Origin of the sequence: Gluconobacter roseus NBRC 3990, assembly GCF_006538885.1 — a bacterium.
Classification (GTDB): domain Bacteria; phylum Pseudomonadota; class Alphaproteobacteria; order Acetobacterales; family Acetobacteraceae; genus Gluconobacter; species Gluconobacter roseus.
This window is the reverse complement of sequence record NZ_BJLY01000002.1, coordinates 519045-733426: the sequence shown is the minus strand read 5'-3', so window position 1 is coordinate 733426 and position 214382 is coordinate 519045. Positions and strand designations below refer to the sequence as shown.

Here is a 214382-nt window from a genome sequence, read left to right as displayed (position 1 = left end):
AAGATAGATGGCCGGGCTCGTTGCACCGGCATCATAGTGGGTGTCGAGGTTTGACGCGGTGGTGGCATAGGTCTGGGGATTGGTCGTGGCCGCATTGCCAGAACCCGGAATGACCCATGTATCCACGTCCAGTTGGTCGCACACGGACGCACCGGTAAACGCCGAAGGGCATGGCAGACTGAAGCTCCAGTTGCTCAGCATTCCCGAAAAGCCGTTGACCGCATAGGTGCCGTAGCTGTCGAGACGGTTGACGTAATCCGGCGTAGACACGTTGCTGATGATCGTCTGATGCTGCTTGAGTTTCGCACGATCGGCGGTGGACAAAACTGGAGAAAGCCACACGCTCCCGCTATCGAAAAACACGGAATGCTTTACCCCGTCCGCGCTGGTAAACGCTGCGCTTGCCACAACTTTCGGAGTCGTGCTTTTCGTTCCATTATCGACCACGACAGCATCGAAAGCGTTATAGGATGCGATCTGCGCCCCTGTGGTCGGGCTCAGGCCAGGGCGGTTACCAGTATAGGTGTCCGTCGAGTTCCAGAGGCTCAGACAGGCAGCGAGATTCATCCCGCCTTCATCCTGACAGGTCATGACGACATGGGAACCGCGGCCGGCCGCCAAGCCGCCGATGACAATACCATCGGGGTCAGTCCATGGATCTTCACCTGCCGGGTTGGCCTGTCGGTGAGCAGCGGAAACCTGCATGATGGACTGCCCATCGATCATGGACCGGAAGTTGGATCGTCCCGTATCCAGAAGATCACCCAGCGAAACAGTCGGGGTATCCGCGCCCGGAGTATTGACAGGCGCCGTCACATTCCCGCTCGCATCTGTGCCCGCCACACCGTTGGGGCCGTTCAGCCCATGGATCAGTTCCTGCTTTGACAGCCAAGGACCGCCACCGAAAAAGCTCGTGTCCATGATCGTGGAAGGTGGCCGGGCTGACGCAATACCCCCGGGGGCACAGGATGCCAGCAGGATTGCAGCAGAAAGGCGCTTCATGACTGCACCGCCTTTCCATCGACGGTCGAGAGCCACGCCTTGCTGAGGCACCGCGCCACGACACCGGTGCCTTTGCCAGCGTCCTGCATCGGCGTGCGGCCATCAGTCGCCAGAACAAGCTGGCCATCCGTGCAGGAAGCGGGGAGGGAGGCGACGGGGAGGGCCTGCGAGACCGTCAGAACGACAAGCGGCCGTGAGGGGATGCCTGCGCGCTGCCCTTCGGTGAAGGGCTCGACAGGCATGGCTGCCTGAGACTGCGCGAGTGCAGGCGTGGCGACAATCAAGGGGATGGCAAGCAATAGACGGCGCATGGGCAGCATTCGGAGTTCGAATTGTGCCGCCAGCGCGAGGCATGCCGTGACGAGATTCTAGGACAAAACGAGCCTAGAAAGCAACGCTATAAAGCGATTTGCAGCGCACCCAGATCAAGACGTTAAGAGTGCCTAACATGTGTGAATGAGGAGAAATTTGGCTGCCAACCTGTGGATAGAAATACTACTAAACAAACATCACGAATTAGTGATTGCAGAAAATGGTGTTTTTACGTTTTATCCCCAAGAGAAAACAGATTTTAAATCATTTTATCCTTCTTATTAACGTTATTCACAAAAGAAATTTTCTTTAAATGAAAGAATCCACAGGTGTTTTTGTTTTTTCCACAGAAAAAGACCTTACGCACAGAGAAAAGATCTGGAAAAAAGATAAGATCTGTGAAGCGCAGCTTTCATATCCCGGCTGCGCTTTTAGAGATTAGGAGCGACCTTAAATGACTTTTGTTAGACGCCTCCGCGTTCGCGAAGCAGTTAACGCAAAAGTGGCTCGCGATAACCAAGATCGAAAATCGGCCCGAGCCGCGCTCATTCGCGCAGGATACCTTACGCCGAACGGTGATCTGTCTCCAGCATATGGCGGCCCAGAGCCAAAGAAACGAAATGATCGTCTTCGACATACTGAGTGCCGCATCTAAATCAGATTAGTAGGGTTACATATTTACATGAGTCGGCGCCGCACTTCATTTGTCTTAGGGTACCATGGGTGCGACGCCGAAGTCGGTGAAAAAATCCTTCGAGGCGCGCCGGTTCGGCATAGTGAAGAAGACTATGATTGGCTTGGCCACGGAGCGTATTTTTGGGAAAGTGACCCTGGAAGAGCTTGGATGTGGGCCGACAGCAAGGTCTCGCGAGGAAGTTGCACAGAAGCTTTTGTTGTCGGTGCCATTATTGATTTAGGAAATTGTCTCGACCTAACCGAGCAAGAATGTATCCAGGAACTGTCTGAAGCTTACGCAGGCCTTAAGGCGACATTTTCGCGTTCAGGTAGCGAACTCCCCGCAAACAAAGATCCGCAAAAATTTCCGTCTGGCGATAAATTACAGCGCTACCTCGATTGCGCAGTTATCAATTATCTATGCGAGGCAATGGAAGAAATGGGGGAAATGGTAGATCCTTACGACACTGTGAGAGGCTTATTTGTCGAAGGCTCCCCAGCCTATCCTGGCGCCGGCTTCTATGCACTGACGCATACACAAATTGCTGTGAGGCGTCCGGAATGTATAATTGGAACCTTCAGAGTTCATAGAGAGCGTGAGGCAGACGAGCTGTCAGTTGCTTCCTTGCGCGAGAAGACAGAAGTAGAGGCTTAAAAAAGCCGCCCCAAAGGGCGGCTCCGTAGTCAGGCGCAGAGCTTCGCTCCTACGCGCTCATTCCGGCGCTCGAAAGCATCTGCGCATTCGTCAAACACACCGCGCCCTTTGCTCCGCTTGAGGGCAACGTAAGGGAACTGCCGAAGGAACTCAGTTTTGGCGGCTCGGGCGTCCTCCGTTTTCGGCTGATAGTCCTCAATCTCATACCAAAGATCCGCAGCCGCCTGGTCTGCCGGGACCCCATTGTAACGCAGAGCCGTCCAACGGTTCATCTCGTTGATCAGCATGGCGTCTGACGTGATGAGCGGCTCGCACATCCTCACGGCCTGCTCCTGACGCTCTGCCGTTGCCAGCGGCACGTAGCTCATGACACCGGCTCCGGCTTCTTGGTGAAAGGGGACGCCTCCATTTCCATCAGGTCCGGATCAATCTTCGCTCCCGGCACGATCTGGGCCAACTTTGCCAGACCTTTCGGCAGGACCTTCACCGTGTCGCGGGTCTTTTCCTCGCCATTGCCGTCTGTATAGGTGCCGATCTTGTGCCAGAGATACCCGGCATCAATCTTGCCCTGATAAGCAAGCCAGTTCTTTGTTCCGTTGCGGCGATAGATCCACTGTGACGTGGCCATGAACGCAATCAGCGCCTTGGGCTTGATCTGGAGGATCTTGGCCGCTTCCGTCAGGCCGTATGAACCGTCCGCCGTGCTGATGCGGTCGAGGGCGGCGGCTTTTGGGGTGACAACTGCAAGAGCCTTTTCCTGCGCCTCGATTTTCTCCTGTTGATCGGCGGCAAGAAGCAGGGCTTCGCGGAAGGAGGTGGGGACGGCGGGGGTTTGCGCCACCGTGGCGCGATCTTCCAGTTCCATCCAGCGGTCGATAATCTTGGCGCGAACCTCATCATTATATCCAGAAACAACAACCAGCGTATCGCGCTTGGTTAGGTCATAGACCTCTGTTGGGCGTCCACCTTTCTCGGGCCGATAGGTCCGGGTAGTTTTACGACTTTCCCGTAAAACCCCGTTTTCAAAGAGGCGCTCAATCGTAGCGACAACATCGTTGTGGCGTGCCCCGCAGATGTCAGCGACCTCACGAGAAGACATAGTAGGAGCGCCATTCGAGAGAGCGCTGGAAATCGCGAGGGCTTGTGTGTTATTCGTCACTTTCGTGTTCCTTCACTGGTTCACTCGGAGACGGAAGAGGGCGTGCTGCCAGGCTGTGCCTCTTCCGTCTCTTCTTTGTCCATTTCTCGCCGAAGCAAAAATGAGATGTGCGCACCAACTGTGCGCTCCTGATGCCTTGCGCAGCGTCGAAGAAATTCCATGACGCTTGGCTCTAGGCGGATGTGAATTTGAGGATAGTTTCTGCTCATAGCTCCTATCACCGTGTTACTCATATACCGGTATCACCGTGATACGATTGCGGTCAATAGCACCGTGATATAAAAATCCGATATGGCTAGAGGCGACCCAATGATCCACGTCCGAGTGACGGATGAACTAAAATCCCGCCTTGAGAGCGCCGCCCAAGGATCTGGGCGTTCCATGAATGCAGAGATTTCGCAGAGACTAGAAGAGAGCCTTTATTTATCAAAAATGGCGCATGCTCTTGAGAGCAGCTCCCATCTGACAGATGGCGAGCGAGCTTTAGTTCAGTCTTTCCGGAGCATGAGTCAGGATGAACGGAGAGCTGTCTTGGCGCTTTTGAATAAACTCAGCAGTTCTAGTAGTTGACCCGAATCCTCTTGGAATGAAATTATGTGTTACATTCCAAGGAAACGAACATGAGAAAATATTCAGTTATCTTCTTATTTTGTGCACTATTTTTCTCAAATAGAGCCTATTCCAAAATAAATCCCAATGCAGAACTTGGAGTATATGGCGCAGGAATGATGCTGTGCGAAGAGTGGATTGAAAATGACCAGAGACAAAGGGATTTCACAGCAGAGGCATGGGTAGCTGGAGCATATACAGGCTATGAGAATGCTTGCAGACTTATGGGAGGGAATTGCGTAAACGGAAAGCTTACTGATATGAGCCAGTTATATTTGAGAGCAAAAGCATATTGTCGAATGAATCCAAATAAGAGAATTGCGGATTCTGCGTTAGGTACTTGGCTTGAAATAGTAAAGGATCCAAACTCTTTGTAATGGATCATTGACCCGACTCCGCACTGCCGAGGAGGGCGGGGGATGAGTTTGACTCGAATCCAATGAATACTGTCTGCTGTCTTTGAAATTAATCGAAAGGTATACAAAGTGCCTTACTACAAAGACTGCAAAGATTTTATTCAGCTAAATTCTTTGGATGGAAGACAGTTCGATTTAACGTATGGAGTGAGTACTCCCGCACCAAAAGCGGGAATTTATCGCTGTACAGCGTGCGGACATGAGATTGCTATTGCGCAAGGCCATATGCTGCCGCCGGATAGCACTGAGCATCACCCAACGCACAACCTATTAGTCAATACGTATCGGCCGTACGGATGGCAACTTGTCGCGCAGGCACGGCACGTTCACGACCACCCCTAATCAGGGAATGAACCTGATAATATCAATCGGCGTCTGACGTGGGGCCAGCGCCTGCGCATTCTTTTCAGGCGTGGGCCAGATCATAGGTGCCAATTCGGCAACCCACTTGGCTACAGCATGAACCTTGTTAGGTGGCACATTTGCAGCGATGAAATCTGCCACCTTCAAGGTGTCAGCATCGATCTCAGCATGTAAGTGATAAGCGCGTTTTTCATTATCCATGCTTTCGATTCTAGTTTTGTTCCGCGCGTCAGTACAAGCGAAAAACGTTGCTCAAAGCGCAGTAAACTGAGATAATTGCTGCCATGATCTTCTTCTGGATCGCTGCGGCGATTATCGGCCTCTTCGCGGTCAACTGGCTGCTACTGCTCAACGCGGAGCCAGGCACCGACAAACACGCTGAGCGCTCAATCGCCACTTACCTGACCGGCGGTTTCATCCTTTTCTGGGTCATATGGTTCTTCCGGCTTTGCTTCGACTGGACCGATCACGTCCCGGCTGACCAGTTCTATGCGGTCCGAAACCACCGCATCTTCAGCACACTCCTGATCGTTGCATGCGCTCTGTTCTTCCCACGCATCATTCGCGGCACACGGCGCATCTGGGCGCGCAATCGGACACGGCCGCCGATCTCGTGGTGGTGCGCGCTGCCTTACGGGTGCGGGTGGGGACTGCTGATGACGGTGTTTCTTTTCTCGGGGCCATTCATGAACCCGCCCCATGACTGGGCGGTTGTGTGGGTTGGGCTGATCCTCGTCTGGGGCTTCCTCGCCCTGTTCCATGGCCTCAACGCCTTCAATAACTGGCTGGATCGGCGCAAGAAACAGGACGTGTCCTTTCTGGAATGAGGCTATTGGCCCAGAAGCCAGTTCCGGACGATCTGGTCCCCGGTCGGCACCGCTGCAGCGTAAGGCGCTCCGGCTTTTGCCGCATTCACCAAGCCGCCAAGCAACGCATTTCGAGGCGTGCCCGGTGACACCTCGCTCCGGCGAAGAAGGCTGTTCTTGAGCGCATTGCTGTTCAGATAGGTGCGGGCCGCTTCCTTCGCCACGCCTCGCCCTGCCATTGCCCCAAGCACGCCAGCAGCCGCGCCCAGTTCATGCCCCGTAATGGCAGCAGGGATTGCACTCAATGCGATTTCCGCTCCAAGCCTGGGGGCTGTGCCAGAGTTCGGCGGCGCTTTCAGGAAAGCCTGCCCAATATCGGCCAGGTCCCCCAGATCACCGGCGCCACGCCGTGCACGGCTCTTGAAGGACTTGTTGACTGCGCCCTGGAGGAGGGCCGGGCTGATTGCTCCGCTCTCGTCTGCCTTCATAGCGAGAGGTTCGATCGTCTTCAGGTTCTTGTACTGGCGGCGCGCGTCCTTCAGTTCGCCCAGAAGATCCGTGCGCCCGCCTGCGGTCAGAGAGCGCTCCATCGCATCATCGAACGCATCTCGGACGCGCCCGGCATAATAAGCGACGTTCGGGTTGTTGGACCGCATGGCACGGGCGAGGGGCGCGCCTTGCCGGGTGAGCGCCTGATATTGTGGCCCGCTGATCTCTCCGGTCGCCGCTTTGCTCATGATGTTGTTGATCTGGTTGACGATCGGTGTGACTTCCTGCTCGGGCAACACCTGCCGCGCTTCATCAGCAATGGCGCCAAGGTCGCTCCCGAACTGGTTGTCAGCCTTGATGATCGTGTTGGCCGCCACATGGTCGAAGCGGTTCCCAAGCGCATTGTGTGCATCATCGATCACGTCTGGCGTTAGACGGTCGCTGTCCTGCCCGAAGGTGCGCGAGACGGCGCGCGTGAACTGGCTGCGCTGCTCCGGTGATACGATGCCGCCATTCGCCACGTCTGACAGATAAGCCATGTTCCGGCTGGTGCTGATCTGTGGCGCCTTGAGGTCGATCCCCAGTTCTTCCGCCCGCCGCGCCAGAGCCGCCCGTTCCGGTGAGACTGCCCCGCCTGTGAACGCTTCAACGGCACCGCGCGTGATCGGCTTGGCCAACGACAACGCCCCGCCCGTCAACACGCCGCCGATTGCTCCGTCGCGCAATGCCTGCCCGATGGGCTGGCCTGTTTCGCTGTCCGTCGCAGCATTGGCCGCCGCGCCACCGCCAGCCATTCCCAAGAGCGCGCCTCCGACCTGTGAGACCTTCTCGCCCGCCCCAAGCGCTCCAAGAGCACGAGCGCCCAGACGAGCTGCTTGTAGTTCAGCCCCGCCAACCGGAATTGCTGATACAGCCAGATTTCCGCCGATCCTGCCCAGCTTGGCTGAGAGACTTCCGCCATAGTCCTGATCGTACTGCTTACGGGCGGCATCCTCATGGTCAACCGCGCCTTGGAGGGCATGGACGCCAGCTTTTCCCAGGAGCCAGTTGGCACCATCAAGGCCGCTATCAACAACGTCCCACCCTCCGCGCGCTGCTCCCTTAAGCGCATTCCGCTCCCAGCTCTGCTTCTCATAGGCTGGGGTCGTGTCGGCCGGTGCACTCATCGGAGCCGGGGTCTGCGAGACCTTCGGCGCCGACAGACCCCACATCCGGTCCAACTCTTCATCACTCGGGCCAGACTGTGCGGGGGCAGGGGCCGTCTTCGCGGGCTCGCCACTCAGGCCCCACATCTTGTCCAAGGCGGCATCATCAGTCTGTGCGTCTGCGGGCTTCTTGGCCACGGTCTGCGTCTCCGGCTTGTGATAGGCCGCCGCCACCCGGCCAACATAGGCTTTGGTCTCGTCGTTGTTCCAATGCGCCCGGTCGGTCCCGGCATTGTAAGCCCGGAGCGCGTCCGGGAGATTGCCGTACCGGTCCAGATTTTCGCGCATGAGCCGGGCCGCGCCATAGATCGACTGCACCGGGTCGGTCGGATCAATGCCGAGGCTGCGCGCCGTCTCGGGCATGAACTGCATGTGCCCGACTGCCCCGGCACGAGACCGGGCGTTGGGATCATCCGTCGGATCTTCCACCTGGTGCACGGCGCGCAGAACTTCGGGATCAACGCCCCAATACTGGCCCGCACCCTCATAATGGCGGTCGAGGTCGGCCATCAGTTCGGTGCCTGCACCAGGCCGGTTGCCATGGCGCCCCGGAGTTCAGACCGGAACGCCTGCCGCTGCTTACCGTCCATGCTCGACCAAAGGCGCGCGCGCTGCTCAGGCGTCATGATGTCGAACATAAACGCACGGGCATCTTTCTTGGTCGTGTAGTCGTTCTGGAACGCGGGCCATTCGTTGGCATGTACCTGCGCAGCTGTGCCGGGGTACTGCTGGTGGAAGGCCAGATAGGCGGCGTTGGCGCGCCGATCCAGTGCGATATTCGCCCGCAAAGCATCCTGCGCCGCGAGATTATTGATGTGCGTCGATGGGTTGCCTGCCAATGCCGTAGCCAACTGGGCATCGCTATGCGCGGCCCCCGGCTGGCTGGCCGCAAGCTGGGTCAGGTATTTGTTGGCCTCATCATACGCTGCCGCCTTGTCGGATGGCGTTGTCATGCCGAGGGAGACGGCGACGTTCACGATCCGGTTGTGCAGTTCTGCGGGCTTTCCAGAGGCTGGCGAAATCTCCTGAAGAAGCTGGAGAGCCTTCTGGGAGCGGTACATCCGATCGCCAAATCCTGCTGAGAGTTGCCCGGCCTGTCCGAACTGGTCACCGGCTGCATGGCCAGCAACCTCGGCAGCAGCACGCTGAGATTCTACCTGTCCCGCTGCCGGCGCGGCCTGATACCCCGGATTTGCAGGCTGGGCCGTCGGATACCGCCCGGACCCCATGACCTCGGGCGGGACGGTCGGGCGCCCCTGCGCTCCGCCGACCACCTGCTCACGCCTGACGTAACTGCGCGACCCATCAGGATTGATGATTTCGGTGGGCGCCGCGTTGAACTCCGGCGAGGTCTGACGCTGCACGCCTGTTGCGGGCGTAAACGCACCCCCATCCATGCCGGACGCCTGCGTTCCGGTCTGGATCGTCTGGCCATCGTCCACGCTCGTGGGCGTACCGAAAGTCTGCGAAATCTGCTCATGGCCGGGAAGGGTAGATGTTGCCAGCGTTTTGATCGCCTCCGAACGTTGGGCAGCCGTTGGCAGTGAGAGCAGCCCCCTTGTCGCCGTCTCAATCTGGTCACGGGCACCTGGGGTCAGCCGCGCAATGAATGCGCCCGTGCCGCGGATATTGGCATCTGTCGGATTTTCAGCCGCACGAATGAATGCGCCAGCCGCCGCATTACGAGCATGTTCCTGAAAGGAAAGCTGCTCGTCCTGATTGAGGACATCATCATGTCGGGATGCATTCTGCTCATGAAGCGCTGCCGCTGCTCCATAGGCGGCATCAGGGTCGCGCGCCATCGTGGCCCGCGCCTTCGCGTAATCCACGCGGCCAGATGCATCAGTGGCGCCGAGCAGGGCATTCCCTTGAGCAAGCTTGGCCTTCTGTCCCAGAAGCGCGTTCTGGTATTCCAGCGCCTGGTTCCGAACAGCCTGTGCGGCTGCAATGTTCTGGAGCTGATTGGTCTGGGGCTGAACCGTGCCCTGGCCGATGCCGAGAAGCGCATTGGCGCCCGTGTCGAATAGGCCTGCCATATCAAGCACTCTCCCCAAAGTACTTGGAATACTGAGAGTTGGCCGAAGATGTGCCCGCTCCATTGAGCAGGGCGTTGTATGCAGCGTAATTGCTGCCATAACCTGACGCCTGATTGCCTAGACTGGTCAGGCCGTTGGTCAGGCTATTTGCCATCGATGTTGTTCCCGCCATGTTGGCCCCCACGCCAGCGAGCGCAGCCTGTGCCGAGAGGCTGGCCGTGTTCGTAGCATTGCCCGCGCTGGCCGATGCCGCGTTGGCTCCAGTCCCGAGCAGAGAGTTTTGCCGGTTGAACGTATTGGTCAGATTGCCCTGGGCAGCATTGTTCGCAGAAAGCTGGTCGTTGAACTGGTTCTGATACGTGCTGTCAGCGAGGCCGCTGGCGTATGTCTCCGCGCCTTTCAAAGCTGCGCCACTGTTTGCCAAACCCCGAGCCGCTGCGCTGTTCGTCGCGGCCTGCTCGCCCTGTGACAGATTCCATGCATATCCGGGCGTCTGCTCGAGCGTCGTCTGGTTCAGGGCGTTGGTGGCGTTGTTGATGTAGCTGTCGTCGGTCGAATTGTACGCCCCGTTGTCATACATGCTGCCGATCAGCTTGTTCCCAACTGAAACATACGGGTTCAGGTAATCTTGAGCCGCCGCGCCAGATGCCGAAAGGGCCTGTGCCTGTCCTGAGCCAGTTTTCGCCGCCTTGTTCATGGCGGATTTTTCCATCGCCATCTGAGCGGCAGTCGTTGCAGCCGTGGTGGCGGCTTGAACACCCTGTCCAACTCCGAACATGTCATCAAAGCAAACGCCCGGCATATAATCCTGAGCCGCTGCGGACGCGGGGTGCCACCTCATTGCGGGCGCTCCATTCGATATGTGACGTGATGGCGCACAATCCCATCAGGGCAGCGCGCGTCTATTTCGCCCCAGCGCTCAAAGCCAAGGGCATGCATGGTGAAGCGGGCGGACTTTTTGTCATCCGGGATCGCGGCAATCATCAGGTCGGACGGCTGGGTTTCCCACCACCAGTCCCGGATCTTGCGCATGGCCGCAATCGCGGCTTTCCCGCGCAATTCGGGAACAACGGCTTGGTGGCATTCATGAACGCGGCACTGAACCGTTCGGAACCCGACAACGATCCCGGGCAACGTGACAACAAGCCGGTCCTGCACGTCAGCGATCCGGCCGCGCTCTCCGTAAATGGCGGGCTGCGTGATGATGGAATTGATGGCGTCGATGTCGTTGATGCGTGCGCCTGGGATGTCCGGAATGGTGAAGATCACGACACCACAAACCCGTTCAGGATCATCGCCAGACCGTCACCGGTTGCAGTGAGCGTATCGCCAGCGGCCAGAGAAAAAGCCGCCAGTTCCGGTGGAATGGCGCTGCTATTGGCAGGGATGGATCGGCCGACAATCACCGGAAATATCCCACCGGCCTTGCGCGTCACATTCACCGCAAGGGTGATGGCTGCCGCTGTACCGTTCGCCACAACGGCGGTTGTGATTGTCGTGCTTGATCCAGATCCTGTCGCGACCGTCTGGGACGTTGCGGTCAGGTTGATGCCTGGCTGGATTGCAGAAGAAGTGACGGCCATATCTGACTTTGCGCGGCCATGAGTGCCGCATCATCAAGAGATTGTGCCGTCTTTGCCGCTTGGGCGCTCGACGTGAGCAGCGTCATGATTAGCACGTCCTCTGCTGCTTTCAAAGCAGATTGCGCGTCTGCCACAGCGTCATCGGCAGTTTCCTGCGCTTTAGTGGCGGCTGCCACCCCAGCATCGGCTGTGCTTTGCGCTGCTGCGGCGGAAGCTTGGGCGGCTGAAGCAGCAGCCTGCGAGGCGCTGGCCGTTTCTTGTGCGGTCTGGGCCGTCTCTTGCGCTATCTGCGCGTCTGATTCCGCCTGGGCCGCCTTTTCAATAGCAGTTTCTGTCTGCTGCTCATCGTAAACTGAATCAACGCCCTGCTCTTTGCCCGTGCGATTGAAGAGCGACAGCATGAAGCGCTGGAACGTGACCGTCATGTTGCGATTGTTGTCAACGACCGGACCTGCCGGGAACGGCATATAGTAGTTTGATTTCGAGATATCGGTCATGACGTTACCTGATCGGCAACGATGAATGCACCCATCAAGGAGAATGTCCCGCCGATCCACGTCAGGCGATAAACGCGGTCGCGGGCCATGCCTAGGCGCCACAGGGTAGGCCAGAAATTGTCGGTCGAACCAAGCGTGAGAAGGCGCGGAGGTCCGAATGTTTTGCCTCGATCATCTGACCAGTCCACCGAGACCGCAATGCCGCTTCCGTTCTGCGCGTCGAGCATTAATTTGCGGTGGATCATGCGAGACCCGTCGCCGATCAGGTGAGGGAAAGAGCGCTGTCTTTCGATTGGCCGACCGTTCTCGTTATCCGCATCGAGCGACACCTCGTAGATCGCGCCACTCTCGAAATCCCCTGCAAACACTTTTCCGTAAGCGTTGGCCCATGCGTTGGCGCGTGTGCGAACCTCGTACCCGGTGACAGGATCTCGACCCTTGCGCTCGTGCCACAGGCTCGTGGAAAGGTCATAGACCCACGTTGTGCCCGTCGTCGGAAAGGTGAGAACGTAAAACGTATGGCCTTCCAGCTGGTAGATATTCCCGATTGCGTCCGCGCAATCAGCATATCCCTGAATGGCATGGTCGATCGCGAACGTGCTGACCGGACTGGCTTCTGTTCCCTGTCCCATATAGACGCGGGGCAAGCCAGTGTTGTCGCATCCAAGCCACAGAACGCTCCCGCCGTTGGAGCAGATCGAATAAGGCGCAACACATCCGGCGCTGATCGTGAGTGATGGGATGCGCTGGAACGGGAAATCAGCTGCCCCGGAAGTATACCAGAGTTCCGTCTCCTGTGACCCGAATAACCAAATGGTCTGCCCGACTACATCAACGCCAACAATCGTATCTGGATAGCTGGTCTTACTCGCCACATAAAGGCTGTCGAAGGGCGTTGTCGCCTCATCGATAAACTGTGCGGGCCCGACATACCAGTTGGTCGTTTCTGGGTTCGTATAGAGGAAAAACGTATCGAGGATGGAGATCGTTTGCGAACCATAAAAGGCCGCATCCACGATCTGGGTCAGGCTCCCGTAAAGCCCTTGCTGAGGCTTGGAAGGAAGACTGCAATACCATCCGCCTTTTGCCGTTCCGTCTACGATAAACAACGTGGTGCCGTTGTCCTGCATCCGTATTTGCGACGTGCCGCCCGCAATGCTGCCGATCTTCGTGGTGTTTCCCGTAGCATGTACGACATAAACACCTGCGTTTACGGCTGCGATCAGGTCGCCTTGTGTGGACTGGTACAGGCAACGAACAGCGCCGGTTTCCGTCTGGGTAAATGGCACCAGGCCCGGCGTAGGATAATGCGCAAACTGGATCGGTTCCCCTTCCTGCGAGGGGAGCGGCGCTGGATAGAGGTTGAGACAGCGCTGCGCTGCGAGAGCCGTGCTTCGGGCCTGGTATGAGCCGCCTGTTAGGTTAAGGCGAGGCATAGTCGCTGTTCCCCGTACCGTTTTCCAGCCAGATCATATCCCAATACTTTAGCGTCGGGACGGTGAACGAGATATACCATCCCCCAGCATCGCTTCCCGAGGTATAATTCAACTGCTGCGGCTTGCCGTGATTGATGTCCGGACTGGCGACATAGAGATTGCCGATCGATCCTGTCCCGGTTCGATACATCTTCACGTTGATGTTGCTCTGCATTGCGGCCGCTGGATAGTTCCCGTTTGGATCCTGCACGTCTCCCATCTGGGTCGCGTTCATGCTTGTGAAGTTGATCAGATGCAGGATGTCGAAGCCGCTGCGATGGAACTCAAGCTGCCAGACATTGCCGGCCGTCGCCGTGATGTTGCTGGAAACCCCGGTGACGGCTGAATGCGTATTGGTGCTGTCCGAGACGTTGTCGCGCAGTAGCTTCTCATAAGCCACGCCAAATGTCTGGTAGTCGTATTCGGCCTGGATGAACGCGGGCGTCGTACCGACTGTCATCCAGAACGGGTAGTCGTCATTGGAGATGAAGCGATCGCCGTCCGTCAGCCAGTTATGATGTGCGCCGGACGCCATGATTGAGGCTTCCAGATACAGCGCGCCCGGCAGCCCGAATGTGCATTTGGTGAGCGGAGCACTCTGGCACTGACTCTGATTTCCCAGAGCCTTATCAAGGCCCATATCCCAATCAAGCCCAACATTATGCGGCTTGCGATTGGCCCAGCTCCAGACGTTGCGCGACAGCGTATGGAACCCATCGTAGGAGGTGATGTCGTCGGGATGATCCCAGACCTCGCGGAAGTGGTAGGCTTCGTGTGAATTGGTCGCCTGGTCCTGCTCCAGCCAGGAAGCGGCGCCATTCAAAACGACAGGCGCGTTCAGCGCGGACACCGCCATGTTCGTGAAGCCGGACAGCATGTGGGAATAGTCGATCCCGTGGCCCTGGAAGTTATAAAGCTGCGGCTGCGTTCCGTAGGTATCAATGAAGACGCCATCAAAGCCATATTTCTTCAGCCACAAGCTGACCTGCTGGGCCCAATATGCCTGCCAATTCGTGTTTGTCGGGTCCATCAGGCCGATGCTTGAGGTAGCGGCTGAACCCCCGCCAAAGCTTGCCATGTCAGTCAGCTTGCACGCGCCGCCGCAGGTGTAGTTTAGGAACATGCCCCACTGAAGCTGAACGCCTGAACCATCATTCAGGAAGTTCGGCTGCACCGCATCGGAGTTTACTGAATACATCGGGATATAAGCCAGCGTTCCCATACCGAGGTTATGAGCCGCCCCGATGCTACGCATGATAAGGCGCTGGTCCTGAGTCAACTGGTCCCCGTTCACATACACCATGCTGTCAACGTAAGGCCGGTGCCAGCGATAGATCATGTTGAAGAACTGCAAGTTGTTGCAGTGCCAGGCGTTGAAATCTGCCGCGTTCGCCTCGGGCGAAGATGTGACCTGAGGAGAATGATAAGGCCAGCCGGTCCATGTCGCCGTCAGCCAGCACTGGCGCGGGTAAGTGGTCCAGTCTGGGGAAACATCCAAAGCCGTTGTCTGTTCGTCAACAACGCCTGCCGATCCACTTGCGGCGATATCGACAAGATACCCCCGGTAGTCGCCATTCTGGGGAACGGGGATGGATAAGGTAACGGTCTGCGTCGCGCCCACCGGGATCGAGTTGACCACAACGGTTATAGGCGCGCCGATCTGGCTGCCCCGGCCCGTAATATTCGCCGTCAACCTGCCCGAGAACGAAGACTGCAAAGTGTTGTGCAAAGTCACTGTGACTGTTGCTGTGGCGCCCTGGGAATAGATTGCCCGATCAGAGTTGATCGACTGGATCAGGCCCCCGGTCAGTATCGGCATGGCACGGGCGCAGGGTGCGATCAGAAGCAGCGCCGCGAGAATGAGTTTCTTCATGCGTCAGTTTGCCTTGAACCAGGGAATGTAGCCCAGATCGCCGCCATCGTTTTTCACCGCTAGGCAGCCAGTGGATCCGCTGATATTGCCGCACTTCGAAACATCCGAAATAAACGGGTTATTGAACTGGATGCTGTTCGCATTGAAGTAGAGCGTTCCCGTTCCGTTGGCCACGATGGTGTTGTCGGCGTTCGTCGCGGTCGGGGAGAACCAGGCGTTCCCCTGCGTATCTTGCCAGATCGTCACCGGATTGGACTGGCCGGCTGCCAGCATATTGATCTGGGCGGACCCCACGCTGTCATGAACATAGAACGAGCTTCCAGCATTGAAAACATTCGTTCCCGCACCGGCGCCGTTCGGTTGCAGGTTTAATGCCCCGTCTGTGCCTTGGTAGATCGCACTCGCGACATTGGCAGAAGTTGATTTCAGATTGATCGTCGGCAGGGCCGCACCACCAATCGTTAGGGTTCCGCTGAAGTTCGGATTGGGCGCGAAATACAGGTTAGGCCACAACCCGAGAACATCTCCAGTTGCGGGACTTCCGAACGTTCCGGCGCTTGTCGTCAGTGGCGCTGTGAACGAACAGCTCGTTACCGTGTACCCGTCCCTGGAGCAGGTGAACGCGTTGGTGTTGATCGTGTTGGCGTCATTGACCGCGTTTAGCTGGAGCGTGCCGAGATAGTTGATGAACTGCCACCGCGCCGTGTCGTTCGATGTGCTCGTATCCTGCAACTGGAATGATGGGTTCGTTCCAGTGATCGCAGGATTGACGAAACCCATACCAACAGCAGAGCCACCATTGATCGTGGGCGTCGTCAGCGTGCCGTTCGTTGCGTCCGCCTTCGTCTGCATGGCAGCATTGAGACCGGTTGGGCCGGCAAGCGTTACACGCGGGTTCATGGTTGGGACAGACTGAGCGCAGGCAAGGGCGGGGATGCAGAGCCCCGCGAGAATAGCAAGGCTTTTCATAGTTTCTGGATCTCCAGTCCGGGCCAGTAGAACGGATTGTTAATGGGGGTGAGGATCGCGGGCATGCCAAGCGTTGGGATCTGGACATTCGCGCTGCGGATCGTCGCCAGAGCGCCGCGCGCCATGGTCGCTACTGTCGCAGAGGCTTCCTGCCCATAGGAAGGTGCCATGCGTGCGGCTAGTATCCACATGATCGCGTCCCAGTACTCGGGCGGCAGGTTGATGGCGTCCATTGCCTTGAGCGTCGTCGGAAGGCACTCGGCGACGATGATATGCAATTCCCAGACCTGCGCGGGCGGGATCGGCCATGGCCGGAGTTCACCGGCAGGGAAAGCGGGATTGTAAAAGAAGCAGTTCGGCCACATCTTGAGGCCCTTCAAACCTAGCGAGGCATAATCCTCGTATGAGGGAATTGCCATCAGTGGGTAATCGACGGGATTACCGGTTGAGAGGCCATCGCTGCTTGTATCAAAATCGGAGCTGTTAAAATCGACGCCCGAGAAGTCGCCATCATGCGAAGGCTGCGCGCCTGTTAGGAGACGGGCATAGGCCGATAGGACCTGGGCGGGTCGCACCGGCATGTCGAAGTCTCCACCGGGGCCGACAGCATAGACGGATGCGCCAGTGGAGAGGCAGAATTTGTCAACGAGATTGGGAACAAGCCAGCGTTTGCGCTGCCACTGAGCCAGCATCATGTTCAGGTGCATGACCCCGGATGCCAGGCCTTGCGGATCTGTATTCTGACCGCCAACACCAACACCAAGCTGCTCAAGCGCCAGGCCAACAAGGTCGGAGACGAGATAACCGGACGTTGCGTTCGGAGTGCCGCCGTTACTGGTTTCGGACATTTGGGGTGCGCCCCTTGCGCCTCATGACAGGCTTGGGCGGCGCGTCCCGGCTCGAGGGCTCAGGACGGCCAGACATACGGGCTCTCACCCGCTCTTCTTCTGCCTCGTCCCGAACGGTCACGGTCTCGTAGCCGTTCGGGTGGTACAGGCATCGCGGATACCGTTTCGCCTGCATCAGCCGGCGTCGATGATATCCGGCACGATGCACATCCACTCGGGGCGCAGCACACCGATGCCGAACAGCACGTCAAGGCGGGTGCCAAGCGTGTCATCCGTGCCGTTGTAGTAGGTCAGGGTACGCATGGAGATGCCGTCGAGGTTTGCCATGCCGCAATCCACGACGCCCTTGTTGACCTCCATCAGATCGACGGTGACGAGCGTCATGGCCTTCTTGTTGAACAGAAGGTTGCGGCGGATCGTCTCGCCCTGCTTGCCGACAAGGCTGATCTTGGCGTCAGCGGCGGGCATGGCATCCACGGTCTGATACTGGTTCTGCGTACCGTCAGCAGCAGGGCCGACGACGGCAGGAGAGACCACGATGGACGTGGCACCGGAGGCAACCGGCTGGGTGACCACGAACTGCATCGGCGTGCCGTAGGACTGCTTGGTCACGCGGTTGACCTGATTGACGCCTGCAATGGTTATGACGTCACCGACATTGAGGGTGCCATTCAGGGCAGAGGTCGCGATGACAGAGTTCTGCGGATATGCCGTGGAACTGATCTGGCCCGGGATTGCATTGCCCGCATTGTTGATCGTCGTGACCGTGCCAGCCGCTGTTGCAGCACCGTCATAGGAGCCGGTCGTGGTGACAAGGCAGGTCTGGTCGTTGATCCATTCGCGGACACCAAGAAGCGGAGCTTCCATCGCGCCCGTCTTGGTCTGCTGACCAATCTGCGCGGACGGATTGAACAGGCCCATCAGGCCAGAAACGGTGTTGGCATCCGTATCCGGGTCGAGCACGGCAAAACGGTCAGTCGTCGGAGCATGCTGCTTCGTCAGCTTGGCCTTGGCACGCAGCCAAGTTGCGGAATCCGGCGCGATCGTATTGCCGTTCGCATCGGTGTTGCGAACCATGTTCGCGGCGCCCAGAGCCAGCGTCATGGCGATATTGGCGACAGAGCCGGTCAGGTTGTTGACAGACGGTTCGATGTAGCGGCCGCTGAAGTCGTCCACATTCAGGGTGCGTTCCTGCGTATCGAAGCCCAGAGAGACGTGCTTGCGATAAGCGATGGTCAGAGGAACCGAACGCTCTGCAATGGACTGCGGGCTGACGACAGGGCCGTCACCGACAACCGGGTCGTTGGGCAGGCGCACGTTGACGGAAGCGCCGATCTTCGCACCGGACTTGCCGAAGTAGCTGTCATAGGAACGGTCCACGTTCCGGATGAAGCCGTTGGAATCACGAAACAGCGGCAGCGCGCGCTTCGTAATGATCATGTCGTTAATCAGTTGGTTGGCCACGGGTTCGGCTCACAATACACGGCGCTACTGCGCCCATCGTGCCGCTCTCGCCAAAGGCAGAACGTGTGCCGGTTAGAGAACCGGAAACAGCCGGGTTAGAGCCCCCGTGGCTTTTGCGGAGAGACTGCTCCGCGACAGGTCAGGACCGAACGCCAGCCTTCCAGAGGCGGTCAAATTCGGCGGGGGAGACGTTCGGATCGTAGATCGACTTCTTCCCCGTTGCAGCCGCACCGGACGGAGCCGAGACAGGAGGAGGGGCCTTTGAAACTGCCGGGGCTGCTGGCGTTTGTGCCTGCGCTGCCGGGGCTGGCTTGCCTACCTTCGCCGCGAACTGTGTCAGCAGGGCATACTGCCGACGCGGTGAAGCGTCGAGAATGGTCCCTGCCGTATCCGGGTCGTGAGCGAGAGCATAATACACGTCGCCGCTATTCGGCAACTCCGATATGTCGGCAATGAGTTCACGGTGAGACTTGTTACCGAAATCGAGACCAGCACGTTCGGACAGGAGCTGCGTGGCCTGACCAACCGCGTCCTCGCCATGCGCGCCCGCGAGAGACTTGGCAATCACCTCTGTCTGCGACGCAAACTTCTGGACCGACTGCTGTTCGGCCTGCTGCTGCTCGAAACGCTGGCGCTCCTCCTGCCGGATCTGGTCAGGCGTGAGTTGCGGTTCTTCCTGCTGTTCACCACGAGCGGCAGCCAGGGCGCGGCGCAGGTTTTCCATTTCCTCTCGCGCCGTCTGGGCCTGCCGCTCGGACTCGCGGCGCTCGAACGTCATCTTGTCGATCTTGCGCTGAAGCCAGGCCGGTGTCTTCTCGGGTTGCGCGGCCGGGGGCTGCTCCTGCTCACCGGCGGGCGATTCATTATTCGGCGTCTCGATGGCGCCAGCGTTAGCGCCGACCTCGACCTGGGCTTCGCTCGGGAGGCCGGCAGGGGCTTCGATGGTTTCGCTCATGCCTCAACGGCTCCTGTCACTGGATTGGCAGCATGGATCTCGCCGCCCGGGGGATTGGAAGAAGGAAGGCGCGGGAGCGGGCCGGGAGGGCCGTCCTGCACAGGCGCTGGCGTTGGCGCGGGCTGTCCGCCCTGCATCGCCTCGGTCACCAGCTGATGGACCAGCACGCGCAACGCATCCGGATCGGTTGAGCCAATGGCTGCCATGCGGTCCGTTTCGGCCTTGTACTGGTTCGTATCAGCGGCCATTGCGTCTTTGACGACGGTGTGCTGCTGCTCTGCTGACTTGTCCTTGAGCTGCTGCGTGAGCTGACCGATCTGGGCCTGAAGCTGCTGGATGGTCTGCTGCGCCTGTCCAAGGCGTGGATCGTCGGATGCGGGTTTGAGCCGGTCAGCGATCTCGTCGGCAAGCGGGAAGTCCGCGCTCTGGAACACAAGGTCGCCAATCTGCCCCATGAGAGCCGGAGCGGCCTGAATGACTTGCGTCAGCGCGTTGAACGCATCTTGACGGCGAGTGGCGAAAGCGGGCCCAACATCCGCCTCCACGTCATAGCGGCCAATGGTCGGGTTGATCGCAAGGATCGCCCCCTCAATCTGGCGCTGCTTTTCAAGCGGCATTCCCTGAGGCGTCGCCTGTTCCTGCCCGTCCGGACCAGGCGGCAAGGCGACCTGGGCGGATGTCTGCATGCCCGGATCAACGATCACGCCCGTCTGTGATCCATCCATACCAAGGGACTGGACGGCGCGTTGTGTGTCATACACACGCGGGATTGCATCGATCAGGAGGCGACCGAGATACCGGAGCGCCATGCCCTGATTGTCGGTGTAGTGATAGTTGGCCGTGTCGGACTGGCGCTGGCGCTGCTGGATCGCAACGCCGGACTTCTCGTTGCCGGGAGCGCCCATCTCGGCCTGATACTGGCCGGTGACCATCTGCATCCACTGATCTGCGGATTGCATACCCTGCAGATGACCGGTTGAGCCGGACGGGGGCTCGATGCGCGTTGGAACCGGGATCGGCTGTCCAGTCTCATGGTCCACGGCATTGTACGGCAGCACGGCGGCATTGCTCGTATTGGCCTGCGACCACTCGTTCGTGTAGCCCTCGATGGCCTCAGCGGCGGCAAGCCAAGGTGCTTTCGTCTGGAGCGCAACACTCTCGACATAGGCGCTGGCCGTGTAATTGAACATGCGCTGCGGATCGATCAGGGCGCGGACGAGGCCTGCATAATCGGCGTCATTTCCGTCCGTCGCCCGGGTCTCGATACCGACCACTGGGATCAGGGGAATGAGCGAAAACACCGTCTCGCCCTGAGCCACCACGGAATTACCCGCGATGACATATTTGTCCACCATGTGGGACGTAACGGGGCGGGAAGGGGCCTTGTTCTCGCGGCACACAGCGACAAGCGCCTCAGGCATTGCAGACTGGCGCATCATGCCGCCCGGGAAGTTCAGTTCCGGCATCGGCGGCACTGACCAGAGCGTGTCTTTCTTTTCGCTGCGGCGATAATACGTCGCCACACGAACCGTGTTGTCGCTCACCCAGTCACTGTCTGATTGCAGGCCAGAGAGCGGATCGCGGGCCACGTCCTCATGACCGGGATAGAGCTTGTCGAACTCGCCCCGGTCCATTTCCTCCACGATCATCGCCCAGTTCTGATCCGAATGATCGGGCTCGCGGGCAGACGGATCGAAATAGACGGATAGGCCATTGGGAACGGACTTGATGAAGAAGTCCTGATCGAATGTGTCCACGCCCGGAACGTAATCCGTCACGACGTGGAACCAGCCCAGACCGGCGCGAACCTGTCCCTGAATGGCGCAGGCATAGGCGTTCTGCTGCGCGTTCGACTGATACTCGATATGGCGGATGATGCCTTCGATCGCATCAGCTGCTTCAGCCATCGCGCCAAAGCCGGTCGCGTTGACCTTCACGCCCATTTGCGACTGCCGCGCCTCGTTCTCCACCTGGAAGACGTGCTGCGCGGTTTTGTTGATCGTCAGGCAGGGACGGGGAGAGCCGCCAAACGTCCCTGTGCGGGCCTGATAGACCGCATCGTCCCACTGAGCATGATTGTACGCATCAGCGTGAAAAAACCGCAGATCATCGCGCGCCCGACCGCGCCACTGGCTCGTATGACCAGACGCTTCTTCGTAGCGTTTCTGAACCTCGGAAATGATATCGGCTGTTTCGGAAACGCTCTCGCTCATGAGGTATCTAAATACCACACAGGGTTCCGTCAGTACAAGCGGAATTGAAAGGCGTGTCCGATTACATTCCCATCCATCCAGAGGGTGAACCTGTTAGTGAGACGCGCGGACGCTTTGCTGCTTTTGGCTTGTCGTCTTCACGATCCCGCAGCCCGACTGCCAGATACCGGAAAGCATCGGCATAGTCCGAGGCCCAGTCATGCAGCGGCTTGTCCCGAAAGACCTTGTTCGTATCGTCCCATGACTTGCGGTACTGCTCGAGCGCATCAATCCCGCGCTGGCAGGTCTTCCGATCGATCCGGCAGCGGGGCAGGAGGTTACGAACCGCGCTGATCCCGTCATCTACCGGCGTGCGTGGCAAGACCCGGATCGGGTTCATGCCAAGTGAGCGCATGGTGTCGATCCGGCGCTGGCCTGTGCCCAACTCGCCATTGTTCGCATCATGGGGGACGATGTGCTGGCGATATGTGTACGGACGCTTGCCCAGCTCGCGCACATACCAATCGATGCCCTGGCCAGAACCGGCAATGCAATCGATCACGCGTACGTCTGGCCCGATCTGCTGAGCGCACCAAATGACCGTACTGTCGCCGATACCCAGATCCCAGGCTGTGATGACGGGCAGGGAGGGATTGTACGGCACGTCGCCAATCCGCCCTTCCTCGTCCAGCTTCTTCATGATCTTGCCGTAGTAGCTGCCCTGAATGGCCGCATCGAAGGAACAGTCATATTCCTGCTCGTACTTCGCGCCGCCGTCGTCCTCGCCATACTGTGCCACAAGCTGCCTCTTTTCTGCTGCCAACTGCTCAGAGGTGAAGCGGCCCGTCTTCTCAACGCTCGAGACCTCGCAGAACCAGCCCGGTTCGTCGCGCATGGCATCGAAGAACGTCTTGGCATGGTTCCGGCCACGCGGCGTGGTAATGAACATTGCCCATCCGCCATTCTCCAGCAGGATCGGGGAGAGGAACGCCCATGCTGACGGGTTCGCCAACGCCCATTCTGAAAAGACCACACCGATCGGCGTCGAGCCCACAAGGCTGTTGAAGTTGTCCGATCCTACCACCTGCCATGTTGAGCCGTTGATGAACCGAATGAACATCTCATGGTCTTTGGTCGTGGCCCGGATCTCTTCCGGGAAGGCCTCATCGATGCGTCGGCGTCCGGTGTGCGGGTTTACCGCGTCCCAGATGGCCTTACGCGCCTGACTGGCCTCGGGGAGCATGTGCCAGTAGTTACCGACCTTCTTCATGGCGCTGATGGCGGCCCAGTTCAGGGCGACGTCATCTTTCCCCCACCTCCGGTGCGCAACCTCGTAAGCACGTTTGCCGCCCGATCGCAGATATTTCCAGAGCGCCCGCTGATATTTGCGCGGCTTCCACCCGTAAGCGGGAAGGTCGACATCAATCATCCAGATCGTCGCGGATGTTTACCACGATCTGCTTCTGCTCATTGTCGCGTTCGTACAGGCCGAGGTGCTTGCAAAGCTTCTCGAGGGCAGCGTTCTTGTCCCAGAGCTTCAGCTTCGTGACGGTGTATCGCTCGCCATCTTCGCCCGGTTCTTTGCGCTGATCGACCTCAATGGAAGCAACAGCAGCCGTTAGATCATCGCTCCATTCACTTGGAGGTAACAGAGAGCCACCCAGAGAAAATGCCCCGCGAATGTCACTCAAGCCAAGCCGGGCGATTTCCTGAATGACGCGATCTTGCGTGATCTGGGTGCGTGCTGAACGTGCCTGCTGGGCTTCCGACAAGGCTTGTTGAATGTCAGGTTTTGACAACTGCTCGGAAGCCTGCTGGCGGGCAGTTTTCTCGCTATAGCCTGCGCGGATAGCGGCCTGTGTTGCGTTGAGGTCAACGAGATATTCCTCAACAAAGCGAGCCTGCTTGGCATTCAGTTTTCCCATAGTTCCATGATAGTCGAACTATGCCATTCGGTACAGGAAATTGTCCGCGAAAAATGCAGTAGATTATATTTCTGCATGCTATGAATGCGGGCATGAAAAGCAAATCTTGGAACGCAGAGATTGACCGGTTTCTTAAGTGCTCCGAAATCCAACTTACAAAGAAAGTTTTTGCATTTTTAGGGATCGTAATCAGCGCATTTTCTTGGATAGTCTATGCAAGCAACCCATCAGTTTCCATTGACGACATTGGCTTAAACCAAGCAGGGTCATATGGTCTTCCGATAAAATTGAAGAATAAAAACCTAATCTTCCCTGTTATTATCAAAAAAGGGAGATGCTTCATAAATTTTGCAGTAGTTGGCTTCCCGGATTTTGGCGGGGATATAGGCGATGTTGCGCATAATATTGAGAAGGAGGGAAATATTGGGTCGGGATACATTCCTGCCTCTGATGACAGAAACTTTTCATGCTCGGCGCTTACCTATCGCATAGAGCCAGCCGTCTTGAAGATGACCGTCACGATTAAATATCGATATGCTTATCTGCCATTTTTGGGCGGCAAGGTTGTGGAAGCCTTCAACTGGGAAAACGGCCGATTTTACAGCGGCGAAGATCTCTGATCTTGCAGCCCCACCGAACAGCTCTCAAACCACCTTTAAGCACCCACCTATGGCGTGTCGTCCTTCTTCCGTCGGCACGCCTCAGAGCAATACCGGACCTGATCCCAGTCTTTCGCCCACTTCTTGCGCCAGGTGAACGGCCGGTTGCAGACGGGGCAGACCTTCGAGGGAAGGTCCTGCTTAGCGGGCTTGGGGGCGATCTTTCCTTTCCCTCGGGCCACGCTCAGAACTCCATTGGCTGGCGCTCAACCCATTTCCAAGTTCAACTTATCGAAGCAGTGAGGCAAGACCATCAATCTTGTCAGCCAGTGCCGCGACCATATGTTTGATCTCATCCGGCACGTCTGACTTGTCGGTCGCGATGTTCAGGCGTTCTGCATCACTTTGCAGTTCTGACGCCAATTCTTGGATTTCCGAACCAACACCATCTTCATCATTGGCTTCGTCGTATCGCATGATGCGCTCTCCTTTGTATGAGGGGAGAGTGAAGACTTGAGAAGGAGATGTCTAGCACTTCCGCAACCGCCACACTTCAGCCCAAGGGTTCAGGAACCAGGGGAGGGTCATGAACTCACGACCACACATGCAGCAGAAGCCGCTGCGACTGCGGCATTGCTTGCGGCTATGGCAGCGTCACTCGCAGCCTGAGAGGCCATAGATGCTGCAACCATTACCTCTTTTCGGTTGCGACACTGATTGCAATCACACGGCGCATATTTCCCGAGGCCAATTGCTTTCGCCGCACCATCAACGGCTCTCCTAAACAATCCCATCCCCCTCACTCCCCACTCAACCCGAGATCGCCCTCGGTGTTTATTGTTCCACAATTATCGAACAAAGACGCAGAGCTATCGCCATCGCCTCCAGACGTTTCCACCCCATCGTGTATCGTCTGACATTCCACACCGTACTCAGCAGCCAACGGTAACACCTCTCCGCGCATGTCTGCGAGCAAGGCGCGACCGTGAGTGCCGATATCGCATCCATGGCGGGCCTGAGTGGCTGCACATGCCGCTGCCCAGTTCCGGGGCTTGGCCAGTCCCGCCGCGTGTTCGCCGATGCAGTCGGGCCAGGTGTTGGATTGGTCGGTCATGGGTTCATCCCTTCGCCTGTGGCAGCTTTCAGTTCGCGGATCACGGCATCGGCCAGGGCACCGGCGCGAGCCAGTTCCGAAGCATCGGGCCGCTTGCGTTCCGGCTCACTCGGCTTTTCCGCCATGGCGAGGATCTCTCGTAGGCCTGTAACCTCGGACCGGATCTGCTCGGCATAGGGCCGAAGATGCGCGTACAGTTCGCCCGGTGCCGGCCAGCGAGAACCGACGGGGTAATCGTTGCGGTCAGGCTGGCGTGTCCATGCAATCCGGGTTTCCGGCGTCCAGGCGCCGTCCGGGATGTCCGAGCAAACCTCAGCGAAGACCGCGCAGATTTCGCCGGATGGGATCGGGGCGTTCGACACCAGTGTTGCGAGTTTGGCCAGCCAGGTCTTGATCCCCTCGAACGGTGGCGGGTTCGCGGCGGCTTCGGCCATGGCGAGCTGGAGACGGACTGCGCTGATGCGGTCGGGTGTCAGGTCGGAGCGCCAGAGATACCCCTCGCGCTTCGCCGCGATCAGTGCCCTGAGATCACCGCTTGCCGGGGCGTAGGCCGCTGCCTTGGCGAGGGCCCCACGGTGGATTTTTGCGACTTCTGCCATGGTCAGTACCCCTCCAGCATCACGCCGGATTTCCATGCTTCCGCATTGTCGGCCCGTTGCTGCGCCTTGCTCGGGATGGGTGGTGGTCGCATCCCGTCCTCACGCCGAACCCAGTTCCGCCACGTCGCGTCCCAGTCAGCCTTGCAGCCCTTGGCGCCCGGCACGCCGAGCCAGTAGTCGCGGAAGACCTCGGCCGTCCGGACCGGATCGACCTGGTTGACCTCGGCGAACTGGACCTGCTCGGGGGTCGGCTGCCAGTCGGCAGGGAGGCGGCAGGCCCGTTTCGGCTTTTCCGATTTCGGCTTGGGCGCGCTCTCACACTCTGAGCGAAGCGAAGAGTGTTCTGAACGTAGTGAAGAAGGTGATGGTGATGGTGATGGTGACGCGGACGCGCGTAGGGCATGCGTTATGCATCCGCTTTGCTCGTCCACATCGGTATGCTTTGCAGATGCACTTGCATCCGTTTTGCATGTTTTTTGCTCGGTTGTTTTGTTCCATCTTGCTTGAGCGGCGGCGGCTCGCTTTGCTTTCAGACCAGATGCATTTGCACGCTCTTCATCGGCACGTTTTTGATGCAAAAGGCCATCATCCCCCAAGGTGAAATAGCGCTTGAGAATAGGCCAGATGCTCTTGTCCCATGTCTTGCGATCGGCGCGCACAATGGCAGAAAGCTCATCCGCATTGTCGGGCAGGGGACCCTGCCGCCAATACTCCATCATGAGCAGAAAATATGCGCCATGCTGGACGGTCGAGAGCCGCATCGTATCGGCCAGATAATCACCGATATAGATGGGCATCCACACGTCCGATTTTGAACGTCTGGCGCTCATGCCATCACCTCCCCGCGCAACGAAATGCCCTCACGGGACAGGAAGCTGATCACGTCATCCAGGGACCGGCAGACGGCCACAGAAGCGCCCGAGACCTTGAGGCGCTTGTGCAGCGCCCGCTGTTCCTTTGAGACGGTGCCCGTAGGCGTCTTGATCTCGACGTAGAGCGTGCGGCCAGCGTGCGTGAACTGCATGTCCGGGACGCCAGCGATGCAGCCACGCGCTTTGCGTCGTGCGCCTTCACGCTGTCCGTTGCGTCGGTTCTCGTTGCTCCAGGCCACCACATCGTCAGGGAGCAGGATCTGCAAGGCGCGCCAGATGTGGGTATGGAGCCGGTCTTCTTCATGAGACATGGCGTCACATCCCTAAAGCGCGGCGGTAGACATCGAGGAGCGTTTCCTGCTCTTCCACGTCAGCCGGTTCCTGCTTCCGGATCCGGATGATCTGCTTGATGACCTTCACGTCGAAGCCCGCGCTCTTGGCCTCGGAGAAGATGTCCTTGATGTCACTCTGGAGAGCCTTGCGTTCGCTTTCCAGTCGTTCCACCCGCTCAATAATCGAACGAAGCCGATCAGCTGCAATCCCGCCTTCATTGACTACGCTGTTGTGACCAATGGTGCTCATACGTGTCTCCAAATTTTGCCGCGCTGAATGAGGCTGATTGTGCTGGTCGATACGGAAAGAGACCTTGCGATTGACGCGCAGGTTTCGCCGCTGATTAGACGTTTGCGAATTTGCGGAATGTCGCGTTCATGGAGCTTCGCCCCGTAAACATCACTCCCGCAGGTTTTCGTTTGATGTCGGCGTCTATCTTCTTGGTTTTCGGCAAGGCTCGCCCAACGGATATTATCCGCCCGGTTATTCATCTTATCGCCGTCGTTATGCGCCAGTATGGCGCCCTCAAATGGTGCATCGCCAAGGAATGCCGCAGCCACAAGATTATGAATTCGTTTGGTATGGCTCTTATTGTCAGCCATCAGGCTGACATGTGCGTAGCCATGCGTCCAAGCGCATTGCAAAGGCCTGGGAGAGCCAATCCGGCGCACCCGACCATGAGACGACACTTCATAGCTGCGAAACCCAAAGACAGGCCTCCAGATCTCTTCGCGGCAGACGATGTGAAGCAAGTCAGACAGGCGACAGCTCAGCATATCAGTCATCGGTTCTGCCCCTTCAAAGGACGGATCACCTCGACCACGGCATAGCCGAGCGCATTCAGCACCCGATTGCGGGCATCAGCAGCTCCGTTATTGACGGCTTGTGAAATGTCGCACTGCGCGATGCCACGAAGACGGGCAAGGGCGCGCTGGCCTCCCGCCAACTCAACCGCATCGGCAACGATTGATTGTGCATTTCCAATCGGGATGTCAGTCACGGCGGACCTCCAGACGGCTGGCGTAATCTTCCAGCTTGCAGGAGAGGCCGAACAGCCAGTCAGAGGCCCGCTTGAGCATCAGGGCGCACCGTAAGACGACGACAGCAACGCATCGCAGGTCGCGGACGCGCCACAAGAGAAAGGATCGCATGGGTCATTCCATTGATCTTGCAGGGCACGATAGACGGCGGCCTGATGTTCGGCCTGCCGAGCTGCGCGCTCCAGGTTGCTTCGGTATGCCTCGGTCAGCCGCAGATAGACGTAGGCCGGGATCTGCTCCCATTCCCCGTAAAACAGGGCCTTGGCCTGACGTTCCGTGATCTTCAGCAGGCGAGCGAGGCGGTGCAGGACTTCCTTGACGCACAGGCCGGGGCCGAACGTCTGAGAAAGGGTTCGGGCCATCGACTGGGCATCGCGGGTCACGCTCTCAGGAGAGGCGGTCATGCGGTTTTCCAATCTGGCGGAATACTTTTCCGGTATTTTGGACACGGGTTTCTCCATTCTCTGCCATGTCACTGAGCAGAGAGGAGAAACCAGCGATGGAAGGAGACGCCCCCCAGACACCACAATTCGAGATCGACGCGGACACGCCGCACCTTGCCGTCGCACTGTGTCGGGATGCCCAGCTCTGGGGCACCCTCCACAGTCGGCAGCCGCAGGAGGTCAAGGACCACCTGGCGCTCAAACTGGCGATGTTGATTGGAGCGGACATCTGGGGCTGAGGCTCAGTGCAACCGGAGACCGAACCGGGCAAAAGTCCGGTCAGGCTTCGGTGGCGGGTTGCCGTTCCAGAGCGCCGCCCACGTCACGTCGGAGTAAGGGCTAAGCGGCTGGCGAATTACTGGCGGAGCCGGGGCGTGTCTCTTCGGGTGAGTTGCCCGCTGACGGGCAGCTTTCCACCTGGAGCGGAGATCCTTCGGGACCTGCCGTTCCATGGCCGCAGAGAGCGCAACCGTTGAGACGCCCAGGCTTTCTGCGATGGCGGAAGCACTCTCTTCCCGCTTCATCATTTCGAGAAGCCTTGGCATCAGAGGAGACCAGTCGATACGGGTCCGAGAAGATGCGCCGCCTGTCGAGCTATCATTTGGCGACAGGCCGTTCAGGCCATAACGGCGGATGGCGGTGGCAAGGGAATTTTCAGACACGCCAAAATGGTCCGCAAGTTGGGCACGTGTCTTTCCTTCACGGATCAGCCGTTCCAGCTCGGGAAGGCGGGGTTTCCATTTGAAGATTTCAGCCATCACGCAACCCTCCCGGCAAAATGCGCCCGGACGAACGCGGCGAAGGACAGGGCGCAGAAGGCGCAGGTCAGGAGGTCAAGCATTGGCTGGCTCCTTTGCGGGTGGAGCAGCCTTCTTCTCGAAGGGCGCGGCCATGAATTTCCGAACGCGCTCCTCGGTCCGAACCAGAAGGGACCCACCTTTGCGCAGCCGAGAGACGAAGTAGCTGTCTCCAGCGGCCATGCGCCCGAACGTCGTCTCCGCGATCCCGCGGCGACTGACATAATCCTCAATCTCTTGGATGAGTTTGGTATGATTGCTCATATCCAGAACCTAGTGTGATGCATCACACCTCGTCAAGCGAGAAAGGTGTGATGCATCGCATCTGCCATGAGCGCATATTGCGTGGGATACTTCACATCATGGAAAGACACCCGTCAGCAGCGCAGATTGAAGAACGAATGAACGCGCTAGGAACCACAGCCAAGCGACTGGCAAAGGATGCGGGGGTGGGCGAGACCTATGTTCGCGACATTCTTACGGGCCGATCATTAGATCCTAAGACGGGGAAGCTTACTCAGATTGCTGCTGCTCTTGGCTGCAAACTTGAGGATCTGCTGCCACGCAAGGTAGCTGTTCAGCCGATCTACACTACACAGATCGAAGTTCGCGGCGAGGTGCAAGCTGGTGTCTGGCGTGAGGCTATCGAATGGCCAACTGCGGACTGGTACGCGATCACCGTGCCGATTGACATGGCCTATCAGGGCTTTCATCGCTACGGACTAAAAGTCTGCGGCCAGTCTATGAATAAGGTTTTTCCGGAAGGTTCGGTTGTGGTGGTCATCAACTTCGGTGACCTAGGCCGCGTGCCTCAGACCGGGGACTTTGTGGTGGCTATTCAGCGATGCAGCAGGACAGACCAGTTTGAGGCAACGGTTAAAGCCGTGCAGATCAAGGATGATGGCGTGGTGATACTATGGCCACAGAGTTGGGACCCAGCATTTCAGACACCTGTTGTCTTACCGCCGCAGGATGGCCAAGACAACGCAGGAGTATTGGATGTGGCAATCCAAGCATTGGTTGTCGGTAGTTATCAGCCAAATCCGAAAGCTTCGTTTTCATAAATTATAAATAATATAGTAAGGGAAAGCAATGACTGAAGAAGAAAAAAAGAAAACCCAATTAAAACCTGGGCTGCCGACATTTAGGTCCTCTATTAGCCTTGTCGGTGTTACGGCGCATGACTTTATGGTTTTATTCGCTGCAGCTATGCCACAAATAGATGCAGGTGGATATGGGTTTTCTGCGGAGGCAACTCTTTCGCAGCAGGCTCTTATCACTATGAATCCGATAGCAGCCAAGTTGTTTTTGCGTGATTTGCAACGGACAATTGATGGATATGAAGAACAATTCGGAGAGATAGATATGTCAGTTTTGAGGTCCAGGACCTAAACGGACTATGACTGGCAAAAGATTGGCTCTTCGGATTCCTTGCCCAAATCCGATAATTGGTGGGGACGTTTGGCTAGCTACGTCGTCATGGCAACATATTGTTGATAACCATCCAGAAGTTGATTTTCCGGATCTGTATGAAACTCTTGGGGATCCACATTATGTTCATGCGGATGCCAGGCGGAAGGACGCATATATCATTGTCGGCAAAAGGACACTGACGCAAACTTCTCATTCGATGCGCGTTTCCGTGAAAACGGGACTCCCGGATGGGAATTTCGTATCGACTGCTTTTTATTCGAGTGATCCGATTCCAACTACAATGGTTTGGGCTAAAGACGGAGCAGATTCAGAAGGAGGAGAAAATGACGAATGATCTTCATGTTTCCTATGATTCCTTCGCAGATGTTCTTTATCTTTCCATCGGAAATCCAGCACCATCTATATCTCATCCAGACGTTGACGGATTGATCTGGCGAACACCTCTTTCGGGTGATATTCCCAATGCAGTGACGATAACCGATTTCGACTATTTTTGGAGAAACCATCTTTCGGAGTTACTCGACAAGGTATCTTCTCAACTCCACGTATCAAGTTCCGATTTGAAGGATTCACTACCCCTTTCCCGCTAGGGAGGAGAACCCGACTCCGGTCGGGTTTTTTCTTCGATAAACGGTGTGACGCATCACATTTTATGATTGACAAGGTGTGACGCATCACACATGGTTTCTCTACACCGCACGAAGCGGCGAGGGAGAACCACAATGGCGAACCTGCCTGACAATTTCTCACAGAGTGCGTTTGATGCCCGCTACGGCGTTGGCAACACGGCTCTGGATGACGAATACGATTACCTGCGCGGGCTGCAGGATGCGTATGACGCGATCGACGTTCTGGAAGATCCGAACGATGATCAGCTCTCTGAACTGCTGGCTCTTGAAGATCAGATCGCAGACCAGCGCGTCACCATCTCGATGATGGAGGATGCGTGATGTCCCAGGCTCTCGAAAAAGCCATCAGCGATATGCACGCGGCCCGCAATTTCATGATGCGCCCGGACGTCGCAGAAGCCCTCAAGCACCTGAACTCCGATGAAGTGTTCGACGTGAAGTTCAGGCTGGCGCGCTCGGCAATCAATCTCCGGCACGAGATCAACGCAAAAGCCCTCGAAACCGCCTGACCGGCAAATAAACCCAGGAATTTCTGAAATGCGTGAAACAGCAAACGCCCGAAGTGTGTCTAAAGCTCATGTTCCGTATCTGGAAATGAAGCGCCGCCAGTTCCGTAAGGCCGCTTGTGTGAGCCTGAATGCCGCAGGCCGGGCCGATATGGCGGGGGACCAGGCAGAGCATGATCTGCACTGGCAGCGTTATCTCGATGCCGCGAACATCGCGCTCGATACCGACCGGCAGATCAAGAGCCAGACCATTGCGGGCCTGTCCCGGATCGTGGCGCACGTCCTGCGCACGCCGCTTCTGCGGATGGGTGACGTGGCATGAGCCAGACTCTGACCCGCGATATCCGCGACGTGGCCAACGAGATCCACGCCAGAGAGATCAAGCCTGCCATTGATGCCTACATCGCAGCACTGACGGCGATCCGTGGCGCCAATGATCCGGACGGTCCGACGGTGAACATGATCCTGGCCTGTGAGGCAGCCGCCGCAAAGCTCAAGGGAGCGGAAGGCAATCTCCGGGCCGCGCTGTTCGCCTCGATGAAGGACAACGGCGTCCTCGATTTCGAACATGGCGGGATGATCGCTGCCGTCCGGGCCGGGTCCACGTCAGCCACCATCAAGGACGAGAAGGCGCTTCGGGGCGCCGCTCCTGAACTTTTCATTCCACAGCCGGACAAGCTGGACCGGGCCGCGCTGACCAAGCGCCTCAAGGCCGGGATGCCTGTTGCTGGCGCAGAACTCTCCACGGGCGCTCCGACGCTCGTCATCAGAAGGGCTTGAGACGATGACCGCAGTTACGACGACGCAGGGGCATGCGCCTGCAATCCAGATCAACAGCTTCAGTGAACTGATGCGCTTTGCCGAAATCGCGGCTGGGAGCGGCATGGTCCCCAAGGATTATGTCGGCAAGCCAGCGGCCATCCTGATCGCGGTCCAGATGGGCTCTGAGCTTGGATTGGCGCCGATGCAGTCCATGCAGAATATCGCCGTCATCAATGGCCGTCCGAGCGTCTGGGGTGATGCTCTGCTTGGTCTCGTGAAGGCCTCTCCGGTCTGTGACGACGTGGTCGAGACGTTGGAAGGCGAGGGGGACCGTATGACGGCCATCTGCGTCGCCAAGCGTAAAGGAAAGTCCCCGGTTGAAGCCCGGTTCAGTGTGCAGGATGCGAAAGATGCAGCCCTGTGGACCAAACAGGGGCCGTGGAAGCAGTACCCGAAGCGCATGCTCCAGATGCGCGCCCGCGGCTTCGCTCTGCGTGATGCCTTCCCGGACGTGCTGCGCGGTCTGATCACGGCTGAGGAAGCTGCCGACATTCCGCAGGACGACTTCCGCAAGAGCGTTTCCAATCAGGGGCCGGTCGATGTCACGCCCAAGTGCCAGCAGATCAAAGAAGAACGCCCGGTCGATCACGTCGCGTTCTTCACCAGTCGCCTCAAGGCCTGCTCTGACACGGGTTGCGTTCTGGCCCTCGAAAAGAAGTGGGAGCAGACGCAAGCCAAGGCTCGTGACGCAGGACGTCCGATCTCCGAGGAAGTGCTGGCTGATGTCACCGACCTGTTCGCGGATCGGTATGGCGCGCTGCACGAGGCTGAACGTCAGCAGGCCGACGCCAACGCAGAAGTCCCGGCCGAGGAGATGCCGGCATGAGCATCCTGTTCTTCGATACGGAAACCACAGGTTTGGCGAAGCCCGGACTTCCGACCGGCCATGAGGATCAGCCGCATTGCGTCCAGCTCGCGGCCATCCTGACAGACGACCAAGGGCAGGAAGAGGCGTGCGTGAACGTCATTATCCGCCCGGACGGATGGACAGTGCCGGAGAGGGCTGCGGCCGTCCATGGCATCACGACGGAGAAGGCCGCACGCTATGGCATCCGCGAGCAGGTGGCATCCGTCCTGTTCTATGACCTGACGAGCCGCGCCGACCTGCTGGTTGCACACAACATCCAGTTTGACCGGCAGATCGTGGCGACGATGTACGCCCGGGCCAAGCGTGCAGAGTGGAAGCTGCCGGAAGCGCAGTTCTGCACGATGGAAGCTGCAGCGCCTCTGGTGAACCTGCCGCCGACGCCTCGCATGCGTGCGGCCGGGATCATCAAGCCCAAAGCGCCAAAGCTCGAAGAATGCATCCAGCATTTCTACGGCGAGGCGCTTGAGGGCGCGCATGACGCCCTGGTCGATGTCCGGGCCTGTGCTCGGATCTACTTCGAGATGAAGCGCATGGGAAAGGCGGCATGAAGTGGAAAACGCCTATGGCGCCTAAGCCCCGCAAGTTCGTGCCCGGAGAAGCATTGGTCCTGAGCGGAGATGCACTTTTGGAGATCGCCGAGAGCCACAAGTGGTTTTTCCACGGAGAACGCCTAATGCACTCGGCGGCCTTGAAGAACATGAGCCTGACGGTTGTCCGCGCACGCATTGCTGACGGATACATTCGACGCGCTGACCTGAACCCTGATTGGATTGCATTTGAGCGAGAGCGCTTCGCCCGTCTCGATAAAGCATCCAAAGCCGCAATTACAGGAGAGGCGGCATGACCCACCCCCGCGAGATCAACGAGGACCTGAGCGACGTGATTGCGCGATCCTTCCTCATGGAGCGGATCGAGCGTGCAGCAGCCCTGCCGTGCCTTGCCGACCTCCGCCACGACGACAACGAAATCCGCCGCGAGTGCGGCCTGCTAAAGATTGAGAACTGGAACGCATAATGGCTGATTTTCTCTTGGTTTATCCTGTCCATAAACGCGGTGGTGAAGAAGCGATCCTGCTGCCTGTTTCAGAGGTCGGGCCTGCATTTCCTGTCATGAGTAATGGCGACATGCAGGGAATTGGTTCATGGCTGCACGTTGCCGAATACATCCAGCCTTCCGGTCGAATGCTGGTCCACGGCACGCCCCTCGAGATAGCCGAAGCCATTGCTTCTGACGGTCGTGTCGCGGCCCTGACGCCAAAGGAACAGTCGGCTGACGAGGTGGGAGCATGACCTCCCTAATCCCCACCATCTGCGAGGCGCTTGCCCTCGTGATCCTGTTCCACCTTGCGGCCGGTCAGCGGCCGGGGAGTGTTTGATGATGAGTGAGATGAAGCCGGTTGCCCGCGTTGACGGACGATATTCTGACGATAGGCCGATGGTGCGAACGCTTGATACAGGCGCCTATATGCCGCTTGGGACCGAGCTCTACACATCCGAACAGCTTGCCGAGGCTGTGGCGGCGGAGAGGGAGCGATGCGCGAAGCTTTGCGAGGATAAAGCCCACACCATCGTGCAGGAGCAGGGGTCTCTGCCTGATTTTGAAACAGGTGAAGTCACTCTTGGTGAACTCAGTCAGGAAGCCTTTGAGGCTTTCGAAAACGCCGCTGAAGCCATCCGGAGCCCCGCGAAATGACCCAGACAGGACAGAGCAGCGCGGTTCGGACGCGGGACAAGATGGTTATGCGCCTGAAAAGCATCATTAACGATCCGTGTGACCATCACCGTGGCGTCTTGGCACAGAAGTATGTTGATCAAGCCATGGCTTTAGGCGCGGAAGAACAGCGACGGAAGGAGGCGGATCTGTCGCGGGCGCAACTGTTCTGCCGGGATCAAAAGGATGCTTCTAACCGCACGCCGGAACGGGCCGACGTAGTGCAATGGCAGAAAGACCAGAACGAGTTCTTCCTATCCAATGTTCTCGAAATCGTCACCGAGTATGCCGCATGGCGGGACCGGGGGGATGCGGAAGGGCAGGAACCGGTTGCGTGGATTGATGCGTCAGAGCTGCCCGAGCGTGAGAATAACATGGCTTGTTCCACAGCCAGCCTGTCTCCCCTGAAGAGCCATTATGAGACGACTGCGCTCTACATCCGTCCCGCCAACGTCGCCGCGCTGGAGGCGAGGGTGAAGGTGTTGGAGGAGGAGAACGAAAAGTTCCGAAATGCGCTGTTTTATATTGATGAGACGGCAAAAGGTTTTTGGGACCCTAAGGGGCACAAAGATTGCATTGAAATCGCCCGCGCCGCCCTCACACGCGAGGGAGGGGAGTGATGTCCGCAATCGACAACATCAAGATCAGATTTTCTCCGCTGTCCAATCGGGTTGTTCTGGCGCGTTTTGGCAAATCTGAAACCGACGCCTTAGAAACAAGAGACGCGACAAACGAGTTTTTGCAAGCCTTTGTCGCTTATGCTTTCGATGGGAAGATGCCCGAAAAGGGTGCGGCTGTAGAAGTGAAGTTTGGCGGCGGAGATCAGCAATTCGTCGTCCGCATCGAACGTGCAGGAGACCCGGCATGAGCGGGCGGACAGATACGGAGCGGCTAGACTGGATCGCCAAACAGGATGTGGTGGTCGGAGAGCACGCCTCGTACGGTCGGTGGAAAGATGTAGTTCTGGCCCGATATCAGAGATCATTTCCCGCTGATCTTATGGATATTCGACATACCATCGACGCAGCCATGGACGCGGAGGGGCGGGATGAGTGAGGCACTGGAACGCTGGCTCGATCGAACGGCACTGGCGAAGAGGCTCTGCACATCTCCCGCGTGCCTCCCGCGCCTTGTATCGCAAGGGAGGCTTCCGCAGCCCTCTCTTCACCTTGGCCCCAGAAGCCCGCGATGGGACATCCATGCTGTTGACGCAATGATGCTCGACGCTGTGGGTGTTTCCATGTCACCAAACACTGAAATGGCGGTAGCCCGTGCCTGTGAAGAAATTTCCTCCGAAGCGAGACGATCTAAAGGTCGTTCGAAAGACGCTCGCTGACGGCACGGTTCGGGAATACTACTACCCCAAAAAGCGAAAGACCGACGTCCCGAGAGGGCCGATCCCCGGCACCATCGGGGCAGTCCTCCGTCTTTACTATGGAAGCCCTGAATGGGCTGCCACGAAAGCCAGCACCAAACGAAGCCGCATCATCTATCTGAAAGAACTCGAACGTATCGAGCATGTCCCGCTCAAGGAATTGCGCCGACGTGTGATCCTGCAGTTTCGAGATACTCTTGCTAGGGACAGGGGCACCGGAGCAGCCAATCAGTTCATCCAGTCCACCAGTGCTTTTCTCTCATGGGCGCTCGACCGGGAATGGGTGGAAGCAAATGCCGCGGCTCGGATCGGAATGCTGCCTTACAAGCCTTTTCCGGCCTGGACTAAGGAGATGACGCGCGAGGCAATTCAGAACCTGCCTGCACATCTATCGCGTGTCGTCGTTCTTGCGTTGTTCACCGGGCAGAGGCGAGGGGATCTATGCGCCATGAAGTGGTCTGACATTCGCGGCAATGCCATCCACGTCATCCAGCAGAAAACAGGAACAGAACTCTGGATCCCGCTTCACCCGGTTCTTGCCAAGGCTATCAAGGGCTGGCCCCGGACCAGCGACCATATTCTAACCGGCGTCCGGGGCGGCGCCATGACAGTCTACAACGTCACGCGAAGCATGAATGACGCTCAAGAGCGCGGTCTCCTGCCAAAGGGGTTCAATGTCCATGGGCTCAGAAAGCTGGCCGCTGCGCTTCTCGCTGAGGCTGGATGCTCAACGCATGAGATCGCAGCGATCACGGGTCATAAGACGCTTAAAATGGTCGAGCACTACACCCGGTCCGTGGACCAAAGGCGCATGGCAGAAGACGCAATTTCCAAGGTGGAAACCGGAAATTGGAAACTGCTGGAAACCGACTTATAACCTATTGAAAACTAAGGAAATCCTCAGTTGAACCAGTAAAAATAGAAAACGAAGCCTTCGATTCCGGCAGCGTGCGCCATTGCTGCCTGCCGTTCAAGAATTTCCGGCGAATTTAGCGTGTAATGGCCCAGATCCCGCGGAATGCGTGGCTGGTAATGATCTGAAAAACGGGGAATGCCGCGGGGCAGATTGGTCCATTCCGTAAAACCTTCACCCCACCAGGCGTCATTTTCGGGAATGGTGTGGAACTGCGGCAGATAATAGGCCAGAACGCGTGCGCGACGGATGGCGCTTTTTGGAAGCGGGCGCACTTTCTCGAATAGCGGTCCGGGTTTGCTCCGCCTCTTGATCTCTCCAAAGACGGATATTTCTGTTTCCGGACTGCTTGGATGAACGTCCGGACGATCGCGATTTTCCAAATAATGCAGTAATGGATTGCTGTCAGGAGAATGACGAAGATATTTGCGTCTGTAATAGAGTGGATCAAACCCGTCGAAGGGCTTCCTTGCCTCCCGAAAGCCTTGAATCATGTAGTGCTCAAGAGCATCCAGGCCCGCTTTTGCGACATCGGGATACGCACGTAGATAAAAGTCCGGATCAAATTCCGGGATCGGACGCAGCGGAGTATTATGACGGTTCAGCAAATAGTGGGCGAGTGCCAGCATTCCTCCCGGGACCGAATAGGTGCGCGCATACCATACGGGATCGAACCATGCGATCGGACGGCGGCCTTCCTGCTCTCCGCGCAGAATGTAGTGCAATAAAGGATCGCCAATAACATCGCGGTTCTGGCTGAGATACCAGTGCGGGTCAAAGAACGGGTTGGGTTTCCGTCCTTCGCGCCATCCATGCTGATGATAATGCCGCAGAACTCCCGTTCCGAGCTTGGTCAGATCGGGATTGGTCTTGATGTAATAGAATGCATCGAATGTTCCTGAATGTCCTAAAATCTGCAACGGCGACGCATCAACCGGAAATGGTGAGGTCTGTGAGGTGTCAGAGGGGACATGAGCAAACACATTCAACATGCATTAGTTTTTTACGTTTTTTTAACTTTCTTCAAGTCGTTAATTGATCGTCAACCCAAAAGAGATTTGATCGTACCGTCCGGCGGTGCCATACCGTGGCGCCCGAGGGCATGTTGTCCTCATTCCTGGCATCAGAGGCGGGTTAGCGATGGACATCAGCGCATCACCGACCATCGCGGATGGTCCGGTTTACACACACCAGACCGTGCGGCTGGATAACGGTCTCGATCTGGAATGTGGTGTGCATCTCGCGCCTCTGGAGATCGCTTACTGCACCTATGGAACACTTTCGCCAAAACGCGATAATGCGATCCTGGTCTGTCATGCACTGACGGGTGACCAATATCTTGCCGAAAAAAACCCTCTGACCGGAAAACCCGGCTGGTGGAGCCGGATGGTAGGGCCGGGTCTGCCGATCGATACGGACCGTTACTTCGTGATCTGCTCCAATGTTCTCGGCGGCTGCATGGGAACGACTGGTCCCCGATCGATCTGTGCGGAGACCGGGAAGGCGTGGGACAGTGAATTCCCCCCCATTACCATGCATGACATTGTGGCAGCTCAGGCGAAGCTGATCGATCATCTGGGCATTGAGCGTCTGTTTGCGGTTATCGGTGGGTCCATGGGTGGGATGCAGGCTCTGACATGGGCTGCCGACTTTCCGGAGCGCGTGTTCGCAGTCATGCCTATTGCAACATCTCCGTTCCACTCGGCCCAGAACATCGCGTTCAATGAAGTCAGCCGGCAGGCTATTTTCGCCGATCCAGACTGGCATAATGGCCATTACAGGGATTTCGGCGCTATTCCCGCACGGGGGCTCGGTGTTGCGCGGATGATGGCGCATATCACTTATCTTTCCGAAGCAGCACTTAGCCGTAAGTTCGGACGGCGCGTCCGGCACGACGCCGCGACAGCCGTTCCTGCATCGAGCAGTCCGTCGCTGTTCGGGGAAATGTTCGAGGTTGAGAGCTACCTCCGACATCAGGGCTCAACCTTCGTGCGCAGGTTCGACGCCAATTCCTATCTGACCATTACGCGGGCGATGGACTATTTCGATCTGGCCGCCGAGCATGATGGTGACCTCGCTAACCCCTTCCGCAATTCACAGACCCGCTTCTGTGTCGTGTCTTTCAGTTCGGACTGGCTTTTTCCGACGTCCCAGTCCCGCCTGCTGGTTCGCGCGCTCAACCGGGCAGGAGCAAACGTTTCTTTCGTCGAAATCGAAAGCGATCGCGGGCATGACGCTTTCCTGCTGGATGAGCCGGATTTTGACCGGACGATCCGGGGCTTCATCAATGGTGCTGCCGAACATGCGGCCCTTCTGGAGGGAGACTGCTGATGCGTGTAGACCAGCGGCTCATTGCCGAAATGATCGCACCGCGCGCCCGCGTTCTCGATGTTGGTAGCGGAGATGGCACGCTGATTGACTATCTGTATCGCACGCGCTCCTGCGACGCCCGCGGGATCGAGATCGACATGCAGAATGTTACGCAGTCCGTCGCACATGGCCTGCCGGTAATGCATGGCGACGCGGATCATGATCTGGCGGATTATCCGGATGACACGTTCGATTACGTGGTCCTGCAAAGAACACTACAGGCGGTTGAGCGGCCGCGTGAGGTCCTGCGGCAGATGCTCCGGATTGGACGTCACGCCATTGTCTCTTTTCCCAATTTTGGTCACTGGCGGCTGAGGCTTCAGCTTCTGACGACTGGACGGATGCCAATGACGTCCGTCTGGAGCACGCCCTGGTATTCCACGCCGAACATTCATCCCTGCACGATCCAGGATTTTCTTCTGCTTTGTGAAGAAGAAGGGTACGTTGTTCAACAGTGGCTAGCGATTGATGAGGACGGAGCCCGTGCTCCCTGGCGCCGCTCCATCAGGCTCGCCAATCTGTTTGGGGAGCAGGCGATGTTCCTTCTCAAGCGGGCGGGCCACTAAGTCTCATACACAGTTTGCAACCTTCGCTTATGGCTTCGGTTAGACTCCCGCGCGGATTCTGTTTTGTCAGAATCTGAATATCGAACAGTCAAAGCGGAGCTCCCGATTTATGAGCGAAATCCTTCAGGCCATCGCGTCACGGCGTGCCACCAAGCATTTTGATCCGGACTACAAGATTGCTGATGCAGAACTGACGGCCATTCTGGAAGCTGCACGTCATGCGCCTACGGCTTTCAATATCCAGAACCATCGGTTCCTTGTGGTCCGCGACAGGGAGCAGCGCCGCAGGATTCGGGCTGCTGCCTGGGACCAGCCGCAGGTCGAGGACTGTGCCGCCCTTATCGTAATGTGCGCTGATATCAAGGCCTGGGAGAAAGATCCTGCCCGGTACTGGAAGGATGCACCCGAGTCCGTGCGGGACGGATACATCAAAATGATTCGGTCCTATTATGAAGGACGTGAACAGGTGCAGCGGGATGAGGGGCTTCGTTCCTGCGGTCTGGCGGCCTATGCCCTCATGATGGCCGCATCGGCGCATGGTCTGCAGACCTGCCCCATGGACGGATTCGATTTTGATCAGGTCGGAAAGATTATCAATCTTCCAAAAGATCATGAGATTGTGATGTTTGTCGCGCTTGGACGTGAGGCATCATCTCCCCGGCCGCGCGGCGGATTTTTGCCTCTTGATGCAGTGGTTCAGTACGACTGCTTCTCTTGATTGCAAAATCTCAAGAAATAACAAGAGCTTTTTCAAGTGGGTGTTAGCTGTCTCCTTGCAATGGGACAAATGTTGTCCTACATCCCACGAGCACTTCAGAGCCAGTCTACTGAAGCGTAATGACGATCTCATGATCCCGCCGGTTTCTTTTGTCCGGGCCTGTTTCAGGTCCGGTTTTAACGGCGAGTCAGGGCATACTGTCATTTGCCATGAATGCCTGCGGCCAGTGGCTTGGCAGAATATATAGCGGTGCGGTTGCCTGAGCATGACCTTGCCGTCTCAAAGGAGAGGTCCATGACCAGTTTTGCTGAACTCAAGCTTGCCGAGCCAATTCAGAAGGCCCTTGCTGAAGAAGGTTATGTCACGCCGACGCCGATTCAGGCTGGTGCCATTCCCTATCTGCTGGAAGGACGTGATCTCCTGGGTCTCGCCCAGACCGGAACAGGCAAGACCGCAGCATTCGCACTGCCGATCCTGAACCACATCTTCTCAAATCGTCGTCCTGCGCCGCCGAAGGGTGTCCGTGCGCTGGTGCTCGCGCCGACGCGCGAACTGGCTTCCCAGATCGGTGAGAGCTTCGCTGCTTATGCGCGGCACATGAAGTTCTCCTATGCCGTCGTGTTCGGTGGTGTGGGGCAGGGGCGTCAGATCGAGGCAACTCGTCGTGGAGTTGACGTTCTCGTTGCTGCTCCCGGGCGTCTTCTGGATCTGATCGGCCAGAAGTACATTGATCTCTCCAGTCTCGAAATCCTCGTCCTCGATGAAGCCGACCGGATGCTGGACATGGGCTTTGTGCGCGATATTCAGCGCATCATGGCTCTGCTGCCGAAGCAGCGTCAAACCCTGCTGTTTTCGGCGACCATGCCGTCCTCCATCAGCGATCTGGCCCATTCACTCCTCAAGGACCCGGCGACGGTTCAGGTAACGCCTGAGTCGAGCACCGTTGATCGTATCAATCAGGCTGTCATGTTCGTTGACTCAGACAGCAAGAAAGATGCGGCTCTCATGCTGCTGGAAAGCCCGAGCGTTGCACGTGCCGTGGTCTTCACGCTGATGAAGCACGAAGCCAACAAAGTTGCCGAATTCCTGAACAAGAACGGGATCCGCGCAGAAGCCATTCACGGCAACAAGTCCCAGGGTGCCCGTGAGCGCGCCATGGCCGGTTTCCGCAGCGGCTCCATCAAGGCGCTTGTTGCAACGGACATTGCCGCACGTGGCATTGACGTGGATGAGGTCAGTCACGTCTTTAACTACGATCTGCCAAACGTTCCTGAATCCTACGTCCATCGTATCGGCCGGACGGCTCGTGCGGGACGTGAGGGCTGTGCGGTATCGCTGTGTGATGCCGAGCAGCGCGCATGGCTCAAGGATATCGAGAAGAAGATTGGCAAGCCTATTCCCGTCGTGACCGATCATCCGTTCCATTCCGAAGAAGCGCGTCTGTCGACGCTGCGTCCACCGGTTCTGGGTGGCGGTCGTGGCGGCGGTGGGGGTGGGCGCCGTCGCTCAGGCCCGCCATCGGGCGGCCGTCCGGGTGGCGGCCGTGGTGGCGCACCCGGACGCGGTGGTCCGCGCCCACGCTGATCCAGCTTTTTGGATAATCTAAAAACCGTCTCTGCAGAGGCGGTTTTTTTGTGTCTGAAAACCAAAAGACAGAGCAGAGGCTCAGCCCGGTTTGGGGAGTGCTGGATTCGGAACTCAGTTTGGAAATCTGGCGGAGAGGGTGGGATTCGAACCCACGATACGCTCTCACGTATGGCGGTTTTCAAGACCGCTGCCTTAAACCACTCGGCCACCTCTCCATCCGAAAAGGGTCTCATTTCTGAAAAGCCCTATGCGGATCTGGATGCTTCATGCGACGGGAAGCGTCTGCCGTCAAGTCGTCGTGTTACATGAACCCTTCCGCCTTACTTTTTGAAACGCAGGAGGGGGAGGTCAGCAACATTGAAGCGTGCCATTTAGGAGGGTATGGAGGCGCGATATCTGCGTCTCCGGCTGCCATAACCTCCAAGGATATGACGTCCATGACGATCTTTCGTCCCGCTGCTTTTCTTCCTGTCATCGCCGCTCTCGGGCTGGCGGTGGCTCCACTTGTGGCGTCTGCCGAAGGGCATCATGCTCCTGACAGCGTCCAGCCGCCTCCGGGAGGACCCCATGGTGGTCCAGGTCACATGATGCCTCCCATTCCACCTGGCATCACACTGACGGCCGTGCAGAAGGCGAAACTCAAGACCATCCTCGAAAAGGCGCATCAGGACGAGCATGCCCTGCGTCTTGAAGGGCGCGCCATCGAGGACAAGATCCATGCTGCGCTTGAAACCGCTGGTGATCTGGATCGCTCCGCTCTTGCGGACCTGAGCAAGCAGGAAGATGCAGTCAAGGCCAAGGTCTCCGCACTACATCTGGAGACCATGGAACAGCTTCATGATCTTCTGACGCCGGAACAGCGCCAGAAAGCCAAGGAGACCATGGACAAGCTCAAGGCTCTCCATGAGCAGATGAAAGCGCTGATGGGTCATCCGCCCGAGGGCGATCCGGATGATATGCCCTGAAAACTGCTGATCCTGCGTCTATCGCTTGACGCTTCGGTGCCAAGTCGATAGAGCAGTCCTGTTTCCGGACACGCCACCTCGCGAAGACTCGCGCAGTGGCGTGTTTCTGTTTGCTTTAAGGTGACCCGTTGTTCGATCAACTCTCAGGCAAGATGTCCGGTGTCCTCGAAGGGCTTTCCAAGAACGGGAAGCTCTCGGAGGCTGATGTCACCGAGGCCATGCGTGAAGTGCGTCTCGCCATGCTGGAGGCGGACGTTGCGCTGCCTGTGGTGCGGGACTTCGTCAACAAGGTCCGTGAACGCTCGGTCGGGCAGGAAGTGTTGGAAAGCGTTTCTCCCGGTCAGGCCGTGGCCAAGATCGTCAATGATGCACTGATCGACGCGCTTGGCGGGGCAGGGGCGGTTCCGCTGAACCTGTCCGCCAATCCGCCGGTGCCGGTCCTGATGGTGGGTCTGCAGGGTTCGGGTAAAACCACGACCTCCGGTAAGATCGCCCTGCGTCTGTCCAGTCGCGAGCACAAGAAAGTCCTTCTGGCCAGCCTCGACGTCCAGCGGCCGGCGGCGCAGCTCCAGCTCCAGCAACTGGCTGAGCGCGTCAACGCCAAGACGGGGCGTGTTCAGGCCCTGCCGATCATTGCCGGCCAGTCTCCCGTTCAGATCGCAAAGCGTGCGCTCGAAACGGGTCGTCTTGAAGGTTATGATGTTGTCATCCTCGATACGGCAGGCCGTCTGTCGATCGATGAGGCGCTGATGGATGAAGTGCGGGAAATCCGCACGCTCACCAAGCCGGCCGAGACGCTGCTGGTCGTCGATGCGATGACCGGTCAGGACGCCGTGAACACGGCCAAGGCCTTCAACGAGGCTGTCGGCATCACCGGCGTTGTCATGAGCCGTATGGACGGCGATGCCCGCGGTGGCGCGGCCCTGTCCATGAAGGCCATCACCGGTGCGCCGATCAAGCTGACGGGCTCGGGTGAGAACCTTGAAGCGCTTGAAGAATTCCATCCCGAGCGCGTTGCCGGCCGTATTCTCGGTCTGGGTGACGTGGCCGGGCTGGTGGAACGTGCGGCCGAAACCCTCGATCACGAGGAAGGCGAGCGCGTCGCCAAGAAGATGCTCGCGGGCAAGTTCGACCTGGATGACTATGTCTCCCAGATCGACCAGATCAACCGCATGGGCTCGATTTCCGGTATTCTCGGCATGATGCCGGGGATGGGAAAGATCAAGGATATGCTGGGTGACAAGGAGCTCGATACGTCGATCTTCAAACGTCACAAGGCCATCATTTCCTCGATGACGAAGCAGGAGCGCAAGACGCCCGAGATCATCAAGGCGTCCCGCAAGAAGCGCATTGCGGCTGGTTCGGGAACCACGGTTCCGGAGATCAACCGTCTGCTCAAACAGTTCAACGACATGTCCACCATGATGAAGCGTATCAGCAAAATGGGCCTTGGTGGCCTGATGCGCGGCATGGGTGGTGCAGGTGGTCTGGCTGATCTGATGAAGGGCATGGGTAGCCCCGGGGGTAAGCCCGGTGGACGCCCGCCCTTCGGCTGATCCGCCCCGTTTTTTACAAGTCTGTCTCTCAGGAGTATTTCATGAGCCTCAAGATCCGCCTTGCACGTGCAGGTGCCAAGAAGCGTCCTTACTACCACATCGTTGTTGCTGATAGCCGCAGCCCGCGCGACGGCCGTTTCATCGAGAAGGTCGGTTCCTACAACCCGATGCTGCCGGCTGACCATGCCGACCGTATCCGTCTGGTTGACGACCGCATCAAGCACTGGCTGTCCAACGGCGCCCTCGCCACGGACCGTGTTGCCCGTTTCCTCGGCAATGCAGGCCTTGCTCCGAAGCCAACCTACAACGAGCAGCCGAAGAAGTCCGCTCCGAAGGCGAAGGCTCAGGAGCGCGCCAAGGCTGCCGCCGCTGCTGCCGCGGCCTGATTGAGCCGCTTTTCAGGAAGTCCGAGACGTGCCCCGCTTCAACCCTGACAGTGATGTCCTGATTGCTACCGTCGGTCGCCCGCACGGTGTTCGCGGTCTGGTGCATCTTCATGCTGCCACTGACGATCCGGCTTCGGTCGAGACGCTCGGTACGCTGCATGATGCGCAGGGCAGGACATGGACGGCGCGCTGGGTTTCGGCGGGCGTTGCCGCGCTCACGGATGCAGACGGGCAGGATCTTCCTGACCGTAATGCTGCCGAGCGGCTGGTCAATGCCAAGCTGTATGTTCCGCGTGCGGTTCTTCCCGATACCGGGGATGACGAGTTCTATCATGCCGATCTGATCGGCATGACGGCAGTCTCGGAAGACGGGGATGTTCTGGGAACGGTTTCGGTAGTTCACGATTACGGCGCAGGCGTCAGCCTCGAAGTGGATCGTGGTCTGATCGTGCCGTTCACGCTGGCCTGTGTGCCCCGCGTGGACCTTGCAAAACGGGAAGTGGTTCTCATCCCTCCCGTTGAAGTCGAGGTCGAGGGGGATCTGTCCGGCGAGGTCCAGGTGCGGGCATGAGCTGGCGCGCGGATATCCTGACCCTTTTCCCGGACATGTTCCCGGGGCCGCTTGGGTTCTCCCTTGCGGGCCGGGCGCTGGAGCGGGGGATCTGGTCCTGTGAGGCGCATGACCTGCGCCAGCACGGACTGGGACGTCACCGGGCCGTGGATGACACGCCTTTCGGTGGCGGAGCCGGCATGGTGATGCGGGCAGACGTTCTGGATACGGCCCTCTCGGCGCTTCCCGCGCTGGATGGTCGTCCGGTCGTCTATCCGACACCGCGGGGACGGCGCATGTCGCATGAAGATGCGGAGCGTCTGTCGTCCGGTCCGGGGGTCGTCGTTCTCTGCGGCCGTTTCGAAGGGGTGGATGAACGCGTTCTGGAAAAGCACGATATCGAGCAGCTCTGCATGGGCGATGTCGTGCTGTCGGGTGGAGAAATTCCCGCCCTGACGCTTCTGGATGCCTGCGTCCGTCTTCTTCCCGGCGTCATGGGATCGGACGTCAGCGGTCAGGACGAGAGCTTTGCCGACGGGCTTCTTGAATATCCACAGTACACCAAGCCGGCAGTGTGGGACGGGCAGGACGTGCCCGACATTCTTCTCTCCGGCAACCATGGTGCCATCGCCCGCTGGCGCCATGAACAGTCAATCGCCGTCACGAAGGCGCGCCGCCCGGACCTCTGGGATGCGTATCTGGCACGACAGCAGGTCCATTGAAGTTTTGTTTTCAGGAGTTTGGTCATGAACATTATCCAGCAGTATGAGGCGCGCGAGATCGAGCGTCTTTCCGGCGTTCGCGCTGTTCCCGAGTTCGTTGCAGGTGACACGGTCCGCGTTGGCGTCCGCGTTGTCGAAGGTACGCGTGAGCGTGTGCAGAACTTCGAAGGCGTTGTCATTGCCCGTTCCAACAAGGGCCTGAACAGCAACTTCACGGTTCGCAAGATCTCCAACGGTGAAGGCGTGGAGCGTGTGTTCCCGCTGTACGCACCGTCGATCGCCAGCATCGAAGTCGTGCGTCGCGGTAAGGTCCGTCGTGCGAAGCTGTATTATCTGCGTGGCCGTTCGGGCAAGTCCGCCCGTATTGCCGAGCGTCCCCGCGATCTGCCGAAGGCGGACAGCAAGGCCGCTTCCTAAACCGTTCGGAGTAGAGACAGGATGCCCGTTACCAATTCGCCCAGGACCCTTTTTGACAAGATCTGGGACGATCATGTCGTCGAACGTCTCGAGGACGGGACGTGCATCCTCTACATCGACCGGCACCTCGTTCATGAGGTGACAAGTCCGCAGGCTTTTGAAGGCCTGCGGATGTCCGGGCGTCGCGTGCGTCGTCCGGATGCCACGGTGGCCGTGGTGGACCATAACGTTCCCACGTCCGACCGTTCCAAGCCGATCGAGGAGCCGGAAAGCCGCCTCCAGATCGAAACGCTTGAGAAGAATGTCGCCGAGTTCGGCGTTCCCTATTTCCCGCTGCGCTCCGCCTCTCAGGGCATCGTGCATGTTGTCGGGCCGGAGCAGGGCATTTCCCTACCGGGTATGACGATTGTCTGCGGTGACAGCCACACCTCCACCCACGGTGCGCTCGGTTCGCTGGCGTTTGGCATTGGCACGTCCGAGGTCGAACATGTGCTCGCGACCCAGACGATCCTGCAGAAGCCGGCGAAGAACATGCGCGTCTCCGTCGAGGGCAAGGTCGGCCCCGGCGTGACCGCCAAGGACATCATGCTGGCCATTATCGGCCGGATCGGTACCGCTGGCGGGACCGGGCATGTCATTGAATTTGCTGGCTCTGCGATCCGCGATCTGGACATGGCCGGCCGCATGACGCTGTGCAACATGTCCATCGAAGCCGGTGCGCGTGCCGGTCTGGTGGCCCCTGATGAGACGACCTTCGCCTATGTGAAGGGCCGTCCGTTTGCCCCGAAAGGTGAGGCGTTCGAGCAGGCCTGTGATTACTGGCGCAGCCTGGCTTCTGATGAAGGCGCCTATTTCGATACGGAAGTCACGCTCGCCGCTGAAGAAATCGTCCCGTCCATCACCTGGGGTACGAGCCCTCAGGACGTGCTGCCGATTACAGGGTCCGTGCCGTCTCCGTCAGATGAGGCGGACCCGGCACGTGCGGCCCAGATCCAGCGTGCGCTGGACTATATGGGCCTTGAAGCCGGACAGACGATCGCCGGAACGCCCGTGGATGTGGTGTTCATTGGTTCCTGCACGAACAGCCGTCTGGAAGACCTGCGTGCTGCTGCGGACGTGGTTCGTGGACGTCACGTGGCGGAAGGTGTTCGCGCCATGATCGTTCCGGGCTCCGGGCTGGTGAAGCATGCGGCCGAGGCTGAAGGTCTGGACAAGGTCTTTCTGGATGCCGGTTTTGAATGGCGTGAGGCAGGCTGTTCGATGTGTCTGGGCATGAACCCGGACCGTCTGACGCCGGGTCAGCGCTGCGCTTCGACATCCAACCGCAATTTCGAAGGACGTCAGGGTCCGGGTGGGCGGACGCATCTGTGCTCGCCAGCCATGGCGGCGGCAGCGGCTGTTACGGGACGTCTGTGCGACGTGCGTGAACTGGTGAAGGAGACGGTCTGATGGACAAGTTCACGGAACTGACCGCCATTGCGGCGCCGATGCCGACCGAGAACATCGATACGGATCAGATCATTCCGGCGCGCTTTCTCAAGACCATTCAGCGGACTGGTCTGGGCAAGAACGCTTTTGCGGCCCAGCGTTATGACGCCGATGGCAATGAAAATCCGGATTTTGTGCTCAATCAGGAGCCTTACCGGCATGCCGAGATCCTGATCACATACGATAATCTGGGATGCGGCTCCTCGCGTGAGCATGCGCCCTGGGCGCTGCTGGATTTTGGAATCCGCTGCGTTATTGCGCCCAGCTTTGCCGACATCTTTTTCAATAACTGCTTCAAGAATGGCATTCTCCCGATCCGGCTGCCGCGCGAGATCTGCGACGAACTGATGGATGATGCCCGTCAAGGGTCAAATTCGCGTCTGACGGTGGATCTGGAACGTCAGGTGATCGTGCGTCCGAACGGTGAAACCATCGCTTTCGATGTCGATCCGTTCCGCCGCCACATGCTGCTGGAAGGTCTGGACGATATCGGACAGACCATGGCGCATGATGCCGAGATCACCAGTTTCGAGCACCGTCCGAGCCGTGCCTGGGTGCCGTCAATTACCATGGGAACTTCAAAATGAGCGACGCACACAAGCTTCTGGTTCTGGCCGGAGACGGCATCGGCCCGGAAGTCATGCGCGAAGTCGCACGGATCGTGCACTGGATGAGTGCACATCGCGGGCTGAAGCTTGAAATCACGGAAGAACTCGTCGGTGCGGCGTCTCTGGCGGTGCATGGCGTGCCGATCCGCGATGAAGTCATTGAGCTGGCCCGTCAGTCCGACGCCGTCCTGTTCGGTTCGGTTGGTGATCCGGCCTGGAGCCATGTCAGTTTTGACAAGCGTCCGGAAGTCGCGATCCTCAAGCTCCGCAAGGAACTTGAACTGTTCGCCAACCTGCGTCCGGCCAAGCTCTTTGATGCTCTGATCGATGCGTCTGCTCTGAAGCCGGAAGTTGTGCGCGGACTGGATCTGATGATCGTCCGTGAGACAGTCGGTGGCATCTATTTCGGTGAGCCGCGCGGGATCGAGACGCTTCCCGATGGCTCGCGCCGCGGGATCAATACGGAAGTCTATACGACTTCAGAAATTGAGCGCGTGGCCCGTGTGGCTTTCGATCTCGCCCGCAAACGCGACAACCGCGTCTGCTCGGTCGAGAAGTGCAATGTTATGGAAAGCGGCCTCCTGTGGAAGGAAGTCGTGATCGACATTCACAAACGCGAATATCCGGACGTCCAGCTGTCCCACATGCTGGCTGATAACTGCGCCATGCAGCTTGTCCGTGATCCGAACCAGTTCGACGTGATTGTCACGGGTAATCTGTTTGGCGATATTCTTTCCGATCTGGCCTCCATGCTGACCGGGTCGCTTGGCATGCTTCCGTCGGCCACGCTTGGTCCGGTTCGTGCTGATGGCAAACGCAATGCCCTGTACGAGCCGATCCATGGCAGCGCACCGGATATCGCAGGCAAGGGGATCGCCAATCCTCTGGCCCAGATCCTCTCCTTCGCCATGCTGCTGCGTTACTCGCTCAACCGGGGTGAAGATGCGGATCTGATCGAGACGGCCGTGTCCAACGTTCTGGCTTCGGGTCTGCGGACCGCCGATATCATGTCGCCGGGGATGGCGCGCGTCGGGACTGAAATGATGGGGCAGGCGGTTCTTCGCGAGATGGAAAAACTGGCCTGAGTTTCAGCTTTGACCTATTTTCAAGGCGTCTTTCCGAAAGGAAGGGCGCCTTTTTTGTTGTCTGTCGCCCGGCGGGCTGTGGTCAAAACTGCTCGAACGCGTCTAGGATCGCGATATCGAAATGATCCGGAAACCTGTCATGTCCTTTATTGCCGACCGTCTGAACCGTATCCTTCCCAGCCAGACGATTGCCGTGACCCAGAAAGCGCGTGCCCTGAAGGCTGAAGGCCGTGACATCATCAGCCTTTCCGCAGGTGAGCCGGATTTCGATACGCCTGACTTCATCAAACGGGCGGCGATCCGGGCCATTGAGGCCGGCAAGACGAAATATACGGACGTTGCAGGAACGCTTGAGCTTCGCAAGGCCGTGGCGGCGCGTCTGAACGCTGATTTCGATCTGGATTACAAGGCCGAGGAAATCTGTGTTTCCACGGGCGGCAAGCAGGTTATCTATAATGTGATGGTCTCGACCCTGAATGCCGGGGACGAGGTCATCATTCCGGCTCCTGCTTGGGTCTCCTATCCCGATATCGTGACGCTGGCTGATGGCACGCCCGTCATTGTCCAGACGAACCCGGAAAACGGCTTCCGTCTGACCGCCGAACAGCTTCGTGCCGCGATCACGCCCCAGACAAAGTGGCTCTGCCTTAACTCGCCCTGTAATCCGACAGGCGCGGCTTACGATACCGAGGCACTCAAGGCCCTGACGGATGTGTTGCTGGACTATCCGGATATCTGGATCCTGACAGACGATATGTACGCCAAGCTCCTGTATGACGGCGTCGTTGCAAAGACTGTGGTGCAGGTCGAGCCGCGTCTGCGTTCACGCACCGTGACGATGAACGGCGTGTCCAAGGCCTATGCCATGACGGGCTGGCGGATCGGATTTGCCGCGGCTCCGGTTGAACTGACCCGGCAGCTCGTCAAACTGCAGGGACAGAGCACGAGCAATCCGTGTTCCATTGCGCAGGCTGCTGCGCAGGAAGCCGTGTCCGGTCCACAGGATTTCATTTCCGAAATGGTGGCGGTCTATCAGGAACGGCGCAATCTGGTCATCGGGATGCTGAATGATGCGCCAGGTCTGAGCTGTGCGCTTCCGGAAGGGGCATTTTATGCGTTCCCGTCAATTGCCGGAGTTCTGGGCAAGACAAGCAAGGGGGGACGCTTCATCGACAGCGACGAGGCTTTTGTGAATGCCCTGCTTGAAGAGACCGGAGTTGCGGCCGTGCATGGTACGGCGTTTCTGACGCCGGGGTATTTCCGCATTTCCTATGCAACCAGCACGGAACTGCTAAAGGAAGCCTGCACCCGGATTCAGATTTTCTGTCAGGGGCTTTCATGAGTTTTACCATCGCTTCACGCCTCGCAGGGCTTCCCAAGCCCGCAACGATTGCGATGGCGGCACGCGCACGTGAACTGAAGGCGCAGGGCGCGGATGTTATTTCGCTTGCACTGGGGCAGCCGGATTTTCCATCGCCACCCGAGGCGATCGAAGCTGCCTATGCTGCGGCCAAGGCCGGTGATACCGGCTATCCGCCAATTCCGGGTCAGAAGCCACTGATCGAGGCCATCATCCGGAAGTTCCGTCGTGATAATGGTCTGGAGGTCACGCCTGACCGGATCATGGTTGCGAATGGTGGCAAGCAGGTCATCTTCAATGCATTGATGGTGTCGCTGGAAACCGGCGATGAAGTCATCGTGCCTGCGCCGTACTGGGTCAGCTATCCGCTGATTACCCGGATGCTTGGCGGGGTTCCGGTCGAAATTCGCTGTCGGGAAGAAAATGGTTTCCGTCCCGATCCCGAAGCCATCCGCGAGGCTATTACGCCCCGGACGAAATGGCTGGTGCTGAACTTCCCGAACAATCCGACAGGTGCCATCCTCGAACGGCAGGATCTCGAAGCCATTGCGGATGTGCTGCGTGATGCGCCGCATGTCCTCGTGATGAGTGACGAGATCTATGAGCATCTGACGTTTGATGGTCGCAAACACCTGTCCCTGCTGAGTGTTGCGCCGGATCTGGCGGATCGCATCCTGATCGTGAACGGGATGGCCAAGGCCTACGCGATGACGGGATGGCGTGTCGGCTTTGCCTGCGGACCGGTTCCACTGATCCAGGGGATGATCGCGGTTCAGGGAAATTCCACCTCCGGCGTGTGCACGCTCGCTCAGGCTGGATCGGTCGCTGCTCTGGATGGGGATGCGGATGGGATCGCCGGGATGCTGGAGACGTATGAGCGTCGGCGCGGTCTTGTTGTGGGAGCGCTTCAGGATGTGCCGGGTCTGACCTGCGTGATGCCGGAAGGCGCGTTCTATGCCTATCCGGGCGTGGCAGCCCTGATCGGCGGAACATCGGGACAGGGACGGCTACTCGATACGGATGTGGCCTTTGCGGAAGCGCTTCTGGACGAAGTGCATGTCGCAACAGTGCCGGGATCTGCGTTCGGATACAGTCCGTATCTGCGTCTGTCCTTCGCGGCATCGGATGAACAGCTTGCGGAAGCCTGCCGCCGGATCGCGCAGTTTGTGGGTGAGATCCGACGGCCCTGACAGGCATGGACGCAAAGGCGGGAGACTGGCAGAATTGTGCCATGACAAAGACGCTCCCTCCCTTTTCCGAACTGTCTTTTCCCCGGCCTGACGAACAGTCGCTCAAGGCCCGTTACGATGCCATCGCAGCCATGCTTGATGCGGGTGATCGCGTGGAAGCCCTTCAGGCTTTTGATGCGGTCCGACGCGAGTATGAGTCTTGGGCATCGCACGTCCATTTACAGTTTTCGCGCAATACGCAGGACGAGACTGCAAAAGCGGACCGGGATTATGCCGATCGGCTGTCTCCGGTTGCGACCGATCATGAGGTGACGGTGAAGAAGCGCCTTCTGGCGGATTCTGACCGTGAAGGTCTTGAGGCCATCGTGACGCCGCATGTGGTCCGGCTCTGGGAATCGGATACGACAACCTTTGATCCGCGTATCAGCACGGATCTTGAGGAAGAGGCACGGCTGACGGGAGAATACACCGCGCTCCTCGCATCGGCGAAAATTCCGTTCGATGACAAGACGCTCAATCTGTCTGGGCTGGTGCCTTATCTTCAGGGACTGGATCGCGAAATCCGTCATGACGCCGAAAAGGCGCGCTGGACCTTCTTTGAGAAGAACGGAGCAGAGCTGGACGCGCTTTATGGCAAGCTCGTCGCCCTGCGTGACCGGATGGCGAAGACGCTTGCCTTTGAGAACTATATCGAGCTTGGTTATCGCCGGATGCGCCGCACGGATTATGGTCCGGAGCAGGTTGCAGCGTTCCGTGAAAAGGTGCTGGCTTATGTCACGCCGCTTATCAGTTCGCTTATGGAGCGTCGCCGCCTGAAAATGGGCTGCGACAGACTGATGGCCTGGGACGAGGCTCTCATTGACCTTCAGGGAAATCCTGAACCCGCAGGTGACCATGATCTGCTGGTTGCACGGGCGGAAACCATGTTCCGCGAGCTAGATCCTTCGGGGGAAATGGCCGACTTTTACGTCCAGATGCGGGATCTGGGGTATCTTGATCTGAAGAACCGGGACGGCAAGGCTGGTGGCGGGTTCTGCACATCATTTCCAACAGTTGGAACGCCCTATATTTTTGCCAATTTCAATGGCACCCATAATGACATTGGGGTCTTCACCCATGAGATGGGTCATGCGTTCCAGAACTGGAAAAGCCGTGATTTGCCGTGGATCGATCAGCTCTGGCCGACCATGGAGGCTGCGGAAATCCATTCCATGGGGCTGGAGTTCCTGACCTGGCCGCAGATTGGCGAACTGGTTGAAGAGGGTGCGGCGGATCGGTATCGCCGGATGCATCTGATCGATGCGCTGTCGTTCTTCCCGTACGGCGTCTGCGTGGATCACTTCCAGCATGAAGTTTATGCCCGTCCGGACATGACGCCGGAGGAACGGCACGAGACATGGCAGCGGCTTGAAAAGCTTTACATGCCGTGGCGGGACTGGGGTGATCTGGAATATCCGGCGAAGGGTGGACGCTGGCAGGCGCAGCTCCATATCTACCGTCTGCCGTTTTATTACATTGATTATGCGCTGGCACAGTGCTGTGCGTTGCAGCTCTGGCTGGGTTCACGTCTGGATCGGGAAGGGACGCTGGAAACGTATCGCAGGCTTTGCGCTGAGGGCGGCTCGAAACCCTTCGCCCAGCTTGTGTCCGAAGCGGGACTGACCTCTCCGTTCGAGGCCGATGTTCTGGCAGAGGTCATGCATGAGGCCGAGCAGGTCCTTGCCCTCTGAGTTTGGAGTGAGGCTCCGGAAAAAGCCGGAGCCTCAAGGGCTTATCCGCGTTTGTTCCAGCCTGAGATGAGGTCCAGAACGGCCTGCGGAGACATGCTGCGGGCATTGCCTAGCGCCGTAGAGCCGTCGCCGTTCAGGGCATGGCCGTCCGGTGTTACGATGATGACGGTCGGCACGGCCTTGATCGTCACGCCATAGCGTTCGGCGAGATCAAGGTTGGTGTTGATGCGTCCCACGTTAACCGGGACCACGACGAACTGGCTGTCCAGCCAGCGTGCGGCATCAGGCAGGGCAAAGATGCCGCTGAGCATCTTGCAGTCCGGGCACCAGTTGCCACCGAAATCGAGCAGGACCTTGCGGTGCGTTTTCTGCGCCAGTGCAAAGGCCTGCGCCACCTGATCATGAGCCACCGCCGTGTCCGGATAGGGCGTGGCGACAGGAGGGGCTGATGTTTCACTCAGCTGGGGTGCAGGGACTGCTGGCATGGTGGATGCGGCCTGTGCCGGAAGGGTTGCGGTGAGCGCCAGACCGAGGCCGGCAGCGGCAAGAAAGGAACGGCGCATGAAAAAGGCTTTCATTGATGTTGTCTTCTGCATGCCATAACGCAGAATGACAGGAACAGATGATTAAAGCCCAAATCCTACGAAAGGTCATGCGTTTGAAAAAGCCAGCAGCACGTCAGCAAGCCGCGCCGTCACGTGAAGTCAGTGTCACGGAAACCTTGATCCGGACTGTCATCCTCGTGGGGCTCACGCTGGCTTTCGCTTCAGTGTTTCGTTTCTGGCAGCCTGCGATCAAACTTGCGCAGCATGTGGCGGGAACGTCCGCCTGGCAGGAACTGTACAGTCTGTTTCATATTGAATCCGGTCTCGGGCGCGAACAGTTGATCCTGACCGGGATCATGATTGTCTGTTTTCTTACGGCTCTTGCCGTCCAGTCCATCGGACTGCTGGTTTTTCAGCGAATCAGGAAAAGCCGGAGTTGATCGCCGTTCAGTTCTAGAACGGACGACGCAGTGCGGATGCTGCGGCAAGACACCAGGCGATCATGAGCATCGTGCCGCCATAAGGCGCAATTCGCCCAATCGACATTGGCCCCAGCTTCAGATTGAACAGGGCGAGCAGCGTAACCGGTACGCAGAACAGAACCATGCCGACCGCCATGCACAGACAGGCCAGGCGGATCAGTTTCGGCGACAGACGGGCAGCGTTCAGGGACAGCACGCACAGACCCAGTGCATGCCACATCTGGATTTCAACTGCGGAATGCAGCATGGCCCGTCCGCCTGGGGCGGCAAAAAGCCGGTCCGGCAGATGTGCAGAAAGTGCGCCCAGCATGACCCCGGATGCAGCAGACAGGGCGGCAAATATGAAACTTCCCCGGAGCAGATCGGGCAGACTGGCGCGGACAGGATTTGCGGACATGCCGTGAATGTATCATGTGTTGTCTGAACAGCGAATGAGAGACTGTCATGAGTGGAATGTCAGTCTGTCGCGGCCTGTCCTTCGCAGGAGAGGCGCGTTTGAAAAAGGAAGCTTCAATGACCGTTTCATATGTCCGCCTGTGCCTGTCCGCCGGTCTTCTCGCCGGTCTGGCCGCCTGTAATGCTCCCGATGCGCCGCCGGCTCCGGCTCTGCCGAGTGTTGCCTCCACCTACAAGCTGACCACGGCGGATGCGGCATTCATCCAGCAGGTCGATGAAATGGATCAGACGCAGATCGCCATCGCAACGCTTGCAGCCACCCACAGCAACAGCGACGTCATCAAGGCATTCGCGACGACGGTTCAGGGCGACCACACGACGAACCAGAAGGCTGTTGCCAAGATCGCTTCGGACGCCAACCTGACGGTTGCGGCTAAGATCGATGCAGCCGATCAGGAGCATGTCGATTCGTTCTCCCATCTGTATGGTGCAGCATATGACCGCATGTTCCTGCGGGATGTCGTGAGCGTCCGTACCGCGGATCTGGACAAGGCCATCACGACGGCCAAGGCCTCCGGTGGCACGCCCGATATCAAGACGCTGGCTTCGGATACGGACAAGCTGCTGACCGATCATACCTCCCGTGCGCATGACCTGATGGGGGATCATACGATCCGTCATCACGCAAAGCATAAGAGAAGCCGCTGAGCATAACGTAAGGAAGACGGAACAGGCATGAGCATCCGGATCGACAGGATCGTAACCCGTGGGGGGGATAGCGGACAGACGTCGCTGGGGGACGGGACACGTGTGTCCAAGTCCTCGCCCCGTATTGAAGCCATGGGGACTGTCGATGAGCTCAATGCCCAGCTGGGTATTCTGTGCTGTTACATGGCGCAGGACGCCCGGACATCAGGTCTTGTTAATGAAGTTCGGCAGATCCAGTCCTGCCTCTTCGATCTTGGAGCGGATCTGTGTCTTCCCGATCCTGAACGCTCTCCCAGCCTGACCGCGGAAGCCAGCACATGGCTTGAGGTGAGGCTGGAAGACATGCGCCAGCACCAGCAGGCGCTGAAAAGCTTCGTTCTGCCGGGCGGAAGCTTTGTGGCGGCCCATGCCCATCTCGTCAGGACAGTTGCGCGCCGGGCGGAACGTCGGGTGGCCGTGCTGGAACATGCCCCGTCAGAGGCCCTGCGCTTTCTGAACAGACTGTCCGATTACTTCTTTGTTCTTGCCCGTCACGCCAATAATGATGGTGAAACGGATATTCTCTGGTCTCCGGGACGCTGGCATCAGAAGAAAACATAAGCATCCGCTTATTGTTTTGATGACAGAATGCGCCTGAAGTGCTAGGAAGCTCGCGTCAGAACGCTGGAGTTCCTCCAGACGAGTCGACTTTTCATATCCTTGTCAGGACATGTCGTTGCTGAGTGGGCCAAGGCCCGGTCAGCTTTTCTGCCTTTTGGCAGGCCTGTCCGGCAGGGGAGAAATCTATAAATATCATATTGGTTGAAGAATACAGAATGCAGGACGAGCATCAGGTTAACGAAGAAGACAAGCTGCGACAGGCTCTGGCCCGTCTTGGAGCGGGGGCTTCCTCCCGTTCCTCCAAGCCACGGCCCGTGACCTCCACACCGGAGCGTCGCCGTCGCTTTGTCCGTGATGGACAGGTCGTTGTCGAACATCAGGGAGGCCGGGGTATTGCTGCCCGTAATCCCAGCCAGGAAGATCAGGAAGAAATCGAGCGTCTGCGCCAGTCGGTCAAGCGCGAGCAGCGTCGCTGGGAAGAGGCCGAGCGGAGCCTGACGGAAGTCCGGTCCCAGCTCAAGGCGTTTGAAACCCGCGAAGCTCATGCGAAGATCCAGATTAGCGAACTGAACCGCGAGCTGCGCGAAAACCAGGACGCAATCCAGACCCTGAAGGCCTGTCTCCATCAGGCCCGTGAGCAGGCTGCCGAAGCTGCGCGCCGTGCGCCGCGTCCGGTTGGACGCCCTCGCAAGGAACCTGTCCAGGAAACTGTTGTGGCAGATGATGTGGATGTGGCCGAGCAGGAGCCCGTGCAGTGGTGGGTGAAGGCCTGATTACAGGCCTTCACTTTGTTACTGTGACTGTCTGACCTGACGTCCGAACCAGAGCAGGACGCCACAGAAGACAGCCCAGCCGAGCCCTGCATTCAGCAGGGTCGGTATGGGAAGGGCCAGGGTATCGGCGCTTCCCGTGGCACCGGCCATTGCTGCCAGCGCCACGCCGATCAGGCTTTCTCCGACAATGAAGCCTGAGGCGATCATCGTTCCCTGCTCTTTGGGGAAGCTACGCAGCAGCCATCCGAGCCCTGCACCAATTCCGATCGTGACCGAGACATCTGCCGGAAGGTAGATGCCCATGCCGACGGCCAGTGGCGGAAGCGCCAGATTGCGGCGGCGCAGTACGATATCCAGTACGACCAGAACCACGCCGATGGCGGCCCCGATTTCCAGCATCAGCCAGTCGAGTTGATGGGTCAGGATGCCGGTGGCAATGGCGGCCATCAGGGCGGGCTGGGGAGCTGCGAGTGCCCGTGTGGGATCCATATCCGCGCGAGGTACTGCTCCTACGAAGCCGTAAGCCTGATACAGGACCTGAAGCACCCAGGGGACCACGACTGCGCCGACGGCACAGCCGATCAGCAGGGCGACTTCCTGCTTCCAGGGAGCTGCGCCGACAAGCTGGCCGGTCTTGAGGTCCTGGAGGTTGTCATTGGATACGGCTGCGGAGGCCGTGATGGCGGAGAGGACGAAGAGACCGAAAGCGATGGCAATCGGGCGCTGTTCGACTGTGAGCAGTCCACCGCTTTCCAGCCCCCATAGAGCTACCGAAATCGCGATGATGGCGATGATCCCGACGCCGGAGATGGGCGAGGAGGACGAACCGATGATCCCGGCCATGTAACCGCAGGCGCTTGCGACCAGAAAGCCGAGTCCGAAACAGGCGATCAGGCCCAGAATGACGAGGGTGAACAGAGCGCCACCATGGGACATGACGGGCCACAGGAAGTAGGTGAACAATCCTGCCAGCAGCACGGCGATGCCTGCGCACAGGCTGATCAGCGTACGGGGTGTCAGATCGCGGTCGCTGTCATCTCCGGTGGCTTGATGGGTGATCGAGAGGGCTTCCTTCAGACCCTGTGCCACCGGTTTAGCGAGCGCCAGCAGGGTCCAGATTGCCGAGACGGCAATGGCGCCTGCGCCGATGAAACGGACCTTGTGCAGCCAGAGTCCGGTCGCGTCAGCCAGCGGGTTGGCAGTCGGGGCCACATGACCCAGAACGGGCACCATCACGCCCCAGGCCAGCAACACGCCAAGCAGCATCGCAATGCCTCCGCCAATGCCGACCAGATATCCGGTTCCCAGCAGGGCGAGGGAGAAACTGCCGCTCAGGCGGAAAGCGGATGATCCGACGACGGTGGCGGCGGAAAATCCGTCTGACAGAAGACGTAGCCCCGAAGTGGCAAACGCGATTGCGCCAGAGACGAGAGTGCCGAGCGTCAGGGATTTCAGGCTCTGTGCGTCGCCTTCGGGTGAGGAGGCGCGCAGGATTTCCGCGCAGGCTGTACCCTCGGGATAAGGCAGGTCGGAGTTGCTGACGAGGGCACGGCGCAGTGGAATGGTGAAGACAACGCCGGTCATGCCGCCGGCCATGGTGAGCAGGAGCGTTACGACATACGGAAACTCGTGCCAGTATCCGACCATGATAAGGGCAGGGAACGCCGCGAACACACAGGACAGGGTGCCGGCGGCCGAGGCCTGCGTCTGGACCATGTTGTTTTCCAGCATTGTGCCACCGCCCATCAGGCGCAGGACAGCCATCGAAATGATCGTGGCTGGAATGGATGAACCGAATGTCAGGCCGATTTTCAGGCCCAGATAGACGTTTGCTGCCGTAAACACGACCGTGATGAGGGCTCCGAGAATAATCCCGCGGAGGGTCAGTTCGCGACTGTCCATGTGTTTCAGTTCCGGAATGATGTCAGAAGCAGGACATGAAAATCCTGCCTGTATGTCGGATCTTGCATGCGGCAGTCGTGAGTGTTGAACGGACTGCCGCCATTATCTGAAGGAGCGCCTTGGCGGACGCTCTGTCGGTTACTGGGTGTGGGAATGGAAAGTGACCGGAACGAGATGTTCGCGGTTATATCCCAGTTCGCCATGCGTCAGCTGGTAACCGATTTCCAGCGTGTAGGGATTTTCCTGCGCCATGTTCTCTGTCGCCGGCAGATCGATCAGGCGCAGATTCGTGCGTACGCTCTGGGTGCTGACATTGGCCGGGAAGCGGAAGCTGTCGGTGAAGACTTTTTTGTCCACGATCTTGCCGTCACGCATGATGACAATGAAGTAAGGCACATCCATCGTGTTGCTGGTGGCGGCCGGACCGCGCGTCAGCGTCATGGCGAGGCTCAGGCGGGTGCGGACGGTCTGATGATCGTGCGGGCCGTCAGGGCCGCGTTCGCAGTCGCCTGCGAGAGATGTGATCTGGGCGTGGCCGACCAGACTGCCGATATCGGCGCTCTTTCCGTCATAGACGAACTGGTCCGCTGCCGGTCCCGGAATATCGAGGGCCGGGCAGGCGGGCGCGAAGACGCTGGGATTGGATTCGTCGCAGCCGGCCAGACTCGAAAGCGCCACGAGGGCAAAAGCCGGAGCAAACAGGGGCGAGGCGAAGCGCCGGATGGCTGGCATCAGCTGAAGAAACTCCCAACAAAGCGGCCCGGACGTTGCGACGAGAGGCAATCCGGTCGATACTGGTCCTACATATCGAACTCCGCCCGCTTGGGGAACACCATGTCAGAACAGACGACTTTCGCTCCTTCCCGCACCGACGGTGTGGAAGCCCCTAAAACCCTTCGCGTCCTGCTCGCCGGTCCGCGTGGATTCTGTGCCGGTGTGGACCGTGCCATCCGTGTCGTGGAAGAAGCCCTCCGCCGTTATGGCGCTCCGGTCTATGTCCGCCACGAGATCGTCCATAACCGGACTGTCGTGGAAGGACTGGAAGCCAAGGGCGCCATTTTCGTCGAGGAACTGGACGAAGTTCCGGAAGACGGACATGTCGTTTTCTCGGCCCATGGCGTTCCCAAGGCTGTTCCGGCAGAAGCCCAGCGCCGCAACCTGCTTTATCTGGATGCGACCTGCCCGCTGGTCTCGAAGGTGCATCGTGAGGCAGAGCGTCACTTCGCAGGCGGCGGTCCGGACCAGCGTCACATCCTGATGATCGGCCATGCCGGCCATCCGGAAGTCGTGGGCACGATGGGGCAGCTTCCGCCGGGCGCCGTTACGCTCATCAACGATGCGGAAGAAGCCCGCACGATCCAGCCGGAAGATCCGACGAAGCTTGCGTTCATCACGCAGACCACGCTTTCGGTCGATGATACGGCCGAGATCGTGGATATCCTGCGTTCGCGCTTCCCGCTCATTGAAGGGCCGAAGCGCGAGGACATCTGCTATGCCACGACCAACCGTCAGGAAGCCGTGAAAGCGATTGCGCCCGAGAGCGATCTGGTGATCGTGATCGGTTCGCCGAACTCGTCCAACTCGCAGCGTCTGCGCGAAGTGGCCGAGCGTTCCGGTGCGCGTCGTGCGCTGCTGGTGCCGAAGCTCGAAAACCTTGACTGGAGCGTCCTTGAAGGCGTGGAGACGCTGGGCATCAGTGCCGGTGCGTCCGCTCCCGAGAGCCTCGTGCAGGAAATGGTGACGGCTCTGGCCGAGAAGTACACGCTCAAGATCGAAGAGCGGATCGTCAAGGAAGAGAACATCAACTTCCGTCTGCCCGGTCCGCTGGCTGGCGAGGACGACTGATTTCTCATGGCCGTCTATACGGAACTGGCGGCCGAGACGCTCGAAGCGTTTCTTGGCACTTACGAGATCGGGACGCTGGTCTCGTTTCATGGCATCGCCGAGGGTGTCGAAAACAGTAACTTCCTCCTCCGGACCACGGAGGGGGATTTTATTCTCACGCTGTTCGAACGCCGTGTGAATGCTGCTGAACTCCCGTGGTTTCTGGGACTGATGCAGCATCTGGCGGGGCGGGGGCTGAACTGCCCGCTTCCCGTATCGGACCGGAGCGGGACAGCGTTGCGGATTCTTGCGGACCGCCCCGCAGCCATCACCACATTTCTTCCGGGTGTGTCCGCGACCCAGCTCGATGCAGGGCTGTGTCTGGAACTCGGTAAGGCTCTGGCTACACTGCATCTTGCCGGTGAAGGCTATGAGGCGGTGCGGCCCAATGCGCTGTCTGCCTCGGCCTGGGGACCGCTTCTCGACAGCTGTGGGGAAAGCGGGGATGCGCTTGCGCCCGGTCTGACGGCGGAAGTTCGGGCAGCTCTTCAGAAAATCGAGGCTGCCTGGCCCGCAGTGGATGAACTTCCGCGCGGGCAGATCCATGCGGATCTGTTTCCGGACAATGTGTTTTTCCAGAACGGTCAGGTCTCGGGTCTGATCGACTTCTATTTCGCCTGCACGGATTTTCTGGCTTACGATCTGGCGATCTGCCTGAATGCCTGGTGTTTCCGGAACGAAAAGACGTTTGAGCCGTCTTTTGCGGCGGCCGTTCTGCAGGGTTACCAAAGCATCCGCCCCCTTTGTGAGGCGGAGAAATCAGCCCTTCCGGTGCTCTGCCAGGGCGCTGCGATCCGGTTTCTGCTGACCCGGCTCTATGACTGGATCAATACGCCAGCCGATGCGCTGGTTACCCGCAAGGATCCGCTGGCCTATCTGCTGCGTCTGCGTCATTTCGCGGATATGAAACATGTCTGAGGCGTCTTCGGAGCGGCCTCGGGTTGAAATCTGGACAGACGGCGGGTGCAAGCCCAATCCGGGCCCCGGTGGCTGGGGAGCGCTTCTGGTCTGTCGTGGTCAGGAGAAAGAACTGCTGGGCGGCCATCCGGAGACCACCAATAACCGGATGGAACTGACGGCTGCGGCCGAAGCGCTGGAAGCCCTCAAACGCCCCTGCGTTGTGACACTGCATACGGACAGCGAATATCTGCGTAACGGCATCACGCGCTGGCATACCGGCTGGGTGCGGCGGAAATGGCGCAATGCGGCGGGCGATCCCGTGGCCAATATGGATCTGTGGCAGCGGATCCTTAATGCCGCGAAGGCGCATGAGATCGAATGGCTCTGGGTCAAAGGTCATTCGGGAGACGAAAACAACGAACGCGTGGATCAGCTTGCGACACGGGGGCGGGAAGAGCTCTGAAAAAACGGCGGTTTTTCGCAGGTCTTTGAAGAGAAACGAAAAAATCTCTCAAAAAAATGCACTTTAGGGGTTTACCGGACCCGGCCATTTGGCTACATACCACCTCGCCGGTCCCGAATAGCTCAGTTGGTAGAGCAAGCGACTGTTAATCGCTGGGTCGTAGGTTCGAGTCCTACTTCGGGAGCCGGCCTTTTCAAGGTTGGTTCTGGCCGCAGAAAAAGCTCCCTTTCGGGAGCTTTTTGCGTTTCTGGGCTTACTGTTCCTCCGGGAAGACGTCTTCCAGACGATCCAGCGCCCACAGGCGCGGAAACAGGCGCACCCAGACAGCCGCGACCATGATGGTGCCGACGCCGCCTGCAATGACAGCCGCTTCTGGGCCGATGGCCGTTCCGAGCATCCCGCTTTCAAATTCGCCAAGCTGGTTGCTTGAACCGATGAACAGCGTGTTCACGGCCGAAACGCGACCCCGCATTGAATCCGGTGTGGCTAACTGGATGAGCGAAGAGCGGATCACCACACTGATGACGTCGGATGCTCCCAGAACCATCAGGGCAATGATCGAGAGCCAGACGATGTGGGAGGCTCCAAAGGCGATTGTTGCAATGCCGAAGGCCACCACGGATACGAACATGATGAGGCCTGCGCGACCTTTCAGAGGATAGCGTGACAGCCCCCAGGACATTAGAAGGGCTCCGACGGCCGGAGCTGCACGCAGCATGCCCAGGCCGATCGGACCGACATGCAGGATCCCGTCGGCATAGACCGGCAGCATGGCCGTGGCACCGCCCAGAAGCACGGCAAACAGGTCGAGCGTGATGGCTCCGAGAAGATCGCGGCGGCGGTTCAGGAAAGACAGTCCAGCAAAAACCGAGGCGAACGTGATCGGCTCCTTGGCCAGGACCGTGTGAAGCAGTCGGAGGGACAGTGTGCCTCCGAAAGCGGCGGCAAATCCTGCGGTGGAGAGGCCGTAACAGACGACGGGTCCAATCCCGTAGAGCAGCCCACCCAGACTGGGCCCGACAATCGAAGCCGTCATGAAGAGTGAAGAGAGCAGGGCCTGTGCACGGGGTAACAGGGCAGGTGGTGCGATGGCGGGAAGGAATGCCTGCTGACAGGGCATCTCGAAGCTTCTCAGGACGCCATAGAAGGCCGCAAATGTGTAAATGGCGCCTGTTGTCAGGGCATGGAATGCGGCTGCGAAAGCCAGTGCGCCCGTGGCCAGGATTTCGCAGGCCTGACAGATCAGGACGATGGTGCGCCGGTTGAAGCGGTCTGCGACATGGCCGGCGACGAAGGTCAGGGGGATCATGGGCAGGAACTGGGCGAGGCCCAGATAACCCAGGGATGCCACGTCATGCGTCAGGGCATAGATCTGCCATCCGATGGCGATCGTCATGGTTGTTGCGGAAAGCTGTGAGAAAATTCTTCCGACAATCAGGGACGGAAGGCCGGGGAGGGAGCGCAGGGCCGGATCAATCATTGCGGCACTTTAGGCATTTCCGCATCTCAAGTTTATTGCAAAATTGCGAGACGGAAGGCAGAGGAAGACCATGACAGCCAATCAGACCCCCCAAACCGTTCATTATGCGACCGTCACCTGGGACCAGCTCCATCGTGACGCCCGCCTTCTGGCCGCAACGCTCATGCAGAAGCATGGTCCTTTCCGTGGAATCGTCGCCATTACGCGTGGTGGCCTGATCCCCGCCGCCATTCTGGGCCGCGAAATGGGCTGCCGCCTGATCGAAAGCGTCTCTGTCATCAGCTATGCTGGCGAAGAAGGCACGCAGCACGAGCCCAAGGTCGTCAAGCCGCCTGTGGCCGCCGGTGACGGCGAAGGCTTCCTGATCGTGGATGACCTTGTGGATTCGGGTGTGACTGCCCGTATCGTGCGCGATCTGCTGCCCAAGGCCGTGTTCGCCTGTCTTTATGCCAAGCCTGATGGCAAACCCTTTACCGATCATTTCGTAACGGAAGTTGCACAGGACACCTGGGTGCTGTTTCCGTGGGATACAGCGCCGCTTTTCGTGCCGCCGCTCGTAAGAAGCGAAGGCGAATAAAAAAACCCTCTTGCCTCGGCCGGTCAGACATCCTAGGTTCCGGCCGGTTCGGGGCGTGGCGCAGCCTGGTAGCGCGCTTGTTTTGGGTACAAGAGGCCCCCGGTTCGAGTCCGGGCGCCCCGACCAGTTAACGGCTTTACAGATGCGCCCTTAGCTCAGCTGGATAGAGCAACAGCCTTCTAAGCTGTGGGTCACTGGTTCGAATCCAGTAGGGCGCGCCATCTGCCTGACACGCCCAGTATCATCCCATATTCCTTTAAATTCAGTCTGATGGATTGTTGTCCTGATAGGCTTTCAGAAGAATTTTCTGCATGGCGGCATTAGGCGCGCCTAGAAAGTTCTGCCTGAGGGATGCGTCGTTCCGAATACTCAGCAAACCCCAGGCTGCCGAATGATCCTTGGCGAAAACCACTTCAAGCTGCTCGGCCGCGCAGTCATGAGGGCGGCACATATGTCCCAGAATATAGTTTTTGCCATCAGCGCTGAAATTGCTGACCGGTACGGAAGTCGCGTGAGCCGTGGTGACCCATGATGGTAAGGTCAGCATGGCCTGATAGGCTTGGTGAAACCCGTCTGTTCCGGCCAGCTCCGCTGTCGTCGGGGGCGTGGTTGCCAAAGCGGCGTCACAGGTTGCCAGTGCTAGCATCGCCGGGAGCAGTCTGGATATCCGCATCATTCTACCTTCAGTAGGCATCTACGCTTTTCAGCAGAACACCCTGTTTTTCAAGTTTTTCCAGCGCTGATCCGGGATCGGCTGCAATGCCCCGGCACGCTTCGGGAACGACGTATGTGCAGTATCCGTAATGGCAGGCATCCAGCGCTGTCGCTGCAACGCAGTAATCGAGAGCCAGCCCACAGATGACCACCTGTTCGACCCCGAGACCTCGTAATAACCCGTCCAGCCCGGTGGAAGTTGCGCGGTCGTTATCCAGAAATCCCGAATAGCTGTCCCGGTCCTGCAGCACGCCTTTGCGGATGATGTGAGTCACAGGAGCGGGTGTGAGTGTTTCTGGGAAATCTGCCCCATGAGTGCCTGCGACGCAGTGAGGCGGCCAAGGACCGCTCTGTGCGGTGAAGGAGCAGTGGTTTTCGGGGTGCCAGTCCTGCGTTGCTATGACCGCTCTGAACGGCCGTGTGGCAAGCATGTTGACCGCGTCGAGAATGCAGTCGCCTTCCGGAACGGCAAGAGCGCCGCCGGGCAGGAAATCGTTCTGAATATCGACAAGAATGAGAGCGGAGCGGCTGAGATCGATCATGTCGTGATCTAAGCAGGCTCCGTTAGCCGACGGAAGTCAGTTCAGGCGTGTGACCAGCAACTGGTTGATTCTGAAGCCTTCCACATCGACGACCTCGAACCGGAAACCCGAGGACTGCACGCTGTCGGCCTTACGGGCCATACGGCGCAGGCGGTTCATGACGAAGCCGCCGACCGTATCGAAGTTCTGAGCATCGTCGAACATGGGGATGTCGAGTTCGCGAATGACATCGCCGATGGGGGCGGCGCCGTCGATCAGCCAGGATTTGTCATCGCGGCGGACGATGGCCTGCTCTTCGAACGGGCTGACCAGACCGTCCATCAGCGCGCCCATGATGTCCTTATAGGTGATGAGGCCGACAACCAGACCATATTCATTGACGATCAGGGCGAACCCTGCGGAATGGGCTTCGAACTGGGCCAAGGTTTCCCACAGGTTCAGCGTATCGGGCAGAGACAGGACGTCGCGTCGCATTTTGAAGATCTGGCTGGCGACGGGGGCGAGGCCTGTGCTCTTGGGCTGCGGTTCGTCCACGACGGCCACAAGGACGTCTTCGGCGCGGATGGAGCCGATAACCTTGTCGAGGCCGCCATCGCATAGTGGATAGCGCGAATAGGGGCGTACCCGGACCTTGTCACGCTGGCTTTCCGGAGTTTCCTGCACGTCGAGGAACACGATCTCGTCGCGCGGGGTCATGGCAGAGGTGACGGACCGGTCCTGAAGGCCCAGCACATTCTGGATCATCTGGCGCTCTTCTTCCAGAAGCACACCAGAGGCTGTTCCTGCCGCGAGAATGGCCCGCAGGTCTTCCGGCGTTACGGGCTCGACTGTTGCGGCGGCCGGGATTTTGAGGAGCTTGAGCAGCCAGTCGGAAATTTTCGAGAAGACCAGAACGGCCGGATAAAGAACCTTGAGGGCCACGGCCGGGAACCAGCCGACCTTGAGCGCGATCCGGTCTGGCGCGTTCATGGCAATCCGCTTGGGCAGCAGATCGGCAAACAGGACGAACAGGCCGGTGATCAGGATGAAGGAACAGGCCGAGCCCAGCTTGTCAGCCAGGGAAGGAGCCATTCCCAGAACGCGGAAACCTTCGGCAATCGGGTCGCTCAGCATGGATTCGCTGATGATACCGCCCAGGACGCCAACGGCATTCAGGCAGATCTGAAGGACCGTGATGACCTGACCGCTGTTGCGCCGCAGCTTGAGGAACGCAACGGCCCGTGGGTCTCCCGCTTCCGCCCGGGAGCGCAGACGCACATCGCGTGCTGCGGCAAAGGAAATTTCGGACAGCGAGATCAGCACGGAGACGCCAATCAGCGCGACCGTGGCGACAAGGCCCAGCAGGAGAAGGACAATCTGGTGCTGGGAGGAAGGGGAGATTGACATGCGGGAGGCGTTATACCCTGAAAAAGTGGGATGTTACCAACTTTCTCACGGTTCCGGTTTTGCAGTTCTGTTACAGCCCTGCCAGCACGCGCCACCCGCTTTCATCGACGGTCTCGATCCCGAGTTCAGCAGCTTTTTTGGCCTTGGAGCCAGCCTTTTCGCCCAGGACTACCAGAGACGTCTTCTTGGACACGCTGTCCGTGACCTGTGCGCCCAGACGTTCGGCGATGGCCTTGGCTTCCGGGCGGGTCATGGTGGTCATCGTGCCGGTGAAGACAATGATTTTTCCGGAAAGATGCCCTTCCGACGGGGCTTCTTCGGGAATGATGTCCGTGAGCTCCGAGGCCAGATCGTCGAGGGTTTCGACGTTGTGGCTTTCGGAGAAGAAAGCGGAGAGTTCGTCGGCAATTGCGTCACCCACGCCCATGATTGCACCAAGGGCGGCCCGTTCTTCGGAGTCCGGACGGGCGGCCAGCATGGCGGCGCGCCAGTTCTCGAAGGTCTGATAGTGCCGTGCGAGGAGCTGGGCGTTGCGTTCTCCGATGCGCCGGATGCCGAGGCCGAAAATCAGTCGCGATAAATGGATGGTTCGGCGTTCGTCGATGGCGCGAAGGAGATTGTCCACGGACAGTCTGCCCCAGCCGTCACGCTGGAGCAGGGCATCTTCATGGGTGCGCAGGCGGAAAATGTCGCCGGGCGTGCGAATATAGCCGGCATCGTGAAATTCACGGATGCTGCGCTCGCCAAGACCGTCGATGTCGAAGGCATTGCGCGAGACCATGTGGATCAGGCGCTCAACGACCTGTGCCTCGCAGGTCAGGCCGCCCGTGCAGCGGCGGACTGCTTCTCCGTGCACACGTTCGGCGAGTGACCCGCAGACGGGACAGTGGTCGGGATAAACGAACGGCTCCGAGCGGGGTTCCTCGCTCGGGACGGGTCCAAGGATCTGCGGGATGACGTCACCTGCGCGCTGGAGGCGGACCAGATCGCCGACGCGCACGTCCTTGCGGGCGATTTCGTCTTCATTGTGCAGGGTTGCGCGCGAGACAATGACGCCGCCGACATTAACGGGCTCCAGATGGGCGACCGGTGTCAGGGCGCCCGTGCGGCCGACCTGGATTTCGATTTCCCGCAGGCGCGTGATGGCCTGTTCGGCAGGGAACTTCCAGGCGATGGCCCAGCGGGGCGCACGGCCCACGAAACCGAGGCGGTCCTGCAGACTGATATCGTCCAGTTTGAAGACGATGCCGTCAATGTCGTAATCCAGTCCCGAGCGCTCGCGGGCGAGTTTTTCGACATAGGCCGGAATGTCGCGGGCATGGGCGATCATTTCGGACAGCGGATTGACCGTGAATCCCCAGCTGCGGAGCTTTTCCAGATAGTCCCAGTGCGTGGCGGCTACCGGAGCCGACGTATAGCCCTGTGCATAGGCAAACAGGGACAGCGGACGGCTGCGTGTGATTTCTGCGTCCAGCTGGCGAAGGGAGCCGGCAGCGGCGTTGCGGGGATTGGCGAAAGGCTTGGCGCCGCGGGCAACCTGCTGTTCGTTCAGAGTCAGAAAGCTGCTTTTGGACAGGAAAACTTCGCCGCGGATCTCGATCCGGTCGGGGGCGTCTGCGGGAAGATCGTGTGGAATGTCGTTCAGGGTGAGGAGGTTGACGGTAACGTCCTCGCCTTCGATCCCATCGCCGCGTGTCGTGCCGCGCATGAAGCGGCCATGTTCGTAAGTCAGGCTGATGGACAGGCCGTCGATCTTGGGTTCGGCGACGAACTGAAGGGCCTGCAACCGCTCCTCGTCCAGTCCCAGAAAGCGCCCGACTTTTGAGACGAAGCCGTCGAAGCCTTCGGGGTCGAACACGTTGTCGAGGGACAGCATCGGCACGAGGTGACGATATTTCCCGAAAGCGGAATCGGGGGCCGCACCCACGCGCTGGCTGGCACCACCTTCGGTCCGGAGTTCCGGATGGGCTTCCTCGAGGGCCAGAAGTTCGCGCCGGGCTGCGTCATAGACAGCATCGGACACTTCGGGTTCGTCGCGTCCGTGATAGGCCTCGTCCCACCGCGCGAGGTCTGCTTCGAGTGCGGCATGACGCTCGGCGGCGGATACAGGGGCAGTGGTCATGAAGGATGTCCCAGAAGACTGTCGGCAGCCCCACGGGCTGCGTCCGTAATGGTGTCACCCGCGAGCATTCGGGCGATTTCCTCGCGCCGGGCGTCGTGGGGCAGAGGCTCGGCCAGGGTTTCGGTGCGTTCGTTGCGGACACGCTTGGCGATCCGCAGGTGATGGTCGCCGCGTGCCGCAACCTGCGGGCTGTGGGTGACGACCAGAACCTGCACGTCCTGCGCGACCTTGTGCAGACGGTCGCCGATGGAAGAAGCGGTTGCGCCACCGACGCCGGAATCGACTTCATCGAAGACGAGCGTGCCCACGTCCGAGCGTTCCGCCAGAACCACTTTCAGGGCGAGCATCAGCCGTGAGAGCTCACCGCCGGAGGCCACCTTGGCGAGCGGGCCGGGAGCCTGCCCGGGATTGGCGGCAATCAGGAAGGAGGCCTGCTCCATGCCCTGACTGTTCCAGTGGTCGGGCTCGAGCGGGAGGATCGAGACGATGAAGCGTGCGCGCTCCAGCTTGACGGGTCGCAGTTCGGCGCTGACGGCTTTTTCGAGCTTTTCTGCGGCTTTTTTGCGGGCGGCAGAAAGGGCTCGTGCAGCGTCTTCGTATTCAAGGCGGGCTTCGGTCAGGGCCGTTTCCAGACGGGCCAGTTCGGCGTTTCCGGAATCAAGCGCTGCCAGCCGTCTTTTCAGCTCGACCAGAAAACCGGGGAGTTCTGCGACGGAGACGTTGTGTTTGCGGGCTTCGGCACGGAGCGCGAAAAGGCGTTCTTCCGTTTCTTCCAGCAGACGTGGGTCGCCTTCCGTGTCCGCAGCAAGGCGACTCAGCAGCATTTCGGCTTCGGCCAAGGCTTCCTCGGCTTTTCCGAGCGCATCAAGTGCGTCCTGCGCCTGTGTCTGATGGCTGCCTGCGAGCGTGTCTGTATCCGTCGGTGCCGGCAGCAGTCGCGCGAGGGCACGGCTTGCTGAGCGCAAGGCGGCAGCGGGCGCGGCGGAGCGGCGATCGCGGGGGGTCAGTTCCGACAGCGCGGCTGCCACGGCTTCGCCGCGGCGTTCATCGTGTTGCAGGCTAACGCGCATGGCGGCCAGCGCATCCTCTTCGCCTTCCTGCGGGGCCATGCGTTCGAGGTCATCGACTGTCTGACGCAGCCATTCTTCCTCGCGCGCTGCGGCTTCCATATCGGTGCGCGCAGCCTTTAGAGCAGCTCGAGCCGCTGCCCATTGGCGGAAGCTTCGTGCCGTTTTTTCCCGCAGGGTGGGGGCAATCCCGAAGGCGTCCAGCAGATCGAGATGGGTGCTCTGGTCCGCAAGCCCCATCTGTTCGTGCTGGCCCTGAATTTCCACGAGATAGGCGCCGATACGCCGGAGCAGGCCGACGCCGACCGGCTGGTCGCAGATATAGGCGCGCGAGCGGGCATCCGGAGTGACGATGCGTCGCAGGACGACCGGATCCGATGGGTCTTCGCGGACGATGCCGTGTTCGTCGAGGAGGGCGAAAACGGGATGATCGGCATCGATTTCAAAAATGGCTGACACGCTGGCCTGTGTGGCTCCGGAGCGGACGAGACCACCGCTGGCACGCTCTCCGAGGGCCAGACCCAGACTGTCGAGCAGGATGGATTTGCCGGCACCGGTCTCGCCAGTCAGGACCGTCAGACCGGGGGCGAGAGCAAGATCGAGCTTTTCGATCAGAACGACGTCGCGGATCGAGAGATGTGTCAGCATGACAGCAATGTTGGGCGTGTGACGGCTCGTGTCAAAGGGACACGATCAGAAGACGCTGTGCCACATCCGAGAGAAGAAACCACGATGGTCCGGCTGTCCCGGATGGACGACCGGCTTCTTGAGATCGCTCTTGAGCAGCTTGTTTTCCCGAAGATCATTATAGGCATAACGATACCACTGGCTGTCGGGATAGTTGTAGCCGAGCACGGCGGCGGTCTGATGTGCCTGATCTTTCAGGCCGAGGGCCAGATAGACCTCGACCAGACGCTCAAGGGCCTCAGCGACGTGGTTGGTCGTCTGATAGTCCTGAACGACGCGCTGGTAACGGGTCATGGCCGCTTCGTAGTTACGCTGCTGCTGATACCAGCGGCCAACCAGCATTTCCTTGCCGGCGAGGTGATCGCGGCACAGATCGATCTTCAGCTGGGCGTCACGAGCGTAGGATGTCTGCGGGAAGCGAGTGATGACTTCTTCCAGCGCATCCAAAGCTTCAACCGTGCCCTGCTGGTCACGCTCGACGTTGGCGATCTGCTCGTAATAGCAAAGCGCGCGCAGATAGAAGGCGTAGGCTGCGTCCGGGCTGGTTGGATGCAGCTGGAGATAGCGTTCAAGCTGCTGAACCGAAAGCGCGTATTCGCCCTGAAGATAGTAGGCGTACCCTTCCATCAGCTCGGCGTTACCTGTGAAGCCGGAATAGGGGTAGTTCTGCTGCAGCAGTTCGAACTCACCGCCAGCCAGTTCGTAATGGCCGGTATGAAGGGCGTCGATGCCGTAGTTGTACAGGGTCTCGGCATCGGCGGTTTTGGGAATCGCGGGCTTTTCGTGATGCGAGAACATCGAGCAACCGGAAAGCAGCAGAAATCCGCTGACAGCCGCAGCTCTCAGAATGAAACCACCATTCGTGACCGATGCTTCAAAATGACGCTGAGTGCTGCTTGTCATACCTGCTCTTCCCGTGGAAGCCCGTCTTATATCACGGGAATGCGCTGACGAAAGACCTGCCATGCGTCTCAGGCGGCAACGCGGGCGCGCAGCGTCTTTGTCAGGGTTCTGGGGGAGGTGGTGGGGATGAAACGCCAGTTGGCGGCGTCGGAAAAAACCGTCCGCAAAAGTTTGTTGTTCAGCGTATGCCCGGATTTGTGACCAATAAATCCTGCCTGCATCCTGTGGCCGGCACAGTAAAGATCCCCAATCGCATCGAGTAACTTGTGGCGCGCAAATTCACGCTCGATTTTCAGGCCAGCAGGGTTGAGGATGTTTTCACCGTCCACGACGACAGCATTCTCCAGAGAGCCGCCACGCGCCAGGCCAATACTTTGAAGATATTCGATGTCCTGACGATTGACGAAGGTGCGGCAGAACGCGACTTCTTCGGCAAAGCGCTGCTCATCGAGTTGCATGGCATAACGTTGGTTGCCGATGGCCTGCGCCGCAAAGCTCAGGGAGATGGCCAGTGAAAGACCGCGCTGGGCAGGGCGCAGTTCGGCAAAGGCACCGTTTTCACCTTCGACCCGGACATTGCGCAGGATCTCGATAACCTGCCGGGGTGTCTCCAGGGTGTTGCGGCCAGCGCAGCGGATCAGGAACATGAACGCATCCGACGCCCCATCCAGAACCGGCAGTTCCGGGCCGCTGACCGCAATCAGGACATTGTCGATTTCGCAGGCGTTCAGGGCAGCCATCAGATGTTCGATCGTCGCGACGCGCAGATTGGGATCGGCTTCGCATGCCACGACCGTTGAGAGACGGGTGTCTACGATATGGCTGTACAGGGCCGGAAAAGACGGAGAGCCGGCAATGTCGGAGCGCTGGAACCTGATGCCGGTATTAGCTGGGGCGGGTGACAGCGCCAGATCGACCGTTACGCCGCTATGCAGGGCAATGCCCTGACAGTGGATCGGGTTGGCGAGAGTTGTCTGCAGGTTTTTTAGGCTGCCACGCTCGGGACGGGTGGTCGAGCCGTCGATGCCTGGGACCGTTTCCGGCCGTTTCGCATCAACGCCATGCGCCGTGTTGCCACCATGCGTGGGCGTAACCTGCATAAAGCCTCCGAAAAATCTGGTCTCGGAGACTAGAAAACAGATACCGGGCCGCAGTTCCAGTCAACGATTGTTGCCGGATATTACCCCCTCACCACGAGGGTGAGGGGAGTATGGTTCAGCGCCGCAGATAGGTGGGAATATCCAGATTGGAATCGTCGCCGCCGCTGGAAGGCTGCTCCGGATGCTGGGGCTGCTGCTGCGGGTAGGCCTCACGCGTGCTGGGCTCTGTGCGCTGGGTCGGCTGCGCAGGATGCTGCGGCTGGGGAGGGCGGCTGCGGAATGCACCTGTGACCAGACCGAACAGGCTGCGCGGCGGCTCGGCCTGAGGCGGGGGAGCATGGCGGGAAGGGTCAGAGAACAGGCCGGCACGCGGTGAAGGCTGGTGCGTGCTGTCCTGACGTGGCTGCTGCGCCTCGGAGTTGGCAGCGGGCTGAGCGGCCGGAGCTTCCGGCTGGGGCTGCTGGGGAGCCATGTTCTGAGCCGGAGCCTGCTGGGGATCGATCGCGAAATTCGGGCGTGGCGGTCCACCGGCATAGGTTGAGCCCGGCTGGAAAGACGAGGCTGCTGCAGGCCGGGAAGCAGAATTGTCGCGTGCGGCAGGGGCAGCAGGATTGGCCTGCTGGGCCGGGGTCTGACGCGGCTCGCTCGGAGCGGACGGGTCCTGACGCGGCTGGGTGTCGATGCCGGTTGCGACGACCGAGACGCGGACGCGGCCGTTCAGTTTTTCGTCGATCAGTGCACCGAAAATGATGTTGGCGTCGTCGGCCACTTCCTCACGGATACGGTCTGCGGCAGCGTTGACTTCATACAAGGTCAGGTCTTCGCCGCCGGTGATGTTGATGAGGAGGCCGCGTGCGCCGGCCATCGATGCATCTTCCAGCAGCGGATTGGAGATCGCGCGCTCGGCGGCGAGAATGGCACGGTCTTCCGAGTCTTCCTCACTGGAAGCCTCGCCCGTACCCATCATGGCCTTGCCCATCTCTTCCATCACGGCTTTGACGTCCGCAAAGTCGAGATTGATGAGGCCGGGGGAGACCATGAGATCCGTGATGCCGCGGACGCCCATGTTCAGGACGTTGTCGGCCATCCGGAAGGCTTCGCGGAACGTCGTGTTCTGCGTTGCCGAATTGAACAGGTTCTGGTTCGGGATGACGATCAGCGTGTCGACGTGCTTCTGCAGTTCGGCAATGCCGTTCTCTGCGGCTGTCGTGCGGCGGCGGCCTTCGAAATTGAAGGGCTTGGAGACAACGCCAACCGTCAGGACGCCGCGTTCACGCGCCATGCGCGCGATGACCGGAGCTGCGCCCGTACCCGTACCACCACCCATACCGGCCGTAATGAAGACCAGATTCGCACCTTCAAGCTGTCGGTCGATTTCCTGGGCAGCTTCTTCTGCCGCCTCACGGCCGATTTCCGGCTTTGCACCTGCACCAAGACCACGCGTCAGATGCGGGCCAAGCTGGACGCGGCGTTCGGCTTTCGAATGGGCAAGCTGCTGGGCGTCGGTGTTGGCAACGACGAATTCCACGCCCTTGAGTTCGGATGCGATCATGTTGTCGACGGCATTCGTGCCGCCGCCACCAACACCAATCACCGTAATGCGTGGCGCCAGTTCAACGTGGGAATTCGGAGTGGGAGTAAGGTTTAGTGTCATGATCTGGTCCGGAACTGCATGAAAGCGACAGGTGAGGGCGTTATGATCTGTAGTAGCTTATACATGGTTACGTATGAAGCCTACGAGACGTTTAACAAGTCCGCGAGGTCTTGGTTCGGGAGCGGAAATATCTCCGAAGTCCCGATCCGCACCCGCTGCCCAGGCCAGAAGCCCCGCAGCGGTTGAAAAGCCTGCCGAAGCCGCGGCCGTCTCTGGCAGGCCGTAAATATTCTGGGGTTTCCCCATCCGGACCGGTCGGCCGAGGATGCGGGTTGCGACAGGGACGATTCCTTCCAGCAGCGATGCTCCGCCTGTCAGGACGACCCTGCCATTGGCCAGTCGGCCCAGCCCGGCGTTGTCGAGTGACTGACGAACGAGTTCGAGGGTCTCTTCGATCCGGGGCTGGATGACGGAAATGACTTTGGACCGCTGGAGGCGGACCAGTCGGTCGCTATTCTCGCCGATGAGGGGAACCGACAGGATTTCCCGCTGGTCATCCGAGCCCATCTGGGCCGCGCCATACATCGTCTTGAGACGCTCGGCCGTTTCCAGAGACGTTGAGAGCACACCGGCAATATCGCGCGTGACATGCAGACCGCCGACGCGGATCTGGGCGGTGTGGAGCAGTTTGCCTTCACAGAAAACCGCAAGGGAAGTCGTGCCGCCGCCCATTTCCACGACGGTGACGCCCAGTTCGCGTTCTTCGGCGGCCAGGACGGAGACACCGGAGGCGAACGGGCTTGCGACCAGTCCGTCCAGTTTCAGTTCTGCGTGCTGAAGGACGGCATCGAGCGTGCGAAGCGCACTGGAGTTCATGTCCACCACATGCATACGCGTGGCCAGTTCTTCGCACTGGTGGCCGATTGGGTCTGCGATGCCGGGGATGGAATCAACGACATATCCGATGGGAAGCGTGTGAATGACCTCGCGGCCCTCCATCCAGGCGCGGGCCTGTCCTTCCGCAATCAGGCGCTGCACGTCTCCGGCGGTGACTTCGCGGCCACCAATGGGAATCTGTGCATCCACCAGACGGCTCAGTGGCCGTCCGCAGGACAGATTGACGACGAGCGAATCCATGCGGCGTTCGGCGGCTTCCTCGGCTTGCCCGACGGTGGCGCGGATGGCGGCTTCGGCTTCACGGATGTCGACGATGGACCCAGACCGGATGCCATGGGAACGGCGCCATCCATAACCCAGCACCTGAATGGAACCGTCAGCCTCGCCCTTGCCGATCAGGCAGGTCATCTTGGTCGTGCCGATATCCAGTGCGCCAAAAATTCCCGGACGCCAGGCAATGTTGCGATGTGTCTCTTCCGGTGGAAGCGGGAGGATGTCGCGCGGTACCCGGTTAACGCTGACGTCACGTTCGCCACCGACAGGGATGAGGGACCGGCCCCTGAGACCGCCCCGGCGACGGAATGCCGGAAGATCTGACATGGAGGTGAGGTCATTCATGGCTGTTTCGTGCCGTCTGCTGGTGGTGGAGGTGAGGACGGATCGGTTTTCGCCTTGTCGGGGGCAGGAGCCGGGGCCTGCGGAGGCTGGTGAACGACCATCCGGTCCGGAAGCCGCAGATCAATCGACTGGACCGGACGTTCCAGCAGACGCATGCTCTGCTGATAGCGGGCCAGACGGGTGAATGCCGCGGCTTCCTCGCCTTCAGGCAGCATGACGGTCGTCCCGTCCTTGAGCGTGGCGTTCCAGCGTCGGTTGCCCACGCGGATCAGGGCCGTGACCTGACTTTTGACCAGAGGCTCATGGTTCAGGGCATCAATCACGCTCGCCGCTGCCGTATTCGCGCCTTCGCCGACAACCAGTGGTAACTGGAGAAACGCCTGCGCATTTTTCCCGGTCATGCCCTGATCGGACACTTCTTCTCCCGCCCGGTTGATGGGCATGAAATGACCCCGGTCCTGCCAGACGGCGATTGGAGTCCGCTCGACGAGCGTGATGATGATCGTATCGGGCATGTGCCGTTCGACCGTGGCATGGTCAATAAATGGCAGTTCATCCAGCCTCTGGCGGGCCGCTTCGACGGAAAATCCGAAGATTGGATGACCGATGGAGGTGCCAAGAGCCTCCTCGATCGAGGCTTCGCTTGTCATGCAACGACCGTTGACGACGATGTGGCGGATGGGTAGCGGCTCCATTTCCACCAGACGGGCCCGAAATGGGGCGAAGCGTTCTTCGGAGGCGGCGTCATACAGAAGGCGCATGCCAGCGCCAGCAATTCCCATCACGACCAGAAACACGATTGCAGGCCGGATCAGCCGCCGTTGCCGGCGCCAGAACAGCTTTGCCCGTGACGGACGGTCTTCCTGGGGCGGGAGGGCCCCGGAATAGCGTTCCCGGACAAAATCGTCTCTCTGAAAGGACGGATCCTCCCGCATCAGCGCGTCAGTGCCTCCCGGACCATCCAGTCACACAGTTCCGGATAGGAAATTCCGCAATAGGCGGCCTGTTCAGGCAGCAGGGATGTCGGCGTCATGCCGGGCTGCGTGTTGACCTCGAGGATGACCAGCGTGTCGGTGTCCTCGTCGTAGCGGAAATCCGTTCGGCTCGCGCCCTGACAGCCTAGCGTCTGATGGGCGCGCAGGGCGTAATCGAGCGCCCGCTCCGTCACGGCCTGCGGAAGCTCTGCAGGGACCACGTGACGTGAGCCGCCTGCCTTGTACTTGGCTTCGAAATCGTAGAACGCGGCCGTTTCGCTGGGCAGGATGTCCGTAACGGCCAGAGCCCGGTCTCCCATGACACCTGCGGTCAGTTCGCGGCCGGGAATGAAGCTCTCGACCAGCGCTTCTTTTCCGAAACGCCAGGTCTGTGCAATTTCGGCGCGACGGTTATCTCCCGTCCGCACGATCTCGACACCGACGGAGGAGCCTTCGGCGACGGGCTTGATGACGTAGGGTGTGGGAAGAGGATCGGCTTCGGCCAGCTCTTCAACCGTCACGACGCGTCCCTGTGCAACGGGCAGACCGGCGGCGGCCAGAAGGATACGGGTTGCGCCCTTGTCCATTGCTACGGCCGAGGCGCGGATGCCGGAATGGGTGTAGGGCAGGTCAAGCCATTCCAGAACGCCCTGAATGGCACCGTCTTCGCCACGTGGGCCGTGCAGGGCATTGAAAACGACGTCAGGTGCGGCGGCTTTCAGGCTGGCGATGGTCGTTGCGATATCCGGTCCGACATCGATCGGGGTGACATCGTGCCCTTTTTCGCGCAGCGCCTCGATTGCGGCTTCGCCGCTGACGAGACTGACAGGCCGCTCACTGGATGTTCCCCCCAACAGGACTGCGACCTTCATACCGTCTGTTCTCCTTCGGATTTGCGCCCGATACGTTTGATTTCCCAATGCAGGTCCACGCCGCTCTGTGCCAGCACTTTTTCGCGCACGGTCTCGCCCAGCGTTTCCAGATCCGCGCTGCTGGCCTGTCCCAGATTGAGCAGGAAATTGCAGTGTTTCTCGCTGACCTGCGCATCCCCGATCTGAAGACCACGGCAGCCGGCTTCATCAATGAGCTGCCAGGCCTTGTGGCCGTCGGGGTTACGGAAGGTGGAACCGCCGGTTCGTGCCCGCACGGGCTGCGAGGCCTCACGCGAGGCCCGGATCTCCGCGATGCGGCTGCGGATGGCCTCTGCGTTGTCCGGTGTGCCGCGCAGGCTGGCGCGGATGACCACGCTGCCTTCGGGAAGCTCTGAATGACGATAGGCAAAGCCGAGGTCGTCATGAGACAGGCGACGGAGTTCGCCTTTAGCCGTCAGGATGTCTGCCCATTCGAGAACGACGTTGATATCTGATCCGTAGGCGCCTGCGTTCATGCGGACGGCGCCGCCGATCGAGCCCGGAATGCCGGCCAGAAACTCCAGCCCCGCCAGACCGGCAGCGGCGGCATGTTCGGCCACGGTGATGTCGAGGGCTGCTGCGCCCACGATCAGGCTGTTGTCCTGAACGGTGATGTCTGCAAAGCCGCGCGCCAGACGGATGACCGTACCGGCAATGCCGCCGTCGCGGATGATGACGTTCGAGCACGCACCCAGAACCGTAACCGGTATAGTGGCCGGATTTTCGCGCAGGAAAAGGGCCAGATCATCCTGGTCTTCGGGGACGAACAGCCAGTCCGCCGGGCCGCCCACGCGGAACCAGGCACGGGGGCCGAGCGGGGCGTTCGGGGTCAGTCTGCCGCGCAGGCCTTTGATGGGAAAGTCGCTGCTACCCGTCATGCTGCGCCTTCGGTTGCGGGCTGGCGGTTCAGGGCTTCGAGCTGGGCGGGAAGGGCCTGCGCCCACTGGGTAATGGTGCCGGCGCCAAGGCAGACAACGTAATCGCCCGGCTTGGCGATGGCGTTGATCATTTCTGCCAGATGGGCCGGATCGGGGAGCGGCACGACGGAGCGGTGGCCGCGGTCGCGCAGGCCTTCGACGAGCGCATCGCGGCCCGCGCCTTCGATCGGCGTTTCGCCCGCGGCATAGACGTCGGCCACAATGACCGTGTCGGCATCGTTCATGCAGGTGCAGAACTCGTTGAACAGAACTTTCAGGCGTGAATAGCGGTGCGGCTGCATGACGGCGATCACGTTACGCGCACCGGCCTGACGAGCGGCTTTAAGCACGGCGGCGATTTCAACCGGGTGATGGCCATAATCGTCGATGATGGAAATGCCGTTATATTCGCCCGTGCGCGTGAAGCGGCGCTTGACGCCCTTGAACGTCGTCAGGGCGGACGCGATCACGGAATCGCTGATTTCCATTTCAAGTGCGACGGCGATGGCCGCGAGCGAGTTCAGGACGTTGTGGTGTCCGAGCATCGGCAGGCGGAACGGACCGGCGCGGCGCGAGCGGTTGCGCTGGCGGTTGGTGACCACGACCTCGAATGTCGCGCCGCGCTTGTCCATGACGACCTTCTCGGCGCGGATATCGGCCTGCGGGCTGAAGCCGTAGGTGATGACGCGATGATCGGACAGGCGCGGAATCATTTGCTGCACCTGCGGGTGATCCACACACAGGACCGCAAAGCCGTAGAACGGAATGTTCGAGACGAACTGGTCGTAACCGGCCTGCATGGCCTCTTCCGTGCCCCAGTGATCCAGATGTTCCGGATCCATGTTTGTCACGACGGCGATCACGGCAGGCAGACGGAGGAAGGAGCCATCGCTCTCATCAGCCTCGACGACCATCCAGTCGCCCGAACCCATGCGTGTGTTGGTGCCGTAGGCCTCGATAATGCCGCCATTGATGACGGTCGGGTCCAGACGGGCATGCTCAAGCACGCAGGCCACGAGGCTGGTCGTGGTCGTTTTGCCGTGTGTGCCGCCGATGGCGACGGACCAGCGCAGGCGCATCAGTTCGGCCAGCATTTCCGCACGTCGCACGACCGGGATGAGCTTGGCGCGGGCGGCTACGACTTCCGGATTGTCCTTTTTCACGGCTGTCGAGGTCACGACAACCTGCGCGTCGCCCAGATTGGCGGCATCATGGCCGATATGCACGACAATTCCGGCCTGGCGCAGGCGCTGTACATTGGCGCCCTCGGCGATATCGGAACCCTGCACCTTGTAGCCCAGCATGTGCAGGACTTCGGCAATGCCGGACATGCCGATGCCGCCGATACCGACGAAGTGAATGGTTCCGATGTTCAGGGGCAGGGCGCGCATGGGGCAGGTACTCTTGGGCAGGAACGAAAAAACAGGGATCAGGACCGCAGGGCGGATTCAATCAGATCAGCGACTTTTGCGGCAGCATGAGGGCGCGCGCACAGATGAGCGGCTTTTGCTGCGTTTTCGAGCTTTTCGGGATGGGAAAACATGTCTGTCAGCAGAGCCGTCAGGGCTGGGGGCGTGAAATCGGGCTGTCGGATCATCCAGGCCGCACCGGCATCGACGAGCGCCTGACCATTCGCGCCCTGTTCATCAGATGCTGCGATGGGCAGTGGCACCAGAATGGATGGCAGACCGGCCATGGCCAGTTCCGCAACCGAAGAACCGCCTGCGCGTCCGATCACGAGGTGGGCGTTTTTCAGACAGGCCGGAACATCCGTGAAGAAGGGGGCGGCTTCAACTTCGATCCCCGCGTTTTCGTAGATGGCGCGGACAGGGACCAGATCATCTGCCTTGATCTGCTGTGTGACTTTCAGGCGTTTGCGGAATTCTTCAGGAAGGGCAGCCAGCGCCCGCGGCACGATTTCGGAGAACACGCGTGCGCCTAGGGAGCCACCCCAGACCAGAAGATTGATCCTGTCTTCGGGCGGGACATAGACATGACCGAACAGCGCCTCGATGCCCGCGCGGACAGGCATGCCGGTCAGTGTCGTCTGCGCGTTTTTGGGAAGTCGGGCGATCTTCGCATAGGATGTGGCGATCAGCGGAGAAAAGCGGGATAGGAAGGCATTGGCCTGCCCGAGCACGGCATTGCCTTCATGGATGACCATCTGCGGACGCTTTGCCGATGGCAGAAGGCGCGATGCGGTCAGAGGCGGGATGGACGGATAGCCACCGAAACCCACAACAGCGGCGGCATCAAGCGTGTTCAGGATCCGTCGTGCTTCCATCATGCCGCGCAGCAGGGCCGTTACGCCGCGGATTTTTGCGCCAAGACCTTTGCCAGCCACGCCCGCGCCATCCAGCACATATTGCGGACGGTCTTTGAAAAGACCGGTCTCACGGCGTCCATGCCGGGCGTCCGTCATCAGGACAAGGTCGTGACCCCGTTTCGCAAGCACGGTTGCGACGGCTTCGGCCGGGAAGAAATGTCCGCCCGTGCCACCGGCGGCGATAACGATGGGGCGGCTCACGGCGCGTTCCTCTCAAACAATGGGGCCTGTCCGTATGGGGCGGAGGCTCTCTGACCGATCCTGCTCTGGCCGACATGATGGCGTGTCAGGGCCAGAACCATACCCATGGTCAGGGCCACCGACATTGCCGAACTGCCGCCATAGGAGATGAAAGGCAGGGTCATGCCCTTTGTCGGGATCAGATGCAATGTCGAACCCATGTTGACGAAAGCCTGAAGGCCAAAGCCTGTCACCAGACCGGCAGTGGAGACGATGACGAACGGGTCGTCCTCATGCATCAGCTTGAGGAGGGTGCGCAGAACGATGACACCGAAAAGCAGGATGATGCCGATGCACAGGATCAGGCCGTATTCTTCACCTGCAACCGCAAAGACGAAGTCGGCATGGGCATCAGGCAGCAGATCTTTCACGCGGCCTTCACCGGGTCCCCTGCCGAGCAGGCCGCCATTTCCGAAAGCGCGAAGAGCGGTGTCGATCTGGTAGTGGTCACCCACATCGGGATGCAGGAAGCGCTGCACGCGGGACTGCACATGCGGAAAGACGATGTAGGCGATTGCAAAGGCGCCCGCCATGCCGGCCACGCACAGTCCGACCCAGTAGAGCTTGAGGCCATCCACGAAAAGCTGGGTCATGAAGACCATCGTGATGACGGACAGCATTCCGATATCTGGCTGGGATTTCAGCAGAACCAGAATGAACCCGAAGCACAGGAAGGCCACCAGCATGCCGGGGAAAGCGATATTGCCCCACATCACGACGGAACGGCGCGCGGAAAGCAGCCAGCCGGTTACAACCGCAAAGCAAGGCTTGAGGAACTCGGAAGGCTGGACCGACATCATCGGCAGCGCAATCCAGCGGCGCGCGCCTTTGATTTCCATGCCGTGCACCAGCGTCATGGCCGTGGCGCCGAGCGCTATGATGCCGCCGATGATCGCGAGTTTCTTGATGGCCTGCCGGGACAGATAGGACGTTCCAAGCACGATCGCTCCGGCCAGCGCCAGAAAGATCACCTGCTTGAGAATGAACATGTTGCGCGAGGCACCGATGCGGGATGCCACGGCCGGACTGGCCGCAAGCATCAGGACGTAGCCGAGCCCGATCAGCAGGCCAACGCAGGCAAGCGTCACACGGTCCAGATTACGCCACCAGCGGGCAACGGCAGAAGTCTCGACACGGGACAGTCCCGACATGGTGTCAATCCTCCTGCTTTTGCGTGAGCGTGGCGCCCGAATGGCCTGATTTCACAATATTATCGCAAATCTGAAGGAAGTGTGACCCTCGATGCTCGAAACTGCGAAATTGATCGAAACTTGCACAGGCGGGTGAGAGCAGGACGACGGGAATATTTTCGTGGCGAGCGGCTTCGAACGCTTCCGGAACAGCCTTTTCCAGCGTTCCGCACTGCTGAAAGGGAACGCCATGCGTTTCCAGCGTCGCGGCCAGAACGTCCGCATCCTGTCCGATCAGAAAAGCCTGCGCGATGTGATCGAAAAAGGGCGCAAGACTTTCGATGCCACCGGCTTTTGCAACGCCGCCCGCAATCCACATGACTTTGTCATAGGCGGCGAGAGCCTTGGACACGGCCTCAGCGTTCGTGGCCTTGCTGTCGTTGATGAAAGAGACGCCATCGCATTCCGCGACTTTCTGCAGGCGATGTTCCAGACCGGGAAAGGATTTCAGACCCGTCCGGATTGCCGCATCATCAAGGCCGAGATGGCGCGCAATGGCCAGGGCCGCGCCGACATTCTGGGCATTATGCCGCCCAGGAAGGGCGGGGCCGTCGTAAGGAGGCAGGGCGTCTGCGTCCAGTTCAACGACCTGTACACCGCGTGATGCAACCTGTGAGGCGATGGCGCAGCACCAGTCATCATCCATGCCGATCACGGCCAGATCGTCCGGGCCCATATTGTCGAAAACATGAGCCTTGGCGGCGGCATAGCCTGCCATATCGCCGTGACGGTCCAGATGGTCGGGGGTCAGGTTCAGCAGGCAGGCGGCGTTCGCGTGGAAACGGTCCAGCCGTTCGAGCATGTAGGACGACATTTCGATGACGTAGACGCCGTCATCGGGCAGGAGCGGTAATGCCAGCGATGCCGTGCCCAGATTGCCACCTGCCGCGCAGGGACGCCCGGCCGTCGTAAAAAGATGGGCGATCAGCGCCGTTGTCGTCGATTTCCCGTTCGTTCCTGTGACTGCGACGAACGCAGCCTTTGAGCCGGATTTGCGGATGGCGCGATACAGGATCTCGGCATCGGACAGGATCTGGATTCTCTGGACCCGGGCGAGGTCCGCGACGGGATGGGCTTTGGGCAGCAGATGGGGAATGCCGGGGGACAGGATGAGGGCCGTCATGCCGGACAGGTCGGTCAGGGGGGCGACTGTCAGGTTCGGCTGCGCGGGAAGATCGGCATTGCGGTCATCCCAGGCCTGAACCTCTGCGCCCATCCCGAGCAGCGCCTGCACAACGGCTGTGCCATTGCGCCCCAGACCGCAGACGGCATAACGCTCGCCTGCGAGGAGGTCGGACGGAAAGCCGCTCATCGCAGTTTCAGCGTCGCCAGACCGCACAGGCCCAGCACGATGGAGACGATCCAGAACCGGATCACGATTTTTGGCTCCTGCCAGCCCTTTTTCTCAAAATGGTGGTGCAGCGGCGCCATCAGGAACACGCGCCGGCCCGTCCGCTTGAACCAGAAGATCTGGATCACGACCGACAGGGTTTCGGCAACGAAAACGCCGCCCACGATGCACAGGACGAGTTCATGCTTGGTGGCGACGGCCACGGCTCCGAGAGCCCCGCCGAGGGACAGGGAGCCGGTATCGCCCATGAAGACGGCGGCTGGCGGAGCGTTGAACCACAGGAATCCGAGGCCTGCGCCGATCAGGGCCGCGCAGAAGACCGCGAGTTCGCCCGTACCCGGAACCGGATGGAGCTGCAGGTAGTCGGCGAAGACGTGGTTGCCGACCAGATAGGAGATCAGGGCGAAGACCAAAGCTGCGATCACGACCGGGACGATGGCCAGACCGTCCAGACCGTCCGTGAAGTTCACGGCGTTACCGAAGCCGGTGATGGTGATCATCGCAAAGATCGGGAAAGCGTAGCCCAGCGGAAGCAGCACGTCCTTGACGAACGGAAAGGCGACCATGTTGCGCAGTTCCGGCGGCGTCAGGGACTGGAGCCAGATCCCGGCGATCAGCGACGCCAGAAACTCGCAGCCCAGCCGGGTGCGCTTGGACACGCCGGTCGTATTGCGTTTGGAGAGCTTCAGGTAGTCATCGGCAAAGCCGACCGCCCCAAAGACTGCCGTCGTCAGCATGACCGCCCAGACAAACCCGTTCGTCAGATCGGCCCAGAGCAGCGTTGCCGAGAACGGCGCGATCAGGATCAGCATGCCGCCCATTGTGGGCGTGCCGGCCTTTTCCAGAATGTGCCGCTCGGGGCCCACGGTGCGGATTGGCTGGCCTTCGCGCTGGATCCGTTTGAGCTGTGCGATGAAGGGATTGCCCAGTGCCAGCGAGATGACCAGTGCCGTCAGGCAGGCGCAGCCCGAACGGAACGTCAGGTAATGGAACAGGTTGAAGAACCCGCCATGGGACGTGTCATGGGCGGCGATGAGATTGAAAAGCATCAGGCAGAAACCGGGCTGGAAGCGTTGTCGAGGACTGAGATCACGTCACGCATCCGGCTGCCGAAGCTGCCTTTCACGAGCAGGAGATCACCGGGGCGAAGGGCGTTGAGCAGAAGGGGCGCCAGAGAGGCGGCGTCAGCGGCGTATCCGCCCTGAAGCTCGGAGGGAAGCGCGTCATAGAGCGCGCGCATATGAGGGCCGCAGCAGAAGGCGATGGCTCTGGCGTTCTGAACGGCGTCTGCCAGCGAACGGTGTTCGGCATCGGCAAAGGTGCCGAGTTCGCGGATGTCCCCCAGGGCCGCGATGTGCCGCTGGGCCGGAAGCAGCGCGAGGGTCGCCAGTGCCGCACGCACGCTGGGCGTGGACGCATTATAGCTTTCGTCCAGAAGGCGCACGTCGTTCAGGATTGTGCGCATCTGTCCGCGTCCGGCACCCGGCACGAAGTTCTGCAGCGCGCTGGCGGCAACGGAGACGTCTTCATCCAGAGCTGCAACCGCGCCAAGGGCCAGAGCGGCATTGCGGACGAGATGCTCTCCCGGTGCCGTCAGCGTCACGTTCTGGATGCCAGATGGCAGATGCAGCGTAAAATGGCTGCCGCCTGCCGAGCAGTGCAGATTTTCGATGCGGAGCTGTGCCGTCTCGGAGAAGCCCGAACGCCACAGGGTACATCCTGCGGGTAGGGCTGTCTGGAAATGCTCCTGACCGGCTGCGTCGTCAGGGACGATGGCAATTCCCTTGTCCGAAAGCGCGCCGAACAGGTCGGATTTTTCCTGCGCAATCGCCTCGATGCTGCCCATATGGCCGAGATGTGCTGTGCCGATCGTGGTGATGATGGCCACATCGGGCCGGACCTGAGCAGCGAGGGGGGCAATTTCCCCGACATGGTTCATGCCGATTTCGCTGATGCAGAACCGGGCGTCCTGCGGCAGGCGGGCCAGCGTCAGAGGCACGCCCCAGTGATTGTTGTAGGAAGCGACGGCGGCATGCGTCGGGCCGATGGCGGACAGGGCGACTTTCAGCATGTCCTTGGTCGTCGTCTTGCCGACACTTCCGGTGATGGCGAAGACTTTTCCGCGAAAACGCGCGCGCGCATAGCGGCCCAGATCCACAAGGGCAGTCATGGTGTCAGGAACGATCAGAAGGCGCGGATCGTCCAGACCGGCCGTGTCATGCACAAGCGCGCAGGCGGCACCTTTCTCCAGAGCCTGCTGGACATGAGCATGGCCGTCGCTCGTCTCGCCACGCAGGGCGATGAACAGGTCACCGGGTGTCAGTGTTCGGGTGTCGATCGAGATGCCTGTGACCTGGACGTCGGCGTTCAGTGTTCCGCCTGTCGCGGCCCGAAGGTCCGCACTGTTCCACAGAACGCTCATGCTGCACCTGCCAGTTCACGAATGACGAGACGGTCATCGAAGGGCAGGATTTCCGTGCCGACGATCTGACCCTGCTCATGTCCCTTGCCGGCCACGACAAGGATATCGCCGGGCTTCAGAGCCTCAAGTCCTGCTGCGATGGCGCTGCGACGGTCCGCGATTTCGAGTGCGTCCGGGCATGCCGCCAGGATTTCGGAGCGGATGGAAGCGGGTTCTTCCGTGCGGGGGTTGTCGTCCGTTACGATTGCCAGATCCGCCATCCGCGCGGCGACTGCACCCATGAGCGGGCGCTTGCCGCGGTCGCGGTCGCCGCCTGCGCCGAAGACCACGACCAGACGCCCTGCCGTATGCGGGCGCAGGCTGGACAGAACGCAGTCGAGCGCATCAGGGGTGTGGGCGTAATCGACATAGGCTGCGGCGCCGTTGGGGAGCGCAACGGCCCGTTCGCATCGGCCGTGAACGCCTGTCAGATGTGGCAGAAGGCTGAGAACTTCCAGCGCTTCGGCATCGTCGTTCCAGCACATGGCCGCTGCGAGCATGACATTGTCAGCCTGAAAGCGGCCGGGAAGGGCGAGAGTGATTTCGGACAGTTCTTTGCCGTGCAGTGCCAGACGTAGGATCTGCCCTGATGGTGTGGGACGAGCTTCGATCAGCCGGAGGGTTGTTCCGTTCTGTCCGACACTGCGCAGCTTCAGGCCACGTCGGTCCGCAATGGCTTTCAGGGCCGCAGACGTCTCGGTATCCATATCGGCGTTGACGGCTGCAATGCCACCTGCCGGGAGAACGTCTTCAAACAGGCGCAGCTTTGCTGTTCGGTAGGCTTCGAGAGTCAGGTGATAATCGAGATGGTCGCGTGTCAGGTTGGAGAATCCGGCCGCTGTCAGCGTGATGCCGTCCAGACGGTGTTGTTCCAGCCCGTGCGAAGACGCCTCGAGCGCGACATGTTCAACGCCTTTGTCGGCCAGAGCGGCGAGTGTGCTGGAAAGCGAAACGGGATCGGGTGTTGTCAGGCTGGGCGGTGGCGGGACGTCCGTGTCGGAAATCAGGCCCAGCGTTCCCAGACTGGCGGCGCGGTGTCCCTGAAGGACCCAGAGCTGGCGCAGTAAATCGGCTGTGCTGCTTTTGCCGTTCGTGCCGGTGATCGCCGCGATGCAGGAGGGCTGCGGACCGGCAAGGGCGGAGGCCATGCAGGCCAGAAGATGCTTGGCATCCGGACACACGATCACAGGGGTTGCGGCATCCAGCTCGGCAGTCTCATGATCCACGATGACCGCCGCAGCACCTTGTGACAGGGCCTGTGCGATGAAAGCACTGCCATCCTGCTTTACCCCGCGCAGGGCGAAGAAGAGCGTAGCCGGACCGGCTCTGCGGCTATCGGCTGTTACGGACAGGATGTCTGGATCGTCCGTCAGAGGCTGGGACGTACCGCAGAGGGCAAAAAGCTGGGAGAGGCGCATCAAACGGTTCAGTGCTGTGTCTTTGAGGGCTGGGTCTTGGCGGCGTGGGTCTGATTGCGCGGGTCGCCCGGATCATTTCCGGGACCAAGGGCGCGGTATCCGGCAGGAACGGGCGGGTTCATCGGAATGGCCAGCGAGGCGTCGATTGCATCCTTGTTTGCCAGATCGGGGAACTGGTTCAGGATCGGGCCGACACGCGAGATGATCTTCTTGACCGTAGGTGCGGCGTTCCAGGCAGCCGTGGTCCAGCCATGCGTTGCGGCTGTGCCCTGCGGACTGTCGAGCATCACATAGACGGCGTAATGTGGATTGTTCATCGGGAACACGCTGGTGAAGGCCGAGACGTTCACGTGTTTCAGATACCCGCCATGTGCGCCGATCTTTTCTGCTGTTCCTGTCTTGCCGCCGACATAATAGCCCGGGACTTCGGCAGACTTGCCGCTCCCCAGTGTGACGTCCAGACGCAGCAGTTTGCGCAGGAGCGCTGAGGTCTGCTCGGACAGGACGCGCGTGCCTACGGGTGTTTCGGCTCCGATCTCGTCACTGTCCGTACCCGGCCGATAGGCTACGGGGCGGAGCTGAGCCGCGTCGGCATCCGGTGTTGGCTTGCTGTCGTCCTCAGTATCGCGTGCTACGAGGGTTGGCTTGAGCAGGATACCGCCGTTCACGGTTGCCGCTGTACCGCGCACGATGGCCAGCGGCGGTTCAGCCACACCATGACCGAACCCGACCGTCATGACCGTGGAAATGCCCCAGTTGCGCGAGGCGGGAACGAGCGGGCGTCCGGCTTCGGGGAGCTCGACCGGAACACGGTTGAAGAAGCCCATGTTCCGCAGCCAGTCCTGCTGGCGGGTTGCGCCGACATCGAGCGCGATATGCGCCGCTGCCGGGTTGGACGAATAGGCCAGCACGCCGGGCAGGGAGAGCCAAGGCGCGAAGTGGTCCGTTTTCATGTCACGGATGGTGAAGCGGCCGACCTTGATGGGAATGGTCGAGAAACGGTCCCACAGATGGACGACCCCAAGCTGCAGACCCATTGCGGCCGTCTGCAGCTTGAATGTCGAGCCGGGCTCATACATACCGGTGACGGCCCGGTTGAAGCGGGCGTCGTTGGGGGCATGGCCGAAATCGTTGGCATCGTAATCGGGCAGACTGACCATGGCCAGGATTTCGCCCGTGCGGACGTCCATGACGATCGCGCTGGCGCCGATGGCCGAGAACTCATCTTTGGCAGCCTGAAGTTCGTCATGCGCGACGGTCTGCACGCGCACGTCCAGCGACAGGCGCAGCGGGGATTTGTCCGAATTCAGGCGCTTGTCGAAATACCGCTCCACGCCCGCAATGCCATGATCGTCGATATCGACACTGCCCATGATCTGCGCGGCCGTCCGGCCCAGCGGGTAGTGACGGCGTTCGCCTGCTTCGAAATAGATGCCCGGAATGCCAAGATTATTGATGGCGATTTCCTGAACGGGCGAAATGTCACGGGCCAGATAGACGAACTGTTTTTTCAGCGACAGGCGGCGGATCGTCTCGTCACGGTCGAGCTGCGGCAGAACTTTCCGGAGTTTATCCGCAGCATCGGCCGGGTCGATCATTTCCATCGGATTGGCATAGACCTGCGCGACGGGGAGCGAGAGGGCGAGGGCCTGACCTGTACGGTCGGTAATGGTGGCGCGTTTGACGGTTGGCAGAACGAAATCGCCAGCCATTTCTCCTCGCGGATCACTCTTTGGGATTTCCGGGACCTGGGGCGCAATCTGGCGCTTTTCAGGTTCCATCGGCATCAGGACAGTCGCCACGGTCGCCTTGAGCGCCACGGCGCCATAGATCGCAAGAAAGCCCATTCCGACGCCGAGCAGGCGCCCGTGCATCTGGTCAAGGTTCAGTCGGCGCAGTCCCCGTGGCTGCGCGGTCTTGCGGGAACGCCCTGACGGCACATTCGGGCGCTCGGGGCGCTGCGAACCGGAGGAAGGTGGCACGTCCTGAGGCATCGTGCGGGGGTGCGTCCTGTTGAAGGGCTCGCCCTAAGCTATCCGAGAATGCTGAACGAGCGGTTAACGATAAAAGAGCTCTCAGTTAGCCAACGGCACAGGAGCGGGCAATGCGTCATTCGCATTTCCCAGAGCGGAAAGTTGTGCGTGATGCGGGTGCGGACGCTCTTCAGCCAGACGGGTCGGCGCTGCGGCGTGACTCACGCGCACGGTCTGCGGGTGCCAGGCTGCGACCATCAGCGGGGCAGGATGGCTCTCACGATAGCTTACGAGATGAACGCTGGGCGCGCTGTCCGCATGGCTGCGGGCAGAGGCCGTAATGGTGCGTGGCGCTGCTGAGGCCAGCTGCGTATCGGCATTATGCGCATGGGAAACATGCGACTGGACCGGCACAGGCTTTGATGCTGGAGTGGGGTGCGTTGCCACGGCGACGACCATCGGGTGCGGTGCGGATGTGGGCTGGGCGGGTGTATGGGTGACAGTCTGCGGCGCAGGCAACGGCAGATGGGCCGCTTCAGCAGCGCGATTGACAACCTCGTGCAGTCCTTCACGCGGATCGGCGGGCTGCGCCTTCGAACCGGGCGCTGGCAGACGGGCTTCAAGCGAGGCCATGCGGATGAACTGGTCCGGCTCCATCGGGTGCAGGGCAGGCACGAAGCGGGCTGCCAGGGTGTTCAGACGGTCCGGCTGGTTCAGCAGGGCCCATTCCGTCCGGAGCATGGCGGTCTGGCCTCGCACGCGCTGGGTTTCCTGAACGATCTTCGTGATCTCCTGGTCCAGAACCGTGGTCTCGTGCTTCTTGGTATAGAGAAACAGGCCAGATCCTGCGGCGAGGACAGCGCAGGCGACGGTGAAGGGCCGGATCATGAGGGCATTCCTGAGACGGGCATCTTGGAGACGGGATTACGGACCAGTGCGCGCAGACGGGCGCTGCGGGCGCGCGGATTTTCCCGGGATTCCTCATCCGTGGCGGAGAGGGGGCGGGAATGAAGAAGGGAAAAGGCCGGCGCTTCCTGACGGAGCGGGGCCGGTTCGTAACGGGACGGGTTTCCCGTCCTGCCTGCGAGCACTGCCATGGCGCGTTTGGCCAGACGGTCCTCGAGGGAATGGAAGGTCACGACCACAAAGATGCCACCCGGGGCCAGCAGGCGCGGTGCGGCTTCGAGAGCGCGTTCGAGTTCGCCAAGCTCATCATTCACCGCGATGCGCAGCCCTTGGAAGCTGCGGGTGGCGGGGTCGATATTGGCGCGATCGCGGGGGACGCAGCAGCGGATGATGTGTGCCAGCTGGCCGGTCGTGGTGATGGGGGCTTCGGCGCGTGCGGCAACGATGGCGCGGGCAATACGGCGGGAGAGCTTTTCTTCGCCGTAGCGGTACAGGATGTCCGCGAGCTCTGCTTCCTTGCAGGTATTCACCAGATCCGCAGCGGAAGGACCATCGGAGCCCATCCGCATGTCCAGCGGACCGTCATTGCGGAAGGAAAAGCCGCGCTCGGCCTGATCAATCTGGAAGGACGAAACGCCCAGATCCAGCACGATGCCGTCGAACGGTCCTTCTGCTCCGACCAGAGCTTCCATGTCGCCGAACGTCCCCTGATGCATCCGCAGGCGCCCGTTGGCCTGAATGGCCATGGCGTTTCCGCGCTCAATGGCGGCGGGGTCGCGGTCGATCGCATCCAGCGTGCAGTTGGCTGAATTCAGGATGGCGCGGGCATAGCCGCCGCCACCAAATGTTCCGTCCAGATAACGTCCACCAGCATGGGGAGAGAGCGCTTCAAGAACCTCGTGCAGCATGACCGGGACGTGGCCGGAATGGACCAGGGTGATCGCGTTCATTCTGCTGCTCCCGCAGGGTTGCTGGCGGGACGGCGGCTGGTGGCAAGCGTCTTTGCGCGGCTGCGTGCGGCCTGACGACGTTCTGCGGCAGCGGTCGGGTTCCAGATCTGGAATGTCCGGCCAAGCCCCATGAAAGCGACATCGTCGGTCAGAACCGCATGGGTGCGCAGGGTTTCGGGAAGGATGATGCGGCCTTCCTTGTCGCTGTCCAGCGGATAGGCATCCGCATAGAGACTGGCGGCCAGATCTTCATGATCTTCCGAAAACGGATCGTATTCGTCGAGCGGTGTGGCGAGGGCGGCAAATGCGCCGGCCGTCCAGCCCTCGATGCAGGGATGGAGATGGGACGGGCGCAGGATGACCAGTGGATCTCCCGGCTGGGCCTGTGATTTCAGGGCGGCGCGGAAAGATGCAGGAATGGAAACACGTCCCTTGGCATCGAAACGGTTCTGATGCGTGCCGAGGAACATGCTCATGGATGATGTGCCTCCTTCCTGCGCTCAGAACCGGTAATGCGGCTTCTGGTTATTTGGCTTGGTCTTAACTGGGATATCATGGGATTTCATGGGACGTCAAACAGATATCGTCAGAAAACCGCAGAAAACTGCGACATTTTCAAAGCTGGAAATGTGACGGAAATTTTTGCGGTTTGTTAGGGTTTATCAGGGATAATCGCTCTGGCGGAACTATACCTGCCGTTATTTGTTCTGTTTTTGTTCTTCTTTGGTGAGGGGAACAATTACTGGAAGAACAGATTTTTCCAGAGGGTGCCAGACGGCCTGTAAGCCGGGTTCTGTCCGCCCGAAAGCGGGACGATCATTCCTCTGGGACCTGCATTGCTGCAGGCCTCACGCAACCAACCCGAACGACGGGGCGAGAAACCCCCGGTCTCCTTGCGGAGACTTGCCGTTCCTATTCGGTCTTGCTCCCGGTAGGGTTTACCATGACCATCGCCGTTGCCGGAGATGCGGTGCGCTCTTGCCGCACCGTTTCGCCCTTACCCGCAACATGTTCCCCGGCGAACGAACGCGTGGGGCACAGTCCGGCGGGCGGTCTGTTTTCTGTGGCACTGTCCCTGGGGTCGCCCCCGCCGGCAATTAACCGGTACCGTCTTCCCATGGAGCCCGGACTTTCCTCCCTGTATGCGATCCTCATCGCACACACAGCGATCGTCCAGCCGTCTGGCGGCGCAGACACTGCTCCGGGACGCCTGCGGGGTCAAGGGCAGACTTTTCAGTAAAATCACGGCATAATGACGAAATGCGTCCAACCCTGACCCTGCGGATTTTCCTTTTCTGGCTTGCCCGGCAGGCCCGCAAGAGGGGTGTTACGCCGCGGCGTGTTGCTTTGGACGGGATCCCGCCGATCCCGGCCGTACCCCCATCCGTGGACGCTCTGCGGCAGATCCGGCGAGTCACAGGTCGCCCGAGTTTTCCGGTCTGGCTGTCATCGCTGCGGATCCGCAGTTGGCGTGACGTCCGGGTTCCGGGGGGCGGAAGGTCCGAGAACGGCGCGCCTGTACCGGCCGCGTGGAAAGGTCCGGGGCGTCGTGCTCTTTCTGCACGGTGGTGGATTCGTGCATTGCGATCTCGTGTCCCATCACGGGATCTGCTGCCGTCTTGCTGCGGCATCGGGGGCGGTGGTGGTTTCGCTAGATTATCGCCTTGCGCCTGAACACCGTTTCCCGGCCGGTCTGAAGGATGCCAAATCGGCACTGGACTGGATTTTTAGGACTGTTCCGGCTGACATGCCTGTTGCGGTCGCCGGGGACAGTGCGGGCGGTAATCTTTCCGCTGCGCTGACGCAATGGGTGCATTCGCAGGGGATGCGCGCGCTCAGCGCCCAGCTTCTTTATTATCCGGCGCTGAGCGGTCCGTTCGCGCCACCGTCGCGTGAGACATACGCGGAGGGCTACATGCTGAGCACGGAGCTTCTGTACTGGTATTGTAGCCAGACCCTCAGTTCGCCCGAGCAGCTTTTTGATCCGGCGTTCTCGCCTCTGCTGGCGGAGAGCCTGAAGGATCTTCCGCCTGCCATGATCGTGACGGCGGGATTTGATCCGCTTCGCGGCGAAGGGGAGCTTTATGCGCGACGCCTCGATGAAGCTGGAGTGTCCGTCAGGCTAAAAAACTTTCCGCGGATGATCCACGGCTTCCTGAATGGTTATGCGCTGTTCCGGGACGGCCGTCGGGCGCTCAGGGAAGGGGGGCTGTTTCTGCGCGAGGCGTTCGCGCAGAAAGAAGGCGAAGCCCGCTAGCAGGCCGCGCCTTCCGGGAGTGTCTTAAAGGGGCAGATCGTGGAAGGCGCCGGGCGTTCCCGCGTCTGTCTGTACCGTGCGCTCGGAGCGGTTGATCTTCAGGCTGAACAGCTTGTCGGCCGAAGGTGTCGTGCCGGGGCAGCCATTTCCGTGGCGACCCAGAACATCCATCGTGGGCGTGTTATCGGCCGCGTTCCCGTTCACCACGAAAACCAGGCAGTGACGGGGCAGGTCCGTCAGGTTGTCTTTCACCACGGCCAGGCGGAGATGCTCCACCAGAGCCGTGTTGTCGAACCAGCTCAGTTTGCTGAACGTGATCTTGTCGTACGACATGTCCAGCAATCCGGTCCGGACCGCGATGAACATCAGCAGGAAAGCCGGAATGACGACCAGCATTCGCCGCAGCAGAAGTTGTTTGAAACTGCGGGGCTGCCGGCGCGGACCCCGACCCGGATTGCGGCCGAGACGGGGCGTTGCGCTCTTATCATCACTCAAATGGTGTTACTCCGCGGCTTCGTGCCAGGTGTCGCCATGTCCGGCGAGCAGGCGGGTTGCCTGTTCCGGTCCGTAAGAGCCTGCACTGTAGGTCTGCATGGGGACCTTGTCATGCTTCCAGGCATCGAGGATGGGTTCGGCCCAGCGCCATGCGGCTTCGACCTCGTCACGGCGGATGAACAGCACCGGATCACCACGTACGGCATCGAGCAGGAGCCGCTCGTAGGAATCCGGGAAGGGCATGCCGCCTTCCATGCGGATTTTGGCGTCGAGATCTGCTGTGTGGAGGTTGTACACATCCAGTGCAGGGTTCTTGACGTTCAGCCGCAGTTCCACGCCCTCATTGGGCTGTACGCGCAGGACCAGCCTGTTGCTGGCGGGTGTAGCACCGAACATCGTGGTTGCGGCCGGGCGGAACGTGATGACGATCTCGCTGACCTTCCGGCCTGAACGCTTGGCCGTACGGATATAGAACGGCACGCCCTTCCAGCGCGGTGTATCGACCCAGGCACGGATTGCGGCATAGGTCTCTGTCGCGCTCGGCTTGCCCAGTTCTTCCAGATAGCCCGGAACGTTTTCGCCATCGACGACGCCAGCGGTGTACTGCGCACGCACGGTCTCGGTGGCAGCAGTCGCATCGGTGATGGGGCGCAGGGCATTCAGGACAGCCAGCTTGGCATTGCGGACGGCGTCGGCCTCAAGGGAGTCCGGTGCTTCCATCGCCACGAGGCACAGGACCTGAAGCAGATGGTTCTGGATCATGTCACGCAGGGCGCCGGACGTGTCGTAATAGGCGGCGCGGCCTTCGACACCTACGGTTTCTGCAGCCGTGATCTGCACGCTCTCGATATGCTCTGCGGACCAGGCTGCATTCATCAGCGGATTGGCAAAGCGCAGGGCGAGAACGTTCTGGACCGTCTCTTTCCCGAGATAGTGGTCAATCCGGTAGATCTGCTTTTCCGGAAAATACTGGCCGACGCCGTCATTGATGGCGGTCGCGGTGGCCATGTCGGTGCCGATCGGCTTTTCGAGCACAACCCGGGATGTGGGGGTGATCAGTCCGTAGCGGTGCAGGTTTTCGCTGATGCCACCATAGAGCTGCGGTGCGGTCGCGAAATAATAGACCCGCACGCGGTCAGGCTGCGTCTTGGCGAGCAGGGCCTTCAGGTTTTCCCACTGGGGACCCTCGCGGCTGCTGTCCAGCGTCACGTAATCGAGGCGGGCGAGGAAACGCTCGACCAGCCCCGGGCTCAGGATGTCTGAGGGAAGGAAACGCTCAAGGGCATCTCGGGCCCGCGCAACATAGGCCTCCCGGTCCAGCTCAGTACGGGCGGCTCCGATGATGCACGCATCATCTGGAATCTGGTCCATCCGGAGACGGTTGTAGAGCGCGGGCAGCAGCTTGCGCATCGTGAGATCGCCAGTGGCGCCGAAGATGACATAGTCGAAAGGCTCGACCTGCTGGAAATGTTCCATGGAAGACTCTCTGACCTCTCGAACCCGCAGACCGGGGAAAAAAGGGTTAGGGTTCAGGCCCTTTCAGGCACCGTCTAGTTCCCCGTCAGAGACCTTCCTGTCAAGGGATTGGCCTTGCACGACCTCGGGAGAAAAGCTTCGTCATGTTCACGCGTTCATGAAATGTGCGCATAATTCCGTTGACCGTCCGGCCCTCAGCACGATAAGCCGCGCGGCGGATGCTGTGTTCGTGCAGCGTCGGAAAATACAGCCCAGACTTACGTCTCAGGAAGGAAACCGGACATGGATGCAGAAAGCAAAAGCGAAGGCGCCGCAACGGGCGGGATCGCTGCGGACCGTCTGCGCTCCATCATCGAGCGTGTCGAGCGCCTGGAAGAAGAGCGCAAGGCTCTGGCCGGCGATATCAAGGATATTTTTTCGGAAGCCAAGTCCGCCGGCTTTGACGTGAAGGTGATCAAGCAGATCATCCGTCTGCGCAAGCAGGAGCCGGCCGAAGTTGAAGAGCAGGAAACGCTGCTTGATATCTATCGTCGTGCCCTTGGTATGTAATTGCGGTCTCCGGGACCCTGAACGCGCCACTTTCAGACTGGACCAAGCCTCCTCATGATGTCTGATTTTTCATGGCTGCCGGGCTGGGCTTTCGGGTGCCTGGCCGTTGTAGCCGCCCTGTTTGCGCTGGCGCTTCTGTGCATGCCCTTTGCCGTTTTCGGCACCAAACCCCGGTTGCAGGAACTGGAGTTCCAGATCGCGGAACTGCGGGCAGAGCTTCGGGCGCTGAATATGCGTCTGGCGGTTTCCACGCGCCCGGAAAGTGTCACTGTCGATCCGGGAGAACGAGGCGTGACCGCGTCTGTTGCCCGGATGGATCCCATGTCGGAAACGCGCGTGGTTCAGCCGCTGACCGCGCGGCCGGATGAAGATTATCTGATGCCGGCGCAAAGCCTGCGTCCCGATCTGCCATCTTACGAAGACGGGCCGGGACAGGACGATCCTGACACATTGCCGCGCCGGGGCCGTGTATCGGCGTCAGTCGAGCGGAACGGGGGCTCCAACGCTTCCGAGCGCATCTGGTCTCGTGCTCCTTGGGAGCAGGGAGGATCAGAGGCCGGACGCCAGCCTCTGGGTCATGGTACGGAGCGGCGGTCTTCGGGTAGGGCGATGGATGACGGGGATGCTTACCGGTTCCGCTCGGAGCCCAAGCTGCGCTGGCCTCCGAGAGGGTAACGGAGATATTTAGGGATGATCGAGCGCGAGATCATCCCGGTGGATCAGGGCGTCCCGTCCGCGATATCCCAGAAGCTGCTCCATTTCTTCAGAACGATGGCCGATCAGCTTCTGGCTTTCTTCAGAATCATAGGCAATCAGACCGCGTCCAACGATGGCTCCAGCAGGGTCACGGATGACGACAAGGTCGCCGCGTCCAAACGTGCCTTCAAGCGCTGTTACGCCTGCTGGCAGCAGTGAGGCTCCATCCTGAAGGGCGCGGTTGGCTCCGGCGTCAATCGTGAGGCTGCCTCTGGGCTGGAGGCTTCCACCGATCCAGCGTTTGCGGGCTGAGCCAGCATCGGTCTGGGCGAGAAACCATGTGCATGGACCGCCATTCTGCAGCCTGCGCAGCGGATGATGTTCCTGTCCGGCAGCGATGACCATGTTTGCACCAGCACGTGTTGCAATTCGCGCGGCCAGAAGTTTCGTGCGCATTCCGCCGGATGAATAGCCCGGTGGCGGTTCGCCGCCCATGGCCATGATCTCATCCGTCATCTGTTCGACAACGGGGATATGCCGGGCCGATGGATCCTGTCGTGGGTCTGCTGTGTAAAGTCCGTCAATATCGGATAGCAGCACGAGACAGTCGGCAGCCGTCATCTGGGCGACACGTGCACCAAGACGGTCATTGTCGCCGAAGCGGATTTCGCCGGTCGCGATGGCATCGTTTTCGTTGATGACGGGAACGCAGCCCAGGTCAAGCAGGGTCTGAAGCGTGGCGCGCGCGTTGAGGTGACGCTCGCGGTTTTCCGTATCGTCCGGGGTCAGCAGAAGCTGGGCCGCGACCAGATCATGGTCGGCGAGGGCCGCGCTCCAGCCCTGTGCCAGTCCGATCTGGCCGACACTGGCCATGGCCTGTTTTTCGTCCAGCCGCAGGCGGCGGGATGTCAGGCCGAGGCGGTGTCGCGCCAGGGAAATCGCGCCAGAGGACACGACAATGACTTCCGCGCCTTGGGCGCGCAGGTCAGCAATATCCGCGCAAACGCTCTGCAGCCATTCAAGACGAAGGCTTGCATTCGCGGAGTCGACCAGAAGTGCACTTCCGATCTTGATGACGATCCGGCGGGCCTGCGCTAGACGAGGAGCAGAAGCCGGAGCGGTCATCCCTGCCGGTCCTTTTTGGCAGCGGTCACGCGATCCTGAAGCAGCCGGAGCAGTTCGGGCAGACCTTCCTGCGTGGCACCGGACAGCATCATCACTTCCGCGCCAGAAGCCTTTGCCAATGCACGTTTCTTGGCGGAGCGTTGGGTAGGCGTCAGGGAATCGCACTTGTTCAGAACGATGATTTCCGGCTTGGCGGCAAGCACAGGATCATAGGCTTCCAGTTCCTTACGGATCAGGCGCCAGTGCTTGACCACCTGGCTTTCGGTGCCGTCGATCAGATGTAGTAGTGTTGCGCAACGCTCCACATGCCCGAGGAAGCGGTCCCCAAGCCCGGCACCTTCGCTGGCGCCTTCGATCAGGCCGGGAATATCGGCGATCACGAACTCTTCCGTATTATTCAGCCGAACGACGCCGAGCTGCGGATGAAGCGTCGTGAACGGATAATCGGCAATCTTGGGGCGGGCCCGGGAAGCGACGGACAGAAGAGTGGACTTGCCTGCATTGGGCAGACCAACGAGGCCGATATCGGCGATCAGCTTCAGACGCAGCCACACCCAGCGCTCTTCGCCTGGCCAACCCTTGTCGGCCCGGCGTGGCGCACGGTTGGTGCTGCTCTTGAAATGGGTATTGCCAAGGCCGCCATCGCCGCCGCGGCACAGCAGGACTTCCTTGCCCTCGGCATCGAGATCGGCAAGCAGGGTCTCGCGGTCCTCATCAAAGATCTGCGTACCGACCGGCACATTGATGGTGACATTGGCCGCAGCCGCACCGGTCCGGTTGGAACCTGCGCCATTGCCGCCCTTGCGGGCCTTGAAATGCTGCGTGTAGCGGAAATCGATCAGCGTGTTCAGGCCGGGAACCGCGCGGAAAATGATATCGCCACCACGGCCGCCATCACCGCCATCCGGACCACCGAACTCGATGTATTTCTCGCGCCGGAATGCGATCACGCCGTCCCCACCGTCACCGGAACGTACATAGATCTTGGCCTGGTCGAGAAACTTCATCGTATTGTCCGCAAGAAAAGGTGAGGGGCGCTTTATACGCAAAAAGGCCGGTCCCGAACAGGACCGGCCCCTTCCGCTCGCGCTGGAAAACGCGGGCTGCTTATTCAGCAGCTTCCGGCAGTGCCACGGAAACGTGGACACGGCCTTCTGCGCGGCGCTGGAACTTCACATGACCGTCCACGAGAGCGAACAGCGTGTGGTCGCGGCCGATACCGACATTGGCGCCAGCCTTCATCTTCGTGCCGCGCTGACGGACGATGATGTTGCCTGCGATGACGCTTTCGCCACCGAACTTCTTCACGCCCAGACGACGACCTGCACTGTCGCGTCCGTTACGGCTCGAACCGCCTGCCTTTTTTTGTGCCATGGCTGTTTATCCTTACCTGGAGTGTCGGGCCGATCAGGCCGCGTTGATCGCGTTGATGCGTAGGACGGTCACCGGCTGGCGGTGGCCGTTCTTGCGGCGGCTGTTCTGACGGCGACGCTTCTTGAAGATGATCACCTTCGGCAGACGATCCTGAGCAACCACGGTTGCCGTCACGGTTGCGCCAGCGACCAGCGGTGCGCCAACGGTCAGGGTGCCTTCGCCGCCAACCATCAGGACGTCGGTGAAGGTGATGGTGCTGCCGGCTTCAGCTTCGAGCTTCTCGACCTTGAGGATGCTCTCGGGAGCAACGCGATACTGCTTGCCGCCGGTGCGGATGACTGCGTACATTCTGGAAACTCTCTCTGTTCCGATCTCGTGGCCGCTTCTGCCGGGTTGACCCGATCTGGCGCGGCCCAGTCGCTTTTTGTCGTTGGCTCCATGCACTCCAGCGAGTGCAATGACATGGAACAGCCGCGGTCGATACAGATTTGAGACGTTCCAGTCAATCAGAAACGGCGAAAAAACGCGTTCGCAGACAGGTTTCTATCATGAACGTATTCGGACCCTCTTGCAATGTCGGGCAAACCCCGTCATAAGCCCCTCCGTCGATCAGGTTCCGCGCAAAAGCAGAGCCGTACGGAGAGGTGCCAGAGTGGTCGATTGGGGCGGTCTCGAAAACCGTTGTGCCTTCGCGGGTACCGTGGGTTCGAATCCCACCCTCTCCGCCATCCGACTTTAAATCATCAAAAACAATCAGCCTTGGCCCGAGTTAAGCAGACGGCTGTTTCGCTCACCCCGGAATGGCTTGCTGGCGTCGAGGAAGTCTTCGTTTGTCCGCATCGTGTAGGCAATGACGACGAGGTAGGTGATGGCGCGTGTCAGTTCGAGGCGCGTCACCAGATCCGTTTCCTGTGCATCAAGAACGCGCAATCTCCGGACGGCGGCTTCTGCAATGCGGGCTGCCTTGTCATGCCGCTTCGTGGATTGTTCCACATAATGCAGAACCAGCAGGATCGGGCGTCGCGCACTTTCGGGCAGGTATTCACGGTCCAGCAGGGCGCGGAGTCGGATAACGTTCAGGCCGAGTGTCAGCGTTGCAAGCGTTCCAAGAATACAGGCCTCGATCAGCGGGGCAGGGGTTGGTCCAGCATGGCGGATCAGGCGGGCAAAGCGGTCAGTATTGCGGCCGATCCAGACGCTGATACGGGGTGTAAAGCCCGGATGGGCGAGATGCTGCAATTCTCCGAGCATGATGCGCCGCAGACGGAAACGCTCGGCGTCGCTGCTGAAGGGCAGGACGCTCCGGAACACGATGACACTGACGGCCACGGCCAGAACGGTTGCCATGTTGCCATTATAGAACGCAATTTCGTTCATGACGTGATGGTTCTCAAGCCCCAGCATGGCCGGAAGCAGCAGACCATACGCCGCTGAACCGCCAGCCGTGGATGGGTTACCTTTGGCCAGCCCGCCCAGGAACATTGCGGGCCCGAGAAAGAGTGCCAGTGTTTCGAATGTCGTGACTTTCGGCATGAGCACGAAAACGAGGATCCATGCCATGAAATAGGCAGCGACCGCGCCCTTCAGAAACTCGGTTGTGCCAAGGACGGGATTTTCCTTGGTAGCGAAGAGGCCGCAGACCAGCGTCGTGATTGCAATGAAACCAAGGCCGTTTGGCCAAGCCGTTACTTCGTAAATATAGGCTGTAATCAGGACTGCGCAGGCTCCGCGCAGGCCGTTATGGACAGCTTCACGCGTATCGCGATGGGTTTCAAGCTGGAAATGGAAATGATCGCCTTTGATGCGATGGGTGCTGGCCTCATATTCCTTGATGGCTTGTTCGAGATCGCCCAGCAGTTCTCCCAAAGAGACGAACAGGATGCGCTCATCCAGCCGACCCTGCTGCATTTCCTGGCCTTCGGCAGTCTGATCGAATGGCTCCTGCCCGGGAATGGGTTCAAGATCCGTCCGGACGTCGCCCTCACGATGTGGCGCAGCATAAAGGCGGCAGACATCACGGAAGTGCTGAAGATCGGCCAGCAGGGCAGGGACGGCGTTCTGATCGGGCAGGCGCTGCGGAAACTGCTTCAGGAAGGCGAGGATCTCGTCAGCGGTTTTTGTGAATGCCGGATGATCATGATTGAGCACCTGAAGGCGCATCGCCATGCCGAAGCCGCGCGACAGAAGCGCAGAGACTGCGGCAAGTGCGGCGCGTGCATGATCACCTTCATGGCCGTGGGGACCCATCTCGACTTCAGCAAATTCGATCTGGTCGTTGATTGTCAGGATCGTGCCGAACTGACGACGGGCAGTATTGAGGGCGCCACGCTCCTCACCCAGAAGGCTGCATAGTGTCGTCGTGACGAGGACCAGCGCTGATTCAAGTTTCTGCCGAAGCTGTGCCCGGGCGTGCCTTTCCTGACTTGTGGCAAAAATCAGCCCCATGAAAGCTTCACAGAGCACGCCAAGAACAATGTAGCTTCCGCGCGACATTGCGACCATGAAGACATTGTCAGGGTTGGAGGCTGCGCCCATGCAGATGATCGAACAGGTATATCCTGCAAGAACAAGGGCATAGGAGCGGAAGTTGCTGACGAATGTCGCAAATCCGCTGCACAGGCCGATCCATACCGCGATCATGGGAAAGAACATCCATGGTGCCTGGGGTGCGGCAGCCATGATGGTGATGGCAGCAATCGCGCCACTTACGGTCCCGACGATACGCCATTTCGCTTTGGACTGACTTTCGCCACGGCTGGTCTGGGCAACAGCCCAGACGGTCATGGCAGCCCAGGCTGGATCATCCAGCTCCATCCAGAACGCAATCCCCACCGCCAGACAGGCCGCAATGGTATTGCGCAGGGCGAAGGTGACGGATGAGGCACTGGGTGCGTACAGCCATGCGAGAAAGGGACGCGCGCGCGGCCGCAGAGGTGCAGGCCGTGAGGTCGTATTATCCGGAGTCGGTTGTCCCGAGGAGATGGTGCTGCCACTCATTGCGGGAGTTTCTTAGCCCTAACAGCATTATCCGGCGAGAGTGGAAATTGCCATTCTGAGATCGGTTACAAATTTTGTATATTCGCGTGTCTTCGATTCCTCATCGGGAAGGCGGAGCAGATAAGACGGATGAACGGTTACCAGTCCGATACTTCCATCTTCCAGAGGAATATGCCTTGAACGCTCACGCGACACTGTGACGTGCCGTCCCAGAACAGCGCTGGCGCCTGTAACGCCGAGCATCACGGTCACCTTTGGGGACAGAACCTTGCGTTCGGCCGCCAGCCACGGTGCGCAGGCGGCCATCTCCGTCGAGTCCGGTTTCTGGTGAATACGACGTTTCCCTCTGGGAACAAACTTGAAATGTTTGACGGCATTGGTGATCCACGCTTCAGCCCGGTTCCCACCTGCTTCTTTCAAGGCCCGGTCGAACAGTTGTCCAGCGGGACCAACAAATGGTCGTCCCTGAAGATCCTCCTGATCCCCCGGCTGTTCTCCAACGAAGATAATACTGGCTTCGGGATTGCCTTCTCCTGAAACGGTCCGGGTGGCCGGGCCGCAGAGGTCGCACATCTGGCAATCGATAGCTTGGCCGCGGAGACTGGCCAGTGAAGCGGATGAGCCAATTTCGGACGCTACGGGATGCAGGCGCACCGGTGCAATTCCGTCCCACCAGGCATTGCGGCTCCCGGCTGTAGCGATTTCACGTGCGGTTGCAATGAGTTCGGCCGGATCGTCGATATTCTTTTCCAGCCCCGGACCGAAACGGTATTCCTGACCGTCCCAACACAGGGTCCGGTCGGGAGCCGTTATAACCCATGGAGCAGGTCTCAGGTTTGAGAGAATTGGAGCCTGACTGTCGATCAAGGCGGAGGCATGAGATGTGCGGATGATCTGCCAGTCAGGATTGCGCGCATCTGGCATCTGGCACCGAAGATCAAGGACCCGGTCCCGCGTCTGCGCAGCGAGATCCTGTAGCTGTGTAGTGAGTTCATCGGATATCGGCACGCCATCACGCAGAGCCTGAAGCGTAAAATAAAGTAACTGAAACCGCTCTGGAGCTTCAGAAGCAAACACTGCAGGGAAAAGGGCTGCTAAAGATCGCGGAACGCTGGTTGTCGAGGGTGCGTCCGGAAGGACTCGCGTAGCAGAGGGAGCGTACAGGTCGGCCGGAGCCTCTGTTATCCAGCGTATTTCGTCTGCGGCTACTCTGTCATGAAGCAGTTTTCTCGACCATGCGCGCCAGCCGGAAAAATCACTTGTGGTTGAAAGGACCACTATCTTGCCGTTCATGTCATTATCCCGGTTTTCTGTTGTATGACTGAATATTACTGAAATTGTGCTAACCTATTTTTGTTTGCGGGTTATTTTGGTATGGTGATAATCAATGAGTCGGAAAAGGCATAAGCCAAATATTTCCGTAATGCATTTACCTGATCGTTTACAGGCGTTATAGAACTGCAAAAATTCATTCGAGCAGAGGGATGAAATATCATGTCCGAAAACACTTCCAATACCGGTCTCCTGGAACTCACGGCCAAGATCGTTGCTGCGCAGGCATCGCGTGGCGCTCTTGAAGCCGAGGCTCTGCCAGCTCTAATCCGTCAGGTCTATGACGCTCTGGCCAAGGCTGGAGTTCCGGAAGAAGAGCCGCAGTCCGAACGTCCGCAGCCGGCGGTTCCCATCAAGCGCTCGGTTTTTCCCGATTACATCATCTGCCTTGAGGACGGTAAAAAGCTGAAGATGCTGAAGCGCCATCTTCAGAGCGCCTATGACATGACGCCGGAACAGTATCGTGAGCGCTGGGGTCTGCCTTCTGATTACCCGCTGGTTGCACCGAACTATGCCCAGCGTCGTTCGGCTCTGGCCCGTGAAATCGGTCTGGGACGTAAGATCAGCGCCGCTGCCGGGGAGGGCAAGAAGGAAAGTGCCCGCGGTCGCCGGACCAAGAAGGAAGACTAAAGGTTGCCGGGTTCCGCTGACGATACTCCTTCAATGCGGGTTATCGTCAGTTGACCCAGCCCGGATGGCAGGAACGGGAGCGGTTCCATCAATAATGAATTCAATGCCTTTCTGGCGGGCTATTTAAAACACAGGCAACTGCTGTTCTGGCGTATTGGTGCGCTTGTCGCCTTCTGTACTGCCGTTTCTGTCTGTCTTGCAGGGCATGGAAGACCTTCTGCAGCAAATTTCGGGCACAGACCGCATATCGTCCGGCTCGTCATTAACGGTATTATCAGAAATGACGTTTCAGCTACGGTAAAGGCGTTGAAACAGGCCCAGACATCCCCGGACGTGACTGGACTGCTGCTCGTTGTCGATAGTCCGGGTGGGGGTGTTACCGGGGGCGAGCGTCTGCATGAAGCTGTAAGCCGCTTTGCCGCAGTCAAGCCCGTTGTTGTCTCGATGGGTGATATGGGAGCATCTGCGGCGTATATGCTCTCTGTGCCTGCCCAGCATATTGTGGCGCTCCCTTCGACGCTGACAGGCTCAATCGGAGTGATCTTCCAGCGGCCAGATGTCTCGGTTGGGCTTGGTCGTCTGGGCATCGGGGTGGACGCCATCACGTCAGGCGCCATGAAAGACCAGACGGATCCGACAAGTACCCTGACGCCGGAAGGGCGCCAGATGCTGCAGGGGTTGGTCAATGACCTGTTCGGGCAGTTTGTTTCCATGGTGGCCAGCGGTCGTCATATGAGTGAAGAAAAAGTCCGCTCATTGGCTGACGGGCGCGCCTATACCGGAAAGCAGGCTGTTGCCCTCGGTCTGGTGGATGAACTGGGCGATGAAGACGTGGCACGGCTCTGGCTCAGAAAGCGCCTGAATATCGGCAATGCATCCTATCCCGTTCTGCCGTTGATCTCGGACCGTACCAGATCCTGGTATCTATGGCCCGGCAGGAAAGCGCTGCTTAAAGGCCTTCTGGGCGGTGCTTTCTCCAGTGCGATTGATCGCGAAGGCCTTGACGGAGCCGTTGCGATTTTGCAACTCTGATGGTCTGTTTCAGAAGGCGGAGTCAGGTGGAAGAACTGTCATGACCCGATCCGAACTTATTGCGGAACTGGCGGCCGCTTATCCGCATCTTCTTACCCGTGACATCGAGCGCATTGTTCATGCGGTTTTTGATGAGATTGGCGCGGCGCTGGCCCGTGGGGACCGCGTTGAACTGCGGGGCTTCGGAGCTTTCCTTCCCCGTGAGCGCGCTGCGCGAACGGGACGCAATCCCCGGACCGGGGACGTCGTGCCGGTCGAAGAGAAAAGCGTTCCGTTCTTCAAGGTGGGCAAAGAACTGAGGGAACGTGTCAATCAGCGTCTGTCTGACCAGAAATCCGGCAGTTGAGCGGGTTGTGTCCGCGCGGCATCAGATGTCGATGAGAATATCATGCATGGCCGTTAGGACTGGTTCAGGATGCTGGTTGTGCGATATCTTGCAGCCATGAACTCTGTTTCCCGTTCCTTGGCTGTTGTTGTCTGGGCTACCAGTCTGGCCTTGTCCGGAGTGTCTGTGATGGCTCCGACAGCGGCACTGGCCAAAAGTCAGGGCAAAAGCGCGCTTCGGCATGTTGCGAGAGCGCAGTCTGTGACGCAGGCGAAAGTTTGTTACCGCCTTGCATCAGGTGTCATTGTACTTGAGCAGATGCCTAATAATGCCAAGCATTTGGGACACGGAAGTGGATTTGCTCCGATTGGAGAAGCGGTTTTTCGCTCCAACAATCGGGTACATGCCTGTTCATCAATTCACGGACGGCGAGGGTAGGAGGCGGTTCAGCCTCCAGTCCTAGTCGTGGCCCTTGAGATTGCTGATTTCGGAAAGAAGAAAATCCCGGAATACCGCGATCCGCTTTGAGGTGCGAAGCTCTTCTGGATAGACGAAGTACGCTTCCACCAGCGGCACCTGCTGATTGGGTAGGATTCTCACTAAATCAGGGTAACCGGTTGCTGCATAAAGGGGCAGGGACCCGATGCCTGTGCCAGCAGCAATGGCGTTCGCAACAGCCGAAATATTGTTGATCGCCAGTCGGCGGCTGCCCTGTCGGGCCACGCCTTCCTGTCGCAGCAGATCCAGCAGCCAGTTCACATTTGGCAGCGGCAGATGCCAGCCTGCAAAGGTGATGATCTGGTGATTGGCCAGATCTGCGAGGGACTGTGGTGTGCCGTGACGCGCAAGGTAATCGGCGCTCGCATAGATCGGCATGGGAAAATTGGCGAGATGCTGCTGGACTAGATCGGGCTGAGTAGGCGGGTGAAGCCTGATCGCGACATCCGCCTCGCGCATTCCGAGATCCAGATCCGCATCTTCGAGCAGAAGCGTGACTTCGATATCGGGATGCAGTTCCAGAAACCGGTTCAGTCGTGGAGATAGCCAGGACAGGCCAAAACCGGTTGTCGTGGTGATTTTGATCTTTCCAGCCGCGCGTTCCTTGCTTTCGCTCAGGAAGGCCTGGGTCAGCGCCAGCTTCGAGAAGACTTCCCGGACCGTACGGTTCAGGACATCGCCCTGTTCCGTCAGGATCAGTCCACGCGCATGCCGGTGAAACAGCGGCACGCGCAGGACGTCTTCAAGTGCGGAAATCTGACGCGAGACCGCTGACTGGCTCAGTCCCAGCCGGTCACCGGCATGGGTAAAGGACCCGGCTTCCGCCACGGCGTGAAAAATCCGCAGCTTGTCCCAGTCCATCTGGTTTTCTCCCCGTTCGCCGATGCGACGGTCTTCGTCCTTCTTACCCATATGTCCCGGCGTTATCCGTCAAGATATGTCGTTGAATGGACGAAACTGTCTGAAGCACAGGCGAGGGTCAAGTTTTTGTCATGGCAGGTATGCCAGAAAGATATCGTTCAGCTTCCAGCGCGGCCATGCAGCCCGTACCAGCAGCTGTCACAGCCTGACGGAAAATGCGGTCCTGAATGTCGCCAGCAGCAAATACGCCCTTGACCGACGTCTCCGTTCCACCGCTTTCGGTCAGAATATAACCGTCTTCGTCACAGGCAACTTCATGGCGGAACGGACCGGCATTCGGCGTATGGCCGATGGCGACGAAAACACCATCCACATCGAGCTTTGAGAGCGCGCCCGTCTGGGTGTCTTTCAGCTTGAGCCCACAGACGACTTCCGGCTCTCCGGCTCCGAGGACTTCCTCGACGGCACGGTTCCAGTGGACTTCGATCTTCGGATTGGAGAAAAGACGCTCCTGCAGGATACGCTCTGCCCGCAGGCTGTCCCGACGATGGATCAGATGCACCTTGTTTGCATGATGCGTCAGGTACAGCGCTTCCTCGACGGCCGTGTTGCCTCCGCCAATCACTGCAACCGTCTTGCCGCGATAGAAAAACCCGTCACATGTCGCACAGGCCGAGACGCCGCCACGCTGGAGACGCTTTTCCGATTCGAGGCCAAGCCATTTGGCCTGTGCGCCTGTTGCGATCACAACCGTTCTGGCACGGAACTCATCGCCCGAATCTCCGATCAGCCGGAAATACCCGTCCGGGCCCGGCCCGTTCTTCAGATCGGCCTGCGTAACCAGATCATAGATCAGGCGTGTTCCCACATGCTCGGCCTGTGCACGCATCTGTTCCATCAGCCATGGACCCTGCACGGGAGTCGCAAAACCGGGATAGTTTTCAACATCGGTTGTGATGGTGAGCTGGCCACCAGGCTGCATTCCGGTGACGAGAATCGGCTTCAGACTTGCGCGGGCTGCATAGATTGCTGCCGTATAGCCAGCGGGGCCGGCGCCAACGACCAGCAGATCTGTGTGATGGATTTCGGGCATGATAGGTCCTCGGTAGGTATCTGACCCCCTCATATAGAGACTTCGGACGCATGTGCCATCTTTGCGGATCATGCCGCCTGCCATATACGTCGGATTGAAATGAACGCTTCTTCGCACCCCGCACCGATTGAACTGGATGCCATCGACCGGCAGATCATTGCCGAACTTCAGGCCGATGGACGCATGACCAATGTGGAACTTGCCCGTCGTACCGGCATTTCCGCGCCACCCTGCCTGCGGCGTGTCCGGCGGCTTGAAGAGCTGGGGATCATCAAGGGCTATCACGCTGAGGTGGACGCAGCTCTTCTGGGATGGTCGCTGAATTTCTATGCCCTGATTGGTCTTGAGAGCCAGAAAGGGAGCGTCCTTGAAGCTTTTGAAGCTCAGGTTGGGGCGTGGCCCGAAACGCGTGAATGTCACATGATCCGTGGCGGTGGTGATTTCCTCGTCCGTCTCGTCGCACGTGATGCTGCCCACCAGAACGCCCTGACACGCCTGTTGACCGACAGTCCGCATGTTGTCCGCGTCCAGACACTTCAGACCATTCATACGAGCCGTGATCTTGCCGGCGTTCCGATCTGACGGCTGATCCCATGACGGCTTCCCGGCTGATGCCCCTTCCGGCCGAACTGAGCGTCATCGTTCCGTGCTACAATGAGGTCTCGAATGTGGCACCCATGGTTGCCGCACTGGACAGCGCGCTTGAGGGGCGCAGATGGGAAGTTATTTTCGTTGATGATAATTCCCCGGATGGTACGGCCGCTGAGGTGTGTCGTCTGGCGCGCGAGGATCCACGCGTTCGGGTGCTGTGCCGTGTTGGTCGCAGGGGCCTGTCTTCTGCCGTAATCGAAGGCATCCTGTCTTCCAGTGCGCCCTGGGTGGCAGTGATGGATGGGGATCTGCAACATGATGAATCCGTCCTGCGGACCATGCTTTCGGAGTTGCGGAGCGGCGCTGATATTGTCGTAGCGAGCCGTCATGTCGAGGGCGGGGACAATGCCGGTCTGGCGGGGAAATGGCGGCACCTGTTGTCTGATGTGGGGATCAGGGCGGCTCAAACCGTTATGCCACATTCGCTGAGTGATCCGATGAGCGGCTTTTTCGCCATGCGTCGGGATCTCTTTGAAACCCTGCTGCCCCGTCTGTCGGGAACCGGATTCAAGATCCTGCTTGATCTGGTGATGTCTGCACCAAAGAGTGTGCGTATTGTCGAAGTGCCGTTTGTGTTTCGTCCGCGGCTGGCGGGCGAGAGCAAGCTTGATGTGGTGGTTCTGCTCCAGTTTGCGACAATGCTGTTCGACAAGCTGACCTGCGGCTGGCTGCCGACGCGTTTTATGGCTTTTGCGCTGGTCGGGCTGATTGGCGTCGTCGTCAATGTGGCCGTCCTAAATCTTGCGGGCGTCTGTGGGCTGAGTTTTTCCTGGGCCCAGCTAGTCGGCACCGCTGTTGCGATCCTGACGAATTTTCTGCTCAACAACCGCTTCACCTATCATGACCGGCGTCTCAAGGGACCGAAACTCTGGAGAGGCCTGATCATTTTCGTGACCGTCTGCTCACTGGGTGCGGTCGCCAATATCGGCATTGCGCGCATGATGCTGGATAGTGCCGGTCATGGGCACTGGGACCGCTCGTCCGCCGCGGGTGCCGTTGTCGGGGTTGTCTGGAATTATGCGGTGTCCTCCACGCTTGTCTGGCGCTGAAATGGTGAGCGAGGTTGAGACGACGCGTCAGATCCGCCTGTTCTGGGGGCTTCTGGGAGTCCTGACGGTTATCCGTCTTGCCCTTGCCGCGAGTGTTCCACTGACGCCGGACGAGGCTTATTACTGGGTCTGGTCCCGCAATCTTCAGCCGGGCTATCTGGATCACCCGTTCATGGTGGCGCTGTGGATCCATGTTGGCACGTGGTTTGCCGGGAATACGCCATTGGGTGTGCGTCTGCTCGGGCCGCTTTCTGTTCTGCCGGGAAGCTGGGCGCTGTATCATGCGGCCCGCCGAATGCTGCCGACACATCCATGGCCGCAATCCGGTTTTAAAGCAGCGCTCGTACTGAACGCGACGCTTATGCTGGGTCTTGGTTCGGCCACCATGACGCCCGATACGCCGCTGCTGTTTTTCATCACGCTGTTTCTCTACACGCTGAGCCGTGCGATCGACCCGAACCTGACGTCACGTGAGGCTCTGCCATGGTGGATCGGAACAGGCGTTCTGCTGGGACTTGCCTTTGATTCGAAATACACCGCTGTCCTGATCGGTCTTGGATTGGGAGGGGCTGTTCTCACAACGCGCTCTCTGCGGCGACAATCCGGTCCATGGATTGCAGTGCCGGCACTCGTTGTGGCGATGTCTCCAGTCATTTTATGGAACGCCAGTCATCACTGGGCCAGCTTCATGCGGCAGGGTGGACGGGCAGGGGACTGGCATCCGGCACGTGCTGTCCAGTTTATGGGCGAACTGCTGGGTGGCCAGATCGGCTTGGCCACGCCTTTCATTTTTGTTCTGTTCGGCGCCGGGATATGGGGCTGTCTGAAGCGTAACCGACTGCTGGTATGGTTGGCTCTGGTACCAGCGGTTGTGTTTGTTACGCATGCATTCGGGGACAGGGTTCAGCCTAACTGGCCCGCTGTGATCTATCCGGTTCTCGCCCTTGCTGCTCTTGAGGCGAACTGGCGTGTCCGCTGGCCTGTCGTCAGCGGAGTGGTTCTAACGTTTATTGTTTGCATTCAGGCTGTTTTTTCTCCCCTGCATTTGATCCCGCATCGGGATCCCGTGCTCCGTCTGACGGGGGGGTGGGATGATTTCTCCCGTCAGCTTGCCTTGAGGGCCAGGGCAGAGGGTGCGACTGCCTTGGCGGCTGAGGATTATGGTCTGGCCGCGAGACTGTCATTTACGCAGGATATCCTGCCGGTCCTGGGGACCGATCCGCGCTGGCACCTTTTCCATCTTCCTGCTGCAGTTTCTGTAAAAGCGGTAAAGATTGAGGAACAGCGGCACGGTTTACAGCCCGAGAAAACCACCATGCTTTGTCGGGAAGTCCGTGGGCAGGCCATCCGCTGCTACACCGTCAGCCCACCGGATTTCGTTTCAGGTGTGCCGCTTCCGGGCCGTTCTTAAACCTCTCCTTAAGACTCCCCTGCCATACTGAAATCATTCAGGAGGCGGGATGTCCAACCAGAACGGCAAAGAAGCTCGAAAGATCATCATCAAGCGTTTTGATGTGGTCGAAGGCGGTCATCATGGCGGTGCGTGGAAAATCGCCTATGCCGATTTCGTAACGGCCATGATGGCGTTTTTTCTGGTCATGTGGCTCATCAACGCCACAACGGAAGAACAGCGCAAGGGCATCGCCAATTTCTTCAATCCGATGGCCGTCTGGAAAGATATGCCGCCGCCGATGCAGAATGTGCTGCCTGCGGCACCGGAACCCGTGTCGCTGGAAACAAAGCCTATTGCCCTGAAACCGGGGAAGGATCAGTACGGAAAGCCGTCCCAGGGTGCCAGCACCCAGCAAAAGACAGATCCGGCAAAAGCTCCCAGTGTCCATACGGCACAGATTGTCGTGCTGCACGACAACCAGATTCAGCCGGGTGAACCTCCCGTTGCTCCCGCTTCCGCAAAAGCCGAGCAGGAGGCTCGGGTTGCCGCTGCGAAGAAGATTCAGACGCTCGTCAGTAATATGCCTGAACTTGCGGATATACGGTCGCAGGTTTCTGTCACGGTCGGCGATGATGGATTGCACATCCAGATTGCGGATTCAGACCATCTCCCAATGTTTGCGATGGGGCAGTCTTCTCCGGACCCGCATGCAGTGAAACTGCTCAAAGCCATTGTGCCCTATCTGGAAAAACTGCCTGGCAAACTGAGTATCGCTGGTTATACCGATGCCGCGCCCTATCGCCCCGGACAGCTCAGTAACTGGAGCCTGTCGAGTGCCCGTGCGGTCGCAGTGCGGGACCTTGTTGTGCAGAGCGGTTTTCCCGACGGGCGCCTGAAATCCGTCAGCGGTTATGCTGACAGAAACCTGTTTGATCCTGCCCAGCCTCTCAGTCCCCGGAACCGCCGCATCGTTCTGGTGCTGTCGCCCGATATTTCTCAATAAATTCAAGTCAGTCAGGAAATTTTCGGATGTTCATTATTATCGGTCTGGTTGTTGTTCTGGGCTGTGTTTTCGGATCGTTCGTGGCATCGGGAGGAGCTATCGGCCCTCTCGTCTCTTCAATGCCCTTCGAACTCCTGACCATTCTGGGCGCTGCGGTCGGAACCTTTCTGATGGCCAATTCGATTGCGGCCGTGAAGCATGTTCCGGCCGGGGTCAAGAAAGCCATGAAGGGGTCCCAGTACAGCCGGTCTGATTATGTTGATCTCCTGAGCCTGCTGTTTCATATCTCGAAACTGGCATCTTCCAAGGGCTTCATGGCCTTGGAATCCCATATCGAGGATCCGCAGGGCAGCACGGTGTTTGGGGCCTTTCCAAAAATCCGGGACAACCCACACGTCTGCTCCTTCATCTGCGACTATCTGCGTATGGCGGGCATGAATGCTACTGATCCGTATCAGATGGATGAAGTGATGGGGAATGAACTCAAGAAGAACATGCGTGAGGAAATGCATCTCCCTCATGCGCTTCAGTCTGTTTCCGATGCGCTGCCGGCTCTGGGGATCGTGGCTGCGGTGCTGGGCGTGATCAAGACCATGGCTTCCATCAGCAAGCCCCCGATCATTCTGGGCGAGATGATTGCAGGCGCTCTTGTCGGAACGCTCCTTGGTATCCTGCTGGCATATGGAATTGTGGCACCAATCGCCAGTCGGCTGGGTGGTGTGGTTGAAGAAGAGGCCTCTTATCTTGATCTGGTACGCTCTGTGATCGTCGCGCATCTGCAGGGCAACGCACCGCAGGTCAGCGTAGAAATCGGTCGGAAGAGCATTCCTTCCGACCTGATGCCGAGTTTCCAGGAGGTTGAAGAAGCTGTCAGTGCAGCAGCTGTGGCCTGATCTACCAGCTTTCTTTACGATGCCGATATCGTCGGTATCGTAAAGGGTCTTCATGTTTCCTGTTCTTGCGAGAGCGCTGTGCCTGTCTCTCTCCATTCTGCCTTTGGCGGCTTATGCGGGCACATCTTCTCTGCCGTCTCCAGCCGAGTTAAGCCAGACGGACGGTGCCAAAGCCCTGCAATGGGTCAGGGCACAGAATGCTCATACTGAAGCAACGCTTGCGTCAGACCCGCGCTACAGGCCTCTCTACCAGAAAATCCTGACCGCAGAGCAGTCCCCGACGCGTCTTGCCGTGCCGCACCAGCAGGGAGGGGAGATCTGGAACTTTTGGCAGGATGATGTCCATATCCGCGGGATATGGCGTAGTGCTTCGACTACTTCCTTTAGCTTCGGTCACCCGGATTGGAAAACGCGTTTTGATCTCGATGCCCTAGCTCGATCAGAGCATGAAAACTGGGTCATGGAAGGTCTGGACTGTCTTGTTCCGGAGGAACGTTTCTGTCTCATGGCCCTGTCCCGGGCGGGTGAAGACGCGCATGTGGTCCGGGAATACGACACGCAGAAGGGTGCTTTCGTAAAGGATGGTTTTGTTCTGCCTTCTGGCAAACAGACCGTCACATGGGTTGATGCCAACACGCTTCTCGTTTCCCGTGACTGGGGGGCTGGTGACGCAGGGCTTACCAAGTCAGGCTATCCGTATTCCGTCCGATTGCTGCGCCGAGAACAATCGCTGGCTCAGGCTACCGAAGTCTATCGTGGGCAGATTTCGGATATGGATGTGTCGCCGGAAACTCTGCGTGATGAAAAAGGGCATCAGCTTTTTCTCATCAGCCGTCACCGGGATTTCTTTCACACGGAACTCAGTATTTTCAGTCCGAAGACTCACCAGCTGACCAGGCTGCCGCTTCCTGAAAAATATGACAGCCTGTCCTATCTGAATGGCCAGCTGGTTTTTCATCTGCTGCAGGATTGGGTACTGCCCAGTCAAACGTTTCACGCGGACAGTATTGTTGCTCTGGACCTGAAAAGATCGGCGGCCCCGGAGCTTATCCTGTCACCTACGTCCCGTCAGACCATTGGAGACGGAATGGGAGACGCTCTGGCCGTCACCAAGGACGGTCTGGTTGTTGTTCTGTACGATAACGTCCAGCCTGTTCTGAAGCTTTTCCGCCATGAGGCAAAGAACGGCTGGACCTCGCATTCCATTGCGTTGCCGCGCAATATGGCAGCAGAAATCGTTTCGTCTGATCCGAATCTCTCGAAGGCTTACCTGCAGCTCGAAGGGTTCACTCAGCCGCCCCAGCTATGGGGGCTGGATACGGCATCGCAGACCACAAAACTTTTATATCGTCAGCCGGATCTGTTTGATGCGTCTGGTCTGGTTGTAGAGCAGATGTCTGCGACCAGCCCGGATGGTACGGCCATTCCATATTTCATCGTTCATGCGAAGGGCTGGCAGAAGGATGGCGCCCGTCCCACGCTGATGACAGCCTATGGTGGTTTCGGACTGTCCTATCTGCCTGTCTATCACCCTGATCTCGGGATTACCTGGTTCGATCGGGGTGGTGTGTATGTCATGGCCAATATCCGCGGTGGCGGCGAGTTTGGTCCTGCATGGCACGAAGTTGCGCGTCGGGAAGGGCGCCAGAAGGCATATGACGACTTTGCCGCCGTGGCGCGTGATCTGACGGCGCGGCATATTACATCTCCCAAGCATCTTGGGCTGCGTGGGCGGTCCAATGGTGGGCTGTTGGCGGGCGTAGAGTTCACCCAGCATCCGGATCTGTGGAATGCAGTGATCATTGGTGTGCCGCTTCTGGACATGATGAATTACGAGCAGATGGCAGCCGGTGCCTCATGGGCCGCAGAATATGGCAGCACCTCGGAACCGGGGCCGCGCGCTTTCTGGGAAAAGATGTCGCCTCTGCAGAACCTGAAAGCCGGAGTGTCCTATCCGGAGCCGTTCATCTTCACGTCAACACGGGATGACCGGGTTGGCCCGATCCATGCCCGGCGGTTCGCAGCGCGGCTGGAGAGCCTGAAGCTGCCTTTCCTGTATTATGAAGATGTAGAGGGTGGTCATGCCGGCACGGTCAATGCCGCCGAAGTCGCACATGAGCGTGCTCTTGAGGCAATCTATCTCAGCCGCAAACTGATGGATGCGCCTTGAGGCTATCCATTCATTCCCTGTCTGCTTGATGCGGGCAGGGGATATTGCGAAATCAAGGCATAAAAAAAGCCGCTATCCCTGAGGATGCGGCCTTTTTTCCGTTCGGATGACGGGAAGACTTAGAAGCCTTCACGCTCCAGACGCTTACGCTCCATCTTGCGGGCGCGGCGAACAGCTTCAGCTGCTTCGCGGGCGCGCTTCTCGGAGGGCTTTTCGAAGTGGCGACGCAGCTTCATCTCACGAAACACGCCTTCGCGCTGCATCTTCTTCTTGAGCGCCTTAAGCGCCTGGTCAACATTGTTGTCACGAACGAGAACCTGCACGGTGCCGTCAACTCCTTATGGGCCCGCTCTTCAGCGCCACCCGTGATATGGCATTCCAACTAAGGATGGTGCCCTTAACACACCTTCCGCCGGGAACGCAATTCATTCAGCCGCGCTTGAATGGATTCTTCCCAACGCGCACTCTGGGCTGACCGGATGCCACCCTCTTTCGAAGGACAGACAATTTCATGGCCCTGCTCAAGATCGCCCGCATGGGTAACCCCGTCCTGCATCAGGTGGCACAGGCCGTTTCTGACCCGAAAGCCCCGGAAATCCAGTCTCTCATCGCGGACATGATGGAAACAATGGCGGATGCGCGCGGTGCTGGACTGGCGGCTCCGCAGGTTCATCAGCTTCTGAGGCTCTTCGTTTATCACGTTCCGACGAACCGTGTGGCGAATCCCGAAGATGCATTGCTGCCCCGCGTTCTCATCAATCCGGAAATCACGCCTGTCGGTGACGAGATGATCATCTGCAGCGAGGGGTGCCTGTCGATTCCGGGTCTGCGCGCTGATGTGCCGCGATATGCTCATGTGCATTACTCGGGACTGGACGAAAACGGTGATGTGGTTGAAGGCGAAGCTACGGGTTTTCATGCCAATGTCCTCCAGCACGAAAACGATCATCTGAACGGCATTCTCTATCCGCAGCGCATCACCGATTTTAACCGCTTCGGATATGTGGAGGAAATTCTCCGGTGACCTCCCGACTTATGGAAGCGCCATCCTCCGCGACGGCGCATCTTTACCTGCGCGAAGACCGGATCCGGCAGTCCTATGAGGCCATGATGCTGGCCTGGCGGACGCTGAATGCCGACTGCGAGACGCTGCTGCGCGAGAAGGGGCTGGGACCGGCCCATCATCGCATTCTGTTCCTGACAGCCGCCCATCCGGGAATTACGCCTGGTGCACTCCTGAACAGTCTTGGCATTACCAAGCAGTCACTCGGGCGCGCTCTGGGCGATCTGCGGGAGCGCAGACTGCTCGTACAGGAAGAGGACCGTCACGACCGGCGCAGACGTCCCCTGCGGCTGACGGAGACTGGAGAAGCGCTTGAGCGTGAACTGTTCCTCATGATCCGCGAGGTCATGACCCGGGCCTATCGTGAAGCCGGAATGACAGCTGTTGAAGGTTTCCGCCGTGTCCTTGCGCCCCTTCAGGTTTCAACTGAAAGCCCTGCACGATGAGCGACGAACATATTCTTGTCGTCGATGATGATCCGCGCCTCCTGCGGCTGCTGCAACGCTATCTGTCTGAGAACGGCTATCGTGTCAGCACGGCCCTTGATGCCCTGGCGGCACGTCAGGTTCTCGAGCGCATCCAGCCCGATGCTCTTGTTCTGGACGTCACGATGCCCGGCGAAGATGGTCTGTCTCTGACGAACAGTCTTCGGAAAGACGGCCTGTCGCTTCCGATCCTGCTTCTGACGGCACGGGGGGAACCTGCGGACCGGATCGGCGGATTGGAAGCCGGTGCGGATGACTATCTGGGCAAACCCTTCGAGCCGCGCGAACTGCTGCTTCGTCTGCGTGCCCATTTGCGTCGTGTCGTGCCTGCTTTGCCGGTCGTTGATGAAGTGCCCGATATGCTGCGGCTGGGAGAGCTGGAATTTGACGTCAAGCGTGGGCTGCTCAGCGGTCCTCATGGTCCGGTACATCTGACGGGGGGCGAGGCGGCCCTGCTGGGTGTTCTGACGGCCCAGCCCGGGACGGTTCTCTCCCGCGAAGCCATCGCCAGAGCTCTTGAAATGGATGAGATCGGCGAGCGGGCGGTTGACGTTCAGGTCACCCGCCTGCGCCGTCGTATCGAGCCTGATCCCAAGGAGCCCCGTTTTCTCCATACCGTGCGCGGGAAGGGTTATGTTCTCAAACCGGGACGCTGATCCGGCGATCGAGCGGGACGACACCTGGCAGAAGCTGGATCGCCCCCTGAGGCGTATTCTGCCGCGCTCCCTGATGGGGCGGTCCATGCTGATCGTTCTCATTCCGCTGCTCGTGACACAGGCCATTGCGCTGGGCCTGTTCTACGGCACCTATCTGAACGTGGTGTCCCGACGCCTTTCGGACGGCGTTACGGGTGAAGTCTCGCTGGTCATGGCCATGATCGAGCATACGCCGTCCGAGGCTGAACGTGCACTTACCCTTCAGGACGCGGCATCCCGCACGCAGCTGGGCTTTTCATTTCACGCTGGTGAAAGGCTGACCCGGCAGGGCACCAATCATGTGCTGGGACCGATGGACGATGACTTCGCCCGTTCCATCCGGCAGAACCTTGGTCGTCCCTATGATGTGGACTGGTCTGAAGATCCCCAGACCGTGCGCGCTTCCATCCAGCTTCCCGATGGTGTGCTGGTTGTCATGGTGCCGGTCAAGCGCCTGAATATTGGGCCGATCTGGCTGTTTGTCGTCTGGGCGGTGAGCAGTTCCATCCTGCTGTTTCTGATTGCCGGCCTGTTCATGCGCAACCAGGTCCGCGCCATTCGTCGTCTCGGTCACGCCGCCGAACTTTTTGGAATGGGGCGGGATCAGGGGCCCATCCGTCCACAGGGCGCCCGTGAAGTCCGTCAGGCGGCCATTGCCTTCAATCGCATGCAGGCGCGGGTCAACCGCTTTGTCGCGCAAAGAACCGCTGTTCTGGCAGGTGTTTCGCATGATCTGCGCACACCTCTAACCCGGCTGCGCCTGACAGTTGCCATGATCCCGACCACGGGTCTGATTCGCGCCGAGGCACTCAGGCCGGACCTGTCCGACATGGTGACGGACATTGAGGACATGGAACGCCTCATTGGAAGCTATCTGTCATTTGCCCGTGGAGAGGGGGCGGAGGAGCCGGTTGCGATTGATCTCAGGGGAATGCTGGATGATGTTGCTGCTGCCACTGTGCGGGCAGGGGGACAGGTTCTCGGTGTTGAGGGGCGCGAGGGTGTGGAGGCCGTCGTCCGGCCGGATGCCTTGCGCCGTGTTCTGACGAATCTTGCGGAAAACGCCCGGCGGCACGGAGGGGCCATGCGTTTTTCCCTGCGTGAGGGTGAACGGAATATCGAGATTGCGGTTGAAGATAACGGGCCTGGCCTGTCTGCAAGCCGGCGCGCCGCCATTTCGGAGCTCAATGCCGCAAGCGGCAGTCAGGATGGCAAGGGGGGTCTGGGGCTGACGATCGTCCGTGACATCATTCACGCCCATGGCGGGTCCATCCGGCTGATGGACAGCCCGCTGGGAGGTCTGGGCGTTCTGCTCAGCCTCCCGAAATGATCATGCGTCCGGAAGCTTAGGGCAGCGAGTTGCCGGCGCCGCCATTGCCGGTACCCTGACCGCCCATCGGGCCCGTGCTGCCACCAAACTGGCTGCTCATGCCGCTCATCGGGTTGTAGCGGCCGACATTGCCCAGCAGTTCCTGCAGGATCGACGAGCTGGTACCCGGCGTCGGGGTCTTTGCACCGACCATGCCGACATACATCGCATTCTTTTTGCTCAGCGTGTCCATCTTGCGCAGGACGCCACCGTTATCAAAGTTCAGAACCACGACCTGCTGCTTCTTCACGCTCGGGAAGGTCAGCGGCGTCGGGGACGTGATCATGGAAACGTAGATCCATGTGTTGTCATCGAAAGTCGCATGTGCGGTTGGCGAACCGAGCAGATCAAGCACATCCGAGCGGGTGCTGGTTCCGGGAACGAGCTGCGCGTAATCGGTCTTCTCGATCAGGGAACCACGCGGTTCGGGAATCGGGGAGAAGAACGAGCATCCGCCGAGCAGCAGCGGAACACATGCCACGCCGGCCTGTGCGAAACGGCGAAGGAGGCGTGTTCTGCTTTGGGGCGTCGGGGAAGATGCGTTATTCATGGATCTGGAAACTATCCTGTGCAAGAGAACCGCTCAAATGAGCGCGTGCCCGAACGGCGCCTGCATGTCAACGATTTCCCCCATATTCCGGGGGCTGGAGTGCCTGAATGTCCCATTCACCCGAATTTTCCCGACGCATCCCCTTCAATCGGCTGGGATCGGGACTGGAAGAGACGATCGAGGCTTCGCCGACCGAATGCAAGGCGCTGGCGGCGCGCTTTGGAATTCCCGCGATTGAATCCCTGATCTGCCGTTTCCGCCTGACACCGTCCGAGAACCGGAGTGTTCTTGCGGAAGGGCACCTCTCTGCCAGGGTCACACAGGTCTGTGTCATCACGTCCGAAGCTTTCGACGATGTGCTGGCTGAGACCTTCTTCCTGAAATTCATCCCTGCGGCCGATATGCCGGAAGACGAATTCGACATCGATTCCATTGATCTGGATGGTCCGGACGAGGTTCCGCATGATGGCAAGGCCGTCGATATCGGTGAGGCGGCGGCCGAGCAGCTGGCCCTGATGCTGGACCCCTATCCGCGCAAACCCGGCGCCGGTCTGGAAAATGCAGTTGACGTGGCGCCTGCAGAAGGGGAAGAAGGGGCACAGTTGTCTGGCGAGGGGCCGGATGGCCCACGCCGTCCCAATCCGTTTTCGGCGCTTTCAGCGCTGAAAAACGGGGGCAGGAAAGAATAAAAATCCCACGTCTGACTTGCGGGTTGCCCCTGGCTCTGCTAGAGCCCCCCGCCTGAACTCGACGTAATTACGAGACGACGAACAACAGGGCACCGGATGCCGCGGGGAGCGGAGCAGGGGTGCCGACACTGAAGCAGAAAGAGGCATAAAAGCCATGGCCGTCCCTAAAAGAAAGACTACGCCGTCCCGTCGTGGCATGCGTCGCAGCCACCACGCCCTGGGTGTTGAAGCTCATGCAGAGTGCTCGAACTGCGGCGAAATGAAGCGTCCGCACCATGTTTGCAGCCACTGTGGTCATTATGACGGCCGCGAAGTGGTCGCTGCTGGAAACAGCGGCAAGGGCCTGAAGACCGCCGTCCGCGCCTGATCCCTACCTGCGGGTCCGTAGCTTTTAGAGAGCGCGGCCCGCATCTGTGATGCTGTCCGGGAAACTGTCTCAATGACCAAAGCGCCTGTCACGCCCGAACGTGACATCGCGGCCTCCGGGCCTTACGCCCTCGCCGTCGATGCAATGGGTGGTGACAGGGCTCCGGATATTGTCCTCGCCGGACTTGATCTGGCCGCCGACCGGCACCCGAAGGCCCGTATTCTTCTTATCGGAGACGAAGCCCTTCTTAAGCCGGCTCTGGCAAAATATCCCAAAGCTGCCCGTCTGTGTGATATTCGCCATTCTGCGGCAAGTATCCCCATGGACATGAAACCGACTTCGGCGCTGCGCGTCCGGGGATCGTCCATGCGTATGGCCATGGAATCTGTCGCCGCCGGTGAAGCCCGTGGCGTCGTTTCTGCAGGCAACAGTGGAGCGATGCTGGCGCTGGCCAAGATCATCGTCAAAGCCCTTCCGGGAATTTCCCGCCCTGCCATGGTAGCCGTTGAGCCTTCTGCTCGCGGCGATATCGTGATGCTGGATCTCGGGGCGAACATCGCCTGCGATGCCCGGAACCTGGTTGAGTTTGCCATCATGGGCGAGGCTTTCGCGCAGGCAGCTCTTGGTCTTCCGTCCCCCACAATTGGTCTTCTCAATGTCGGTTCGGAAGAACTGAAGGGTGATGAGCGCCTGCGTCAGGCCTCCGAACGGCTGCGTGCCAGTCCGCTGGGCGCCCAGTTCCATGGCTTCGTCGAAGGTCACGACATCACGGCAGGAACCACGGACGTGGTCGTGACGGACGGTTTTACGGGGAATATTGCGCTGAAAACCGGTGAAGGTGCTCTCAAGCTGGCCTTCAGCCTTCTTAAGCGCGTGTTCCAGACCAATGTGCTGACCCGCCTGGGTTATCTTCTGGTCAAGCCCGGCCTCGAACGCATGCGGGAATGGATCGATCCCCGACGCTATAACGGAGCACTGTTTGTCGGTCTGAACGGCATCGTCGTGAAATCACATGGTGGCGCGGACGGTGAGAGCTTTGCCGCTGCTGTTGATGTTGCCATGGATGCTGTCACGCACCATTTGAACGACAAGATCCGTGCCCGTCTGGAGCAGCTGGGAATGGGGGCTGCCGAACCGGCTGTTCCCGTATCTGCCAAGGCCGCCCCTGAACCTGTGAGCTGAAAAGAAATGTCCGATCCCATTCGTGTCCGCCTGACAGGTGTCGGGGGCTATCTGCCGCGCGACGTCATCTCCAATGACGATCTCGCCAGCAAGTATGGTATCGAGACTTCGGACGAATGGATCAGGACTCGCACCGGTATCACCCAGCGGCATATCGTTTCCGGTGACGAAACAACGGCTAGCATGGCGGCGGAAGCTGCGCGGCAGGCTCTTGAGTATGCCGGCGTGGATGCGTCGGACGTGGATGCCGTTCTGGTTGCGACTTCTACCCCGGATCAGGTTTTCCCTGCTGTTGCCGTGCAGGTCCAGGCCCTGCTGGGCATGACGGCAGGGTTTGGCTTCGATATCAGCGCAGCCTGCTCGGGCTTCGTTTATGCTCTGGCGACGGCGCGTGCCCTTGTGCAGTCCGGTCAGGCCGGAAAGGTTCTGGTGATCGGGAGCGAGGTCTTCTCCCGTCTGCTGGACTGGAATGACCGCGCCACCTGCGTTCTCTTTGGAGATGGCGCGGGTGCAGTGCTGCTGGAAGCTGGTGGCGCGGAAGGCGAGGGCATTCTCTCCACCCATCTGCACTCGGATGGTCGCACAGGCGACATTCTTTATGTGGATGGCGCCGTCGGCTGCGCGTCCACGACAAAGCATCTGCGCATGCAGGGGCGGGAAGTCTTCCGTCATGCCGTCGTTAAGCTGTCTCAGGCTGTGGATGAAGCACTGGAAGCCAATGGTCTGACCGGGCAGGACATCCAGTGGATGGTGCCGCATCAGGCCAATCTGCGGATCATTGACGGGATGGCCAAGAAACTTGCACTGCCATCGGATCGGGTGGTTGTGACCGTGGATCGTCATGCCAACACGTCGGCTGCTTCGATTCCGCTGGCCCTGAACGAAGCTGTCCGCGACGGTCGCATCCAGAAGGGTGACCTCGTGCTGATGGAAGCCCTTGGTGGTGGCCTGACCTGGGGCTCCGCGCTGATCCGGATGTAAGTCTGCTCTTTGCCAGAGAGCAGGTTAATGATTGATTCCTTTGACTGTTCTGAACGTCATGATACGCAAGTGTCATGAGCACAGTCACGCGCGCGAATCTTGTTGAGCATCTCTACAGCCGTGTCGGTCTTTCCCGGCACGACTCCTCCATGATTCTCGAAAGCCTTCTGGGTGTGATCTCGGACAGGCTGGAAGCGGGTGAATCCGTGAAGCTCAGTGGATTCGGGACATTTTCTGTTCGTCAGAAGGGAGAGCGTATCGGACGCAATCCCAAGACGGGCGTCGAAGTCCCTATTCTGCCACGGGCCGTGCTGGTGTTCAGACCTTCCCAACTGCTGAGGGACCGCATGAACGGTTCTGAAAATGCCGCAGCGGCCGAGACTTCCTCCCATGACAGATAATTCCGCCACCAACGCCGTCATGGTTTCGTCAGGCGACGAGCTTTCAACCGGTCCCGAGAAGGTCAAAAAGGCACCCGAGGCCTATCGGACCATCAGCGAAGTGGCCGAAGAACTGCACATTCCGCAGCATCGCCTGCGTTCATGGGAAACGATCTATCCGGGCGTAAAGCCGTTCCGTGGCGAAAGCGGACGTCGTTACTATAGTCCCGAGCATATCGAAACCCTCCGGCTGATTTCGGACCTGCTTTATGTGCAGGGTTACAAGGGGCAGGGTGTTCTGCGCGTTCTGCGTGAACGTCGTGCCCAGAAGGCGCGTGCGGGTCAGAAAGCTGTTCCGGAAATTACGTCTGAAACAATGCCCGAAACGGCAGTCGAGCCTGTGGAACCTGCTCATGTTGCTGTTGTCGAGGCGTCCGAAGAGCATGCGGTGCTTGTTACCGAAGAAACGATACCGGCTGTCGTGACTGTGGAGGATGAAGAAACCGTTGCCGCTCCCGTCGTGGATTCTGTGGACGACATTGTTTTTCCGGAACTGCCTCCCTCGGCTCATGACGTCACCGTGACGGAAACAGTTGACGTCACGGCAGAAAATGAGACCCCCGAAGCCGAAGCCGAAGCCGAAGCCGAAGCCGAAGCTGAAGCCGAAGCTCTCGATTCTGATCTCCTGATGATGCTGCGTGACGAAAACGAACAGCTTTTCAATACGCTGGAAAAGACCGAGGCCGAGAACGGTCTTCTGCGCTCGGAACTTCGCGAAATTCTCGAAGAGCTGCAGAATTTGCGAAATCTTCTGCCCGTCTAGTCACAATGCCCCATTGCGGTGATGGCGGGACACTGCTAAACCACCGCCACCGCAGGACGACGGGCAGTAGCGCAGCCTGGTAGCGCACCAGTCTGGGGGACTGGGGGTCGTGGGTTCGAATCCCGCCTGCCCGACCAGTCCTGCGGTAAAATCCCTTCCTTTAAGATCCTGTATCCGGTGCATAGATCCCTTTGCGCGGATTGACCTCTGTCCAGATGGTCCACAGCAGGTGCAGTGCGGCCATGATGGCCGGACCAAGGAACAGGCCCAGCAGACCCCAGGTCTCGGCCCCTCCCAGAATTCCCAGCAGAACCCAGAGAAACGGCATTTTCGTGCTCCCGCCAATCAGGGCAGGGCGGATGAAGTGGTCTGCGATGAAAATTACAACCGACCCGATCGCCATGACGACGATTGCGCCGATCATGCTGCTCTTGGCCAGCAGAAGCAGGGCCACCAGTCCGACTGTTGGCCAGGCGAGGAACGGGATCATCGCGGCTACTGCCGTCACCATTGCAAACAGCAGGGGCTGTGGTGCGCCTGTGGCCATGTAGACGATACCCATGATGGCGCCTTCGCCCAGACCTACCAGAACAAGTCCGGCCAGCGTGCCGTGCACGGACGAAATCATTTGCTTGGCTAGACTCTCGCCCTGTTCACCGAACAGGCGCTGCGATCCGAGCAGGCATTTGCGGATCACGCTGTCTCCGTCCTTGAGCAGGAAGAACAGCGTCAGAAGTGAGAACGCGAACAGCGTTCCCCGGCGGGCAAGCTGTGAGCCAACCTGCTTCGTCATCTGCATGCCATGTCCGACATCCACTGAATGAAGCAGATGAGACAGGCGCTGCGGACTTGTCATGTGGTTCTGCCACCAGTTGGTGGCCTGTGCGGACAGGAAGGGCAGATGCGGCACCCATTCCGGCATCGGAATGCCATTGTTTCGCACGTCATCAATCCATTCGAGCGCACTGCGTGCTTCATCCGCGACCTTCACACCGACCAGTGAGACCGGAACCAGAAAGATCAGCGCGACGGCCAGTGTAAAGAGCAGCGGAAGCCAGTCATTGCGTCCGAAACGCAGTTCCGCCCGACGATAAAGCGGCCAGATCGAAATAGCGAACACACAGCCCCACAGCAGGGCCGGTAGGAAGCCCTTGAGTGTGTAAAGGCCTATCGCCACGAAGAAGAGGGCCAGAAAGCCCCTTGCGCGCCGCTGGATGGTTCCTGTGGAGGCTGAGGCCTCAACCGTAATGGTGTCGGGGGAAGGAGGCGGAGAAAGATCGGTCATGAGAATTCCGGAATGAAAACATGCCTGAACTGTCGTCCTGTGCAGGGAGACCTGCCCCGACGAGAGAAGTCCGGATGAAAAGAGACGCAAACCCTGGGAAACACTGTTCCGTATACGGGAACTATTCCACGGGAACGCTTTCGAATGAAGAGCAGCCAGACTGGATGGCCAGTCCAACGGCCTGCTGGCTGAAACGTTTCTGATAAGCCTGGCGGATGGCTTTCAAATAAGGCTGCAGATTACGGTCTGAGGAGGGGGCCACGATCCACACGATTCGGGATGACTCACGGATTACCCTGTGCCCGGCTGCATCATACCACTGTCCCTGAGCATCAAAGACGGTAAATCCTGCCGGAAAGCGCGGTGTAATCTCGCTGCCCACGAAAGCATGCCAGTCGTCACCATCAATGATGCTGCCATCCGGCCGCGTCAGGCCGAACATCAGCCGGATCTGCACGTCGTCATGGGTCTGGATTTCCCGGCACAGATTGGGTGTGACACTGACCGGCACGATGCAACCGCCGAGCAGCGGAGCCGTGAAGGCCAGCAGAGGCAGTCCCTTTTTCACCGAGGCTGTCCTGCCAAAGCATTCCGAAGAACATCAGCCTCGGCAGGCACGAACAGACCCCGGCGAATGAAGAGATCGATCAGGACAAGATTGACGTTGAACTTGAATGAATCGGTATCCTGCACCAGCGTCATGACGTTCTGAATTGGCATGAGGTGAAAGCTTTCCACTTCGCCGTCTTCCGCGACCGGTACGAACCCCTCTGGCAGAAGCAGATCGTAACAGTGCAGCACATCACGCCGCAGTCCCTCAGGACGCTCCAGCGCATATTCGATCCGGCTGACAGGCCGGGCAGTTGCGGCCAGTTCGGCGGGGATGCCAGCCTCTTCCTGTGCTTCCTTGACGACTGTCGTCTGCGGATCAAGGCCCGCGCTCATACCACCCGCCACCAGATGATCCAGCTTTCCCGGGTCCAGTCGCTTGCTCATGCTGCGTCGGGCCACCCACAGGAAAAGAAGCCCGTCCGCGCGTTCGACCAGCCCGTTCAGATGTACACCCTCGGCTGCCAGTCCCAGAACGGGAATGGCGCCGCGGTCCACCTGTCCCAGCACAAGGCCATTGTCATTACGAACGTCGAAAGCCTCGTCATGGGAGGCATAGAGCCCCATCTCGCAGAGTGTCCGGGAGAGCGGGAACAGCTCCGCACCGACTTTTACTCCGAAACCCTGACTCCGCTGAAGGCCGAGCGTTTCAAGCGCCTGCGCTGTTGCAGGGCTGATCCAGCCGATCTGCTCTGTCCCACAGAAAAACGGGAGACGACCGCCCGGCAGGACCGCGCTGTTGCAGGCCGCGATATGGCGGAGAAAGGGTTCGAGGGCAGGGGATAAGGATTTGTCAGACACAGACCAATATGTCGCATGCAGGCAGTCATTTGCAAAGCATCGCCTGCACTTCCCATAGTCTGCACATGTTCAAGAAAACCGATTCGACCTCTGAAGCGCTTTCCCTGCGGGTTCTGTGGCCCATGATCCGCCCCGAAAAGCTCTGGCCCGACGCCACACGCATCGGTTTTGCACTCATCATTCTTCTGGTGGAGAGCGGCACGGCTGTCGCCACGCCCTGGCTCTTCAGCCGCATGGTCAGCAGCCTGTCACGTCCGGAGACGCTTCTGGTCGTCCCGGTCTGGCTGATCGCCCAGTATGCCGTCATCCGCATCATTTCCGGGCTGGCGACCCCGCTGCGGGAACTGCTCGTCAAACCCGTTGAAACGGATCTCCAGCGTCGTGTCGCCGTTCTCGGCCTGCGTCATCTGCACGACCTAAGCGTCCGCTTTCATTTGGATCGTCAGACGGGTTCGCTGACGCGCACGCTTGACCGTGGCGCCGATGCTGTTGGAACGCTGCTGTCCCTGGCGCTGTTCAACGTCCTGCCCAACGTCATCGAACTCATCATGACGCTGACCGTCATTCTGAAGATCTTTGACTGGCGTTATGTCTGCCTGCTTCTGGTCGCGCTGGGACTGTATTCTGCCGTCTCCTATGTCTTTACCCGCCTGCGGATGACGGCGAGACGTGCACGCAACCGTGCCAGCAACGAGGCCCAGCACCAGCTTGTGGACAGCATCCTGAATTTCGAAACGGTTCGCAGCTTCGCCAACGAACCGCATGAAATCGCCCGTTATGATGCGGCCCGCAGAGATCTCCGTCAGGCTGAGATCAGCCTCCAGCGTTATGTCAGCCTGTCCCAGGTCAGCCGTGGCATCCTGATTGCCGCCACGACAACAACCCTTCTCGCGATGGCTGCCCATGACATCGTGGCGCATCGTCTGGCCGTTGCGCAGTTCGTCCTGATCGGCAGCTATCTGAGCGGCCTTTATTCATCCGTGGGCGCCCTGAACTATGTGAGTGCAGGCTGGCGCAATGCGCGCGTCGATCTGGAAAATTATCTCGAACTGCTCGCCGTCCGCTCCGAAATCACCCATGCCCCCCAGCCGCTGCATCTGCCAGGCAAGCTGTCGGAAGCGGGTGCGGCAGCTGTCGAGTTCAGGCATGTTTCCTTCGGCTACAGCCCGGCCCGGCAGATCCTGTACGATGTCTCCATAAACGTCCCTGCAGGAACCTCTCTGGCCATCGTCGGGCATACGGGCTCGGGTAAATCCACTCTGGGCCGCCTGCTGACCCGTGCCTATGATCCGACGGAAGGTGCGGTCTGCATTGACGGCCATGATCTGCGCGACATTGCGCCGACTGATATCCAAAACATCATCGGCACGGTTCCGCAGGATACGGTGCTCTTCAATTCCAGCATCGGCGAGAATATTGCCTATGGAGATCTGTCTGCGTCACCCGAGGATATTGAAAAAGCGGCCCGCAGCGCCCAGATTGATGCCTTCATTCGGGAGCTTCCGGATGGCTACGAGACTGTTGTGGGGGAGCGGGGGCTCAAGCTCTCCGGTGGCGAGAAGCAGCGCGTGGCGATTGCCCGTGTCATCCTCAAGGACCCACGCATTCTGCTTCTGGACGAAGCCACAAGCGCGCTCGATACCCGCACGGAAGTCGCCATCCAGAAAGAGCTGGCGGTGCTTTCGCAGGCGCGCACAACGATCATCGTGGCCCATCGTCTTTCCACCGTTCAGGATGCCGACCGCATCGTGGCGCTTGACGCGGGACGCGTGGTAGAGCAGGGAAGCCACATGGAACTGCTGTCCGCAGGTGGCCATTATGCCGCAATGTGGGCTGCACAGGCCGGAGAAAGCGTAGTCAGGGGTTGACGAAGGCCCCCACCTTACGTCATAAGCCGCGCCTGATTTACGGAACACGCCGGACCTCGCTGTCCTGCGTCATCCAGCATCGAGGAAAGTACCACCATGTCTCGCCGTTGCCAGATCACGGGCAAGGGCGTGCTGACGGGCAACAACGTCAGCCACGCCAATAACAAGTCCCGCCGTCGTTTTCTCCCGAACCTGCAGGAGACCACGCTGATCTCCGATATTCTCGGTGCTTCGGTGCGTATGCGCCTGTCCACCAACGGTATCCGCACGGTCGAGCACAACGGTGGGCTGGATTCGTTCCTGCTGGGTACGCCGAACCGCAAGCTTCCGACGGAAGCCCAGGTCATCAAGCGCCGTATCCTGCGCGCTCAGGAACGCAAGGCTGCCCAGACCGCCTGAGGAATTTTTGCCGAACTTTAGGTTTGGTCACAAGATTGCTCTTGAAAACCATGGCGGTCTGCGTCATTCAGCCGCCACTGGGATAAATCAGGTTCGGCCCTTTTGCAGGGCCGCAGCGGAGGTGTTTCGGTTCAGGCTGAAACACCTTTCATTGTATTTTGGAGGTTCTCCGTGTCCGAAAGCGTTCAGGAAGCCAAATCGGCTCTCTCGAAGATTCGCAACATCGGTATTACCGCGCATATCGATGCCGGTAAGACCACGACGACCGAGCGTATCCTGTATTACACGGGTGTCTCTCACAAGATCGGTGAGGTCCACGAAGGCAACACCACGACCGACTACATGGCGCAGGAGCGTGAGCGTGGCATCACGATCACCTCGGCTGCCGTGACGTGTGAGTGGAACGACCACCGCATCAACATCATCGACACCCCGGGCCACATCGACTTCAACATCGAAGTCAACCGTTCGCTCCGCGTGCTCGATGGCGCGATCTTCGTGATCGAAGGCGTGGCCGGCGTGCAGCCGCAGTCCGAAACGAACTGGCGCCTCGCTGACCGTTATAACGTTCCGCGCATCATCTTCATCAACAAGCTCGACCGTACCGGTGCGGACTTCTACTACGCCTTCAGCACGCTGAAGGAGAAGCTCGACATCGTTGCAGTGCCGCTGCAGCTCCCGATCGGCGCTGAAGAAAACTTCGTTGGTGTGGTCGATCTGATCGAAATGCGCGCCATTGTGTGGGAAGGCGGCGAACTCGGCGCCAAGTTCCACTACGAAGAGATCCCGGCCGACCTGAAAGAAAAGGCCGAGGAAGCCCGCCAGACGCTGCTCGACACGGCTCTCGCCATGGACGACGCTGCCATGGAAGAGTACTTCGAGAAGGGTGATGTCGACGTCGCAACTCTCAAGAAGTGCATCAAGAAGGGTGCGATCTCCGGCGAATTCCGTCCCGTCATGTGCGGTACGGCCTTCAAGAACAAGGGTGTGCAGCCCCTGCTCGACGCCGTCATCGACTACCTGCCGGCTCCTGACGAAGTCGAAGGCATCCGTATCGCTCCGCCGGAAGACGAAGAAGTTGACGAAAACTTCCTGCCGATCGTTCCGGTTGATCCGGACGGCAAGTTCGCTGGCCTTGCGTTCAAGATCATCTCCGACAAGTACGGCACGCTGACCTTCGTTCGCGTCTATCGTGGCGTCCTGAACTCCGGTGACACCATCCTGAACACGACGAAGGGTCACAAGGAACGCGTTGGCCGCATGTTCCAGATGCATGCCGACAAGCGTCAGGAAGTGAAGTCCGTTGGTGCCGGTGACATCGCCGCATTCGTGGGCCTCAAGGACACCGTCACGGGTGACACGCTTGCCGATGCTTCCGATCCGGTGGTTCTGGAGCGCATGCAGTTCCCGGTCCCGGTCATCGACATCTCCGTCGAGCCGAAGACCAAGGACGCCGTCGAGAAGATGACGCTGGCTCTGCAGAAGCTGACGGCTGAAGATCCGTCCCTGCATCTGAAGACCGATCAGGAAACGGGTCAGACCATCCTGTCCGGCATGGGCGAGCTTCACCTGGACATCATTGTTGACCGTCTGCGTCGTGAATATGGCGTCGATGCCAACATCGGTGCGCCGCAGGTGGCCTATCGTGAGACGATCACGAAGCCGCATGTCGAGACCTACACCCACAAGAAGCAGTCGGGTGGTTCGGGTCAGTTCGCTGAAGTCAAGATCGAGTTCGCTCCGTCTGACAAGCCGGACGAGATCATCTTCACGAACAAGGTCGTCGGCGGTACGGTTCCGAAGGAATACATCCCGGCAGTCGAAAAGGGCATCCGCATGCAGAGCACCACGGGTGTTCTCGCCGGCTTCCCGACCGTGGACTTCCAGTTCACGCTGCTTGACGGTAAGTACCATGACGTTGACTCGTCGGCTCTGGCCTTCGAAATCGCCGCCAAGGCCTGCTTCCGTGAAGGCATGAAGAACGCCGGTCCGGTGATCCTCGAGCCGATCATGGACGTGGAAATCACGACGCCGAACGATCACGTCGGTGACGTCGTGGGCGATCTTAACCGTCGCCGCGGCATCATCCAGAGCCAGGAGACTTCCGGCTCGACCGTCATGATCCGTGCACAGGTGCCGCTGAAGGAAATGTTCGGCTACATCTCGCACCTGCGTTCTGCAACGAAGGGTCGTGCATCCTTCACCATGCAGTTCCACCACTACGATCCGGTGCCGCGTAACGTGGCCGACGAAATCATCGCGAAGTCCGCCTGATTTCTTCACTCCGGTGAAACATCAGACCCCGCCAGAGCGATCTGGCGGGGTTTTTTGTGTTCTACTTTGCGACGGGAGAACTTATGCCCGAGACGCAGACATCAGCCATTGCCATCCTGCCCGTAAACGATATCCCGCAGGCGGAGCAGTTTTTCGCTCTCCTGGGCTTTTTCGCCCAAAATAAGGGTGTTGCCGAATACCGGATTTTGCACAGTCAGGACGGTGCAGAGCTTCATCTGACACAGGCCGTCCCGGGGTGGGTTGAAGCGGGGCGCAATCCGTTCGGGCTTTACTTCCGCCGACCTGATGTGGATGCACTGGCTCACGTCTTTGCGGGTCAGATTATCGAAAAGGAAGGACCATCCCTCAAGCCTTGGGGGATGTATGAGTTCGCGGTCAACGGACCCGACGGCGTGCTTGTCCGGATTGGCTGGCCAGCTCGGGCGTAACACCGGAAATGAAAAAAGCGGCGGAAGATTTCTCTTCCTCCGCCTTTCATGATGTCTGTTCTGATCGCGCTACGGATCAGTGCAGGTTATCTGTTCGGCGGATGAAAGCCGCGACATTATCGTGCAACTGCTGCAGCGTGTTCGGGTCCACATAGACCATGTGACCGGACGTGTACTGCGCATATTCGATGTTTTTCTGCAGGCTCTTTGCCATTGGCAGATGCTTCATTTCATACACACCCTCGAAATAGGGTGTTGCCAGATCGTAATAGCCGGCATTGAGCATGACATGCAGGTTCGGGTTGGTCTTCATCGCCATAGCCAGATCGGTCATGACGTTCGGTTCGCCTTCAGGCTGATATCCGTGACCGGGCTGATGATGGTGGCTGTTCCAGTGCCCCTGGCTGTTATAGAGGCGATAATCCTCGTCCGTGCCGTATTTGAGTGTGTTACGGACATAGTCGTTGAAGACTGTGACATAGGCCGAGCTGATGGCGCTGGACTGCGGATCGTAATCCACTTCCTGGCTCATCGGGTCGATTGTCGGGCTTGAATAGCGCGTGTCCAGACGGCCCGTTGCCATGCCGGTCTTTGCCTGGAGTTGTTGTTCGAACTCGCCGCCGTTGACGCGCAGATCAGCGCGCAGGATGTAATCGACCGGCAGACCCGTATAATCATGCAGTTTTGCCGCAATGGTCTGACGCTGGTCGTTCGGCAGGTCCGCACCCTGACGCAGGGCCAGCGTGTAGTCGGTCATCGCAAAATGCTCGACTTCATGCAGGAAGGCTTTCAGGTCTGGATGCTCTGCCGGCAGGCAGTGATGATACCAAGCCGTTGCAGCATAGGTCGGCAGGGCCAGCACATACGGATCGTCCACGCCTGCATTGAATTGCGGGCTGTCATCGCTGTTGTCGTAATTCAGGATCTGCGACAGCAGGATCACGCCGTTGAAGTCGATGTTCTCGTCTTGTTCGAGATCGTTGATGACCACGGCCGAGCGCATCGTGCCGTAGCTCTCGCCGAACAGGTATTTCGGCGAATTGTAGCGGTGATACTTGGCCAGGAACTTCGAGATGAAGTGCGTGAAGGCCTCGCCGTCACCATCGACGCCCAGAAACTCCTTTGCCGCATCCTTGCCGGCGATCCGCGAGAAGCCCGTGCCTGGCGCATCGATGAAGACGACGTCCGAGACGTCCAGCAGGGACTGCGGGTTGTTGATGAGCGCGTAAGGGGCCGCTGGCAGATGCGTGTCCCCTGGTGTGTTTACGCGACGGGGGCCGAACGTGCCCATGTGCACCCAGACAGAAGCCGATCCCGGTCCACCGTTATAGAGGAAAGTGATCGGGCGCTTTTCGGCAGGAACGCCTTCCTTGAAATAGGCAGTGTAGAACATGGAGGCGACCGGTGCAGTCTTGCTGTCGTCATCCTTGCCGGCATCAAGCCTGGTACCGCGTTTGGCCAGAACATCACCGGAATCATTATAGTCGGCGCCGTGAACCAGAATGGTGCCCGCCACGGCCCGATAGGGAATGGTGGCACCATTTACTGTTACTGTTCCGTTTGTCACGCTGTCAGCATCGGGCGCCGGTGTGGCAGGACCTGCCGCCAGAGCAGGCACAGCCATCATGGCTGCACCCAGAAGAAGGGCCTTGCGAAGCATGCAGAGGAACTTTCGTTAGGGTTTGTTACGTGTGCTTTCTAAACGCACGCGACGATCCCAAACAAGAGTTCCAGCCGCGTATCATTCCTCAGCCGAATGCCCGGTTGGCATGCATGATGGCAACGCCGACCTCGCGCAGCAGGGCAAAACAGCGCGACAGGGGCTCGAAGATTTCCTCATGCTCACGTGCGAAACCTGCGGCTTCGGCAGCGTCCCCCGGCTCTCCGAAATCGAGATTTGCAACGCTGGGAGCCGTGATCGGGAACAGATCTTCCAGCAGATGCAGTGCACGTGGCACATCCAGACACAGGATCAGGTTCGTGATCGCTTCCCGCGTCAGGCTGTTGCGGGGACCGAAATAGGGGATGCGCGTCGACAGCTCCCACAGCCGGTCGATCAGGGCAAAGCGGATAGCATGGAGAAGCTTCTCGCGCACTTCCATCCGGGGTGCATCCGGCCATGCTGCACGTAGGGCGATGTGGTCGGCCTGGATGCGACGGAACATCGCCGGACCGCTGGCCCAGAACCGCAGCAGCTCCAGACCGTGCGAAATGCACAGCAGGCTCTGACGTTCTTCATCGCTCTGCGCCTTTGCGGCACGATCCAGCCAGGTTCCCGGATCAAGCTGGTGGATGGTGGTCCGAAGGACATCCAGATCGGAATGGGCCAGCGCCTGACGGGCGAAATCCATGGCTTCGCGGAAGCGCGAGGAGTCCGTGGCGAAGTGTTCGAACGTCTCGGGATGCCGTTGTGCCGCATTTCCGAGGCCGTGCAGCACATTCGCCCACCAGCCGAGCTGCTGGAGAATTGCGTTATTGGGAATAGCTCGGAGCTGCCCCGGATGCGTGATTCGTGTGACGGTCGCCGCATCGGACTGGCGGGCAGAGGGGCGCGAGCCCGTCTTGTCGATCAGGGCGGGGCCAAATGCGCTTAGCAGCGCCGCATAGCCCGGATCATCCACAAGCGCACCCATGTCGAGCGCGATGGTGGAGAAGAAATCCGACGCGAAGTCAGGCCGCTCATAGACCGGGTCCTGTGTGTCCTGCGGGATTTCGGCTGTATGTTCCGCCAGGGTTGCGATCGTGGAAGCCGCAAGCGCCTTGGTACCGAACAGCGTGTAGCCGTCGCCACCCTGAAACGCTGTTTCAACGCGGCAGCCGATCCCGGCGTCCCGCATGGCAAGACGTGTACGGGCAGGAGAGAAATAATCCAGACGCTGACGCAGGCTGAACGGATGTGCGCCGCGTCCGATGCTTTCGCCATGCGTGTCGAACAGGGTCAGGGAGACGTCCTCGAGGCCATGCTCGGCCAGCAGGGACAGGGTCCGCATCCGCAGGCGCTCGACCAGATTGGTCGCTGCGAGCTGGCCGACATAACGTCCCGAGTCGGAATAACCGAACTGGAGCGACAGTCGTCCGTTCGCCCGCAGGTAGTCACGCCAGTGGTTGGAGCGAAAGGCCTCTTCAAGAATGGTCTCGCCGTTTTCGAGCGCGCTTTCGGTCTCAAAGAGCGGCGAAATCTCGATCTGATGGTCCTCGATCCCGAACAGACGCGCCAGCCAAAGGGTGGCCAGCAGCGTATAGCCGCTTTCTGTCTCGGCAATGAGGAAGCGGATGGGCGATCCTGTGTCGATGTGCTTGAGGATCTGCGCCATCGTCATCATCAGCCGTGCGGCAGAGGCAGGCTCGACCAGCAGGGAGCCGAAATCCACGGCCCGCGGCTTCAGGTTTGACAGCGCCTCGTCGATCTTGGCCAGCAGAACGCGCCGCCGTGAAGGCAGAGCAGGATCATCGGTCAGGCCCAGACGGGTGCGGGCAACGTTGTAGATCTGTGCGGCATTCAGCCGCGTATGGATGCGCGCAATCCCGAGGCCATGGTTCATGAACCCGGCACGGATGGTCCGCAGCTGCAGTTTGGCCTCATCATTGAGCCTGACCGCGGCATCCTGGAACAGCGGCAGAAGTTCGGAAGCGTCGAGCAGGGCCTTCTCGCGGAAAGCGATCAGCGTCTGCGCGAAATCCTTGATGATTTCCGGAGCTGCATCCTTGCCGGTCGGGCAGGCGGCATGCTGCGTCTTGACCGCCTCGATCGCCCGGCGTGCGCGCATGGCGAGCGCACTGTCCTGCAGGCCCAGCTGTTCCAGTCCGTCCGTCAGGCGATGGAGTTGCGAGAATTTCAGCTCAAGCCGGATGCGCAGCGTATCCCACCACCCGATGTCATTACGCCCGTCAGTATCAAACCCGACCCAGCTTGCCAGAATGACGGGAGAGGGATCGACCTGACCAGCTTCACCGGACCAGCGCTCAGCCATCTCGCCGAGCAGCGCCTGCGTCAGATCATCCAGAGCGTCCCGTCCCCGCAGGATAGCCGCCAGTGCCAGAGCCTGCTCCTGCGCCAGAGTCGGCGGTGCAGGACGGCGATGCGTCTTCAGGCACGGTACCGGCAGTTCCGGATTTTCGGCACGATGCGTGAGAATGTCGTAGACACCATCGGCGAGTGCAAAAGTGGGGTGGGCTGTAAAAACCGCCGCAATTTTGGGGACGGTCAGCGACGTCGCATCCGGGGCCTGCTCGACAAGGCGTTTCGCCACGGCTTCCAGACGGCTCTGCGGATCAGTCGTATCAAGCCCGACATAAGAGCGCAGATGCGCGGCCCGCTCTACGAAATGTTCGTCACGCAGGGCGCGGACGACATTCTCGATCTCGGTCAGCTGCGTCCTGTCTTCACTTGCATCATCGGCAGACAAACCCTGTCCGATGGATGCAATCAGGTCTGCGAGGCCATCGCGCTCATGGAGAAGCCGTGACGTCATGGCGTCAATACGGTCATGGAGGGACGGATCGAGCCGGGAGGCGCAGTCAGACATCGGGAGCAGTCTCGCTTTCTGCGAAAAAAGAAAGTGGAACGAAAACGGGCCGCAATACTTTTCACGCCCAGCCGGAGAGCGCAACCATGCTCTGGGCGCGACAGCCCGTCAGGATAATGCTATCGGTGCGATCATGCACGCGGACACGTCCTCTCCCGTTTCCCGAAAATCCGGCCTTGCAGGTCTGTCCCCCCGATTCATGGCGGGCGGTCTGCTTGTCGGCATGGGCGTGCTTGCTGCGGGTACGACGCTGGCGGCAGCCCGTCATATCGGCGATGGCAGTCTGGCGTTTGGTCTGCTGCGCGCCGGGTCGCGGGCAGGGGTGGTCGGTGGTCTGGCCGACTGGTTCGCTGTCACGGCGCTGTTTCGCCATCCCATGGGGCTTCCCATTCCTCATACTGCCATCCTGCCGCGCCAGAAGGAACGCCTTGGGCAGGCGCTGGGCCGCTTCATTTCGGGGCAGTTCTTTACCGAAGAGGATGTGCGACGGGCGCTGTCGAAAATCGATCTTTCCGGGCTGATTGCCGATATGCTGAGTGAGCCGGCCACGCGCCAGACGCTCGTCACCAGCATGCGCTCCGCCATTCCCCTGATGTTCGATCGCATGGAAGACGGGCGCGCCAAGGCTGCCATTTCGCGTGCTATTCCGGTTCTGCTGAATGGCGAGGAAATGGCGCCACTCGTCTCGCGTGGCATGCGCGCCATGGTGGACAGCGAGATGCATCAGGAAGTCCTGTCCTTCCTGCTCGAGCGCATCAAGACGACCGTGACCTCCCGGGAGTCCGATCTGCGTCATTTCGTGGAAGAGCGCGTCCGAGAGCAGGGCGGGCGCTTCTTGGGTTGGGCTATTGGTGGTTCCGTCGCCAGCCGCGTCCTCATGGCGCTTCATGCCGAGTTCGAGCGGGTCGATCCGATGGACTCGGATCTGCGACACGGTTTTACCACCTGGGTCCGTGGTGAGATCGACCGCATCGAAAACGATCCCGCGCGTCGCAAGGACATGGCCGATACGATCACCTCCGTGCTGACCCATACCAGCCTCAAGGGCTGGAGTTCGGAGCTGTGGGACCGTCTGCGCCGTATGGTGGAAGAGGACAGCGGACGCGAAGATGGGTGGAGCGCCACCGTCATTGATGCGGCCATTGTCCAGCTTGCCAGTGCCCTGCGTTCCAATGCGTCCCTGCGTCTGAAGGTCAATCAGGCTGTTGAAAGCACTGTCCAGCGGATCCTGCCGGGCCTGCGCGAGAAGCTTTCAGGCTTCATTGCGGCCGTTATGGCGGGCTGGGACGGAACTGACCTGGCCAACCGCTTGGAGTCGCGTGTCGGGCGTGACCTCGCCTATATCCGCATAAATGGCACAGTCGTCGGATTTCTTGCCGGAGCGGCGCTCGACGGCGTTTCCCGGCTGTTTTTTGGTGTGTAACATTCCATGTCTGACGATGGGTCAGACACAGAAGTCTTGACCTTTGCTCTGGTATGGGCCATTTGGAACAAATCAGGACTTAGCAAGTCTTGAATTAGAACAAGATGTGAGTGTGCAAGCGATGCTGAGGCTGTCAAAACTGGCCGATTACGCCACCGTCCTTCTGGTCCATCTCGGTCGTCATGAAGGACTGGCAACAGCAGCAGCCCTTGCGGTAGAAACCGGCGTTCCCGAACCCACAGTTGCCAAGCTCCTCAAGGGACTGGCCTCCAATGGTCTGGTTCTGTCCCACCGTGGTGCAAGAGGTGGATACCGTCTTGCCGGCGAGCTTGAAAAAGTTACCGTGGCGGCCGTTATCGCTGCTGTGGACGGGCCGATTGCCATCACCGCCTGTTGTGACGGACGCGAGTGCGAGCATAGCTCGCTCTGTGGCCTGTCCGGGCAGTGGGACGTCGTGAATGACGCCATTCTCAACACACTTAACAGCATCACACTGGCGGATATGGGCCGTCATGCGGAGCGCCTGCCAAAGCGTGGCCCCGCAACCGCACCTGTCGCCCCCGTTGGAGCGGAGACCTCCTCCGTGACCGACGCGGTCAGTTAAGGACACATACCATGCCAGCCGTGACGGAAACGCGCGAGACAGTCGAAAAACTCGCGAAATCCAGCTACGAATGGGGTTTTGAAACCGATATCGAGATGGATATCGCGCCCAAGGGCCTCAACGAAGAGACGGTGCGCCTGATCTCCGAGCGCAAGGGCGAGCCGCAGTGGATGCTGGACTGGCGTCTGAAGGCTTTCCGCGCATGGCTGGAAATGGAAGAGCCGACCTGGGCCCATCTCCATCATCCGCCGATTGATTATCAGGACGCGCATTACTTCGCGCAGCCCAAGAAAAAGCCCGGCCCAAAAAGCCTCGACGAAGTCGATCCCGAGCTGCTTAAAACCTATGCCAAGCTGGGTATTCCCCTGCATGAGCAGGCTTTGCTTGCGGGTGTCGAAGGTGCCGAGGAGCGTCTCCCCGTCGCCGTGGATGCCGTTTTTGACAGCGTGTCCGTCGCGACGACATTCCGCAAGACGCTTGCCGAAGCCGGTGTGATCTTCTGCCCGATTTCCGATGCCATTCGTGAATATCCCGAGCTGGTCCGGAAGTATCTGGGCACTGTCGTCCCGGCCGGAGACAATTTCTTTGCGGCGCTGAATTCTGCCGTCTTTACCGATGGCTCGTTCGTCTACATCCCTGAAGGTGTGCGTTGCCCGATGGAACTGTCCACCTATTTCCGCATCAATGCGCGCAATACGGGACAGTTCGAGCGTACGCTCATCATTGCGGAGGACCGCGCCACCGTCTCTTATCTGGAAGGCTGCACGGCGCCACAGCGTGATGAAAACCAGCTTCATGCGGCCGTGGTCGAGCTGATCGCGATGGAAGACGCCTCGATCAAGTATTCTACCGTCCAGAACTGGTATCCGGGCGATGATGAAGGCCGTGGCGGCATCTACAATTTCGTCACCAAGCGTGGCATCTGCCGGGGGGCGCGCTCCAAGATTTCCTGGACGCAGGTCGAAACCGGGTCTGCCATTACCTGGAAATATCCGTCCTGCGTGCTGGCCGGTGAGGGATCGGTTGGTGAGTTCTATTCGGTTGCAGTGACCAATAATCACCAGCAGGCTGATACGGGCACGAAGATGATCCATCTGGCGCCGAACACGCGCTCGACGATCATCGCCAAGACCATCTCCGCCGGGCATTCCGACAGCACCTATCGCGGTCTGGTCCGCATGCAGCCAAAGGCGCGTAATGCACGCAATTTCACGCAGTGCGACAGTCTCCTGATCGGCGATCAGTGTGGTGCGCATACGGTGCCTTACATCGAAAGCCGCAACATGACGGCGCGCGTGGAGCATGAAGCGACTACGTCCAAAATCTCCGAAGACCAGCTCTTCTACTGCCGTTCGCGTGGGCTTTCGGAAGAAGATGCAGTCGGTCTGATCGTCAATGGTTTCTGCCGCGAGGTGCTCAAGGAGCTCCCGATGGAATTCGCGGTCGAGGCGCAGAAGCTTCTGCAGATCAGCCTCGAAGGAAGTGTGGGTTAATATGAGCGATTTTCTGAAAATTCAGGGTCTTCAGGCCCGCATCGACGCCGACGGTACGCCCAAGGACATCCTAAAGGGGCTCGATCTCGAGGTCCCCAAGGGCGAAATCCATGCCATCATGGGACCGAACGGTTCGGGTAAATCCACGCTGTCCTACGTGCTCGCCGGTCGTGACGACTACGAAGTTACGGGCGGTTCCGCCACGTTCAAGGGGCAGGACCTGCTGGCGCTTGAGCCTGAAGAGCGTGCTGCGCTTGGTCTGTTCCTGGCGTTCCAGTCTCCGGTCGAACTGCCAGGTGTGAACAACGCGAACTTCCTGCGCACGGCCGTCAACGCCGTTCGCCGGGCGCGCGGTGAAGCCGAACTGGATGCCGTGGCCTTCCTCAAGGCTGTCCGTGCCGAGACCAAGCATCTGTCCATGTCCGACGATATGCTCAAACGTGCGGTCAACGTTGGCTTCTCGGGCGGTGAGAAGAAGCGCAACGAAGTGCTCCAGATGCGTCTGCTCCAGCCGTCTTTTGCCATTCTTGACGAAACGGATAGCGGTCTGGACATCGATGCCCTGCGTATCGTGGCTGAAGGCGTGAACTCCCTGCGCAGCCCGGATTTCTCGGCTCTGGTCATCACTCATCACCAGCGTCTGCTCGATTACATCGTGCCGGATCGCGTGCATGTCATGGCGCATGGTCGCATCATCCACAGCGGCGGCCCCGATATTGCCAAGACGCTTGAGAAGCAGGGTTATACCCAGTTCCTCGAGGCGGCAGCGTGAGCGGAGCCCCAACCGTGACGCAGAACGCTGCTCCGGCTCTGGAGGCGTTCATTGCGCGTTCCGCTGGTCAGGGCGCCGTGCTGGCTGAGACGGGTCTGCCGACGCGCCGCGTTGAAGCCTGGCGTTATACGCCGCTGCGTTCAATCGCGGATACGGCGTGGCAGAAGGCTGCACCCCTGACGACCGAAACCGTCACTGCGCTGCTGGCCCGTCTGGTTCTGCCAGAAACGGGCGCCCGCGTGGTTTATGGCAACGGCCAGCTTATGGACGCGTTGTCGGCTCTTCCGGAAGCAGTTCGGCAGGCTTTGGAAAATGTCTCTCCGCTCAAGGGACTGTTTTCCGCGACGCTGAATACGGCGCTTGGTGAAAGAGGTCTCGACATTTGTGTTCCCGCTGGAACGGATGCGGGTCTGCTGACGCTCGTCAGCCTGTCCGACGGGCAAGACGTTTCGACGCATCTTCAGCACCGCATCGTGCTGGAAGACGGCGCGTCCCTGACACTGTATGATGTCAGCGCAGGTGAGGGACGTTATATCGCCAATCCGCGTTTTGATATCGTCGTGGGTAAGGGGGCGACCCTGCGTCACGTCAAGGTGCAGCGCGAGAGCCTGACCGGTACACACCTCGCCATCGTTTCGGCCGATGTGGCGGAGAGGGGCGAATATGACAGCTTTACCCTGAACCAGGGCAGCAGCCTTGCGCGTCACGAAGCTGTCGTGACACTGGGCGCCCCTCATGCCATGGCACATGTGAATGGTGTGCAGATCGTCGATGGGCAGCGCCTGAACGACCTGACGTCCATGATCCATCATGCTGCCCCCGACGGCAGCTCGCGCCAGACCGTCAAAACGGTTCTGTCCGACGCCGGGCAGGGTGTTTTCCAGGGCAAGATCCTCGTTGATCGCGTGGCCCAGAAAACTGACGGCTACCAGATGAATCAGGCGCTGCTGCTGTCCGAGCGGGCGCAGATCAACAGCAAGCCTGAGCTGGAGATCTACGCGGATGACGTCAAGTGCAGTCATGGCGCCACTGTCGGCGCGCTTGATGACGAGCAGCTCTTCTATCTGCGTTCCCGCGGTATTCCGGAAGCAGAGGCGCGGGACATACTGGTTCGTGCCTTCCTGATCGATGCGCTGGATCTCGTTGCCGATGAAGGTCTGCGTGATCTGCTGTTGCGGAGCATGACGTCATGACCGTCGCTGACAGCCGTACCGGGATGGATCTGTCGGAAATCCGCGCCCATTTTCCGATCCTGAACGAAACCGTTCATGGTCGGCCTTTGGTCTTTCTCGACAGCGCGGCCTCGTCCCAGAAGCCGGATGTCGTGATCGAGGCCATGCGGGATGCGGCGTATCACCAGTATGCCAATATCCATCGTGGCCTGCACTGGATGAGCGAGCGCACGACGGAAGCCTATGAGCGCGCCCGTCATGACGTGGCCCGTCTTCTGAATGCGCCCGGTCATCGGGAAATTGTCTTCACCCGTAACAGCACCGAGGCCATCAACTTGGTGGCCCATAGCTTTGGCAGCATGCTGAAGCCGGGGCAGGCAGTTCTGATTTCCGAACTTGAGCATCATGCCAATATCGTGCCCTGGCTCATGCTGCGGGATCGTGCCGGGATCGAACTTCGTGTCGCTCCCATCAATGACGCCGGCGATATCGATCTGGACGCTTATGAAGCGCTTCTGTCCGATGGCAAGGTGGCGCTTGTTGCCGTCACGCACATGTCCAATGTGCTGGGAACGATCACGCCGGCCCGGAAACTGACGGAAATCGCCCACGCTTACGGTGCGCGCATCCTGCTGGATGGGTCTCAGTCGGTGGTTCACCGCAAGATTGACGTGCAGGCCATCGGAGCGGATTTCTTCACTTTCACCGGTCACAAGCTCTACGGTCCCACAGGGATTGGGGCGCTCTGGGGGAAGATGGAGCTTCTGGACATCATGCCGCCTTTCATGGGCGGTGGGGACATGATCCAGAACGTGTCCTTCGAGCGTGCCACCTGGGCCCATGTTCCGCACAAGTTCGAGGCCGGTACGCCCGCCATTCTGGAGACGATCGGTCTTGGGGCGGCTGTCCGCTTTGTGGAAGAGATCGGCTATGACGCCATCTCGCGCCATGAAGCTGAGCTGACCGCTTATGCTCTGGAAAAGATGCGCGGGATTAATAGCCTGCGCATTCTGGGCGAGCCGGAAGAGCGCGGGGGCGTGATCTCCTTCGTTATGGATGGTGCGCATCCGCACGATCTGTCCACGCTGCTGGATCAGCTTGGAATTGCCATCCGCGCCGGGCAGCATTGTGCCGAACCTCTGGTGCGTCGTCTTGGCGTTCATGCCACCGCGCGTGCCAGTTTTGGCATTTACACCACGACTGAAGAGATCGATGCGCTGATCGAAGGCCTTGAACGGGCCCGGATGATGCTCACATGAGTGAAGCCATGACCGATATCACAACCAGTGAAGACACAGCTGCTGTCCCTGCAACAGGGACGGCGCCCGATCAGGAAGCGGTCATCGCGGCCATTGCGACGGTGTATGACCCGGAAATCCCGGTCAATATCTATGAGCTTGGCCTGATCTACGCGATCGACCTGCATGATGACGGTCGCGTGCATATCGAGATGACGCTGACGGCACCTAACTGCCCCAGTGCGCAGGAACTGCCGGAGATGGTGCGCGATGCTGTTTCGCATGTTCCGGGTGTTACCCAGGCGACGGTGGAGATCGTCTGGGATCCGCCTTGGGACATGAGCCGCATGAGCGACGATGCCCGTCTTGCCCTCAACATGTTCTGATCCGGAAAAAACCTTCATGTCCGACGTCGCAACGCGCCGCCCGCTGCCCGCCCTCATGACCCTGTCCGATCAGGCAGCCAAGCGCCTGAAAGCTCTTTACGCCGGCTCCCATCAGGGCCAGCTCCTGCGCATCAGCGTGGGAACACGCGGGTGCTCGGGACTGTCCTACGAAATGAACTTCGTGACGGCTCCGCAGCCGACAGATGAACGGGTCGAGGATCAGGATGTGACCCTGCTGGTGGATCGCAAGGCCACCCTGTTCCTGACCGGGACTGTTATGGATTACGAGGTCAAGGACCTCGAATCTGGTTTTACGTTCAGGAATCCGAACGAGAAAGGTCGCTGCGGCTGCGGCGAGAGTTTTCACGTCTGATCCGCTTCACGTCCCGTGACAGCACAACCACGGCCTCGACTTCCGTGGACCACAGAAACTGGTCCACGATCGTCAGGCCGATGACAGAAAAGCCTGCGTTCCACAGAGCCTTGCCGTCTTTTTCAAGCGCGGCTGGATTACAGCTTACATAAACGATGTCCGGCACGGCCGATTTGGCCAGAGGCATCGTCTGCGCGCCGGCACCCGCATAAGGTGGATCGAGAACCACGGCGCGTGTTGATTTCAGATCATGCGGCAGAAGCGGCTGGCGCCCCAGATCCCGATGAAATCCATCAACGCGGCGTCCACCGGAGGCAGCCTTCAGGCAGTTCGCGGCCGCCAGATTGCCTTCATAGGCCATAACCCGGCCTTTTTCGGACATCGGAAAGGTCAGCGTGCCACATCCGGCAAACAGTTCGACCGTCACGTCCTTTTTGTTGAGTGACGGCAATCCGTCCACAACAGCGGTGACAATGGCCTTCTCGGCATCTGCCGTCGCCTGAAGAAAGGCGGAAGGGGGCGGGGAGACGGTCACGCCACCGAAATCCTCCCGGACAGCTCCGGACTGGGCGACCGTTTCAATGCCCAGATCCTTCGGATCCTGCCAGGAAATCCGCGACAGGTTATGCTCGCGGGCAAACGCTGCCAGCTTGAGGCGGTCGGCACTCGTCAGGGGAGCCGGGGTCTGAAGCGTCAGATCAGGTCCGCTGTCGAGCAGGTTGACCATCAGGCTTCCACGCCCCGTCAGTGCGCCAAGGCTTCCCAGAACCTCACGCAGAGGCTGCAGAAGCGCAAAAAGATCGGGATGCAGGACGTGACATTCCGTCATGTCCACCGGATCACCATTCCGGCGATGCAGTCCGATCACCACACCGCCCGGAACGCGCTGGACTGCAAAGTCCATGCGTCGCCGCGTCAGTGGCTTCGTCTGGTACAGCGTAGCAGGCGGAAGATCCGTAAATCCGGCCGCCGTCAGGGCGCGCATGACGCGCTGGGCCTTCCAGTCCAGCAGAGCCGGAAGGGAAAGATGCTGCAATGCACAGCCTCCGCACTCACCAAACAGGCTGCACGGAGGCGTCACACGCTCAGGGGAAGGGTGAACGATTTCGATCAGTTCAGGATGGCCGGGAACAAGGCGGACCCGAACGTCTTCACCGGGCAATGCACCCGGAATGAAAACGCTCTGACCATCAACATGCGCAACGCCGTCGCCTGCTGCACCCAGTCCTTCAATCCGGAGTTCTGCAACTCCGGTCAGGGTCTCATTCATTACCGTAATGGCGCCCATCATGCTGAACAGGAGCGGCAGGATCGGTGCTGGCGGAAACCGTCACTTTCCTGCGGCGTGGGACCAGCATGAACGCAGGCGTGTCACCGCCAAAGCCGGTCTTCGGTCCATCGTTCTCGAAAGCGGGGGCCAGTTCAACCGAACGGTGGCTGACAGGTGCCTCGACTACGGCAACCGAAGCCACCTGCACGGTCTCATGCTCCTCGCGATCTCCACGGTTGCGCTTGCGGCCACCACGGCGACGCTTGCGTCCCCGCTGCTCTCCGTCTTCCGCGGGCTCCTGCGATGCAGCAGGAGCAGCTTCCGTCGGACGGCGCTCACCTTCTTCCGGAGCCCAGTCCACGGTCGTGATGCCTTCAAGGGCCGGACGTGCAATGACCTTGCCTGTCAGGGCTTCAATGGCTTCGAGCAGCTTGCGGTCACGTGGCGTGGCCAGACTGAAGGCATGACCTTCCTTGCCCGCGCGGCCGGTGCGTCCGATGCGATGGACGTAGTCCTCGGCGTTGAACGGCAGATCGTAATTGAAGACATGCGACAGGCCGCCGATATCGATTCCGCGTGCTGCCACGTCCGAGCATACGAGGAATTTGAGTTCCCCGGACCGGAAACGCTCCAGCGTCGAGAAGCGAAGCGACTGCGCCAGATCCCCGTGAAGATGGCCAGCCTCGATTCCGTGCTTCGTCAGATACTGCTGGATCATGTCCACATCGCGCTTGCGATTGCAGAATATGATCGCGCTCTGGACGTTCTCGCGACGCAGCAGCTTCTTGAGAGTGCGACGCTTTTCGTCTTCCGGCACGATGACGAGTGCTTCTTCAATCGTCGTTGCCACTGAGGACTGACGGGAGACCGTGATTTCAACCGGATGCCTGAGGAAGGCATCAGCCAGACGGCGGATTTCCGGCGCCATCGTGGCGGAGAAAAACAGCGTCTGACGATGGGCGGGCAGGAGGCCCACGATCTTTTCGATATCCGGAATGAAGCCCATGTCCAGCATGCGGTCGGCTTCGTCGATCACGAGCGTACTGGTCTGCGTGAGCAGCAGGCCACCACGTCCGAACAGATCCAACAGGCGGCCCGGAGTCGCAATCAGGACATCCACGCCACGGTTCAGCACGTCGCGCTGTTCGGCCATGCTCTCGCCACCGATCAGCAGCGCATGGGTCAGACGCAGATATTTGCCGTAAAGCTTGAAGTTCTCGGCAACCTGCAGCGCCAGTTCGCGCGTCGGCTCCAGGATCAGCGAGCGCGGCATCCGTGCGCGGGCGCGGGAGCCGGCCAGCTTCTGGAGCATTGGCAGCGTGAAGGATGCCGTCTTGCCGGTTCCGGTCTGGGCGACGCCCAGAACGTCATGGCCCTTCAGGACTTCGGGAATGGCCTGGGCCTGAATGGGAGTGGGGTGTTCGTAACCCAGCTCCTCGATGGCGCGCATGATCGGCTCGCCCAACCCAAGATCGGCAAAACGCGGCTTGTCGGAAGCGTCTTCGGCTTCAACAACGGCCACGGTTTCGACCACGGCTGGTGTCTCAACCGTCTCTTCAACGATTGCAACAGGTTCTTCTGCGGCTGGTTTGGCGCGGCGGCGACGTGAAGGAGCCTTTTCTTTTTTGGCTGGCTCAGCCTGAACGACAGGCGTTTCTTCCGCGACAGGGGCGGCAGGTTCTTCGACCGGAACAGCCGTCTTACGACGCGGCGAGCGTGCTTTCTTCTCTGCCGGTGCTTCCACAGGAGTTGCAGCAGCAGCGGCGATATCCACCTTGCGGGGACGACCACGCCGACGCGGCGCCACAGGGGCCTCGGCAACCTCGTCAATCACCGCTTCTGCGACAGGCCGCTCTTCCACAACGGGCGTCTTGCGCGGACGGCCACGACGTTTGGGAGCGGCGGTTTCCGTAACCTCGGCTACCTCCTCTGCCTTCTTCGCGGTACGGCGACGAGGAGCCGGTTTGGCCGGAGCAGTATCTTCGGTCACTTCCGGTGCTGACGCAGCCTTCCGGCGACGTCCAGCGGTCTTTGCAACGGGAGCCGCGTCTTCAGCAGCAGGCTCGACCGCAGGCGAAGCCGTCTTGCGCGGACGACGTGTGGTGGCCTTCGCTGCCCCGGCTTCTTCGGCGACCGGTGTTGCGGTCTTCGAGCGGCGCGTGCGCGGAGCCTGGGCGACCGGAGTTTCAGCGGCCGGAGGCGTCTCGCCTGTCTCTGCAATATTCGGGGAAGTTTCGGCTGCAGCGGTCCGCGAAGCAGAAGTGCGTCCGCGTCTGGAGGGGGCAGTCGTACGGGGCTTGGAAGGACCGGAGGTCGTTTTCGCGCTCAAATGACTCTCGAGACTCTCGTTGACGGTGCACACCCGGACGGGCGTGGGCCGGAGTTGAGGGCGGGATAATTACCCGCAGCTATAACTGGTGCGTTATCGGTAAATGGCAGGAATGGCAAGCGATACGGCCCGAAAAGCGCCGTATCGCATACGATTTCAGATGCCGCGTGCCATTGCTGCGACAAGAATGGTCAGCACACCCAACCCTGCCATCATGGCCGTCCGGCTGCGCAGGGTGTCGAACAGGGCAGGCTGGGGACGCATGGCGCGCCGTGCACGACGGAACGGGCCCTGAACGGTCAGGATGAAGATCACCGCCATGATCAGGCCGAGAAGCTGCATCGCATTGACGGTCCAGGGCACGGCCGCAAAACCGCCTTCATGGAAAATCAGGGCCCAGCCGCTCAGCAGCGAGAACGGTACGACCTGATAGAGCCCACGGAAAAACCGCGTATAGCCCTGAAGCAGGACGGAGTTCCGTGGCCCCGGATCAAGCAGCCCGACGGTGGAGCGGACGACGAGCGTCGAATAGACCGACCCGCCAACCCAGTAAGTCATGCACAGCACATGAATTGCGAGCACGAGGCTCCAGATGATCGATCCTGTCATTGATCCTCGTCATGGTTGAAAATTGGAAAAGAGGGGAAAACATTCCCGAAGCATTTCCCTGAATACCCGACGCGGCCCCATGAGCGCCAGAGGGAACGCGTCAGGCACATTGCGGCTGGCCATCACGATAAAGCAACGCAGAAGCCGGTCATGCTTTCTGTCATGAGACACAGCAGGAGAACGCCCCGTCATGTCCCGTCATCCCTTCGCATTGCTGCTCCCCGAGGAAAGCGACCGCATGGATCGCGCAGCCGCGGCCATTCTCCCGTCCACGCGGCTTATGGAAAATGCCGGATGGGCCGTCGCACGCGTCATCCGCAACCGCTTTTCACCCTGCCGCGTGACGGTCGCGTGTGGTCCGGGGAACAATGGCGGAGACGGCTATGTCGTGGCCTGCAATCTGGCGCGTTGGGGATGGTCGGTGCGTGTGGCGGCTCTTGCGAGCCCGAAACCCGGTACGCCCGCTGCCACAATGGCCGCCCGCTGGACAGGCCCGACTGTGCCGTTTGCCGCAGAAGAGCTGGCCAGCGCCGATCTGGTGGTGGATGCGGTGTTCGGTTCCGGACTGAAGCGGCCCGTCAGCGACGATGTCGCATCGGTTCTGGCCGCGGCCCGTCAGGTTGTCGCAATCGACATGCCGAGCGGTGTTGCCGGCGCTTCGGGGGAAATTCTGGGCAAGGCGCGTGACTGCGTTCTGACGGTTACGTTCGTCCGTCCGCGCCCGGGCCATGTCCTGCAACCCGGCTCCGATCTGTGTGGGCAGGTGATCTGCGCGGATATCGGCATGCCTGAACAGGCCTGGGAAGGCATTACGCCTGTCGTGCAGCACAATCAGCCTGGCCTGTGGACCCCGCCTGTCTCTGGCGATGGCGATTATAAATACCGCCGTGGTGTCGTCAGTCTGTGCGGTGGAGCTGAAATGCCCGGAGCGACCCGTCTTTCGGCGCGTGGCGCCCGTCGCAGCGGGGCAGGGCTCATCCGGATTTCCGCAGGTGAGGGGGCTCCGGCCTATCGACTCGGCGATCCCGGCCTGATCGTGGACGATGCGCCATTGTCGAAACTCCTTGAAGATGCCCGCCGCAAGGTCTGGATCTGTGGTCCGGGTCTCACCGAGGACGAAGTTGCAGACACGCTTCCGCAGCTTCTGAAGGCGGAGCGCACTGTCCTTGCGGATGCCGGTGCCCTGTCATGGGGGGCGCAGGATCTGTCCCGCCTGAAAGGTGTTGCAGCCATCACGCCTCATATCGGGGAGTTCCGCAAACTCTTTGGTCCGGTCGAAGGCAGCCGGCTTGATGCAGCTCTGTCGGCCGCAAAACGCATCAATGCGGTTGTGGTCATGAAAGGGCCGGACACGATTATTGCAGCGCCCGATGGCCGTCTGGCCATCAATACCCATGCCTCTTCGGCTCTGGCGACCGCAGGCTCCGGCGACACCCTAACGGGCGTAATCGGGACGCTGCTTGCTGCGGGAATGGATGTCTGGGAAGGCTGCTGTGCGGGTGTCTGGCTGCATGGAGAAGCCGGGATCCAGGCCGGAAAGGCCCATGGCGGATGGCCTGTTGCCGAGGATCTGGACCTGCCTCTGGGCCCTGCGCGTGCAGTTGCCACGCGTCTTGCGCATGAGGCTTTGAACAAAAAGCCGGGCGTCTCCCTGTTGTGAAGTCGCGTTTCATGCGCTAAAGGCCGCGCTTCCGAGGTTCGGTAACACGAACCTGGAAGCCGAGCGCTGCGGGCGTGGTGAAATTGGTAGACACGCCAGATTTAGGTTCTGGTGGCGCAAGTCGTGGGGGTTCAAGTCCCTCCGCCCGCACCAACCCGGCTTCCCGAGAAAGAGATTTGACCAACCTACCGACCGAGAGGATCGCCTGGCTCATGCAGGTTACGCCCACGCTCAACGAAGGACTTAAGCGCGCCTTCACCGTCGTTGTCCCGTCTGCCGACCTGCAGGCCCGCCGCGATGCGCGACTCGCTGAAGTCGCCAAGACGATCAAGCTTCCGGGCTTCCGTCCGGGCAAGGTGCCAGCCTCCCTCGTCAAGCAGCGCTATGGCGCATCCGTAAATGCGGAACTGCTTGAAGAAGCCGTCAACGACGCCACGGCCAAGCTGTTCGAAGAGCAGAAGATCCGTCCGGCCATGCAGCCGAAGGTCGAAGTGGTCTCCGCCATCGAAGACGGCAAGGATCTCGAATTCAAGGTTGAGACCGAAGTTCTCCCGGAAATCGAAGTTCCCGACCTGTCCGGCCTGAAACTGACGCGCCTTGGTGCCAAGGTCAGCGAAGAGACCGTCGACAAGGCCCTGAACGATATTGCCCGTCGCAGCCGCAAGTTCGAGACGATCGAAGAAGACCGTCCGGCCGCCAAGGGTGATGTCCTGTGCGTTGATTTCGTGGGCAAGCTGGACGGCACGCCGTTCGACGGTGGTACGGCTGATGACGTGAACGTCGAAATCGGTGGCGAAGGCTTCATCCCCGGCTTCGCCGAGCAGATGGAAGGCATGAAGGCTGGCGAAGAGCGCGTTATCAACGTGACGTTCCCGGCCGACTACCAGGCTGCTGAACTGGCCGGCAAGGCCGTGACCTTCGACGTCAAGGCGAAGTCCCTGAAGAAGGCTGTTGATCCGGCCATCGACGACGAACTGGCCAAGACGATCGGTTTCGAGAACCTCGAGCAGATCCGCAAGATCATCACCGAGCAGGCTGAAGGTGAATACCAGCAGCTGTCGCGTCTGCGCATCAAGCGTGACCTTCTGGACGCCCTGTCCGAGAAGACGGATTTCGAAGCCCCGTCCAGCATGGTTGACGCCGAGTTCAACCAGATCTGGGCCCGCGTCGAGGAAGACCGCAAGGCTGGTCGTCTGGACGAGGAAGATGCTGACAAGGACGAAGAGACCCTCAAGGCTGACTACCGTCGCATTGCAGAGCGTCGCGTAAAGCTGGGTCTGCTGCTGGCTGAAATCGGCCGCAAGCAGGAAATCCAGGTGTCCCGCGAGGAACTTCTTGGTGCGATGCAGCAGGAAGCCCAGCGTTATCCGGGTCAGGAACAGATGGTTTTCGAGTTCTTTTCCAAGAACCCGCAGGCTGTCGAAGGGCTCCGTGGCCCGATCCTGGAAAACAAGGTCGTCGATTACCTGATCGAGCTGGCCGACGTCACCGACAAGGAAGTGACGCCGGAAGAACTGGCCGAAATTCCGCCCGCCGAACTCTGATCTTTCGGCGCGGGAACCAGCGGGCACTCTTCGGGGTGCCCGTTTTTTCCTGCCTGCTCCCTTTGACGGAACGCCATGTCGGGTCCATGTTAGGGGGTAGAAGAAAGCCCATCGGGCATTGAGGAACAGACAGCATGACCATTCGGGATCGTGATCCCCTCGAGGTGTTTAGCAACTCTCTGGTGCCGATGGTGGTCGAGCAGACTGCCCGCGGAGAGCGCTCTTTCGACATCTTTTCGCGTCTCCTTCAGGAGCGCATCATTTTCCTGACCGGGCCTGTCTATGATCAGGTCTCGTCCCTGATCTGCGCACAGCTTCTCTATCTGGAGAGCGTGAATCCCACCAAGGAAATCTCGTTCTACATCAACAGCCCGGGCGGTGTCGTCTCCGCCGGCCTCGCGATCTATGACACCATGCAGTACATCCGCTGCCCCGTCAGCACTGTCTGTATTGGTCAGGCTGCGTCCATGGGATCCCTGCTGCTGGCAGGCGGCGAGAAGGGCCACCGTTACGCTCTTCCGAATGCCCGCGTGATGGTTCACCAGCCTTCCGGCGGTGCACAGGGTCAGGCTTCGGACATCGAGATCCAGGCCCGTGAAATCCTGATTATCCGTCAGCGGCTGAACGAGATCTATCGCGAACATACCGGCCAGACGCTGGAGCAGATCGAGCAGAAGCTCGAGCGTGACAGCTATCTGTCGGCCAACGAAGCCCGCGAGTTCGGCCTGATCGACAAAGTCGTCGAACGTAATCCGCATGAGACCACGCCGACCCGAGTTGAGACGTCTTTGAAGCAGGGGGAGAGTGACGCTCCCCTTGGAACGGAAAAGCGGCATCCCGATATGCCGCTTTTCGTGTCTTGGGGCATTCCGGCTCCGGGGTTGCCGAAGGCTTTTGACCTCGGCCTACAGTTAAAGTTCTTTCGCATGTCTGCTGCGTGAATGTGGTCAGGTCGTGCGCAAGGGAAAGGGAACAGCGATGAGCAACAAATCCGGCGATTCCAAAAACACCCTGTATTGCTCGTTCTGTGGGAAATCCCAGCACGAAGTCCGTAAACTGATCGCTGGCCCCACGGTCTTCATCTGTGATGAATGCGTCGAGCTTTGCATGGATATTATCCGTGAAGAGCACAAGACCCATCTCGTGAAGTCCCGTGACGGCGTTCCGACTCCCAAGGAAATCTGCAAGGTCCTTGACGATTATGTGATCGGTCAGTTCGAGGCCAAGCGCGCACTTTCCGTGGCGGTTCACAATCACTACAAGCGTCTTGCCCATGTGGCGAAAAGCAGCGACATCGAGATTGCGAAGTCCAACATCCTGCTGATTGGTCCGACGGGTTCGGGTAAGACACTGCTTGCCCAGACGCTGGCCCGTATCCTGGATGTTCCATTCACGATGGCGGATGCCACAACCCTGACCGAAGCCGGTTATGTCGGTGAGGATGTGGAAAACATCATCCTCAAGTTGCTTCAGTCTGCTGATTACAACGTGGACCGGGCCCAGCGCGGCATTGTTTATATCGACGAGATCGACAAGATTTCCCGCAAGTCTGACAACCCATCCATCACGCGTGATGTCTCGGGTGAAGGCGTGCAGCAGGCTCTGCTGAAACTCATGGAAGGCACTGTGGCCTCCGTGCCGCCTCAGGGTGGCCGCAAGCATCCGCAGCAGGAGTTTCTGCAGGTCGATACGACCAACATGCTCTTCATCTGCGGCGGTGCGTTCGCTGGACTGGACAAGATCATTGCAGCGCGCGGTAAGGGATCTGGTATTGGCTTCGGAGCTGATGTCCGTTCCGATGACGAGCGCCGGCTGGGTGCGATCCTCCAGAGCGTTGAGCCGGAAGATTTGCTGAAATTCGGTCTTATCCCCGAGTTCATTGGACGTCTGCCCGTCATCGCAGCGCTGAATGATCTGGATGAAGCCGCGCTGATCCAGATTCTCAGCAAGCCAAAGAACGCGCTGATCAAGCAGTATGGCCGTCTGTTCGAAATGGAAGGCGTTAAGCTGACCTTTACGGAAGATGCCCTTGCGGCCATTGCCAAGCGTGCCATCGAACGCAAGACCGGTGCCCGTGGCCTGCGTTCGATCATGGAAAACATTCTGCTGGGAACGATGTTCGACCTGCCGGGACTTGAAGGTGTCGAGGAAGTCGTCATCAACAAGGACGTGGCCGAAAACAAGGCCCAGCCGGTCTATGTCTACGGGAAGGGGAAAACCGAACCCGCGGAGCAGTCTGCGTGAAAAAGCGGGCTGGCTCTTGCGCCGGACCCGTCGGGTTTCGACATAACTGACTGAGGTTGTCCGAATTCATGCGGTTCAAGCATGAAAGAGATGCGATACCGGCGCTGCAAGGCAGGCCGGTATCGCAAGATCGTCCCTCTGGAGATCAAGTGAATGACTGACGATACCAAGCCGAAAACCCGTCGCCGTACCAAGAAGACGGACGATGTAACCGCTTCCGAAAAAACTGCGGCTGCCCCGAAGAAAGTGACACGCAAGCCGCGTGCCGCAGCGCGTAAAGCAGAAATAGAAGCTGCCGCACCGGTGGTTCAGGAGCCTGTGCGTCATGATGTGATGGCGGTTCTGCCGCTTCGGAACATTGTCGTCTTCCCGCACATGATCGTGCCGCTGTTTGTCGGGCGCGAGAAGTCGGTAAAGGCGCTGGAGACTGTAACCCGCGAGAGTAAGCAGATTCTGCTTGTGGCGCAGAAAGATGTCTCACTGGATGATCCTTCGGTCGATGACATCTACCGCTATGGTACGGTTTCGACGATCCTGCAGCTGCTGAAGCTGCCTGACGGGACCGTGAAGGTTCTGGTCGAAGGGACGCGGCGTGTTCATATCACCCGTCTGTTCGACGTGGATGGCCATTTCGAAGCCGAGATCGAGGAAATTCCTGAGGAAGCCGTCAATGCGGCACCGGGAAGCGAGATCGAGGCTCTGAGCCGTTCCACGGTTTCCCAGTTTGAGCAGTACATCAAGCTCAACAAGAAGATCCCGCCGGAAGTGATGGTCTCGATCAACCAGATCGAGGACATTTCCAAGCTGGCTGACACGATCGCAAGTCATCTGAACCTCAAGATTTCCGAAAAGCAGGAAATTCTTGAAACGGCCTCGGCCGCGCGTCGTCTGGAGCAGGTTTTCGCTCATATCGAGACGGAAATCGGCGTTCTGCAGGTTGAAAAGCGCATCCGCAACCGCGTGAAGCGGCAGATGGAGAAGACCCAGCGCGAGTACTATCTGAACGAACAGCTCAAGGCAATCCAGAAGGAACTCGGCGAGGGCGAAGACGGCAAGGACGAAAATTCCGAGCTTGAAGAGAAGATCAACAAGACCCGTCTGAGCCGTGAGGCCAAGGAAAAGGCCCATGCCGAGCTGAAGAAACTGCGTGGCATGAGCCCGATGTCAGCCGAGAGCACGGTTGTGCGCAACTATCTCGACTGGCTGCTGGGGATCCCCTGGAAGAAGCGCTCCAAGATCACGCGTGAGTTCCAGCATGCCGAAGACGTTCTCGAGGCCGAGCATTATGGTCTGGAGAAGGTCAAGGAGGGGATCCTTGAGTATCTGGCGGTGCAGACGCGCTCGCAGAAGCTCAAGGGACCGATCCTGTGCCTTGTCGGACCACCAGGCGTCGGTAAAACCTCTCTGGCGCGGTCCATCGCCAAGGCGACGGGACGGAACTACATCCGTATGTCGCTGGGTGGTGTGCGCGATGAATCCGAGATCCGTGGCCATCGCCGGACCTATATCGGCTCCATGCCGGGTAAGATCATCCAGGGCATGAAGAAGGCGCGGACATCCAACCCGCTGTTCCTGCTCGATGAGATCGACAAGCTGGGTGCTGACTGGCGGGGCGATCCGTCGTCTGCGCTGCTCGAAGTGCTGGATCCGGAGCAGAACTCCACCTTTGCAGATCATTATCTGGAAGTGGATTATGATCTGTCGGATGTGATGTTCGTCACGACGGCCAACAGCCTGAACATGCCCCAGCCGCTGCTGGATCGCATGGAGATCATCAATCTGTCCGGCTACACGGAAGACGAGAAGGTGCAGATCGCGCGCCGTCATCTTCTAGGCAAGCAGGCCGAGGCTCATAACCTCAAGCCGGATGAATGGACGGTGACGGATGACACGATCCGCGAACTGATCCGGTCCTATACCCGCGAAGCTGGCGTACGTAACCTTGAACGCGAACTGGCGAAGCTTGCGCGCAAGGCCGTCAAGGAGATCATCACGACAGGCGTCAAGCATGTCGAGATCACGCCCAAGAACCTTGAAAAATATGCCGGTGTCCGTCGCTTCCGTCATGGTGAAACTGAGACGGAGGACATGGTTGGCGTAGTGACAGGGCTTGCCTGGACTTCGGTTGGCGGTGAGATCCTGACGATCGAGAGCGTGATGGTTCCGGGTAAGGGGCAGGTCAAGCAGACCGGCAAGCTCGGTGAAGTCATGCAGGAAAGCATTTCGGCTGCGCTGTCCTATGTCCGCTCGCGGGCCCAGGACTTCGGGATCCGGCCGCCACTGTTCGAAAAGCGGGACATCCATATCCATCTTCCCGAAGGTGCGACGCCTAAGGATGGTCCATCAGCCGGTATTGCGCTTACGACGTCTCTGGTCAGCATCATGACCCAGATCCCCATCCGCAAGGATGTGGCCATGACGGGTGAGATCACCCTGCGTGGTCGCGTTCTGGAGATCGGAGGCCTTAAGGAAAAGCTGCTGGCAGCTCTGCGGGCTGGCATCAAGACGGTTCTGATTCCCAAGGACAATGAGAAGGATCTTGCAGAAGTGCCGGATAACGTCCGTCACGCGCTCAAGATCATTCCTGTGAGCCATGTGGATGAAGTGCTCAAGATCGCTCTGACTCGTATGCCCGAGGCCATTGAATGGGACGAAAATGTCGACCCGATGGGCGAAATAACGGTGGATAAGGCGGCTCCGCAGGCACTTCCACACTGACACGGACACGCTTCTGCGATTCTAGCAGTTGACGCGGGCAAAATCCGCTTCATAGTGCGGCCGCAGATCGAACAAGGCGCCTGAGCCAGAAGGGACTCACCAGAGCCCGGCTCAGGCGCTCTAACACCAGAAAGGCACATCATGGAGAAGCCCCTCAACAAGCAGGAACTGATCGCCGCCGTTGCAGACGCTGCCGATCTTCCGAAGGCCAAGGCCAGCGAAGTTGTCGATGCGGTGTTCAGCACGATCGAGACGACGCTTGCCAAGAAGCAGGAAGTCCGTCTCGTCGGTTTCGGCAGCTTCGTGACTGCAACGCGTAAGGCCGCCAAGGGCCGCAACCCGCGTACGGGCGAAGAGATCGACATTCCGGCTTCCACCTCTGTCCGCTTCAAGCCAGGCAAGGGTCTGAAGGACGCCGTGAGCTGAAAAAGCTCACAAAACGGTTTCGGGTGGCTTTACCGCTATCCGAAACCGTGTATATAGACCGCATACACAGTCTGAGGGCGATTAGCTCAGCGGTAGAGCGTCTCGTTTACACCGAGAGGGTCGGCGGTTCAATCCCGTCATCGCCCACCATAAAGAATACTATGCAGCCATGAGCTGGCGTTTCGAATACCATGAAACGCTCGGGTCCACTTCCGATCTGTGCAAAACCAGAGCCGAAGCAGGTGAACCCGATCATCTGGCCGTTCAGGCCTTTTCCCAGACATCAGGACGCGGCACGCGCGGGCGGACCTGGAGCGATCCGGGGGGCAACCTCGCAATCTCACTTCTGTTTCGTCCAACTGATCCGGCCGCGTTTATTGCCGCACTACCATTTGTTGTGGCAATTTCCCTGTTTGAAACCGCGATCCATTTCTGCCCGACGGCAACGGGGCCATCACCTTTTATGGTGAAATGGCCGAACGATCTTTTGCTGGATGGCCGGAAGATGGCAGGCGTATTGATTGAGACGGGCGGTCCGCAGGAAAGGCCGTGGGTTGTCGTTGGAATCGGTGCCAATTTGAGGCAGGCGCCGGAGATCCCGGGGCGTCAGCTTGCGGCACTTTCCGAGAAAACCAATCCGCCCTCTGCGAAGGCTTTCGGGAAAGCACTGGTAGCCCAGATTGAGCGGTGGAACGCCCTCCGGGAGCAGGAAGGATTTGCGCCTGTCAGGGCTGCCTGGCTTGCGCGGGCGCATCCGGTCGGCACCCCGCTTGCGGTTCAGGGATGTGAAACCTATATTACAGGTTCATTTTCAGGGCTTGATGCGCAGGGACGCCTGCTGCTTGCCCTGCCCAACGGTGAGACCATTCCGGTTGTAACCGGCGATATCCTGCTGGACTGAAGGACCGGACCGCAACGTGCTTCTCGTCATTGATGCCGGAAACACCAACATCGTGTTCGCTGTACACGATGGAGAGTCGTGGCTGGGGCAATGGCGCATCTCAACGAGTGAGGCACGAACAGCGGATGAATATGCGGCCTGGCTTCTGACACTTTTCGATCGTTTGGGGCTGGATGCGACGGGCATTACCCGAGCCATTATCGGCACTGTCGTCCCTGTAGCGCTGTATGAACTACGCCGCTTCTGTCGCGAGTGGCTGGATGTCGTGCCTCTTGTCGCCAATGCAAGGCTGGACTGGGGTATTGATGTTCTGGTCGACAATCCGAACGAGCTTGGGGCTGACAGGCGCCTGAATGGTCTGGCGGGCCGTGAACTTTATGGGGCGCCGCTGATCGTTGTTGATTTCGGTACCGCGACGACTTTCGATGTTGTGAACAGTGCCGGGCAATTCAGTGGCGGCGCCATTGCTCCGGGTGTGAACCTGTCGATTGATGCATTGCATCGTGCCGCCGCGCGCCTGCCACGCATGAGCATTGGCCGCCCCACCACGGCGATTGGCCGTAATACGAGCGTGGCAATGCGTTCAGGACTGTTCTGGGGGTATGTCGGGCTCGTCGAAGGACTGATCCGCCGTATTTCTGATGAAATGGATGCAAAGCCCACCGTGATTGCCACAGGCGGTCTGGCCCCGCTGTTCTCTGAAGGAACGCCGCTTTTTGATGTGCTGGCGCCTGATCTGACACTGGATGGCCTGCGTCTTCTGGCGGACCGCAATACGGGACCGCCGCTTTCCTATTCCCCCGAACGCTCACAGGGCATCGGGCAATGAATATCACTCTGATTATATGTCATAACTGCAAGGAACCATCATGACAGAAAAACCGGACGGTCTGTCTTTCCTGCCTTTGGGCGGGACGGGCGAGATCGGCATGAATTTCAATCTCTACTGCCTGACGAAGAACGGTCACGATACCTGGCTTGCCATCGACTGCGGCATTGGCTTCTCGGGCAACGATACGCCTGAAGCCGAAGTGCTCATGCCGGACCCGACTTTCATTGCGGATCGTGCGCGGGACCTGTGTGGTCTGGTGATCACGCATGCGCATGAAGATCATCTGGGAGCGGTGGCACATCTGTGGCCGTATCTGCGCTGCCCTGTCTATGCGACGCCGTTTGCCGCCGCCGTGCTGCGACGCAAGCTGCAGGAAGCGCATCTGAACAACCAGGTGAAGATCCACGTGATCCGCCCGGCTTCGCGCTTTGAGGTGGGGCCGTTCGATCTGCAGTTCGTATCCGTGACGCATTCCGTCGCTGAGGCGCAGGCTGTGGCTCTGCGGACGCCGCATGGTCTGATTGTCCATACGGGCGACTGGAAGCTCGACGAGAACCCGCTGGTCGGTCCGGTCACGGATCTGGAGACGTTCGGCAAGCTTGGCGACGAAGGCGTGCTTGCCATGGTCGGCGACAGCACGAACGTGCTCAAGCCGGGCAAGTCGGAATCCGAAGCCGATGTGCGCACGGGCCTGACGGAGCTGATCGCGGGTCTGGAAGGCCGGATTGCCGTGACGTGTTTTGCCAGTAACGTGGCGCGCGTTGAGAGCATCGCGAAGGCGGCCCAGGCCTCTGGTCGTGTGGTCATGATCGTCGGCCGTTCGTTGCGCAATCTCGAGACGGCGGCACGTGAGTGCGGCTATTTCCAGGACCTGCCGCCGTTCCTGACCGAGCAGGATGCCCGGGACGTCGAAGATGACAACCTGCTGATGATCATCACCGGCAGTCAGGGCGAACCGCGCTCGGCCCTGTCGCGCATTGCGTCCGATACGCATCCGAATATTGCCCTCGGTGAAGGCGATACGGTGATTTACAGCTCGCGGATGATCCCGGGTAACGAACAGGCCGTCATGGCCGTGCAGGACAACCTGTCGCGTCGTGGCGTGACGGTTCTGACGGACAAGGATGCGAAGGTCCACACCTCCGGTCATGCGACCAGCGAGGACATTCGGACGCTGTACCGGATCGTCCGTCCGAAATACAGCATCCCGACCCATGGTGAATGGCGTCATCTGACGGCGCATGCCGCGCTGGCGCACGAAATGGGTGCCGAGCCGATCCTGCTGGAAGATGGCGATATCCTGAACCTGTCTCCGGGTGAGGTGAAGGTTGTCGATACGGCGCCGACGGGCCGTCTGGCTCTGGATGGTGGCCGTCTGCTGCCGATGACGGGTGGCGTTCTCGCAGCCCGTCGCAAGATGCTGTTCAACGGTATCGTGCTGGCAAGCTTTGCCGTTGATGACGAAGGCTATGTCATCGGCGATCCGAAGATCAGTGCGCCGGGTCTGCTGGAATCGGATGATCCGGAAAGCGTGCGGATTCAGGAAGAATTCGCCGATGCCATCGACCAGATCCCCGACGAACTGCGTCAGGACGATGCGGCCTTCCGGGATGCGGCCAAGACGGCCCTGCGCCGTGCTCTGGGGCGCAAGCTCCAGAAGCGTCCGCTTGTTGATGTCCATCTGCTGCGCGTCTGAGAGAAATACACATGCGTTTGACGAAAGCCTTCCAGCCGACGCTGAAGGAAGTTCCGGCCGAGGCGCAGATTGCGTCTCACCGTCTGATGCTGCGGGCTGGCCTTGTGCGCCAGACCGCTTCGGGCATCTATGCCTGGTTGCCGGCCGGGCTGCGGGTTCTGCGCAATATCGAGCAGATCATCCGTGAAGAGCAGGACGCCATCGGGGCACAGGAAGTCCTGATGCCGACGCTGCAGTCGGCCGAACTGTGGCGCCGGTCGGGACGCTATGACGCTTATGGTCCGGAAATGCTCCGGATCCAGGACCGTCATGGCCGTGATCTGCTTTACGGACCGACGAACGAGGAAATGATCACGGACATCTTCGGATCGTCCGTAAAGTCCTACAAAGAACTGCCCAAGGCGCTTTATCACATCCAGTGGAAGTTCCGCGACGAGGTTCGTCCGCGTTTCGGTGTGATGCGTGGACGTGAGTTCCTGATGAAGGATGCGTATTCCTTTGACGCGTCCTACGAAGGTGCGGTCGCCAGCTATCGCCGGATGATGCTGTCCTATCTGCGCATTTTCCAGCGTCTGGGTGTGCGGGCTGTGCCGATGGTGGCCGATACCGGTCCGATCGGCGGCGATCTGAGCCACGAGTTTCTGGTGCTGGCGCCCACGGGTGAAAGCGCCGTGTTCTTTGATGCAGCGCTTGAGGAACAGGACTGGCTGAGCCGTCCGGTCGATTGTGACGACGCCCAAAGCCTCGCGACGTTCTTCTCAACCGTAACCGATCATTATGCGGCGACGGACGAAAAGCACGACGAGGCCGAATGGGCCAAGGTGCCGGACGAGCGCAAGCGTGAAGGCCGTGGCATCGAAGTCGGCCACATCTTCTATTTCGGCACCAAATATACGGCATCCATGGGGATCGAAGTGAGTGGTCCGGACGGTGCGCCGTTCCATCCGCATATGGGCTCTTATGGGGTGGGCGTGTCGCGTCTCGTCGGTGCGATCATCGAAGCGTCGCATGACGATGCGGGCATCATCTGGCCGGCTTCCGTGGCACCTTATCGCGCCGCGATCCTGAACCTGCGTCAGGGTGACGAGGCGTGCGATGCGATCTGCGACCGCATTTACGGGACTGACCCGGAGAACATGCTGTATGACGACCGTTCCGAGCGTGCGGGCGTGAAGTTCAACGATGCGGATCTGATGGGGCATCCCTGGCAGATCATCGTCGGACCGCGCGGTGCCAAGGAAGGCAAAGTCGAGCTCAAGCAGCGCGCTACGGGCGAGCGGTTCGAGCTGTCGGTCGAGGACGCTCTGGCGAAAATCGGAGCCGCCTGATGTTCGGCCGCTTTGAGCGCATGGTGGCGGGGCGGTATCTCCGCGCCCGCCGTGGCGAACGTTTCGCCTCGATCATTGCTGTCTTTTCCCTGATCGGGATTGCGCTTGGAGTGGCAACGCTCATCATCGTCATGTCGGTGATGAACGGGTTCAAGGCCGATCTGATGGGGCGGATTCTGGGGCTGCACGGCGATCTAACCGTGTATGGCTATGGGCGTCCCATCGAGGCTTACGAAAACGATGTTGCGGCAATCCGGCAGGTTCCGGGTGTAAAATCCGTCATCCCCATGGCGCAGGGCACTGTGCTGGTGGAGGCGGGACGCTTCTCTTCGGGGGCGGAAATGCAGGGCGTGTCCCAGCAGTCGCTCCGGGACTGGACGGCGCTGAGCAGCGGGATCATCGCGGGAAGTCTGAACGACTTTACCGGCGATAATGCGGTTGCGATCGGTACGACAATGGCAGACCGGGCCGGGCTGACAATCGGATCTCCGATCACGCTGCTGTCTCCGGATGGGCAGGCGACGCCGTTCGGGACGATGCCGCGGGTCAAGACCTACCATGTTGCGGTTATTTTTGACGCCAACTGGAACGACTATAATTCCAGCATTGTTCTGATGCCGCTGCCTGCAGCGCAGAAGTTCCTGATGCTGGGTTCGTCCGCCGTTTCGCTTATTCAGGTCTCGACGGCTGATCCGTCGAATGTGCAGCCGACGCGCAAGGCCATTGCCGCACGTCTGGAAGATCCGCGCCTGCGCGTTCTGGACTGGACGCAGAGCGCGAATGGCTTTCTGGACGCCGTGACGGTCGAGCAGAACGTGATGTTCCTGATCCTGACCCTGATTATCCTTGTGGCGGCGTTTAATGTCATTTCGTCACTCATCATGATGGTCAAGGACAAAACGCGTGACATCGCCGTGCTGCGAACGCTTGGTGCGAGCCGGGGCGCAATCATGCGGATTTTCCTCATGTGCGGTGCGTCTGTCGGGATTGTCGGGACTGTGGCGGGTTCGGCGCTCGGAATTGCGTTTGCGCTGAACATCGAGCGGATCCGCCAGTGGCTCCAGTCGCTCACGGGGACCAACCTGTTCAATCCGGAAGTCTATTTTCTGGAGCGCCTGCCAGCGAAGCTTGTGTGGTCGCAGGTCTGGGAAGTGATTGGGATGTCGCTGATCCTGTCGCTGCTGGCAACGCTGTATCCGTCCTGGCGGGCGGCGAGAACCGATCCGATCGAGGCGCTGCGTCATGAATGAAGTTGCAACGGGGGCGAGCGCCCTGCGTCTTGAGGGGCTGACGCGCCGTTTCCGCTCGGGTGAAGAGACGCTCGAGATCCTCAGTGGTGCGGAGTTCGAACTTCGGGCCGGGGAGATCGTTGCCCTCGTAGCGCCAAGCGGGACCGGGAAGTCCACACTTCTGCATCTTGCGGGGTTGCTGGAAGCGCCTTCGGAAGGCACGGTCTTCGTGGTAGATCGTCCGGCCAGTGGGCTGAGCGACACCGTTCGGACGGCAATCCGGCGTGATCAGATCGGCTTTGTATACCAGTTCCATCATCTGCTGGGCGAGTTCACGGCGTGCGAGAATGTCATGCTGCCGCAGTTGATCGCAGGAGTGTCCCCACGCAAGGCACGGGAACGGGCACGGGATCTTCTGGGCCGGTTCGGGCTGTCGCACCGTCTTGATTCGCTCCCGGGGCGGCTATCGGGCGGCGAGCAGCAGCGCACGGCAATCGCCCGTGCACTGGCCAATCAGCCAAAGCTGCTTCTCGCGGACGAACCAACTGGAAATCTTGATATCGGCACGGCCGATCATGTGTTTGGCGAGCTTCTGCGTGTCGTGCGGGAAGAGGGCGCGGCAGCTCTGATCGCCACGCATAATGACGAACTGGCCTCGCGCATGGATCGGACCGTGACGCTTCGGGACGGAAAGCTGGTCCCGTTCTGAAGAGCTGAATTCCGGAGAGCAGATTTCGAAATCCGCTGCATCCGGAAGGCGCTCCTGATAGAGTAAGGGCATGTCTCATGCCGATTTTGTTCATCTCAGAAATCATTCCGCCTACTCCCTGAGTCAGGGCGCAATCCGGATTCCGGAGCTTGTGAGCCTGGCAGCCAAAAATGGCATGCCGGCCGTCGCCCTGACAGATAGCGGCAATCTGTTCGGTGCGCTTGAGTTCTCGCTGTACTGTCGCAGCAATGGTGTCCAGCCGATTGTCGGCTGCCAGATTTCACTTCCCCCCCGCAGTACAAAACCCGGAGCGATGTCCGAGCCACTGGTGGTTCTGGCGCGGAATGAGGAAGGGCTGGCAAATCTCCAGATTTTGTCCTCCGAAGGTTTTCTGAACGGCGATCCTGCTGATCCTTCTGTTGCGATTGACTTTCTCTGTCAGCACGCGGCGGGGCTGTTTCTGCTGACAGGCGGCAATCGCGGGCCGATCAACAAGCTGATCCTTGAGGAACAGAAATCTGAGGCGCAGGCGCTTCTGAGCCGTCTGGAAGAAGCTTTCCGGGGAAATATCGCGGTCGAGCTGAACCGGCTGGGAGAAGCGGGGGAGCAGGAAGTCGAAAGTGTTCTGATCCCGATGGCGGACCAGATGGACATTCCGCTGGTCGCCACCAATGAATGCTTCTTTCCCAAGCCCGAAATGCATGAGGCCCATGATGCGCTGCTGTGTATCGCGCAGGGTCGGACGATTGCGGAAGAAGACCGCTGGCATGTGTCTCCGCAGGCCTGGTTCAAGACGCCTGCCGAAATGCGGGCCGTCTTTCATGATCTTCCTGAAGCCTGTGACAACACACTGATTATTGCCCGGAAATGCGCGGTGGCGGCCTGCACGCGCAAGCCGCTTCTGCCGATCTGCCCCAAGGTCCGCGAAGGTTCGACGGAAGAGGAAACGCTGCGGGCCATGGCCTGGGAAGGGCTGGAAAAGCGCCTTGAAGCGATTAATGCGGATGAGGAAAAGCGCAAGCTTTACTCTGAACGTCTTCAGGTGGAGCTCGATATCATCGCGCGGATGGGCTTCCCGGGCTACTTCCTGATCGTTGCCGACTTTATCCAGTGGGCCAAAGCGCATGATATTCCGGTCGGCCCGGGGCGTGGATCGGGTGCAGGTTCGCTGGTGGCGTATGCGCTGACGATTACGGATATTGATCCCATTCCGTTCGGACTGCTGTTCGAGCGCTTCCTGAACCCCGAGCGTGTCTCCATGCCGGATTTCGATATTGATTTCTGTCAGGACCGCCGCGATGAAGTGATCCGGTATGTGCGCGAAGAATATGGCGGGAGCCGTGTGGCGCAGATCATCACGTTCGGAAAGCTTCAGGCTAAAGCGGCTGTACGTGATGTCGGGCGTGTGCTTGGGCTGCCTTATGGTATGGTCAACCGCGTTGCCGAACTGATCCCGAACAATCCGGCCAAGCCTGTTTCGCTGTCCGATGCGATTGATGGTGAGCCCCGGCTTCAGGAAATGCGCGACAGCGATGAGTCGCTTAAGCGTCTCATGGAAATCGCGTTGCAGCTCGAGGGCCTGTACCGTCATGCCTCCACCCATGCTGCGGGTGTGGTGATCGGTGATCGCGAACTGGTGGAACTGGTGCCGCTGTATCGCGATCCGAAGAGCGACATGCTCGTGACGCAGTACAACATGAAATATGTTGAGCAGGCCGGGCTGGTGAAGTTCGACTTTCTCGGCCTGACAACGCTCACCATCCTTAAGCGTGGTCTGGATTTCCTTAAAGAACAGGGGATTACGGTCGATCTCTCACGTATTCCGCTGGATGACACGAAGACGTTCGAGATGCTGGCCAAGGGCGATACGGCCGGCGTGTTCCAGTTCGAAGGCGCGGGCATGCGGGACATGCTTAAGCAGATGGCAGCCAGCCGACTGGAAGATCTGATTGCGGGCGTGTCGCTGTATCGTCCGGGGCCGATGGCCAACATCCCGGATTACTGCCGCCGCAAGCATGGCGAGCCTTGGGAGCCGCCGCATGAGGAAATCCGCGATATTCTTGAAGAGACCTATGGGATCATGGTCTATCAGGAGCAGGTCATGCAGATCGCCCAGAAGATGGCGGGCTACAGTCTGGGTGGCGCGGATCTGCTGCGGCGTGCAATGGGCAAGAAGATCGCTGCGGAAATGGAGAAGCAGCGCGCGATCTTCACTGAGGGTGCGACGGCGCGTGGCATTCCTCAGGAAAAAGCAGTCGAAGTCTTTGATCTTATGGCTCGTTTTGCGGATTACGGCTTTAACAAGTCGCATGCCGCAGCCTATGCGCTGGTGTCCTATCAGACGGCTTGGATGAAGGCGAACCATCCGGTTGCGTTCCTCGCGGGTTGTATGTCTCTGGCACGGGAAAAAACGGACAAGCTGGCGGCTCTGTGTCAGGAAGCGCGGCGGATGAAAATTCCCGTGTTACCCGTTGATATTAATAAATCTATGGCAGATTTCTCGATTGAGATGCTGGAGGATGGACGTCAGGGAATCCGCTATGCACTTTCTGCCATCAAGCGTGTGGGTGCGGCTGCGATGGAGAGCGTTGTCGCCTGCCGCGGGAATAAGCCATTTCAGGATCTGACGGATTTTGCCGAGCGTTGTGATCCTAAAAGCCTGAACAAGATCCAGCTGGAAAGTCTTGCAAAAGCAGGAGCTTTCGACAGTCTTCTCAAAGAACGGCACATCGTTTTCTCAAGTGCTGATATTTTGCTGCGCCGGGCTCAGGCCCGGGCTCAGGAACAGCAGATGGGACAGGCTGGATTGTTTGGAGGGGCGGGTCAGGAACGCGAGATCCTGCGTTTGAACGAAGGGCGCCCTTGGCCCGACTTCGAGCGGCTTTCACTGGAAGCTTCGGCTATTGGTTTCCATATGAGTGCCCATCCGCTCGACGCCTATCGAAGTGTGCTGCGGCGCCTCGGGGTTACGCCATCCAACGCACTGGAAAATGCTGCAAAAACAGGCACTACGCGTGTCAAGATCGCGGGCTGTGTGGTCGATCGCAAGGAACGACCGACACGCACTGGAAAGAAAATGGCGTGGGTCAATCTGTCGGACAGCGGTGGTGGGTGTGAGGTCACGCTGTTCTCCGAAACACTGATTTCATGCCGGGATCTGCTGGTTGCAGGGCAGGCTATTCTCGTGAATGCCGAGCTCAAGGTGGACGGAGATGCCCTGAGGATTACGGCGCAGAGCGTCATGGACCTTGAAGTTGCCGCTGCAGCCGAGCGATCAGAAATTCGCGTCTGGCTGAAAGAAAACGCGATACTGCCGGATCTGGCGGCCCTGCTGGAGGAGGTTCAGGGAGGTGTCGGACGCGTGAAGCTGCTGCCATTAGTGGAAGAAACGCGGGACGTAGAAATCTCCATACCAGGCGCTTACCGGGTGACGCCGCGTCTTGCCGAGCGTCTGCGAACATTGAAGGGTGTCGAACGGGCTGAACAGGTCTGAGGCAGCATGACAGTATGAAACTCTGCTGACAGGTCTTGCATCTGCAGGTCTTTTCCGCCATATCGCGACCGTTCTTCTACGGAGTTTCCTCCGGATAAGGGCAATCCGCACGCATGGCTCTAGGGTTTTCTGGTGTCCTTCCGGGGACGTTGCCATGCGGAGGTTCAACCAGACGCAAGGAATTTTCGAATCATGGCAATGCCTGATTTCACCATGCGCCAGCTCCTTGAAGCCGGCGTTCATTTCGGTCACCACACCCGTCGCTGGAACCCGGCCATGGCGCCGTACCTGTTCGGTGTGCGTAACCAGGTTCACATCATCGACCTGCAGCAGACGGTTCCGATGCTGGACCGCGCCCTGAAGGTTGTCCGTGATACGGTCGCCAACGGTGGTCGCGTCCTGTTCGTTGGCACCAAGCGCGCCGCGGCTGACCATGTTGCTGAAGCTGCGCAGCGTTGCGGCCAGTACTACGTCAACCACCGCTGGCTCGGCGGCATGCTGACCAACTGGAAGACCATCACGGGTTCCATCAAGCGTCTGCGCCAGATCGACGACATGCTGTCCGGTGACACGGCTGGCCTGACGAAGAAGGAAGTTCTCGACATCACGCGTGACCGCGAGAAGCTCGAGCGTTCCCTCGGCGGCATCAAGGAAATGGGCGGCCTGCCCGACCTGCTGTTCGTGATCGACACGAACAAGGAAAAGCTGGCGATCGAAGAAGCCACGAAGCTTGGCATTCCGGTCATCGGCGTCCTCGACAGCAACTCCAATCCTGCTGGCGTGACCTATCCGATCCCGGGCAACGATGACGCTATCCGCGCCATCACCCTGTATTGCGATCTGGTCTCCGGTGCGGTTCTCGACGGTATTTCCGCCGAGCTGGCTGCTTCGGGTCAGGACATCGGTGCAGCTGAAGAACTGCCGGCTGAGACGGCTGTTCTGGAAGCCGCCGCTGCTGAAGGTGCAGAAGCTCCCGCTTCCGCTGGCTGAACAGACTGCCGGGGTCCGGTCATGGAAAACGGCAACTGAAACACGGCATGCGGCCGGGCGAAATCGTCCGGCCGCATGATCTTTTTTGAGGGATGAGATAAATGGCAGAAATCACAGCAGCCCTGGTCCGCGAACTGCGCGAGAAGACCGGCGCGGGCATGATGGATTGCAAGAAGGCCCTGACGGAAGCTGCCGGCGACATGGAAGCCGCCATCGACTGGCTGCGCACGAAGGGTCTGTCCCAGGCTGCGAAGAAGTCCGGCCGTACGACGGCTGAAGGTCTGGTCGGTGTTGTGTCCGCCAAGAACCGCGCTGCCATGGTCGAAGTGAACGCCGAGACGGACTTCGTGGGTCGTAACGAGGCATTCCAGGCATTCGTCGAGCAGGTCGCTCACGTTGCTCTGGAAGTCGGCGACGATCTGGACGCCATCAAGGCTGGCAAGGTTCCGTCGGGCCGTACGGTTGCTGACGAGCTGACGCACCTGATCGCCACGATCGGCGAGAACATGGCCATCCGTCGCGCCAAGGTCCTGTCGGTCGAGTCCGGCGTTGTTGCCAGCTACGTCCACAGCGCCCTGCGTCCGGGTATTGGCAAGATCGGCGTTCTGGCCGCTCTGGAAGCTCCGTCCGAGTCCGACGCCCTGCTGACGCTGGGTCGCCAGATCGGCATGCATGTTGCTGCAACCCGTCCGGCTGCTCTGGACGTTGCCAGCGTCGATCCGGAGTCCCTGGAGCGCGAGCGTGCCGTCCTGATCGAGCAGGCCCGTGAGTCCGGCAAGCCGGAAGCCATCATCGAGAAGATGGTCGAAGGCCGTATCCGCAAGTTCTATGAAGAAGTCGTTCTTCTGGAGCAGGTGTGGGTTCTGGACGGCGAGAGCCGCGTGTCCAAGATCGTCGACAAGGCTGGTGCAAAGCTGGTCGGTTTCGAGCGCTTCCAGCTCGGTGAAGGCATCGAAAAGGAAGAGAACGACTTCGCTGCTGAAGTCGCTGCTGCTGCCGGCACCAAGTAAGATTTTCCGTTCCTGTCCTGAGCCGGGTCTGCCCGGTTCAGGTCGGGCTCGAAAGTCTGTAGAAAGGCCTCTGTGCGCTCCGGCGTGCGGGGGCTTTCTGCGTTTTGGCGTACGGATCAGGAGGATGGACGATGGAATGGGAAGCGGCGGCGCTGGTTCTGTCAGTCCGGCCTTATGGTGAGGGAAGTGCGCTCGTCCATCTATTCAGCGAGGAGCACGGGGTTTCACATGGCATGGCGCGCGGAGGGGCTTCTCGTCGTCAGGCTTCTTTGTGGCAGACCGGCAATCTGGTCATGGCGCGCTGGCGGGCGCGACTTGCGGATCAGCTCGGGACGCTGACGGCCGAGCCGGTTCAGTGCGTGGCGGGGCGCATTCTGGATGCTCCGCTGCAGCTTGAGATGGTGAGCAGTGCCTGCGCGCTGGTCGACGGGGCCTTACCGCAGGGGGAACCGCATCCGGAGCTTTTCATGCGGCTGGTCCGCCTTCTGACGCTGATCAGTGTGGCGCCCGAGCCTGCGCCGATGGGCGCCTATCTGCGCTGGGAAGCCCAGCTTCTGGCAGGGCTCGGCTATGGGCTGGACCTGTCGGAATGTGCAGTGACGGGCGCGCGGGAAGATCTGGTCTACGTGTCGCCACGGTCGGGACGGGCGGTAAGCCGGGAAGGGGCTGGCGAATGGCGGGACAGGCTCCTTCCGTTACCCGCGCTGATGACGGATGAAACACAGGACGGAACACCCGAAGACTGGAAAGATGGTCTGGCGCTGACGGGACATTTCCTGTCGCGCTGGGTCTTTGGCGTGCGGCACCAGCCACTGCCCGCGGCACGGGAGCGGCTGGTGGAGTATGTACAGCGGCTTCAGCCTGTACCGGACGCTGCGACGGAGTCCGATCAGTAAAAAACGTGGCTGGGCCCCGGACGCAGGCCGTTGACGACGTCTACATCGGCCGTGCTGTCCCAGACGGACCAGTCCCAGCCGGGATGCTGGTTAATCTCGGCCGTCATGCGCTGCTCCTGCGCGACATCGATCGGATGACTGGCCTTGTAGGCAGCATAGGCCGTTTTGTCGCCCATATAGACGCAGCCGCAGGCGATGGGATCGGCATAGAGCAGAACCGGCTGCCCGTTCTGCATACGATAGGTCAGGGTGTTGGGGGGCAGGAGGTTCATCATCGCCCAGCGTGCGGTCGTATCGGCAGGGTGCGCCCTGAACCCGGCCAGCGCGAAGGACACTTCCGCCTTCTGGACCGGGCGGTAGGGTGAACAGGCCGCTGGCAGAATAAGGAGAGCGCTGGACAGAAGGGCACGCCAGTGTCTAAGTCCTGCACGAAAGAGGGGAGATGCATGGGAACGGATCTGGCTGGTCATATCGAGGATACCAAGCTCGCTGAGGCTCTGAGCGAGCGATATATTGCGTATGCGATGTCGACAATCATGTCGCGGTCCCTTCCGGACGTGCGTGATGGCCTGAAGCCGGTACACCGCCGCCTCCTTTATGCGATGCAGCAGCTCCGCCTTGATCCCACATCAGGGTTTAAAAAGTGTGCACGTGTCGTCGGTGATGTGATCGGTAAGTTCCATCCGCATGGCGATGCCTCTGTGTACGAGGCGCTGGTGCGTCTGGCACAGGATTTTGCGGTCCGCTATCCGCTGGTCGAGGGACAGGGCAATTTCGGCTCCATCGACGGCGATGGCGCGGCCGCCATGCGTTATACCGAAAGCCGCCTGACGGAAGTAGCACAGGCGCTGCTGGACGGGATTCAGGACGATGCGGTCGATTTCCGCGCGACCTACGACAATGAAGATCACGAGCCGATTGTGCTGCCGGGCACGTTTCCGAATCTTCTGGCCAATGGCGCGGCAGGCATTGCCGTGGGTATGGCGACGAGCATTCCGCCGCATAATGCTGCCGAGATCTGCCGGGCCGCGAAGCTTCTGATCGAAAAGCCGGATGTGACGATCGCCGAACTGGTGGATCTGATGCCCGGGCCGGATTTTCCGACGGGCGGCATTCTGGTGGAAGAGCGCGACTCCATCATCCGTTCCTATGAAACCGGCCGTGGCAGTTTCCGGACGCGCGCACGCTGGGAGGTCGAGCAGGGACGGTTTGGCACCTGGGTGATTATCGTCACCGAGATTCCGTATCAGGTGCAGAAATCCCGTCTGATCGAGCAGATTGCGGACCTGATGGAGCAGCGCAAGCTGCCGCTTCTGGGTGATGTCCGCGACGAGAGTACGACTGATATCCGCCTTGTGCTGGAGCCCAAGACCAAGGGCGTCGAACCCGAAGTCTTGATGGAGACGCTGTTCCGCAACACGGCGCTTGAAAACCGGTTCAGCCTGAACATGAATGTTCTGGGCGGAGACCGTGTTCCGGGTGTGTTGTCGCTGAAGCAGGTTCTGCGGGCCTGGCTGGATCACGTGCATGAAGTGCTGGTGCGCCGCTCGAACCACCGTCTGGCGGCAGTGCTGCGGCGGCTGGAGATCCTGGAAGGCTTCCTTGCGGTCTATCTGAACCTCGATGAGGTAATCCGGATCATCCGTGAAGAGGACGAACCCAAGGTCAGCCTGATGGCGACGTTCAGTCTGACAGACGTTCAGGCCGAAGCGGTGCTGAACATGCGGCTGCGCTCGCTGCGTCGGCTTGAAGAAATGGAAATCCGGCGCGAGCGGGATAAGCTTGCGGACGAGCAGAAGTCTCTCGAGACGCTGCTCGGCTCGGAGCGCCGCCGCTGGACCCGGATTGGCAAGGATCTGGATGGTACGATCAAGAAATACGGCTCTGGCCCGCTGGGAGACCGCCGTACGCTGATCGCTGCTGCGCCGGAGCCGGTTGATATTTCGGCAGCACTGGAAATCGACCGTGAGCCACTGACGGTTCTTCTGTCCCGCGAGGGCTGGATCCGTGCCATGAAGGGTCATGGGCTCGATCCTCAGGGACATCGCTTCAAGGAAGGCGACGAAGGCTGGCTCTCCGTAGAGTGCCAGAGCACGGATCGTCTCTGCCTGATTTCCAGCAGCGGCAAGGCCTATACGATCAAGGCGGCGGATCTGCCTCGTGGACGTGGTTTCGGCCAGCCGTTCCGGACCGTGGTAGAGGTGCCGCAGGAAGACCGCGTGGTGACGCTGTTCCCGGTTTCGGATGAGGGACGCCGCCTGATCGCTTCGGCGGCCGGACGTGGCATGATCGTGTCGGAAGCGGGGCTGGTGGCCGAGAAGCGGACGGGAAAGCAGGTTTTCAACATCAAGGACGGTGACGAGGTCTTTGCCTGCATTCCGGTTGGCGGCACGCATGTGCTGACGCTGGGACAGAACAAACGCGCCCTGATTTTCCCGCTGGAGCAGGTGCCGGAAATGACGCGTGGGGCTGGCGTGGCGTTCCAGAAACTGGGTGATAGCACGCTGCGGGATATCCGAACGCTGACCTTGTCCGAAGGGCTGTTGTGGCAGGAAGGACAGCGCGTTCGTCAGGCTGCGGACCTGGCACCGCTGGAGGCGCGGCGTGGAGCCATGGGACGTGCTGCGCCGCAATGGATGTTGCGTAAAAGCTGAGACCGAGCTCTCCCTGCCGCGTTCAGGCAGGGAGAAGGCTTGGCAGCAGGCCCCAGTGACCATCGCGGAAAATCTCGGCGGGTCCAAAGGCGGCTTTGTAAGCCATCTTGGGGCTGCCGGGGACGTAATAGCCCAGATACAGATGATCCAGCCCCATCCGGGCGGTTTCCTCGATCAGCCACAGGATCGAAAACGTACCCCATGAGGCCGTCAGGTCGTTGACGTCATAGAACGTGTAAACGGCAGACAGACCATCTGAAAGGCGGTCCACCAGACTGACGCAGACGAGCGTCCCGTCTGGGCGCCGGAACTCGGCCAGGAAGGTCTCAACCGGGGTATTGGCAATCAGATCCACATAGTCGCGCCAGCACATATGGGCCATGTCGCCATCGGCATGGCGGACGGCCTGATACATTTCGAACAGTCGGAACTGCTCGTCCGTTGGAACGGGTGGCACCATGCTGACGACAAGGTCCGCATGGCGATTACGTATCTTTCTCTGAGTCCGGGTCGGCGCAAAGGTCGTGGCCGGGATGCGCATGGGCGTGCAGGCACGGCAGCCGACACAGACCGGTGCGTAGGCTATGGTATGACTGCGGCGGAAGCCGGCCTGGGAAAGACGATTGTGAAGGGCGACCGCTTCAGGACCGGTAAGCTCGGTCAGGACCTTGCGTTCGGTGCGGTCCGGCAGATAGGGGCATGGGGCCGGGGCCGTCGTGTAGAAGAGCTGTGGGCGATGCTGCATGGAACGCTCTCCTTTTTAAAAAACCGGACCGGTCGATGATCTTATCGCAATGACGGGGGGTGGCGCATCCTTCATCTTTGCGAAAGGATGAAGCGTGAACGTCCGGAGGCCTGTGTGCTGTTTTCAGGCCCGGGGTGTTCGCTACAGGGAGATTTATGACGCACTGGACCGTTTTCCATATCCTCACGCAGATTTTGCGCTGGATCCTTCCTGTTTCCGTGACGGTCCATGCTCTCATTCACAAACGTGACACGGCATCCTGCACAGGATGGATCGGCATCTGCTGGATCGCACCACTGCTGGGGACGGTGCTGTATCTGATGTTCGGCATCAATCGTGTCCGGCGCCGGGCCCAGAAGATGGTCAACCAGCATCTATGGGAGGGACGCGATCCGCTGGCCCAGTACCGGCAGACGGTGGAAGGCAATCTGGCACCGCTGTCGAAAATGCTGGGACGGCTGACGGAACGGCCGCTGATGCGGGGCAATTCGGTCACCTGCCTGCATGACGGGGACAATGCCTATCCGGTAATGCTGGAGGCGATCGGGCAGGCCAAAAAATCGATCATCCTGTGTTCCTATATTTTCAGGGACGATGAGGTCGGCCAGCGTTTTGCCGAGGCTCTGGTGGCAGCAAAGCGGCGCGGGGTCGCAGTACGGGTTCTGGTGGACGGAATCGGGAGCGGGTATTTCCGCTGTGGGATCGAGCGCCGGCTGCGGCGCGAGGGCGTAGCCTGCGCGCGGTTCATGCACTCGGTCTGGCCCTGGCGCATGCCGTTCATCAATTTGCGCAATCATCGCAAGATCCTGGTGGTCGATGGGACAGTCGGTTTCATGGGCGGCTTGAACATCGGCGAGGAGAACATGCTCCGGCTGCGGACGAAGCTGCCGGTCGCGGATACGCATTTCCGTCTTCAGGGGCCGATCGTGCATCAGCTCGCCGTGTCTTTTGCCTGGGACTGGTCATTCACGACGGGAGAGGAACTCGAAGGCGAGCGTTATCTGCCCGAACCTTCCCCCGTTGGTGGCGTACCGATGCGGATCGTGACGTCAGGCCCGGATACGGATCTGGAAAAGATCGAATACGGGATGCTGCAGGCCTTTTCGCTGGCCCGCTCGCATATCTGGGTCATGACGCCGTACTTCCTGCCGGATGACCGTTTCTCAACAGAACTTATTCTTGCGGCATTGCGGGGGGTGACGATTGATATTGTCGTGCCCAAGAGCAGCAACCATGCGCTGATCGATCATGCGCGGGATGCCAATCTGCGGCCGTTTCTGGATGCGGGGTGCCGGGTATGGATGGCCGATCCGCCGTTCAATCATTCCAAGCTGATGGTTGTGGATGATGAATGGAGCTTCGTGGGAAGTGCAAATATCGACATGCGCTCCCTGCGGCTGAACTTCGAAATCAATCTGGAAATCTATGACCGTGGCGTGGCCAAAGACCTGTCCACGTTCATGGAAACCCATCGGCGCAACCGGCTGACGCACCATGATCTGGACAGCATGCCGTTCCCGATCCGGATGAGGAATTCCGCAATCAGGCTCCTGCTGCCGTATCTGTAAGGCTGTTACGCGCCCAGTCTGAGGGTGACGGAGATCGGACGGTGATCGGAGCCGAAGCGCGGCAGAGCACGGGCCTCCAGACGGGACAGGCCACGCACGAGGCAGCGGTCCAGTCTCAGGGGGACATGGTTCAGCATCCGGTGGGTCTTTTCCTTGGGTCCGACATCCAGAAAGCCTGGGAGCAGAACAGGGCCGACAAGATTGAAGTCACCCATGATGACGGCGCGGTGGCGCATATTGGCGCTGATGCTGCGAAGCTGGCGCCGGTTGAGGATCTGGCCATGCGACAGATGGACGTTGGCGAGCGAGAAGCTGCCGAAATCAATCAGCTGGGCCGTACGCTTGACCAGCAGGCCGCGCGGCAGGCGGCAAAATGAGGGCGGACGTGTAAACGGAAGGCGGCTCCAGCAGGCTGTTCCATGTGGACGGCCGGGAAGCGGAATGCGGTCGTAATAGCCGCCGAGAATCTCGGGAAGTTCGTCCACCGCTGTCTGCGCTTCCTGCATGACGACGATATCGGGATCTTCCGCGCGGATGACCGTCAGGACGTCTTCCAGCGAGGCGCCTTCCCAGCGGTAGAGATTCCAGCTCAGGATCTTGAAAGAGGCTCCGGACAGAAGGGACGTCGTCATTTCGGAGGCTCCGGCAGGTAAAGGGGATTGCGTTCGCGGTGATGGGGGCCGGCGGCAAATTCGCTGGTCAGGGTATAGCCGACAGCCAGCAGGACGGGGCCGAGGAAGATCCCCACGCCACCAAAGGTCACGATGCCGCCAAGCACACCAAGGACGGTCAGCAGGTAAGGAAGCTGGGCACCGCGGGCGATGAAGGCCGGGCGGATGACGTGATCGGCGCCCGAGATGATGAGGATGCCGTAGATGGCCAGGAACAGCCCGTGTCCGAAATGGTGGGTCATGCCCAGCCAGATGGCGGCTGGAACCCAGACCAGCGGGGCGCCGATCGGAAACACGGCCACGAAAGCGGTAATGCCCGCCAGCAGAACGGGAGACGGAACGCCCGCCAGCATAAGGCCGATGCCGGTCAGAACGCCCTGGATCAGGGCCGTCCCGAGGATGCCATAAACCGTGCCACGGACGGTACGGCCGATGATGTTGATAAGACGGGGTGTTGTGCGCGGCCCGGCGATACGGTCGATCAGGGCCGTGATGGTGTTCCCCAGTGTGTCGCCGTTGAGCCACAGGAAGAAAGCCACAAACAGCGCCATGATCAGCTCGGCAAGGCCTCCAGCGAGGCGGAGCAGGACCGTTAGCGTCAGATGGGCAATCTGTCCCGCATAGGGGCGCAGCACCTCGGTCGCGAAAGCGCCGACATCATGGCTGAAATGATGCCAGGCATTTACGAGATGGGGACCGGCCATCGGGATACGGTTCAGCCAGGCGGGAGGCGGGTTCGCGCTGGTGACATGCACGATCAGGGTGTCGATTTCCGAGATCGTGCCGGGAATATCGCTGATCCCCGCGCTAGTCAGGACAGCCAGCGGGACAACGATGAACAGCGCGCTCAACGCCATCATGGCGAGGGCCGCCAGTACAGGACGGACATGGCGGCGCATACGGCGGTAGATTGGCCAGGTCGTGAAGGCTAGGATCGCGGCCCACAGAATAGCCGAAAGGAACGGCCAGAGGATGATGCCGCAGCCATAGGCGATTCCGGCCAGAATCAGGCCGAGAAGGATCCGCTCGGTCGTCATGCGGGAGCATGGTCCTGACGGGGGCCAGAGACGTGCCCCGGCTCGCATGACTCTGTGCGCTGCGTGTTCATGGAGTGCTACTTTGGCACGCTCTGGCGTCCGGCGCATCCCTCGACCTATGGTAAGGATATGACGATCTCGCCACTTGTTGATGCCGCGACCCTGATCTCCGAGGTCGGCCGGTTCATTCCCCTTGATGCCAGCGTGCTTTTGCCCGGGCAGAAGGGCGACCCCGATGTTGCGTTCACTGAACGCCATCTGCCTGACGCACAGCGATTCGATATCGATGTGTTTGCAGACCCGGATAGCCCGCTTCCACATACAGTGCCGGGTGCTGCGCGGTTTGCGAGGCTGATGGGCGCGCTGGGTGTGAGTGAGAATACGCCGGTCGTGTTTTATGATGGGCGTGGAAGTGTGGGCGCGTGCCGAGGCTGGTGGCTCGCGCGACTGTTCGGGCACCGGAATGCACGGATTCTGGACGGTGGGCTTGAGGCCTGGGTGAAAGCGGGTGGCCCGGTTGAAAACAATGCTCCTGCTGGAACTGAACCGGCAGTGTTCCGTCCTCGTCCCCGCTACGGGCTTCTGGCAGGTGCCAGCGATGTTCGGCTTGCGCTGGGGCGTGAGGACAGCCTTGTCCTTGATGCCAGAAGCGCGGGCCGGTTTGCCGCGACAGTCCCTGAACCTCGTCCGGGTGTGCGGAGCGGCCACATGCCTGGCGCGCAGAGTATGGACTGGACGCGTCTTGTGGATGAAAGCGGCTGTTTTCTGCCTGCACCAGAACTGAAGCAAATTCTGGGTGCTGCGGCGGGGCGATCGGTGATCGCAACCTGCGGCTCCGGGCTGACAGCCGCGACAATCGTGGCGGCGGTAGCAATCACGGGATATGGCGATGCGGCCTTGTATGATGGATCATGGGCGGAATGGGGCAGTGACCCCGACGCACCAGTTGTAACGGGAGAAGCGGAAGCATGAGCGATCTGGAAAAGCAGGTCAGTGAGGGGTGGAGCCGGATGGGTTCCATGCTGGTGCGAGAGGGACGGCCACATGACCTGCCGGAGTCGGGAACATTCGTGAATGCCCCGGCAAGCCGTGGCTCGACCGTGCTTTTTCCGTCGCTGGAGGCCATGAACCGAACGGATGGTCGCAGTCATGCGCACAAGCTCGTCTACGGAGCGATGGGCTCACCGATCCAGCACCAGCTGGAGGAAATGCTCAGTCGGATCGAGGGGGGGACCCATACACAGGTCGTCGGCTCAGGGCTCGCCGCCTGCGCATTGCCGCTTCTGGCGTTTCTGGGCTGTGGAGATCATCTGCTGCTGCCCGATTCGGTTTACGGACCGACGCGGCGGTTCGCGGGGACCATGCTCCAGCGCATGGGCGTGACGACGACCTATTATCCGCCCATGGCATCCCGAGACGAAGTTCTGGCGCTTATGCGACCGGAGACGAAGGTGCTGTTTGCGGAAAGTCCGGGCAGCCACACCTTTGAGGTGCAGGACGTCTCGATGCTGGCCGGAATCGCTCATGAGGCCGGAGCGCTCCTGATGCTGGACAACACCTGGGGGATCGGTGTGTTTCAGCCCTTCACCCATGGTGCAGACGTGTCGATCCAGGCGCTGTCGAAATATCCCGCCGGGCATTCGGACGTCATCATGGGATCGGTCACGGTCAATAATGAGGCGCACTGGAAAACGCTGCGGGATGCCGCAATCCAGCTTGGACTATGCGCCGGGCCGGATGACTGCTGGCTGACTCTGCGGGGACTGCGGACGATGGGTGTGCGGCTGGCGCATCAGTCCCGTTCCGCGCTGGAAATCGCCCAGTGGCTCAAGACGCGGCCTGAAGTGGCGCGGGTCCTGCATCCGGCGCTGGAAGACTGTCCGGGACATGAGTTCTGGAAGCGCGACTTTACCGGAGCGTGCGGCCTGTTCGGGGTGGAGCTTCAGCCGGAAATCTCCGCTGAGGCCGCCGAGCGTATGATCGACGGGCTTGGGATGTTCGGGATTGGCGCATCCTGGGGCGGCTACGAAAGTCTGGTCCTGCCGACCACGGGGCATATCCGGCGCGTAACGGGTGAAGGTGGCCCGACATCCGCGACGTTCCGCCTTCATATCGGACTGGAAGACGTTGAGGATCTGAAGACGGATCTGGCTCGTGGGCTGGACAGCCTCCAGTTCTGAAGCTTTAGCGGCGGCGAAAAGTCAGAGCTTCAGCGACGTGATGGCGCTGGATGTTCTGGGTGCCTTCCAGATCGGCGATAGTACGGGAGACCCGGATCAGGCGTGTGATGCCGCGATTGGAGAGGCGCAGTCTTTCGGCGGCCTGTTCGGCGAGAGAGCGGGCGTCGTCGTCCATTTCAAAGGCATCGGGGGAAACCTGCGAATTGGGAACACCCTGACGCTCGATCTGGCGTTGGCGGGCAATTTCCACGCGTGCCCGAACTGCGGCGCTGCTCTCGCCTTTCGGTGCACGGCTGATTTCGATGGGAGATAACGGCTCGATCTGCACACACAGATCCATGCGATCGAGCATCGGGCCGGAAATCTTGGCCGTGTAATCCTCGCCGCAGCGGGGAGCCTTCCGACAGCTCCGTTCCAGATCACCTAAGTAGCCACAACGGCAGGGATTCATGGCTGCAATAAACTGGAAACGTGCAGGATAGGTCGTGTGGTGGGCCGCACGGGCGATGGAAATGCTGCCGGTTTCAATCGGCTGGCGCAGGGATTCCAGACAGGATCGCGAAAATTCAGGCAGCTCATCGAGGAACAGCACGCCGTTATTGGCAAGGCTGACTTCGCCGGGCCGGGCTTTTGCACCGCCACCCACAATGGCAGGAAAGCTCGCGCTATGATGTGGCGCACGATAGGGCGGTCGGACAACCAGTCTTCCGTTTTGCAGAATGCCTGAAACGCTGTGAATGCGGCTTGTCTCGAGAGCTTCTTCCCGTGTCAGGTTGGGCAGAATGCCGGGCAGGCGGCTGGCGAGCATGGATTTTCCGGCACCTGGCGGACCGCTCATGAGCATGGAGTGAGCGCCGGCAGCGGCAATTTCTAGAGCCCGTCGCCCGATTGCCATGCCTTTGACGTCCGCGAGATCGGGGCCGTATTCGATAAAATGTTCGGTCGGGAGCGGCGTCGGGGACAGGATCTGTTGTCCCTGAAAATGGGAGACGAGAGCCGCAAGTGTGGGAGCGCCAAGAACGTCTGTGCTGCCATTGCCCCAACGTGCTTCAATCGCCTGTGCTGCCGGACAGATCAGTCCAAGCTTATCTTCGACGGCACCGATGGCAGCGGACAGAACGCCTGCGACGGGATTGATGCGTCCATCCAGTGAGAGTTCGCCGACAGCGGCATAGGCCGAAACGGCCTCAAACGACAGAATCCCCATGGCGCAGAGCAAGCCGAGCGCAATGGGAAGGTCAAAATGCGCGCCTTCCTTGAGAAGATCGGCTGGCACGAGATTGACGAGGATGCGTTTGGGCGGAAGCGCCAGCCCCATGGCTGTGAGGGCAGCGCGGACGCGTTCGCGGGCTTCGCCGACGGATTTATCCGCCAATCCCACCACAAGAAACGCCGGGAGGCCGCTGGAGACCTGCACCTCGACTTTGACCGGAACAGCTTCGATTCCGGAGAAGGCGAAGCTCTGGATGCGGGCGAGGGCAGGTGTGTGCGGGCTGGGACTCGTCATAAGACAAATCCTAGCCCGAAATTATTTCCAGTTGGTTAACGGATAGGGTGTCAGGAACGCTGGTACAGCAGGCGGGCACGAAGGGTGCCGTCGAGAGCCTTGAGACCGTCCAGAAGCTTCATATCCATGTCAGAGCTTTCCGACTCGGCTTCCACCACGACGTAACCGACTTCACCATCTGTCTGGAGATACTGGGCGGTCACGTTGCAGTTCTGCGATGCGAACAGGTCATTAATCTGGCGCATGATGCCGGGGCGGTTGGCATGGACGTGCATGAAGCGTGTGCCGCGGGGACGCTCGGGGAGCTGGACACTGGGAAAGTTGACGGCCCCGATCGTAGACCCCACGTCGGAATAATCCACCAGCTTGCGGGCAACTTCGACGCCAATACGCTCCTGCGCTTCCATGGTGGAACCGCCGATATGCGGTGTGAGGATGACGTTTTCGAGCCCCTGAAGCGGCGTCTTGAACTCTTCGCCAGCCTTCTTGGGTTCGACCGGGAACACGTCCACACCTGCACCCATGAGATGGCCGTCCTTCAGGGCAGCAGCGAGGGCGTCAAGGTCCACGACATTGCCGCGGGCGTTGTTGAGCAGAATGGAATTGGGCTTCATGGCCCGGATTTCCGCTTCGCCGATCAGCAGATCGGTTTCCGGAGTCTGCGGGACATGCAGGCTGACGATGTCGGACTGGGCCAGCAGTTCGTTCAGGCTGGAGACGGCAACGGCGTTACCATGCGGCAGGCGGGGCATCACGTCGAAATATACGACGCGCATGCCAAAAGCCTCGGCCAGGACCGAAAGCTGCGAGCCGATGGAGCCGTAACCCACGATGCCGAGCGTTTTGCCGCGGACTTCCCAGGCATTGGTGGCGGACTTGTCCCAGCCGCCCTTGTGGCAGGCTTCCGAGCGCGACGGGATGCGACGGAGCAGCATGACCACTTCGCCCATGACCAGTTCGGCTACGGAGCGCGTGTTGCTGAACGGTGCGTTGAACACAGGTATTCCGAGCATGCGTGCGGCGTTCAGATCGACCTGGTTGGTGCCGATGCAGAAGCAGCCGATGGCCATGAGGCGGTCTGCGCCTTCGAGAACTTCGCGGGTCAGCTGTGTGCGGCTGCGGATGCCGACCATGTGCACGCCCTGAAGCGCTTCCTTGAGAGCATCACCCTCGAGCGCGCCTTTGACGCGTGTGACCTCGGTGTAGCCCTGTGCGGCGAAATGGGCCACGGCACTTTCGTGAATGCCTTCCAGAAGAAGAATGCGGATCTTGTTCTTGGGGAGAGAGAACTGCGTTTCCATAAATCCGTCCCGGTCATGAACCGGAAGGCTCCGGTTTCAATTCAAACTGGTTCCATCAGAGACCTGGCCGTGGCCAGACCAGTCCCGGCTCATGCCTGCCGCCACGTCCGCCGGGGCCCTCTCCCTAGCCGATTGGCGGGATTCAGGAAAGGTGGCGGACGATTTCGGGTAACAAGGTTGCGTCTCCGCAGGCCAGAACAGTGCCATCGCTCTCAAGTGTCAGAGGCTGTCCCTGCCAGTCCGTGATCCGGCCGCCTGCGCCTTCAACAACCGGAACAAGCGCCCCCCAGTCCCAGGGCTTCATCGTGCATTCGGCAATGACGTCGATCTGGCCGAGGGCAAGGAGGCCATAGGCATAGCAGTCTCCGCCCCAGGATGTGCGGCGGGTATGTTTTTGCAGATTGGCAAAGCGCGGGGCATGCGCGGCGGTCATGATTTCGGGCGCCGTACAGGAAAGTTCGGCCTCGGCTGCCTGCGGGCAGGGACGCGTCCCGACAGTGCCGGGCAGGCGATCGGACACGAAGCGGGTCGGGCGGCCGGAAACGCCCAGCCAGCGCTCGCCGGTGACAGGCTGGTCGATCAGTCCGAGAACGGGACGGCCCTTGTGGAACAGGGCAATAAGCGTGCCGAAAGTGGGACGCCCGGTCAGGAACGCACGTGTGCCATCAATGGGATCCAGCACCCAGAGCCAGTCACTGCTGGCGCCGCTCATGCCGTTTTCCTCGCCGAGGATGGCGTGCTCCGGCAGGCGTTCTTCGAGAATGGCGCGCATGGCCTGTTCGGCCTGACGGTCCGCGATAGTGACGGGGCTGTCATCGGATTTGGCGTCGGCGCGAAGGGAGGTCCGGAAATGGGGCAGGACGGTCTGGCGGGCGATATCTGCGCAGGCTGTCGCAGCGTCGATGGCAGTCTGCAGAACCGTTTCACTCATGATTTTCGTCTATTCCCGTCGCTTGAGCATGACCTGAGATTGACGCCCGTTGTGGCGGGCGGCATCAGAGGGGCCATGCATCCGATCATCGTCATTCCGACCAGACTTGCTTCGACCCGCCTGCCGCGCAAGCCCCTCGCTGATATTGGGGGCGTCCCAATGATCGTCCGGGTTGTCCGCCGGGCGCTGGCAGCAGAGATCGGACCTGTAGTCGTAGCGGCAGGAGATGCGGAGATCCTCGATATCATCAGGGATATTCCTGGCGTTCGCGGCGTGCTGACCGACTCGGCGCTGGCGAGCGGCTCGGACCGGGTTCATGCGGCACTGGCGGAAGTGGATCCGAATGGCGCACATGATGTGGTCATTAATCTTCAGGGCGATCTGCCCCTGATTGAGCCCTCCAGCCTGACCGCTGTTCTGAAACCTCTGGAAGATCCGGCGTTCGATATCGGCACGCTGGCGGCTCCGGTGACGAGTGAGGCTGAACGCGACGCCTCGCAGGTTGTGAAGATTGCCTGTGCCTTCGGTGAAGATGCTGTCACCCGGGCACTATATTTCTCGCGACTGCCCATTCCATGGGGTGAAGGGCCACACTGGCATCATGTGGGCGTCTATGCCTGGCGTCGGCATGCGCTGGAGCGTTTCGTGTCTCTCGCCCCATCTGCGCTGGAGCGGCGGGAAAGTCTGGAGCAGCTTCGTGCGCTCGAGGCAGGCATGACGATTGGCTGTGCAAGGATTGACCATGCGCCGCAGGGGGTGGATACGCCTGCTGATCTGGAACATGTGAGAGGGTTGGTCTGATGCCGGTCATTGCATTTCAGGGCCGTCCCGGCGCCTATTCCGATCTGGCGTGCCGTCAGGCGCGTCCCGGCTGGACCACGTTGCCGTGTCCGACATTTTCCGATGCGATTGACGCCGTGCATGACGGACGGGCCGATGAGGCTCTTCTGGCCTGTGAGAACACGCTGGCCGGGCGTGTGCCGGACATTCATTCACTTCTGCCAGACGCCGGGCTTCACATTGTCGGAGAATATTTCCAGCGGGTCGAGCACTGCCTTCTGGGCATACCGGGCGCGAAGATCGAAGACGTGCGCCGGATTCACACGCATCCGGTCGCGCTGGGCCAGGTCCGCAAGCTGATCAGCGAACTGGGTGTGGAGCCGGTGGTGCAGTTCGATACGGCCGGTGCGGCTGAGATGGTCGCACAGTGGGGACGCAGGGAAGATGCGGCGATCGCGTCTTCTCTGGCGGCCGAACTGAACGGCCTGACGGTGCTGCGTAGCAATGTCGAGGATGCTTCGCACAACACGACGCGTTTCTATCGTGTGGCACGCAAACCTTGTATTCCTTCGTCTGAACGCAAAGATGTGCTCACAACACTGCTGATGCGCGTCGGAAACTGCCCGGGTGCGCTTTATGCGGCATTGGGTGGATTTTCCCGACATGGTATCAACATGACGCGGATCGAAAGCTACATGCTGGACGGCTCGTTCGCAGCGACGCAGTTCCTGATGGATGTCGAGGGGCATCCGGAACAGGCCCCGCTGGCGGCGGCGCTCGCAGAACTTGAGCAGGTCAGCGATGATCTCAGAATTCTGGGTGTTTACCCAAGCAGCCTTTCGCGCCGCGCAGCGTGACGGCAGAACAGGCAGAGCCCATGACAGAAGGCGGAACAATGACGGACACGAGCATGTATCAGGGGTCGCTGACGGCTCTGGTTACTCCGATGCATCCCGACGGACGGATTGATTTCGACGTTTCGACCAGACTGATCGAGCGTCAGATCGAAGCCGGGACAACGGCACTGATCCCGGCCGGCACCACAGGCGAAAGCCCGACGCTGTCCCATGACGAGCATGGACGCGTTGTGGCGCATTGTGTGGAGACGGCGAATGGTCGCGTCCGTGTGATGGCAGGTGCTGGTTCCAACAGCACTTCCGAAGCCGTTCTCATGGCAAAGCACGCCCATTCCGTCGGAGCGGACAGTCTTCTGGTCGTCGTGCCTTATTATAACAAGCCGTCGCAGGAAGGCCTGTACCGTCATTTCATGACGATTGCCGATGCAACGGCGCTACCGATGTTCCTGTACTGCATCCCCGGCCGGTCAGTCGTGGACATCTCGGTGGCAACGATGGCGCGTCTTGGTGAGCACCCGAATATTGTTGGAACCAAGGATGCGACCGCCAATATGGCCCGGCCAATTGCGGTACGTCGTGCCGTGGGCAAAGAGTTCAACCAGCTCTCTGGCGACGATAATACTGCTCTCTCATTCCTTGCTGCGGGTGGTGACGGATGCATTGGCGTGACGTCCAATGTCGTACCGCATCTGTGCGCCGACATGCATCTGGCCTGGCAGGAAGGGCGGATCGAGGATGCGATCGCCATTCAGGATCATCTGACGCCGCTGCATGACGCCATGTTCATGGAAAGCAACCCTGGGCCGGTGAAATACGCTCTGTCCAGACTGGGTCTGTGCAATGCGACGCTGCGCCTGCCTCTCGCGGAGCCGCGGGAGGCAACGCGTCTGGCCATTGATGAGGCTCTGCGTTCTCTCGAGCTTCTGGACTGATTGCGGGTATGGCAGGAAAGAAAACCAAGAGCGGCATGATTTCTCACGGAATGGCCGCACAGAACCGCAAAGGTCGGTTCGATTACACCATTCTGGAAACAACGGAAGCCGGGATTGTCCTGAAAGGGCCGGAAGTCAAAAGCCTTCGCCTCGGTCGGGCGACCATCACGGAAGCCTATGCAGCCGAGCGTGATGGCGAGATCTGGCTCTTCAATTCCTACATCCCCGAATATCAGGGGGGCGTGCTTTCCCGCTTTGAGCCACGCGCACCGCGCAAACTGCTGATGCATCGCAAACAGATCGCCCATTTTCTGGGAGCGGTCAGTCGGGCAGGTGCCAGTCTTGTACCGCTGGACATTCACTTTAATGCCCGTGGCATTGCGAAAGTCACGCTTGGTCTGGGACAGGGGCGGCGTAAGGAAGACAAGCGCCACGCGATTGCTGAACGTGACTGGAAGCGTGACAAGGCCCGTCTGGTACGCAGCAGCGGCAAAGATTACTGACGCATAAATCCTTATGGGTCATCATAAAAAGGCCGGAGTTTTCCGGCCTTTTTATTTGCCTGATACCTGAGGATCGGCGCATGAAAAAAGCCGCCGCAGCAGAAGCTGGCAGCGGCTTTTTTATTCAGACCGAAGTCTGGATCATTCAGTCAGCGCTGATTTCAGCAGCTTCCGGACCCTTCTGGCCCTGAACAACCTTGACGTTGATCGTCTGGCCTTCGTCAAGCGTGGGCAGGCCCGAACGCTCGAGAGCGGAGGCGTGGACAAAGATGTCCTTGCCACCGGATTCCGGCGTAATGAAGCCGAAGCCCTTCGTGGCGTTGTACCACTTGACCGTGCCACGCATGTCTTCAGCGCGGGACAGGTCCGGAGCCGGACGGCCCGGACGTGCACCACCGAAGCGCGGCTGGTCACCGAAAGCAGCGCGGGGACGCGGTGCTTCTGCCGTGCTCTCGTCAACGGAGAGGACTTCAGCAACCTGACGGCCCTTGGGACCCTGGCCGATGCGGACCACAACGGTTGCACCCGGATTGACGTTGCTGACACCAGCGTTCGTCAGGGCGTTGGCATGCAGGAAGATGTCGCCCGAGCCGTCGGACAGTTCAACGAAACCGAAACCCTTTTCGGTGTTGAACCACTTCACGCGGGAGCTGATTTCCGGGCCTGAAGCAGCGACGAAGCTGTTGCGGCGGGGGGCGCCGTAGCCACCACCACCATTTCCACCACCAAAGCCTCCACGGTCGCCATAGGACGGCTGGGACGAGTATGTGTCGTCAAACCCGCCGCGGCGAGGTGAGTTGAAGCTGCTGCGGTCGGTTCTGTTGTTTCTCAACGGTCTAATCCCGAGACTGGGGTGCCATGGTAGGGCGGGGCCTGCCGTGACGTAATTTCAAAAATTTGGAAAAAAACAATGCTGTTTCTCTCCTGCAGCAATCTCTAGCACGCTTTTTTCCTCCTCTGCCACAGGGAATATGGGGCTGAAACATAACTCGCGCTAATTTTAAGATTGTGATGAGTCTCGTGGAGACTTTGATTCGGCGCGTGGAAATGACATACACACGGTTCCCAGTACTTGGTGGTTCCGGACCCCGCGCGTAACAGAGGTGCCCATGCGAAGCCGACTGACTTTTTCCATTGGAGCCACTGCCGTGCTGGCGCTGTCTTCTTCTGCCATGGCCACACCGTTACAGGACCCGTACGGAACCTGGACCGTCCAAGGCGAGAACGACGCCATTTCCACTCTGAAAGGGACGTCGGATCAGTATTATACGTCTGGTCTGCGCATCAACTGGACTTCAGGAACGGACAATCTTCCCCGTCCGATCGCGAAGCTGAACCGCACGCTGATGGGCGACGGCGTGCAGCGCATCAGCATTGGTCTGCAGCAGATCATTGATACGCCGCGTGATACGCAGGCTGATAATCCGCCGCAGGGCGATCGTCCCTATGCCGGTCTGCTGCTGGGAACGGTGAACCTCATCAACGATACCGACCTTTCCCGGACCGTAATGGGAATCCAGTTCGGCATGCTTGGTCCGTCAGGACTGGGGCGTCAGGTCCAGAACGGATTCCATAAGGCCATCAGTGATACGCCGAGCACGGGCTGGGGCCATCAGCTTGCGAATCAGCCAATCTTTCAGGTTCAGGCCGGACGGATCTGGCGTCTGCCGGTTCTGAACGTTTACGGCATCCATGCGGATGTTCTGCCAGCGATTTCAGGCGCGGCCGGTGACTACCGGACTTATGCTGATGTGGCGACGACGTTTCGCATCGGGCAGGGGCTGGATAGCGATTTCGGTAATGCGACGATCGGACCGGGGCTGGATGGCACAGACGCGTTCCGCGCGACTCGTCCTTTTGCCTGGTACTTCTACGGCGGCGTCGAAGGACAGGCGGTGGGTTATGACGTGACGCTGCAGGGCAGCACGGTCCGTCCCAATGCGCCGCATGTCGACAAGGTCTGGGATGTGGGTGAAATCCATGCTGGTGTGGCGGTCATGTGGCATGGTGTTCGCCTGTCCTACAGTCAGAACTGGCAGACGGCGCAGTTCCAGACCCAGAAGGCTGGTCTGTTCAATTACGGATCGCTCAAGCTTTCAGTCAAATTCTGATCTGTTCGCAGGCAATGACATAAAAAAGCCGCCTCCCAGCTGGGAGGCGGCTTTTTTATGTTTGCGCGAGATGGGGAACGTGACTGTCGCGGATTGGCGCACCAAGCAGATACCCCTGGACCTCCTCGCATCCATTGGCATCAAGCAGGGCCATCTGGTGTTCTGTTTCCACACCTTTCGCACAGCAGGTGATGTTCAGGGACCGTGCCAGTGAAAGAATGGCATACATGATCTCGTCGGCACGCATGTCTTCGCCAAGATACTGAACGAAGGCGCGGTCGAGTTTGATCTGGTCCAGCGGGTAAATCCGAAGCCGCTCCAGCGAGGAATACCCCGCTCCGAAATCGTCGATAGCGAGCCTCACACCGAGTGCGCGGACACGGGAAAGTTCGCGGAAAGCGATGTCTGATGGACCGAATGGCCTGCACTCTGACAGCTCGATCTGCAGGCGTCCGGGAGGAAGGCCGGTTTCCGTCAGAACGGCTTCCACAAGAGGTGCGAGCCGTTCGTTCACAAGCCATACGGGCGAGACATTCACACAGACCCGCAAAGGCGTGGGCCAGTGCAGGGCTGCCTGGCAGGCGTTGCGCAGACTCCAGCTGTCCAGCGCTTCGATCATGCCGACTTCCTCGGCATAGCGGATGAACAGGTTCGGTGCGACCTCGCCATGTCCGGGACGCGTCCAGCGCAGAAGAGCCTCATGTCCGACGATTTTCTGGGACGCCGTGTCGACGATGGGCATCCATTTCAGGAAAAGAGCATCATCCTCAACCGCCTTGAGAAGATCCTGTTCCAGATTGGATGTGACAGCGTAGGCGTTGGTGAGTTCCGCACTGGCACGACGTTCATGTCCGCCACCGGTGCGATTGGCCTCCGTTAGCGCAGCCCGGGCAGCAAGAATCAGCTGATTCGCGTCTGCCGCATCCTGCGGATAGACGCTCCACCCCGCGGAAATCGAGAAAGGAATGGCACCCATATCCAGAGAGACGGGCGTGCTGGAGATTTTCAGGATCGCATTGACGAGGGAGCGTGTGGTCACGGCTGTCGTGCCGGGCGGGGTGAGAACCATGAAGTGGCCGCCGCCTACGGAACTCAGAAAACAGCCTTCCGGGAGGACTGCTTTGAGGCGTCGAATCATCTCCGCAAGGATCAGATCGGCTGTATCCCATCCGTAACGTTCATTGATGAGTGAGAGATGATCCAGATTAAGATGAATCAGGCTGAAGACGGCACGCCGGGAAAGTTGGCCTGTCTTCTCGATGAACTGATGCAGAACGTGGAGGCTTTCCTCGCGATCAGGCAGGGACGATTTTCCAAGATCTCCCGGTTCGGCTGCAATCTGACCTGCGACGTCATGCAGTGCACCCTGAGCGGCAGGGTAAAGACATGTTCCTGCCGGATAGCAGGCGATCAGGAACTGGTTCGTCCGACTGTCATGATGGGGAGGAACAGGACATCCGAGAAATGACCAGTCTGTGGAAAACTTCCCTCGAAAAGAGCCACTGCCACTCTGGGCATGATCTGCGGCAAGAATGGTTTCCCCGGCAATTGTCTTGCGCAGTGATGCTGGCAGATCGCCTGTAGATTGGAGAACACTGGCTGTGCCGGTTTTGGCGATATGCAGCAGGATAACAGCGGAAGCACCTGTTGCGGGCAGGAGCAGGCGAAAGAGAACGCATCGGCTATCCGAAAAGGTGCCAGAGTATTCGTGTGTAGTCCCTTTCTGAGCGCCTCTGGCAGGACTGCTCATCACATCGATACTCCATGAAATTCAGATGAATGCGTTATTTCAATTTGCATCATTATATATGCGTGAATTTTTCTGTCTAACCGGAAATCAGGAGCCTGTCGGTATCATTGCGGTCAAATATTTCCAGAAGAATTCGGAGTGCATGACCTCTGCTGCCTTTTAGATGTGGATTGCGGGTAATCTCGCGTTCGCTGTCCTGTTGCATGGCGGTCAGCAGCAGGCTCAGACGGGCACCCTGAGCCAATCGGAAACCGGGCAGGCCGGACTGGCGGTCACCGGCAATGTCACCGCCGCCACGGATCCGGTAATCTTCGTCGGCAATCAGAAAGCCGTCATTCGTGTCGCGCAGAAGGCTCAGGCGCCGAACGGCAGTAGGCGTTGCTGCTTTGTCATGAAGTAGAAGACAGAAAGACTGTTTCGAGCCTCGTCCAACACGACCGCGAAGCTGGTGGAGCTGGGCCAAGCCGAATCGTTCAGCCTGCTCGATGACCATGACCGAAGCCGCGGGAATATCCACGCCCACCTCAATGACCGTGGTGGCGACAAGAAGGCGCGTTTTACCCAGACGGAACGTGTCCAGCGCGTCCTGACGGACGGTAATGTCCTGCTTGCCATGAGCAAGGCCGACGAGGCCTTCGAAGCGCTGTTCCAGAGAGGCCCAGCGTTCTTCTGCCGCTGCTGCGGCCTGTGTTTCGCTGTTTTCGATGAGCGGGCAGACCCAGAAAACCTGCACCCCATCGCGCAGGGCACGACTGATGCCGGCGAGTACGCTGTCGAGCGAGTCCATGCTGTGCAGGGTCGTGCGGATCGGCTGGCGTCCCGGCGGTTTTGAGTCCAGACGGCTGACGCTCATTTCACCCCATTCCATAAGCTGGAGCGTACGGGGGATGGGGGTCGCCGTCATGACGAGAATGTCGGTCGCTTCCCCTTTGGCACTCAGATTCATGCGCTGGCGGACACCGAATCGGTGCTGCTCGTCGATGACGGCAAGGCCAAGGTCGTGAAAGGTCACGCCATCCTGAAACAGGGCATGGGTGCCGACAACGATCTTTGCAGTCCCATCTGCGATGGCAGCGAGGGTTTTGCGCCGTGCCGCGCCCTTGATGGTGCCGCTCAGATAGACGCATTCGGTCGGGCAGAGACGGGAAAGCGTTTCAAAATGCTGGCGGGCAAGGATTTCTGTGGGCGCCATCAGGGCGGCCTGTGCGCCAGACTCGACGGTCTGGAGCATGGCGTTCATGGCGACGAAGGTTTTGCCCGCACCGACATCGCCCTGCAGCAGGCGCATCATGGGCGTTGCAGCCGAAAGATCGGCAGCGATTTCGGCAATGGCCAGTGTCTGGGCGTGGGTGGGCTTATGCCCGAAGCGGCACAGCATTTCGGCCTGGAGTTCGCCAGTGCCGGGAAAGCTGCGTCCGTGCCGCTCACGGGCCTTGAGGCGGGCGAGGCCGAAGCAGAGCTGATCGGCCAGCAATTCGTCGGCAGCGAGGCGGGAGAGGGCGCGGTTGCGGACCGGCTCCCAGGCGATTTCCGGCGGAATGATCTCGGGAGACTGCATCAGGCGCAGCGCCTGCGCGAAGGATGGCCACTTGCGCTGGGTAACGAGAGCCGGGTCCAGCCATTCCGGGAGATCGGGCAGGAGGGCCAGAGCGGCACGCATGGCTTTGCGCACCGTATAGGGAAAGAGACCCGCGGTCAGGGGCCACACGGGTTCGAGCGAGGGGAAGCTGTCACGTTTGGCCCAGCTCACGACATGATCGGGCTGGGGCATCGTCAGCTCGCCTTGAAACGTGCCGGTCTTGCCGGAGACGAGGAGTTCGGCGCCGATCGTGGGGCTGGGCATGTTGCGCGTCTGGAAGAAGACCAGATCGAGCTTTCCGGTATCGTCCTCCGTGCGGATGATGGAGGGCTGTCCGGGGCGTCCGGCCTTGCGCAGGGAAAGGACGCGGACATGGGCTGTCAGGATTTCGCCGGGCGCGAGATTGTGTCCGTCTGCGACTGTGCGCAGAATGCGCCGGTCAACAACCCGTTCGGGCAGGGTGAACAGCAGGTCCAGCACGCGTCGGCCGCCTGCGATCTTCTCCAGCAGGGTAGCGTGCCGGGGGCCGATGCCGGACAGGCTCGTCAGCGGTGCGAAGAGGGGAGCGAGACGGTCATCCCAGGCTTCGTTGCGCTGTTCTTTGTCGGAATGGGATGGAAAAGATTGCGGGAACTGTTCGGACGGCATCGTGACAACGGGCGCTTCCCGTGCTCCTCGGGCTGACAGGCGATGGAACGGCAGGTATAGGGCATTAGCAGGATGGAACAAAACGAAACCATGACCCGTGAAATGTCCACAGCGTCCTTCGGCAGGTCTTTCGGACCAACCGTCTGGGGCGTGCCGGATGGCAGTGTGGCCTTTCTTCTCCGCCAGCGTCTCGCCGAGCATGACGGACCTCTGCTCCATGTTGCGCGCGATGACGCTGCCGTGGCCGCGCTGGCCGACATGCTGGCCTGGCTCATGCCGGAAGTGGAAGTTCTGCGTCTGCCGGCCTGGGACTGCCTGCCTTACGACCGCGTCTCGCCCAATCCGGTTCTGATTGCCGAACGGGCCGGGACGCTGTGCCGTCTGCTGGAGCCCACCAAGGCGCGGCGGATTGTGCTGACGACCGTGCATAGTCTGATCCAGCGCGTTCCTCCGCGCTCGGCGTTCCGGGGGCAGTCCATCAGCGTGAAGACGGGTGAGAGCCTCGATCAGGCCATGCTGATCGAACTGCTGATCGCCAACGGCTATACCCGGACCGATACGGTCATGGAAGCGGGCGAGTTCGCGACACGGGGCGGAATCTTTGATCTGTTTCCGGCCGGCGAGAGCGATCCGATCCGGTTGGATCTGTTCGGAGACGAAGTTGAGAACATCCGTGCGTTTGACGTTGGAACGCAGCGTTCCACCGAGACGCTGAAGCGCTTTGAACTCCGCCCGGTCTCCGAGTTTTCGCTGGGCCCGGACAGCATCAGCCGTTTCCGCACAGGCTGGCGCGATTCGTTCGGCCCAGCTGCAACATCCGATACGATTTACGAGAACGTCTCCGACGGCCGGCGTTATCCGGGGCTGGAGCATTACCTGCCGCTGTTCCATGACGGTGACGGACACCAGATGGAAACGCTGCTGGATTACTTGCCGGGTGGGGCAGTCAGCTTCGATCAACATGCGCCGGAAATCCTCAAGGCCCGGCTGGGCATGATCGCCGATCATTATCAGGCCCGCCGTGTGCCGACCCGCGAGGGCGAAATCCCGTACCGCCCGCTGCCGCCGCACAGGCTGTATCTGGATGCTCACGGCTGGGAGGCGATGCTGGCAGATGTCCCCTCCGTCATTCTCAATGCGTTTGCCATGCCGGATACGGCTCAGGGCGTGGATGCAGGCTATCGCCCCGGACCGCTGTTTGCCCGCGCCAAGGACGGAAGCCGGGCCGGGATGTTCGAAGCCTTCGGGCAGCAGGTGAAAACCTGGGCCGAGGCAGGACGCAGGACCTATGTCACGGCCTGGAGCCGCGGATCACGGGAACGAATCTCGCATCTTCTGGCCGAGCATGGTGTCACGACGACGTCCTATGAAGACTGGCCGGATGCGGCGGGCATGCCGAAGGGCACGACCGGCCTGCTGACGCTGGGGCTGGAGCGCGGATTCGTTTCGGACCGTCTGTGTTTCGTCTCCGAGCAGGATCTGCTGGGCGAGCGGATTTCCCGGCCGCCGCGTCGCCGCAAGCGTGGTGAGCAGTTCATCTCTCAGGTCGGCGAGATCGCGGAAGGGGATCTGGTTGTTCATTCCGATTACGGAATCGGGCGCTATGTCGGGCTTGAGACGGTCGTCGAAGGCCGCGTCGCGCATGACTACCTGTCGATCCTCTATGATGGGGAACAGCGGCTTCTCCTGCCGGTCGAGAATATCGAGCTTCTGAGCCGTTTTGGCTCCGAGCAGGCCGGCGTTCAGCTCGACAAGCTGGGTGGCACGGCCTGGCAGGCGCGCAAGGCCAAGATGAAGTCCCGCATCCGCGTCATGGCGGGTGAGCTGATCAAGACAGCCGCGGCCCGTGCGCTCAAGGATGCGCCGACGCTCGCGCCGGCTGAAGGACTGTGGGACGAGTTCTGCGCGCGCTTCCCGTTCGTGGAGACGGAGGACCAGTCTCGCGCGATTGCGGATGTGCTGGAAGACATGAGCGCCGGGCGGCCGATGGATCGTCTGGTTTGTGGCGATGTGGGCTTCGGCAAGACGGAAGTGGCGCTGCGGGCGGCGTTCGTGGCCGCACTTTCGGGGATGCAGGTCGCGGTTGTGGTGCCCACGACGCTGCTGGCCCGCCAGCATTACCGCAGCTTCTCGACGCGCTTCGAGGGCTTTCCGGTCAACGTAGCGCAGCTCTCACGCCTGATCACGCCCAAGGAAGCTACGAAGGTCCGCGAGGGCATGGCGGATGGCACGGTGGATATCGTGGTCGGCACCCATGCGCTGCTGGCCAAGACCGTGTCTTTTGAACGTCTGGGCCTGCTGATCATCGACGAGGAGCAGCATTTCGGTGTGGCGCATAAGGAACGTCTGAAGGCGCTGCGTGAGGACGTGCATGTCCTGACCCTGTCGGCCACGCCGCTGCCCAGAACACTTCAGCTTTCGCTGTCCGGCGTCCGCGAAATGAGCCTGATCGCGACCCCGCCGACAGACCGTCTGGCGGTGCGCACATTCATCACGCCGTTCGACAGCGTCATGATCCGCGAGGCGATCCAGCGCGAACGGTTCCGCGGCGGCCAGATTTTCTGTGTCGTGCCACGTCTGGCGGATATGGACCGGATGGCCGAGCGCCTGACGGAAATCGTGCCGGACGCCAAGACCGTGCAGGCCCATGGACGTCTGACGCCCACCGAACTCGAACGCGTTATGACGGAGTTCGCAGACGGAAAATACGACATCCTGCTCTCCACAAACATCGTGGAAAGCGGGCTGGACATGCCCAGCGTGAACACGATTATCATCCACCGCGCGGACATGTTCGGTCTGGGGCAGCTCTATCAGCTTCGTGGACGTGTCGGACGCGGCAAGCAGCGCGGTTACGCCTATCTGACCTGGCCGCAGACACGTCCGCTGTCTCCGTCATCGGAAAAGCGGCTCGAGGTCATGCAGACGCTGGATTCACTGGGCGCTGGCTTCACGCTGGCCTCCCATGACCTTGACCTGCGTGGTGCTGGCAACCTGCTGGGCGACGAGCAGTCCGGGCATATCAAGGAAGTCGGGATCGAGCTCTACCAGCAGATGCTCGAAGACGCCGTGATCGATATGCGCCGTGAGCGCGGCAAGCGTCAGGACGACGAGGACAGCTGGACCCCGACCATCATCCTCGGTCTGCCGGTCCTGATTCCCGAAGCCTATGTGCCGGATCTGCCGGTGCGTCTGGGGCTGTACCGGCGCATTGCATCGCTGACGAACGAGGCCGAGGTCGAGGCCATGCGCGCCGAGCTCGTGGACCGCTTCGGATCACTTCCGCCGGAAGTGGGCAATCTGCTCGATGTGGTCCTGATCAAGCGCCTGTGCCGTGAAGCCGGGGTGGAACGTCTGGAGACCGGACCGAAGGGCATGGTGATCCAGTTCCGCCGGAACCGTTTCCGCAATCCGGCGGCGCTGATCGACTGGGTAACGCGCAAGAAGGAATCGGGCGTGAAGATCCGTCCCGATCACAAGCTTGCGGTCATCCGCGAAATGACGAACGCGACCCGTATTGGCTATGCCAAGAAGGTCACGACCGTCCTATGCAAGATGATCCGCAAGCTTGAGGCGTCGAAATCAGGGGACTGAGAACGGCAGTGGGATGCGGTTGACGGTCACGACACCGCCGCTCAGCCCGATGTCCCATAGGGTCGCATCACCGCTCTGACGGCCCATCAGCCGGGCGATCGTCAGGGCGGCCACGACCTTCTTTGGAGCCGTGTCGCGGATCTGTCCGATCAGGGTCTCAACATTCGTGACACCGACATGCAGGTCTGCTGCCGATGTCGATGCGGTGGCGCCGGGCTCAATGGTGCCTTTGCCGTCAATGGTGCTGGTACCGGAGACAGCGTGCAGCGCGTTGATCGTGATCTGCTGGCGCGCCGTATCAAGGCCCTGGACCGTCAGATCGGCTGAAAGCTGTGTCGGCATGAGGGGCTGCTTGGTATCGTGGATACCGGTGCCCTCGACTTTCAGATGCAGGTCCGGTGTCGTCTGGACGGCCTGGATCGAGGCTTTGCGGATCGTCATGTCATGACCGGGACGGGCCAACTTGACGTCCGTCCATGCGGCCTGCGGTGTTCCAGGCCGGAGATCGCTGCTGTTGATCCCGAGACCCTGATCCTTGCAGGCATCGCTGATGCCGCCCTTGAAAGCACTGAGCGCGGCATAGGCTGCCACGGCATTGAAGCGCTCCAGGGTCGTGGCCTGCACGTGACCGGACGGATCGGAAAGGCTGATGCCACGGATATCAAGCGTGATGTCGGTTCCGGTCAGTGTGGCGTGAAGTGTTTTCGCCGTCAGGCCATGAGCGCCGCTCTGGGTTCCCGCAAGCTCGTAGGTAAAGCAGGATGCGGGCATGTCGGGCAGCGTGGATGCGCTGGCAACAGCCGGTATCAGGAGTGCGGCGGTCGCAGCAAGCATCGTAAGTCGAGTGAACATGAAAGATCTCCGGGGGCTGGAGAGGGAAAAGAGACGTTAAGACTGTATTAGGGAATGAGGAGATAGAGTGACGTACCCGCTCCCTGTTTCGGAGAAATGCGCGTGTCTTCTTCCATTTCCGCCATGCCCGCAATTCCGCAGTATGTCTCCATCATCAAGAATGAAGACTCTTCAGCGAACAAGTGGGAAAAAACAAGCGTCTCCACCCAGCAGGCCGTCGCTGCGTTCAAGGAGGATGCGTCGTCAATCAAGACGCCGGAGCAGCTTCTGAAGAACTACAAGGCACTCAAGGTTGTGCTCGGGGCATATGGAATGTCCTCGGCAATCAATGAAACTGCAGTACTCCAGAAGCTGATGACGCAGGACCCGACGTCCTCGAAATCCCTTGCGCAGACCAGCGGAAATTCGTCCTGGAAGGCATTTGCGAATGCTTTTTCCGACTGGTCGACTTCCCCGCTATCCTCCGCCGACACGGTGCAGAGCATCACCCAGAGCTATCTGACCAACAGCTATGAAGACAGCCTCCAGACAGAGACGCCGGGGCTGGGAGATGCTTTGTATTTTACCCGTACGGCGACAACGGACATGACTCTCGCCAACGTGATGTCAGATCCAAAGCTCCTGAAAGTTGCCGAAGTCGTCTCCGGCTTTGATACAACGCAGTTCGGCGCACTGGATTACGACCAGCAGGTCCGTCTGCTCGGCTCCAAGCTCGATATGTCCAAACTCAGCACCACCAAGGGGATCCAGCAGTTTGCACAGCAGTATCTGGCCATGCTGCAGATCCATCCGACAAAGACGACGACGCCAGCAAGCATGCTGACCCTGTATGGTGGCGATGGATCAACGAACGGTATCCTCTCGCTCTTTACCGGAAGTTCAAGCAGCGATAGCAGCTCGTCGCTGTATTCCGCCCTGTTCTAAGATTCTTCGCGACGTGACATTGCAAGACCGGCCCTGTATCGCAGGCACCTGATGGATTTCAGGTGAAGGGATAATCATGGCCGGACTGGACCCCACCGACTGGCGCGGTATCCGGGAGATCGGGCACCGGATGCTGGACGAGGTTTTCGACCGCATGGAGCATGTGGGCGAGGGGCCGATCTGGCGACCTATGCCGCCTTCGGCCCGCCAGGCCCTGAAGGAAGGGCTGCCCGAAACGGGGCATTCCCTGGACGATCTGTACGAACGCTACCGTGATCTGGTCGTGCCTTATGGAGTGGGAAATACGCATCCCGGCTTCATGGGATGGGTGCACGGGGCCGGAACGCCGGTTGGAATGCTGGCTGAAATGCTGGCGGGCGGACTGAACGCCAATTGCGGCGGTCGGGATCACGCACCGATTGAGGTTGAGCGTGAGGTGATCCGCTGGGCGCTCCAGATGGTCGGAATGCCGCAGGATGGATCTGGCTGTCTGGTAACGGGCTCATCCATGGCCAATTTCATCAGTGTGATTACGGCCAGCCGGGCGCAGAACCTGTCCATTCGGAAGGAAGGCATTGGTGGCCGGGGCCTTGTGGGCTATGCCGCGACAACCGCTCATGGATGCCTGCCGCGGGCCTTTGATCTGGCAGGGCTGGGCAGCGACGCGCTTCGCCGCGTTCCGGTTCTGGCGGATCATCGCATGGATGTCTCGGCGCTGCGGGATATGATTGCTGCCGATCGAGAAGCCGGTCTGGTGCCGTTCATGGTGGCCGGGACAGCCGGGACGGTTGATTGCGGCGCGATTGATCATCTGGCGGCGATCGAGGCCATCGCCCGCGAGGCTGGACTCTGGTTCCATGTTGATGCGGCTTTCGGTGCGCTGGCCTGCCTGTCAGACCGGTTTCAGCCTCGGCTTTCCGGAATCGAGAAGGCGGATAGTCTGGCGTTCGACTTCCACAAATGGGCACAGGTTCCTTATGACGCGGGCTGTGTGCTTGTACGTGACAGCCACAAACACGCGGCGGCTTTTGCGCAGTCCCTGGATTATCTGACGCGTGAAGAGCGCGGACTGGCCGCCGGCGCGCCGTGGTTCTGTGATTTTGGGCCGGATCTGTCCCGCGGGTTTCGGGCCCTCAAGGTCTGGATGACGCTCGGGCACTATGGATCGGAGCGCATGGGGCAGATGGTCGAGACATGCTGCGATGTCGCGGCGGATCTGGCCGAGCGCGTTGAGCGGACGGAAGGACTAGTCCTGCTGGCGCCTGTCACGCTGAATATCGTCTGCTTCGGGCTTGATGGGCTGGATGACGCCGAGGTCTCGGAACTGGTGCAGGATCTGCATGAAAGTGGGATCGCTGCACCGTCCACGACACGAATCAACGGTCGGCTGGCGGTGCGGGCGGCGATTGTCAATCACCGGACCACAACCGCCCATACCAACCGGATGCTGGATGCGGTTATCGCGCTGCGTGACGAGCTCCTGCGGGCGCGAACAGCGCGCTGAGCTGGGACATCATGGTTCCGCCGAGATCTTCGGCGGAACTGATGGTGACGCTGTTGCGGTAATAGCGCGTCACGTCATGACCAATGCCGATGGCCAGCAGTTCCGTGCTCCGGTCCGCTTCGATCCGGGCGATCACCTGCCGGAGATGATCTTCCAGATAGTTATGCGGATTGGCGGAGAACGTACTGTCATCCACAGGTGCGCCATCGGAAATCACCATCAGGATATGGCGATGCTCCGAACGGCGGCGCAGGCGTTTCCAGGCCCAGAGCAGGGCCTCGCCGTCGATGTTTTCCTTGAGCAGGCCATCACGCAGCATCAGGCCCAGATTACGCCGGGCGCGCCGTAAGGGCGTATCCGCATCCTTGTAGATGATATGGCGCAGATCGTTCAGGCGTCCCGGCTCAGCAGGGCGACCGGCTTTCAGCCAGCGCTCACGGCTCTGGCCGCCTTTCCACTGGCGGGTCGTGAAGCCCAGAACTTCGACCTTCACGCCGCAGCGCTCCAGCGTGCGGGCCAGAATGTCGCCGCAGATGGCGGCCGTGCCGATCGGCCGGCCTCGCATGGAACCGGAATTGTCGATCAGAAGAGTGACGACCGTATCGCGGAATTCCGTCTCGCATTCATGCTTGCAGGACAGCGGCATCGTCGGGTTGGTCACGACGCGGGACAGGCGCCCGGCGTCTATAATGCCTTCTTCCTGATCGAACTCCCAGCGACGCTGCTGCTGGGCCATGAGGCGGCGCTGCAACCGGTGCGCCAGACGGGAAACGAGACCGTGCAGCTGGGACATCTGCTGGTCAAGCTTCTGGCGCAGACGATCCAGTTCGTCCGGATCACACAGATCCGAGGCGCTGACTTCCTCGTCAAAATCAGTCGTATAGGCTTTGTAGGTGTTGGGGACTTCGGACGGACCAGCATCGGCCAGCTGATCCGAAGGGCCTGCCGCTTCCTCGGTGCCATCTTCAGACATCTCGGCGGCTTCGCTGGCATCGCTTTCGCCCGACAGACCGGTTTCACCACTCTCAGGCTGATAGCCTTCTTCTTCCTCTTCCGTAGCGGCAGGAGCCTGCTGGTCCTGACCATCCGCTTCGGGAGCGTCGCTGTCCGTCGTTTCCTCTTCGTCAGACGGCAGATCGGACGGTGCCATCTGCTCCTCGTCCTCGTCCGGCACGCTGGTCAGATGGCAGGCACCGAGGAAACGGGTTGTGGCGCGGGCAAACGCGGCCTGATCGCTCTGGGTATGGGCCATGTCTTCCAGAGCGGCTTTGGCGGCCGGGGTCAGGGAAGCGCGCCATTCATCCAGAGCCGGACCGGCCTGCACCGGCATGGGATGGCCGCTCATGGCCTCGCGGGCAAGGAGATCAAGCGCGACGGGAGCCGGCATGTCCTCGCGCGTTTTCATGCGGTTGCAGCCCATCTCGGCACAGTGCTGGGCGACACGCTGTTCCAGATTGGCGCGGACACCGGCCATGTGGCGTGACCCATAGACCTCGCAGCGGGCCTGTTCGAGCGTATCGAAAGCCTGTCGGGCCAGAGGCTCTGATGGCGCGCTGGCAGTTTTTTCAGCGTGGTACCGCATCCGCAGCGCAGCAGCATCCGCAGCCCCACGGATCTTGCGGATTTCCCAGTCATGCATATGGCGCGACAGATGCGGAAGTTCCACGCTGTCGGCGCCGGACTGGTTCTGCGGGCTTCCTTTGACGGCGCCCTGGAAATCCACACCCTTTTCCGGCGCACCACCTATGGCGCGCAGGGTGGCGACAGTCGCCTGCCGGAAGCGTTCCTGCCGCTGTTCGTCAGTCAGGGGATTCTTGGGAGCGGACAAGGGATCAGGCCAGCGGCGAGGCGTTGAAGCAGCGCTGATAGTACTCAGCCACGATGCCACGCTCGGCTTCATCGCACTTATTGAGGAAGGTCAGGCGGAAGGAGAACGCCACGTCATTGAAAATGCGGTTGTTCTCGGCCCAGGCGATGACGGAACGCGGGGACATGACGGTGGAGATGTCTCCGGCCATGAAGCCCGCGCGTGTCAAATTCGCCAGAGCAACCATACGCTCGACCAGTGTCGTGGCATCCTTGTCCTCTGCGGGGATCTTCAGCTTGGACGTCACGATGCTGACTTCCTGTTCCAGCGGCAGATAATTCAGGGTGGCGACGATGTTCCAGCGATCCATCTGGCCCTGATTGATCTGCTGGGTGCCATGATACAGACCGGTCGTGTCACCCAGACCAACCGTGTTGGCGGTCGCAAAGAGACGGAAAGCGGGGTTGGGCCGGATCACGCGGTTCTGGTCCAGAAGCGTCAGGTGGCCCTCGGCTTCGAGCACACGCTGGATAACGAACATCACATCCGGGCGTCCCGCGTCATATTCATCAAAGATCAGGGCGCAGGGATGCTGGAGGCACCATGGCAGCAGGCCTTCACGGAATTCAGTGACCTGCTTGCCGTCCTTGAGCACGATCGCATCCTTGCCGATCAGATCGATCCGCGAGACATGGCTGTCGAGGTTGATACGCACACACGGCCAGTTCAGGCGGGCAGCAATCTGCTCGATATGGGACGACTTGCCGGTGCCGTGAAAGCCCTGGACCATGACGCGACGGTTGAAGGCAAAGCCTGCGAGGATCGCGCGGGTCGTGTCTTCGTCGAATTTGTAGGACGGGTCGATGTCGGGGACATGCTCGGTGCGGACCGAATAGGCCGGGACCTGCATGTCCGTGCGGATACCGAAGACCTCGGCCGACGACACCATGCGGTCCGGAGCCCCAAGAACGCTGGTCGGGACGGCGGCGTTTTCAGCGGTGGTCACGGCTTCCGGGGTTTCGATCGTTGCGAAATCGCTCATGGTGTTCTTGGGCTTTCTCTGGCTTTGGATCAGGACGTTCTGGAGAAGATGAAGCCTTGGCGGTCTCTGTTCCAGTCTAAAAATTCAGGAAACGAAATCGTCCTGACGCGTGAAATGGACTCTAAGTGCGGCATAGGCCGATCCGATGGCCTTGAACCGTTCCTCGGATTTCGCATCGCCGATATTGGCATCCGGATGATGCTGACGGGCGAGGGCGCGGTAACGGCTCTTTACCTCATCAAACGAGACCGGCCATGTCAGGTCCAGCGTTGCCAGCGGCTGGCGTAGAGGCTCGGGGATCCCGGCGGTCTGGGCGGATGCACGCTGGCGCGCGGCATCCTTTGCACGTTCGGCGCGGCTGTGACGGGTAGCACCGAGAATGTCCAGCGGATCAAGGATGTCCTCCTCGTTGAATTCCGCCTTGTTGGCTGTTCCGGTGCCCAGCTTCCATGACGGGCGTTGCCATGACACATCCGCCCGCAGATGCGCCTCGATCTGCCCTGGTGTCATGCCGCGATAGAAATCCCAGCGGGAATTGTATTCGCGGACATGGTCGAGGCAGAGTCAGAAATAAGAGCGCAGGGCGTCGCGCCCGCGCGGCGCACGATAGCCGGCAGGTTCATTGCAGCCCGGATGGTCACAGACCTGTTCCGGCGCGTCAGGATCGGGATCGAAAGCCCGGTGTCTGGTGGATTTGCGCTGCATGGTGTCTGATATGGGCAATCACAGTGGCCTGATGCAAGCGGGCATTCCTCAAGCCGGACGATTTTACAATGTCTGAAACAGCTTCACATTCCTCTACCCAGCCGGGCAGCCGACGGGACCGGATCACGGAAATTCTTCAGCGTGAACTCTCACCAAGCAAGCTTGAAATCCATGATGACAGTGCACGGCACGCCCATCATGCCGGTGCAAAAGCGCTTGGCGGTGGCGGAGAGACGCATTTCAATGTTGCCATCACGAGCGCCCGTTTTGATGGTCTGAACCGGGTGGCGCGTCATCGTTTGGTGAATGGCCTTCTGGCCGGGGAGTTCAGTTCCGGGCTCCATGCCCTGTCACTGGTCCTGCACGGAGAGAAAACACCATGAAACCTGCCCTTCTGACTCTTCTGCTGCTCTCTGGTTGTGCAACGAGCGGTTATGGCAATCTGCCTCAGTCAGAACAAAGCGATGTCCGCCGCATCGAGGCTTATCTGAACGGCATCCGGGGGCTACAGGCCGCTTTCGTGCAGCGCGGACCCGACGCCGGGCAGAGCGAAGGACGGTTTTCGTATATTCCAGGACATCTGAGGTTGGATTACATCGTGCCACATCCGATGGAACTGGTGGCCGGAGAGGGACATCTCGTGCTTGCTGATCAGGGAACAGGCGCTGTGACGCATCTGTCTCTGAAGCACAATCCGCTCGGGCTGCTGCTGAAATACCCGATCCGGTTTGATGGCGACGTTCAGGTGACGGATGTCCGCCACGGAAACGGATCGCTTCAGGTTTCCGTGGCGCAGGCGGATAATCCGTCCCAGGGACTGCTGACGATCCAGTTTTCGGACGTGAACGGGCAACTCAGCCTGATCGGATTACAGGGCGTGGATGCCCGGCAGCATCATTTTGGTGTCCTGCTCTCCGATGTGCGGCAGGGGGTGATGATCGTCCCCTCCGTTTTCACGCCGCCCGCGGGATAGAGCCAAAACGTCCTGGCCATGACGCGGCAAGGGCGTCATCGAGATCCTTCATCGTCAGACTGCTGTCGAATCGCTGGAGGCTGGTGACGCCGAATTCGCGGATGCCGCAGGGAACGATGCCGTCAAAGTCGTTCAGGTCCGGACTGACATTGATCGAAACGCCATGCCAGCTCACCCAGCGGCTGACACGGATGCCCAGTGCGCCGATCTTGGCCTCCAGACCGGTCAGAGGATCAACCGTCCACACACCGATCCGTCCTTCCCGTGTGAAGGCCTCAATCCCCAGCCGGGCAAGAGAGTCGATCACCCAGCCCTCCAGTCCTGCCACAAAGGCGCGCAAATCGCGGGGAGGGACGGTACCATTCTGTCGTGTCAGATCCAGCATCACATAACCAAGACGCTGTCCCGGACCGTGATAGGTCCACTGGCCTCCACGCCCGGCCGCATAGGTCGGATATCCATGCGGGTTGTAAAGATCGGCGTCTTTTGCCGATGTGCCGGCCGTAAAAACCGGCGGATGCTCGACCAGCCACACAAGAGGCGCTGATGTTCCCTGATGGATTTCCTTTGCACGCGCTTCCATGAAAGCCAGCGCTTCGGGATAGGAAGTCAGTCCCGGCGTGGATTTCCACAAAATTTCTTCACAAATCTCATTTCGGGTCATTGCCCTCGTTTCTGGCATCGGCTATAGCCCCTCCCACACCAGACGGTCATGCACCACGCAGGACCGTTTGTCACGGGGCGGCCGTGGCGGAATGGTAGACGCGCAAGCTTGAGGTGCTTGTGGGGGCAACCCCGTGGAAGTTCGAGTCTTCTCGGCCGCACCACTGACATTCTGATGTCGGTGTATCCCAGTAAAAATTCACATATCATGAAAATAAACCCCTCAGGGGAATGAAGCGTTTCTCTTTAGCTCTCTGGTTTGTGCCATCTTGTTGCCAGACTACTGAGACAGGGTTATTCATTCTGCGTCCCTGAGAGCGTCTGGACTTGTGGTTCGGCGGTCGGGCGTCATTTCGGCTGATGTGTGAGGTTTTGTGATCAAGCCACTGAAAAAAGCTGTCCTTCCTGTTGCCGGTCTTGGGACGCGGTTTCTGCCCGCAACCAAGGCCATGCCGAAGGAAATGCTTCCTGTCGTCGACAAGCCGCTGATCCAGTACGCGATCGATGAAGCCCGCGAAGCCGGGATCGAAGAATTCTGTCTGGTGACCGGGCGCGGCAAAGACAGCCTGATCGATTACTTCGATATTGCCTATGAGCTTGAAGCAACCCTCAGGGAACGCGGCAAGAAGAGCGCGCTTGAGGCGCTGGCTCCCAGTGGTGTGCAGGCCGGTTCGCTCGTCGCCGTGCGTCAGCAGGAACCGCTGGGCCTGGGTCATGCCATCTGGTGTGCGCGCTCGTTCATCGGGGATGATCCGTTCGCTATTCTGCTGCCGGATGACATCGTCAAGGGACGCAGCTGTATTGGTCAGCTGGTCGAGGCATACAACAAGACCGGCGGCAATGTCGTAGCCGTAACGGAAGTTCCGCCCGAACATACCAACCGTTATGGTATTCTCGATGTCGGCAGCGATGATGGCAAGCTGGTCGAGGTCAAGGGACTGGTCGAGAAGCCAGATCCGGAAGATGCACCGTCCAACCTGTCCATCATTGGTCGCTATGTGCTGACGGCGGATGTCATGAAGTATCTGGCGAAGCTGGAGCGCGGTGCTGGCAATGAAGTCCAGCTGACTGACGCCATGGCCAAGACAATCGGTGAAGTACCGTTTCATGGTCTGCGTTATGAAGGCACGCGCTATGACTGTGGTGACAAGGCAGGCTTCCTGGAAGCTCAGATCGCGTTCTCGATCGACCGCGAGGATCTGGGTGCTTCGGTGAAGTCCTTCCTCAAGAAGTACAAGCAGTATGTCGACGCCGCTTAATGCCATTTCGGCATGATTTCGATCCGACGGGCCTGCGGAAATACGTTATCCGCGGGATCGTCGGAAAGACAATGAAGAATACTAAAGCAGGATTGGTCCCGGTCAGCTGGCAGGTCTTCCAGTGACCGGGCCGTTCCAGTCCTTCCTTGAACCTGGCCAGCTTGTTGAACATCCCGATCATCCCGAATGGGGCTGGGGGCAGGTGCAGTCTGCCGTGGGAGAACGGGTTACCGTCAATTTTCAGCACCAGGGCAAGGTTCTGATTGACGCGTCGCTCATCGCGCTCAGGCTGCTGCCGCGTTAAGATGCCAGAGTTTCTTACTCGCGGCGCACGTCTTGTTCTGAATACGCTTCTGCCGCCGACCTGTGCGGCCTGTGGTACGGAAGTCATGACAGAAGGGGCGTTCTGCGGGACGTGTTTTCAGACAGCTCAGCGAATTATCGATCCATGCTGTCACCGATGTGGTGTTCCGCTGGAAAACGAGGGACTGGGAGGGGCGCAGAACTGCTGCGCGGCCTGTCAGGCCCATCCCCCATTGTGGCGATCTGCGAGAGCAGCTTTTGTCTATGATGCATGGTCACGCCGCCTGATCCTGCCACTGAAATATTCCGATCATACCGAAAATGCCGTAGTGCTGGCCCGTCAGATGGCTGCTTCGGGCGAAGAGCTGCTGAAAAACGCCACGGTCATCGTGCCCGTCCCCCTGTATCGTACCCGTCTGTGGAAGCGTCGTTACAATCAGGCTGCATTGATGGCGCAGACCATTTCCCGGCTTGCGGGTCTGCCCTGTGTGGTGGATGCTCTTCAGCGTGTCCGTCCCACAAAGGCTCTGGCCCGACTGTCTGCCAGCGAACGTGAGCAGGAGATGGAGCAGGCGGTCCAGGTGCGGAAAGGCCGTGAGGCACGGATACAGGGGCAGGCCGTTCTGCTGGTCGATGATGTGCTGACGACAGGCTCTACTGCGACGGCCTGCACGGCGGCCCTGATGAAGGCTGGTGCAGCGAGCGTGGATATTTTGGTTGCAGCGCGGACCGGGAGAGTGGATGAACAGAACCCGCGCTTTGTCCAGGAATGAGGATCCTATGCCGAAAATCGAGATTTTTACCCAGCCTGGATGTCCGTATTGTGTGCATGCCGTGAGCCTGCTCCGCTCCAAGGGCGTGGCGTTTCAGGAAATCAATGCACCGCATGGATCTGCCGAGCGAGGGGAAGCCATCCGTCGCTCCGGCAGCCGGACCGTGCCGCAGACCTTTGTGGACGGTAAGGGCTTAGGGGGCTGCGATGACCTTATGGCGCTTGATCGTGCGGGGCGCCTTGACGCCCTGCTGGGCAAGGTCTGAATGCGGGGAGCAGGTTTTTTCGCAGCTGTCCTGCTGGCTGTGTCATCACTTTTCTCTGTCTCGGCACAGGCGCAGACATCTACGCCAGCAGGCGCGGCTCCTTCGGATATTCCTGAAGAAGGTCTGTGGCTGTCCGAGGAGCATGACGGTCTGTTTTCCATTGAGCCCTGTGGTCACATGCTCTGCGGGCAGCTGATCGGTATGGCCTATGACGGGGCGGTTCCAAAGGACGTCTGGGGGCGATCACAGTGCGGGATCCGCATGCTGACAGACTTTGTCCCAATTGAGGACCGCAAGTGGCAGGGTCATATTCTTGATCCGCGGACCGGACGAGTCTATCAGGCGCGCATCTGGGTATCCGAGCCCAATGTTCTGAAACTGCGCGGATTCGTTCTGGGAATGCCTCTTCTGGGTGAAACCCAGACCTGGAGCCGCTATACTGGCCCGCCCGTTGGGCCACAATGCAAACTGCCGAAGGACGCTCACTGAGTCCGTCGCCGGGTGACAAGCCGGCGTCAGGGTCGGGAATGCGCCTTTATCCTGGCAGCGGCGTTTTAACTCCGCCACACCGAAAGGAATGCAGACCCATCATGTCCCACCCTGTTTCCCGTCGCAGCTTTGCGGTCGGGCTGGTTGCAGGCGTTGCTGCCGCCGGTACCGGCGTTGCCGGCGCCGCTGACCCTGAAAAGACCGTCCCGACGCCTCCGCCTCCGCCGAAGCCTGTGTCCAAGACGATCTGCTTTGTTGGCGGATATACGAAACATGGACCGCCAGGTGGTGGGACCGGAAACGGGCAGGGTATTTCCGTCTTCGATATGGACCGTGATACGGGCGTTCTGACACCGATCACGACATTCACGGATATCGCCAGCCCGTCTTTCCTTGCGATTTCGAAAGATCAGCGCTTTCTGTATGCGCTGAGCGAGATTGACGATTTCAACAAGGATGGTGACGGGTCTGTCACGGCGTTTGCAATCGATCCCAAGACCGGTTCGCTGCGCAAACTGAACGTTGTCAGCTCGAAAGGTGCCGTTCCGGCCCATCTGAGCATTCACCATTCGGGTCGCTACGTGCTGGTTGCCAACTATGTCGGTGGCTGCGTTGCCGTTCTGCCAATCCGTTCCGACGGATCGCTGGGTGAGGCATCGGACGTCGTTCACAATACGGGTCCGCGTCAGCCGGAGCGGGCGTCTGACAATCCGCAGGGCAATTTTGCGGTGTCCGATCACTCGGGTTCCCATCCGCATATGATCCACTCAGATCCGAGCGGCAAGTTCGTGCTGGCGGATGATGCAGGGCTGGACCGGGTCTATGTCTGGACGCTGAACATCGACACCGGCAAACTGATCCCGGCCAAGACGCCGTACTACGACATGGAACCGGGTTCGGCACCACGCCACTTCCAGTTCAATCATTCCGGCCGCATCCTGTACAATCTGTGTGAGCAGGATTCGAAGGTTGTCGTTTCCAATTTCGATCCGGCAACGGGCGCGATCAGCGACATTCAGACCGTCAGCACTGTGACGTCGCATTTCCGGGGCTCGACGCTGGCAGCAGAAATCCTGATCTCGGCCAGTGGCAAGTTCGTCTATGTCTCCAACCGTCTGGGTGATTCGCTGGCCGTGTTCGCCATCGGCGCCGACGGGACGCTGACCCTTCAGGACGAGGTTTGGATGCATGCGGATTACGGCCGCGCGCTGATGTTCGATCCGTCAGGCGCGTTCCTGTTCTGCGCCAACCAGCGCTCGGATGCGGTCACGTCTTTCAAGGTGGACAAGAAGACGGGCGAAATTGCGTTTACGAATAATTTCACCCCCGTTGGCAGCCCGACGACCTTTGCGTTCATGAATACGCAGGTCTGATCGACTGTTTTTCAAACAAGGGCGGTTGCGGCGAATTATTGCGCTGCAACCGCCCTTTTTTGTTCAGTCCTTGCGGAAAATCGCGATGTAATTGATGCCGGTATCGCGGCTTTCGCGCCATTCGAACGGGATGTAGCTCATCCCGGCGATATCCAGCATGCGCAGGCCTGCACGACGGGCCATGGCAGCCAGTTCGTCGGGCTTGATGAACTTCTTCCAGTCATGCGTGCCCACGGGCAGCATCCGCAGCAGGTATTCCGCACCAAGCTTGGCGACGGCAAAGGAGCGCGGGGTCCGGTTCAGGGTGGATACGGCGACCATGCCGCCCGGTTTCGTCAGCGTGGCCAGCATGATCAGGAAGTCCTGCGGATCGTTGACGTGCTCGATGACCTCTAGGGCGTTGACGACATCAAACTGCGCACCCTCCGCCACAAGGTCTTCAGCGCTGCCATTGCGGTAGGACAGGGAAGCCGCCTCTGATGGGAGGGGATGCTCGGCCAGATGAGTTTCCGCTGCAAGGATGCCCGCAGCGCTAGCGTCGATTCCAATCGTGTCGAAGCCAAGCTTGGCGTAAGCCTCGCTGGCCAAACCGGCGCCGCAGCCGATATCGAGCAGGGTCAGGGGATGCTCGGATGTTTTGCGCAGTGGAGCCACATGGCGGCTGACCCACTCGGTGCGCAGGGGATTCATGGCATGCAGCGGGGCCATAGGGCCACGGGGATTCCACCAGTCTTTGGCCAGAGCGCTGAAATGGGCAATTTCGGATTCAGAGACGGATGAGCGTCTGGAATTCTGTCCCGGAGAGGTGTCTGTAGGCATCGGAACTGTCCTTCTGTGTGCCTGTCTGCCCTGCGTCATCTGGACGTGACGGAGCGAGACGAGTATGTGGACCGGCAGAGTCTGTTCAGGTGCCGGGCGGGTTGCATGTCGTTGCCCTATCCGATGCCAGACCCGAGCGCGCAACGCCAGACACGTACTGGAGCCCAATCCGCGATGTCCATGCCCGATACTCCCGTCCGCGACCAGCTTGCCGGTCGTGCCGATCCCCATGCCGCCGCCCGTGGCGAAAAAGGGAAACGGAAGACGGTTGTCATGAAATTCGGCGGTACGTCCGTCGGGAATATCGAGCGTATCCGGAATGTTGCGAAACGCGTGAAAGCCGAACATGACCGTGGCCGTCGTGTAGCTGTCGTAGTTTCCGCGATGGCGGGCGTGACAAACCGGATGGTCGGCTACTGCGCCGAGCTGGATCCGCTGGCCGATCCGAAGGAATACGATGCTGTTGTCGCGGCCGGTGAGCAGGTGACGAGCGGACTTGTATCCATCGCGCTTCAGGCGCTTGGCGTGAAGGCTCGGTCGTTCCAGGGCTGGCAGATCCCGCTTGTGACGGACGATGCACATGGCAAGGCCGCCATCGAGAGCGTGGACGGCACGGCGCTGCTGGCCTGTCTGGATGATGACGTGGTGCCCGTTGTGGCCGGCTTCCAGGGCGTTGGCCCCGATGGCCGCATTGCGACGCTGGGACGCGGCGGATCGGATACGTCCGCTGTCGCCGTCGCGGCTGCCATCAATGCCGATCAGTGTGATATCTATACCGATGTGGACGGGATCTATACGACCGATCCGCGCATCGTGAAACGCGCCAAGAAGCTGGATCGCATCACTTACGAAGAGATGCTTGAACTGGCTTCCGTAGGCGCCAAGGTACTTCAGACCCGTAGCGTCGGTCTCGCCATGCGCGAGGGCGTCCGGGTGCGGGTGCTGTCTTCGTTCGCCGAGACGGATGACGACAGCGGTTCGATTGTGGTTGATGAGGACGAGATCATGGAGAAGGAACTGGTTGCGGGGATTGCCAACTCGCATGACGAAGCGAAAATCTCCGTGCGGAACATTCCGGACCGTCCGGGCATTGCTGCCGCGATTTTCGATCCGCTGGCAGCCGCGAACATCAATGTTGACATGATCGTCCAGAGCGTCGGCGTGGACAACATGACGAACATGACCTTTACAGTCAGCAAGGCCGATGAGGCTGGTGCCCGCGCTGTGCTGGAGAAGGCCCGCGAGTATGTTCAGTACGGTGAGCTGATCACATCCCACAATGTGGTGAAGATCAGTGTCGTGGGCATTGGCATGCGCTCGAATGCCGGTCTGGCCGCGCGGATGTTCCGCACGCTGGCGGATCGTGGCATCAACGTGCAGGTCATCTCCACGAGCGAGATCAAGATCTCCGTGCTGATCGATTCCGAATATACCGAACTGGCCATGCGTGCTCTGCACACGGCTTATGGCCTTGATGCCAAAGAAGGAGCCGACGCGTGAGCGAAACCCTGAACGCCCGCGCGACGCTGGACCGGCTGTGGAAGCCGGGCTGTGACTTCCTCGGGAGCGAAGTCGCGATCCTCGGCGGTGCCATGTCCTGGGTCAGCGAGCGGCATCTGGTTTCCGCGATTTCCAATGCCGGCGGATTCGGCGTCATCGCCTGCGGTGCGATGTCGCCCGAGCGTCTGGAAGAGGAAATTGTTGCCACGCAGGCAATGACGAAGCGCCCGTTCGGTGTGAACCTCATCACCATGCATCCCGAGCTGGACCGGCTCGTGGATGTCTGTCTGGCGCATAATGTCTCGCATATCGTGCTGGCGGGCGGCGTTCCGAACAGTGCCACGATCCGCAAGGTGCGCGATGGCGGGGCGCGGGCGATCGGTTTTGCGCCGGCGCTGGCTCTGGGCAAGCGTCTGGTGCGGATGGGGATCGAGGCCCTGATCATTGAAGGCTCGGAAGCGGGCGGCCATGTCGGCCCGGTTTCCCTGACGGTTCTTGCGCAGGAAATCCTGCCCCACATCCGTGATGTACCGGTGTTTGTTGCGGGTGGTCTGGGTCGTGGTGACGCGATCCTGTCCTATCTGGAACAGGGGGCGGCCGGTGCGCAGCTTGGAACGCTGTTTGCTGCCTCCGAAGAGAGCATCGCGCATGAAAACTTCAAGAAGGCCTTCCTGCGCGCCAATGCCCGCGATGCCGTGACGACCGTGCAGCTCGACGAGCTGTTCCCGGTCATTCCGGTGCGGGGTCTTTCGAACGAAGGCGGCCGCCGTTATGCGCGGCTTCAGGGAGAGGCGCTCCAGAAGTTTCAGAGCGGCGAGCTGACGAAGGAAGAAGCCCAGCTTTCGATCGAACATTACTGGGCCGGTGCCCTGCGTCGCGCTGTCATCGAGGGTGACGTGGAAACAGGTTCGGTTATGGCCGGGCAGTCCGTGGGCATGGTCAAGGAAGTCCGTCCGGTCGCAGAAATCATTGCAACGCTGGTTGAGCAGGCTGTGGATGCCATCAAACAGCGCGAAACCCGTATCCACGCTCCAGGCTAACGGATTTCGGTCATGTCTCCTCCATCCTCAAATCGCCCGTTTTCGCAGCCTTCCGACCAGCCAAGTGTCGGAATGGTGCTGCGTGAGCGCCGCGAGGAACTGGGCTGGAGGCTTGAAGATGTGGCGGAATGGCTGCGGATCCGGCCGAAGCTTCTGGCCGCACTTGAAGCCGATGATCTGGCGCGGCTTCCGGGCGTGGCTTACGCAGTAGGCTTTCTGCGGACCTATGCGCATGCCATGCAGCTCGATGCCGATGCGCTGGTCGAGCGTTTCCGCCGCGATACGCGCGGTGCGGTTACCCGCAAGCCGGATCTGGTGTTTCCGCAGCCGGAAGGCGACCGGGGGCTGCCGATCGGTGTTCTGGTCGGGGCAGGGCTCGTGGTAGTGGTGGCAGCCTATGTAGGCTGGTACCGCTTTACGGACCACGATACGCCGGCACAGCGACAGGTGCCAGCCGTAGCGGAACTGATGCCGGGTGCGGCAACACCGGCCACAACATCACCGCAGGTTGCCTCCGTCATGCCGGGGCGTGCGCCGACACCAGAGCCTCATGCTCCCGCAGTCGTGACACCAGCTCCGGCTGCCCCTACAGTCGTGCCGGTTCCAGCACCAACATCGCCTGCGCCGGAAACGATCCAGACGTCGCCATCCGCCCCGGTTCCGAATCAGGCTCCGGCGTCTCCGCCTCCTGCATCCGGGACAGATGACAACGCGGAAGCGCCTCCAGCGGATACGGCGCCGCCTGCGCAGAACACGCCAAATGGCGAGCCTGCAACGGATCTGCCGCCTGCGGTTCCGGAGGGAGCTGTCGTAGTCAGGACGCTGTCCCCCGTCTGGACGCAGATCCGGGACCGGGATGGCCACGTCCTGATGTCGCGTGTGATGCAGCCAGGTGAGAGCTGGCAGGGCGATCCTGCTGGCGCACCGTTCAAAATGTCGTTCGGCAATGCTGGCGGTGTTGTCCTTACCACGGCCGGAGCGACCAGTGCGCCGCTCGGCCGGGAAGGGCAGGTCCGCCGTAATGTCGAGGTGACGGCGGACGCCATCCGGTCTGGTATGTTCGGATCGGGGGTCGCTCTGCCGGTTCAGCCCAGCGCGCCGGCTCCCGCACCGGCTGGCCCTGCACCACAGGCCGGACCGCCGGCCCCTGTGACTGTGAAACCGCCTCCGGCTCCGCGGAAAATATCGCAGCCGTCACATGATGTTTCGGCTGATGACCTGAATGCCCGGCAGCTTGAACATCAGCCGCTGGAACAATCGTCGCCATCGCATTAAACCCTTATATCAGTCAGGGGGGCTCAATGCCCCTGAATACAGCCCACTGGGTCAGAGCTCCCGGTCCTTTCCGGGCACGAAGAGGTAAATCATGAGCAGCTACCGTCCCTATCAGCACATCGAGCGTCGCAAGTCGCGCCAGATCCATGTCGGCAAGGTTGCGGTCGGTGGTGATGCCCCGATCTCCGTGCAGACCATGACCAACACCCTGACCTCCGACGCGCAGGCCACAATCGAACAGATCCGTCTGGCCGAGCTGGCTGGTGTGGACATCGTGCGCGTCTCCTGCCCGGATGAAGCCAGCACGGCTGCGCTGGCCGAAATCGTGCATGAAGTGAACGTTCCCATCGTCGCGGACATCCACTTCCACTACAAGCGCGCCATCGAAGCCGCCAAGGCCGGTGCGGCCTGCCTGCGAATCAATCCGGGCAATATCGGCAGTGCCGAGCGTGTGCGTGAAGTCGTCAACGCCGCCAAGGATTATGGCTGTTCCATCCGGATCGGCGTAAATGCCGGTTCGCTCGAGAAGCATCTGCTCGAAAAATATGGTGAGCCTAACCCGGAAGCTCTGGTCGAGAGCGCTCTGGAACACGCGAAGATCCTTGAAGATCA

At 59.8% G+C, this 214382-nt stretch carries 215 protein-coding genes, 9 tRNA genes, 1 other RNA gene and 2 pseudogenes (1 of these 227 only partly in view); 129 read left to right on the top strand and 98 right to left on the bottom strand.

What is annotated here, in order from left to right; translation table 11 throughout:
• Both GRO01_RS07480 and GRO01_RS07475 read right to left on the bottom strand, forming a co-directional pair.
• On the bottom strand, positions 1-1002 hold a 1002-nt coding region (locus tag GRO01_RS07480; RefSeq protein WP_141306913.1), incomplete at its 3' end, for a hypothetical protein.
• Positions 999-1313 carry a hypothetical protein gene (locus GRO01_RS07475; protein ID WP_062509884.1) on the bottom strand — a complete coding sequence of 105 codons (315 nt, stop codon included), beginning with the start codon at positions 1311-1313 and terminating at the stop codon, positions 999-1001. The genes GRO01_RS07480 and GRO01_RS07475, both read right to left, overlap by 4 nt.
• Positions 1314-1996: 683 nt before the next feature.
• Here GRO01_RS07475 and GRO01_RS07470 point away from each other — a divergent pair.
• Positions 1997-2644 (top strand): hypothetical protein, encoded by a 648-nt coding sequence (locus GRO01_RS07470; protein ID WP_197032604.1) that lies wholly within the window; start codon positions 1997-1999, stop codon positions 2642-2644.
• A 29-nt stretch (positions 2645-2673) separates the two neighbouring features.
• On the opposite strand, the gene GRO01_RS07465 is transcribed toward GRO01_RS07470, so the two are convergent.
• Together GRO01_RS07465 and GRO01_RS07460 are read right to left on the bottom strand one after the other, a co-directional pair.
• Positions 2674-3012 (bottom strand): hypothetical protein, encoded by a 339-nt coding sequence (locus GRO01_RS07465; protein WP_062509888.1) that lies wholly within the window; start codon positions 3010-3012, stop codon positions 2674-2676.
• Entirely contained in the window at positions 3009-3803 is a 795-nt protein-coding gene (locus tag GRO01_RS07460; RefSeq protein WP_141306911.1) for a phage antirepressor KilAC domain-containing protein, read from the bottom strand. Before GRO01_RS07460 ends, GRO01_RS07465 begins: the two co-directional genes overlap by 4 nt.
• A gap of 291 nt (positions 3804-4094) precedes the next feature.
• Between GRO01_RS07460 and GRO01_RS13825 the strand changes: the two genes are divergently transcribed.
• Positions 4095-4373: an Arc family DNA-binding protein gene (locus GRO01_RS13825; RefSeq protein WP_083541382.1), complete on the top strand. Its 279-nt coding sequence runs from the start codon at positions 4095-4097 to the stop codon at positions 4371-4373.
• A gap of 50 nt (positions 4374-4423) precedes the next feature.
• Positions 4424-4789 (top strand): hypothetical protein, encoded by a 366-nt coding sequence (locus GRO01_RS07450; RefSeq protein WP_141306909.1) that lies wholly within the window; start codon positions 4424-4426, stop codon positions 4787-4789.
• A 381-nt stretch (positions 4790-5170) separates the two neighbouring features.
• Here GRO01_RS07450 and GRO01_RS07445 read toward each other — a convergent pair whose 3' ends face one another.
• Positions 5171-5392 (bottom strand): hypothetical protein, encoded by a 222-nt coding sequence (locus GRO01_RS07445; protein ID WP_062509892.1) that lies wholly within the window; start codon positions 5390-5392, stop codon positions 5171-5173.
• A gap of 83 nt (positions 5393-5475) precedes the next feature.
• Here GRO01_RS07445 and GRO01_RS07440 point away from each other — a divergent pair, with 83 nt between their 5' ends.
• Positions 5476-6018: a hypothetical protein gene (locus GRO01_RS07440; RefSeq protein WP_062509894.1), complete on the top strand. Its 543-nt coding sequence runs from the start codon at positions 5476-5478 to the stop codon at positions 6016-6018.
• Positions 6019-6020: 2 nt separating this feature from the next.
• Here GRO01_RS07440 and GRO01_RS07435 read toward each other — a convergent pair whose 3' ends face one another.
• The 15 genes from GRO01_RS07435 to GRO01_RS07365 all read right to left on the bottom strand — a co-directional run bounded on the left by GRO01_RS07435 (position 6021) and on the right by GRO01_RS07365 (position 23508).
• The gene (locus GRO01_RS07435; protein ID WP_062509896.1) at positions 6021-8201 is read right to left on the bottom strand and encodes a lytic transglycosylase domain-containing protein; all 2181 of its coding nucleotides are present in this window, start codon (positions 8199-8201) and stop codon (positions 6021-6023) included.
• Positions 8201-9727, bottom strand: coding sequence for a hypothetical protein (locus GRO01_RS07430; RefSeq protein ID WP_062509898.1), 1527 nt, complete (start codon positions 9725-9727; stop codon positions 8201-8203). Before GRO01_RS07430 ends, GRO01_RS07435 begins: the two co-directional genes overlap by 1 nt.
• A gap of 1 nt (position 9728) precedes the next feature.
• The gene (locus tag GRO01_RS07425) at positions 9729-10568 is read right to left on the bottom strand and encodes a hypothetical protein (RefSeq protein ID WP_141306907.1); all 840 of its coding nucleotides are present in this window, start codon (positions 10566-10568) and stop codon (positions 9729-9731) included.
• Positions 10565-10996, bottom strand: coding sequence for a DUF2824 family protein (locus GRO01_RS07420; protein WP_062509902.1), 432 nt, complete (start codon positions 10994-10996; stop codon positions 10565-10567). The genes GRO01_RS07425 and GRO01_RS07420 overlap by 4 nt, the downstream gene beginning before the upstream one ends.
• Positions 10993-11310 (bottom strand): hypothetical protein, encoded by a 318-nt coding sequence (locus GRO01_RS07415; RefSeq protein WP_141306905.1) that lies wholly within the window; start codon positions 11308-11310, stop codon positions 10993-10995. Before GRO01_RS07415 ends, GRO01_RS07420 begins: the two co-directional genes overlap by 4 nt.
• Positions 11268-11807: a hypothetical protein gene (locus GRO01_RS07410; protein ID WP_062509906.1), complete on the bottom strand. Its 540-nt coding sequence runs from the start codon at positions 11805-11807 to the stop codon at positions 11268-11270. The genes GRO01_RS07415 and GRO01_RS07410 overlap by 43 nt, the downstream gene beginning before the upstream one ends.
• Positions 11804-13243: a packaged DNA stabilization protein gene (locus GRO01_RS07405; RefSeq protein WP_062509908.1), complete on the bottom strand. Its 1440-nt coding sequence runs from the start codon at positions 13241-13243 to the stop codon at positions 11804-11806. Before GRO01_RS07405 ends, GRO01_RS07410 begins: the two co-directional genes overlap by 4 nt.
• On the bottom strand, positions 13230-15155 hold the full coding sequence (locus GRO01_RS07400) for a glycoside hydrolase family 66 protein (protein WP_062509909.1): 1926 nt from the start codon (positions 15153-15155) through the stop codon (positions 13230-13232). Before GRO01_RS07400 ends, GRO01_RS07405 begins: the two co-directional genes overlap by 14 nt.
• A gap of 3 nt (positions 15156-15158) precedes the next feature.
• Positions 15159-16124 carry a hypothetical protein gene (locus GRO01_RS07395; protein WP_062509911.1) on the bottom strand — a complete coding sequence of 322 codons (966 nt, stop codon included), beginning with the start codon at positions 16122-16124 and terminating at the stop codon, positions 15159-15161.
• The gene (locus GRO01_RS07390) at positions 16121-16972 is read right to left on the bottom strand and encodes a hypothetical protein (RefSeq protein ID WP_062509913.1); all 852 of its coding nucleotides are present in this window, start codon (positions 16970-16972) and stop codon (positions 16121-16123) included. Before GRO01_RS07390 ends, GRO01_RS07395 begins: the two co-directional genes overlap by 4 nt.
• Positions 16973-17146: 174 nt before the next feature.
• Positions 17147-18412, bottom strand: a complete 1266-nt coding sequence (locus GRO01_RS07385) for a P22 phage major capsid protein family protein (protein ID WP_062509915.1) — start codon at positions 18410-18412, stop codon at positions 17147-17149.
• A gap of 163 nt (positions 18413-18575) precedes the next feature.
• The gene (locus GRO01_RS07380; protein WP_062509917.1) at positions 18576-19391 is read right to left on the bottom strand and encodes a hypothetical protein; all 816 of its coding nucleotides are present in this window, start codon (positions 19389-19391) and stop codon (positions 18576-18578) included.
• Complete coding sequence (locus GRO01_RS07375) at positions 19388-21604, bottom strand: portal protein (RefSeq protein WP_062509918.1); 2217 nt, start codon at positions 21602-21604, stop codon at positions 19388-19390. Before GRO01_RS07375 ends, GRO01_RS07380 begins: the two co-directional genes overlap by 4 nt.
• A 61-nt stretch (positions 21605-21665) precedes the next feature.
• A complete protein-coding gene (locus GRO01_RS07370; RefSeq protein WP_062509919.1) occupies positions 21666-23012 on the bottom strand; it encodes a terminase large subunit domain-containing protein in 1347 nt (448 codons plus the stop codon).
• The gene (locus GRO01_RS07365) at positions 23005-23508 is read right to left on the bottom strand and encodes a terminase small subunit (RefSeq protein WP_062509921.1); all 504 of its coding nucleotides are present in this window, start codon (positions 23506-23508) and stop codon (positions 23005-23007) included. The genes GRO01_RS07370 and GRO01_RS07365 overlap by 8 nt, the downstream gene beginning before the upstream one ends.
• Positions 23509-23600: 92 nt before the next feature.
• Between GRO01_RS07365 and GRO01_RS07360 the strand changes: the two genes are divergently transcribed.
• Positions 23601-24128, top strand: a complete 528-nt coding sequence (locus GRO01_RS07360; protein WP_141306903.1) for a hypothetical protein — start codon at positions 23601-23603, stop codon at positions 24126-24128.
• 47 nt (positions 24129-24175) lie between these two features.
• Here GRO01_RS07360 and GRO01_RS07355 read toward each other — a convergent pair whose 3' ends face one another.
• From GRO01_RS07355 to GRO01_RS07315, 9 genes are all read right to left on the bottom strand, one after another.
• Positions 24176-24349: a DUF2256 domain-containing protein gene (locus tag GRO01_RS07355; RefSeq protein WP_306414170.1), complete on the bottom strand. Its 174-nt coding sequence runs from the start codon at positions 24347-24349 to the stop codon at positions 24176-24178.
• Positions 24350-24395: 46 nt separating this feature from the next.
• A complete protein-coding gene (locus GRO01_RS07350) occupies positions 24396-24584 on the bottom strand; it encodes a hypothetical protein (protein WP_062509925.1) in 189 nt (62 codons plus the stop codon).
• Positions 24585-25217: 633 nt separating this feature from the next.
• A complete protein-coding gene (locus tag GRO01_RS07345; protein WP_062509929.1) occupies positions 25218-25820 on the bottom strand; it encodes a hypothetical protein in 603 nt (200 codons plus the stop codon).
• 2 nt (positions 25821-25822) lie between these two features.
• A complete protein-coding gene (locus GRO01_RS07340) occupies positions 25823-26650 on the bottom strand; it encodes a YdaU family protein (protein ID WP_083541383.1) in 828 nt (275 codons plus the stop codon).
• A complete protein-coding gene (locus GRO01_RS07335; RefSeq protein WP_062509933.1) occupies positions 26647-27003 on the bottom strand; it encodes a VRR-NUC domain-containing protein in 357 nt (118 codons plus the stop codon). The genes GRO01_RS07340 and GRO01_RS07335 overlap by 4 nt, the downstream gene beginning before the upstream one ends.
• A 4-nt stretch (positions 27004-27007) precedes the next feature.
• Complete coding sequence (locus tag GRO01_RS07330; protein ID WP_062509935.1) at positions 27008-27274, bottom strand: DUF2312 domain-containing protein; 267 nt, start codon at positions 27272-27274, stop codon at positions 27008-27010.
• Positions 27271-27810: an HNH endonuclease gene (locus GRO01_RS07325; RefSeq protein ID WP_062509937.1), complete on the bottom strand. Its 540-nt coding sequence runs from the start codon at positions 27808-27810 to the stop codon at positions 27271-27273. The genes GRO01_RS07330 and GRO01_RS07325 overlap by 4 nt, the downstream gene beginning before the upstream one ends.
• A complete protein-coding gene (locus tag GRO01_RS07320; protein WP_062509939.1) occupies positions 27807-28025 on the bottom strand; it encodes a hypothetical protein in 219 nt (72 codons plus the stop codon). The genes GRO01_RS07325 and GRO01_RS07320 overlap by 4 nt, the downstream gene beginning before the upstream one ends.
• A 78-nt stretch (positions 28026-28103) precedes the next feature.
• On the bottom strand, positions 28104-28469 hold the full coding sequence (locus GRO01_RS07315) for a hypothetical protein (RefSeq protein ID WP_141306900.1): 366 nt from the start codon (positions 28467-28469) through the stop codon (positions 28104-28106).
• A 95-nt stretch (positions 28470-28564) separates the two neighbouring features.
• Here GRO01_RS07315 and GRO01_RS07310 point away from each other — a divergent pair, with 95 nt between their 5' ends.
• Complete coding sequence (locus GRO01_RS07310) at positions 28565-28747, top strand: hypothetical protein (RefSeq protein WP_062509942.1); 183 nt, start codon at positions 28565-28567, stop codon at positions 28745-28747.
• 3 nt (positions 28748-28750) lie between these two features.
• Here GRO01_RS07310 and GRO01_RS07305 read toward each other — a convergent pair whose 3' ends face one another.
• Together GRO01_RS07305 and GRO01_RS07300 are read right to left on the bottom strand one after the other, a co-directional pair.
• Positions 28751-29266, bottom strand: coding sequence for a helix-turn-helix domain-containing protein (locus tag GRO01_RS07305; protein WP_062509944.1), 516 nt, complete (start codon positions 29264-29266; stop codon positions 28751-28753).
• A gap of 75 nt (positions 29267-29341) precedes the next feature.
• Complete coding sequence (locus GRO01_RS07300) at positions 29342-29569, bottom strand: hypothetical protein (RefSeq protein ID WP_062509946.1); 228 nt, start codon at positions 29567-29569, stop codon at positions 29342-29344.
• Positions 29570-29586: 17 nt separating this feature from the next.
• On the opposite strand from GRO01_RS07300, the gene GRO01_RS07295 reads away from it, so the two are divergent.
• The 17 genes from GRO01_RS07295 to GRO01_RS07215 all read left to right on the top strand — a co-directional run bounded on the left by GRO01_RS07295 (position 29587) and on the right by GRO01_RS07215 (position 37526).
• A complete protein-coding gene (locus GRO01_RS07295; RefSeq protein ID WP_062509948.1) occupies positions 29587-30369 on the top strand; it encodes a S24 family peptidase in 783 nt (260 codons plus the stop codon).
• Between the two features lie 28 nt (positions 30370-30397).
• A complete protein-coding gene (locus tag GRO01_RS07290) occupies positions 30398-30697 on the top strand; it encodes a DUF3467 domain-containing protein (RefSeq protein WP_062509950.1) in 300 nt (99 codons plus the stop codon).
• 7 nt (positions 30698-30704) lie between these two features.
• Entirely contained in the window at positions 30705-31073 is a 369-nt protein-coding gene (locus GRO01_RS07285) for a hypothetical protein (RefSeq protein ID WP_141306896.1), read from the top strand.
• A gap of 388 nt (positions 31074-31461) precedes the next feature.
• The gene (locus GRO01_RS07275) at positions 31462-31689 is read left to right on the top strand and encodes a hypothetical protein (RefSeq protein ID WP_062509952.1); all 228 of its coding nucleotides are present in this window, start codon (positions 31462-31464) and stop codon (positions 31687-31689) included.
• Positions 31689-31877, top strand: coding sequence for a hypothetical protein (locus tag GRO01_RS07270; RefSeq protein ID WP_062509955.1), 189 nt, complete (start codon positions 31689-31691; stop codon positions 31875-31877). Before GRO01_RS07275 ends, GRO01_RS07270 begins: the two co-directional genes overlap by 1 nt.
• Positions 31878-31905: 28 nt before the next feature.
• Positions 31906-32196: a hypothetical protein gene (locus tag GRO01_RS07265; RefSeq protein WP_062509957.1), complete on the top strand. Its 291-nt coding sequence runs from the start codon at positions 31906-31908 to the stop codon at positions 32194-32196.
• Positions 32193-32654, top strand: a complete 462-nt coding sequence (locus tag GRO01_RS07260; RefSeq protein WP_062509959.1) for a siphovirus Gp157 family protein — start codon at positions 32193-32195, stop codon at positions 32652-32654. The genes GRO01_RS07265 and GRO01_RS07260 overlap by 4 nt, the downstream gene beginning before the upstream one ends.
• 4 nt (positions 32655-32658) lie before the next feature.
• Positions 32659-33522, top strand: coding sequence for a recombinase RecT (locus GRO01_RS07255; protein WP_062509961.1), 864 nt, complete (start codon positions 32659-32661; stop codon positions 33520-33522).
• Positions 33519-34112, top strand: a complete 594-nt coding sequence (locus tag GRO01_RS07250) for a 3'-5' exonuclease (RefSeq protein WP_062509963.1) — start codon at positions 33519-33521, stop codon at positions 34110-34112. The genes GRO01_RS07255 and GRO01_RS07250 overlap by 4 nt, the downstream gene beginning before the upstream one ends.
• Positions 34109-34408 (top strand): hypothetical protein, encoded by a 300-nt coding sequence (locus tag GRO01_RS07245; protein ID WP_062509964.1) that lies wholly within the window; start codon positions 34109-34111, stop codon positions 34406-34408. The genes GRO01_RS07250 and GRO01_RS07245 overlap by 4 nt, the downstream gene beginning before the upstream one ends.
• On the top strand, positions 34405-34578 hold the full coding sequence (locus GRO01_RS13310; protein WP_156053214.1) for a hypothetical protein: 174 nt from the start codon (positions 34405-34407) through the stop codon (positions 34576-34578). Before GRO01_RS07245 ends, GRO01_RS13310 begins: the two co-directional genes overlap by 4 nt.
• On the top strand, positions 34578-34853 hold the full coding sequence (locus GRO01_RS07240) for a hypothetical protein (RefSeq protein WP_062509966.1): 276 nt from the start codon (positions 34578-34580) through the stop codon (positions 34851-34853). Before GRO01_RS13310 ends, GRO01_RS07240 begins: the two co-directional genes overlap by 1 nt.
• Before the next feature lie 85 nt (positions 34854-34938).
• Entirely contained in the window at positions 34939-35256 is a 318-nt protein-coding gene (locus GRO01_RS07235) for a hypothetical protein (RefSeq protein ID WP_062509968.1), read from the top strand.
• Positions 35253-35894 (top strand): hypothetical protein, encoded by a 642-nt coding sequence (locus GRO01_RS07230; protein ID WP_062509970.1) that lies wholly within the window; start codon positions 35253-35255, stop codon positions 35892-35894. The genes GRO01_RS07235 and GRO01_RS07230 overlap by 4 nt, the downstream gene beginning before the upstream one ends.
• The gene (locus GRO01_RS07225; protein WP_062509972.1) at positions 35894-36142 is read left to right on the top strand and encodes a DUF7446 family protein; all 249 of its coding nucleotides are present in this window, start codon (positions 35894-35896) and stop codon (positions 36140-36142) included. The genes GRO01_RS07230 and GRO01_RS07225 overlap by 1 nt, the downstream gene beginning before the upstream one ends.
• Positions 36139-36330: a hypothetical protein gene (locus GRO01_RS07220; RefSeq protein ID WP_062509974.1), complete on the top strand. Its 192-nt coding sequence runs from the start codon at positions 36139-36141 to the stop codon at positions 36328-36330. The genes GRO01_RS07225 and GRO01_RS07220 overlap by 4 nt, the downstream gene beginning before the upstream one ends.
• Before the next feature lie 215 nt (positions 36331-36545).
• Positions 36546-37526, top strand: coding sequence for a tyrosine-type recombinase/integrase (locus GRO01_RS07215; RefSeq protein ID WP_231490337.1), 981 nt, complete (start codon positions 36546-36548; stop codon positions 37524-37526).
• A gap of 23 nt (positions 37527-37549) precedes the next feature.
• On the opposite strand, the gene GRO01_RS07210 is transcribed toward GRO01_RS07215, so the two are convergent.
• A complete protein-coding gene (locus GRO01_RS07210) occupies positions 37550-38287 on the bottom strand; it encodes a glycoside hydrolase family 99-like domain-containing protein (protein WP_231490340.1) in 738 nt (245 codons plus the stop codon).
• A gap of 415 nt (positions 38288-38702) precedes the next feature.
• On the opposite strand from GRO01_RS07210, the gene metX reads away from it, so the two are divergent.
• The 4 genes from metX to GRO01_RS07190 all read left to right on the top strand — a co-directional run bounded on the left by metX (position 38703) and on the right by GRO01_RS07190 (position 42800).
• Complete coding sequence (gene metX, locus GRO01_RS07205) at positions 38703-39893, top strand: homoserine O-acetyltransferase MetX (RefSeq protein ID WP_062509978.1); 1191 nt, start codon at positions 38703-38705, stop codon at positions 39891-39893.
• Entirely contained in the window at positions 39893-40498 is a 606-nt protein-coding gene (metW, locus tag GRO01_RS07200; protein ID WP_062509980.1) for a methionine biosynthesis protein MetW, read from the top strand. Before metX ends, metW begins: the two co-directional genes overlap by 1 nt.
• 109 nt (positions 40499-40607) lie before the next feature.
• On the top strand, positions 40608-41216 hold the full coding sequence (locus GRO01_RS07195; RefSeq protein ID WP_062509982.1) for a nitroreductase family protein: 609 nt from the start codon (positions 40608-40610) through the stop codon (positions 41214-41216).
• 294 nt (positions 41217-41510) lie between these two features.
• On the top strand, positions 41511-42800 hold the full coding sequence (locus GRO01_RS07190) for a DEAD/DEAH box helicase (RefSeq protein ID WP_062509984.1): 1290 nt from the start codon (positions 41511-41513) through the stop codon (positions 42798-42800).
• A gap of 128 nt (positions 42801-42928) precedes the next feature.
• On the opposite strand, the gene GRO01_RS07185 is transcribed toward GRO01_RS07190, so the two are convergent.
• Positions 42929-43018 (bottom strand) — tRNA-Ser (locus GRO01_RS07185).
• A gap of 222 nt (positions 43019-43240) precedes the next feature.
• On the opposite strand from GRO01_RS07185, the gene GRO01_RS07180 reads away from it, so the two are divergent.
• From GRO01_RS07180 to GRO01_RS07125, 12 genes are all read left to right on the top strand, one after another.
• Entirely contained in the window at positions 43241-43768 is a 528-nt protein-coding gene (locus GRO01_RS07180) for a Spy/CpxP family protein refolding chaperone (protein WP_062509985.1), read from the top strand.
• A gap of 128 nt (positions 43769-43896) precedes the next feature.
• Positions 43897-45324 carry a signal recognition particle protein gene (gene ffh, locus GRO01_RS07175; RefSeq protein WP_062509986.1) on the top strand — a complete coding sequence of 476 codons (1428 nt, stop codon included), beginning with the start codon at positions 43897-43899 and terminating at the stop codon, positions 45322-45324.
• A 41-nt stretch (positions 45325-45365) separates the two neighbouring features.
• Entirely contained in the window at positions 45366-45710 is a 345-nt protein-coding gene (gene rpsP, locus GRO01_RS07170; protein ID WP_062509988.1) for a 30S ribosomal protein S16, read from the top strand.
• 28 nt (positions 45711-45738) lie between these two features.
• Positions 45739-46281 carry a ribosome maturation factor RimM gene (gene rimM, locus GRO01_RS07165; protein WP_062509989.1) on the top strand — a complete coding sequence of 181 codons (543 nt, stop codon included), beginning with the start codon at positions 45739-45741 and terminating at the stop codon, positions 46279-46281.
• On the top strand, positions 46278-46982 hold the full coding sequence (trmD, locus tag GRO01_RS07160; RefSeq protein WP_062509991.1) for a tRNA (guanosine(37)-N1)-methyltransferase TrmD: 705 nt from the start codon (positions 46278-46280) through the stop codon (positions 46980-46982). The genes rimM and trmD overlap by 4 nt, the downstream gene beginning before the upstream one ends.
• Positions 46983-47006: 24 nt before the next feature.
• A complete protein-coding gene (gene rplS, locus GRO01_RS07155; protein ID WP_062509992.1) occupies positions 47007-47399 on the top strand; it encodes a 50S ribosomal protein L19 in 393 nt (130 codons plus the stop codon).
• Between the two features lie 21 nt (positions 47400-47420).
• Positions 47421-48848, top strand: a complete 1428-nt coding sequence (gene leuC / locus GRO01_RS07150; protein WP_062509993.1) for a 3-isopropylmalate dehydratase large subunit — start codon at positions 47421-47423, stop codon at positions 48846-48848.
• Positions 48848-49474, top strand: a complete 627-nt coding sequence (gene leuD, locus GRO01_RS07145; RefSeq protein ID WP_062509994.1) for a 3-isopropylmalate dehydratase small subunit — start codon at positions 48848-48850, stop codon at positions 49472-49474. Before leuC ends, leuD begins: the two co-directional genes overlap by 1 nt.
• The gene (leuB, locus tag GRO01_RS07140) at positions 49471-50580 is read left to right on the top strand and encodes a 3-isopropylmalate dehydrogenase (protein WP_062509995.1); all 1110 of its coding nucleotides are present in this window, start codon (positions 49471-49473) and stop codon (positions 50578-50580) included. The genes leuD and leuB overlap by 4 nt, the downstream gene beginning before the upstream one ends.
• A gap of 139 nt (positions 50581-50719) precedes the next feature.
• Positions 50720-51922, top strand: coding sequence for a pyridoxal phosphate-dependent aminotransferase (locus GRO01_RS07135; RefSeq protein ID WP_062509996.1), 1203 nt, complete (start codon positions 50720-50722; stop codon positions 51920-51922).
• Positions 51919-53130: a pyridoxal phosphate-dependent aminotransferase gene (locus GRO01_RS07130; protein WP_062509997.1), complete on the top strand. Its 1212-nt coding sequence runs from the start codon at positions 51919-51921 to the stop codon at positions 53128-53130. The genes GRO01_RS07135 and GRO01_RS07130 overlap by 4 nt, the downstream gene beginning before the upstream one ends.
• Positions 53131-53171: 41 nt before the next feature.
• Complete coding sequence (locus GRO01_RS07125; RefSeq protein WP_062509998.1) at positions 53172-54860, top strand: M3 family oligoendopeptidase; 1689 nt, start codon at positions 53172-53174, stop codon at positions 54858-54860.
• A 41-nt stretch (positions 54861-54901) separates the two neighbouring features.
• On the opposite strand, the gene GRO01_RS07120 is transcribed toward GRO01_RS07125, so the two are convergent.
• Positions 54902-55423 (bottom strand): TlpA family protein disulfide reductase, encoded by a 522-nt coding sequence (locus GRO01_RS07120; RefSeq protein WP_231490342.1) that lies wholly within the window; start codon positions 55421-55423, stop codon positions 54902-54904.
• A gap of 89 nt (positions 55424-55512) precedes the next feature.
• Between GRO01_RS07120 and GRO01_RS07115 the strand changes: the two genes are divergently transcribed.
• Entirely contained in the window at positions 55513-55845 is a 333-nt protein-coding gene (locus tag GRO01_RS07115) for a hypothetical protein (protein WP_062510002.1), read from the top strand.
• A gap of 13 nt (positions 55846-55858) precedes the next feature.
• On the opposite strand, the gene GRO01_RS07110 is transcribed toward GRO01_RS07115, so the two are convergent.
• Positions 55859-56284, bottom strand: a complete 426-nt coding sequence (locus GRO01_RS07110) for a DUF423 domain-containing protein (RefSeq protein WP_062510004.1) — start codon at positions 56282-56284, stop codon at positions 55859-55861.
• A gap of 116 nt (positions 56285-56400) precedes the next feature.
• Here GRO01_RS07110 and GRO01_RS07105 point away from each other — a divergent pair, with 116 nt between their 5' ends.
• The 3 genes from GRO01_RS07105 to GRO01_RS07095 all read left to right on the top strand — a co-directional run bounded on the left by GRO01_RS07105 (position 56401) and on the right by GRO01_RS07095 (position 58364).
• Complete coding sequence (locus GRO01_RS07105; protein WP_062510006.1) at positions 56401-56991, top strand: DUF4142 domain-containing protein; 591 nt, start codon at positions 56401-56403, stop codon at positions 56989-56991.
• A 27-nt stretch (positions 56992-57018) separates the two neighbouring features.
• Positions 57019-57591: a cob(I)yrinic acid a,c-diamide adenosyltransferase gene (locus GRO01_RS07100; protein WP_062510008.1), complete on the top strand. Its 573-nt coding sequence runs from the start codon at positions 57019-57021 to the stop codon at positions 57589-57591.
• 215 nt (positions 57592-57806) lie between these two features.
• Positions 57807-58364, top strand: a complete 558-nt coding sequence (locus GRO01_RS07095) for a hypothetical protein (protein ID WP_062510010.1) — start codon at positions 57807-57809, stop codon at positions 58362-58364.
• An 18-nt stretch (positions 58365-58382) separates the two neighbouring features.
• Here GRO01_RS07095 and GRO01_RS07090 read toward each other — a convergent pair whose 3' ends face one another.
• Both GRO01_RS07090 and GRO01_RS07085 read right to left on the bottom strand, forming a co-directional pair.
• Entirely contained in the window at positions 58383-60266 is a 1884-nt protein-coding gene (locus tag GRO01_RS07090) for an OPT family oligopeptide transporter (RefSeq protein WP_371857387.1), read from the bottom strand.
• A gap of 138 nt (positions 60267-60404) precedes the next feature.
• Positions 60405-60998: a hypothetical protein gene (locus tag GRO01_RS07085; protein ID WP_062510014.1), complete on the bottom strand. Its 594-nt coding sequence runs from the start codon at positions 60996-60998 to the stop codon at positions 60405-60407.
• A gap of 102 nt (positions 60999-61100) precedes the next feature.
• On the opposite strand from GRO01_RS07085, the gene ispH reads away from it, so the two are divergent.
• From ispH to GRO01_RS07065, 4 genes are all read left to right on the top strand, one after another.
• Entirely contained in the window at positions 61101-62111 is a 1011-nt protein-coding gene (ispH, locus tag GRO01_RS07080) for a 4-hydroxy-3-methylbut-2-enyl diphosphate reductase (RefSeq protein WP_062510016.1), read from the top strand.
• A 6-nt stretch (positions 62112-62117) separates the two neighbouring features.
• On the top strand, positions 62118-63068 hold the full coding sequence (locus tag GRO01_RS07075; RefSeq protein ID WP_062510018.1) for a homoserine kinase: 951 nt from the start codon (positions 62118-62120) through the stop codon (positions 63066-63068).
• Entirely contained in the window at positions 63061-63513 is a 453-nt protein-coding gene (gene rnhA, locus GRO01_RS07070) for a ribonuclease HI (protein ID WP_062510020.1), read from the top strand. The genes GRO01_RS07075 and rnhA overlap by 8 nt, the downstream gene beginning before the upstream one ends.
• Positions 63514-63624: 111 nt before the next feature.
• Positions 63625-63697 (top strand) — tRNA-Asn (locus tag GRO01_RS07065).
• 69 nt (positions 63698-63766) lie between these two features.
• On the opposite strand, the gene GRO01_RS07060 is transcribed toward GRO01_RS07065, so the two are convergent.
• Positions 63767-64993 (bottom strand): MFS transporter, encoded by a 1227-nt coding sequence (locus GRO01_RS07060; RefSeq protein ID WP_062510022.1) that lies wholly within the window; start codon positions 64991-64993, stop codon positions 63767-63769.
• A 70-nt stretch (positions 64994-65063) separates the two neighbouring features.
• Between GRO01_RS07060 and gpt the strand changes: the two genes are divergently transcribed.
• From gpt to GRO01_RS07045, 3 genes are all read left to right on the top strand, one after another.
• A complete protein-coding gene (gpt, locus tag GRO01_RS07055) occupies positions 65064-65570 on the top strand; it encodes a xanthine phosphoribosyltransferase (protein WP_062510024.1) in 507 nt (168 codons plus the stop codon).
• A 49-nt stretch (positions 65571-65619) separates the two neighbouring features.
• A tRNA-Pro gene (locus GRO01_RS07050) sits at positions 65620-65696 on the top strand.
• Between the two features lie 18 nt (positions 65697-65714).
• A tRNA-Arg gene (locus tag GRO01_RS07045) sits at positions 65715-65791 on the top strand.
• Between the two features lie 41 nt (positions 65792-65832).
• On the opposite strand, the gene GRO01_RS07040 is transcribed toward GRO01_RS07045, so the two are convergent.
• The 24 genes from GRO01_RS07040 to rnpB form a co-directional block, all read right to left on the bottom strand.
• Entirely contained in the window at positions 65833-66246 is a 414-nt protein-coding gene (locus tag GRO01_RS07040) for an Ivy family c-type lysozyme inhibitor (protein WP_231490344.1), read from the bottom strand.
• Between the two features lie 7 nt (positions 66247-66253).
• Positions 66254-66826, bottom strand: a complete 573-nt coding sequence (locus tag GRO01_RS07035) for an isochorismatase family protein (RefSeq protein WP_062510027.1) — start codon at positions 66824-66826, stop codon at positions 66254-66256.
• A 36-nt stretch (positions 66827-66862) separates the two neighbouring features.
• Positions 66863-68212, bottom strand: a complete 1350-nt coding sequence (locus GRO01_RS07030) for a hemolysin family protein (protein WP_062510029.1) — start codon at positions 68210-68212, stop codon at positions 66863-66865.
• A 70-nt stretch (positions 68213-68282) separates the two neighbouring features.
• On the bottom strand, positions 68283-70334 hold the full coding sequence (gene ligA, locus GRO01_RS07025) for an NAD-dependent DNA ligase LigA (RefSeq protein ID WP_062510032.1): 2052 nt from the start codon (positions 70332-70334) through the stop codon (positions 68283-68285).
• Positions 70331-72049: a DNA repair protein RecN gene (gene recN / locus GRO01_RS07020; RefSeq protein ID WP_062510034.1), complete on the bottom strand. Its 1719-nt coding sequence runs from the start codon at positions 72047-72049 to the stop codon at positions 70331-70333. The genes ligA and recN overlap by 4 nt, the downstream gene beginning before the upstream one ends.
• Positions 72050-72094: 45 nt before the next feature.
• Positions 72095-72991, bottom strand: coding sequence for an outer membrane protein assembly factor BamD (locus GRO01_RS07015; protein WP_062510036.1), 897 nt, complete (start codon positions 72989-72991; stop codon positions 72095-72097).
• Positions 72992-73059: 68 nt separating this feature from the next.
• Complete coding sequence (gene lpxC, locus GRO01_RS07010; RefSeq protein ID WP_062510038.1) at positions 73060-74091, bottom strand: UDP-3-O-acyl-N-acetylglucosamine deacetylase; 1032 nt, start codon at positions 74089-74091, stop codon at positions 73060-73062.
• Positions 74092-74206: 115 nt separating this feature from the next.
• The gene (gene ftsZ, locus GRO01_RS07005; protein ID WP_062510039.1) at positions 74207-75745 is read right to left on the bottom strand and encodes a cell division protein FtsZ; all 1539 of its coding nucleotides are present in this window, start codon (positions 75743-75745) and stop codon (positions 74207-74209) included.
• A gap of 57 nt (positions 75746-75802) precedes the next feature.
• Positions 75803-77200, bottom strand: a complete 1398-nt coding sequence (ftsA, locus tag GRO01_RS07000; protein ID WP_062510041.1) for a cell division protein FtsA — start codon at positions 77198-77200, stop codon at positions 75803-75805.
• Entirely contained in the window at positions 77197-78135 is a 939-nt protein-coding gene (locus tag GRO01_RS06995; protein WP_062510043.1) for a cell division protein FtsQ/DivIB, read from the bottom strand. Before GRO01_RS06995 ends, ftsA begins: the two co-directional genes overlap by 4 nt.
• A complete protein-coding gene (locus GRO01_RS06990) occupies positions 78135-79046 on the bottom strand; it encodes a D-alanine--D-alanine ligase (RefSeq protein WP_062510044.1) in 912 nt (303 codons plus the stop codon). Before GRO01_RS06990 ends, GRO01_RS06995 begins: the two co-directional genes overlap by 1 nt.
• On the bottom strand, positions 79043-79963 hold the full coding sequence (murB, locus tag GRO01_RS06985; protein ID WP_062510046.1) for a UDP-N-acetylmuramate dehydrogenase: 921 nt from the start codon (positions 79961-79963) through the stop codon (positions 79043-79045). The genes GRO01_RS06990 and murB overlap by 4 nt, the downstream gene beginning before the upstream one ends.
• The gene (gene murC / locus GRO01_RS06980) at positions 79960-81393 is read right to left on the bottom strand and encodes a UDP-N-acetylmuramate--L-alanine ligase (RefSeq protein WP_062449601.1); all 1434 of its coding nucleotides are present in this window, start codon (positions 81391-81393) and stop codon (positions 79960-79962) included. Before murC ends, murB begins: the two co-directional genes overlap by 4 nt.
• Positions 81394-81431: 38 nt before the next feature.
• Entirely contained in the window at positions 81432-82529 is a 1098-nt protein-coding gene (gene murG / locus GRO01_RS06975; protein WP_062510048.1) for an undecaprenyldiphospho-muramoylpentapeptide beta-N-acetylglucosaminyltransferase, read from the bottom strand.
• Positions 82526-83719 carry an FtsW/RodA/SpoVE family cell cycle protein gene (locus tag GRO01_RS06970; RefSeq protein ID WP_062510049.1) on the bottom strand — a complete coding sequence of 398 codons (1194 nt, stop codon included), beginning with the start codon at positions 83717-83719 and terminating at the stop codon, positions 82526-82528. Before GRO01_RS06970 ends, murG begins: the two co-directional genes overlap by 4 nt.
• A 4-nt stretch (positions 83720-83723) precedes the next feature.
• On the bottom strand, positions 83724-85070 hold the full coding sequence (gene murD, locus GRO01_RS06965) for a UDP-N-acetylmuramoyl-L-alanine--D-glutamate ligase (RefSeq protein ID WP_062510051.1): 1347 nt from the start codon (positions 85068-85070) through the stop codon (positions 83724-83726).
• A complete protein-coding gene (mraY, locus tag GRO01_RS06960; RefSeq protein ID WP_062510053.1) occupies positions 85067-86158 on the bottom strand; it encodes a phospho-N-acetylmuramoyl-pentapeptide-transferase in 1092 nt (363 codons plus the stop codon). Before mraY ends, murD begins: the two co-directional genes overlap by 4 nt.
• Positions 86158-87531, bottom strand: coding sequence for a UDP-N-acetylmuramoyl-tripeptide--D-alanyl-D-alanine ligase (locus tag GRO01_RS06955; RefSeq protein WP_062510055.1), 1374 nt, complete (start codon positions 87529-87531; stop codon positions 86158-86160). The genes mraY and GRO01_RS06955 overlap by 1 nt, the downstream gene beginning before the upstream one ends.
• On the bottom strand, positions 87528-88988 hold the full coding sequence (locus GRO01_RS06950; RefSeq protein ID WP_062510057.1) for a UDP-N-acetylmuramoyl-L-alanyl-D-glutamate--2,6-diaminopimelate ligase: 1461 nt from the start codon (positions 88986-88988) through the stop codon (positions 87528-87530). The genes GRO01_RS06955 and GRO01_RS06950 overlap by 4 nt, the downstream gene beginning before the upstream one ends.
• A gap of 8 nt (positions 88989-88996) precedes the next feature.
• A complete protein-coding gene (locus GRO01_RS06945; RefSeq protein ID WP_062510059.1) occupies positions 88997-90982 on the bottom strand; it encodes a peptidoglycan D,D-transpeptidase FtsI family protein in 1986 nt (661 codons plus the stop codon).
• Positions 90983-91063: 81 nt separating this feature from the next.
• On the bottom strand, positions 91064-91849 hold the full coding sequence (gene ftsL / locus GRO01_RS06940; RefSeq protein WP_062510061.1) for a cell division protein FtsL: 786 nt from the start codon (positions 91847-91849) through the stop codon (positions 91064-91066).
• Entirely contained in the window at positions 91846-92817 is a 972-nt protein-coding gene (rsmH, locus tag GRO01_RS06935; protein WP_062510063.1) for a 16S rRNA (cytosine(1402)-N(4))-methyltransferase RsmH, read from the bottom strand. The genes ftsL and rsmH overlap by 4 nt, the downstream gene beginning before the upstream one ends.
• Positions 92814-93293: a division/cell wall cluster transcriptional repressor MraZ gene (mraZ, locus tag GRO01_RS06930; RefSeq protein WP_062510065.1), complete on the bottom strand. Its 480-nt coding sequence runs from the start codon at positions 93291-93293 to the stop codon at positions 92814-92816. The genes rsmH and mraZ overlap by 4 nt, the downstream gene beginning before the upstream one ends.
• A 290-nt stretch (positions 93294-93583) precedes the next feature.
• An RNA gene (gene rnpB / locus GRO01_RS06925) (RNase P RNA component class A) lies at positions 93584-94002 on the bottom strand.
• Between the two features lie 286 nt (positions 94003-94288).
• Between rnpB and GRO01_RS06920 the strand changes: the two genes are divergently transcribed.
• Entirely contained in the window at positions 94289-95074 is a 786-nt protein-coding gene (locus GRO01_RS06920) for an alpha/beta hydrolase (RefSeq protein WP_231490346.1), read from the top strand.
• A gap of 24 nt (positions 95075-95098) precedes the next feature.
• Here the strand turns inward: GRO01_RS06920 and GRO01_RS06915 are convergent, their stop codons facing one another.
• Entirely contained in the window at positions 95099-95569 is a 471-nt protein-coding gene (locus GRO01_RS06915; protein ID WP_174787413.1) for a hypothetical protein, read from the bottom strand.
• 6 nt (positions 95570-95575) lie between these two features.
• A complete protein-coding gene (gene zwf / locus GRO01_RS06910) occupies positions 95576-97045 on the bottom strand; it encodes a glucose-6-phosphate dehydrogenase (RefSeq protein ID WP_062510067.1) in 1470 nt (489 codons plus the stop codon).
• Positions 97046-97327: 282 nt separating this feature from the next.
• On the opposite strand from zwf, the gene GRO01_RS06905 reads away from it, so the two are divergent.
• Both GRO01_RS06905 and GRO01_RS06900 read left to right on the top strand, forming a co-directional pair.
• Positions 97328-97594, top strand: a complete 267-nt coding sequence (locus tag GRO01_RS06905; protein WP_062510070.1) for a DUF2312 domain-containing protein — start codon at positions 97328-97330, stop codon at positions 97592-97594.
• A gap of 54 nt (positions 97595-97648) precedes the next feature.
• Positions 97649-98269 (top strand): hypothetical protein, encoded by a 621-nt coding sequence (locus GRO01_RS06900; RefSeq protein ID WP_062510072.1) that lies wholly within the window; start codon positions 97649-97651, stop codon positions 98267-98269.
• A gap of 9 nt (positions 98270-98278) precedes the next feature.
• On the opposite strand, the gene proB is transcribed toward GRO01_RS06900, so the two are convergent.
• From proB to rplU, 4 genes are all read right to left on the bottom strand, one after another.
• Positions 98279-99415, bottom strand: coding sequence for a glutamate 5-kinase (proB, locus tag GRO01_RS06895; protein WP_062510074.1), 1137 nt, complete (start codon positions 99413-99415; stop codon positions 98279-98281).
• Entirely contained in the window at positions 99412-100422 is a 1011-nt protein-coding gene (obgE, locus tag GRO01_RS06890; RefSeq protein ID WP_062510076.1) for a GTPase ObgE, read from the bottom strand. The genes proB and obgE overlap by 4 nt, the downstream gene beginning before the upstream one ends.
• Before the next feature lie 100 nt (positions 100423-100522).
• On the bottom strand, positions 100523-100789 hold the full coding sequence (gene rpmA / locus GRO01_RS06885) for a 50S ribosomal protein L27 (protein ID WP_008851550.1): 267 nt from the start codon (positions 100787-100789) through the stop codon (positions 100523-100525).
• A 33-nt stretch (positions 100790-100822) separates the two neighbouring features.
• On the bottom strand, positions 100823-101137 hold the full coding sequence (rplU, locus tag GRO01_RS06880) for a 50S ribosomal protein L21 (RefSeq protein ID WP_011251736.1): 315 nt from the start codon (positions 101135-101137) through the stop codon (positions 100823-100825).
• Positions 101138-101427: 290 nt separating this feature from the next.
• Between rplU and GRO01_RS06875 the strand changes: the two genes are divergently transcribed.
• Positions 101428-101517, top strand: a tRNA-Ser gene (locus GRO01_RS06875).
• A 25-nt stretch (positions 101518-101542) separates the two neighbouring features.
• On the opposite strand, the gene GRO01_RS06870 is transcribed toward GRO01_RS06875, so the two are convergent.
• Both GRO01_RS06870 and GRO01_RS06865 read right to left on the bottom strand, forming a co-directional pair.
• The gene (locus GRO01_RS06870) at positions 101543-103786 is read right to left on the bottom strand and encodes an FUSC family protein (RefSeq protein ID WP_062510078.1); all 2244 of its coding nucleotides are present in this window, start codon (positions 103784-103786) and stop codon (positions 101543-101545) included.
• A gap of 27 nt (positions 103787-103813) precedes the next feature.
• Complete coding sequence (locus tag GRO01_RS06865) at positions 103814-104794, bottom strand: UdgX family uracil-DNA binding protein (RefSeq protein WP_231490348.1); 981 nt, start codon at positions 104792-104794, stop codon at positions 103814-103816.
• Between the two features lie 486 nt (positions 104795-105280).
• On the opposite strand from GRO01_RS06865, the gene GRO01_RS06860 reads away from it, so the two are divergent.
• From GRO01_RS06860 to GRO01_RS06850, 3 genes are all read left to right on the top strand, one after another.
• Entirely contained in the window at positions 105281-105748 is a 468-nt protein-coding gene (locus GRO01_RS06860; RefSeq protein ID WP_062510082.1) for a MucR family transcriptional regulator, read from the top strand.
• Between the two features lie 87 nt (positions 105749-105835).
• Positions 105836-106780 (top strand): signal peptide peptidase SppA, encoded by a 945-nt coding sequence (sppA, locus tag GRO01_RS06855; RefSeq protein WP_062510084.1) that lies wholly within the window; start codon positions 105836-105838, stop codon positions 106778-106780.
• Positions 106781-106820: 40 nt separating this feature from the next.
• Positions 106821-107126, top strand: a complete 306-nt coding sequence (locus GRO01_RS06850; RefSeq protein WP_062510086.1) for an integration host factor subunit beta — start codon at positions 106821-106823, stop codon at positions 107124-107126.
• Between the two features lie 438 nt (positions 107127-107564).
• On the opposite strand, the gene GRO01_RS06840 is transcribed toward GRO01_RS06850, so the two are convergent.
• Positions 107565-108464, bottom strand: coding sequence for a LysR family transcriptional regulator (locus GRO01_RS06840; RefSeq protein WP_062510553.1), 900 nt, complete (start codon positions 108462-108464; stop codon positions 107565-107567).
• Positions 108465-108582: 118 nt separating this feature from the next.
• Entirely contained in the window at positions 108583-109557 is a 975-nt protein-coding gene (gene trxB, locus GRO01_RS06835) for a thioredoxin-disulfide reductase (RefSeq protein ID WP_062510089.1), read from the bottom strand.
• Positions 109558-109656: 99 nt separating this feature from the next.
• On the opposite strand from trxB, the gene GRO01_RS06830 reads away from it, so the two are divergent.
• Genes GRO01_RS06830 through GRO01_RS06805 form a run of 6 tightly spaced genes read left to right on the top strand, consistent with a single transcriptional unit; the run spans position 109657 to position 116716 of the window.
• The gene (locus GRO01_RS06830; protein WP_062510091.1) at positions 109657-110139 is read left to right on the top strand and encodes an Lrp/AsnC family transcriptional regulator; all 483 of its coding nucleotides are present in this window, start codon (positions 109657-109659) and stop codon (positions 110137-110139) included.
• Positions 110140-110150: 11 nt separating this feature from the next.
• Positions 110151-111257 carry a glycosyltransferase family 2 protein gene (locus tag GRO01_RS06825; RefSeq protein WP_062510092.1) on the top strand — a complete coding sequence of 369 codons (1107 nt, stop codon included), beginning with the start codon at positions 110151-110153 and terminating at the stop codon, positions 111255-111257.
• Positions 111244-112668 (top strand): ArnT family glycosyltransferase, encoded by a 1425-nt coding sequence (locus tag GRO01_RS06820; protein WP_231490350.1) that lies wholly within the window; start codon positions 111244-111246, stop codon positions 112666-112668. Before GRO01_RS06825 ends, GRO01_RS06820 begins: the two co-directional genes overlap by 14 nt.
• Before the next feature lie 49 nt (positions 112669-112717).
• Entirely contained in the window at positions 112718-113653 is a 936-nt protein-coding gene (locus tag GRO01_RS06815) for a flagellar motor protein MotB (protein WP_062510095.1), read from the top strand.
• 26 nt (positions 113654-113679) lie between these two features.
• Positions 113680-114546, top strand: a complete 867-nt coding sequence (gene motA, locus GRO01_RS06810; protein WP_062510097.1) for a flagellar motor stator protein MotA — start codon at positions 113680-113682, stop codon at positions 114544-114546.
• A gap of 52 nt (positions 114547-114598) precedes the next feature.
• Positions 114599-116716: a prolyl oligopeptidase family serine peptidase gene (locus GRO01_RS06805; RefSeq protein WP_062510102.1), complete on the top strand. Its 2118-nt coding sequence runs from the start codon at positions 114599-114601 to the stop codon at positions 116714-116716.
• A gap of 119 nt (positions 116717-116835) precedes the next feature.
• On the opposite strand, the gene rpsU is transcribed toward GRO01_RS06805, so the two are convergent.
• Positions 116836-117039 (bottom strand): 30S ribosomal protein S21, encoded by a 204-nt coding sequence (rpsU, locus tag GRO01_RS06800; protein WP_011251722.1) that lies wholly within the window; start codon positions 117037-117039, stop codon positions 116836-116838.
• A gap of 188 nt (positions 117040-117227) precedes the next feature.
• Here rpsU and def point away from each other — a divergent pair, with 188 nt between their 5' ends.
• The 4 genes from def to GRO01_RS06780 are packed head-to-tail and all read left to right on the top strand — an operon-like array spanning position 117228 to position 120289.
• On the top strand, positions 117228-117740 hold the full coding sequence (def, locus tag GRO01_RS06795) for a peptide deformylase (protein ID WP_062510104.1): 513 nt from the start codon (positions 117228-117230) through the stop codon (positions 117738-117740).
• A complete protein-coding gene (locus tag GRO01_RS06790) occupies positions 117737-118225 on the top strand; it encodes a MarR family transcriptional regulator (RefSeq protein ID WP_062510105.1) in 489 nt (162 codons plus the stop codon). The genes def and GRO01_RS06790 overlap by 4 nt, the downstream gene beginning before the upstream one ends.
• The gene (locus GRO01_RS06785; protein ID WP_062510107.1) at positions 118222-118920 is read left to right on the top strand and encodes a response regulator; all 699 of its coding nucleotides are present in this window, start codon (positions 118222-118224) and stop codon (positions 118918-118920) included. Before GRO01_RS06790 ends, GRO01_RS06785 begins: the two co-directional genes overlap by 4 nt.
• On the top strand, positions 118898-120289 hold the full coding sequence (locus GRO01_RS06780) for an ATP-binding protein (protein WP_062510108.1): 1392 nt from the start codon (positions 118898-118900) through the stop codon (positions 120287-120289). Before GRO01_RS06785 ends, GRO01_RS06780 begins: the two co-directional genes overlap by 23 nt.
• Positions 120290-120305: 16 nt before the next feature.
• Here GRO01_RS06780 and GRO01_RS06775 read toward each other — a convergent pair whose 3' ends face one another.
• Complete coding sequence (locus GRO01_RS06775; protein WP_062510109.1) at positions 120306-120878, bottom strand: outer membrane protein assembly factor BamE; 573 nt, start codon at positions 120876-120878, stop codon at positions 120306-120308.
• Between the two features lie 107 nt (positions 120879-120985).
• Here GRO01_RS06775 and GRO01_RS06770 point away from each other — a divergent pair, with 107 nt between their 5' ends.
• The 7 genes from GRO01_RS06770 (at position 120986) to GRO01_RS06740 (ending at position 125437) form a co-directional block, all read left to right on the top strand.
• Positions 120986-121567, top strand: coding sequence for a DUF177 domain-containing protein (locus tag GRO01_RS06770; protein WP_062510110.1), 582 nt, complete (start codon positions 120986-120988; stop codon positions 121565-121567).
• A 154-nt stretch (positions 121568-121721) separates the two neighbouring features.
• Positions 121722-121934 carry a 50S ribosomal protein L32 gene (rpmF, locus tag GRO01_RS06765; protein WP_062510111.1) on the top strand — a complete coding sequence of 71 codons (213 nt, stop codon included), beginning with the start codon at positions 121722-121724 and terminating at the stop codon, positions 121932-121934.
• A 72-nt stretch (positions 121935-122006) separates the two neighbouring features.
• The gene (gene plsX, locus GRO01_RS06760) at positions 122007-123116 is read left to right on the top strand and encodes a phosphate acyltransferase PlsX (RefSeq protein ID WP_062510112.1); all 1110 of its coding nucleotides are present in this window, start codon (positions 122007-122009) and stop codon (positions 123114-123116) included.
• Positions 123117-123122: 6 nt separating this feature from the next.
• The gene (locus GRO01_RS06755; protein WP_062510113.1) at positions 123123-124097 is read left to right on the top strand and encodes a beta-ketoacyl-ACP synthase III; all 975 of its coding nucleotides are present in this window, start codon (positions 123123-123125) and stop codon (positions 124095-124097) included.
• A gap of 74 nt (positions 124098-124171) precedes the next feature.
• The gene (locus GRO01_RS06750; RefSeq protein ID WP_062510114.1) at positions 124172-124498 is read left to right on the top strand and encodes an integration host factor subunit alpha; all 327 of its coding nucleotides are present in this window, start codon (positions 124172-124174) and stop codon (positions 124496-124498) included.
• Positions 124488-125300 carry a MerR family transcriptional regulator gene (locus GRO01_RS13420; protein WP_062510115.1) on the top strand — a complete coding sequence of 271 codons (813 nt, stop codon included), beginning with the start codon at positions 124488-124490 and terminating at the stop codon, positions 125298-125300. The genes GRO01_RS06750 and GRO01_RS13420 overlap by 11 nt, the downstream gene beginning before the upstream one ends.
• 60 nt (positions 125301-125360) lie before the next feature.
• Positions 125361-125437: transfer RNA gene (locus GRO01_RS06740), tRNA-Pro, on the top strand.
• 23 nt (positions 125438-125460) lie between these two features.
• On the opposite strand, the gene GRO01_RS06735 is transcribed toward GRO01_RS06740, so the two are convergent.
• From GRO01_RS06735 to GRO01_RS06725, 3 genes are all read right to left on the bottom strand, one after another.
• Positions 125461-126585, bottom strand: a complete 1125-nt coding sequence (locus GRO01_RS06735) for an AI-2E family transporter (RefSeq protein WP_062510117.1) — start codon at positions 126583-126585, stop codon at positions 125461-125463.
• Between the two features lie 121 nt (positions 126586-126706).
• Positions 126707-127153, bottom strand: a complete 447-nt coding sequence (locus tag GRO01_RS06730; RefSeq protein ID WP_062510120.1) for a DUF3574 domain-containing protein — start codon at positions 127151-127153, stop codon at positions 126707-126709.
• Entirely contained in the window at positions 127150-127995 is an 846-nt protein-coding gene (locus GRO01_RS06725) for an NUDIX hydrolase (protein ID WP_231490352.1), read from the bottom strand. The genes GRO01_RS06730 and GRO01_RS06725 overlap by 4 nt, the downstream gene beginning before the upstream one ends.
• Positions 127996-128060: 65 nt before the next feature.
• Between GRO01_RS06725 and GRO01_RS06720 the strand changes: the two genes are divergently transcribed.
• The 4 genes from GRO01_RS06720 (at position 128061) to GRO01_RS06705 (ending at position 132985) form a co-directional block, all read left to right on the top strand.
• The gene (locus tag GRO01_RS06720; protein WP_062510559.1) at positions 128061-129863 is read left to right on the top strand and encodes an ABCB family ABC transporter ATP-binding protein/permease; all 1803 of its coding nucleotides are present in this window, start codon (positions 128061-128063) and stop codon (positions 129861-129863) included.
• Positions 129864-129959: 96 nt separating this feature from the next.
• Positions 129960-130262 (top strand): 50S ribosomal protein L28, encoded by a 303-nt coding sequence (gene rpmB / locus GRO01_RS06715; protein WP_062510124.1) that lies wholly within the window; start codon positions 129960-129962, stop codon positions 130260-130262.
• A gap of 171 nt (positions 130263-130433) precedes the next feature.
• Positions 130434-132536, top strand: a complete 2103-nt coding sequence (fusA, locus tag GRO01_RS06710) for an elongation factor G (protein ID WP_062510125.1) — start codon at positions 130434-130436, stop codon at positions 132534-132536.
• 83 nt (positions 132537-132619) lie between these two features.
• On the top strand, positions 132620-132985 hold the full coding sequence (locus GRO01_RS06705) for a VOC family protein (protein ID WP_062510127.1): 366 nt from the start codon (positions 132620-132622) through the stop codon (positions 132983-132985).
• Positions 132986-133061: 76 nt separating this feature from the next.
• Here the strand turns inward: GRO01_RS06705 and GRO01_RS06700 are convergent, their stop codons facing one another.
• Together GRO01_RS06700 and GRO01_RS06695 are read right to left on the bottom strand one after the other, a co-directional pair.
• Positions 133062-134645 carry a S10 family peptidase gene (locus GRO01_RS06700; protein WP_062510129.1) on the bottom strand — a complete coding sequence of 528 codons (1584 nt, stop codon included), beginning with the start codon at positions 134643-134645 and terminating at the stop codon, positions 133062-133064.
• 88 nt (positions 134646-134733) lie between these two features.
• Positions 134734-137511 (bottom strand): phosphoenolpyruvate carboxylase, encoded by a 2778-nt coding sequence (locus tag GRO01_RS06695; protein WP_083541387.1) that lies wholly within the window; start codon positions 137509-137511, stop codon positions 134734-134736.
• Positions 137512-137644: 133 nt separating this feature from the next.
• On the opposite strand from GRO01_RS06695, the gene GRO01_RS06690 reads away from it, so the two are divergent.
• From GRO01_RS06690 to GRO01_RS06655, 8 genes are all read left to right on the top strand, one after another.
• Positions 137645-138934 carry a DUF445 domain-containing protein gene (locus GRO01_RS06690; protein WP_062510133.1) on the top strand — a complete coding sequence of 430 codons (1290 nt, stop codon included), beginning with the start codon at positions 137645-137647 and terminating at the stop codon, positions 138932-138934.
• 121 nt (positions 138935-139055) lie between these two features.
• Positions 139056-139538, top strand: a complete 483-nt coding sequence (locus GRO01_RS06685) for an SUF system Fe-S cluster assembly regulator (protein WP_062510136.1) — start codon at positions 139056-139058, stop codon at positions 139536-139538.
• 11 nt (positions 139539-139549) lie between these two features.
• Entirely contained in the window at positions 139550-141031 is a 1482-nt protein-coding gene (gene sufB / locus GRO01_RS06680) for a Fe-S cluster assembly protein SufB (protein WP_062510138.1), read from the top strand.
• Between the two features lies 1 nt (position 141032).
• Positions 141033-141803: a Fe-S cluster assembly ATPase SufC gene (gene sufC / locus GRO01_RS06675; protein ID WP_062510140.1), complete on the top strand. Its 771-nt coding sequence runs from the start codon at positions 141033-141035 to the stop codon at positions 141801-141803.
• Between the two features lie 14 nt (positions 141804-141817).
• Positions 141818-142996 carry a Fe-S cluster assembly protein SufD gene (gene sufD / locus GRO01_RS06670; protein ID WP_062510142.1) on the top strand — a complete coding sequence of 393 codons (1179 nt, stop codon included), beginning with the start codon at positions 141818-141820 and terminating at the stop codon, positions 142994-142996.
• Positions 142993-144234 carry a cysteine desulfurase gene (locus tag GRO01_RS06665; protein ID WP_062510144.1) on the top strand — a complete coding sequence of 414 codons (1242 nt, stop codon included), beginning with the start codon at positions 142993-142995 and terminating at the stop codon, positions 144232-144234. The genes sufD and GRO01_RS06665 overlap by 4 nt, the downstream gene beginning before the upstream one ends.
• An 8-nt stretch (positions 144235-144242) precedes the next feature.
• The gene (locus GRO01_RS06660) at positions 144243-144599 is read left to right on the top strand and encodes an SUF system Fe-S cluster assembly protein (RefSeq protein ID WP_371857384.1); all 357 of its coding nucleotides are present in this window, start codon (positions 144243-144245) and stop codon (positions 144597-144599) included.
• Between the two features lie 16 nt (positions 144600-144615).
• Complete coding sequence (locus GRO01_RS06655; protein ID WP_062510147.1) at positions 144616-144972, top strand: HesB/IscA family protein; 357 nt, start codon at positions 144616-144618, stop codon at positions 144970-144972.
• On the opposite strand, the gene GRO01_RS06650 is transcribed toward GRO01_RS06655, so the two are convergent.
• The 3 genes from GRO01_RS06650 to GRO01_RS06640 form a co-directional block, all read right to left on the bottom strand.
• On the bottom strand, positions 144917-146242 hold the full coding sequence (locus GRO01_RS06650; RefSeq protein WP_231490355.1) for a class I SAM-dependent RNA methyltransferase: 1326 nt from the start codon (positions 146240-146242) through the stop codon (positions 144917-144919). The two genes, GRO01_RS06655 and GRO01_RS06650, sit on opposite strands and share 56 nt — an antisense overlap.
• Positions 146235-148232 (bottom strand): DEAD/DEAH box helicase, encoded by a 1998-nt coding sequence (locus GRO01_RS06645; protein WP_371857390.1) that lies wholly within the window; start codon positions 148230-148232, stop codon positions 146235-146237. Before GRO01_RS06645 ends, GRO01_RS06650 begins: the two co-directional genes overlap by 8 nt.
• A 495-nt stretch (positions 148233-148727) precedes the next feature.
• The gene (locus tag GRO01_RS06640) at positions 148728-149180 is read right to left on the bottom strand and encodes a hypothetical protein (protein WP_062510151.1); all 453 of its coding nucleotides are present in this window, start codon (positions 149178-149180) and stop codon (positions 148728-148730) included.
• A gap of 190 nt (positions 149181-149370) precedes the next feature.
• Between GRO01_RS06640 and GRO01_RS06635 the strand changes: the two genes are divergently transcribed.
• From GRO01_RS06635 to recO, 18 genes and pseudogenes are all read left to right on the top strand, one after another.
• Positions 149371-150840 carry a bifunctional ADP-dependent NAD(P)H-hydrate dehydratase/NAD(P)H-hydrate epimerase gene (locus GRO01_RS06635; protein WP_062510153.1) on the top strand — a complete coding sequence of 490 codons (1470 nt, stop codon included), beginning with the start codon at positions 149371-149373 and terminating at the stop codon, positions 150838-150840.
• Positions 150841-150908: 68 nt separating this feature from the next.
• A tRNA-Leu gene (locus GRO01_RS06630) sits at positions 150909-150993 on the top strand.
• A 59-nt stretch (positions 150994-151052) separates the two neighbouring features.
• Positions 151053-152384, top strand: coding sequence for a trigger factor (tig, locus tag GRO01_RS06625; protein WP_062510156.1), 1332 nt, complete (start codon positions 151053-151055; stop codon positions 152382-152384).
• A gap of 134 nt (positions 152385-152518) precedes the next feature.
• Positions 152519-153142: pseudogene (locus GRO01_RS06620) on the top strand (ATP-dependent Clp protease proteolytic subunit); the annotation flags it as partial.
• 220 nt (positions 153143-153362) lie between these two features.
• Positions 153363-154628, top strand: coding sequence for an ATP-dependent Clp protease ATP-binding subunit ClpX (gene clpX / locus GRO01_RS06615; protein WP_062510157.1), 1266 nt, complete (start codon positions 153363-153365; stop codon positions 154626-154628).
• A gap of 153 nt (positions 154629-154781) precedes the next feature.
• Positions 154782-157346, top strand: coding sequence for an endopeptidase La (gene lon, locus GRO01_RS06610; RefSeq protein WP_062510160.1), 2565 nt, complete (start codon positions 154782-154784; stop codon positions 157344-157346).
• Positions 157347-157487: 141 nt separating this feature from the next.
• Entirely contained in the window at positions 157488-157772 is a 285-nt protein-coding gene (locus tag GRO01_RS06605; RefSeq protein ID WP_062510162.1) for an HU family DNA-binding protein, read from the top strand.
• 75 nt (positions 157773-157847) lie between these two features.
• Positions 157848-157922: transfer RNA gene (locus GRO01_RS06600), tRNA-Val, on the top strand.
• A 19-nt stretch (positions 157923-157941) separates the two neighbouring features.
• On the top strand, positions 157942-158673 hold the full coding sequence (locus GRO01_RS06595) for a biotin--[acetyl-CoA-carboxylase] ligase (protein ID WP_062510164.1): 732 nt from the start codon (positions 157942-157944) through the stop codon (positions 158671-158673).
• A gap of 16 nt (positions 158674-158689) precedes the next feature.
• The gene (locus GRO01_RS06590; protein WP_062510166.1) at positions 158690-159502 is read left to right on the top strand and encodes a type III pantothenate kinase; all 813 of its coding nucleotides are present in this window, start codon (positions 158690-158692) and stop codon (positions 159500-159502) included.
• Positions 159503-159542: 40 nt separating this feature from the next.
• On the top strand, positions 159543-161201 hold the full coding sequence (locus GRO01_RS06585; protein WP_062510168.1) for a ribonuclease J: 1659 nt from the start codon (positions 159543-159545) through the stop codon (positions 161199-161201).
• An 11-nt stretch (positions 161202-161212) separates the two neighbouring features.
• Positions 161213-162529 carry a proline--tRNA ligase gene (proS, locus tag GRO01_RS06580; RefSeq protein ID WP_062510170.1) on the top strand — a complete coding sequence of 439 codons (1317 nt, stop codon included), beginning with the start codon at positions 161213-161215 and terminating at the stop codon, positions 162527-162529.
• Positions 162529-163779 carry a lipoprotein-releasing ABC transporter permease subunit gene (locus GRO01_RS06575; RefSeq protein ID WP_062510172.1) on the top strand — a complete coding sequence of 417 codons (1251 nt, stop codon included), beginning with the start codon at positions 162529-162531 and terminating at the stop codon, positions 163777-163779. The genes proS and GRO01_RS06575 overlap by 1 nt, the downstream gene beginning before the upstream one ends.
• Complete coding sequence (locus tag GRO01_RS06570) at positions 163772-164467, top strand: ABC transporter ATP-binding protein (RefSeq protein ID WP_062510174.1); 696 nt, start codon at positions 163772-163774, stop codon at positions 164465-164467. The genes GRO01_RS06575 and GRO01_RS06570 overlap by 8 nt, the downstream gene beginning before the upstream one ends.
• A 70-nt stretch (positions 164468-164537) precedes the next feature.
• Entirely contained in the window at positions 164538-167960 is a 3423-nt protein-coding gene (gene dnaE, locus GRO01_RS06565) for a DNA polymerase III subunit alpha (RefSeq protein ID WP_062510176.1), read from the top strand.
• Positions 167961-168152: 192 nt separating this feature from the next.
• Entirely contained in the window at positions 168153-168950 is a 798-nt protein-coding gene (gene rpsB / locus GRO01_RS06560) for a 30S ribosomal protein S2 (protein WP_062510178.1), read from the top strand.
• A gap of 101 nt (positions 168951-169051) precedes the next feature.
• Positions 169052-169960, top strand: a complete 909-nt coding sequence (gene tsf / locus GRO01_RS06555) for a translation elongation factor Ts (RefSeq protein WP_062502315.1) — start codon at positions 169052-169054, stop codon at positions 169958-169960.
• A 131-nt stretch (positions 169961-170091) separates the two neighbouring features.
• Positions 170092-170856, top strand: a complete 765-nt coding sequence (gene recO, locus GRO01_RS06550) for a DNA repair protein RecO (protein ID WP_062510180.1) — start codon at positions 170092-170094, stop codon at positions 170854-170856.
• Here the strand turns inward: recO and GRO01_RS06545 are convergent.
• The gene (locus tag GRO01_RS06545; protein WP_062510182.1) at positions 170850-171326 is read right to left on the bottom strand and encodes a hypothetical protein; all 477 of its coding nucleotides are present in this window, start codon (positions 171324-171326) and stop codon (positions 170850-170852) included. The two genes, recO and GRO01_RS06545, sit on opposite strands and share 7 nt — an antisense overlap.
• Here GRO01_RS06545 and parC point away from each other — a divergent pair.
• Positions 171303-173510 (top strand): DNA topoisomerase IV subunit A, encoded by a 2208-nt coding sequence (parC, locus tag GRO01_RS06540; RefSeq protein ID WP_062510184.1) that lies wholly within the window; start codon positions 171303-171305, stop codon positions 173508-173510. The genes GRO01_RS06545 and parC overlap by 24 nt on opposite strands.
• A gap of 22 nt (positions 173511-173532) precedes the next feature.
• Here parC and GRO01_RS06535 read toward each other — a convergent pair whose 3' ends face one another.
• Positions 173533-174255 (bottom strand): arginyltransferase, encoded by a 723-nt coding sequence (locus tag GRO01_RS06535; protein WP_083541388.1) that lies wholly within the window; start codon positions 174253-174255, stop codon positions 173533-173535.
• A gap of 155 nt (positions 174256-174410) precedes the next feature.
• On the opposite strand from GRO01_RS06535, the gene cls reads away from it, so the two are divergent.
• Positions 174411-175823 (top strand): cardiolipin synthase, encoded by a 1413-nt coding sequence (cls, locus tag GRO01_RS06530; RefSeq protein WP_062510186.1) that lies wholly within the window; start codon positions 174411-174413, stop codon positions 175821-175823.
• A 5-nt stretch (positions 175824-175828) separates the two neighbouring features.
• On the opposite strand, the gene GRO01_RS06525 is transcribed toward cls, so the two are convergent.
• Together GRO01_RS06525 and GRO01_RS06520 are read right to left on the bottom strand one after the other, a co-directional pair.
• Positions 175829-176455 carry an endonuclease/exonuclease/phosphatase family protein gene (locus GRO01_RS06525; RefSeq protein ID WP_062510188.1) on the bottom strand — a complete coding sequence of 209 codons (627 nt, stop codon included), beginning with the start codon at positions 176453-176455 and terminating at the stop codon, positions 175829-175831.
• Positions 176452-177531 (bottom strand): AI-2E family transporter, encoded by a 1080-nt coding sequence (locus GRO01_RS06520; RefSeq protein ID WP_062510190.1) that lies wholly within the window; start codon positions 177529-177531, stop codon positions 176452-176454. The genes GRO01_RS06525 and GRO01_RS06520 overlap by 4 nt, the downstream gene beginning before the upstream one ends.
• 129 nt (positions 177532-177660) lie before the next feature.
• Between GRO01_RS06520 and GRO01_RS06515 the strand changes: the two genes are divergently transcribed.
• Together GRO01_RS06515 and metC are read left to right on the top strand one after the other, a co-directional pair.
• Positions 177661-178503 (top strand): sulfurtransferase, encoded by an 843-nt coding sequence (locus GRO01_RS06515; RefSeq protein ID WP_083541405.1) that lies wholly within the window; start codon positions 177661-177663, stop codon positions 178501-178503.
• Entirely contained in the window at positions 178500-179711 is a 1212-nt protein-coding gene (metC, locus tag GRO01_RS06510) for a cystathionine beta-lyase (RefSeq protein ID WP_062510192.1), read from the top strand. Before GRO01_RS06515 ends, metC begins: the two co-directional genes overlap by 4 nt.
• A gap of 4 nt (positions 179712-179715) precedes the next feature.
• Here metC and GRO01_RS06505 read toward each other — a convergent pair whose 3' ends face one another.
• The 3 genes from GRO01_RS06505 to GRO01_RS06495 form a co-directional block, all read right to left on the bottom strand.
• Entirely contained in the window at positions 179716-181218 is a 1503-nt protein-coding gene (locus GRO01_RS06505) for a YifB family Mg chelatase-like AAA ATPase (RefSeq protein ID WP_062510195.1), read from the bottom strand.
• A gap of 50 nt (positions 181219-181268) precedes the next feature.
• Complete coding sequence (gene serA, locus GRO01_RS06500; RefSeq protein WP_062510197.1) at positions 181269-182519, bottom strand: phosphoglycerate dehydrogenase; 1251 nt, start codon at positions 182517-182519, stop codon at positions 181269-181271.
• 142 nt (positions 182520-182661) lie between these two features.
• Complete coding sequence (locus tag GRO01_RS06495; RefSeq protein WP_062510198.1) at positions 182662-183450, bottom strand: inositol monophosphatase family protein; 789 nt, start codon at positions 183448-183450, stop codon at positions 182662-182664.
• Between the two features lie 75 nt (positions 183451-183525).
• Here GRO01_RS06495 and GRO01_RS06490 point away from each other — a divergent pair, with 75 nt between their 5' ends.
• Genes GRO01_RS06490 through smpB form a run of 4 tightly spaced genes read left to right on the top strand, consistent with a single transcriptional unit; the run spans position 183526 to position 186522 of the window.
• On the top strand, positions 183526-184251 hold the full coding sequence (locus GRO01_RS06490; protein WP_062510200.1) for a 3-deoxy-manno-octulosonate cytidylyltransferase: 726 nt from the start codon (positions 183526-183528) through the stop codon (positions 184249-184251).
• Positions 184251-185087 carry a prephenate dehydratase gene (locus tag GRO01_RS06485; RefSeq protein WP_062510203.1) on the top strand — a complete coding sequence of 279 codons (837 nt, stop codon included), beginning with the start codon at positions 184251-184253 and terminating at the stop codon, positions 185085-185087. Before GRO01_RS06490 ends, GRO01_RS06485 begins: the two co-directional genes overlap by 1 nt.
• Positions 185088-185107: 20 nt before the next feature.
• Positions 185108-186019, top strand: a complete 912-nt coding sequence (dapA, locus tag GRO01_RS06480) for a 4-hydroxy-tetrahydrodipicolinate synthase (protein WP_062510205.1) — start codon at positions 185108-185110, stop codon at positions 186017-186019.
• A gap of 8 nt (positions 186020-186027) precedes the next feature.
• Positions 186028-186522, top strand: coding sequence for an SsrA-binding protein SmpB (gene smpB, locus GRO01_RS06475; protein ID WP_062510207.1), 495 nt, complete (start codon positions 186028-186030; stop codon positions 186520-186522).
• 145 nt (positions 186523-186667) lie between these two features.
• Here smpB and GRO01_RS13735 read toward each other — a convergent pair whose 3' ends face one another.
• The gene (locus GRO01_RS13735) at positions 186668-187354 is read right to left on the bottom strand and encodes a cold-shock protein (RefSeq protein ID WP_011251660.1); all 687 of its coding nucleotides are present in this window, start codon (positions 187352-187354) and stop codon (positions 186668-186670) included.
• 277 nt (positions 187355-187631) lie between these two features.
• Here GRO01_RS13735 and GRO01_RS06465 point away from each other — a divergent pair, with 277 nt between their 5' ends.
• Complete coding sequence (locus GRO01_RS06465) at positions 187632-188633, top strand: lipid A deacylase LpxR family protein (protein WP_062510208.1); 1002 nt, start codon at positions 187632-187634, stop codon at positions 188631-188633.
• 55 nt (positions 188634-188688) lie between these two features.
• Here the strand turns inward: GRO01_RS06465 and GRO01_RS06460 are convergent, their stop codons facing one another.
• Together GRO01_RS06460 and recG are read right to left on the bottom strand one after the other, a co-directional pair.
• Positions 188689-190383, bottom strand: coding sequence for a putative bifunctional diguanylate cyclase/phosphodiesterase (locus GRO01_RS06460; protein ID WP_062510209.1), 1695 nt, complete (start codon positions 190381-190383; stop codon positions 188689-188691).
• Between the two features lie 76 nt (positions 190384-190459).
• Positions 190460-192610 carry an ATP-dependent DNA helicase RecG gene (gene recG, locus GRO01_RS06455; RefSeq protein ID WP_083541390.1) on the bottom strand — a complete coding sequence of 717 codons (2151 nt, stop codon included), beginning with the start codon at positions 192608-192610 and terminating at the stop codon, positions 190460-190462.
• Positions 192611-192682: 72 nt separating this feature from the next.
• Here recG and mfd point away from each other — a divergent pair, with 72 nt between their 5' ends.
• Positions 192683-196204 carry a transcription-repair coupling factor gene (mfd, locus tag GRO01_RS06450; protein WP_062510211.1) on the top strand — a complete coding sequence of 1174 codons (3522 nt, stop codon included), beginning with the start codon at positions 192683-192685 and terminating at the stop codon, positions 196202-196204.
• Here mfd and GRO01_RS06445 read toward each other — a convergent pair.
• Positions 196193-197056 (bottom strand): hypothetical protein, encoded by an 864-nt coding sequence (locus GRO01_RS06445; protein WP_062510213.1) that lies wholly within the window; start codon positions 197054-197056, stop codon positions 196193-196195. The two genes, mfd and GRO01_RS06445, sit on opposite strands and share 12 nt — an antisense overlap.
• A 102-nt stretch (positions 197057-197158) precedes the next feature.
• On the opposite strand from GRO01_RS06445, the gene GRO01_RS06440 reads away from it, so the two are divergent.
• Together GRO01_RS06440 and GRO01_RS06435 are read left to right on the top strand one after the other, a co-directional pair.
• A complete protein-coding gene (locus tag GRO01_RS06440) occupies positions 197159-197980 on the top strand; it encodes a DUF1217 domain-containing protein (protein ID WP_062510574.1) in 822 nt (273 codons plus the stop codon).
• Positions 197981-198056: 76 nt separating this feature from the next.
• Complete coding sequence (locus GRO01_RS06435) at positions 198057-199484, top strand: pyridoxal phosphate-dependent decarboxylase family protein (RefSeq protein ID WP_062510215.1); 1428 nt, start codon at positions 198057-198059, stop codon at positions 199482-199484.
• Here the strand turns inward: GRO01_RS06435 and GRO01_RS06430 are convergent.
• The 3 genes and pseudogenes from GRO01_RS06430 to GRO01_RS06420 all read right to left on the bottom strand — a co-directional run bounded on the left by GRO01_RS06430 (position 199438) and on the right by GRO01_RS06420 (position 203038).
• Positions 199438-201312: a cobaltochelatase CobT-related protein gene (locus tag GRO01_RS06430; protein WP_062510217.1), complete on the bottom strand. Its 1875-nt coding sequence runs from the start codon at positions 201310-201312 to the stop codon at positions 199438-199440. The two genes, GRO01_RS06435 and GRO01_RS06430, sit on opposite strands and share 47 nt — an antisense overlap.
• Before the next feature lie 4 nt (positions 201313-201316).
• The gene (cobS, locus tag GRO01_RS06425; RefSeq protein ID WP_062510219.1) at positions 201317-202333 is read right to left on the bottom strand and encodes a cobaltochelatase subunit CobS; all 1017 of its coding nucleotides are present in this window, start codon (positions 202331-202333) and stop codon (positions 201317-201319) included.
• A gap of 84 nt (positions 202334-202417) precedes the next feature.
• Positions 202418-203038 (bottom strand): annotated as a pseudogene (locus tag GRO01_RS06420) (DnaJ domain-containing protein).
• A 68-nt stretch (positions 203039-203106) separates the two neighbouring features.
• Here GRO01_RS06420 and GRO01_RS06415 point away from each other — a divergent pair.
• Both GRO01_RS06415 and GRO01_RS06410 read left to right on the top strand, forming a co-directional pair.
• On the top strand, positions 203107-203421 hold the full coding sequence (locus tag GRO01_RS06415) for a BolA family protein (RefSeq protein WP_062510221.1): 315 nt from the start codon (positions 203107-203109) through the stop codon (positions 203419-203421).
• On the top strand, positions 203418-204011 hold the full coding sequence (locus tag GRO01_RS06410; protein ID WP_062510223.1) for a LolA family protein: 594 nt from the start codon (positions 203418-203420) through the stop codon (positions 204009-204011). Before GRO01_RS06415 ends, GRO01_RS06410 begins: the two co-directional genes overlap by 4 nt.
• Here GRO01_RS06410 and lipB read toward each other — a convergent pair.
• Positions 203992-204675, bottom strand: a complete 684-nt coding sequence (gene lipB / locus GRO01_RS06405; protein WP_062510226.1) for a lipoyl(octanoyl) transferase LipB — start codon at positions 204673-204675, stop codon at positions 203992-203994. The genes GRO01_RS06410 and lipB overlap by 20 nt on opposite strands.
• A 77-nt stretch (positions 204676-204752) precedes the next feature.
• Between lipB and GRO01_RS06400 the strand changes: the two genes are divergently transcribed.
• The 7 genes from GRO01_RS06400 to GRO01_RS06370 all read left to right on the top strand — a co-directional run bounded on the left by GRO01_RS06400 (position 204753) and on the right by GRO01_RS06370 (position 209136).
• Positions 204753-204838, top strand: a tRNA-Leu gene (locus GRO01_RS06400).
• 210 nt (positions 204839-205048) lie between these two features.
• A complete protein-coding gene (galU, locus tag GRO01_RS06395) occupies positions 205049-205933 on the top strand; it encodes a UTP--glucose-1-phosphate uridylyltransferase GalU (protein ID WP_062510228.1) in 885 nt (294 codons plus the stop codon).
• 121 nt (positions 205934-206054) lie between these two features.
• Positions 206055-206237: a DUF3553 domain-containing protein gene (locus GRO01_RS06390; protein ID WP_062510230.1), complete on the top strand. Its 183-nt coding sequence runs from the start codon at positions 206055-206057 to the stop codon at positions 206235-206237.
• A gap of 1 nt (position 206238) precedes the next feature.
• The gene (locus tag GRO01_RS06385; protein ID WP_231490361.1) at positions 206239-207009 is read left to right on the top strand and encodes a ComF family protein; all 771 of its coding nucleotides are present in this window, start codon (positions 206239-206241) and stop codon (positions 207007-207009) included.
• A gap of 7 nt (positions 207010-207016) precedes the next feature.
• On the top strand, positions 207017-207274 hold the full coding sequence (gene grxC / locus GRO01_RS06380; RefSeq protein ID WP_062510233.1) for a glutaredoxin 3: 258 nt from the start codon (positions 207017-207019) through the stop codon (positions 207272-207274).
• Between the two features lie 39 nt (positions 207275-207313).
• Positions 207314-207763 (top strand): DUF2147 domain-containing protein, encoded by a 450-nt coding sequence (locus GRO01_RS06375; protein WP_231490364.1) that lies wholly within the window; start codon positions 207314-207316, stop codon positions 207761-207763.
• 101 nt (positions 207764-207864) lie between these two features.
• Entirely contained in the window at positions 207865-209136 is a 1272-nt protein-coding gene (locus GRO01_RS06370) for a lactonase family protein (RefSeq protein WP_062510236.1), read from the top strand.
• Positions 209137-209199: 63 nt separating this feature from the next.
• On the opposite strand, the gene ubiG is transcribed toward GRO01_RS06370, so the two are convergent.
• Positions 209200-209955 (bottom strand): bifunctional 2-polyprenyl-6-hydroxyphenol methylase/3-demethylubiquinol 3-O-methyltransferase UbiG, encoded by a 756-nt coding sequence (gene ubiG / locus GRO01_RS06365; RefSeq protein WP_062510239.1) that lies wholly within the window; start codon positions 209953-209955, stop codon positions 209200-209202.
• 174 nt (positions 209956-210129) lie between these two features.
• On the opposite strand from ubiG, the gene GRO01_RS06360 reads away from it, so the two are divergent.
• The 4 genes from GRO01_RS06360 to ispG form a co-directional block, all read left to right on the top strand.
• Complete coding sequence (locus GRO01_RS06360) at positions 210130-211455, top strand: aspartate kinase (RefSeq protein WP_062510242.1); 1326 nt, start codon at positions 210130-210132, stop codon at positions 211453-211455.
• The gene (locus GRO01_RS06355; protein WP_062510244.1) at positions 211452-212495 is read left to right on the top strand and encodes an NAD(P)H-dependent flavin oxidoreductase; all 1044 of its coding nucleotides are present in this window, start codon (positions 211452-211454) and stop codon (positions 212493-212495) included. Before GRO01_RS06360 ends, GRO01_RS06355 begins: the two co-directional genes overlap by 4 nt.
• Positions 212496-212507: 12 nt before the next feature.
• Positions 212508-213770 carry a helix-turn-helix domain-containing protein gene (locus tag GRO01_RS06350; protein WP_062510246.1) on the top strand — a complete coding sequence of 421 codons (1263 nt, stop codon included), beginning with the start codon at positions 212508-212510 and terminating at the stop codon, positions 213768-213770.
• Between the two features lie 91 nt (positions 213771-213861).
• Positions 213862-214382 carry the 5' portion of a flavodoxin-dependent (E)-4-hydroxy-3-methylbut-2-enyl-diphosphate synthase gene (gene ispG, locus GRO01_RS06345; protein WP_062510248.1) on the top strand. It continues 625 nt past the right edge of the window, so the window shows 521 of its 1146 coding nt (coding positions 1-521); the start codon lies at positions 213862-213864; its stop codon lies beyond the right edge, outside the window.

Coding starts and splice junctions, on each gene's coding strand:
- recN (WP_062510034.1), bottom strand. CDS start 72,049: ATGCTGACACATCTCTCGATCCGCGACGTCGTTCTGATCGAAAAGCTC.
- rplS (WP_062509992.1), top strand. CDS start 47,007: ATGAACATTATCCAGCAGTATGAGGCGCGCGAGATCGAGCGTCTTTCC.
- GRO01_RS07360 (WP_141306903.1), top strand. CDS start 23,601: ATGAAAAGCAAATCTTGGAACGCAGAGATTGACCGGTTTCTTAAGTGC.
- GRO01_RS07315 (WP_141306900.1), bottom strand. CDS start 28,469: ATGACCGCCTCTCCTGAGAGCGTGACCCGCGATGCCCAGTCGATGGCC.
- GRO01_RS07285 (WP_141306896.1), top strand. CDS start 30,705: ATGACTGGCAAAAGATTGGCTCTTCGGATTCCTTGCCCAAATCCGATA.
- GRO01_RS06805 (WP_062510102.1), top strand. CDS start 114,599: ATGTTTCCTGTTCTTGCGAGAGCGCTGTGCCTGTCTCTCTCCATTCTG.
- rpmF (WP_062510111.1), top strand. CDS start 121,722: ATGGCCGTCCCTAAAAGAAAGACTACGCCGTCCCGTCGTGGCATGCGT.
- tsf (WP_062502315.1), top strand. CDS start 169,052: ATGGCAGAAATCACAGCAGCCCTGGTCCGCGAACTGCGCGAGAAGACC.
- GRO01_RS06490 (WP_062510200.1), top strand. CDS start 183,526: ATGCATCCGATCATCGTCATTCCGACCAGACTTGCTTCGACCCGCCTG.
- GRO01_RS06370 (WP_062510236.1), top strand. CDS start 207,865: ATGTCCCACCCTGTTTCCCGTCGCAGCTTTGCGGTCGGGCTGGTTGCA.
- sufB (WP_062510138.1), top strand. CDS start 139,550: ATGCCAGCCGTGACGGAAACGCGCGAGACAGTCGAAAAACTCGCGAAA.
- rnhA (WP_062510020.1), top strand. CDS start 63,061: ATGTCTGAGGCGTCTTCGGAGCGGCCTCGGGTTGAAATCTGGACAGAC.
- GRO01_RS07335 (WP_062509933.1), bottom strand. CDS start 27,003: ATGTCTCATGAAGAAGACCGGCTCCATACCCACATCTGGCGCGCCTTG.
- GRO01_RS07225 (WP_062509972.1), top strand. CDS start 35,894: ATGTCCGCAATCGACAACATCAAGATCAGATTTTCTCCGCTGTCCAAT.
- gpt (WP_062510024.1), top strand. CDS start 65,064: ATGACAGCCAATCAGACCCCCCAAACCGTTCATTATGCGACCGTCACC.
- GRO01_RS06410 (WP_062510223.1), top strand. CDS start 203,418: ATGAAACCTGCCCTTCTGACTCTTCTGCTGCTCTCTGGTTGTGCAACG.
- GRO01_RS06780 (WP_062510108.1), top strand. CDS start 118,898: ATGTTCTCAAACCGGGACGCTGATCCGGCGATCGAGCGGGACGACACC.
- ubiG (WP_062510239.1), bottom strand. CDS start 209,955: ATGCCTACAGACACCTCTCCGGGACAGAATTCCAGACGCTCATCCGTC.
- GRO01_RS06660 (WP_371857384.1), top strand. CDS start 144,243: ATGACCGATATCACAACCAGTGAAGACACAGCTGCTGTCCCTGCAACA.
- lon (WP_062510160.1), top strand. CDS start 154,782: ATGACTGACGATACCAAGCCGAAAACCCGTCGCCGTACCAAGAAGACG.
- GRO01_RS07435 (WP_062509896.1), bottom strand. CDS start 8,201: ATGGCCGACCTCGACCGCCATTATGAGGGTGCGGGCCAGTATTGGGGC.
- GRO01_RS07090 (WP_371857387.1), bottom strand. CDS start 60,266: ATGGACAGTCGCGAACTGACCCTCCGCGGGATTATTCTCGGAGCCCTC.
- GRO01_RS06585 (WP_062510168.1), top strand. CDS start 159,543: ATGACAGAAAAACCGGACGGTCTGTCTTTCCTGCCTTTGGGCGGGACG.
- GRO01_RS07440 (WP_062509894.1), top strand. CDS start 5,476: ATGATCTTCTTCTGGATCGCTGCGGCGATTATCGGCCTCTTCGCGGTC.
- GRO01_RS06695 (WP_083541387.1), bottom strand. CDS start 137,511: ATGTCTGACTGCGCCTCCCGGCTCGATCCGTCCCTCCATGACCGTATT.
- smpB (WP_062510207.1), top strand. CDS start 186,028: ATGGCAGGAAAGAAAACCAAGAGCGGCATGATTTCTCACGGAATGGCC.
- GRO01_RS07220 (WP_062509974.1), top strand. CDS start 36,139: ATGAGCGGGCGGACAGATACGGAGCGGCTAGACTGGATCGCCAAACAG.
- tig (WP_062510156.1), top strand. CDS start 151,053: ATGCAGGTTACGCCCACGCTCAACGAAGGACTTAAGCGCGCCTTCACC.
- GRO01_RS07450 (WP_141306909.1), top strand. CDS start 4,424: ATGAGAAAATATTCAGTTATCTTCTTATTTTGTGCACTATTTTTCTCA.
- GRO01_RS07060 (WP_062510022.1), bottom strand. CDS start 64,993: ATGATTGATCCGGCCCTGCGCTCCCTCCCCGGCCTTCCGTCCCTGATT.
- GRO01_RS13420 (WP_062510115.1), top strand. CDS start 124,488: ATGACAGATAATTCCGCCACCAACGCCGTCATGGTTTCGTCAGGCGAC.
- rpsP (WP_062509988.1), top strand. CDS start 45,366: ATGAGCCTCAAGATCCGCCTTGCACGTGCAGGTGCCAAGAAGCGTCCT.
- GRO01_RS06485 (WP_062510203.1), top strand. CDS start 184,251: ATGCCGGTCATTGCATTTCAGGGCCGTCCCGGCGCCTATTCCGATCTG.
- lpxC (WP_062510038.1), bottom strand. CDS start 74,091: ATGCAGGTTACGCCCACGCATGGTGGCAACACGGCGCATGGCGTTGAT.
- rpsB (WP_062510178.1), top strand. CDS start 168,153: ATGGCAATGCCTGATTTCACCATGCGCCAGCTCCTTGAAGCCGGCGTT.
- GRO01_RS06815 (WP_062510095.1), top strand. CDS start 112,718: ATGTCCAACCAGAACGGCAAAGAAGCTCGAAAGATCATCATCAAGCGT.
- GRO01_RS06775 (WP_062510109.1), bottom strand. CDS start 120,878: ATGAATAACGCATCTTCCCCGACGCCCCAAAGCAGAACACGCCTCCTT.
- GRO01_RS13825 (WP_083541382.1), top strand. CDS start 4,095: ATGGCTAGAGGCGACCCAATGATCCACGTCCGAGTGACGGATGAACTA.
- GRO01_RS06945 (WP_062510059.1), bottom strand. CDS start 90,982: ATGCCTCAGGACGTGCCACCTTCCTCCGGTTCGCAGCGCCCCGAGCGC.
- zwf (WP_062510067.1), bottom strand. CDS start 97,045: ATGGAACATTTCCAGCAGGTCGAGCCTTTCGACTATGTCATCTTCGGC.
- GRO01_RS07105 (WP_062510006.1), top strand. CDS start 56,401: ATGACCGTTTCATATGTCCGCCTGTGCCTGTCCGCCGGTCTTCTCGCC.
- mraY (WP_062510053.1), bottom strand. CDS start 86,158: ATGCTTTTCAATCTCATCGCCGCCCATGACACGTCCCATGGCGGGTTC.
- ispH (WP_062510016.1), top strand. CDS start 61,101: ATGTCAGAACAGACGACTTTCGCTCCTTCCCGCACCGACGGTGTGGAA.
- GRO01_RS07275 (WP_062509952.1), top strand. CDS start 31,462: ATGGCGAACCTGCCTGACAATTTCTCACAGAGTGCGTTTGATGCCCGC.
- GRO01_RS06635 (WP_062510153.1), top strand. CDS start 149,371: ATGTCCCGTCATCCCTTCGCATTGCTGCTCCCCGAGGAAAGCGACCGC.
- GRO01_RS06720 (WP_062510559.1), top strand. CDS start 128,061: ATGTTCAAGAAAACCGATTCGACCTCTGAAGCGCTTTCCCTGCGGGTT.
- proS (WP_062510170.1), top strand. CDS start 161,213: ATGCGTTTGACGAAAGCCTTCCAGCCGACGCTGAAGGAAGTTCCGGCC.
- grxC (WP_062510233.1), top strand. CDS start 207,017: ATGCCGAAAATCGAGATTTTTACCCAGCCTGGATGTCCGTATTGTGTG.
- GRO01_RS07370 (WP_062509919.1), bottom strand. CDS start 23,012: ATGATTGATGTCGACCTTCCCGCTTACGGGTGGAAGCCGCGCAAATAT.
- GRO01_RS06970 (WP_062510049.1), bottom strand. CDS start 83,719: ATGTCGGGACTGTCCCGTGTCGAGACTTCTGCCGTTGCCCGCTGGTGG.
- GRO01_RS07255 (WP_062509961.1), top strand. CDS start 32,659: ATGACCGCAGTTACGACGACGCAGGGGCATGCGCCTGCAATCCAGATC.
- GRO01_RS06350 (WP_062510246.1), top strand. CDS start 212,508: ATGTCTCCTCCATCCTCAAATCGCCCGTTTTCGCAGCCTTCCGACCAG.
- GRO01_RS06830 (WP_062510091.1), top strand. CDS start 109,657: ATGAACGCTTCTTCGCACCCCGCACCGATTGAACTGGATGCCATCGAC.
- GRO01_RS06495 (WP_062510198.1), bottom strand. CDS start 183,450: ATGAGTGAAACGGTTCTGCAGACTGCCATCGACGCTGCGACAGCCTGC.
- leuD (WP_062509994.1), top strand. CDS start 48,848: ATGGACAAGTTCACGGAACTGACCGCCATTGCGGCGCCGATGCCGACC.
- GRO01_RS07475 (WP_062509884.1), bottom strand. CDS start 1,313: ATGCGCCGTCTATTGCTTGCCATCCCCTTGATTGTCGCCACGCCTGCA.
- GRO01_RS06360 (WP_062510242.1), top strand. CDS start 210,130: ATGTCCATGCCCGATACTCCCGTCCGCGACCAGCTTGCCGGTCGTGCC.
- metC (WP_062510192.1), top strand. CDS start 178,500: ATGAGCGATCTGGAAAAGCAGGTCAGTGAGGGGTGGAGCCGGATGGGT.
- GRO01_RS06570 (WP_062510174.1), top strand. CDS start 163,772: ATGAATGAAGTTGCAACGGGGGCGAGCGCCCTGCGTCTTGAGGGGCTG.
- GRO01_RS06785 (WP_062510107.1), top strand. CDS start 118,222: ATGAGCGACGAACATATTCTTGTCGTCGATGATGATCCGCGCCTCCTG.
- ftsZ (WP_062510039.1), bottom strand. CDS start 75,745: ATGACACTAAACCTTACTCCCACTCCGAATTCCCACGTTGAACTGGCG.
- serA (WP_062510197.1), bottom strand. CDS start 182,519: ATGGAAACGCAGTTCTCTCTCCCCAAGAACAAGATCCGCATTCTTCTT.
- leuC (WP_062509993.1), top strand. CDS start 47,421: ATGCCCGTTACCAATTCGCCCAGGACCCTTTTTGACAAGATCTGGGAC.
- GRO01_RS07410 (WP_062509906.1), bottom strand. CDS start 11,807: ATGACCGATATCTCGAAATCAAACTACTATATGCCGTTCCCGGCAGGT.
- GRO01_RS07035 (WP_062510027.1), bottom strand. CDS start 66,826: ATGATCGATCTCAGCCGCTCCGCTCTCATTCTTGTCGATATTCAGAAC.
- GRO01_RS07340 (WP_083541383.1), bottom strand. CDS start 26,650: ATGAGCGCCAGACGTTCAAAATCGGACGTGTGGATGCCCATCTATATC.
- GRO01_RS06665 (WP_062510144.1), top strand. CDS start 142,993: ATGACCGTCGCTGACAGCCGTACCGGGATGGATCTGTCGGAAATCCGC.
- rplU (WP_011251736.1), bottom strand. CDS start 101,137: ATGTACGCAGTCATCCGCACCGGCGGCAAGCAGTATCGCGTTGCTCCC.
- GRO01_RS07015 (WP_062510036.1), bottom strand. CDS start 72,991: ATGACAAGCAGCACTCAGCGTCATTTTGAAGCATCGGTCACGAATGGT.
- GRO01_RS07330 (WP_062509935.1), bottom strand. CDS start 27,274: ATGAGCACCATTGGTCACAACAGCGTAGTCAATGAAGGCGGGATTGCA.
- mfd (WP_062510211.1), top strand. CDS start 192,683: ATGGAACAAAACGAAACCATGACCCGTGAAATGTCCACAGCGTCCTTC.
- GRO01_RS07470 (WP_197032604.1), top strand. CDS start 1,997: ATGAGTCGGCGCCGCACTTCATTTGTCTTAGGGTACCATGGGTGCGAC.
- GRO01_RS06955 (WP_062510055.1), bottom strand. CDS start 87,531: ATGAGCGTTCTGTGGAACAGTGCGGACCTTCGGGCCGCGACAGGCGGA.
- metX (WP_062509978.1), top strand. CDS start 38,703: ATGGACATCAGCGCATCACCGACCATCGCGGATGGTCCGGTTTACACA.
- GRO01_RS06655 (WP_062510147.1), top strand. CDS start 144,616: ATGTCCGACGTCGCAACGCGCCGCCCGCTGCCCGCCCTCATGACCCTG.
- GRO01_RS06860 (WP_062510082.1), top strand. CDS start 105,281: ATGTCCGAAAACACTTCCAATACCGGTCTCCTGGAACTCACGGCCAAG.
- GRO01_RS06870 (WP_062510078.1), bottom strand. CDS start 103,786: ATGAGTGGCAGCACCATCTCCTCGGGACAACCGACTCCGGATAATACG.
- GRO01_RS07135 (WP_062509996.1), top strand. CDS start 50,720: ATGTCCTTTATTGCCGACCGTCTGAACCGTATCCTTCCCAGCCAGACG.
- GRO01_RS07445 (WP_062509892.1), bottom strand. CDS start 5,392: ATGGATAATGAAAAACGCGCTTATCACTTACATGCTGAGATCGATGCT.
- murD (WP_062510051.1), bottom strand. CDS start 85,070: ATGAGCGGCTTTCCGTCCGACCTCCTCGCAGGCGAGCGTTATGCCGTC.
- GRO01_RS07230 (WP_062509970.1), top strand. CDS start 35,253: ATGACCCAGACAGGACAGAGCAGCGCGGTTCGGACGCGGGACAAGATG.
- GRO01_RS06705 (WP_062510127.1), top strand. CDS start 132,620: ATGCCCGAGACGCAGACATCAGCCATTGCCATCCTGCCCGTAAACGAT.
- trmD (WP_062509991.1), top strand. CDS start 46,278: ATGAGCTGGCGCGCGGATATCCTGACCCTTTTCCCGGACATGTTCCCG.
- GRO01_RS06755 (WP_062510113.1), top strand. CDS start 123,123: ATGTCCGATCCCATTCGTGTCCGCCTGACAGGTGTCGGGGGCTATCTG.
- murB (WP_062510046.1), bottom strand. CDS start 79,963: ATGACGGGTAGCAGCGACTTTCCCATCAAAGGCCTGCGCGGCAGACTG.
- GRO01_RS06850 (WP_062510086.1), top strand. CDS start 106,821: ATGACCCGATCCGAACTTATTGCGGAACTGGCGGCCGCTTATCCGCAT.
- GRO01_RS06520 (WP_062510190.1), bottom strand. CDS start 177,531: ATGACGACCGAGCGGATCCTTCTCGGCCTGATTCTGGCCGGAATCGCC.
- GRO01_RS06385 (WP_231490361.1), top strand. CDS start 206,239: ATGCCAGAGTTTCTTACTCGCGGCGCACGTCTTGTTCTGAATACGCTT.
- murC (WP_062449601.1), bottom strand. CDS start 81,393: ATGCGCGCCCTGCCCCTGAACATCGGAACCATTCACTTCGTCGGTATC.
- GRO01_RS06595 (WP_062510164.1), top strand. CDS start 157,942: ATGAGCTGGCGTTTCGAATACCATGAAACGCTCGGGTCCACTTCCGAT.
- recG (WP_083541390.1), bottom strand. CDS start 192,610: ATGCCGTCCGAACAGTTCCCGCAATCTTTTCCATCCCATTCCGACAAA.
- GRO01_RS07380 (WP_062509917.1), bottom strand. CDS start 19,391: ATGAGCGAAACCATCGAAGCCCCTGCCGGCCTCCCGAGCGAAGCCCAG.
- GRO01_RS07400 (WP_062509909.1), bottom strand. CDS start 15,155: ATGAAGAAACTCATTCTCGCGGCGCTGCTTCTGATCGCACCCTGCGCC.
- clpX (WP_062510157.1), top strand. CDS start 153,363: ATGAGCAACAAATCCGGCGATTCCAAAAACACCCTGTATTGCTCGTTC.
- proB (WP_062510074.1), bottom strand. CDS start 99,415: ATGACCGCTCCGGCTTCTGCTCCTCGTCTAGCGCAGGCCCGCCGGATC.
- GRO01_RS06700 (WP_062510129.1), bottom strand. CDS start 134,645: ATGCTTCGCAAGGCCCTTCTTCTGGGTGCAGCCATGATGGCTGTGCCT.
- GRO01_RS07250 (WP_062509963.1), top strand. CDS start 33,519: ATGAGCATCCTGTTCTTCGATACGGAAACCACAGGTTTGGCGAAGCCC.
- GRO01_RS07405 (WP_062509908.1), bottom strand. CDS start 13,243: ATGCCTCGCCTTAACCTAACAGGCGGCTCATACCAGGCCCGAAGCACG.
- GRO01_RS07425 (WP_141306907.1), bottom strand. CDS start 10,568: ATGAGGTGGCACCCCGCGTCCGCAGCGGCTCAGGATTATATGCCGGGC.
- GRO01_RS06690 (WP_062510133.1), top strand. CDS start 137,645: ATGCACGCGGACACGTCCTCTCCCGTTTCCCGAAAATCCGGCCTTGCA.
- cls (WP_062510186.1), top strand. CDS start 174,411: ATGACGCACTGGACCGTTTTCCATATCCTCACGCAGATTTTGCGCTGG.
- GRO01_RS07415 (WP_141306905.1), bottom strand. CDS start 11,310: ATGGCCGTCACTTCTTCTGCAATCCAGCCAGGCATCAACCTGACCGCA.
- sufC (WP_062510140.1), top strand. CDS start 141,033: ATGAGCGATTTTCTGAAAATTCAGGGTCTTCAGGCCCGCATCGACGCC.
- GRO01_RS07310 (WP_062509942.1), top strand. CDS start 28,565: ATGGAAGGAGACGCCCCCCAGACACCACAATTCGAGATCGACGCGGAC.
- mraZ (WP_062510065.1), bottom strand. CDS start 93,293: ATGAGCATGTTCCTCGGCACGCATCAGAACCGTTTCGATGCCAAGGGA.
- GRO01_RS07120 (WP_231490342.1), bottom strand. CDS start 55,423: ATGCGCCGTTCCTTTCTTGCCGCTGCCGGCCTCGGTCTGGCGCTCACC.
- GRO01_RS07300 (WP_062509946.1), bottom strand. CDS start 29,569: ATGAGCAATCATACCAAACTCATCCAAGAGATTGAGGATTATGTCAGT.
- plsX (WP_062510112.1), top strand. CDS start 122,007: ATGACCAAAGCGCCTGTCACGCCCGAACGTGACATCGCGGCCTCCGGG.
- GRO01_RS06605 (WP_062510162.1), top strand. CDS start 157,488: ATGGAGAAGCCCCTCAACAAGCAGGAACTGATCGCCGCCGTTGCAGAC.
- GRO01_RS07075 (WP_062510018.1), top strand. CDS start 62,118: ATGGCCGTCTATACGGAACTGGCGGCCGAGACGCTCGAAGCGTTTCTT.
- GRO01_RS06535 (WP_083541388.1), bottom strand. CDS start 174,255: ATGCAGCATCGCCCACAGCTCTTCTACACGACGGCCCCGGCCCCATGC.
- parC (WP_062510184.1), top strand. CDS start 171,303: ATGGGAACGGATCTGGCTGGTCATATCGAGGATACCAAGCTCGCTGAG.
- trxB (WP_062510089.1), bottom strand. CDS start 109,557: ATGCCCGAAATCCATCACACAGATCTGCTGGTCGTTGGCGCCGGCCCC.
- GRO01_RS06640 (WP_062510151.1), bottom strand. CDS start 149,180: ATGACAGGATCGATCATCTGGAGCCTCGTGCTCGCAATTCATGTGCTG.
- GRO01_RS06515 (WP_083541405.1), top strand. CDS start 177,661: ATGACGATCTCGCCACTTGTTGATGCCGCGACCCTGATCTCCGAGGTC.
- obgE (WP_062510076.1), bottom strand. CDS start 100,422: ATGAAGTTTCTCGACCAGGCCAAGATCTATGTACGTTCCGGTGACGGT.
- leuB (WP_062509995.1), top strand. CDS start 49,471: ATGAGCGACGCACACAAGCTTCTGGTTCTGGCCGGAGACGGCATCGGC.
- cobS (WP_062510219.1), bottom strand. CDS start 202,333: ATGAGCGATTTCGCAACGATCGAAACCCCGGAAGCCGTGACCACCGCT.
- GRO01_RS06950 (WP_062510057.1), bottom strand. CDS start 88,988: ATGCGCCTCTCCCAGCTTTTTGCCCTCTGCGGTACGTCCCAGCCTCTG.
- GRO01_RS06905 (WP_062510070.1), top strand. CDS start 97,328: ATGGATGCAGAAAGCAAAAGCGAAGGCGCCGCAACGGGCGGGATCGCT.
- recO (WP_062510180.1), top strand. CDS start 170,092: ATGGAATGGGAAGCGGCGGCGCTGGTTCTGTCAGTCCGGCCTTATGGT.
- GRO01_RS07040 (WP_231490344.1), bottom strand. CDS start 66,246: ATGATGCGGATATCCAGACTGCTCCCGGCGATGCTAGCACTGGCAACC.
- GRO01_RS07095 (WP_062510010.1), top strand. CDS start 57,807: ATGCAGGACGAGCATCAGGTTAACGAAGAAGACAAGCTGCGACAGGCT.
- GRO01_RS07195 (WP_062509982.1), top strand. CDS start 40,608: ATGAGCGAAATCCTTCAGGCCATCGCGTCACGGCGTGCCACCAAGCAT.
- rpmA (WP_008851550.1), bottom strand. CDS start 100,789: ATGGCACAAAAAAAGGCAGGCGGTTCGAGCCGTAACGGACGCGACAGT.
- GRO01_RS07365 (WP_062509921.1), bottom strand. CDS start 23,508: ATGGGAAAACTGAATGCCAAGCAGGCTCGCTTTGTTGAGGAATATCTC.
- ftsA (WP_062510041.1), bottom strand. CDS start 77,200: ATGAATGACCTCACCTCCATGTCAGATCTTCCGGCATTCCGTCGCCGG.
- GRO01_RS07085 (WP_062510014.1), bottom strand. CDS start 60,998: ATGCCAGCCATCCGGCGCTTCGCCTCGCCCCTGTTTGCTCCGGCTTTT.
- GRO01_RS07190 (WP_062509984.1), top strand. CDS start 41,511: ATGACCAGTTTTGCTGAACTCAAGCTTGCCGAGCCAATTCAGAAGGCC.
- GRO01_RS07130 (WP_062509997.1), top strand. CDS start 51,919: ATGAGTTTTACCATCGCTTCACGCCTCGCAGGGCTTCCCAAGCCCGCA.
- dapA (WP_062510205.1), top strand. CDS start 185,108: ATGACAGAAGGCGGAACAATGACGGACACGAGCATGTATCAGGGGTCG.
- GRO01_RS07125 (WP_062509998.1), top strand. CDS start 53,172: ATGACAAAGACGCTCCCTCCCTTTTCCGAACTGTCTTTTCCCCGGCCT.
- GRO01_RS07270 (WP_062509955.1), top strand. CDS start 31,689: ATGTCCCAGGCTCTCGAAAAAGCCATCAGCGATATGCACGCGGCCCGC.
- GRO01_RS06545 (WP_062510182.1), bottom strand. CDS start 171,326: ATGACCAGCCAGATCCGTTCCCATGCATCTCCCCTCTTTCGTGCAGGA.
- rsmH (WP_062510063.1), bottom strand. CDS start 92,817: ATGAACGCGATCACCCTGGTCCATTCCGGCCACGTCCCGGTCATGCTG.
- GRO01_RS06990 (WP_062510044.1), bottom strand. CDS start 79,046: ATGAAGGTCGCAGTCCTGTTGGGGGGAACATCCAGTGAGCGGCCTGTC.
- GRO01_RS06995 (WP_062510043.1), bottom strand. CDS start 78,135: ATGCGGGAGGATCCGTCCTTTCAGAGAGACGATTTTGTCCGGGAACGC.
- def (WP_062510104.1), top strand. CDS start 117,228: ATGGCCCTGCTCAAGATCGCCCGCATGGGTAACCCCGTCCTGCATCAG.
- GRO01_RS07430 (WP_062509898.1), bottom strand. CDS start 9,727: ATGGCAGGCCTATTCGACACGGGCGCCAATGCGCTTCTCGGCATCGGC.
- GRO01_RS07465 (WP_062509888.1), bottom strand. CDS start 3,012: ATGAGCTACGTGCCGCTGGCAACGGCAGAGCGTCAGGAGCAGGCCGTG.
- GRO01_RS07110 (WP_062510004.1), bottom strand. CDS start 56,284: ATGTCCGCAAATCCTGTCCGCGCCAGTCTGCCCGATCTGCTCCGGGGA.
- GRO01_RS06900 (WP_062510072.1), top strand. CDS start 97,649: ATGATGTCTGATTTTTCATGGCTGCCGGGCTGGGCTTTCGGGTGCCTG.
- GRO01_RS07345 (WP_062509929.1), bottom strand. CDS start 25,820: ATGGCAGAAGTCGCAAAAATCCACCGTGGGGCCCTCGCCAAGGCAGCG.
- GRO01_RS07245 (WP_062509964.1), top strand. CDS start 34,109: ATGAAGTGGAAAACGCCTATGGCGCCTAAGCCCCGCAAGTTCGTGCCC.
- GRO01_RS07295 (WP_062509948.1), top strand. CDS start 29,587: ATGCATCACACCTCGTCAAGCGAGAAAGGTGTGATGCATCGCATCTGC.
- GRO01_RS07375 (WP_062509918.1), bottom strand. CDS start 21,604: ATGAGCGAGAGCGTTTCCGAAACAGCCGATATCATTTCCGAGGTTCAG.
- GRO01_RS07235 (WP_062509968.1), top strand. CDS start 34,939: ATGATGAGTGAGATGAAGCCGGTTGCCCGCGTTGACGGACGATATTCT.
- GRO01_RS06735 (WP_062510117.1), bottom strand. CDS start 126,585: ATGACCGATCTTTCTCCGCCTCCTTCCCCCGACACCATTACGGTTGAG.
- GRO01_RS07305 (WP_062509944.1), bottom strand. CDS start 29,266: ATGGCTGAAATCTTCAAATGGAAACCCCGCCTTCCCGAGCTGGAACGG.
- GRO01_RS06525 (WP_062510188.1), bottom strand. CDS start 176,455: ATGACGACGTCCCTTCTGTCCGGAGCCTCTTTCAAGATCCTGAGCTGG.
- GRO01_RS06685 (WP_062510136.1), top strand. CDS start 139,056: ATGCTGAGGCTGTCAAAACTGGCCGATTACGCCACCGTCCTTCTGGTC.
- GRO01_RS06750 (WP_062510114.1), top strand. CDS start 124,172: ATGAGCACAGTCACGCGCGCGAATCTTGTTGAGCATCTCTACAGCCGT.
- lipB (WP_062510226.1), bottom strand. CDS start 204,675: ATGACCCGAAATGAGATTTGTGAAGAAATTTTGTGGAAATCCACGCCG.
- GRO01_RS07030 (WP_062510029.1), bottom strand. CDS start 68,212: ATGTCAATCTCCCCTTCCTCCCAGCACCAGATTGTCCTTCTCCTGCTG.
- GRO01_RS06840 (WP_062510553.1), bottom strand. CDS start 108,464: ATGGACTGGGACAAGCTGCGGATTTTTCACGCCGTGGCGGAAGCCGGG.
- GRO01_RS06505 (WP_062510195.1), bottom strand. CDS start 181,218: ATGACGAGTCCCAGCCCGCACACACCTGCCCTCGCCCGCATCCAGAGC.
- GRO01_RS07180 (WP_062509985.1), top strand. CDS start 43,241: ATGACGATCTTTCGTCCCGCTGCTTTTCTTCCTGTCATCGCCGCTCTC.
- GRO01_RS06575 (WP_062510172.1), top strand. CDS start 162,529: ATGTTCGGCCGCTTTGAGCGCATGGTGGCGGGGCGGTATCTCCGCGCC.
- GRO01_RS06465 (WP_062510208.1), top strand. CDS start 187,632: ATGCGAAGCCGACTGACTTTTTCCATTGGAGCCACTGCCGTGCTGGCG.
- ftsL (WP_062510061.1), bottom strand. CDS start 91,849: ATGATCCGGCCCTTCACCGTCGCCTGCGCTGTCCTCGCCGCAGGATCT.
- GRO01_RS06825 (WP_062510092.1), top strand. CDS start 110,151: ATGACGGCTTCCCGGCTGATGCCCCTTCCGGCCGAACTGAGCGTCATC.
- GRO01_RS07100 (WP_062510008.1), top strand. CDS start 57,019: ATGAGCATCCGGATCGACAGGATCGTAACCCGTGGGGGGGATAGCGGA.
- GRO01_RS07240 (WP_062509966.1), top strand. CDS start 34,578: ATGGCTGATTTTCTCTTGGTTTATCCTGTCCATAAACGCGGTGGTGAA.
- GRO01_RS06770 (WP_062510110.1), top strand. CDS start 120,986: ATGTCCCATTCACCCGAATTTTCCCGACGCATCCCCTTCAATCGGCTG.
- GRO01_RS06650 (WP_231490355.1), bottom strand. CDS start 146,242: ATGAATGAGACCCTGACCGGAGTTGCAGAACTCCGGATTGAAGGACTG.
- GRO01_RS07325 (WP_062509937.1), bottom strand. CDS start 27,810: ATGACTGATATGCTGAGCTGTCGCCTGTCTGACTTGCTTCACATCGTC.
- ligA (WP_062510032.1), bottom strand. CDS start 70,334: ATGACCACTGCCCCTGTATCCGCCGCCGAGCGTCATGCCGCACTCGAA.
- metW (WP_062509980.1), top strand. CDS start 39,893: ATGCGTGTAGACCAGCGGCTCATTGCCGAAATGATCGCACCGCGCGCC.
- GRO01_RS06435 (WP_062510215.1), top strand. CDS start 198,057: ATGGCCGGACTGGACCCCACCGACTGGCGCGGTATCCGGGAGATCGGG.
- motA (WP_062510097.1), top strand. CDS start 113,680: ATGTTCATTATTATCGGTCTGGTTGTTGTTCTGGGCTGTGTTTTCGGA.
- GRO01_RS06460 (WP_062510209.1), bottom strand. CDS start 190,383: ATGAGCAGTCCTGCCAGAGGCGCTCAGAAAGGGACTACACACGAATAC.
- GRO01_RS06445 (WP_062510213.1), bottom strand. CDS start 197,056: ATGTTCACTCGACTTACGATGCTTGCTGCGACCGCCGCACTCCTGATA.
- dnaE (WP_062510176.1), top strand. CDS start 164,538: ATGTCTCATGCCGATTTTGTTCATCTCAGAAATCATTCCGCCTACTCC.
- GRO01_RS07350 (WP_062509925.1), bottom strand. CDS start 24,584: ATGCGATACGACGAAGCCAATGATGAAGATGGTGTTGGTTCGGAAATC.
- GRO01_RS07260 (WP_062509959.1), top strand. CDS start 32,193: ATGAGCCAGACTCTGACCCGCGATATCCGCGACGTGGCCAACGAGATC.
- GRO01_RS07390 (WP_062509913.1), bottom strand. CDS start 16,972: ATGTCCGAAACCAGTAACGGCGGCACTCCGAACGCAACGTCCGGTTAT.
- GRO01_RS07385 (WP_062509915.1), bottom strand. CDS start 18,412: ATGATCATTACGAAGCGCGCGCTGCCGCTGTTTCGTGATTCCAACGGC.
- GRO01_RS13310 (WP_156053214.1), top strand. CDS start 34,405: ATGACCCACCCCCGCGAGATCAACGAGGACCTGAGCGACGTGATTGCG.
- GRO01_RS07115 (WP_062510002.1), top strand. CDS start 55,513: ATGCGTTTGAAAAAGCCAGCAGCACGTCAGCAAGCCGCGCCGTCACGT.
- GRO01_RS07290 (WP_062509950.1), top strand. CDS start 30,398: ATGACTGAAGAAGAAAAAAAGAAAACCCAATTAAAACCTGGGCTGCCG.
- GRO01_RS06415 (WP_062510221.1), top strand. CDS start 203,107: ATGTCTGAAACAGCTTCACATTCCTCTACCCAGCCGGGCAGCCGACGG.
- GRO01_RS07395 (WP_062509911.1), bottom strand. CDS start 16,124: ATGAAAAGCCTTGCTATTCTCGCGGGGCTCTGCATCCCCGCCCTTGCC.
- rpmB (WP_062510124.1), top strand. CDS start 129,960: ATGTCTCGCCGTTGCCAGATCACGGGCAAGGGCGTGCTGACGGGCAAC.
- GRO01_RS07265 (WP_062509957.1), top strand. CDS start 31,906: ATGCGTGAAACAGCAAACGCCCGAAGTGTGTCTAAAGCTCATGTTCCG.